The organism is Pseudarthrobacter oxydans (genome assembly GCF_030812335.1).
GTDB classification, from domain to species: Bacteria; Actinomycetota; Actinomycetes; order Actinomycetales; family Micrococcaceae; genus Arthrobacter; species Arthrobacter oxydans_B.
In genome coordinates, this window is record NZ_JAUSSN010000001.1 from 1 (window position 1) to 226491 (window position 226491).

Below are 226491 nucleotides of genomic sequence, written 5' to 3' on the forward strand. Positions count from 1 at the left end.
TGGTATCAACAAACTTGGCACACTATTGAGTTCTCAAACAACAGACACACCCGGCACCACCACAACCTCAGCCGTGGATCGCTCCGGAGCAACTTCCCAAACTTACCCGAACCAGCGAAGCTTTGCAAACCAGCGTTTCCGCGACCAGCAACTCCACCAAACCAGGCCCCCACCCTCAAACAGCACGCAAAACCACGAACCATTTTCAGGATGTTTGTCAGGGGGTCGGTCGCAATCTCTCCGCATCAGCGGCGGCGACTCGAATTACTTTACACACCCCACCGACCACACACAAATCCACCCCCACACCACCCCCCACCCCCCCAAAAACCCCGCCACCACACGGAACCCAGGCCGCAGGACTCCGTGTTCTCCACCGGAAACCGGGAAAGCCCTTCACGTGTACTGGCTCACATCCACCGCCCTACCTGGCAGCCGGGGCCGGTTTCCCCTCCTGCAGACGCAACTGTCCGCCGTCGGGCCTTAAATGCAGGAAGGGCCGGCGCCAAGAGGCGCCGGCCCTTCTTCAAGCCACTGGCTTCAGGGGTGCTGAATTACCAGGAAGACTTCGTGATGCCCGGGAGCTCACCGCGGTGAGCCATGTCGCGGAAGCGAACACGGGAGATGCCGAACTTCTGGAAGGTACCGCGCGGGCGGCCATCGATGATGTCGCGGTTACGCAGACGTACCGGTGAGGCGTTGCGGGGCAGCTTCTGCAGGCCGAGGCGTGCAGCTTCGCGTGCCTCGTCGGTCGACGCGGGGTCAACCAGAGCCTTCTTCAGTTCGAGGCGCTTTGCAGCATAACGCTCGACGATGACTTTACGCTGTTCGTTCTTAGCGATCATTGACTTCTTAGCCATGTGTTTAGCGCTCCTCTCGGAATTCGACGTGCTTGCGGATGCGGGGGTCGTACTTCTTCAGAACCATGCGGTCCGGGTTGTTACGACGGTTCTTCCGCGTCACGTAGGTGTAACCCGTGCCCGCGGTCGACTTGAGCTTGATGATCGGACGTACGTCCTTGTCCTTAGCCATTAGAGCTTCACTCCTCGTGCCAGGATGGCGGCTACGACTACGTCGATGCCACGCACGTCGATGGTCTTGATGCCCTTTGCAGAGAGCTGCAGAGTGACATTACGGCGCAGGGACGGAACCCAGTAGCGCTTCTTCTGGATGTTCGGGTCGAACCGGCGCTTGTTGCGACGGTGCGAGTGCGAAATGCTGTGTCCAAAGCCCGGCTCGGCTCCGGTCACCTGGCAGTGTGCTGCCATGACGACTCTCCTCAAAAATAAATGAAACGATCGGCGGAGTTCCCGCGTAACCGTGCGGCAGGCGGCGTCCGCATCCAGCGCCCACAGGGTTCCGGCAGTAGTCAGGCAGCGGTGTGAACCGACTGCTTTCCGCACTGCGGCGAAGATTGTGGGCCACGGTTACCGGGCGGCGGAATCCTTTCGGATGGCCACCGCGAAGTACCGGGATGCTGGGCGAATACAGGAGTGCACGCAACTTGAGCCCCTAACTACCGGCCATTAGGACTGCCAATTTTTCAGACAGATCCCGCCAACCGGAGCAATTGCACACGCTCCGCGCCACCTAGCGCCTACCAAGTCTACGAGCTTGACGAATTAAAGACCAATCCGGCATCTGACGGTGTATAAGGGGCGAAGCCCGGTTCCGTGCGAAGTCACATCGACCCCCTAGCGGTTTCACAGCCAATTGATAGGCTGCGGGCGGACCGTGGAGCCATGAACTCCTCACGCCCGATGGCCGTGCCGGCCACGGCACGCCGCACTCCCGTGGAGCCGTTCCGCGGTCAGTCCCGGAGCCGCTTGTTCCGGGCGGACCTGCTGACCGTGCTCGCGTGGGCCTCCGTGGCCTTGACCGTCGCACTGTGGCTCGCCGACGGCGGCGCCGCCGGATTCTCGACGCTGGCCGGCTCCTTCACGGCCCTGGGAGTCGTTGCCGGCCTCGCCGGCATGGATCTGGTGTTGCTGATGTTGCTGCTGGCGGCTCGTATCCCGGTGATCGACGGCGCCGTCGGGCATGACCGGGCGCTGGAATTTCACCGCCAGCTCGGCAAACCGTCGCTGTATCTGCTGCTCGCGCACGGAATCCTCATCGCAGTCGGATACGGGATGGCCGAAGGGCTCGATCCGGTCAGTGAGCTCGTGGCCCTGTGGGTGCTGGTCCCCGACATGTGGCTCGCCATCGTGTCGATCGGGTTGTTCATCGCCGTGGTGGCCGAGCGCGGCAATCACATCTGGCGGGCCGGGGCAGACCGGGCCGGAGCCGGCCGGACCGGGCTCGGACCCCTCGATTTCCGCCAGGTGTCGGTGGCCGCCGCGGACATTCTCACCGCGGATGTGCTCGCGACGGCGGTCGTCGCCGGCGGGAGGCGGTTGCTGAACTGGGCCACCGACAGCTGGGACGTCGAGGTGCTCGCCGTCCTCGGCAGCGGGGAACTGCTCGCGACGCCGGGGTTCCGTGCCTAGAGGTGCGTGAGCCGGGGGTAGCGCGGTGTCAGTCCGTCGCCGGAGGACTTCCCCGTGACGCGGCGGACCACCCACGGTCCGGCGAATTCGCGGACCCAGCGGGCGTTGGCGCGGATGGCCTCGGTCCGGCTGAGTTCCGGCACCGGGGTCATGGGCGGGACATCGATGGAGTGGTCGTGCTCCAGGACGGTGAGGACGCGCTTGGCCATGTTCGCGTGGCCCGCGGCGGACATGTGCATCCGGTCGGTCGCCCACATTCCCCAGTCGTAATACTCGCTGAAGCGCCAGTAGTCCACCAGGAGGGCGCCGTGGTCCCCGGCGATGCCGCGGACCAGTTCGTTGTAGATCGCGGTCCGGCCGCGCGTCGTGCTGAAGATCTTCGAGCCGCGGGAGTCGAAACCGGTGAACATCACCACGGTTGCGCCGGTGGCCGTGAGTTTGCGGATGCCGGCGTCGTAGTCCACTAGCAGGTCATCGATGTCCACCTTGGGCCGGAGGATGTCGTTGGCCCCGGCGTAGATGCTCACCAGGGTCGGTTTGAGGGCGACGGCGGCGTCGACCTGTTCGGCCATGATCTGGCGCAGCTTCCGGCCGCGGATGGCGAGATTGGCGTACCCGAAGCCGGGGTCGGCGGCGCCCAGCTGCTCGGCCACGCGGTCCGCCCAGCCCCGGACGCCGTTGGGACGGGCGGGGTCGTCGTCGCCGACGCCTTCCGTGAAAGAGTCGCCAAGGGCTACATAACGCGACGTGAAATCCATGGATCCAGTCTGCCAGCAGTTGCCCCAAGCAAACAAAGCGGGGCGCAAACAAGCGGGCGCCGCAGAACCGCTATTCGCGGATCCGGACCGCCGTTTCGCGCAGGTACTGCTCCACGCGGGTGTAGGCGTCGCGGGTCAGGGCCTTCCAGAGGGCGATGGCCAGGCGCGGGTCGGCGGCTTCCAGCTCGGAGATTGCCTCCGCGCTGAGCACCATGACCTCCACCGGGCCGACCGCCCGGACGGTCGTTTCCTGCCGGTTCCCGCTGCCCAGCGCGAGTTCGCCAAAGGTCATGCCGGCGCTGAGTGTATTCAGCTTCACGCGGTCCGCGGTGGGTCCCGGGGACGTGCTGCTGACGCGTCCCGAGGTGATGAAGTAGACCCCGCCGAACCGCAGCCCGACGCGCCGGATGACGTCGCCGTCGTCGTAGGACTTCGGGGTCATCAGCGCCTCCAGCGCCGCGGCGTCTGCCTCCTCCAGCGGCGCCAGCGCGGGTGACGCGGTGACCGGCACGTGGTCCGGGAGCAGCAGGTGGTCCCCGTGGCGCTCCAGCAGGCGGTTTTCACAGTATTCGACGGCGGCGCTCCGGGACGCGAAGGACGGCACCTGGCGCTGCGCGGACAGCCCCAGGGCTTCCGTGACGGCACCATCCGCCTCAATCAGCACCAGTTCCCGGCCGGCGTCGGTCATCCCCTGCCTGGCCTTGGCCAGCATGCGCACGGCAACCTCGCTGACCTGGTCGGTGCGGCGCACGTCCAGGACCACCAGCTCGACGTCGTCCGCCAGGCTGCTGAGTTCCCGCACCATGGACTCGGTTCCGGCGAAGAGGAGGTCGCCGTTGACTTCGATGACCCGCGCCCGGTGGCCGTGGGCACGCAGGACGTCGGCGGCCTCGTCGTTCCGGCGGATGCCCGAGGGCGTCTCGGTCACGTCGTACGCGGCGAGGATGGCGGACCGGCCGGTCCGGGCCGCGCGGACGAAGTGGAGCTCCATGTCCCGGGAGAGGCGCTGTGCCGTTGCCAGGCCGCGGACGCTGCTGCCGTGCTCATCCAGCGGCGGCGAGTAGACGGCCAGGCCCACCTGGCCGGGCAGCACGGCGATGATTCCGCCGGCCACCCCGCTCTTTCCCGGCATCCCCACGCTGCTGATCCAGGCCCCGGCGTCGTCGTACATGCCGGAGGTCATCATGACGGACAGCACGCGTTCCACCGGCCCGATCTCCAGCACCTGTTTGCCGCTGAGCGGATTCCGGCCGCCGTTGGCCAGGGTGGCGGCCATGATCGAGAGGTCGAAGCAGTTCACCAGGACCGAGCACTGGCGGAAATAGTCCTCCAGGACCGGCGTCGGATCGTCCTCAATGATGTTGAAGGACCGCAGCAGGTACGCGAGCGCCGTGTTGCGGTGGCCGTGCTTGAGCTCGGATTCGAACACCTTCTCGCTGACCGAGAGCTGACGGCCGGCGAAGGCGGAGTAGGTGCTGAGGATCCGCTTGAACCCGGACTGCCCGCCGGATCCCCTGATCAGCGAAGTGGCGGTGAGGGCGCCGGCGTTGATCATCGCGTTGGCCGGCCGGCCGGTCCCTTCGGCCAGGGAGATCTCGTTGAACGAGTCCCCGGACGGTTCCACGTCCACCTTGGCGTCCACGGCCTCGGCGCCGAGGTCTTCCAGGGCCAGCCCGTAGGTGAAGGGCTTGGAGATGGACTGGATGGTGAATTCCTCGCGGGTGTCACCGATCTCGTACACCGTGCCGTCCACGGTCGCCAGGGCGATGCCGAAGTTGTCCGGGTCCACGGTGGCCATCGCCGGAATGGTGCTGTAGGGCTTGCCGTCCTTGAGCTCGGCGATCTCGGCGTGGATCTGGCGCAGGTAGCTGTCGATCGGCGATTCCATAGTGCCAACACTAGGCGACGGCGGGTCGCGGCAGGCCTCGCGGCGGCCCTTACGCCTGCTTGCTCTCCCGCAGGATCCAGTGGTCCTTGTCCAGGCGGCCCACGATCTTCTCGCCGATCCGGGCGAGGTCAGCGACGTCCTTCTCGTTCAGGGCGTCCAGGAACAGCGACCTGACCGCCTCGACGTGTCCTGGGGCGAGCTCCTCGATAGTGGCCATTCCCGCGTCGGTAAGGTGCGCCGTCGTGACCCGGGCATCCCCGGGGTGCGGACGGCGCTCCACCCAGCCGCGGCTTTGCAGTTTGGTGACCACGTGGGACAGCCGGGACAGGGACGCGCTGGTGCGCGCGGCCAGTTCGCTCATGGGCAGGAAGCGGCCGTCGGCCTCGGAGAGCATCGCGAGGACGTTGTAGTCGAAAAGAGAGAGCTTGCGCGCATGGTGCAGCTGCGTGTCCAGTGCGGCCGGAAGCAGGGTGTTGATGCTCACTTGGGCCAGCCAGGCCCGGCGTTCGTCGGCGTTCAGCCAGCGCGGTTCAGTCATGGATACAGTCTAGGAGCATTGAAGCTTGACGGTTCAACTTCGCGGGATTCCATGACCGGGAGAATCCCGCCCGGGCGCCGCGGACAGACGCTAGGCTGACCCTATGTATGTAGTCTCCCTGACCTATAAGGTCCCCGAAGAGATCGTTGACTTCCATCTTCCGGCGCACGTGACGTGGCTGCAGGACGCCTTCGACCAGGGCATCTTTATGGTCGCGGGGCGGAAGATCCCGCGCACGGGAGCCCTGCTGCTCTCCAACGCGGACCGCGACGCCCTGGATGCCTCGCTGGCCAGGGACCCGTTCTATATCAACGGAGTGGCCGAGTTCGACGTCGAGGAGTTCCACGCGAGCCGGGTGGCGCCGGGCTACGAGAACCTGCTGGACAGCTGACGCCCGCTGGCCCCGCGTGGAGGAACCCCTGAAGAGGAATGGGGTCAGTCCGCGGGGACCTTGGCGGTGAGTTTCTTCAGTCCCGCCTTCGGCGGAACCCTGACCGGCGCCGGCCAGCGCGGGCTGAGCTCGTCCCCGAGCGTGACGCCCCGGAGCTTGCGCGCGAAGAGCGGCAGCACCCAGTCGCTGACCCAGCGCCGCTGTCCGCGCCCCCGGTCGCGGAGGCCGAGTTTCGCCGCGGGCGCCCATTCCTTGGGCTTGACCTTGTGCGCAACCCCGAGCTGGCCCAGGACCTGGCCGGCGAGATACTTGTGGCCGGCCTTGGACATGTGCAGACGGTCCGAATCCCACATCCGCGGATCGTAGAACGCATCGAAGCACCAGTAATCCACCAGCACCGCCTCGTACCTCGCCGCCACCTCGCGGACCCGCTGGTTGTAGAGGGCGTTCCGCCGCTTGAGGGGTTCCAGCAGCGCCGAGACCCTGACGTCGAAACCGGTAAAGAGCACCACGGTGGCCCCGCTCGCGGCAAGCCTGGCGACGAGGTATTCGTAGTCCTTCATCAACGCGCGGATGTCGGTCCCGAGATCCAGGATGTCGTTCCCGCCCGCGTACAGGGTGATCAGGGTCGGTTCCATGGCCAGCGCGGGTTCGAGCTGCTCCGCGATGATCTGCCGCAGTCTCTTGCTGCGGATGGCGAGGTTGGCGTATTGCCACCCCGGGTCCGCCCTGGCCAGCTGCTCCGCCACGCGGTCCGCCCAGCCGCGGACCCCGTTGGGCAGCCGGGAGTTGTAGTCCCCCACCCCCTCGGTGAAGGAATCCCCCAGTGCAACATAAACCCGCCGCCCGTCAGCGCCCGGGGACAGAAGCTTCTCGGCCATACCGCCCACGCTAGCCAACCCGGACGACGCCGGGGTGAACAAGCGGGGCACAGCAGGTGCGGGAGCGTCGGAACAATAGGCGCAACAGCTGCGGGAGCGTCGCCTAGAGCTCGGCCTTCCCCTGCCGCCAGTACCCCATAAACGCCACCTGCTTCCGGTCGATCCCGACATCCCGCACCAGGTACCGGCGCATCTCCTTGACGACTCCCGCTTCACCGGCAATCCAGGCGTAGAACGGCATTGCCCCCGCGGGCTTGTCCGGATTCCGGCTGGCGCTGATCGCCGCGGCGTCCATCCGGGCGGGGGTCTCCCAGAGGATGTCGTGGTCCACGTTGACGTCCTCGGGCTCGGGTCCCGCCGCAGGCTCAACGGAGGGCCGGAGCCCGACCCAGCCGGGGAGGGTCACGGCGGCCCGGACCGCTTCCTGCAGCATTTCGCCGTGCGGACGTGACCGGCCGATCGCCGCACCGCGCGCGAGCCAGGTGATCTCGACGTCGGCGGCTGTCGTGATGCCCTGGAAGTCGCCGGCCTCCGGAACCTCGAGGATGGCATGCCCGCTGAAGTACGGCGGCAGGCTCTCAAGAATGGCGCTGATGGCAGGGACGGCCGTCTCATCACCGGCCAGCAGGACCCGCTGGGCCATCCCCGGACGCCATTCGATCCCCGAGTAGGTTTCGGCGGTGACGCAGTGCGCGGCCCGGTTGTTGGGTCCGATCAGGGTCAGGGTGTCCCCAGGTTTGGCGTTGCGGGCCCAGTTGGCGGCCGGTCCGCCGTGGCCGGCGGCGTCGAAGTGCATCACGAAGTCGACGTCGAGTTCCGGGTAGACGGCGTCGAGGCGTTCCTGCCGCACGGTGTAGGTGCGCATGGACCCGCGGGTTTCAGGATCCATGGCCAGCCACTCGCGGTACCAGCCGGCCTGCTCCGTCCGGAATTCCGGCAGCGGCAGCGCGGTGCCGTCGGGCGCCAGCGAGGGGATCATGAGTTTGATGCGCAGGTCCAGGGTGCTGCCATGGACACCGAAGTTCCGCAACGAATAGCCGCCCAGGGTGACCCGCCGGAAGTTCGGTCCGAGCTCCTGGACCGCCGTGACCTGGACGTCGAAGGCCTGGGTCATGGGCTCGGTGGCGGGTGCGGTTTTGAGGGCCGACCGGGTGCGGGCCGGGGTGGGGTTCGTGGCAGTCATGGGACCAGCTCCAGGGTTGTGGTTTGCGGGACGGCGGCATGGTGGCGGCCCACCGGGATGATCAGGGGTGCCCCCGACACCGGGTCCGAGAGCACCCGGGACTCCAGGCCGAACACCTCGCGGACGAGTTCCTCGGTGACGACCGACCGGGCGGCGCCTTCGGCGACGATCTGTCCGTTCTTCATCGCGATGATGTGGTCGGCGTACCGCGCGGCGAGGTTGAGGTCGTGCAGCACGATCGCCACGGTGGTGCCGCGCTGCTTGTTGAGGTCCGTGATGAGGTCCAGGACCTCCACCTGGTGGGTGAGGTCCAGGTAGGTGGTGGGCTCATCCAGCAGCAGCACTTCGGTCTCCTGGGCCAGGGCCATCGCGATCCACACGCGCTGCCGCTGCCCGCCGGAGAGCTCGTCCACGTTCCGCCCGGCGAGTTCCAGCGTTTCGGTGGCGGCCATCGCCTGCTGCACCGCACGCTCGTCGTCCGGGGAGCCGCCCGCGGACCGGAAGAATCCCTGGTGCGGGTAGCGGCCGCGGCCCACCAGGTCCCGGACGGTGATGCCGTCCGGCGCCGTGGGATGCTGCGGCAGCAGGCCCAGGGTGCGGGCCACCTCGCGGGCGGGTCTGCGGTGGATGTCCCGCCCGTCCAGGGTGACGGTGCCGGCGGCAGGCTTGAGCAGCCGGGCGAGGCCCCGGAGCAGGGTGGACTTTCCGCAGGCGTTGGCGCCGACGATCATGGTCACCTTGCCCTCCGGGATTTCCGCGGAGAGCCCCTCGATCACGGTCCGCTGGTCGTATTTGAGCCGCAGGCCGGAGGTCTGGAGAGTTGCCATCTCAGGCGTCCTTTCGGTTGGAAGTGACGAGCAGCCAGAGCAGGAACGGGGCGCCGAGGGCCCCGGTCACCACCCCGACCGGCAGGACCGTTCCGGCCAGCAGGAGCGGCGCGATGTTGGCGGCAAAGTAGTCGGCGCTCAGCACGATCAGCACCCCGGCCAGGGCCGACGCCGGCAGGCTCGCCTTGCGGACGAACCGGCGGGCGATCGGCCCGGCGAGAAACGCGACGAACGCCACGGGCCCGGCGGCCGCCGTCGCCGCGGCGGCAAGGCCGACGGCGGTGACCACGATGCCCAGCCGGGCCGCCCCGACCCGGACGCCCAGGCCCGCCGCGGTGTCGTCGCCGAGTTCGAGGATGCGCAGCGGCCCGGCGAGGACCGCGACGGCGGGCACCAGCACGAGCAGGGCGAGGCCGAGGACCCCGGCCCGGTCCCAGTTGGCCGAATTGAGCGAGCCGTTGAGCCAGATCAGGACCTCGGCGGCGGTCCGGATGTCCGCCCGGGTCATCAGGAAGCTGACCACGGCGTGGAGGGCGGCGGCGATCCCCACTCCGGCGAGGATCAGCCGGCTGCCGGCGGCGTCGCCCCGCTGTCCCCCGGAGCCGAGGGATCCGCTGCGGGAGATGCCGTAGATCAGGGCGGCCACGGCCAGGGCACCGGCGAAGGCGGCACCCGAAACCACGGCACCGGACGCGCCGAAGACGACAATCGCGGTCACCGCCGCGGCGCTGGCACCGTAGCTGATCCCGATCACGTCCGGACTGGCCAGGGGGTTGCGGAGCATGGTCTGGAACAGCGCGCCGGACAGCCCGAACGCGGCCCCGATCAGCGTTCCCACAACGGCGCGCGGCAGCTTGTGCTCCATCACGATGAAGCTCGCGCCCGGAATCTTCTCGCCTGCGGTGAGGTGCGCGGCCAGGATCCTGAAGAAGTCGGGAATGGTGACGGTATAGCTGCCCAGGAGCACGCTGGCCGCGAAGAGTGCCACGACGGCCAGGGCCAGGATGCCCGTGCGGTTGAGCACGGCCCCGCGAGGTGCGAGAAAACGCCGATGCTTGGGCGGAACATGGGCGCCAAGTGTCACCTCGGCGGGGGATTCCCGGGCGGGGGGTGTCACGTCGGGGGCGGGCCGGACCTGCGCTGCGGGCCGGACCTGCGCTGCGGGCTGGGTCTGCGGGGCGGTTGTCATAGCCCGGCCCCCTTGCTGCGCCGGACCAGCCAGACGAACACCGGGGCACCGACGAGGGCGGTCATGATCCCGGCAGGGACTTCACCCGGAAGCAGGATCACGCGGCCGATCATGTCGGCGGTCAACAGCAGTGCCGGGGCCAGGACCAGCGAAAAGGGCAGGATCCAGCGGTAGTCGGGGCCGGTGAGGAACCGGACGGCGTGCGGAATGATAAGTCCCACGAAGCCGATCGGGCCGGCCAGCGCCGTGGCCGAGCCGCAGAGCAGGACGATCCCAAGGGCGGTGATGCCGCGGGCCAGCCCGACGCGCTGGCCCAGGCCGCGGGCGATGTCGTCGCCGAGGGCGAGGTTGTTGAGGATCCGGCCGGTGGCGAGCACAATCACGGCCCCCAGCAGCAGGAACGGCAGGCCCGGGAGGATCACGGACCAGTCGCGGCCGGCGATCCCGCCGACCTGCCAGAACCTGAAGCGGTCCAGGGTGTCCCGGCTGGAGACCAGGATGACGTTCATGAGGGAAAAGAGACCGGCGCTCAGGGCGGCGCCGGCGAGGGCGAGCTTCACCGGCGTCGCGCCGTCCCGGCCGAGTGAGGCGATCAGGTAGACCACGACGGCGGCGGCCGCGGCGCCGACGAACGCGAACCAGATGTACCCGGTCAGCGAGGACACGCCGAAGATGTAGATTCCGGTGACGACGGCCAGCGCGGCGCCGGCGTTGATGCCGATAATGCCCGGGTCGGCGAGCGGATTGCGGGCAACGCCCTGCATCGCGGCTCCCGCGAGCCCGAGGGCGGCCCCGGCCAGCAGGCCCAGGACGGTGCGCGGGATGCGGGCATGGACAACGGCGTGGTCGCCGTCGGCCGGATCGAACCGGGTCAGCGCCTGCCAGACGGTGTCCAGGGCCAGGCCCCGGGCTCCGATGGCGAACGACGCCAGGGTCACGAGCGCCAGCACGACGACGGCGGCCAGCAGCCAGAGCACGCGCGGTCCCCGGGCGGGGACGGCAACACCCGTGGGTGTCTCCGGGGCGGGCCGGGCGGCTGCGGAGACCGCCGTCGTCGTCAGTTGGCTCATGGGATTGTGCCTACTTCACCGCGGCAGTGACGTTGTCCGCTGCGGTGGCCAGCTGCGGCAGGAACGTGTCCAGCGACCACGGCAGGCTCAGCGGCGACGAAGCCGAGATGGACAGCGTCAGGGTGTTGTCCGAGTCGGCAACCAGGGTGCCCTTCTTGATGGCCGGGATCTGGCCGAGCAGCGGGTCTGCCTTGATGGAGTCGGTGGTGGCTGCGTCCGGAACCCAGGTGACGAAGATGTCGGATTCGAGTTCGTTGGCCTTCTCGGCGGACCACGGGATGAAGAACTCCTTGGAGCCCTTGGAGTTATCTTCCACCACGGGGGCCAGCTTCATGCCGATCTCGCTGAGGAAGCGGGGGCGGTTGTCGTTGGCGGTGTAGACGTTGACTCCGTCAGGCGAGGCGGGCTCCAGGTTGCCGTAGATGAAGCTCTTGCCGGCGATCTGCGGGTACTCGGAGACCTTTTCCTTGATGGTGGCCTCGGTGTCGGCGACCAGCTTGGTGGCTTCGGCGTCCTTGCCGAGGGCCTTGCCGATGATGGCGGTGGAATCCTGCCAGGAGGTTCCGTAGGCGATCTCAGGGTGGGCCACCACGGGGGCGATTTCGCTGAGCTTCTTGTAGTCCTCCTCCGTGAGGCCGGAGTAGGCACCGAGGATGACGTCCGGGTTGAGCTTGGCGATCTCGGTGAAGTTGACGCCGTCGGCCTCGGAGAACTGGACCGGGGCCTTGTCCGAACCGAAGCCGGCGCCGAGCTTTTGGAGTGCGGCATCCTTCCACGGGGTGGATCCCTGGTCGTTGCCGCCCCATTCGTTCTTCGGGACACCCACGGGAACCACACCAAGGGCGAGTGCCACATCGTCGTTGACCCAGGACACGGTGACGACGCGCGTCGGCTGTTCCTTGATGGTGGTCTCGCCGAACACGTGCTTGATGGTCACGGGGAAGGCGGAGCTGGCCGACTGGCTGGGGGCGTCCGCCGCCGTCGAGTTGGCCGGGCCGGTGGAGCAGGCCGTCAGGGACAGCGCGACGGCGGCGAGAGCAGCAGTTGCCTGGCCGGTGGCGCGGAGGAAGCGGCGTCTGGGCACGGTGCGGCCCGGGGCAGGGAGAGGCATGGGATTCCTTAGGTCAATGATGCGAACCCAAGTAAGGCTAGCCTATCCTTGCGGAAATTACGCAAACCTTTCGTAACCTAATAGGCGGAACCGCAGCCCTACCCCCGCTTTAAATAGCAACGCGGGGTCACCTACGGCCCATCCCGGCGGGGATTATGGGCGGCTGGTGACCCCGCGTTGCTTGGGGCGGAGGTCAGCGGAGGACGATGTCCACCGGGTTCGCCTCGGAGCGCCAGGTCCCCTCGGTGCCGGGCCGCGGTCCGATGACGGGAGCGGTGAGCACGCCGGAACGATTGGTGCGCTTGTCCCGCAGGATCTCCGTGACGGAACCAAGGTGCCGGGACAGGTCGATCACGTTCTCGGGTGCGGCCAGGAGCAGCTGGAAACCGAACTCATGCAGCGCCTTGATCCCGGCGCCGGCGAATTCCTCCGAAGCCAGCACGAAGGCCTCGTCCATCATCACGGTGCCGTAGGTGGTGAAGCCCTGCTCGGCGATGCCCAGCTGGTAGCTCAGCGCCGCGGCCATGATGAATGCCGTGAAGCGCTGCCGCTCGCCGCCGGACATCGATCCGGTGTCCGCGTGCATAAAGACCTCGGTCTTCTTCCGCCCGCCCTTCGCCGCCCGCGAACCCTGGACCTCGCGGTGCTCCTTGCACTGGATAAAGAGGTGCCCGCGGACGTCCAGCACTTCGGCACGCCAGCGCCGGTCCTCGGGGGTCTGCGAGCCGAGCCGCTTGACGAGCGTTTCGAGCGACTTGTAGCGGTTGCCGAGCTCGGCGTCGTCGTCCGCTTCCGCGCCGGAAGCACCGGACGCCGGAGCGGCCGCCTTTCCGGGGCGGGTGTGCCGGACCTTCAGCGCGTTCTGGATCGCATCCTTGAACTGCTTGGCGGTGGCGGGCAGGGTCTGCTTGATGTCGAGTTCCAGGAAGCTGCCCTCATGGAAGTTCACCTCGGAGAGGATCCCGTTGAGCGGCAGGATGCGGCTGCTGATCGAGCGGCGCTCCTCGTCCAGCAGGTGCAGCAGGGTGCTGAAGGATTCGTGCGTGCGCTGGTTGAAGAACTGCCGGAATTCGGCTTCCTGCGCGGGAAGGCCGTCGCTGACGATGGCGTGGTAGCGGGCTTCGAACTCCCCCGCCGCGCCGATCGAGGTGCCGTGGTCCGCGGAAATCGCCGTTCCCCACTCGCGGACGAAGCCCTCGAAGATGCGCATGAGCCGCTCCGAGGTCGCCTGCCCGCGGGATTCGGCCGCGTGCAGCTCGGCGAGGAGCCGGGTCCGGACCTGGTTGGCGAGGTTGTCCAGCTCGTGCATTTCCAGGACGTCGCCGAAGTCCGCGAAGTACGGTTCCAGTGCCGTGACGGTGGCGTCCGACGGCGGCGCCTGCGCCAGGCGGTCCCTTGCGGCGTCCAGCAGCGAATCGGCGGAGGTCAGCTGCGCGTCAACTGCCTTGTATTCGCTTTGCAGCACGGCCGCGGCCTCGGTGCTGGACTGGTGCTTGTGCCGGGCCGCCTCGATGTTGGCCCGCAGCGGTTCCAGATCCGCCTGCGCGGCGAGGGCGTCCTTGAGCCGCTGCTCGATCCGGGCGAGTTCGTCCGCGGCCACGGCGGCCGAGACCTGTTCCCAGGGCCGGTGGTCGTCGGCAACGCGGCGCAGGGCCTCGAGCTGCCGGCTCATTCCCTGGTGCGATTCCTCCCGGCTCTGCGCCAGCTCGGCGGCCTTGGCGAGTTCCTGCTGCAGGTCCTCGACCTGCGCGGCCACCAGCTCCAGTTTGGCGGCGTTGTCGAAGCCGAGGACATAGTCCTGCCGGCCGGTGAAACGGTCATCCTTTTCCACGGTATGGCGGTTGCGCTTGACCACACCGCCCAGGCTCAGGCCCTTGTCCAGCCGTGCCAGCTCGTCCGGGTCCTCAACGCAGGGGTAGGCGAAATCGAGGGCGATCCGTTCCCGGATCCACTCGCCCGCTTCCGCGGACGGTCCCATGATGAGGATGTCCAGTTTGGTGAGCAGATCGCCGTCGGCCGCGTCCTGCACGGCCAGCGCCCCGCCGGCGAGCGGCTTCGAGACGTCCACCGCCCGCAGCGCTCCGCGGACGGAATGGTCGTTGAGGTAGCGGGTCACGGCGCCGAAGTGCTCGCCGGGGACCAGCAGCGTGGTGGCGAGGCTGCGCAGCGCCCGCTCGGCGGCCGGCCGCCACCGTTCCTGGCCCTCCGCAAGGTCGATCAGCTCGCCGCCGAACGGCATCTGCTCCTCGGGCACGCCCGTGGCCGCGGCGATGGCGCTGCGGTTTTCAATGCTCGACGGCGGCAGCAGGGACTTGCGCGTCCTGAGCGACCCCAGTTCCTGCTGGGCCGCGGCGAGCTCGCGCTTCCTGGTCGCGTGGCCGTCGAACGCCTCGAAACGAAGCTCCTTGAGCGCCTCCGAATCGTCTTTCAGCTCGGCCGAGCGGGCGGCCGCATGCTCGTGGGCCTGCTCCCAGCCGGCCGCGGACCACTGAAGTTCCAGGCCGGCGTCGGAGAGGGCCTTCCGGGCCGATTCCTCGACCTGCTGGCGGAGCTTGAGCCCCACCCGGGCGTTCTCCAGCGCCTGCTCGATCGCGGAGATCGCGTTGCCGCCCTGGTTGTTGTAGTCCGCCTCGAGCTGCCGCAGTTCCTTGGCCAGGCCGTCCCGGATGCCGCGCTCGGCGCCGAGTTCCTTGGCCTTCGCCTGGGCCAGGTCCTTGAACCGGGCGAGCGTTTTCTCGTGGACCGTGACGGCCAGCTGCTGCCGGTAGGCCTCGAATTCCTCGCCGGCCAGCTCCCGCAGGCGGTTCGCGTCCAGCAGCGACTGGGCATACTCCTTGTTCAGCCCGGGGACCGGGGCCAGCTGGTCGCGCTGCTGCCGGACGTCCTCGAGGCGCTGCCGGATCGACATCAGGTTGCTGAATTCCTCGACGACGTCATCGGCCGCCGTCAGCGTGGCGGGCGCGTCCAGGACCTGGTCCCGGAAGAAGTTGTTGACGCTGCCGCCGAGGCCCTTGCCGGCCTGGATGACCCGCAGCAGCGGCAGGGCCTGGTCCGAATTGATCCCGAGCAGGCGCCGGAAGCGTTCCGCGAAGGCCTTGTGCACGTCGAAGATCTGGGCGTCCGGGAAGAGCACGTCCAGCGCCGACTTGGTAAAGCGCTTCTCCGCGATGCCCTCGATTGCCGCGAGGTCCAGCGGCTTGTTGTCGATCAGGTAGTACCGGCCGACGCTGGACTCCGTGCCGTTCTTGGGCAGGTCGAACAGCGCCGATACGGTCACCCGGGTGCCGGCGGCGTTGTCGAAGGTCAGCGCGACCGCGGACCAGGTGGCGCCGGGGCGCTGGAACGCACTCGCCGAGCCTTCGCCGACGGCTTTGTCCCCCACCTTGCCGCGCATGTAGGTGAAGGTGGTCCGCTTGTCCTCGACCGCGCCGCCCGCGCGCTGGGCCGCGGCCTCGTTGGAGCGCGGCCTGGCGTCGAAGACCCGGAGCATCGCGTCGAACAGCGTGGACTTGCCGACGCCGGAATTGCCGGTCAGCAGGGTGCCGTTGCGGTCCACGTGCATCGTGTGGGCGCCGTGGAAGGTGCCCCAGTTGACGACCTGGACCAGGGCGAGGCGCATCTGGCCAGGGTTCGTGAGCTCGCCCATCGGGAGCATGGTGGCGATGCTCATTTGGCTGCCTCTGCTTCGGTGTGGCTGGGTGACGCCGACGGCGATGCCGCCCCCGCCCCTTCGCCGCGCAGCTGATCTTCGATCAGCTCAGCGCGCGACTCCGACAGGCCCGATGCCACTCCCTGGGCGGCATCGCCATCGTCGTCTTCGTCGCTCAGCTCACCTTGGGCGGCATCGCCGTCGTCGTCTTCGCTGTCCGTGTCGGCTGCTTCGTCGTTGTCGTCGTCACCTTCGGCGTCCTCATCCGCGCGAGCTGGCTTGTCGCCGTCGAACTCCAGCAGGGGTTCGGTGCCGGACTGGTCGGTGCTGGCGGCTACCAGGGCGTCGATTTGGGCGGGGATGTCGCCGATGTTTTCGAAGGGGAGGGCCAGGGGGAGGGCGTTGGAGATGGTGTAGACGTCGTCGAGGCCGGTGGCGAGGAGGAGCTGGCGGGCCAGGAGTTTGGTGATGGCGCGGTTGACGACGTCGGAATCGCGCAGGGCGTCCTGCTGGCCGGCCGGCTGGTAGTGGGCCACGAGTTCGGCGATTTCCTCGCGCGTGATCGTGGGGTCGGTCTGTGCCGTGACGTGGCGGTCCAGGAGCAGGCGCAGGCGGAGCAACACGATGGTTTCGACCCGGCTCAGGGCCCGCTGCTGGCGCAGGATGCTGGAGCGGGTGCTGCCGCCGATGGCCTCGGGGTCCACCGGGCGCAGGACGGCCACCTTGCGTTCGTGGTCCAGCTGCAGGGTCAGGAAGAGTTCGGACAGGCGGCTGCGCAGGATCAGCTGGTTGTCCAGGAGCGTGGTCCAGAGCTTTTCGTCCCGGCCGCCGTCGATGTACGGGCCTTTGAGGAGCTTCACGAGGGCCTGGCGGACCTTCATCGGGAGCACGCCGGTGTCACCCGGGAAGAGCGCAGCGCCGTCGACGAACGTGTCCCGCGGGGTGACCGTGAACGGGGCGGCGTGGACATGCCGGGCGGGCTCCGCGGCCGCGGGGGCACCCTCGGCTGCCTCGGCCGTGTCTTCCACTGCCGCGTGGGAAAGTTCAGTCATCTTCAGTCCTTCTTGAGCGTGACGACCGGCAGGTACGCGGTGCGCGTGGAGCCGTCGATCTGTTCGAAGTCGAGGGTGTCCCACGCCTCACGGTCAAAGCCGGCACCCTCGTGCAGGGCGTGGGAGAGCAGGGCGCGGATCGAGTTGATGTGGCGTTCGCCGGGCGGGAGCTGCTCCCAGGCCTCGGCCAGGGTGGAGGCGCCGGCGAACGCGGCGCGGATCCCCGCGGGGCTGGCTTTGCCGGTCCGCGGCGAGCGCACCCGGTCCGAGTCGCTGAAGGCGATCGGGTCGGCCAGCTTGGGCGGGGCCGCGAACTCGTCCGGATCGAACAGCTTGACCATGGACAGGGACTCGAAGCCGGCGTTGAACAGCACCGGGCCGCGGACCAGTCCGGGGCGTTCGCGCTCGTACGGCAGCGACCGGATGGCCTGCTCGGCCTCCCGGAGGACCTTGCGGAGCCGGACCGACTGGCGGAAGTCGTCGCTCTGGACGTACGTGTTCAGGCTTTCGCTGAGCTTGCCGTAAATCCGCTGGATCTGGCTGTGCTGGGTCCGCAGTTCCGCGACCAGGTTCTTCAGGGTCTCGCGTTCCTCATGGCTGAGGTCATCGGCGAACTGCCTGCTGAGCACCTCGCCGATCGCAGACCGGAACCGGAGCTGCTGTTGCGGATCCTCCAGGAACGCCGTGAAGGAACGGAACGTCCGCCCCTCGGGGCTCTGCCGGAGCCGCTTGTCTGCTTCCAGGACCTGGGCCATCGTGGCGCCCTTGCTGAGGGACTCCTCGATGATCTGGTTGCGGAGCTCGCCCACCAGTTCCTCGATCCGGTCACGCATCTTCTTGTAGTCCGCGGGCAGGCTCCCGGCGAGGTCCAGGATATTCCCGGCGGCCTCCACGGCCTCCTCGTCGTCGAGCAGCCCGTCGAAGTCCCCCGAGCTGATGTCCTCGATCAGCTGGCGCCGTTCACCGATCTCTTCCTCCAGGGACTCCAGCCGGGCGCTCTGGTCCGGGTTCGTCTCATTGGCGAGCTTCTCGACGTCGCCCAGCAGCGTGCCGAGCCGCGACCCGTTGAGCGTGGAGCGTTCGCTGGAGAGGCTGTCCAGGAAAGCGATGACACGGGCGGCCGGTTCGGTGACCTCGTACACGATCTGCCCGGACTGGTTCCGCCGGGTCAGAAAGTTCTTGCGGGTCCACTCATCGCCGAACGTCTTCCCGTTCGCGGCGCCGCCCAGCCCCGGGTCCTGGCGGCGGAGCTGTTCAAGGAAGGCGTCGACGTCGGCGTGGAACTGTTCCAGCGGAAGCTGCGGCCGGGTGCGGGTGAAGGACGCCTGCAGCACGGCGATGACCCACGGCGCCGAGCGGGTCAGCGCCCAGGCGGGACCCTTGGTGAGGAGTTCGAGGTCCCTCAGCCGGGCGCTGATGGCGTCGGCGGAGGACAGGGCGGAGCGGGACACGCACCCTCCTTACGGCTGCCGTGGGATCTGGATCGGGCAGCGGATCAGGAAAACTGCCAGCTACAAGGTTAACGCAGGCCCCGGCTGTCCTCCCCGGCCGAGCGGCAGCGGCCCGCCGAAACCTCCCCGTGAGGCTACCGCAACCGCCCCGTGACCTACGCCCCGGTAGCATTTCGATCCCGTATCAAGAGTGACGGCACAGGCCGTCGACTCTGGCTAGCGCACCTCCCGCACCCTACGCTCGGGCTACTGATTCAGCCGAAGCAATGGTGCAGGGGGAAGAATGCAGTTCGACTTAAGCGCAGTGGAAACGGGAACGCTGGTGTTCATGGGAACGCTCGTGTTTGCCCTGGTGATCACCCTCTTTATGATGACGGCGTCGTTCGCGGCCCTCGTGCTGGTCGGCGTCGGGCGGCTTGCCTGGATCATCGCCTCGACGGTGCTGCTGGGCCTGGTCCATGGCATCAACCACCTCTGGGACCGGCTGGTCCACCACGCCTCCACGGTGGAGCTTCCGGGCGACTTCGCCGGTGACTTCGTGGGGGATATCGCGGCGGAGATTATGGGCCAATCGGCCCCTAGTACCGGCACCTACCCGCGGGTAGTATTGCGGGACAGCTGAAGGGTCCTCCACCCACGGCGGATCCAGGGCTCGAGCCGGTGACCCCCGGTTAGAGGAGATGCCCGATGAGCTCCGCCGTTGAGAATCCAGCAACCGACAATCCCGCCGACAGCCCCGCCTCGGATGTCCCGGTCCCGCCCGAGACGATCGGCCCCGACGCCACCGCGGCCGACGCGCGGGCCATCAGCGAAGCCGCCCGCGAGACCAGCTGGGACCGGCCCAGTTTCGCCAAGGGCCTGTACCTGGGCAGCTTTGACCTCAGCCTGATCCACCCCTGGCCGGAAGCGCCGGCGGACGACGTCGAACGCGGGGAAGCGTTCATGGCCCGCCTGACCGCCTTCTGCCGCACGATGTCCGGGCGCGCCATCGAGCGCGATGCGCTGATCCCGGACGAGTACCTCAAGGGCCTCGCGGAACTCGGGGTCTTCGGCATGAAGATCCCCCGCGACTACGGCGGACTGGGCCTCTCGCTGGTGTACTACGGACGGGCGCTGGCGCTGCTGGGCTCCGTGCACCCCAGCCTCGGCGCGCTGATCTCCGCACACCAGTCCATTGGCGTCCCCGAGCCGGTCAAAGTCTTCGGCACCCCCGCGCAGAAACAGGAATACCTGCCGCGCTGCGCCGCCGGCGCCATCACCGCGTTCCTGCTGACCGAGCCCGACGTCGGCAGCGACCCCGCCCGGATGGGCAGCACCGCCGTCCCTTCGGACGACGGCGAGTCCTACGTCCTGGACGGCGTGAAGCTCTGGACCACCAACGGGGTCATCGCCGAACTCGTGGTGGTCATGGCGGTGGTCCCCTCCCGCACCGACGCTGACGGCACGGTCCACAAGGGCGGCATCAGCGCCTTCGTCGTCGAGATGGACTCCCCCGGTATCACGGTGGAAAACCGCAACGCCTTCATGGGCCTGCGCGGCATCGAGAACGGCGTCACCCGCTTCCACCAGGTCCGGGTGCCCGCGGCCAACCGGCTGGGCCGCGAGGGCCAGGGCCTGAAAATCGCCCTCACCACGCTCAACACCGGCCGGCTCGCGCTTCCGGCGCTCTGCGTCGGCTCCGGGCGGTGGAGCCTGAAGATCGCCCGTCAGTGGTCCAATGCCCGCACCCAGTGGGGCCGGCCGGTGGGCCAGCATGAAGCCGTCGGCAAGAAAATCGCCTTCATTGCGGCCAGCGCGTTCGCCCTGGACGCCGTCTTCGAGCTGTCCGCCGAAATGGCCGACGCCGGGCAGAAGGACGTCCGGATCGAGGCGGCCCTGGCCAAGCTGTGGTCCACCGAGATCAGCTGCCGGATCGCCGACGAGCTGGTGCAGATCCGCGGCGGCCGCGGCTTCGAAACGGCGGACTCACTGGAGGCCCGCGGCGAGCGCGCCGTGCCGGCCGAGCAGCAGCTCCGCGACTTGCGGATCAACCGGATTTTCGAGGGATCCTCGGAGATCATGAAACTGCTGATCGCCCGGGAGGCCGTGGACGCGCACCTCGCAGCCGCCGGCGACCTCGCCTCCGAGGACGCGAGCCTGTCCAACAAAGCCCGCGCCGCCGTCGGCGCGTCCGGTTTCTACGCGAAGTGGCTGCCCAAGCTCGTCGCCGGCGCGGGCATGGACCCGCGTTCCTACAGCGACTTCGGCCGGCTCGCGAAGCAGCTGCGCTTCGTCGAGCGGTCCTCCCGGCGGCTGGCCCGGCAGACCTTCTACGGGATGGGACGGTGGCAGGCGAAGCTGGAGCACAAGCAGGCATTCCTGGGCCGGATTGTGGACATCGGGGCCGAACTGTTCGCGATGGCCGCCGCCTGCTCCCGGGCGGAAATGCTGCTGCGGACCTCCCCGGAGAAAGGCGCCTCCGCCTATGAACTTGCCGAGGCGTTCTGCGAACAGGCCCGGGTGCGGGTGGATGAATACTTCGACCAGCTCTGGAGGAATACCGACGACGGCGACCATGTGCTCGCCCGCAAGGTCCTGGCCGGCGACTACGAGTGGCTGGAGGCCGGAGTCCTGGACCAGTCCGAAGGCACCGGACCCTGGATTGCCGACGCCGGCCCCCGCGCGTCGGTGAAGGCGAACCTGCACCGGAAGTACCGCTGATCGGGCGCCCCGGGCACTCCCCCGCCACTCCAAAAATAGTAAGCATCCTTGCTACCTTTGACTGCCCGTGATTAGGTGGACCCGAGGCCTGCAACAACGGCCTCCGCCTTGCGGTGCCCGGCCCAAACAATGGGTGCGGGTCATTCATTGAAAGTGAGCAGTCCCCCATGAGCAACCCAACAGGCCCCGAAGATCGCACTTCCCGGCCCGCCCGTGACGAGGATGGGGCTGTGAACCAGGACGCCCGGATCCACGACGCCCGGCAGGATGCTGCCCGCCCCGACACCGCCGGCACCAGCGACACCCGCGTCATCCCGACCGGAGCAGCGACCGAGGCCCCCACGCGGAGCCATGCCGCGGTCCGCCCGGAACCGACCCGCAGCCAGCCCGTCACCGCCGTGCGCCATGACGAGCCCGCTCGGGCCACCCCCGCCGCGGACACCATGGTCGAAGAGGTGCCCACCCGGGAAACCGTGGTGGCCCGTGAAAGGGAGCAGTTCGGCGGCATCCAGGTCGGATCAGCGTTCTTCGGCTGGCTCGCCGCCACCGGCATGGCTGTGCTGCTGACCGCCCTCGTGGCCGCCGCCGGCACCGCCGTCGGCCTCGCCACCAACACGGACGTCAACGCTACGGTCGCCTCCGGCAACGAAACCGTGGGACTCGTCGGCATCATTGTGCTGCTGGTGATCCTGTTCGTGTCCTACTTCGCCGGCGGCTACGTCGCCGGCCGGATGGCCCGCTTCAACGGCGCCAAGCAGGGGTTCATGGTGTGGGTCTGGGCCCTCATCGCCGCGGTCGTCATCGCGATTCTCGGCGTGGTGGCGGGCCAGCAGTACAACATCCTGGCCCAGCTCAACGCCTTCCCTCGCATCCCGGTCAACGAGGGCGAACTGACCACCACGAGCATCATCGCAGCAGTTGTGGTGGCCGCGGTGGCCCTGGTCGGCGCCGTCCTCGGCGGCACCGCCGGCATGCATTTCCACCGCAAGGTGGATCGGGCCGGGTTCGCCCCGGTCGACACCGTCGAGGATCGCTAGGCCGGCAGGCAGCCGTCCACGACCTGCCGGACGCCGGGCAAAACGTTGCCCGGCGTCCGGCAGGTGTTTAAGCGTCGGGCGCCCAGCCCGGCCGTTCAGCCGAACTCAACGGCGCCTGGGTCTGTGACAACGTCCACGTAATACCAGCGGCGCTCGACCCGCGCGAAGCGGCTCGTCTCGTGGTGGACGCCGCGTTCGCCGCCGTGCCGGAAGTGGGCCTTGAACTCAACCGTCCCTTCGCTGTCCAGAGGGCCGCCGCGGGACGTGGACAGGATGTCCAGCCGCCGCCACTGCAGGTCCGGGTCCAGGTCAAGTTCGGCAGGCCGGGTCTCCGGGTGCCAGGTCCGCAGGAGGTAGCCGGCGTCCAGCACGACGAAAGCGCTGTAGCGGGAGCGCATCAGTTGTTCCGCCGTCGGGGCCTCAGCCAGGCCGTCGTGGAAGCGCCCGCAGCACTCGCCGTACTGTTCCCCGGACAGGCAGGGGCAGTTGCCCCGGAACGGGGCCCGCGCAGGCTGGGCATTGGCTTCCGGAGGGCCGGCGGCTGGGGGCGTCACATGTGTCCTTTCCGGAGGCCGGACGACGCCGGCAGGGCTCCCTCCGACTATAGACGCACGGTCCCGCGGGGCCGACGCGGCGGAACGGATAACAGCTTTGACACGACTCCGTGAAGAGGCCGCGGGGCTGCGTGTCCGTGGGAAAAAGTCCGTATGGTTAAGGGGTGTTGTTGCCCGCCGGTTGTGGCGGGAAGCGTCGCGGTAAGGCCAGCCAGGAGAGGTGAAATGGAAGATCCGACAACCATCGCCCTCAATCTGACTTTCCTCGGGACCCTGGCAGTGGCGCTCGTCATGTTCTTCGGCCTTTTCCTTGTCTTTGTGGCCACGCTGGTGTTCGCGGGCCTCGGCCGGCTGGCCGCCGTGACCGTCATGGCGGTGGGACGCGGGCTGTTCCGCACCGCGCGCAGCACCGCCGAAACCGTCCAGCGGGACCGCCCGGTCCGGACTCCGGGGGCCACCCAAGAGTCCCGGCCGCCGAAAGCTGTTCAACCGGCAAAGGCGGCCAGGCCGGCCAAACCCGCCAAGACGGAACCCGCCCTGTCGCCGGACTGGGTTGCCGCCGTCGCGCAGGCCGATGCCCGCGCCGCTGCCCGGGCCAAGGCGGAAGCAGCCCCGGCCGTCAAGGTCTCGGTCCGCGAACTGCCCAGCCCCACGGCTCCGGCGCAGGACGTCGCGGCAGTGGCACCGCTCGTGGAGTCAGCCACGGACCGGAACGGCCAGCTCGGCACAGTCCCGCCGGCCTTCAAGAAGGCCCCGATGCCCGTTGCGCAGTCAGTGCTGGACACCGGCTCGCTGGTCTCCCTGCACGGCCGTCCCCCGCTGCCCCGGAAGCCCCTGAACGAACAACCGTCCACGCCCCAAATCAATCAGGCACCCGAGTCGCGGGCCCAGGAGCGCAAAGCCGGCTGAGGCCTTACCCCCAGGCAGTCAAGTCGGCTAGGTTGAAACCCATGGAATTCAGATACCTCGGGAACAGCGGCTTCAAGATCTCGGAAATCACCTTCGGCAACTGGCTCACGCACGGCTCGCAGGTGGAAAACGAGGTCGCCACCCAGTGCGTCCGGGCAGCCCTCGACGCCGGTATCAGCACCTTCGACACCGCCGACGTCTACGCCAACACGGCCGCGGAGACCGTGCTGGGCAAGGCCCTCCAGGACGAGCGGCGCGAGTCGCTGGAAATCTTCACGAAGGTCTTCGGCCCCACCGGCCCCAAGGGCCACAACGATCTTGGCCTGTCCCGCAAGCACATCCTGGAGGCCATCAACGGCTCCCTCACCCGGCTGCAGACCGACTACGTGGACCTCTACCAGGCCCACCGCTACGACTACGAAACCCCGCTGGAAGAGACCATGCAGGCCTTCGCGGACGTCGTGCGGCAGGGCAAGGCCCTCTACATCGGCGTCAGCGAGTGGACGGCCGGCCAGATCCGCGACGGCCATGCCCTGGCCAAGGAACTCGGCTTCCAGCTGATCTCCAACCAGCCGCAGTACTCCATGCTGTGGCGGGTCATCGAGGCTGAGGTGATTCCGACGTCCGAGGAACTGGGCCTTTCCCAGATCGTCTGGTCGCCGATGGCGCAGGGGGTGCTGAGCGGGAAGTACCACCCCGGCAAGCCGTCCCCGGAGGGCAGCCGCGCCACGGATGACAAGGGCGGCTCGAAGATGATCGAGCGCTGGATGTCCACCGAGGTCCTCACCGGCGTGCAGCAGCTCAAGCCCATCGCCGAGGAGGCCGGGCTCACCATGGCCCAGTTGAGCATCGCCTGGGTGTTGCAGAACCAGAACGTGGCCTCCGCCATCATGGGCGCTTCCCGGCCGGAGCAGATCGAGAAGAACGTGGCGGCCGCGGGCGTGAAACTGGACGCCGGGATCATGGAGAAAATCGACGCCGCGATCGGCTCACTGGCCGAACGCGACCCGGCGCAGACCAAGTCGCCCGCGTCCCGGGAGGGTTAGGCCCGTGACCGCCGGGCCCTCGCTCGCCGTCACCGGTTCCACCGGGCACCTGGGCGGCCTGGTGGCCCGGCAGCTGGCCGACGCTGGCAGCCCGCAGCGGCTGCTCGTGCGCGACCTCGGCCGGGCGCCGGAGCTGGAAGACGCCGTCCCCGCCGTCGTGACCTACGCCGATCCGGTCCTCGCCAGGGCAGCCCTCGAGGGGGTGAAGACGCTCTTTATGGTCTCCGCCGCCGAGGCCGAGGACCGGCTGCAGCAGCACTGCACCTTTGTGGACGCGGCGGCCGCTGCCGGCGTGCAGCACATCGTCTACACCTCATTCTTCGGCGCGGCAGCGGATTCGACCTTCACCCTGGGCCGGGACCACTTCGCCACCGAGGAGCGGATCAAGGGCTCGGGGATGGACTACACCTTCCTGCGGGACAACTTCTACCTGGACTTCCTGCCGCTGCTGGCCGGCGAGGACGGCGTTATCCGCGGACCGGCCGGGGACGGCGTCATGGCGGCCGTTGCCCGGGCGGACGTCGCCCGTTCCGCCGTGACCGTGCTCCGGGACCCGGCCCTGCACATCGGCAGGACCTACGACCTCACCGGCCCCGAGGATCTCTCCCTGGCCCGGGCCGCGGAACTCCTCACTGCCGGGACCGGCCGGACCATCACGTTCCACAACGAGACGGTCGAGGAGGCCTACGCCTCGCGGGCACCCTATGGCGCGCCGCGCTGGCAGGTGGACGCCTGGGTGAGCACCTACACGGCGATCGCCGCCGGAGAACTCGCCGGGCCGACGTCAGCCGTGCACGAGCTCACCGGCCGCGAACCGCTGGGCCTGGCGCAGTTCCTGGCCGAGTCGCACACGATCTAACCGCCTGCGGGCGGCTACCGGGCCGGGCCAGTATTGACGGCTTCCGGGCTGCGGCGTAGACCTGAAGACAGGTGTCACCGGTCCACAACCGGGCCGGTCCGGAGCAGAATCGCAGTGCCATGCCAAAGCAGATGTCCCGACACTCGTCCATCCTGAAGACCCCGCGGGCCAGCCGGAAACTCACGCCGCACCCCGGCGAGCCGAGCCACGGCCCGCTGACGGCGGAGGAACTGCAGCTTGCCGCGCGGAACCACTCCATGCCGCTGGAGGCGCTGCGGCAGGACACTACCCCGCCCGGGCTGCATTACCTGCTGAACCATTTCGACATCCCGTTCATCGACGCCGAGCAATGGCACCTGCGGATCAACGGCGCCGTGCAGCGGTCCCTGGAGCTGAACCTCAAGGCGCTCCGCCGGTCGCCCAGGATCAGCATCCCCGTGACCCTGGAGTGCGCCGGCAACGGCCGCTCGCTGCTGCGGCCACGCCCGCTGAGCCAGCCCTGGCGGCTTGAGGCCGTCGGCACCGCCGTCTGGACCGGGGTTCCGCTCGCCTACCTGCTGGCCCAGGCCGGGGTGGAGGACGATGCCGCGGAGGTGGTGTTCACCGGCGCCGACAGCGGGATCCAGGGTGGCGTCCGGCAGCAGTACGCCCGGAGCCTTCCGATCGCGGAAGCCCTGCGGCCCGACATCGTGCTGGCCTACCGGATGAACGGCAACGACCTGCCCCCGCAGCACGGCTACCCGCTGCGGCTGGTGGTCCCCGGCTGGTACGGCATGGCGAGCGTCAAGTGGCTCTCCTCCATCAAGGTGCTCACCAAGCCGTTCGACGGTTTCCAGCAGGCCGTCGCGTACCGCTACCAGCAGGACGCTGACGACGCCGGCATCCCCGTCACCTGGATCAAGGTCCGCTCGCTGATGGTCCCGCCGGGCGTCCCGGACTTCTTCACCCGGAGCCGGATCGTGCCGGCCGGGCCGGTGCTGCTGACCGGCCGGGCCTGGTCCGGGGAGGGTACGGTGCAGCGTGTCGAGGTGGGAATCGACGGCAAGTGGGCGACCGCGCACCTGGAACATCCGCCGGCGCCCTTCGCCTGGTGCGCCTGGTCCCTGCCCTGGGTGGCCGACCCCGGCGAACACGAGCTGGCTTGTCGAGCCACGGACGCCAGCGGCGCCACCCAGCCGCTGGAGCAGGTCTGGAACTACCAGGGCATGGGCAACAACGTGGTCCAGCGGGTCAAGGTGACGGTGGAGTAGGCGGCGCTCAGCAGCACTCCAAGTCGGTGAGCACCTGGATCTTGAACCCTGCTAGTGGATGTGGCTTCCGCCGTTGATGTCGATGGTGGTTCCGGTGAGGTAGGCGGATTCCTCGGAGGACAGGAACGTGATGACGGCCGCGATTTCCTCGGTGCTGGCGTTGCGGCCCACGGGAATGCCGGCGTTGATGGCGGCTTCCTGCTCCTCCGTGCTGCCGACCCGGATGTTGGTGTCCACCGCGCCGGGGGTGATGGCGTTGACGGTCACGCCGGTGCTGCCGATTTCACGGGCCAGCGCCTTGGTGAAGCCGAGGATGGCGGCTTTGGCGGCGGAGTAGGGGACTTTCCCGAATACGCCGCCGCCGCGCTGTGCCGAGACGGAGGACATGTTGACGATCCGGCCCCAGCCGCTGGCAATCATGTCCGGCAGGAAGGCCTTGGTGACGAGGTAGGTGCCCGTGGAATTCACTGCCATGACCTTGTTCCACAGCTCGAGGGTGGTTTCCAGGAACGGCACCGGCGAGGTGATGCCGGCGATGTTGGCCAGGGCGCCGACCGGGGGAAGGTTGCCGGCACCGACTTCGGCCGCGACGGCCCGGTAGGCGGCGCTGACGGATTCTTCGTTGGCGACGTCGACCTCGTGCCCGAACGCGGGAACGTTGAATTCGTTGCCGATGTCCGCGGCGACCTTGGCGGACTTCTCGCCGTCGAGGTCCAGGATGACGACCGCCCAGCCGTCGCTGGCGTAGCGGCGTGCGGTGGTGATGCCGATGCCGCGGTCCGAGGTGGCTCCGGTCAGGACGGCGGTGCGCTGGATGGTGTTGCTCATGATGCTCCTTGAATGGTGTGTTGTAACTTCTTGCTGGGATCGGTTGCTCCGTAACTGCCGTTTTGAGGGGTCAAAACGGCAGTTACGGAGCAATCGGTGGTCAGATGAGGTCGGTGATGAAGCTGGCGGCCTTGGCGGCCGCGGCAGGGCGTTCCCCGTGGGTGACATCCCGGGTTTCGAGTTCGAGCGAGAAGTGGCCGGTGTAGCCCTGCGCCGCGAGTCCGCGGAGTCCCGCGGCGAAGTCCGCGTGGCCGTTGCCGATGCTGAGATTGATGTTCCCCGGAACTGCGTCGCGCAGGTGGACGTGCGAGATCCGCCCCGTGTGGCGCCGGAGGTACTCGAGGGGATCCTCGCCGGCGGCCACGATGTGGCTGAAGTCCATGACGATTCCGACGCGGGACCCGGCCAGCCGCCGGGCGAGCAGTTCGGCGCGCTCGAGGTTCCAGCAAAACCGCAAGTAGTGCAGCGATTCGGTCCAGACCTCGACGCCGAACCCAGCCGCGCGCTGCCCGGCGTGGATCAGCGTGGCAGCGACAGCGTCCAGGTCCTCCTCGACGCTCCGGACGGGATCGTGGCTGAGGGCTCCGCAGGGAAGGACCAGCGCCTTGGCTCCGGTGTCGGCCGTGAGTGTGAGCAGCGCCGTCAGGTGCCGCTCTCGGGCCGCCTCACCGTCGGCGTCGAGGACGGCGTTGAGGTCCCCGATGTCCCCGTTGACCGAGCGCACCCGGAGTCCGGAGGCCGCGACCTCGCCTGCCACGAGCGCGACGGCGGGCAGGTCCAGTTCGTAGGGGACGTGGTCACAGACACCGGGCAGGGCGCCCAGGTCGATTTCCTCGAAGCCGAGGTCAGCGATGGTGCGGAGCGCCGTGGACAGGTCCTGGTGCCGGAAGCTGATGGACGAGCAGCCGAGTCGGGAGTTGAACATCGTCGTTGATCCTCTGGTCATGCCCGGGGGCGGTGGTGATGCAGACCACACTACGGAACTTCACTGTCAACAGTCAACCCTTGAAGTTGACTGTTGACATTGCTGTATGGCGCGGGTCACACTGGGTGGCATCAGTTGTTAACAGTCGACAGCGCCGGGCGGCACCGCTTCGGTTGCAAATCGAAAGGGATACACCATGAGCAACGAAGCTCTGAAAATGCGCGGCCACGTGCATGGCACCAAGGACGCAAAGCGGGTCGCCGTCGGATCCGGCGTCGGCGCGGTGATCGAGACCTATGACTTCATCGGTTTCGGCACGGCAGCTGCCCTGTACTTTGGCACGGCCTTCTTCCCCACCGGCGACCCGGTCACGGGCACCCTCGCCGCTTTCGCCACCCTGGGCGTCGGCTTCGCCGCCCGGCCTATCGGCGGCATCATCGGCGGCCACCTCGGCGACAAAGTGGGCCGCAAGCCCGTCCTCGTGGCCTCGCTGATCCTCATGGGTGTGGCCACATTCATGATCGGCCTGCTCCCCACCTACGAGCAGGTGGGCCTGCTGGCCCCGGCCCTGCTCGTGTTCGTCCGCATCGTCCAGGGCCTGGCCTTCGGCGCCGAATGGGGCGGCGCGATCCTGATGAGCTACGAGCACGCCCCGTGGAAATCCAAGGGCAAGTACACCGGCATCGTGCAGGCCGGCTTCCCCGTTGGCCTGCTCCTGGCGAACCTGGTCTTCCTGGTCAGCGTGAACCTCGGCGGCGAACTCGCCTGGCGCGTCCCGTTCCTGGCCAGCATCGTCCTGGTCGCCGTCGGCCTGATCATCCGCGCCAAAGTCCCCGAGTCCCCCGTCTTCGACGAGGTCAAGGAAAGCGGCGCCATCGTCAAGTCCCCGATCACCGAAGTCATCAAGACCGACTGGCGCAACATCGTCAAGGGCATCGGCCTGCGCATCGCCGAGACCGCCGGGTACGCCGTGTCCATCACGTACATGATTTCCTACCTCCACACCGAGCAGCTCGCGGACAAGACCCAGACCCTGGTGGCCCTCTGCATCGCCTCTGCCATCGGCATCTTCGCCACCCAGGCCTGGGCCCGGCTCACGGACAGGATCGGCCGCCGCCCCCTCTACATCTGGTCCTGCGCCTTCGCCCTGCTGTTCGGCATCCCGATGTTCCTGCTGGTCAACACCGGCATGTTCATCGCCATCATCGCCACCGTCGCCATCTCCTACGCCGTCTGCCAGAACTCCCTCGCCGGCGCCCAGGGCGCCTGGTTCCCCGAACTGTTCCAGGCCAAGACCCGCTCCTCCGGAGCCTCACTGGCCTACCAGATCTCGGCCATGGTCTCCGGCTTCACCCCCTTCATCACCACGCTGCTGTTCGTCAGCTTCGGCTGGATGGGCCCGGCACTGCTCTTCAGCTTCTACGCCGCGATCGGCCTCTGGGCCGCCCTCGTCACCCGGGAAACCTGGGGCAAGCGTGAGCGCCAGCTCGCGGACGAGGCCACCAAAAGCACCCCAGAGTCGGTGAACGTCTGATGACCACGACCGAAGAAGCGCACATGACCCGCACGGAGGAAACCATGGCTAACACCAGCACACAACGCGTTGCCAGCGTCTCGGCCGCCGCATACCGGATCCGGCACCACGCCCTGACCATGGGCGAAGTCCAGGGCCAGGGCTACGTGGGCCAGGCCCTGGGCGCGGCGGACATGCTCGCCGCCGTGTACGCGGACCAGCTCCGGTTCCGCGCCGACGACCCGGAGTGGGCGGAACGCGACCGGTTCCTGCTCTCCACCGGGCACTACGCCATCGGGCACTACGCGGCCCTGGCCGAGGCCGGAGTCATCCCGGTCGAGGAACTGGACACCTACGGCTCGGACGATTCCCGGCTGCCGATGTCCGGGATGTCCACCTACACCCCCGGGATGGAAATCTCCGGCGGCTCCCTGGGCCACGGGCTCTCCATCGCGGTCGGCATCGCCCTGGGCCTGCGCCACCAGGGCTCCGCGGCGAGGGTCTACAACTTCCTCTCCGACGGCGAACTCGACGAAGGCTCCACCTGGGAGGCCGCGATGGGCGCCCACCACCACCAGCTCGGCAACCTGACCGCCATGGTGGACATCAACGCCCTGCAGGCCGACGGCAAGACGGACACCGTGCTCCGCACCGAACCCGTCACAGAAAAGTGGGAGGCCTTCGGCTGGTACACCCAGCGCGTCGACGGCAACGATATGGCAGCCTTGCTGACCGCGTTCGACAACGCCGCCGCCCAGGCGGCCCTCACCGGACGGCCCTCCGTGATCCTGTGCGACACGAAGGTCGGTCGCGGCGTGCCGCTGCTGGAGGACCGGGAAAAGGCGCACTTCATGCGCATCGAGGAACACGAATGGCAGACCTGCCGCGAGCAGCTGACCGCCGGATACGAAGAAAGGACCAGCTCATGAGCACCACCGCCGCACCCAAGCTGAAGACCTCGGCCATGATCGCGTCCTTCGCGGACCCGGGCCAGAAGACCGCCTCGGCACCGTTCGGACACGCCCTGGTGAAGGCAGCACAGGAGAACGAGAAAATCGTGGGCCTGACCGCGGACCTGGGCAAGTACACCGACATGCACATCTTCGCCCAGGCCTACCCGGAACGGTTCTTCCAGATGGGCATGGCCGAGCAGCTGCTCTTCGGGGCCGCGGCCGGCCTGGCCGAGACCGGCCTGGTGCCCTTCGCATCGACGTATTCCGTTTTCGCGGCGCGGCGCGCCTACGACTTCCTCTGCCTGGACGCCGCCGAACCGAACCTGAACGTCAACATCGTCGGAGGCCTCCCCGGCCTGACCACGGGGTACGGCCCCAGCCATCAGGCCACCGAGGACATGGCGATTTTCCGCGGCATGCCCAACCTGACCATCGTGGATCCGTGCGATTCCCTGGACATCGAACAGGCCGTCCCGCAGCTCGCCGCCAGCCCGGGACCCAGCTACCTGAGGCTGCTGCGCGGCAACGTCCCGACGGTGCTGGACGAGTACGACTACAGTTTCGAACTCGGCAAAGCCAAGGTCCTGCGCGGCGGCGCCGACGTCGTCTTCATTTCCAGCGGCCTGATGACCATGCGGGCGCTCCAGGCCGCCGAGGCCCTGGCTGCCCACCACGTCGATGTCGCCGTCGTCCACGCCCCCACCATCAAACCCTTCGACGCCGCAACGGTTCTCGCCGAACTCAACACCGACCGCCTTGCTGTGACGCTGGAAAACCACAGCGTGGTCGGCGGGCTCTTCGAAACCGTCGCGTCCGCCGTCGTCACCGCCGGCCTCGGCAAGCGCGTCGTACCGGTCGCCCTGCCGGACCAGTTCCTCGACGCCGGCGCCCTGCCCACCCTGCACGACCGCTACGGGCTCACCGTCCAGAAAATCGTCGCGAAAGTCCTCGCGGAACTGGGCTAACACGCGGCAGCGGGAGAAGCGCGGCACGGGCACCGGCCTGTGCCGCGCTTCCCGTAAGATCAACCGTTAACACACCAACGGTCGACAGTAAGTTGTCAACCGTCGCCCCGCAATATTGAGGACACCTGCCATGGCCGGAGCTACAGCACCGCTGCTCGGACTCGAGAAGAAGAGTCTCCGCGAACAAGCCCTGTCCGCGCTGCGCATCGCCATTACCAGCGGCGAACTGGAGCCCGGACGGCACCTCGTGGAGACCGAGTTGTCGGACATGCTGCAGATCAGCCGCGGGACCCTGCGGGAGGCACTGCGGCAGCTGGAGCAGGAGGGCCTGCTCTCGGCCGGGCCGCGGGGCCGGTTGTCGGTGCGCCACCTCGACGCCAAGGAAATCCGCGACATCTTCGCGGTGCGGGCCGCGCTCGAATCGCTCGCGGCGCGAACCTTGTGCGAACTGCCGGACCGTGTCCAGGTCACCGCTTCGCTGCGGACCGCGATCGAAGCCATGGCCGCGGCCGCCGAGGGCAGCCTGGAAGAGCGGATTGAATCCGACCTCGAGTTCCATCGGACGATGTGCCGCCTCACCGGCAACGAAACCCTGCTGCACTCCTGGGAGTCCCTGGAGGGTTCCATCCGGATGTCGATCATGTTCGCGGGTCTGGAGCGGGCTGTCAGCAACATGAGCGTCGACAGGCATTACGACATCGTCACGGCCATCGAGTCCGGCGACGCCTCGCTCGCGCGGCAGACGATCCTTGAGCACATGGACGGCGCCGCCGCGAACCTGGTGTCCTAGCCCCTAATAGTCCACAATCGCGCCGGCGGAGATGTTGACCGTGGCGTCGGTGATGGCGCCGGCCTTGTCCGAGGCCACAAAGCAGGCGACATTCCCGACGTCGGCCAGCGTAGCGGTGCGGTTCAGGTGGGCGGACTTGGCTATCTCCACGATGATCTCGTCACGGCCCTCCATCTGCCACGGGATCGTCTCGATGATGCCGCCGGACACCATGGTGACCACCCGGACGCCGTGTTTGCCGAGTTCCATGGCCCATTGCCGGCGCAGCCCCTCCATGGCATCCAGGGCCACCTTGAAGCCGCCGAGCCCGGGCGCGGTCTGGGGGCCGGAGCCGCCGAACATCAGCACCACACCCGAGCGCTGCTTGATCATGTGCGTCGCCGCGGCCCTGGTGGTGAGGAAATGGGTGCGGGTAGCCAGGCTGATGGGCTGCGTGAAGTCGTTGACGTCAATGTCCATCAGCGGCTGCTGGATGTCGCCGAAGGAAATGACGTTGAAGGAAATGTCGATCCGCTTGTTCTTCTTGGCCACCCGGTCCACGAACGCGTCGACCTGTTCCTCGTCCAGGGCATCGACGACGGACGTTTCCGCCCGGCCGCCGTCCTCCTGGATGTCCCGGGCCACCTTTTCCAGCCGCGACTCGGTGCGGCCGGCGAGGTGGACGAAGGCCCCCTCCGCCGCGAAGGCCCGTGCCACGGCTCCGCCGATGGATCCCCCCGCACCGTAGATCAGCGCGGTTTTGCCCTGCAGCAGTCCGTTTCCCTGCACCTCGTTGTTCAGCATGGTCGCCTGCCTCCCGCGGTGGAGTGGTGAATTCCCTCCACTATGTTCTCGCCCGGGTCCGCTGGCAAGGGGCGGACCGGTTTACGAGGCCAGGGTTCCGCGGACAATGCTCACGCTGGAGTGCGCGGGATTGCCGTCGACCGGCTCGTCCGAGACGTCCACAATCGGGTACTCGCCCAGATCCAGGCCCGCCGGCACCGCGAAAGTCCCGGACTCGGAGGTCATGACGCCCAGGCTCACCAGCCGGGACAGATCCGGCGCGATCAGCCAGACCTCCTGGTACCCGCGGGCCTCGTTCTTGTCGACCCGGACCTCCAGGGTGCGCTGCCCGTCCTGGGTCTCGACGACCCGCGCCGAGCCGGTGGCGGAATGCTGGTCCACGGGCGCAAGTTCGGCCTGGGCGAGCGGGGTCACCGCCGGCTGGTTCTGCTGCACGGACCAGAAGACCCCTGCCGCCAGCAGTGCCGTGGACGCTGCGGCCGCCAGCCACACCCCGGGCCGGCGGATCCAGCCGGAGCCCCCGCGTGGTTCCCGCTTTCGCGCGGCCCGTTCCTCCCGGGACGGGAGCGGCGTCGGGGAGCCGGCCGCTGACTGAGGCGGCTGCGTCTCCCCCTGCGGCGGCTGTGTCTGTGTCTGCGGCGGCTGTGTCTGTGCCGGAGCCGGTGCCGGCGTGCGGGAGTCCGACACAGCCGGGGATCCCAGCGGGTCGGCGGCGACGGCGGCGGAAAGCCCCAGGGTGCGGTGGATTCCTGCCCACACCTGGGGTCCCGGCGACTCCAGCACGGAGGCGTCGGGTGGTCCGGGCTTCGCCGCCACGACGGCTCGGCGGAAGCCGGCGTAGTCTGCCGCACAGCTGGGGCAGGAACGGAGGTGGTCCGCGGCGTCGTCTCCGAGCTCTTCGCCGAGGGCCAGCAGGCTCAGGGACTCCGGGTCAAGATGTTGCACGGTCTACCTCCAATCGGGTTCTGAGCTGGGACAGGCTGCGGCGGATGTGGCTTTTGACCGTACCAAGGGGCAGGTCCAGTTTCTGTGAAATCTGCGAATGCGTCAGGTCATCGTAGAAGGCGAGCTTGAGGATGGATCCTTGAGGCTCCCCGAGCCTTTCCAGTTCCCCGTCCAGCAGCAGACGGTCGGCCAGGACCTCCGCGGCTGCGTGCCCGGCCGCCTGTTCCGGGTCCGGAGAGAGTTCGACGGCGGCAAGCACCTTCCGGGTTTCCCGCATCGAAGCCGCCTGCGCGTCCGTGATCGCGTTCCGGGTGATGCCCACGATCCACGCCGGCAGCCGCGATTTCGAGGGGTCGAACGCAGACCGCGAGCGCCAGACCCGGATGAACACTTCCTGGGTGACATCATCCGCGGCGGAGTTGTCGCGCAGCGAGCGCAGCGCCAGCGTGTGCACCAGGGGCGCGAACTGCCGGTACGCCTCTGCCAGAGCGCTTTCGTCACCGGCGGCGAAGGACTCGTTGAGTCGCGCGTCCCAAGCGGAAGAGGCGTCGAAAGGTGCCAAGCCCGGCTCCTTCCCCCTGCTGGTGGCGACGATGAGCGCGGCATCCTGAGTCATGCCGGCACCGCCGTGACAATCACATTGTCGCCGTAGTCCTGTTGTTCGTCCAGCCATCGGCCACCGCAGGTCACCAGCTTCAGTTCGGGCGGGCCGTCGCGCCGGAAGATGGATGCGCCGTCGAACGCGTCCTTGGCCATGAGCTCCACCCCGGTCACCCGGAACGTCACGGGCGCTGCCCCCTCGCGCTGCACCGTCACGAGGGTGCCGGGCTCGAGCGATTTGAGCTGGGAAAAGGGCGCCGTATCGGAGGTCGTGTCGACGTGCGCCGCGACCACCGCGGTGCCGGCGGCGGCTCCGGGGGCCGGGCCGAAGCGGTACCAGCCGGCCTCATTGAACGGCTCTGGGATCTCCATCGCCCCGTCCGGGCTGACACCCACCTCCACGATCGGCATGTTGATGGTGGTTCCCGCCACGGTCAGGAAGCGCGGGGCCGGGTCCTTGGGCGTCTGGGCCTGTGGGGTGGCCGGCCGGACCGGGATGGCCGGAGCCGGGACCGGACCGGCAGTGGCCTGCGTCGGGGGCTGCGGGGCGGCTGTCTCCGTCACGGTACTCCCAGTGCCCGTACTCTCCGTGGACAGGGGCTGCGGCGGCGCGGTTTCCTGGGGTGCGGTGCATCCCGCAATCAGGATCGCCATCGAGACAGCTGTGGCCGCGATCGGGGCGGCGGAGACTTGTTCGGAGATCCGCGGACCACGAGTCGGTGGCCGCCGGGTGGCTTCCGCCGTCGTCGTGGGCTTCATGTCCGTCCTCCTGCCGTGTTGAAGCTCGTGTGCCGGCCGCCCGGCGGGTAGCCTGGCGGCCGGCACTAGCGGGTGCGGCCTAGCGGGTGCGGCGGAGCGCCGGCTGCTTGCGGGACACGGCGACCCCGCCGGCAAGCAACAGGAGGACCGCGGCGCCGATGCCTACCGTGGCGGCTGTCTGGCCGGCTGATGCGGTTCCGTCAGCGGCGCCGGAGCGTGCTCCGGGGACGCCGGCGGGGGCGGAGTGCAGGCCCTCAATGTTCTGCACGGCCACCGCCAGGTTGTTGTCCGCGAGGCTGCCCCACGCGTACACGACCGTGTGGGTGCCCTCGGCGACCGTCACATCTGCCGGGCCGATGACCGGAGCCGTGGTGCCGGCGGCGGCCACCGCAACGGACAACGTGCCGGGATCCAGCGTGAGGGTCTCCTCATTGGGGTTGGCCAGGCCGGAGATGACGGGCGTACCGCCAGCGAGGACATCCACGGCCGGCGCCGCTGCCGTGTGGCGGACCGTGAGTTTGCCCTTGCCGGGGTCGATCTGCGAAACGTCGTTCGTGAAGAAGTTGGCCGTCGGTGCGCCTGCAGCGTCGAGGTTGGCCACGGCGGTGTAGTTGCCGCTGGCGGCGAGGGTGACCTTCACGGGCCCGATCACGGGGGCGGAGGCGTCCGCGGCATCGGCGGCGGTGATGGCCAGGTCGTAGTCGCCGGCCGGCAGAGCCAGGGGACCGGCCAGGGTCCCGGGGGCGAAATCGTCGAGGGTGCGTTCGCCGTTGACCCAGACGTCAACGGTCAGACCCGGAACGCCATGAAGAACGGACAGCTGGGCGTCGGACTCGGCCGCCCGGGCGGGGCCGGCAAGGGTAAGAGCTGCCGCGATTGCCACGGCGCCTGCTGTGAAAAGGCTGGTACGCATTTACATCTCCTTCAACGGCCCGTCAGGCGGGCGATTTTTGCTTACACCCCTACTACCGACGCACGGGCGCGTTTGGATGCACATGCATGTAGATATCTTTTTGAAGAATTTGCGGGCGCGGCCACGGGGCGCAGCGGCGAAGACTTTGGGAGACCCGCGATCGGCAAAAATCTACGGCGCAGCAAAGCGGCCGGGCCGCTCTGGTGAGTTGCCCGGCCGCTGCCGGAGATGCTGCCTCCGGTGTCCTAGGGGCGCGGCGGGCTGTCCGCCTTGGCGGGAGCTTCCGGTTTGTCCGGGCCGGAGGCGGCTGGCCCGCCGATTCCGTGGAAGCCTGTCTGGCCCTCGGCCGGCCCCGCCGTGGCCGCGCCCATCCCGCCGGCGCCTGCCCCACCCGGGACTGGCTGGCCTGTCCCACCCGGGACGGACCCGCCCGGACCGGTCTGGCCATAGATGGGCGGGGCGGCGGCGGGGCCGCCAGGAACAGGGGCGTACCCCGGGCCGGCCGGAGGCACCGCCGGCGGAATCGCAGGGGCGTCTCCCGGATCCCGCGGCCCCATATCCAGGCGGAACGGCGGGTATTCGTCACGCATCAGGGAAACGTAGGCAACCACGCGGTAGATCCAGCGGTTCAGGCCCATGAGGAAGTCGAAAAGACCCCGCGAGTACACGCCGGTGAACAGCAGGATGATCCCGGCAATGAAGACGAGCAGCCCGAACAGGGAGAGCCCCGTGCTCACCTGCACCCATTCGCCGTCGCGGTTCACCCAAGTCTGGGCGGTCCCGGTCAGCAGCGAGATGATCAGCAGGTGCGGGATGGCCAGCAGCCAGGACTTCACGAGCACCAGGCCGCGGGAGAGCTTCTCCGGATAGTCGACGTCGAAGTCGGCCGGGTAGTCGGTGCGCTCCAAGGTGAAGGGCGGATAGGTGTCCGTGCCGAGCGCCCCGTACGAGTAGAAGGCCACCCGCCAGCTCCAGCGGATCACCCCGACGTTGAAGTTGAACAGCGAGCGCGGGTAGCGCCCGGTGAAGAGGATCGCGAACCACGCCACGATTGTGACTACTCCGAAGGCAAACCAGAGGAAGAAGAGGACGATGAAGTGCGGGATCGCCAGGAGCCACTTAACCAGCCACTTCCAGCGGGACAGGTTCGGGTCCAGGTAGCCGCTGAGTCGGGCCGGGTAGACGACGCCGGCACCCGGCGGGACACCCGCCGCGGCGCCTGCTGGGGAACCCTGCACCGCACCCGGCACCGCACCGGCCGTATAGAGCTGGGGTGCGGAGGCCGCGGACGAGGGCTGCAGCTCGCCCGGCAGGGGCTGTGGCTGTCCGGGCTGCAGCTGGCCGGGCTGAGGAGGTCCTCCCTTGCCGCGGCCCAGCCCTGCGGCCCCAAGCACGATCAGGGGTACGCCGATGAGCAGGAACAATATTCCGCCGACCAGCAGCCCGACAAAGACGGGCCACAGCAGGTTGGACCGGGCGCCGGCTTTCATGTCCACAACCACCGGGGCACTGGCGTCGGCGTTCATGATCACCACAGCCCAGCTGCCGGACCGCAGGTCCCATTCGAGCTGCTGCTCCCCCGGGCCGCTGGCGGATGCGGCCCAGAACCCCTGGTCCGCGGGCATCGCCGGAACCTGGGTGCCGGCTACGTCCCGGTAGTCCACCCGGAAGGGGTTGAACCGCACGTCGGTGATCTCTGAGTGGCTGACGCCGTTCAGGTAGGCCGCCACGTCGCTGCGCGGCCCGATGCCGATGAAGATTTCCTTGCCGGCCGCGGCCGATCCGCCGATCATGACACTTCCGACCACGCCGACCGGGGCCGTGTCCGGCACGCCCTCGTCGGCCATGATGTCGAGGCGCGGTGTCGTCAGGGCATAGGAGTTCGTGGCATACCGTTCCGACGGGGTCGTGAAGTAGCCGTTGTCGCGTTGCAGGTAGTTGGCGAACCCTGCGGCGCCGGCAGCAGCCAGCAGCCCCAGTCCGAGAAGTGCGCTGAGCGTGCCCAGCACCAGCATGACTATCCGGCCTGGTCGCATGGCCGCCGTCCTTTCAGATGACTCAGATCAGCTCACTCAGCTCCTGAGTGAGGTGAGGAGGGCTCCTGCCCAGCTTCCCGCTTTCTCGATTTCGCCGTCGCGCAGGGGCCCTTCGGTTCCCTTCACGTAGAAGGGCATGGGTTCGGCGATGATGTCCGCCCCGCCCGCCTTCAGGGCATGCGCGATCTTCTTGGCGGCATCACCGTGAATAAACATCCGGACGCGGGTGTCGAACGCCGCGGCTTTCACCCCCTTGAGGGAACCGTCTCCCAGGGCCGCGAGCAGCGCGGTGATCTTCGGCGTCGGGCTCCACCCGTTGATGGGGCTGCCGACCACGAGGAGGTCTCCGGCTGCGAGCGTGTCAGGCTTGAAGTCGCCGACCGGGACGGAGCTCGCCTGGACTCCGTCAAGCGAACCGGCGATCGCCTCGGCTACCGATCTGGTGTTGCCGTGCGCCGAATCGTAGACGACCAGGGCTTTCATGCCGTGATCACGACCTTGAGGGCTTTGGTTTCCGCGGCCCGGGCGAACGTGTCGTAGGCCTCCAGGAACTGGTCGAAGCTGAAGTGGTGGGTGGCGAACTTCTCCGCCGGCACCTTCTTCTGGGCCACGAGTTTGAGCAGCATCGGGGTGGTGTTGGCATTCACCAGGCCCATGCTGATGTTGATGTTCTGGATCCAAAGGTTTTCCACATGCAGCTCCACGGACTTGCCGTGCACGCCGACGTTGGCCACATTGCCGCCCGGGCGGACGATGTCCGTGCACATGCTGAAAGTCGCCGGGATGCCGACCGCCTCGATTGCCACGTCCACGCCCTGCCCGTCGGTCAGCGCGAGCACCTGTTCCTTCCAGTCGGCGTCGCCGGAAAGAATGACGTCGGTGGCGCCGAATTCGCGGGACTTGTCCAGCCGGTTCGAGTCAAGATCGATGGCGATGATGGTGGCGGCTCCGTAGAGTCCGGCGGTTGCGATGGCGGCGAGGCCCACCGGTCCGGCTCCGACGACGGCGACCGTGTCGCCGGGCTTGACGCGACCGTACTGCACGCCGATCTCGAAGCCGGTGGGGAGGATGTCGGAGAGCATGACGGCCTGTTCGTCGGTGACGCCCTCCGGGAGCAGGTGGAGCGAGTTTTCCGCGTAGGGGACGCGGACGTACTCGGCCTGCGTGCCGTCGATCAGGTGGCCGAAGACCCAGCCGATGCCGGAGGCCCCTTCCTCGCCCATGCAGTGCGAGTACAGGCCGGTCTTGCAGTTGGCGCAGTGGCCGCAGGACTTGATGCAGGAGATGATGACGCGGTCCCCCACTTTAAGGCTGGTGACCGAGGAGCCGACGTCGGTGATGGTTCCGACGCCTTCGTGGCCCAGGATCCGGCCCTTGGTCACGGCCGGAACATCCCCCTTGAGGATGTGGAGGTCCGTTCCGCAGATCGTGGTGGTCTCCACTTTGACGATCACGTCACTGGGATTCTGGATCTTCGGATCGGGAACGTCCGTCCAGGACTTCGCACCGGGACCGCCATAGACGAGGGCTTTCACGCGTTCTCCTTGATTCTGAGGATGCTCGGCGGATCCACGATGCGCAACCGGCACGGGGTGACCGTGCCGTCGATGCCGGATGACACGACCGAGCGACTGGCATGGTCGTGCAGTTCTTCTATGGCCTCGGCTGTTACGCGGGCATGGGCGAGGTCCACCACGATTTCGTAACCGGGAAGTTTCGCGGTCACGCGGCGGCAGACGACATAAAGCGCCCTGATATTCGCCGGCGTCACGACGCCGCGCACGTTGACCCGAGCAGACTCCTCATTTGCGTCAATCCGGATGAGCACCCTAATGCGCGGATCCCCGTGCGAGGGGTGCGCGTAGTAGGCGCTGGACCGGCTTCCGTGCTGCCTGTGCGTCATGCGGGGTCAGAGCTCCCGCGCAGCCCGTGGTCGGTCTCAAGAATGTAAGAATCGCTGATAACAGTCATAGTGGCTGCGGTCTCCTGCCGTCTGCCCGCAGACACGGGCAGTGCAGAATGCCTTTTCCTTCCCCAAGGTTCGAGCGAGACCGTACAACTGATAAGCAAGCGGTTCATCCCCAATGGCCGTGCAGGAACCGCCCCAAATTCAGCTTGGTGTGTGCGTCTTCCCTGGGCAAGGGGCGAAAGTCCCTTGTCCGGGGGACAACCGGAATCCGGCCGCTGCGGCGGTCCGGATTGGCGCGGCGCGCTCCGGCCCATAGCCTGTGTCCTATGCCTGAGACTCCAGCCGCTGCCGTGACCCGCCACCTCGTGGTCGCCTCGGCGCGGATCCCCGGTTACACCGCGCTGTACGACGTGCACGTGGCCAACGGGGTGGTTTCGCGGATCGCTCCCGCCGGAACGGTTGTTCGTCCCGATTCCCAGGTGGTCGACCTGGACGGCCGCTTCGTTATCCCGGGGCTGTGGGATGAGCATGTCCACATGACGCAGTGGGCCCTCGCCGCCAACCGGATCGACGTCTCCGGGGCCGCCTCGGCGCGCGAGGCGGCCGAAGTCGTACATTCCGCCCTGTCCGGCCTCGGCCCCGCCGGTGAGGGAGGAGGCGGCCTGACCGTCGTGGGTGTCGGTTTCCGGGACGCCGTCTGGGCGGATGTTCCCAGCCTGGAGCTGCTCGACGGCGCCACCGGCGGCCTGCCGACGGCGCTGCTCAGCCATGACCTGCACTGCGTGTGGCTCAACAGCGCGGCAGCGACCCGCTACGGCGTGCCGGTGGACTCCTCCGGGCTGCTGCGCGAGGAGCCTGCCTTTGAACTGACCCGTGAGCTGGGTAGGCTGCCGGACGCGGTGGTGGATGCCTGGGTGCGGGAGTCCGCGCAGGCGGCGGCCGCACGCGGGATCGTGGGGATTGTCGATTTCGAAATGACCTGGAACCGCGAGGTGTGGCTGCGCCGCGTGGCGGGCGGGTTCGATTCCTTCCGGGTCGACGCAGGCGTCTATCCGCAGGACCTGGCGCGGGCCGTCGCGGAGGGGATGCGGACCGGGCAGGAGCTCGACGGCGGGGCGGGGCTGCTGCGGGTGGGCCCGCTCAAGGTGCTGATTGACGGCTCGCTGAACACGCGGACCGCGTACTGTGTGGACCCGTATCCGCATGGCGGCCGCGGGCTGCTGACCGTGAGCGAGGCAGAACTGCTGGAGCTGCTGGTCCGGGCCCGGGAGTGCGGCTTTGTGCCGGCGGTGCACGCGATCGGCGACGGCGCGAATGAGGTGGCGCTGAATGCCTTCGCGGCGGCCGGGATCGCCGGTCGGATTGAGCATGCCCAGTTTGTCCGGGAACAGGACTTCGCGCGCTTCGGCGAGCTGGGGCTGACCGCGAGTGTCCAGCCCGCCCACGCCCTCGATGACCGTGATGCTGCCGATTCCAACTGGGCCGGGCGAACGGAGCGGGCGTTCCCGCTGCGGTCGCTGCTGGCTGCCGGTGCCACGCTGGCGCTGGGCTCCGATGCGCCGGTGGCGCCACTGGAGCCGTGGACCGCCATGGCGGCGGCCACCACACGGGCGCGGCAGGACGGGCGGGCGCCCTGGCATCCGGAGCAGGCGCTCACGCGGCAGGAGGCCCTGGCCGCGTCAACGCGCGGGCGGGGCAGGATCCGGGTCGGGGATACGGCGGATCTCGTGGCGCTCGACGGCGACCCGCTGGGAGTAGCGGACGCCGTCTTTGCGGCGATGCCCGTGGCCGCGACGCTCGTGGCCGGGCGGTTCACGTTCCGGGACGGCGTCTGACCTGCTAAATCAGCTCGCCTTAACCCGCGACTGGACCAGGTTGGCGAACGGCAGCCGGCCGTATTCCTCCACGAACGCGGCGTGGTATCCGGCTTCGGCCGCGTTGAGCTGCTCAACGGGCAGCTCCTTCCACGCGACGGTCAGCGACCCGGCCGCGGCGAGCTGCCAGATCAGCCGGCCGTCCCAGTGGCCAGGCGGCTTGCCCTTGCCGAAGTCGACGAACTCCTGGATCTGCCGGCGCAGCCCGCGGTTGCCCTTGCTCCCGGGGCCGGCCTTGCCCAGATAGAGGACGTCGGCCCCGTTGACCCATTCGGCGGCGAGTGCGTCCGTCTTCAGGGTGGGGTCCTTCTTCTTGAAGATGCCGGCGGTGCTCCTGGCCAGGAACTGCGCCCGAAAGCCCTCGGGCTGCAGCACCGCGAAGATCCCGGGTTTCTGCGGGATCCGGTTGATATCCAGATCCCCGAGCGGCCGGAATCCGGTGAACCCGTCCTGCTTCAGTGACTGTCTGTTGATCGGCATGGGTTCCTTGGGTTGGGGGCGCTGCGTTCCTTCAAAGCTTACGGACGCGCGGCTTCCGTGGCCGCTCCAAATGTCGGACGTGCCCGATAGCGTGGTTCCATGGACGGCAATCAGGGGCCCGACCAGCCTCAGCCAAAACAGGCTCAGCCAGAACAGGTGACAGTCATGGATGCGGCCCGTTCGCTGGCCGCTGTCCGGCCGTCCGGGAACGTGCCCGAGCTGGACGGTGCGCGTTTGATTGCTGAAATCCGGTCCCTGGAAGACCACAAGTCTGCCCTGGCTGCCCGTCAGGCCCGGCTGTCCGTCGCCTTCGACCTGATCCAGCGCCGCGAACAGCGGGACCGTGGGATACCGGCCGGGGAGCTGGGCTCCGGGGCCGGCGCGCAGATCGCCCTGGCCCGGCGGGAATCCCCGGCCCGCGGCGGCCGGCTCCTGGGCCTGGCGAAGGCCCTCGTCACCGAAATGCCCCACACCCTCGCGGCCCTGGAGACCGGACAGCTCAACGAATGGCGCGCCACCCTGCTGGTGAAGGAAACCGCCTGTCTCTCCGCGGAGGACCGGGCCGCCGTCGACGCCGAACTCGCCCCCGACACCGGGACCTTCGACGGCGCCGGGGACCGGGGAATCATCGCCGCGGCCCGCACCGCCGCGTACCGGCGGGACCCGCGCTCGGTCACCCAGCGCGCCAGCCACGCGAGCACCGAACGGCACGTCAGCCTCCGCCCGGCCCCGGACACCATGTGCTACCTCACCGCCCTGCTCCCCGTCGCCGCCGGGGTTGCCGTCTATGCCGGCCTCACCCGGCACGCCGACACCCTGCGGGCCGCCGGGGACCCCCGGACCCGCGGGCAGCTCGTGGCCGACACCCTGGTCGAACGCACCACCGGCACGGCCGGCGGGATCAGCGGGATCGAGATCCAGCTCGTCATGACCGACCGCACCCTCTTCCAGGCCGACAGCGAACCCGCACGCCTCCCCGGCTACGGCATCGTCCCCGCCGGCTGGGCCCGGGACCTCCTCACCACCACCGGGGACACCACCGGGAACACTGCCGGGGACGCCGCCGGTGACAGGGCCATGAACGTCTGGCTGCGCCGGCTCTACACCGCCCCCGGCACCGGCGAGCTCACCGCGGTGGATTCCCGTGCACGGCTCTTCCCGGCCGGGCTCCGCCGTTTCCTCACCGCCCGCGACGACACGTGCCGCACGCCCTACTGCGACGCCCCCATCCGCCACTTCGACCACATCATCCCCTGGCACCGTGGCGGCACCACCACCCAGGACAACGGGGCCGGGCTCTGCGAAGCCTGCAACCACACCAAAGAAACCCCCGGCTGGTCCTCCCGGCCACGCCCCGGCCCCCGACACACCCTCGACGTCACCACCCCCACCGGCCACACCTACCAAGCCACCGCCCCGCCCCTGCCGGGAACCCCGGCCCGCCAGCCGGAACCGGACCTGGCCGCAGCAAAGAGCCCGGACCACCGCCGCCAACGCCACCGCCGAGCCAACGACCTCCACCGCACCCGAAGACAAAACCAACCCGCAGCCTGAACGTTGCCGGACAAAGGGGCGGCTACTGCCCAAACCACGACTCGGCCAAAGCCACATCAGCCTCCATGGTGTAGTTGCCGGCCGAATGCCCGAGCGCCAGGCGGTAGCTGCCGGTCGAGGTGTGCCACTGCCCGCCGTCGGTGTCGTAGGACGCGAACAGCCGAGGGTCAACGTCCAGCGCGACGGTCCGTGATTCGCCGGGTTCGAGGTCCACGCGTTCGAAGCCGAGCAGCCGCATCCGGGGACCCGCGGGGTCCTCGAGGAGGTAGAGCTGGGGCACGTCGGCCCCGCGGCGTGGTCCGGCATTGGTGACGGTGAACTCGGCCCGTACCCCGTCCCGGTCCTGCACTGTCAGCTCCGCATAGCTGAACCGGGTGTAGCTGAGACCGTGGCCGAAGGGAAAGAGGGGCTCCTGCGCCGTCTTCGCGAACCAGCGGTAGCCGACGTCGGATCCCTCGTTGTAGGTGATCGTCGTCGGGGTCCCCCACGGCGTGCCGAGGCCCGGAAGCTCCGGCCGCGGTGTCTGGTCCAGGGCGGCCGGGAAGGTCAGCGGGAGTTTCCCGGAGGGGTTGGTGACGCCGGTGAGGATTTCGGCGATCGCCTGGCCGCCGCACTGCCCGGGGTACCAGGCCGCGAGGACGGCCCGGACCTTCGGCAGCCACGGCATCGCCACGGGGTTGCCGGTCTCAAGGACGACGACGGTGTTCGGGTTGGCGTCCGCGACCGCCTCGATCACGGCGTCCTGGCCCCATGGCAGGGACAGGTCCGCGTTGTCGTAGCCCTCGCCCTCCACTCGGATGCCGAAAACGACCGTGACATCACAACGGCGTGCCAGCAGCCCCGCCTCGGCAGGGCTCATTCCGGGGTCGTATTCGATCTCCGCGCCGGGCAGCAGCTTCTGCAGTTCCGCCAGCGGCGAGGAGGGCAGCAGGTACAAGTTCCGCATGCTGCCCATGATGCCCGGGCCGCCGACCGTATGGACCTCGGCGTAGCCGCCGGGCGGGGTGACGGCACTGGAGCCGCAGCCGGTGGGTACGCCGAGCTGGGCATGTCCCCCGATGACCGCAATCGTGAGCGGCGCGCCCGGAGGAGACGGCGAGTTCAGCGGAAGCACGCCGTCGTTCTTGAGCAGGACAATGCCCTGCCGCGCCGTCTCCAGCGCGATGTCGGCATGGGCGGACAGGTCGACGTCGGGTGTCCCCTCCCAGCGGTCGATGCCGACGTCGAAAATGGCGTACAGGATGCGCTGCACCATCCCGGTCAGGCGTTCCTTAGGGAATTCGCCCGCCTCGTAGGCGGCCCGCAGCGGAGCGGTGAAGGTTTCCTTCCCCCACATCATGACGTCGATCTGCACACCGGATTCCTGGTCCTGGCCACGCAGCGCGAAGTCCCAGCCCGGCGTCGCGCCCCAGTCGGACATCACCCAGCCGGGGAAGCCCCAGGCGCCCTTCAGGATGCCCTCCAGCAGCGCCTCGTTGCCGCCTGCGTAGGTGCCGTTGATCTTGTTGTAGCCGGTCATGACCGAGCCGGGTCCGGCGCGTTCGATGGCGATTTCGAACGCGAGCAAGTCGGCTTCCCGGTGGGCGGCCGGGTCGATGACGGCGTCCAGCCAGTGCCGGTTGGTCTCGTTGCAGTTCAGGGAAAAGTGCTTGACCGTAGAGATGACCTGCTCGCCCTGGATTCCCCGGACCGACTCCGCGCCGAGGACCCCGGTAAGCCAGGGGTCCTCGGAGAGGTACTCGAAGTTCCGGCCGTTGCGCGGGTCGCGGTGCAAGTTGAGGCCACCGGCGAGCTGGACATTGAGCCCTTTGCTCCGGGCCTCCCTGCCCACCAGTTGCCCGGATCGGCGGGCGAGTTCGGGGTTGAAGCTGGCCCCTAGGGCGATCGACGCCGGGAGCGCGGTGGCGGTGTCGCCCTCCCGGTAGCCCGGGTTGGTGACGCCCAGGCTCGCGTCGCTCATCAGCAGGGCCGGGATGCCAAGCCGCGGGATTCCGGGCGTGTAGCCGGCGCTCATCGGGACGCCGTCCGGGATGCGCGGATCCTTCTCCGTGAGGACCTCGTTGGTGCCCATGACGCTGATCAGGAGGGAAAACCGCTCCTCATCCGTCAGTTGTGCCTCGACTTCACGGGCCCGTGCCATCGCTTCTGAATTCACGCGTTGCCTGCTTTCGGGGTCTCCCGGGGGCGTTGGGCGCCGCGGCGGAGTGGGCACCTGGGATCGGTTCCATCATGCCCGTGGCGGTGAGGCGGGGCCAGAGGTTCGCGCGGGTTTTGGTGCCCGGGCGCCGGGGGACACGACCGACGGCTGTGACAGCTCAGTCGCGCGCGTCTGGACCAGGTGGGCGAAGGAAGTCGGCCCTGTGCGGTGCGCTCGGCGCTTTCGCCTTAAACGCAAGGCCTGCAGGTACTTTCGCGATCTCGCTATGAGACGGCTCGGACATTCTCATGTCCAGAACGACCCGGCTTAATCCAGTGGTTACCTGCAGGCGCTTTAAGCGTACGCCCGCCCATTCAGCGTGACTAGGGGTCCGTGGCCTCTTCCGGAGTCCGAAAAAACGCCCCGGCGCCCGAAAGCGTAGAGTGGAACCAGACGCCTGATTCTGGACGCCGAGCGCTGAGGGAGAAATCGTGACGATTGACTGGGACGAAAAGAAGACCCTGCTGCAGGAACCGAACATCGCCGCCGTAACGCAGCTTTGCGACGAACTGATGGAAAAGAAGCCGGGGTCGGTCGTCCCCTACATCGATCCCGTCCATGACGAGGACGAGTGCCGGATCGTCAGCCTCCACATCGCCCCGGGCAAGGGCACCGAATCGGGCTTCGTTTCCCACTTCAACGATGACGAGGCCGCCCGCCGCGCCACCTCCATCTACGAGGCCGTCGAGCTTGACCCCCGGTACGTGATGCCGTGGAACGCCTACCCCTGGGTGCGCGATCCCGAGCTCCCCTCCGCGCTGAACGTCCAGGAGAAGACGGACGGGCTGCGGCCATTCCGCCAGTTCCTCAAGATCAACAGGCGCGTCTCGGCCGTCATCGCCCACGGCGCCGACGCCCACGCCTTCCTGACACTCTTCGAGAAGACCTACCACTCCTCCCTGAAGAACCGCGGAGTCAAAATCTACAAGGCCACCGCCCTGGGCGGCCGCGCCTTCGCAGTCTCGGCCGTCAAGCAGGAAGAACTCCTGAGCAAGAACGTCGAGGTCTACAAGGACGCCATGCAGCGGGCAGGCATCCAGCACCTCTGATCCGCCGGTATAGGACAGGCACGACGGCGGTTCGCCACCCCCGGTCCGCGTAGGGTCCAACGGCCCTGCCCAAGCCGGGCGGTGCTTGGTGAGCTTGAGTCGGGCCCGGACGGACGCGTCCCCTGGTGCGGCTCGCTCCCGAAAAGGACTCGGCGATGGGACAGTTGGGCGGCAAGGTGGCCCTCACCGGCGTCTTCAACGGCATCAATGCCGCCGCCCCGGCTATGCCAGGCGCAGCGCCCGCCTCTATCATCAACATCCCCTCGATCGCGGGACTCCAGGCCTACGAGACCCTTTCCGGCTGCACCGCCTCGAAGTTCGCGGCGGTAGCGCCGCCCGCCGTCTAACCGGAAAGAAGAATCCCATGTCCCAGAGTCCCGGCTCAAAGCTCGCAATTGTCGGCGCCGGCAGCGTCGGCACGTCCCTCGCCTACGCCGCCCTGATCCGCGGCTCGGCCAGCAGCGTCGCCCTCTTCGACGTCAATGCCACCAAGGCCGAGGCCGAAGTGCTGGACCTGGCCCACGGCACCCAGTTCGCCGCCGCCGCGGCAACCGTCACCGGCGGCGGGGACATCACCGCGGTGGAGGGCGCCGACGTCGTCGTCATCACCGCCGGGGCCAAACAGGCACCGGGCCAGACGCGGCTGGACCTGGCCGGCACGAACGTTCGCATCCTCGAGCAGCTCATGCCGCAGCTGCTCACGCACGCCCCGGACGCGGTCTACGTCCTGGTGACCAACCCCTGCGATGTGCTGACCGTCGCGGCGCAGAAGATCTCCGGTCTGCCTTCCTCGCGAATTTTCTCCTCCGGCACCGTGCTGGATACGTCCCGGCTGCGGTGGCTGCTGGCGCGCAAGGCCGGGGTCTCCCTCACCAGCGTGCACGCCAGCATGGTGGGCGAGCACGGCGACACCGAGTTCCCCATCTGGTCCGGCGCCACGATCGGGCCGGTCCCGATCCGCAACTGGACGGTCGACGGCGAACGCGTCTTCACCCCCGACTACCTCGCCGAAACCGCTAGTGAAGTGACGCACGCAGCCTACAAGGTGATCGCGGGCAAGGGCGCCACGAACTACGCGATCGGCCTGTCCGGCGCGCGCATCGTGGAGGCGCTGCTGCGCGCGGAAAACGCGGTCCTGCCGGTGTCGACCGTGCTGGACGGGCAGTACGGGATCACCGGGGTGGCGCTGTCGCTGCCCAGCATTGTGGGGCATGGCGGGGTCCGCGCCGTGCTGGATACCCCCATGGACGACGGCGAACTGGCCTCCCTGCAGCATTCGGCGGAGACACTGCAGCAGAGTCTGGCGACGCTGGGGATTTAGGCGGCCTGCGGCGACCCTGCTGCGGCGAAGTCGGGCACAATCGTCACCGGTCCGACGTGCGGGAGGGCGCGGCGGACGCCGCGTTCCAGATTGGCCGTCACCGAGGCGAGCTCCACCAGGTGCGCGTCCGTCGGGATCGGCACCGTGATTTCCACGTGCAGCCGGTGGCCGGACCAGCGCAGCCGGGCTGTGCCGCCCGAACGGGAGTGTTCCGCTACGACGGCCTCGACCCTCCGGGTCAGTCCAGGGTCGACACCGTCCATCAGCCGCCGCCCGACGTCGCGCACGGTGCCCCAGAGGAGGACGGCGATGGCGGCGGAAATCAGCAGGCCAACGATCGGATCCGCCAGCGGGAACCCGAGCCAGACGCCGATGACGCCGACAACGACGGCCAGCGAGGTGAAGCCGTCCGTCCGGGCATGGACGCCATCAGCCACCAGCGCTGCGGAACCGATCCGCCGGCCGACACGGATCCGGTAGATCGCCACGAGTTCGTTGCCGGCGAAGCCCACCAGTCCCGCGGCGAGCACCCAGCCGAGGTTGTGCACGGGCTGGGGTTCGAAGAAGCGGCGGATCGATTCGACGGCAGCCACCACCGCGGAGAGGGCGATCATCGCCACGATGAACAGCCCGGCGAGGTCCTCGGCCCGACCGAACCCGTAGGTGTAAGTCCGGGTGGCCTTCCGGCGGCCCAGCAGGAACGCGATCCACAGCGGGACCGCGGTCAGCGCGTCGGAGAAGTTGTGTACGGTGTCCGCCAGCAGCGCCACGGAGCCGCTGATCAGCACGATCACGAGCTGGAAGAGCGCGGTGGCGCCGAGGCCGAGCAGGGATATCTTGACGGCGCGGATGCCCTGGGAGCTGGATTCGAGCGCCTCATCGATGGAGTCCGCAGCGTCGTGCGAGTGCGGGACGAAGACTGACTGAAGCCAGCCCTTCAGGCCGGTGGCGTACGTGTGGTTGTGACCGGGCGCGCCGTGGTCGTGCGCGTCGTGGCCGTGCGCGCCGTGGTCATGGTCATGCACGTGGCCGTCCGGGCCGTGGTCATGGCCATGCGGGTGGGCGTGGACGTGCCCGTCGTCGTGGCTGTGCTCCTGACCCTCGCCGTGGCTGTGTTCGTCCACGGCATCAGACTGGCGGTTCATGCGCCGTGCCGCGGGGCCGTGCCGAGCGCGTGCTCGGCCTGATGGATGGCATCCATCACCAGTTGGCGTGCGTGGTCATTCTGCAACCGATAGAAGACTTTCGTGCCTTCCTGCCGTGTGGCGACCATGCCGCCCAGCCGCATTTTGGCCAGGTGCTGCGAGACTGCTGAGGCCGGCTTCCCGACGCAGTCTGCCAGGGCGTTGACCGGCAGCTCACCTTCTCCCAAAGCGAGGATCAAGCGGACACGCGTGGCGTCGGCCAGCATGGAGAACACTTCGACGGCCAGCTCCACGTGGGGGCTGTCGACCTCAATCCGCATATCTGCATTCATACGCAGATACTGTCACAGTTGTCCCCTCCGGCCAATTGCGCCCTGCGCCGCCGGAACACAATCCCGCGGGCAGGCGTTGAAGACAGGTAGCCTGAGTGCTTCTCGACCCTGCCCAAAGCCGTAACTGCGAAAGGAGGGTGACGATGTCCGCAGCCGCCGCGGCCAATCCCGTCGCCGTCCTCCGCCGTGCCGCACTGCTGGCCGGACTGCTCGCCCTGATTGCCGGTTTCCTGGGGATGCACATCATCTCCGGCTCCCATGGCCCGCACGCCCAATCGTCCCCTCCCGGCGGCATCCACACTGCGCCGCACGCGACGGCGCCGCACGCCGCCGGCCAGGCGGCCGCCGACCAAACCGCCGGCGATCCTGCCGGGCACTCCAGCCACAGCGCCGCCGGCACTTTTTCGCAGGCCGACGAGGGCCCCGCTGCGGCGGAGACCGCGTCTGCGGTGGCACCCGCCACGGCGACAGTCGGCGGAACCCAGGTCCCGCCGTCGTGCACCTGCCAGGGCGGATGCGCCGAGACGCCAGCGGTTCATGTCGGCTGCATGCCGTCGCTGTCAGGGGCCCCGATGAGCGCCACTCATCCCGGGCCCGCCCTGCTGGAGGGCCGGCCCTGGACCGCAGAGGGGGCTGACCGCCCGTCCGGCTACGTTTACGTGCCGGGGACGCCCACGCCCCGGGACCTGTCCATCAGCCGCACGTAGGACCGGGCATGTGCCGTGACGACGCCGGCGCACCACCATCCGCCCCCAGCGCACGGCCGCCGATTCCAGCAGCCTCCGCGCGGCTCCAACCCGCCGGCGTCCACCGCCGGATCACGAAGGACACGACCTCCCATGAAGAAGACCCTCCCTATTTCCGCCGCCGCCCTCGCCGCCGTGATGGCACTGGCCGGCTGCTCCACCCCCGGCACCTCCGGCGGAAGCAGCAGCATGCCCGGCATGGACCACAGCACCATGGGCTCAAGTGCCGCACCCGCGGCCGCGAACCACAGCGGCTCGGACACAATGTTCGTCCAGGGAATGATCCCGCACCACGCCCAGGCCGTGGAGATGAGCGACATCATCCTGAAGAAGCAGGGCATCGACGCCAGGATCACCGCGCTGGCCACGAAGATCAAGGCCGCCCAGGCGCCCGAGATCGAGAAGATGACCGGCTGGCTCAAGGCCTGGAATGAACCCACGCAGGCACCGGGCGGCCACTCTATGACGGGCATGATGAGCGGCGAGGACCTCACCCAGCTCGACGCCGCCCAGGGAACCGAGGCCGCGAAGCTGTTTCTCCGCCAGATGATCGCGCACCACGAGGGCGCCGTCGAGATGGCCAACGCCGAGGTCCGCAGCGGCAAGAACGCCGAAGCCATCCAGCTGGCCAAGGACATCGCGGCCTCCCAGACGGACGAAATCCAGGAAATGCAGGAACTGCTCGCGGGGCTGTAGACGAGCACCCGAGCTCAGGATGACGGCGGCCTCCGACACAGGGGCCGCCGTCACAGTTGACACGCCGATGTGACCCGTGCCATATTTTGAAGCGTGAACCTGTCAGACAGCCGGACAGCAGGACAGCCCCTCGCCCGCCTTAGTGCAGCCGAAGCAGTCTTCAATGTCCTCCGCTCCGAAATCGAATCCGGCCAGCTCGGCGTTGGCGCCAAGCTGAGCTCCGAGGCCACTCTTGCCCAGCAGTACGGCGTGAGCCGCTCCGTGGTGCGAGAGGCCCTGCGTTCCTGCACCGCCCTGGGGCTGACCGTCACCAGGACCGGGCGGGGCACATTCGTCGTCGCCGACCGCGTGGCCAAGGACCTGGTCCTGGGACAATACTCGGCGCGCGACCTCACCGAGGCACGTCCCCACATCGAGGTCCCGGCCGCCGGGCTGGCGGCGGAACGCCGTACGTCCGAGGAGCTGGAGACCATGCGGGACGTTGTTGCCGCGATGACCGCCGAGGACGACCCCGAAGTGTGGGTGGGGCTGGACTCGAGCTTCCACGCGCTGATCGCGCGGGCCAGCCGGAACAAGGTGTTCGAAAACGTCGTTGCGGACATCCGGGACGCCCTGGCCCACCAGTCCGAGACCCTGAACATGGTGGCGGACCGGCAACACGCCTCCGATGCGGAGCACCGGCGGATCCTGTCCGCCATCGAGGCCGGCGACGCGGCAACGGCGCGCATCGCCATGAGCCAGCACCTGCATGCCGTTGGCCTTGCCCTCGACTCGATTCTCAACTCGCCTGCAGGCTCCTGACGCCCGCGCCAAGAAGAGCAGATTCAGCAGCGGCTTGACCAGCGACAACCGACACCACCGCCCAGAGGACGCAATGATTCTTACTGCCCCCACGCACTCCCCGGCTCCGCTGGCTCCGCGGAGCCTCCCTGAACACGTCCCGCTCGCGGTCCAGACCCGCGACGGCCTGGTCGAGAGTGTCCACTGCGGCTCGGTAATCGCTACCGCGGCGGACGCCACGACCCTCCTGACCGCCGGCCAGCCCCTCGCTCCGTTCTACCCGCGCTCGGCCCTGAAGCCCCTGCAGGCCGTTGCCATGGTCCGTGCCGGCCTGGAACTCCCGGTCGAGCTCCTCGCCCTCGCGTCCGCCAGCCACTCCGGGTCGGCCGCCCACCGCGACGGCGCACTGCGCATCTTGGAACTGCATGGACTGACCCCTGAAGACCTCGAGAACAATACCGACCTCCCTTATGGCGTGCCTGAGCGCGAGGAATGGCTCGGCGGCGGCGGGCAGGCCACCCAACTGGCGCAGAACTGCTCCGGAAAGCACGCCGCGATGGCGGCCACCTGTGTCATCAACGGCTGGCCGGTCCGGGGATACCTGGACCCGGCGCACCCGCTCCAGCAGCTTGTGGCCCGGACCGTGGCGGACCTGACCGGCGAGGACCCCGAACGCACCTCCACTGATGGCTGCGGCACGCCGCTGTTCGCCCTTACACTGCGCGGCATGGCCCGCGCCTTTGGCCGACTGGCCTCGGCAACGGGACCCGGCAGTGCGGAAGCCGCCGTCGCTGACGCCATGCGCCGCAAGCCTGAGATGGCCGCGGGCGAGGACCGGGATGTCACCGCGCTGATGCGACTGGTCCCCGGGCTTCTGGCCAAGGACGGCTTCGAGGGCGTCCAGCTGGTGGGCCTGCCCGACGGCCGCGGCGTTGCCGTGAAGATCTCCGACGGCGGAGACCGCGCCAGGATGCCAGCCACCGTGCGGGTCCTGGCCGCCCTCGACGTCGACACCTCTTCCCTGGCGCGCATCGCCGCGGCACCTGTGCTGGGCGGCGGCCGGCCCGTCGGGCTGCTGCAGGCCACCGATTTCCTCGCTTCCCCCGCAACCTCCAACGCCCCCGACGCCCCGTAAGGACCGCCATGACCACGCTCGACGAACGCGCAGAATTCCGTTCCGAACATGACCTGCTGGGCGACCGGGAGGTTCCCGCCGACGCCTACTGGGGTGTGCACACGCTCCGGGCCGTGGAGAACTTCCCGATCACGGGCCAGCCGCTGTCCTCCAATATGCATCTGGTCCGCGGGCTGGCCGCCGTCAAACTGGCCGCGGCCCGCACCAACCACGAGTTCGGGCTGCTCGACGCCGGCCGCGCCCGGGCCATCGAGGAAGCCTGCACCGACGTCATGAACGGCAAGCTCAGCGAGCAGTTCGTGGTGGACGTGATCCAGGGCGGCGCCGGGACGTCCTCGAACATGAACGCCAACGAGGTGATCGCCAACCGTGCCCTGGAAATCCTCGGCCACCCCAAGGGCGACTACGCGCGGCTGCACCCCAACGACCACGTCAACCTCAGCCAGTCCACCAACGACGTCTACCCCACCGCCGTCAAGCTCGGCACGATCTTCGCCGCCCGGGAACTGCTCGAAGCCCTCACCGAACTCGAAGACGCCTTCGCCGCCAAGGCCCTGGAATTCCGCACCGTCGTGAAGATGGGCCGCACCCAGCTGCAGGACGCCGTCCCCATGACGCTCGGCCAGGAATTCGGCACCTACGCCGTCACGATCGGCGAGGACCGGCTCCGCCTGGCCGAAGCCGACCTGCTGATCCACGAAATCAACCTCGGCGCCACCGCGATCGGCACCGGCCTCAACGCACCGGCCGGGTACGCCGGAGCCGCCTGCCGGCACCTGGCCGAGATCACCGGCCTGCCGCTCGTCACCGCGGTGGACCTGATCGAGGCCACCCAGGACGTCGGCGCCTTCGTGCACCTCTCCGGCGTACTCAAGCGCGTCGCGGTGAAACTCTCCAAAATCTGCAACGACCTCCGGCTGCTCTCCTCCGGACCACGCGCCGGCTTCGGCGAAATCAACCTCCCCGCCGTGCAGTCCGGCTCCTCGATCATGCCCGGCAAGATCAACCCCGTCATCCCGGAAGTGGTCAGCCAGGTCGCCTACGAGGTCATCGGCAACGACGTCACCATCACCATGGCCGCCGAAGCCGGCCAGCTCCAGCTCAACGCCTTCGAACCCATCATCGTCCACAGCCTCCACAAGAGCATCTCCCACCTCGAAGCCGCCTGCCGCACCCTCACGGCCCGCTGCGTCCGGGGCATCACCGCCAACACCGAACACCTCCGCCTCACAGTGGAACAATCCATCGGCCTCGTCACCGCCCTCAACCCGCACCTGGGCTACGCCACGGCCACCGCCATCGCCCAGGAAGCCCTCGCCACCGGCAAGGGCGTCGCGGAACTCGTCCTCGAACACGGACTGCTCACCGCCGAGCAGCTCACCGACCTCCTCAGCCCCCAGCGCCTCGCCAACCTGAGCCAATAGCGCACCCTCGAAACCCGAAGGACCCCCATGACTTACCCCGAAACTGCCCGCGCCCAAAAACAACCGGCCGCACAGCCACCGGCCGTCTCCGACCACACCATTCCGGCGCACGCCCATGCCTCCGAGGCCGCGCTCCACGCCGAGGACCAGGGCTACCACAAGGGCCTGAAGCCCCGACAGGTGCAGATGATCGCGATCGGCGGTGCGATCGGCACCGGCCTGTTCATGGGCGCCGGTGGCCGCCTCGCCGCTGCCGGCCCGGCCCTGGTCATCAGCTATGCCGTCTGCGGGTTCTTCGCCTTCATGATCCTGCGCGCCCTCGGCGAACTCGTGATGCACCGGCCGTCGTCGGGCTCGTTCGTCTCCTACGCCCGCGAATTCTTCGGCGAGAAGGCCGCGTTCGTCACCGGCTGGCTGTACTGGCTGAACTGGGCCATGACGGCGATCGTGGACATCACCGCCGTCGCGCTGTACATGAACTTCTTCAAGAAGTACTGGGCGCCGATCGCGGACGTACCGCAGTGGGTGTGGGCCCTGGCCGCCCTGATCCTGGTCCTGGGCCTCAACCTCATCAGCGTTAAGGTGTTCGGCGAGCTCGAATTCTGGTTCGCGCTGATCAAGGTTGTGGCGCTCGTGTCCTTCCTGATCGTCGGCATCTACTTCGTCATCTTCGGCACCCCCGTCGCCGGCCAAGAGGTCGGGTTCAGCCTCATCGCGGACAACGGCGGCGTGTTCCCCAACGGCCTGCTGCCCGCCATCGTGGTGATGCAGGGTGTCGTGTTCGCCTACGCCTCGATCGAGCTCATTGGCACCGCCGCCGGCGAGACGGAAAACCCGGAAAAGATCATGCCGCGGGCCATCAACACGGTGATCGTCCGCATCGCGGTGTTCTACGTCGGCTCGCTGCTGCTGCTCTCGCTGCTGCTGCCCTATAGCTCCTACAAGGCCGGCGAAAGCCCGTTCGTGACGTTCTTCGGCTCCATCGGCGTCGACGGCGTGGACGCGATCATGAACCTCGTGGTCCTGACCGCGGCACTGTCCTCGCTCAACGCCGGCCTCTACTCCACCGGCCGGATCATGCGCTCCATGTCCGTTTCAGGTTCAGCGCCGAAGTTCGCCGGCCGGATGAACAAGTCCGGTGTCCCCTACGGCGGCATCGCCCTCACCGCCGGCGTGGCCGGCCTGGGCGTCATCCTGAACGCCCTGGTCCCGGCCGAGGCCTTCGAGATCGTCCTGAACGTGGCATCGCTGGGCATCATCTGCACCTGGGCCATGATCGTCCTGTGCCAGATGCAGCTTGCCCGGCTCGCAGCCCGCGGGGAACTGCTCCGGCCCGCTTTCCGGATGCCCGGCGCTCCCGTCACCGGCTGGATCACGCTGGCCTTCCTCCTGGCGGTCCTGATCCTGATGGCATTCGACTCGCCCGTGGGCACGTGGACCATCGCGTCCGTCGTGGTCATTGTTCCGCTCCTGATGCTCGGCTGGCGCCTCAGCCGGCACCGCATCCTGGAAATCGCCGCAGTCCGCGAGGGCTTCACCGGACCGTATCCGCTCGCGGACTCCCGGCCTGCAGGGAGCACCGGCGGAGATCCGGAGTAGCCTTCCGGCGTTCCCCCTCCCCGTAACGCAACGTCCCCGCAACCTCGCCCGGAGGCGGTTCGCATATGCTCGACGGACAGCTTCACACTGGCTCAGCGACGAACCACCCGGGAGACACCTCATGACCAACTGGCGAATCAGGGATTTCCATTCCGCCGATCTCGACGGCATCCTGCACCTCTGGGAGTCGCTCAAGGCCACCGATGTCGAACCGGTCTACGCGCTCTCCGAGGTGCTGGCCTCCTGCGAGAAGGACCACGCCGTCGTCGCAGTGCAGGGCGATCAGGTCGTGGGCGCCGCCGTCGGCCGCGCCGCCCACGACCAGGGCTGGATCGTCTTCCTGGCCACCCTCCCCGAGTACCGGGGGCGCGGCATCGGCACTTCGCTGCTGGCCGCCGTCGAGAACCGGATGGCGCCGCACGGGCTGAACAAGCTCTCCGCACTGATGCCGGAGGCCGAGACCCGCGTCGAGGCATTCCTGGGTCGCGGCTTTGTGCTGAAAAAGAACCTGCGCTACTTCGAGCGGAAAATCCCGGTGCAGCGCCAGGAACTCGAACCCCTGAGCCTGCTCGGCGGCCGGATCCTGGCCCGCGACCTCTGGGAAAACGTCGCCGGCATGCGGAATGAGAAGGAACTGCTGGAACGCCGCCTCGTTCTTCCGCTGGCCGAGGCTGACCTCGCCGACGAGTACGGTGTGGTGCCGCCGCGCGCCGTCGTCCTCTTTGGCCCTCCCGGCACGGGCAAGACCACGTTCGCGAAGGCCATCGCCTCACGCCTGGAGTGGCCGTTCGTGGAGGTCTTCCCCTCCCGCCTCGCCGCCGATCCCAAGGGCCTCGCCGGTGCGCTGCGCGAGACTTTCCTGGAGATCGCCGAACTCGAACATGCGGTCGTGTTCATCGACGAGGTGGAGGAAATCGCCTCCCAGCGCTCCGGCGAGCCGCCGTCCCCGCTGCAGGGCGTCACCAACGAACTCCTCAAGATCATTCCGGCCTTCCGCGAACAGCCCGGCCGGCTGCTGGTCTGCGCCACCAACTTCATCCGGGCCCTGGACACCGCGTTCCTGCGCCACGGACGCTTCGACTACGTCATCCCCATCGGGCTGCCCGACCGTCAGGCCCGGGAGGCCATGTGGCAGCGGTTCATTCCCGCCACGGTGGTGGACGACGTGGACGTGGAGCTGCTCGTGGACCGGACCGAGGGTTTCTCCCCCGCGGACATCGAGTACGCCGCCCGGAGCGCGTCCCAGCGGGCGCTGGAGAAGGCGGTGTACGACGACGGCGGGCTCGCCTCCAGCGGCAGCCCCTCCGTCCGCGACGCCGTCCGGAAGGGCCCCGCGACACAGGATTACCTCGACGCGATCGCCGAGACCCGGACCACGGTCAGCGACGAGGTCCACCAGCAGTTCCTCGAGGACATCGACGCCCTGGGCCGGGTCTAACCCCCTTCAGGCAACGCGGGGTCAGCCATCGCCCGTGGTGGGCGCCGGGATGGGCCGGAAATGAACCCGCGTTGCAGCGAGTAGAGAGTCAAAGGGGAATCCGTGGTCCTGTTCCTGACGGTGGTGAGCGGCCTCGCCTGGACCGCGGTGTACGTCGATGCCATCCGAATCGGGTTCCGGGACAGAAGCTACGCGATCCCGGCCGCGGCGCTCGGACTCAATTTCGCCTGGGAGACCATTTATGCCGCCCGCTCCGTTGCGACCGGCATCTCCACCCAGGGGGTCTTCAACATCGTGTGGGCCCTCGCCGACGTCGTGATTGTGTACACCTTCCTCAGGTTCGGCCGGTCCGAGCTGCCAGCGTGGGTGACGCGGAGGCTCTTCATCGGCTGGGCGCTCCTGTTGGGCGCCACGTCGTTCGCGGTTCAGCTGCTTTTCGTGGTCGAGTTCGGCTGGGAGGACGCGCCGCGTTACGCGGCGTTCCTGCAGAACCTGCTGATGTCCGGGCTGTTCATCGCCTTGTTTGTTGCCCGCCAGGGACCCCGCGGCCAGACACTGCTGATCGCCGTGGCAAAGTGGATCGGGACACTGGCACCCACCATCGTGTTCGGCTGGTACGGCAACTCGCCGCTGATTCTGGGCGTCGGCGTCCTCTGCAGCGTCTTCGATCTGGCCTACATCGGCCTGCTGTGGCGGGCAAGATCCCCGGCAAACGCAACGCGGGGTCAGCTTTCGCCCATGGCCGGCCCCGGGATGGGCGCCAGATGACCCCGGGTTGCTATCAGGGGACGACGGCGGACGCGGCTTCGGAACTGAACCCGGCCGGCCCTGCGGTGTGCCGGGTCAGGCCCGGTGCGGCTCGGACTCGGCGGCGGAGGTCTCGCCGGGCCCGGCCTCGGGCCTGGCCTCGGTCGATTCCTCCGTGGCGTCCTCGTACGAGAGGTTCTCGTAGTCGGTGTCGTCAGCCTCGTCAAGCAGATCGTCGAGTTCATCCAGCAGCCACGGGTTGATCCGGGCCAGGATCTTGCGGGTTTCCTCCACCGGAACCGCGGCATAAAGCACCGGGCGGGCCTCGTTGTAGCGGGTGACCGGCGGCTTGTCCGGCCACTTTTCGGCCAGTGCCCTGACGCGCTCCGGCAGGGAGTTGTGGGCGTTGTCCGCGATTTTCACCAGGGTGGCGTCGTGGTCCTCGGCGATGTAGCGGATGCCTGCCTGGTAGTCGTCCGGGTTCTCGTGCAGGCGCTTGGTAACGCGCTCAATGATGTCCACGGCACGCTCGGTGACGCCCATGTCCAGCAGCGCCTGCCGGGTCATCGGGGTGTCCTCGGCGATGTCGTGCAGGTAGCCGGCAATCCTGATGTCGTCGTCGAAGTCCGCCAGGGCATCCCCGACCGCGATCACGTGATCGCGGTAGGGCCGCTTGAGCTTGTCCTTCTGGCGGTTGTGGGCCACTTCCGCGAGGATCTTCGCTGTCTCGACGGTAAAACTCGGCTGCGGGGTGTGCGCTTCCCTGAACTCTGGTTCTGACATGCTTCCAGCCTACGCGTCCGGCCCGGCCATCCCGGGCCAGATCCACGGCTCCCGCGGCAGCGCGGCGGGCTCAAACACGGCGAGTGCCTGTTCCACCGGACCGGCCGGCAGCCCCACCGATGCCAGCAGGGTGTCCCGCACCTGACCTACGGGAATGCCGGCGGCCGCAAGGTCCGCGAGCGTGACAGCACCGTCGCGCTTGGCCAGCCGGGCGCCGTCGGCGTTTACGACCAGCGGAACGTGCGCATATTCCGGAACAGGAATATTCAGCAGCGAGGCGAGGTAAGCCTGCCGGGGCGTGGAGGGCAGCAGGTCGTCGCCGCGGACCACCTGGTCGATGCCCTGGGCCGCGTCGTCCACCACGACGGCGAGGTTGTAGGCCGTCACGCCGTCGTTGCGGCGGAGCACAAAGTCATCCACCACTCCGGTGTAGCTGCCGTGCAGCACGTCCTGCACTGTCGCCGCGGTCACGGCGGACCGGAGCCGGACGGCGGCGGGACGGACGGCGCGCTTGACCGCGCGTTCGGCCTCAGACAGGTTACGGCAGGTGCCCGGATAGGCCCCCTGCGGAGCGTGCGGAGCGGACGGCGCCTCCTGGATTTCGCGGCGGGTGCAGAAGCACTCATAGGTCAGGCCCGCCGCGGTCAGCCCGGCGATTGCCTCGGCGTAGAGGGGCCCGCGGTCGGTCTGGCGGACGATTCCGCCGTCCCAGGTGATGCCGATCGCGGCGAGGTCCCTGAGCTGTTCCGCCTCGGCACCGGCCCGGGCCCGGTCCAGGTCCTCAACCCGCATGAGAAACTTCCTGCCGGTGGACCGGGCGAAGAGCCAGGCGAGGATGGCGGTGCGGAGGTTGCCGACATGCAGTTCGCCGGAGGGGCTGGGGGCGAAACGGCCGGCAGAAGTCATGGCACCAGCCTATGCGCCGCCAGCACAAGAGCCCCTCAGCTACCGATGACTTCGGAAATCCGACGTCGGTGGCTCAGGGGCTCTTGCCGTGCCGGGCCCGGGGCGTTGCTCCGGGCCATGGCACTGCGAATGCGGAGATTGGTGCGGAAAGACGATGGTGTGAACAAGGGTCAATCAGCGGGCGGGTTCCTTGCGGGAAGCCTCATCCAAGATCCGGGTGGTGTGCCGGGGTACTTGTAGCCGTTGGGATCCGGCGGTGGCCTTCGTCCCTTTGTTGTCACTATTTCAACAGAAGTCCTACAGTTGGTGCAACGGACATCGTCTCCATTGGTCAATCTGATCAATCACGGCCCGGACAGCAAACAGGAAGTGGTCACTTTGCAGGAACTCGACGCGACCGACCGGCGAATCCTCCTCGCCCTCGACCAGGATCCCCGGCTGCCCATCATGGTGCTGGCCCAGAAACTGGGCCTGGCCCGCGGCACCGTGCAGTCCCGCCTGGAGCGGATGGCGGCCTCGGGCGCGCTCCGGCCGAACAGCAGCCGGGTGCTGCCCTCAGCGCTGGGCCGCGGCGTCGCGGCGTCGGTCAGCGCCGAACTGGACCAGAGCCACCTGAACGAGGCGATCGCTGCCCTGCGGAACATCCCGGAGGTGCTGGAATGTCACGCTCCGGCCGGCGAGACGGACCTGCTGATCCGGGTGGTGGCGAAAAGCCCGGACGACTTGTACCGCGTCTCGGAGGAAATCCGGCTCTGCCCCGGAATCGTGCGGACGTCCACCAGCATGTTCCTGCGCGAGGTCATCCCCTACCGGACCACGGGCCTGCTGGGCACCTGAGCGTCGGCTCCGCCGAACTAGACAGGCGGACCCGTGTTGGACTTCAGGTTCTTCATCACCAGCGTCGACGTCAGCCGCTCGACGCCGGGCAGCGAGGTCAGCTCGCTGTCGTAGAAGCGCTGGTAGGCGGGCAGGTCCTCGGCGATGACCTTCAGCAGGTAGTCGGGGGAACCGAACAGCCGCTGCGCCTCGACGATGTTCGGGTTGTCCGCCACGCGGTTCTCGAAAATCTCCATCGTGGCCCGGTCCACCTGGCGCAGCGTGACAAAGACGATCGCCTCGAACCCCAGCCCGAGGGCCGAGGGATCGATGTCGGCACGGTAGCCGCGGATCACGCCGGCGGCCTCCAGGTCACGGAGCCGCCGGTGGCAGGGCGCCACGGTCAATCCCACCTTCGCGGCGAGCGCCGTCGCAGTCATGCGGCCGTCCTCTTTGAGGTAGCGCAAAATACTTCTGTCCAACCGGTCTATCACGCAATAATTTTACCCCTCAGCGGCAATTCCCCGCGAAAAAGGGGAACACTTACGGCAGTTAATTTCCTAGACTTTTCCTGTACCCGGACCACAGGAGACCGCCATGAACCCCCAGCTTTTCCTCGCCTTTCTGCTGGTCGCCGGCGCCCTGGCCTGCACGCCGGGGGTGGACTGGGCGTATTCCATCAGCGCAGGGCTGAAGCAGCGCAGTTTCGTGCCCGCAGTTGCGGGACTCTGCGGAGGCTACGTGCTGCACACGGTGCTGCTGGTGGCGGGTCTGGCCGCCCTGCTCACCGGGGTCCCCGGCATGCTGGGCTGGCTGACCGTCGCCGGCGCGGCCTACCTCCTGTGGCTCGGGCTGACGACCATCCGGACCTGGCGCGGGGCAAGTTTCGGCGGCGCGGAGGTGCCGGCACCGGCGAACCAGTTCCGGACCTTCCTGCAGGGCATGGGCACGAGTGGCATCAACCCCAAGGGCCTGCTGTTCTATGTGGCCCTGGTGCCGCAGTTTGTCAGCCCCGAGGCGTCCCTGCCTGTGCCCGTGCAGTCAGGCCTCCTCGGCCTGACATTTGTTCTCCTGGCCGGCATGGTCTACAGCGCCGTTGCCTTGCTGGCGCGCAGGCTGCTGCACTCCCGGCCGGGGGCGGCGCGGAAAGTGACGCTCGCCAGCGGCATCATCATGGTGGCCCTGGGCACCGTCCTGCTGTCCGAGCAGCTGGTGCCGCTCCTGGGCCAGGCCCTGTCCCGCGGCTGAACTCAGCCGGCCGCCGCGCGCGGCATGTACCACTCGGTGAACGCTGTGGCGCGGCCGTCGCCCGCGAGCTGGATGATCCAGAGGTTGTCGTAGCTCCGGCTGTCGCCGCGGTAGTTGGTGCGGCCCTGCACGAAAGCCCTTCCGCCGTCGACGCCGAGGAGTTCCCACTCGAACGTCCAGTCCCCCGGCTCATCATGGCTGGCGATCCAGCGCTCCACGATCTGCTCGCGCCCGGTCCACGGTTCGGGATCATCCGGGCGGGTGGAGTAGACGGCATCCTCTGTGAACAGCGCCCGGATATCCTCCGGCTCGTTCGACGTCCAGGCAATGATGTAGTGCTGCATCCAGCGCGCTGCCGCATCTCTCATCCCTCGGTTGTACTCCCTGTTTCCGGGGACCCGCAAGGGTCATTGATCCGGGCCGGAACACTTCGCCTCGGTTCAGTCGTCGTCGGCCCGGCCGTATTCGCGGTCCCAGAGTTCGTGGAGTTCCGCGTCCCTGCGGATGGCCCGGACCGTCTCCAGGTCTGCGGACTGGCGGTGCTGCCGCTCCAGCCGGTTCAGCGCCTTCCGTCCGTTGTCCAGAAGCAGGAGCGCCCGGTCCGTCAGGGCATCGCTGCGGAGCGTAAAGTCGGTCCCGCGTCGGCGCAGGACCTCCTGCAGGGCGGCACGGGCGGCCGCATTGGCACCAAATTTCCGCAGCGAGCGTGCCCGCACCAGGAGCAGCGCCGCCGAGAGGTCGTCCCCGTTGAGCAGCCCTTCCGTGTCCGCCACCACCTCCTCGTGCCGTCCCAGCGAGGCGGCCAGCGTGCAGCGCGCCAGGGCCATCGGCAACGACGGCGGCAGTCCGTTCAGCGCCGCGAGGGCAGTCTCCGTCTGGCCGGTCTCGCGCAGTGAGTGGGACAGCGCCAGGAACACCGCCTCCTCGCTGAACAGGACCGGAACGTCGACGCGCTCGGCGACGGCCACGCGGGTGATGACACGGGCCAGGTAGGTGGAGGCGTAGCGGTTCGCGTCGTCGTCGTTCCTGGTCAGCATCCCGCGCTGGAGCAGTTCGGCAGCGCGCAGGTGGCCGCCTTGGGCGTAGCTCTGCAGCCCTGCCATCAGGTAGCACAGCCCGGCCCACCCGGGGTAGGTGTGCGCCAGGGCGATCAGCCGGTTTGGGTCGGAGCTGCCGAAGATCGCGGCGTGCACGGCCTTCGCCGCCTTGCCCGGGGCCCTGCCGCCCACCTTCCCGAGCCGGGGCGCGCCGCCCTCCACGGGCAGGGCGCCGCGGGTCCGCCCGGCCAGGACTCCTGAGACCGCGCCGCCCACGCCCTCGGCGAGGCCGCGGACAGGCGTCCGGATGACCGGCGTGCGGAACGGCGCCAGGTCGCGCAAGTCGCGGTACAGGGCTGGGCGGGGTGCGGATTGTCCTGGTCCGGCGCTCATACATCCATGCTAGTAGGCGCGGGGAGGCCGCGGGCAGGCTAGGCCGCTGCCGTGACCCACAGGCCGATCACCCAGGTGCTGCCGGCGAGGCAGGCGAGTCCGAACTCGACGATCATGCCCAGCCCGGTGGCCTTCAGGGCGGCCCAGCTGGAGGCCGCGGCGGTGCCGAGGGCCCGCGTGCGGTGCAGTTCGCTGAGCAGCAGGCCGGCGGCGAAACCGACGAACAGGCCCACCACCGGAATGATGAACATCCCCACGACGCCGAGGACCAGCCCGGCCACCACGGAGCGGCTCGGAATGCTGTGCTGTTTGAGCTTCCGGCCGGTCAGAACCGCGCTGGCGGCCATTCCGGCCAGGACGAAGACCATGCCGATCCCGAACACGACCCAGCCGGTGGTCCCGGCGCCGCCCCAGATGGCCCAGGCCAGCAGGCTCAGCCCGATCAGGATGCTTCCGGGCAATACGGGGATGACGGTACCGGCCACGCCCACCAGGATGGCGAGGCCGCACAGGATCGTCACAACAGTCTCGGGGCTCATTGCCCCAGTCTAAGGCGCGGGGGCCTGCGTTCAGGCTCACGGGGGCGGCCCTGCCGGCGCGAAATGACGACGACGGCGCCGCATCCCCCAAGGAAGCGCCGCCGTCGTCGTCTGCGCTGCTGTGGCTACTCGGCTTCAACCGCCGCGGCGACGGCGGCGGACACTGCCGGCGCCACCCTCGGGTCCAGCGGGCTGGGGACGATGTAGTCGGCGGAAAGGTCCTCGTCGGCCAGTGCGGCAATGGCGCGGGCCGCGGCCAGTTTCATCGCCGGCGTGATCCGGCGGGCGCCGGCGTCGAGGGCTCCGCGGAAGATGCCGGGGAACGCGAGGACGTTGTTGATCTGGTTCGGGAAGTCGCTGCGGCCCGTGGCGACGACGGCCGCGTACCGGCGTGCGACCTCGGGCAGGACTTCGGGATCCGGGTTGGACAGGGCGAACACGATCGAGTCCTGGCTCATGAGCTTGAGGTGTTCCTCGGCGAGCTGGGAGGAGGAGACGCCGATGAACACGTCGGCGTCCAGCATGGCATCGGCGGGTCCGCCGGAGACGCCGCGCGGGTTGCCGCTCTCGGCCAGCTGGGCCTTCTTGCTGGCGGGATCGGCGGCAATGTCCGCACGCTCGCTGTGGATGACGCCGCGGGAGTCCAGCAGCACCACGTCGCTGATTCCGGCGGTAAGCAGCATCTGCGCGACGGCGATCCCGGCGGCGCCGGCGCCCGAGACGACAACGCGCAGCTTCTCGAGCCCGCGTCCGGTCACCTTGGCGGCGCCGGTCAGGGCCGCGAGGACGACGACGGCGGTGCCGTGCTGGTCATCGTGCATCACGGGGCAGTCGAGGGCCTCGATGAGCTTTTCCTCCAGCTCGAAGCAGCGCGGCGCGGAGACGTCCTCAAGGTTGACCGCGCCGAAGCTCGGGCGCAGCCGGACGAGGGTCTCGACGATCTCATCGACGTTGGTGGTGTTGAGCACCAGCGGGATGGAGTCGAGCTCGCCGAAGGCCTTGAACAGGGCGGACTTGCCCTCCATCACCGGCAGCGAGGCGCTGGCGCCGATGTCGCCAAGGCCGAGGACCGCCGTGCCGTCGCTGACGACGACCACGAGGCGCTGGGCCCAGGTGAGGGTCTTGGCAAGTTCCCTATTGGCCGCGATGGCGCGGCTGACCTGGGCGACGCCGGGCGTGTAGGCGATGGACAGATCGCGCTTGCTGGCGAGCGGCACGGTGCTGGCAATCGAAAGCTTGCCGCCCTGATGGGATGCGAAAATTTCCTCGTCGCTGAGCGCTGCTACGGGCTCGGGGGACGTGGCGTCGGAGGTGTTAATCGTTTCAATGGACACTTCGTTGTCTCCTGGGGCTCACCGTGGGCGTACGGCACATGGAAGCTCAAGCACAGGGATGCTCAAGATGGTCTGGGGAGCCTCGGCAGCGACCCAGGGTTGGTGGGTCCGCGGTGAAGCTCCGGGTAGTGCAGGCGGCTGGGCCGCTCCGGTTCTGCAATGGTAAACAGAACTCGCCGGTCCCGACGTGTCCCGCGACATACTCTGGCGTTTGGTTAAACGTTTATCCAGCTCAAATCGTGGCTCTGATCACCGAAAAGTGCCACTACCGGTCAGTAAATTGTCAGATTGGTCTAGACCAGTTACGCCGATCGGCGGGCGCATGTCAGCAGGAAACACGCCTTTTTGAGGTCTTCCTCGGCTTCGAAGAGGGACAACCGCCGGCATCGGACGGACTGGACCAGTCCAGTGACGGTCAGGAGCAGAACCCGGGAAAGGGCGGCGTCGCCGCTCACGGCCGTGACGGCCTTCTCGGCAGCGGTGTCGATCTCCCGGAGCAGCCTTGTGGTGTCCGAGTCCTTGGTGTAAACGGCCCTGTTCAGGCACTGCTCCACGGCAGGCTGCATGAGGCGCATGTGGAAAATTTCCATCACGACGCCGACAAGGGCGTGGGCCGGCACGTCGCCCCCTGCGTTCCCGGCGGGCGGCGTCGCGGTTCGACCCGGGGATTTCGTTGTGGGCGGGGCTGCATGCAGTTCCGTCAGCTGCTTGCGGTAGAGCGCCAGCACCAGCTGAGTAGCGGAGGGAAAGTACCGGTACAGGGTGCCCAGCGGAACATCGGCCTTGGCCGCGACTTCGGAGAGGACCACGGACTCCAGGCCCTTGCGGGCGAACCCGGCGGCGACGTCGAGAATCCGGGTGTAGCGGAGACGCTGCCGGGGCAGGGTGGGCGGAGGGGCCATCGGTGGAAGTTCTAAGTGAAATTCAGGCATCAGCAGCGATCCGGGGTCGGTTTTCTCGGCAGCCGGTAGGGGTCCCCCACAGCGCTGCCGCGGCAATTCCCGTCCACTATACGTCACGCTCCCGGGCCGGAAACCAGTTCCAAAAGGTGTGGGCGGCGTCGCCGCTCACGGCTGACACGGCCACCGCCGCGGCGGGTCCTGGCCTAGTCGACGCCCTTGATTTTGACCACAAAGACGGCCCCCAGCAGTCCGATCACGGCCGCCGCCACGTACAGCGAAACGTAGCCGCCCCACAGCGTCACGAAGGGGAACGCGATGAGCGGAGCGAGAACCTGGGGCAGGGAATTGGCGACGTTGAGGACGCCCAGGTCCTTTCCGCGGCTCAGTGACGTCGGAAGCACCTGGGTGATCAGGGCGAAATCCACCGCCAGGTAGCAGCCGAAGCCGATTCCCAGCACCGAGGCGCCCAGCAGCGCCCCGGTCCAGTTCGGCGCGAACGCCAGGATCAGCGAGGCCGCCGCGATGATGACCGAGGAGATGATCACCAGCGGCTTCCGCTTCCCCATCCGGTCGCTCAGCCGGCCGCCGACCACACTGGTCACCATCACCATCACGGCGTAGAGGCCGGTCAGGATCAGCACACCGAACTCCGGCGCGATGCCCTGCGTCTCCTGAAGATGGACGGCGTCCTTGAGGAAGAAGAGCAGATAGAGGGTGACCATATGGTTGCCGATGTTCACCAGCAGCCGGGTCAGCCAGGCCCAGGCGAAGTCCGGATAGAGCACCGGGGAAATCCAGAATCCTTTGGCGAAGCCGGCCAGGCTGAACGGCGGGCGTGCCCCCGCCGGGAGCGGGACGTCGTCGCTCTTGAAAAAATACAGCACGACGCCGGCGAGCAGCGCCACGGCGCAGAACAGGTAGCCGGCGGCGAAGTTCCCGGTGACCGCAGCGGCGATCACCGCGCCGATGAGGATGCCAACCGTCTGGCCCATGGCTGCCAGGCCGCCCACGGTGCCGCGCTGGACCACGGGGACGCGGTCCGGGATGGCGGCGGTGACGGCGGCATAGGCCCCGTTGCAGCCGGCCTGGACCAGGCACCAGAGCAGTGCCATGATGGCAACGTTCGGCGCCCCGGCGAGAGCGATCAGGGCCGCGGCGCCGAGGATCGCCCCGAAAAGGACCCAGGGCACGCGGCGGCCCAGGCGTGAGGTGGTGCGGTCGCTGAACGCACCGAACAAGGGATTGGCCACGAGGGAGACCGCCGCACCGGCTCCCGTCACGAGGGCAAGGATGGCCTCCTTGTCGGCTTCGCTGAACGCGGCGGCCTGCTGGCCGAGGAGCACCTGGAGCGGGCCGAAGAATGCCGCGTTGATGCCCACGTTGACGAGGACGACGCCGGTGACCCAGACAGGGCGGACTGCCCGTTCGGGTTCGGCGAGCGCCACCGCCGCCGGGCTTCCCGCGGTGAGATTGCCGCGGGATGGGTCCGGCGATGCTCCGGAAAGATCGGACAGGCTCATGTAATTCGGTTCCCCCCGGAAACGGCTGACGCACGCTGAAGATCAGTGTGGAGCCAGACTATCGTGGGGAACACGATTAGGCGCCACCGGAAAAGTTGATTTCCGGCTCTGCAAAGTATTGTCAATGTCATTCGGGCAACTCCACTCTGGAGAAAGCCCTCATCACTCATTCCTGGGGGATATATTTTGCTGTTAGAAACGTCGGGCACTGCTGCCCGCACCAAAGCCGTGGGACTGGCAATTGCCGCGGTCATGGCGCTCACCGGCTGCAACGCGGGATCGGCCGGCACTGAAAAGAATGCTTCCGGACCGGCATCAAACTCCGCTCGGGACGAGGCAGTAGTAGTCCGAGTCGTTGACGGAGACACGTTCGAAGCCTCCATTAACGGCGAACAAAAAACGGTCCGGTTGCTCAACGTGGACACCCCCGAGACCAAGGATCCCAAGGCGCCCGTCGAGTGCATGGGACCGGAAGCCACGAAAGCTCTCGAGCAGCTCCTGCCAGTCGGCTCCAAGGTCACTCTGGAATTGGACAAGGAACCGCTGGACAAATATGGCCGAACCTTGGCAGGCGTCTTCGACTCAAACGGAAGACTGATCAACGCTGAGGTAGCGCGGATGGGCTTGGGAGTTCCTGTCTTGTTCGAACCCAACAGGAAGTTCTATCCGCCGGTTGTCACGGCGTTCGAGGATGCCCGCACGAGAGGGGTTGGTCTCAACTCGGCTGAAATACCCTGTCTTCCCGCCCAGCAGATCGAACAGGCAGCCAGGACCGTTGAAACGATCGTGGCCGCACCGCTTGCTGAAGCCACGACTGACCTTGATGAGAGCCATGCAGGGCTGGTCGCCGCGCTGGCCGCGGTTGCCGTTCTCAAGGCCGCCGCGAACGCCAAGAACCACGTCCACTGGGCCGCATACAAGGAGCCTCAGCTGACCGCGATGGTGAACAGGCTGGATTCGGCAGCCGAAGCGGGGGCCGCACACAAAACGACCATCGGTGCGAGGAAGAAGGCCCTTGCAGATGCTGCAGCTGCAGAGTCTGCCCGCCAAGCGGCGGAAGCTGCTGCCGCGGCCGCGGCTGCGGCAGAAGCTGAACGGCTTCGCAACCTGCCACCCGTTCCGGCACCGTATGTTCCGCCAGCCTATGTCCCCCCGGCCTACGTCCCCCCGGCAGCCCCGGCCCCCGCGCCCAACCCGTACCCGGGATATAACGGTCCTCGTTGCTATGCCCCCGGAGGCCAGACCTGGACACCGTGTAGCAAGAGGTAGCTTAGGGACGGAGACTCGTGGATTCCGAGGAATCAACGCGTCTCGGTGACACCGTTCGCACCAGCAAGAGGAGACCCGATGGCCGCAACCGCCGTTAATACCGCCGATCTCTACGACGAGCGGGGGGAAGAACTCGACTCCGTGGCCCTGCAGTTCCAGTCGCTCGGCGGCAACACGCACTTCAGCGGCCCGGTCCGGACCATCCGCTGCTTCGAGGACAATGCCCTGGTCAAGTCCACCCTCGCAACCCCCGGCGACGGCGCCGTCCTGGTGGTGGACGGCGCCGGCTCGCTGCGCACGGCCCTGATGGGGGACCTGATCGCGGCAAGCGCCGTCGCGAACAGCTGGGCCGGCGTCGTCATTAACGGCGCCATCCGCGACCGGACGGCCATTGCCGGGCTGCCGCTCGGCGTGAAGGCACTGGGCAGCAACCCGCGCAAGAGCGCCAAGGCGGGCGCGGGAGAGAGCGACGTGGAACTGGAGATCGACGGCGTCGTCTTCCGGCCCGGCGCGATGATCTGGTGCGACCCGGACGGGATCCTGATCGAGCGATAACGCGCCGAAGTAACATTTCGCGCCCATGATTCGCACCACCATGGGCGCGAAATCTCACGTCGGTGTCCATCCCCGGGACAGGAGGGCGCGCCGGACCCTGCCGACGACGGCGGGGCGTTCGCCCGTCAGGTCGTCCTTCGAGACCCTCACTTCGACCCAGCCCAGCCGGTCCGTGGTCCGCGCACGGTGGATGTCGCGCTGATGCTGACCGGCCTCGCCGTGGTGGACTCCGTCATACTGCAGCGAGACGCCGAATGCCGGATAGGCCGCGTCCGGCCAAAGCTCCGGGATTCCCGCCGGGCCCCAGACCACGTGGTTGAGCTCCGGTTCCGGCAGGCCGCCGCGGACGACGGCGAGGCGCAGATGCGTCTCCGGCGGGGAATCCGCACCGACGCGCACGAACCCAAGCGCTTCCCGCGCCCTCTTGATGTTCCGGGCTCCGGGGTGTTGGAACAGCATCCGGTTCAGCGCCTCGAGGCTCGACAGCGCGTCCCGGGGCGAGGGGAACTCCGGACCGTGCTCGGAGACCAACGAATCCCCGGCAGCCACGAGGTCGTCCAACGGCAGAACCGCAGCCAGGTCCAGGAAGGTGCGTTCGGGCGAGGTCACCCGGACGCCGTCGAGCATCACAACGTCCCCGGGCCGCAGCGCGAGGCGGTGTCCCGCCACGTTCGCCCGTTTCGGGATGCTGCCACCCTGCGGCCGGGCAAGGTGGATCCGCCAGTCGGCGTCTGCCCACAGAGGGAGGCCGACGCGCCATATCCGCGCCGCGGTGAGGTGGCAGAGCACGGTGCAGTCATCGAGCTGGCAGTAGGCCCTGAGCGCTGCGGCGCCCTCTGCGCTGCTGCCGGGCGGGACGCGGATTCCGCGGGACACGGTGATCAGGTCCCGGGCCCGGGTCCGCTTCCGGGGGATCCCGGCCGCGTCCGCAGCCAGCACGGAGAAGGAGCCGTTGGCCAGGGCTGGCGGGAGTTCAAGTCGGCGCATTCCCCCATCATGATGAGATCCGGCGCGGTCCGCTTAAGTTATCCCCAGCTTGCCTCCACCTGTCCTCCACAGCGTCCGGGCCGGTTTCCGCCGAGGTGAGATTTCGCGCCCATGGTCGGACCGGACATGGGCGCGAAATGTCACCTCGGCGGCGTTCGACGGCGTCGCCCGCCAAACTGTATGTTTCGTCTCACTTTTTGGTCCTGTGACATGCACCGCTCTGGCGCCGGTGTAAGACTTGGTAGCTGCGGCCGCAGGCCGTGGAACGCGAAACGCCGAGGGAGCCAGATGACAACCACCCAAGACCAGACCGTAGCCAAGATCCCCCAGCGGGTCATTTGGCTGGCCGTGGCGGGCGCCGTGGGCGGCTTCCTCTTCGGCTTCGACTCCTCAGTGGTCAACGGCGCCGTCGACGCCATCAAGGACGAGTTCGCGCTGAGCGAGGCCGTGACCGGTTTCGCCGTTGCCGTGGCCCTCCTTGGCTGCGCCGCGGGCGCCTACCTGGCCGGGAAGGTCGCCGACCGCTACGGCCGCATCCCGGCGATGAAGATCGGCGCGCTGCTGTTCCTGGTCAGCGCCATCGGGACCGGCTTCGCCTTCAGCGTGTGGGACCTCATCTTCTGGCGCCTCGTCGGCGGCCTGGGCATCGGCCTGGCCTCCGTGATCGCCCCGGCCTACATCTCCGAGATCTCACCCCGCCACGTCCGCGGCCGCCTGGCGTCGCTCCAGCAGCTCGCCATCACCACGGGTATCTTCGCGGCCCTGCTCTCGGACGCCCTGTTCGCGAACTTCGCCGGCGGCGCCGGCGAGGCTCTCTGGTTCGGCATTGAGGCCTGGCGCTGGATGTTCCTCGCCGGTGCCGTCCCCGCCGTCGTCTACGGCTGGATCGCCTACACCCTGCCCGAGTCGCCGCGGTTCCTGGTCTTCCAGGGCAAGGACGAGGAAGCCCTGAAAATCTTCCAGTCCATCGCCCCGAACGAGGACACGGACCGCCACCTGCGCGACATCAAAAAGGCCATCGAGGAAGACAAGGTCGCGGGCCAGAAGGGCTCCCTGCGCGGCAAGGCGTTCGGCCTCCAGCCGGTCGTGTGGATCGGCATCATCCTGTCGGTGCTGCAGCAGTTCGTCGGAATCAACGTGATTTTCTACTACTCCACCACCTTGTGGAAGGCCGTCGGTTTCCAGGAGAAGGATTCCCTGACGATCTCCGTGGCCACCGCCATCACGAACATCCTCGTGACCCTCGTGGCGATCGCCCTCGTGGACCGGATCGGCCGCCGGCCGATCATGCTGGCGGGTTCGATCGGCATGGCCGTCTCGCTGGGCACCATGGCCCTCGCCTTCGGGTCCGCCACCGGAACCGGCGACGCGATTTCGCTGCCCGGCGCATGGGGCCCGGTCGCCCTGGTGGCCGCCAACGTCTTCGTGATCAGCTTCGGCGCCTCCTGGGGCCCGCTGGTGTGGGTGCTGCTGGGCGAGATTTTCCCGTCCCGGATCCGCGCCCGCGCGCTGGGCCTCGCCGCGGCCGCCCAGTGGATCGCCAACTTCGCCATCACCCTGAGCTTCCCGGCCATGGCGGCGGCCTCCCTGCCCCTGACCTACGCCATGTACGCGGCGTTCGCGGCGGCGTCGTTCTTCTTCGTGAAGTTCAAGGTCCCGGAGACCAATGGAATGTCCCTTGAGCACGCCGAGACCCTCTTCGTACCCAAGGGCTCCGCGAAGGATTCCGTCAAGGCCTGAGCCGGGCGCACTCCGGCGCGTTCCCGCCTCGCGAGGTGACAGATAATGCCCATGTTTCGGGGAAACATGGGCATTATCTGTCACCTCGGCGGGCGGGGGCTACAGTACGAGCTTCATGCCCTCGTGGCTCGCCGCAAAGCCGAGCCGCTCGTAAAACCGGTGGGCGGCTGTGCGGGACTTGTCCGTGGTGAGCTGCAGGAGTGAACAGCCGCGGAGCCGCGACTCGTCGATGGCCCATTCCACCATCGCCGCCCCGACGCCTTGGCCGCGCAGCTCGCTCCCCACGCGCACAGCCTCCAACTGGGCGCGCCATGAACCACGGCGGGACAGGCCCGGCAGGAAGCTCAACTGGAACGTTGCCACCAGGCGGGTACCGGGCCCGTCCGCGATCGCCAGCTCCCCCACGAGCAGCAGGTGCGCCGGATCGGCGTCGATCGCGGCAAACGCCTTCTCGTAGGGGACCAGATCGGACGTGTCCTCGCGGCCTGACCCGAGCTGGTCATCGGCCAGCAGCCGGAGAATGTCGGGCAGATCGGCGCGTTCGGCATGGCGCAGGCGCAACGTCCCGCCGTCGACGTCGAGAGTCAGCAAGGAGGTCCGGTCACGGGGGTTCGAAGTCACCAGTCCAGTCTGCCCTACCGCGTCGAGGTGACAGATAATGCCCATGTTTCCGGGAAACATGGGCATTATCTGTCACCTCGGCGGGTGAGGGCCGCTGCTGACACAGACGCCGACGCCGGAACTCGGGTGAGTTCCGGCGTCGGCGGCTATGCTTTCGCGATTATGGGAAACGGGCTAGACGGCTTCCTTGGCCTCGTCGACCAGGGCGGAGACGGCCGCGAACAGCGGGTGGTCCGGGGCGAGGCCGGTGATCTTCGCGGTGGCCTCGTCGGCGCTGGAGGATGCCAGGATCTGCCTGAGCTCCACGGCCTCGGCGTCGGCCGGGTCGTTGAAGCGCAGGGCTGCGGCGATCGCACCGAGCAGGGCCTCCGGCACGATTCCGCGTTCGGCGAGCTCCGCCGCCGGACCGATGAAGCGTTCGTGCCGGCTGAGCTTGCGCAACGGCGCCCGGCCCACCCGGTTCACGGTGTCCGGCAGGTGCGGGTTGGAGAAACGGCCCAGGATCTTCTGCACGTAGGCCTCCTGCTCGTCACGGTTGAAGCCGTGCTTGGCCACCAGCAGCTCTTTGGTTTCGTCCAGGACGGCGCGCACATCGGCGGCGACGTCCTGATCGGCCATGGCCTCGGAAATCTTCCCGAGCCCGGCCTCAAAACCGAAATAGGCTGCCGCGGCGTGCCCGGTGTTCACGGTGAACAGTTTCCGCTCGATGTACGGCTCCAGCTCATCCACGAACGTGGCACCCGGAATGACCGGCACCGCAGCGCCGAACGGTGTCCGGTCGATGACCCATTCGTAGAAGGTCTCCACTGTGACGTCCAGACCCTGTCCGGCCTCCTGGTTGGGCACGATCCGGTCCACCGCCGTGTTCGCGAACACGGCGGCAGCGTCGAGGGATCCCGCGGCCGGGTCCCACTGCGCCGAGACCTCGGACTTCAGGATGTCCGTGGCGTTGATGGCGTTCTCACACGCCATCACCTGCAGCGGTGCGAGTCCGGGGGCCCTGGCGGCGATCCCCCGGGCGATCACCGGGGCCACGAACTTGAGGATATGCGGCCCCACGGCGGTGGTGACCACGTCCGCCGTCGCGATCTCCGCGATGACCTCGGCTTCCTGGCTGCCGGAGTTGAGCGCGCGGAAGTTCTCCACGGTCCGGACGGTGGGGTGCTCCCCCACCTCGTGGACCTGGTAGCTGTCCGCGGCGGCCAGCTGGGTGATCAGGTCCTCCGCGACATCCGCGAACACCACCTCATACCCCGCCTCATGCAGCAGCAGCCCCACGAATCCGCGCCCGATGTTTCCGGCTCCGAAATGAACAGCCTTCACTATGAATTGACCTTTCCGAACAGGTCGAGGACTTCCTCGACCGTGGTGGCCGCCTCAAGCTGTGCCACCTGGGCCTTGTTGGTGAAGACCTTGGCGATGGAGGACAGGATGTGCAGGTGCTCGTTGTTGATGCCGGCCACGCCGACCACGAACTTCACTTCCTTGCCGTTCCAGTCGATGCCGTTCGGGTAGCGGATGACGGAGACCGCGGACTTCATGATGTGGTCCTTGGCGGCATTGGTACCGTGCGGAATTGCGAGGTAGCTGCCCATGTAGGTGGACACGGATTCCTCGCGTTCGTGCATGGCGTCCAGGTAGCCGGCGTCGACGGCCCCGCGGTCCAGCAGGAGCCGGCCGGCCTCGTCGATGGCGGCATCCCGGGTTGTGGCCGTGCCGTTCAGGACAACGCTTTCCGCCACGAGGATGCCGGCGGGGCCGGTCTCCTCGGGAGCTTCGGGCGCTGCGGGCGTTGCGGCACCAGCCGCGGCAGGCGCCGCAGCCGCAGTGGCCGCAGAGGCAGCCGCAGGCGCCGCGGCTGGGGCGTCGGCGCCAATTTCCGTGTTGCTCGACCTGACAAGCTCCACGATCTCGTCGTACTTGGGGCTGTTCATGAAGTTATCTACCGAGACGTGCACGGCGCTGGCGGTCGCCGGGGTGGCCCGTTCGGTCAGGTCCTGGTGCGTGATGACGACGTCGTAGGTGTCGCTGAGGTTGGCGATGGCGGAGTTGGTTACCTTGACGTCCGGGAAGCCGGCAGCCTTGATCTTGTTCCGCAGCACAGAGGCGCCCATCGCGCTGGAGCCCATGCCGGCGTCGCACGCAAAGACGATGTTCTTGACCGGCCCGGCGAGGACTGCGACGCCGCCGGCGGCAGCACCGGAACCGGTGAGCAGGGAGGACACCGAGCTCTTCTTGCCCTTCATTTCCTCCATCCGGGCGGTGGCGGCGCCGAGGGCCTCTTCCTCGGTGGCGCCCACCGGGGTCTTGCTGGCCTTCAGGATCACCGAGGCGATCAGGAAGGACACAGTGGTGGCGAACAGCACGGAGAGGGTCACGCCGACGTAGCTGTCACGTGCGGTCGCCGCGTACACGGCAATGATGCTGCCCGGGGCTGCCGGCGACCGGAGCCCTGCACCGGTGACCACGAGGGTGAAAATGCCGGTCATGCCGCCGCCGATAGCGGCGAGGATCATGATGGGCTTCATGAGCACGTACGGGAAGTAGATCTCATGGATACCGCCGACGAACTGGATCAGTGCTGCACCAGGCGCGGACGCCTTGGCCAGTCCCGTGCCGAAGATCGAGTAGGCGAGCAGGATGCCGAAGCCCGGACCGGGGTTGGCTTCGAGCAGGAACAGGATCGACTTGCCCTCCTCGAGCGCCTGTTGGGTCCCCAGGGGCGTGAGGATGCCGTGGTTGACGGCGTTGTTCAGGAACAGGACCTTCGCAGGCTCGATGAAGATGCTGGTGAAAGGCAGCAGGCCGTTGATCACGAGGAACTCGACGACGGCGCTGGCTCCGGCGCTGAAGGCCTTCACCACCGGGCCGACCACGAGCATGCCCACGACCGCCATGCCGGCGGCCAGGATCCCGGCAGAGAAGTTGTCGATCAGCATTTCGAAGCCCGGCTTGACCCGGCCCTCCCATATCTTGTCCAGCTTCATCATGAGCCAGGCCGTGAGGGGGCCCAGCATCATGGCGCCGATGAACATGGGGATGTCCGTGCCGACGATGACGCCAGTTGTGGCCACCGCACCCACCACCCCGCCGCGCACGCCGTAGACCATCCGGCCCCCGGTGTAGCCGATCAGGAGCGGGAGCAGGTAGGTGATCATCGGCCCAACAAGCTTGCCGAGTTCCTCGTTGGGCAGGAAGCCCGCCGGGATGAAGAGCGCCGTGATGATGCCCCACGCGATGAACGCGCCCATGTTGGGCATGATCATTCCGGACAGGAACGTGCCGAACTTCTGGATGCCTACCCGCACGCTGGTACGGGGTTTCGCAACTGTCTCTGTTGCCATGTGATTTCCTAACCGTCATTCCTGCTGCACCGCAGGATGGTCCGATAATTTCGCGAAAGCTAGCTGGTGGAGCTGGTGGAGATCCGGTGGAGCCATTCGAGGAAGAGCTTGAGTTCCGAGCTGGAGAGCTGGTCCGAGTGCGATGCCTGCAGTGCCGCGTTCAGGGCGATCGCTGCCACAACCACTGACGATTTCCCGGACGCTTCAGGACCGTTTTCTTTGGCCTGTTCCGAGGACACCGCAAAGATCATGGCGTCGCGGGTCATAGTGGACAGCTCGAGGTTGCGCTCGGGCGCCTTTTCCGTGATCAGCATGAGTGTCACCCCGACGTTGGCGGCCAGGATGCTCCTGGCCGCTTCCCGCGGAGGGACGTTAAGTTGGCCGGCGACGGCGGCCTTGTTCAGCATTTCCTCCATCAGGCCCTCGGCGTCGGCGACGACGGCCGGGCGGCTCTCGGGGCGGATATTGCCAAACATGACCAAGTACAGTTCCGGCTGGTTGAGCCCAAACTGGACGTGGTTGTCCCACATCCGCCGGATATCTTCCAGCGGCTGTCCTGACGGCGCGAAGTCGCGTTCGCCCGCCACATACTCCTCGAAACCTGCCGCGACGACCGCGTCGAACAGCCCTTCCTTGTCACCGAAGTGGTGATACAGGGTCGGTGCGGTGACGCCGGCTCGCTGAGTGATCTGGCGGGTGGATACCGCGCCCCCGGCGGAGTTGGCCAGCAACTCAGCCGCCGCACGCAGCAGCCGCGTCTTTGGCGGAAGCTGGCCATCGAAACTCATAACCGCTACCCTAGCACCTATAGCAACGCTATATGAAGTGCATCACATACAATTTTTTCAGGTACCGGGATCCGCCCGCCGACGTAGCTGTCGGCAGGCCTGCCCGGCCGTTCGATCCAGAAAATCCGATCCGGGACGTCCGGCCCGGATCGGACGGCGGACGGCGTCTCCCGCGGTACCTGACCCACCGGCTTACCGGCCCAAGGCAGAGAATGAGGACCTTCAGTGCAGAACTTCCCAGGAGTAGGCGTCAGCCCCGGCCGCATCATCGGAACGATCCGCCAGATGCCCAAACCCGTCAGCGAACCGCCCGCCGGGGAGCAGTTGCCGGCCGGCGTCACGGCCGAGGAGGCGACGGCGGCGCTGAAGACCGCGGCGAAGGCCGTCCACGATGAGCTCAAGGCCCGGGCCGAGACGGTCAGCGGCGACGGCAAGGCTGTCCTGGAAGCCACGGCCCTGATGGCGACGGACACGATGCTCCTGAAGTCCGCCGCCAAACTGATCGGCCGCGGCGCCTCCGGCCAGCGCGCCATCTGGGAGGCCGGCGCCTCCGTCTCGGAGATGCTGCACAACCTGGGCGGCTATATGGCCGAGCGGGCCACCGACGTCCTGGACGTCCGGGCCCGGATCGTGGCAGAACTGCGCGGCGTTCCGGCCCCGGGCATCCCGACCTCCCCCACCCCGTTCATCCTGATCGCCGAGGATCTCGCCCCGGCGGACACCGCCACCCTGGATCCGGAGAAGATCCTGGCGCTGCTCACCGCCGGCGGCGGACCGCAGTCGCACACCGCGATCATTGCCCGCTCGCTGGGCCTCCCAGCGGTTGTGGCCGCGACCGGCGTCGACCAGCTTCCGGACGGCACGGAGGTCTACGTGGACGGCGCCGCCGGCCTGATCACCGTGGACCCGGACGACTCGCAGCGCGCCGCTGCCGAACACTGGGCCGCCACCGCCTCGTTGCTGGCGGACTTTGACGGCACCGGCGCGACGGCGGACGGCCACCTGGTGCCGCTGCTCGCCAACGTCGGCGGAGGCAAGGACGCCGTGGCCGCCGCGAAGCTGAACGCGCAGGGGGTGGGGCTGTTCCGGACCGAGTTCTGTTTCCTGGAGCGGGACACCGAGCCCACTGTGGACGAACAGGCCGCCGCGTACAAGGGCGTCTTCGACGCGTTCCCGGGCAAGAAGGTGGTGCTCCGGACGCTCGACGCCGGCGCGGACAAGCCGCTGCCCTTCCTCACCGACGCCACGGAGCCCAACCCCGCCCTCGGGGTCCGCGGGTACCGCACCGACTTCACCACGCCCGGCGTGCTGGAACGCCAGCTGCAGGCCATCGCCCGGGCCGAGCAGGAGTCCGAGGCGGACGTCTGGGTGATGGCGCCGATGATTTCCACCGCGGAGGAAGCCGCCCGCTTCGCCACGCTGTGCTCCGAGGCCGGGATCAAGACCCCCGGTGTCATGGTGGAAGTCCCGTCCGCGGCGCTCACCGCCGAGGCCATCCTCCGGGAGGTGGCCTTCGCGAGTCTGGGCACCAACGACCTCACCCAGTACGCCATGGCCGCGGACCGCCAGCTCGGCCCGCTCGCGGCGCTGAACACCCCGTGGCAGCCCGCCGTGCTCCGGCTCGTCGGCCTCACCGTGGAAGGTTCCGTCGCGGAGGGCCACAACAAACCGGTCGGTGTCTGCGGCGAGGCCGCCGCGGACCCGGCCCTCGCCGTAGTCCTCACCGGGCTCGGCGTCTCGACCCTGTCCATGACGGCCCGGTCCCTCGCCGCCGTGGCGGCCGTGCTGAAGACCGTCACCCTGGCCGAGGCGCAGGAACTGGCCAAACTGGCCCTCTCCGCACCGAGCGCCACCGAGGCCCGGGCCTGGGTCCGGGCAAAGCTGCCGGTCCTCGAGGAGCTCGGGCTGTAGCCCCGCAGCAGGCAGAGGTGGTGTGGGGCCGATCCCGGGGCGCTAGGATGCACTCCATGACACTGATTGCTCCCCGGGTGACGGCCGCCCTACCGGCTGAGGACGCGCAGAAACTCCGCTACGCCCTCAACGGCAGCGACGACATCACGGTGTTCGTCGACGGCACCGTCCACCGGCTGCCGTCCCAGGCGCGGGACGCCGTTGTGGACCTGCTGGCGCGCTTCAGCCGGGGCGAGGCCGTGACGGTCAGCAGCGTCGAGGAAATGCTGACCACGTCCCGGGCCGCGGAGCTGGCCGGGATCTCGCACACCTACCTGCGGAACATGACGGACCGCGGCGAAATCCCGGTGGAATACCGGGGCACGCACCGGCGGATCCGGCTCGCCGACGTCATGGCCTGGCTGGAAAAGCAGAAGAAGAACAGTACCGCGGACGGCGCTCCGGGCCACGGGGATGACGGTGCCGCGGATGCTTCGTGACGGCGTGATAAGGATCAAACAACGATCCCGGCCCTGCGCGGAAACGCGGAGAAGGCCGGGGTTACGCTTGGATTGTGGGTAAGTTCAGAGGGTGGCACATCGTGGCTGGCATTGCCGCCATGGTGCTCACGGGCATTCTCGGAAACTCCATGGGGCTGAACAATACGGCCGCCTTTATGTCCAGCTGTGTTGCGTTTGTGGCCGTCTCCATGTGGATGGACAGCCGGATCACCACCCGCCGCAGGCGGGACAGCGCGCGAGACGGAGCGCGGGCGACGTCGCGGGAAAGAGCCCAGGAAACTGAGGCCGACGGCGCGGCGGCGGCTGGCGATGCCGGCTCCGCACCGGACCGGCAATTCGAGGCCGAGCAGCCCAAACGCGAGGGCCGCGGCAGCTAGGCCGCCAGCCCCTAGATCCTGGGTCGCGCCGCCCAGCGACGCGCCTTCAGCGCCGCGTGGAGTTCCAGCCGCACCATCCCCTTGAGCGGGTCGACGCCGAGCAGCTGGCGGATCCGGCCCAGCCGGTTGTAGATGCTGCTCCGGTGCAGGTGCAGCTTGTCCGCGACTTCCTGGACTGATCCGTCATTGTCATAGAAGAGCTCCAGCACCGGCAGCAGCTCGTGGTTCCGGTCGTGGTCCTCCAGGAGCCGGAAATAGACCGAGCCCGCGTCCGCCCACGCCCCCGCCCCGCCGCCGGCCGAGGCCAGCAGCTGGTAGATCCCGGTGGCGCGGCAGTCCACGAGTTCTCCCAGCTGGGGATCCACCGCAGCGGCCTGCGCGGCCTGCCGGGACTGCCGGTACGCGTCGGCAAGTTCCCGCGGCCGCGCGAAGCCCTCGGAGGCGCCCAGAATGATCCGGTGCACCGGCCGGCCGGACCGCTTGGCCAGCTCCAGCTGGTAATGGACCAGCACCTGGGCGTGGTTCGCGCGTCCGGTCGATTCCCTGAACAGGACGACGGCGTGGGTCTCCGTGCCGGCGCTGAACAGTGTGGCGTCCACGCCGATGGTGGCCTGCAGCGCGGCAGCGCGGTGGACCAGCGTGGAAGCGATCGGGTCCGCGCCTTCCGCCCAGCCGTCCGCGTCCAGTACCGTCACCAGCTGCCAGGGTCCGCGCCCCTGGACTTCCTTCCAGCCGGCCACGGCCGCGACGGCGTTCGCCTCGCCCCGGCAGGCGGCCAGGAATTCCTGTTCGCGGCGGCGGCGGAACTCGGATTCGGCCGTATTGGACTCCAGCAGCAGGGCCGAGAGCTGCTCCAGCTCGCGGGCCACCTCCGGCAGCTGGGCGAGGACCGTCGTCGCGTTCGGCTCATCGGCGTCGAGCTGGACCCAGAGGTATCCCACCCGGAAGCCCCGCACCAGGAGGGGAACGCAGACCCGGCCCAGCATCCCCAGCTCCTCGTTGGCCGGCACGACCACCGGGCGGACCGCCGTCGCGATCCCGTGCGAGAGCTGCCAGGCGCTGACGTCCACCGGGACGCGCTTGCTGAGCAGGAAGTTCACCCGGACCCGGTCGGCATGGGACTGGTTGGAGCTGTAGGCGAGCAGCTGGCCGTCGAGATCCTCAAGTGAGAGCCCGCGGCCCAGTTGCAGTGCGACCTGCTCCACGAGCTGTTCGACGTCCTGCTGCTGCATGCTGCAACACTACTGCCGATGCCGCCTCCTCTGGAAACGCCGCGGCGGACCCCGCCCCAACGGACAGCAGGCGACACCTGACGTTTCCCGAGTCGACAAATGTCCAGTCCCGTGTTTGGAAAACCGCGGATTTCCGCGGGACCCGGCTGCCGCCGCGAGGCGGCGCCTGTCGCCTGCCTCACAGCCGGATTTATTCTGGAAGTACGACTTCCCTCGTATATCCGGGCCCACGAGGCCCCCAGCATTGGAGCCCACAAATGATCATCGGTGTCCCCAAAGAGATTAAGAACAATGAATTCCGCGTCGCCATCACGGCCGCCGGCGTACACGAATTCCGCACCCACGGCCACTCGGTCCTCGTGGAGCGCGGCGCGGGCCTGGGCTCGGGCATCACGGACGAGGAATACGCCATCGCCGGAGCCGAAATCGTGGTCGAAGCCGATGACGTCTGGGCCCGCGCCGACATGGTCATGAAGGTCAAGGAGCCGGTCAAGGCCGAATACCACCGCTTCCGCAAGGGCCTGATCCTCTTCACTTACCTGCACCTGGCCGCCGAGCCGGAACTGACCCAGCAGCTCATCAACTCCGGCGTCACCGCCATCGCCTACGAGACCGTCCAGGAGGGCCGCACCCTGCCGCTGCTCGCCCCGATGTCCGAGGTTGCCGGCCGTCTCTCCGTCCAGGTCGGCGCAACCTCGCTGATGGCTCCGGCCGGCGGCAAGGGAGTGCTGCTCGGCGGCGTCCCGGGTGTCCGCCCGGCCAAGGTTGTTGTCCTCGGCGCCGGTGTTGCCGGCACCAACGCCGCCGCCATGGCCCTCGGCCTCGGCGCCGACGTCACCATCCTGGACATCAACATCAACCGCCTGCGCGAACTGGATGCCCAGTACCAGGGCCGCCTGAAGACCGTCGCGTCCAACGCGTACGAGATCGAGAAGTCGGTCGTCGACGCCGACCTGGTGATCGGCTCCGTGCTGATCCCGGGCGCCAAGGCCCCGAAACTGGTCACCAACGAGCTCGTTGCCCGGATGAAGCCCGGCTCGGTGCTGGTGGACATCGCGGTGGACCAGGGCGGCTGCTTCGAGGACACGCACCCCACAACGCACCAGGAACCGACGTACAAGGTCCACAACACGATCTTCTACTGCGTGGCCAACATGCCGGGCGCCGTGCCGAACACCTCCACCTACGCGCTGACCAACGTCACCCTGCGCTACGCGGTCGCCCTGGCCAACCTGGGCGTCAAGGCCGCGTTTGAACGCGACGCCGCCCTCGCCGCCGGCCTCAACATCGCCGGTGGCAAGGTGGCACACCGCTCGGTCTCCGAGGCGCACAACCTGCCCCTCGTCTCCGACTGGCACGAGCTGGTCTCCGCGTAACCTGTCCGTCCCCGCATAGCCAGAAGCCGCATCGGCTGCTCCGTAACCGCCCTTTGGAACCCCCAAAACGGCGTTTACGGAGCAGCCGATTGCTGTTTAACCCGGTTTAGCCCAGGGCCCGGGCCTGCTCGATCAGCCGCAGCACCTCCACCGGACCTGCCGGATCGACCGGGACCGGCAGCGCGGAGGCCGCCCCGCCGTCGCGGATCTTCGCGGCCAGGAGCCGGTAGAACTCCGGGTAGGCGCCGCGCTCGGTGGGCAGCCGGTCCAAATGGCCGTCCCGGCCGAGAAGCCCGGCCCAGTCCCGGTCTTCGATCCCATAGTCCGGGTCCAGCGGGCTGCCGCCGGCCACGATGAAGGGCTCCTGCGGGTCCACGCCGTTCTTGGTGAAACCGCCCGCGCTGCCCAGCAGCCGGAACCGCGGCCCCTGCTGGGCGCAGAACATGTTCATCCACAGATGGCTCGTCACGCCGGATTCGTGCCGCAGGGCCAGGAACACGTCGTCGTCGGTCATCTCGCCGGGCCGCCGTGCGGCCAGTTCGGCGTGTGTGACCGTGGCGGGGCCGAACAGCTGCACCGCCTGGTCCAGCAGGTGGGTGCCGAGGTCGAACAGCACCCCGCCGCCGTCGTCCGCCGTCGCGGCCGCCTTCCAGGCCTTGGCGACCTCCGGGGACCAGCGTTCGAAGCGGGATTCGAACCGCGTCACGGTGCCGAGGACGCCGCTCTCCAGCAGGCCCTGGACGGTCAGGTAGTCGCCGTCCCAGCGCCGGTTCTGGAAGACCGTAAGCACACGTCCCAGCCGCGCCGCGAGCCGGATGAGCTCCTCGCCCTCGGCGCTGCGCACGGCGAACGGCTTGTCGACGACGACGTCGAGTCCGGCTTCCAGCGCGGCTTTCGCGAGCGGGTAGTGCGTGGCCGGGGGGGTTCCCAGGACCAGCAGGTCCAGTTCGCCGGCGAGGTCAAGGACGTCCGCCGGGGTATTGACCAGGCGGGCTCCGGGATACCGGGCGGCGGCGGCGGCCTGCCTGCCGGCGTCGGAGGTGGAGATCGCCTCGACGGAGAATGCGGGGTCGGCGTGGAGCAGCGGGGCGTGGAAGACGCTGCCGGAGAGGCCGAAGCCGGCGACGGCCGTGCGGATGGGCCGGGTGGGGTCGGTTGTCATGGTCCCACGCTACCCCCGCACGCCCATTCGACGCTCCCTCAGATTCCGCAACAATTAGGGCGACGCCCCCTCGAAACGTGAGGGAGCGTCGCCCAGAAAGCTGCTAAAAGTGAGGGAGCGTCGGAAGGGGTGTTACTTCTTTTCCCAGCCGATGGTAGTCCAGTCCGGAACCTGGGACAGGCTCTTGAACAGGGACGGGCCGTAGTTGGCCAGACCGGTGCGCACGAAGGAGATCTGCGGACCGTTCATCACAACACCCATCGAGAAGTACTTCTCCATGTGCTTCTTTTCTACTTCCATGGCGGCCTTGTTCCGCTCATCGTTGTCGGCGATGGTGGAGAGCTTCTTGATCTCGGCGTCCAGTTCGGCGTCGCCCAGTTCGTTCTCGTTCGTCTTGGAATCGTAGAACTGCTTGACGGCGTCGGTCGCGTCGGCGCCCACGGTGTAGCCGGAGACGCTCATAAAGAAGTCGCGGCTGCCCAGGACCTTGCCGAAGTCGGCGGAAGCGCGCTGGTCGATGCCAACATCCATGCCGCCGGCCTTGAGCTGGCTCTGCAGGGTCTGCGCGAAGGCCAGGGTGGTGGGATCGTCACCGAAGTTGCTGATCTTGAAGGCAGCGGGGACGCCGTCCTTCTCCATGATGCCCGCGGCGTTGGCCGTGTAGCCGGCGTCGGTCAGGACCTTCTTGGCGGCCTCGGCGCCGGTCTCCTTGACCGGGTAGTTGTCCTGGTAGTGCTTGGAGAACGGCAGCAGCATCATCGACCCGGAGCTGGTTTCTTCCCAGTTCAGGCCGTTGAAGCGGACCTTGCGCAGCGCTTCGCGGTCGACGGCGGTGAAGATCGCCTCGCGGATGGCGACGTCGGTCATCGGCGCCTTCTGCGCGTTGAGGTTCAGGCCGCCGGCGAAGAGGCGCTGGCCGCGGCGGATCTCGGAGTCCTTGGTGCCGTCGAGCTGCTTGTACGGGGTGATGGTGTTGGCGGAGACGCCGTCGATCTCACCGTTCTTGAACGCGGCGATGGCGGCGCTGCTCTCCAGCTGGCGGAAGACCACCTTTTCCAGGACCGGCTTGGTGCCCCACCACTTGTCGTTCTGGGCGAGGGTGACCGTCTTGGCGGCGCTGTCGTACTGGTCGAGCTTGAACGGCCCGGCCATCCATTCCGGGTGCATGTCGCCGGTGAAGCCTTCGTTGAAGATCGCCGGGGTGTTCACGGCCGGGTGGATCAGACCGGTGAACAGGGAGTCCAGCGGGTAGACCGGCTGGGTGGTGGTGACAACAACTTCCTTGTCACTGGACCCGGCCGTGACGGATTCGACGAACTCGTACGCGCCGGAGCTGACGATGTCGATGTCCTTGTTCTCACCCTTGAGCATGTTCCAGGTGTTTTCGAAGGCCTTGACGTCGATCGGGGTGCCGTCGTTGTAGGTGGCCTTCTCATTCACCTTGATGGTGATGGTCTGCTTGCCGTCCTTGACCTCGCTCTGGACGTCCTCGCAGAAGTCCTTGTTCGGCGTGGCGGTGCCGTCGAAGTCGAAGTTCCAGCAGCCCCAGGTGCCGGCCTGGTCGATCGGGCGGTGCAGGGCGGTGTTGTCCGCGCTGTTGCCGTTGTTGGAGAACCCGTTGAAGTCCGGACCGATGTTGCCCAGCGGCAGGGTGACGGTGCCGCCCGGCTGCAGGTCCTTGGCGTCCTTCGCGTTGATGCTGACCAGTTTGGCCAGGTCACTTCCCGCGTCCTGGCCCTTGGCGGTCTCGGGACCCTGTGCAGCGCCGCCCCCACCGCCACAAGCGGTCAGCGCAAGCGCTGCAACGACGGCGGTAACGCCGCCGATCTTGGTCAGATTCTTCATGTGTTCCCCTTCATTCCTTTTGGTGCGTGTTGTGATGCGTGTGACTGGTAGGTCAGGTGGTTTCGTGGACAACAAGCATGTCCGCGTCCAGTTCGCCGTCAGGATAGAAACAGGCGAATTGCTGGTCTGTGGGGGCCGCGGGGCCGGCCCCGCGGCCGCTGCCCGCCGGGTGTCCGGGAGCTCCGGCGGCTCCGACGCCGACGGCGGCCAGGGAGTCCGTGACTGCCAGCAGCCCGGGCTCCTGGGTCAGGCATTTCTCCTGCTTTGCCGGCGGCAGTGCCGCGAAGACCGGGCAGCGCGTGGCGAAGTTGCAGCCCGTCGGCGCCTCCAGCGGCGAGGGCAGATCGCCCTCCAGGATGATGCGTTCGCGGGTGCGTTCCAGGACCGGGTCGGGGACCGGAATCGCCGAGAGCAGGGCCCGGGTGTAGGGGTGGCGCGGATTGTCGAAGACGCTGTCGACGTCGCCGATCTCCACGATCTTGCCCAGATACATCACGGCCACCCGGTCGGAGATGTGCCGGACCACGGACAGGTCGTGGGCCACCATCAGGTAGCTCAGCCCGAGTTCCGCGCGGAGCTGGTCCAGCAGGTTGATGACGCCGGCCTGGACGGACACGTCCAGGGCGGACACCGGCTCGTCCAGGACGACGAGTTTGGGGTTCACGGCCAGGGCGCGTGCGATGCCGATGCGCTGGCGCTGGCCGCCGGAGAACTGGTTGGGGAAGCGGTTGACGTGGTCCGGCTGGAGGCCCACGAGCTCCATCAGCTCCATGATCCGCTTCCGGATCTGGGGCTTGGCCATGCCCGCGTTCTCGAGCGGCTCGGACAGCACTTCAAAGACGGTGAACCGCGGGTCGAGGGCACCAGTGGGGTCCTGGAAGACCATCTGGAGTTCCTTGCGCATGGCGCTCTTGGTCTTGGCGTCGGAGGCTTCCTTGTTGCTGAGGCCGCCGATGACCACCTCGCCGTCCTGGTCCTTGTGGAACTCCATGATTTCCAGCAGGGTGGTGGTTTTGCCGCAGCCGGACTCGCCGACGATCGAGAAGCACTCGCCCTCGCGGATGTCGAAGCTCAGCCCATCGACCGCCTTGACGGTGCCGATCCGGCGTTTGAGCAGGGCACCCTTCATCAGCGGGAAGTGCTTTTTGACGTCCCTGAGCTCCAGCACGGTCCGGCGTTCCGCACGCGGGATCGCGTCAAAGCGTGACACCGGAACCGCCGGGGCCTTGAAGACCTCGCGGACGTCGACTTCCAGGCCGAGGGAGTCGGTCTTGATGCAGGCGGCCTTGTGCTGCAGGCCGCTGTCCGGGCTGGTTCCGGTGACGGGCCACAGCTCCGGTTCGCCCTGCAGGCAGGCGTTGCTGACCAGCGGGCAGCGCGGCGCGAAGGAACAGCCCGTCGGCGGGTGGATGAGGTTCGGCGGGATGCCCTCGATCGGCACCAGCGAGGACTTCTCGGCCACGTCGACACGCGGCACCGCGCCGAGCAGGCCCATCGTGTAAGGCATCCGGGGGTTGTAGTAGATGTCGTCGACGCTGCCGGTCTCCACCGGTTTGCCGGCGTACATCACCATGATGTCGTCCGCCATGCCGGCGACGACGCCGAGGTCGTGCGTGATCATCACGACGGCGGCGCCGGTTTCCTCCTGCGCGGTGTGCAGCACCTCCAGGACCTGCGCCTGGATGGTGACGTCGAGCGCCGTCGTGGGCTCGTCGGCGATCAGGACGCGCGGGTTGTTCGCAATCGCGATGGCGATCATGACACGCTGGCGCATGCCGCCGGAGAACTCATGCGGGAAGGCCTTGAGCCGGTCCTTCGGGCTGGGGATGCCCACCATGCCGAGAAGCTCGACGGCGCGCGCCTCCTTGGCCTGCTTGCTCATGCCGGGGTTGTGGACCGTGAGCGCCTCGATGATCTGGTTGCCGACCGTATAGACCGGGGTCAGGGAGGACAGCGGATCCTGGAAGACCATGGCGATGTCGTTGCCGCGGTACCGGCACATGGCCTTGTCGCTGAGTCCCAGCAGTTCCTGGCCCTGGAGCCGGACCGAACCGGTGACTTGGGCGGTGTCCGGCAGCAGGCCCAGGATGGCCATGGAGGTGACGGACTTTCCGGAACCCGACTCGCCGACGATGCCCAGCGTCTTGCCGGCGCGGAGGTCGAAGTCGATGCCGCGGACGGCGTGGACCTCCCCGTTTTCCGTGTTGAAGCGGACGTTCAGGTCCCGGACGGAGAGCACCGCATCCGCCGGGGCATCACCTGGCGCGTGCAGCCCGGCGAGGTGGAGGCGCTCGACGGCGGAGAGGTCGGGGGATTCGGTGCTGGCGGTCATTTCGTGGCTCATGGGGTCTTCTTCTGTGCGGACTTCTGTGCCTTGCCGGACGTACGCTTCCCGGGACCGTTCTTCTTGGCGCGGCCAACGGAGCTGGAGCTGGGATCGAACGCGTCACGCAGGCCGTCGTTCATCATGGCCAGCGACCCGGTCAGGAGGAACATGACGGTCAGCGGGACCCAGAACATCCACGGGAACGTGGAGACCTGGGAGGTGGCCTGCCCGATCAGCACGCCCAGGCTGACGTCGGGGACCTTGATGCCGATCCCGATGAAGGAGAACGCCACCTCGGCCAGGATCGCGCCGGTGATGCCGCGGGTGATGTCCAGGACCAGCAGCGAGCCGATGTTCGGAACGAGGTGCCGCCAGACGATGCGCCGCGGCGGGATCCCCATGTACTGGGCCGCCTTGACGAAGTCGCGCGACATGAGGGACATCGAGAGCGAGCGGATGAGCCGGGCCGTGCCCATCCAGCTGAAGACCAGCAGCACGATGATCAGCAGGAGCCAGCTGGGCAGGGACTGCTGCAGGCCGTTGCCGCCGCCGCTCGTGGCCACGGCGACGACCAGCAGGGCCGGCATCATGATCAGCGCTTCGAGGACGAACAGCATGACCTTGTCCACCTTCCCGCCGAAGTAGGCCATGGTGCAGCCGTACACGGCGGCGATCAGAACCGAGACCAGGCCCACCACGAGGCCGATCAGGATCGAGATCCGGGTGCCCTCCACGGTCAGCGCGTAGAGGTCAATCCCGGCCTGGGAGGTGCCCAGCAGGTGCTCGGCCGACGGCGGCATGCCGATGTTGAACGGGTCGATCGTCTCCTTGTCCCAGCTGGTGAAGAAGCCGCCGACAAAGGAGAACAGGGTCAGGGCCAGGAACATGAACAGACCGACGACGGCTGTCTTGTTGCGCAGGAAGCGGCGGAGGATGATCGAGGACTTCGCGATGACGACGTCGTTGTTCTCGATTTTCGCTTCGCCGGCGACGGCGGCCGGGTCGATGGTGTTGAGGTTTGTCATGGTTACTGCACCCGCACTCTCGGGTCGACCAGCGTGGTGGCGAAGTCCGCGAGGATCGCGCCGATCGCGAAGATCACGGAGCCGTAGGCGAGGGTCGCCGTCGCGGCGTTGACGTCCTGCAGGGCGATCGCGTCGATGCTCCAGGAGCCGACGCCATGCCAGGCGAAGATCTTCTCGGCGAAGAAGCCGCCGGCGAAAATGGCGGGGATGGTGAAGGCGATGCTTTGCGCGACGGGGATGAAGGATACCCGCAGTGCGTGGCGGCTGATGGCCTGATTCCGGGTCAGCCCCTTGGCCCGAGCCGTCCGGACAAAGTCCGTGTTGACGTTGTCCAGCAGGTACTGGCGCTGGGCGATCTGGTAGGTGCCCCACCCCACGATCGTGATCGCGAAGGTGGGCACCGCGTAGTGCGCCAGCATGTCGACGAACTGCACCCAGCCGCCTCCCTCCAGCCCTGGCGTGGAGATGCCGGTGACAAAAAAGATGCGTTCCCCGACCGTCTCGTTGATGTTGATGGCACCGAGCTGCACCAGAAAGTAGGCGATCGGCGCGGGCACGATGTAGACGAGGTAGCTGTAGGAGGTGATGACCCGGTCCGAGGCCTTGTACTGCCGCGCTGCCGTGTACACACCCAGGGCGACGCCGATGATCAGGGTCAGGATGATGGAGGCCAGGAACAGCCGGGTCGAGATCCAGACCCGGTCGCCGAATTCGGCGTTGATAAACGCGCCGTTGGGGCTGCGCCCCCAGTCCCAGCGGGTGACGATCGCCGTGAGCCACTCAACGTAGCGCTCCCATGCGCTGAGCTCCGGGTCGAGGCCCTTGAGCCGGAACGAGTTGGCCACCTGCTCGGGGGTGGGCCGCGGGATCCGCTCCTGCTCCAGCAGCGCCGGCTGCAGGGTGCTCACGGCCAGGAAGTATCCGGCGGTGGTCGTCAGGAAGATCATAAAGACATACGTGACGGCACGTTTGGCGAGGTATCGGAGCACGGGCGGCTAGTTCTGGATCGCCGTTGTGTGTGCGGTCGCTGCCGCTGCCGGAACGGTGTTTTCTGCCTCGGCGTGCGCAGGATTCCTGACAAGATTCACAAGTTGATCCTTCCGTAGTCCCCATCCGGCAGGGGGTCACCGCTGCCGATCCGGGATCTTGGCCAGCGGGTATCTGGCCGCCCGCAGGCCTTTCGGCAAGTCCTGGTGGACTATGTTGCGGGTCACATTCCAGAGGAAACTATCACATGCACACCGCCGCCGAACGCGCCCGAACCCGGCATTCCGCGAGTCAGGTATCAGATCGTTATGAATAATTCAGGGGAATTGATTTGATGAGTCCCGGCCGGAATCCGGGTCGGCCTAGGCCCCACGCACGACGCGCGAGACGAGCTCGCGCCAGGACGCGGCGAGGCGCTCCGGGGCAATCTGGTGCACACGGACGGCGTGCAGGATCCGCTCCGGTTCCAGGACGGCACTCAGTGACGTGGCCATCAGCCAGGGGTCGGCCGTCAGGCCCGCTTCCCGCAGCAGCATCTCCAGATGACGGTGCCAGAGCACGGCTGCCGGCACGTCGAACCGGTTGTAGGCGGACACGTCCGCGGCCCTGGCCAGCTCGCCGAATTCCAGCACCCAGGCGATCCGCTCCTCGCCAAAGGCGATCAGCCGCTCCAGGGGCGGGGCGCCGGGACCCAGCGGCGGCGGGCCGAACATGAACCGCCCCTGGAACCCGGCCTCCGCGTCGCTCAACAGCGTCATCATCAGCCCGGCCCGGCTGCCGAACCGCCGGAACACCGTCCCTTTGCCCACGCCGGCCCGCTGCGCCAGGGTGCCCATGGTCAGGCCGTCCGCCCCGCATTCCTCGATGAGCTCGCGGGCAGCGCGGAGCAGCAGTTCGCGGTTGCGGGCCGCATCGCGGCGTTCAGGCTCCAGGCCCGGGCGGATTGGGATCAGGCTCACAACGCACATTCTAGCCCCGGGGAATAGAAGCGGACCGCAGTCCGTTTTGATCTGTGAAGGCCGGCAAAGCCTCCATCATCAGCCAGCCGCAGCATCACGCGGCGCGACACCTAGGAGTTCACATGTCCAAGAACACCGTTCTCACCCTGGTCGGCAGCCTGCGCGCCGATTCCACCAACCAGAAGCTGGCTGAAGCCATCCAGCTGAACGCCCCGGAGCACGTGGAGGTCCTGATCCACGACAGCCTCGGCAACATCCCGTTCTACAACGAGGACATCGACGTCGAGGGCCAGGTTCCCGCCGCCGCAGCCGCCCTGCGTGCCGCCGCGAACGACGCCGACACCCTGCTCCTGGTTACTCCGGAGCATAACGGCACCGTGCCCGCCTCGCTCAAGAACGCCATCGACTGGCTGTCCCGGCCCTTCGGCGCCGGCGCCCTGAGCGGCAAGCCGACCGCCGTCGTCGGCACCGCCTTCGGCCAGTTCGGCGGAGTGTGGGCCCAGGATGAAGCGCGCAAGGCCGTCGGCATCGCCGGCGCCCGCGTGCTCGGGGACGTCAAGCTGGCCGTCCCGGGCTCCATGGTCCGCTTCGCCGAGGTCCACCCCAAGGACGACGCCGAGGTTGTTGAGCAGATTAAGGCCGTCTTCGAGGCGCTGGAAGTGTCCCGCACGGCCTCCGCAGCCTAAGTTCTCCGTTCCACCGGACACCCCCGGCCGCCCTCCTGCGGCCGGGGGTGTTTGGCGTCGGCGGACCATCAGGGGATCCGGGAAACAAACGTTTCCCGTGTGGCAACAAGGGTTGTATTCTGGGAGATGTGACCCACGAAACACTTGATGCCGCCGCAGAAGTACTCCCGGCCGAGGCAATTGACGCAATCGAACGTGCGGCTACGTCCGCCCACCGCCACGAGGACCTGTTCTCGGAGCGCGCAGCAAATATCAGGCAATCGGCAGTCCGCGATGTCTTCGACATCTCGATGCGCCCTGGCCTCGTCTCGCTGGCGGGCGGCAGCCCGTACCTCCAGTCCCTGCCGCTCGAACGGCTGGGCCAGACCGCCGCGAAAATCATTGCCGAACAGGGAATGACTGCACTGCAGTACGGCAGCGGCCAGGGCACCGAGGAGCTCCGGACCCAGGTCTGCGAAGTCATGGCGGCGGAGGGAATCCTGGACGCCAGGCCCGAGAACGTCGTGATTACGGCAGGATCGCAGTCCGCCCAGGACGTGGCGACCAAGGTCTTCTGCAATCCCGGCGACGTGGTGCTCGTCGAGGACCCGACCTACGTCGGCGCCCTCAACACCTTTGAGGCGTACCAGGTCGAGGTTGCCACCGTGCCGATGGACGACGACGGCATCATCCCGGACCTCCTGGAGGCCAGGATCGCCGCCCTGCAGACCGCGGGCAAGAACATCAAGTTCCTCTACACGATCCCGAGCTTCAACAACCCCTCCGGGATCACCCTGTCCGCGGAGCGGCGGCAGGAGGTCGTGAATATATGCCGCAATGCGAATATTCTGGTGCTGGAGGACAACCCCTACGGCCTGCTCCGCTTCGACGGCAAACCGCTCACCCCGCTGCGGGCCGCCAATCCGGACGACGTGATCTACATGGGCTCGTTTTCGAAGATCTTCGCGCCCGGGCTGCGGATCGGCTGGGCCCTCGTTCCGGCGCACCTCCAGCGCCGCTATTACCTGGCGTCGGAGGCCGTCACCTTGTGCCCGCCGACCCTCAACCAGATGCTTGTCTCCGCCTACCTCCGCGACTACGACTGGCGGGGCCAGATCGAGACGTACCGCGGGCTTTACAAGGAGCGCTGCGACGCGATGCTGGCCGCCCTCGACGAGTACATGCCCCCGGGCCTGAGCTGGACCCGCCCGGAGGGTGGTTTTTTCGTCTGGGTCACGCTTCCCGAGGGCGTGGACACCTATCCGCTGCTGAAGACAGCGATCGACGCGGGGGTGGTGTTCATTCCCGGCGCGGCCTTTACGCATTCCGACGACCCGTCCAACAAGATCCGGCTGGCCTTCAGCGCCGTCCCGCCGGAGTCCATCCGCGAAGGCGTGCGCCGGCTGGCGCCGGTCCTGCGGGAAGCCATCGCCGCCCTGTAGCCTGAATCATCGGTGCACGCCGAAGACTTTTGTTGACCCAAGGAGCACTTCATGACCGGAATTATTGTTGTCGGCGTCGACGGCAGCGGGACTGCCCTGAAGGCCGCGCACACCGCCCGTGACCTGGCCGCTTCGCTCGGGGCCACACTTCATGTGGTCAGCGCGTTCGACAGCGACCGGACCGAGGTCTTCGGCAGTGGCAGCGACAAGTGGATTGTCTCCGACGCCGGGGAGGCCGAAAAGGTTGCCCGCGGCGTCGCCGACAGCCTCCGCACGCCCGCGGTTCAGGTGACCTACGCCGCCGCCCGCGGCAAGCCGGCCGAGGCCCTGATCGACGAGGCGGCCCGTTCCGGCGCCCAGTTGATTGTGGTCGGCAACCGGCGGATGAAGGGGCTGGGCCGCGTGCTCGGGAGCGTTGCCAACTCCGTGGCCCACAACGCCCCCTGCGACGTCTACATCGCCAAGACGGACGTACCCGAATAGTCGGGTGCCCGCTCAGGCGCGCACCGCGACCGCTGGGCGGGAGTTCGCTGGGCCCTGTTGGCGGCATCCGGTCACCCCCAATGGTGATCGGCAGCCGCCGGGCCGCGAATTCCGTGCCGGCAGTCGCGGCGGTCGCGTTAGTGAAGCGCCGGGGTAAGGGGTTCCGGGGCGGGGGAACGCTCCGTCTCGTCCGAGATGTGGGCCGCGGCAGCGCATTCCCGCACGGCCTCGACACCATGCACCGCAGCGGCGATGTCCGGGTAGGCCCGGGAGAGGGCCAGCACGGCCCCGTTCCCGTCCAGCATGCGAATGAGGAACCCGCCCCCGTCGACACGGACGATTTCAAATTTTCCGGGCGCTGAGGGCCGGCGGATGACAGCGACCTTATGGGGGACGGACCGCGCCGGCGCCGGGGCATGCGGCACAATTCGAATCGCGTGTGCGCGTTGGGCTGCGGAAGGCAGGACGGGGGGAATCTTTTGCACGGTAGCTCCACGATGGGGTTCCAATGGCCGCGTCCTGACCTACTCCTGACTATACGCTGTAGGGGAAGCGTCCAGGATTAGCTGCGTCACATTCGCCGGCCGGCGGACCGATTTGGCGTCCGCGGGCCACCGTTCCCAGTGCCCTGGGCCCGCCGGCGACGCGGCTTATCCGGTAGCTGCGCCTGCCGTCTTGAGCATCCGGCGCAGGATCTTGCCGGAAGAGGACTTGGGCACCGCGTCAATGAACTCGACCCGGCGGATCTTCTTGAAGGGCGCCACCCTGGCCGCCACGTAGTCCATCACCGCGGCCTCGTCGAGGCCCTCGCCGTTGTGCCCGGGCTGGCGCACGACAAACGCCATCGGCACCTCCTGGCCGTCGGCGTCGGAGGTTCCGATCACCGCGGCGTCGCCGATGCCGGGGTGGGTGAGGAGCAGCGCCTCAAGCTCCGCCGGGGCGATCTGGTAGCCCTTGTACTTGATCAGTTCCTTGAGCCGGTCCACGATCGTGACCACACCGTCGGCGCGGACCGTGGCGATGTCCCCCGTATGCAGGAATCCGTCGGAGTCCAGGGTGTCCGCGGTTTCCTCGGGCCGGTTGAGGTAGCCAAGCATCACGTTCGGTCCGCGGCACAGCAGGTGTCCGGGCGCGCTGGTCCCCTCGGCCGGAATTTCGATTTCCTCCCCGGTGGCCGGATCCAGCAGCATGCAATCCATATTGGGGACGGTGTAGCCGACAGAACTGACGGGCAGCTCCGTGGCGTCCACCGGGATCAGGTGGGACACGGGGCTCATCTCGGTCATGCCGTAGCCCTGCAGCACCCGGCAGCCAAGGCGCTCCGCCAGCTTGCCGCCCAGTTCGCCGTCGAGCGGGGCCGCGCCCGACAGGGCCGTGTGGACGGAGCTGAGGTCATAGTCGGCAACCATCGGATGCTTGGACAGGGCCACGGCCACGGGCGGTGCGATGAACAGGTAGCTGCACTTCTGGTCCTGGATGATTCGCAGGAACTCCGCCAGCTCAAATTTCGGCATCGTGACCAGGCAGGCACGCTGGCGGAGGGCAAGGTTCAGCAGCACGGTCAGCCCGTAGATGTGGAAGAACGGCAGCAGGGCCAGCAGGCGGTCTTCCGGAGTGACCTTGAGCAGCCCGCGGGACTGCTCCGCGTTTGCCACTAGGTTCCGGTGGCTGAGCATGACCCCCTTGGGCCGGCCGGTGGTCCCGGACGAGTAAGGCAGCACGGCCACGTGGGTGGCCGGATCGAAGCTGATGTCCGGCGCCGGGGCGCCCGCCGTCAGCAGGTCCCGCAGCGAGGGATGTCCGGCGGCGCCGTCGAGGACGACGAGCCGGCCGGCCGGGATTCCGGCCTGGGTGGCGGCTTCCCGGGCCGCGGGGAGCAGGGCGGAGACGGTAAACAGCCACTGCGCGCCGGCGTCGGCAAGCTGAAGGGCAATCTCGTCTGCCGTGTAGAGGGAGTTGATCGTCGTGACCGTCGCGCCGGCCCGCAGCAGTCCGTGGAAGACTACGGTGAACGCCGGGACGTTGGGGCACAGGATCGCCGCTACGCCGTGGATGCCCAGTCCCTGGGCCGCAACGGCTCCGGCCACGGCATCGATCTGCCCCACGAGGGTCCGGTAGCTGGTCTCGGCGCCGCTCGTGCCGTCGACGACGGCGATCCGGTCCAGGTCCGCGTCCTCCAGGCCGCCAAAAAGGTAGTCGTACAGGCTAACGTCGGGAATTTGCACATCGGGGAACGGGCTCGAAAACACGCAACATCTCCTTTGATCCGCGTCCGCCCCGCTGGCGGCGGCTGGTGCCACTCTAGTGCCGTTAGGTCCGGCTGGACAGGACCGCGCCGACGCGCGCCACACGGCCCGGTGGGCAGGCTCACGCGGATTCCGGCCCGCCGGAACCCTGTACCGGCGGTAAAATTGGAAGTGCCCCCACCGGCGTGGACATCCGATTTTTAGTTCTAGGGGATGAAACTGCCCACTCTTCAGCGCCGCCAGCTCGTTGGCCACGACATTCTCCTGGCCCGGCACGGCGACCACATCACCACGATGCGCGTCGACCGCCAGGCGGACCGGGTGATCGCGTTCCTGGACGACGGTTCCACGGACAGTGCCCCCAACAGGATCTCCCCCGGCCTGCGTATGCCCGGGACCGCGCGGAGCTTGCTCCGCGACGACTGGAAGCTATTTGCCGTGGTGGCCGCATGCACGAGCGGCTTTGCCTGCGTGATGTTCGCCGCGGCAGTCGCCCTGGCCGGGATCAGCGGTGATCCGGCCCTGGCCGAACTGCTGTCGAATTACCCGGGCAGCTAGATCCGCAGGCGCGACGTTCTTGCCCAGTTACTGAACGCGGGCACGCGCATTAGCCCCGGTGCACTGCGAAAATACACGGGCGCCAGGTGCGCAGGGCCGAAGTAACTGGGCAGGAGCGTAGTGTCCACCGGGCAACCTTCCGCCGCGCGGGTCGGCTGCTCAGTCCAGCAGCAGGGCGGGTTCTTCCAGGATCGACGCGACGTCGGCCATGAACCGTGCCGAGAGGTCGCCGTCCACCACGCGATGGTCGAAGGAGCCGCCGAGGGTGGTGATCCAGCGCGGAATCACCTCGCCGTCAAGGACCCAGGGCTTCTGCTTGATGGTGCCGAAGGCCACGATCGCCACCTCGCCGGGGTTGATGATCGGCGTGCCCGTATCGATGCCGAGGGCGCCGATGTTGGTGACCGTCAGGGTGCCGCCCTGCATCTGCGCCGGCTGGGTCTTGCCGGCCCGTGCGGTCGTGGCGAGCTCGTTCAGGGCCAGGGCCAGCTCCTTGAGGGACAGGTCCTGGGCGTTCTTGATGTTCGGGACCATCAGGCCACGGGGCGTGGCCGCGGCGATGCCGAGGTTCATGTAGTGCTTGACATGGATCTCGGCGGAGTCGCTGCCGTTAGGGTCGTCCACCCAGGTCGCGTTGACGCTGGGGTTACGGGCCGCGGCCCAGATGACGGCCTTGGCCAGGATCAGCAGGGGCGAGACCCTGATGCCCTCGAAGTCGCGGGAGGCCTTGAGGCGCTTGACGAACTCCATGGTCCGGCTGGCGTCGACGTCGACGAAGATGCTGACGTGCGGTGCCGCGAAGGCGGACTCAACCATGGCCCGCGCCGTGGCCTTGCGGACGCCCTTGACCGGGATCCGTTCGATCCGCTGTTCCTGCGGGCGGCCGGTCTTGCCCCAGAAGGTGTCCGCCTTGTCGACCTCGGCGTCGCGCTGCGCCTGGTAGCTCACCAGGTCCTCGCGGGTCACTTCGCCGCGGGCGCCGGTGGGGACGACGTCGGCCAGGTCGATGCCCAGGTCGCGGGCGATTTTGCGCACGGGAGGCTTGGCCAGGACCCTGCTGACCAGGCCGCTGATGGCACCGCCGAGGGTGGGCCGCTGGTCGATGCTGTCCGCTGGGGCCGGGCGCTCCGCGTGGGCGACGGCCTCCGGGCTGATCCAGATGTCGTGCGCCTCCACCCCCGCCAGCTCCCTCACCTCGCTAGCCCGGCCAGGGAACCCCGCCGGCGCGGCCACCCGCCGGCGGCGCTTGACGGCGTCGGCCTTGGGACCGGATCCCACCAGCGGGCCGCCGGCTGGAGGCCCGGCTGATTCGCCGGCGTCGGAGGTGTCCGCTTCCAGCTTTCCGTACATCGGAGCCTCGGGTGCCGGCTGGGAGGCCGGAGCCGGGGCGGCCGGGCCGGCGGGCGCCGCGTCGCTCACGCTGATGATCGGGGTCCCGACGTCGACGGTCAGGCCCTCGGGGACGAGCAGCTCGGTGACGGTCCCGGCGAAGGGCGAGGGCAGCTCGACCAGGGATTTTGCGGTCTCGATTTCGCACAGGACATCGTTGATGGCCACCGTGTCGCCGGGCTTGACCTTCCAGGCGACGATCTCGGCCTCTGTCAGCCCTTCGCCCACATCGGGGAGGTTGAACTTGTGGAGTGTCATGTTGTCCTTGTTGGGAGAAGGCGCCTCAGCGGGAAGCGGTCAGTAGGAAAGGGCGCGGTCCAGCGCCTCAAGAATGCGGTCGATGTCGGGGAGGTAGTCTTCCTCCACCTTGGCCACCGGGTAGGGCATGTGGAAACCGCCGACGCGGATGACGGGCGCCTCGAGTGAGTGGAAGGCACGTTCGCTGACCCGGGCCGCGATTTCGCCGCCGATTCCGCCGAATGTCGGGGCCTCATGGGCCACGATCAGCCGGCCCGTCTTCCTGACGGAGTCCGTGACGGTATCGAAGTCGATCGGCGAGATCGAACGCAGGTCGATCACTTCGACGCTGCGGCCGTCCTCGGCCGCGGCGTTGGCAGCTGCCAGGGCGACCGGGACGAGGGGTCCGTAGACCACGACGGTGGCGTCTGTTCCCTCACGGAGCACGTGTGCCTTGAACGGGTCCGCGGACGTTCCGGGCGATTCCGTGTCGACCTCCCCCTTCAGCCAGTAGCGTCGCTTAGGTTCGAAAACGATGACGGGGTCCTGGCAGTCGACGGCCTGCTGGATCATCCAGTAGGCGTCGTGCGGGTTGGACGGGGTGATGATGCGCAGGCCGGCCGTGTGGGCGAACAGCGCCTCCGGGGATTCCGAATGGTGCTCGATCGAGCCGATGCCGCCGCCGTAGGGGATCCGGATGACGACCGGCACGGTCAGGTTGCCGTTGCTGCGGGAGTGCATTTTCGCCAGCTGGGTGGTGATCTGGTTGAAGCCCGGGAACACGAAGCCGTCGAACTGGATTTCGCAGACGGGCAGGTAGCCGCGCAGGGACAGGCCGATCGCGGTGCCGATAATGCCGGATTCCGCCAGCGGTGTATCCACCACGCGGTCGGCGCCGAACTCCGCGATCAGGCCGTCGGTGACGCGGTACACGCCGCCCAGGGGTCCGATGTCCTCGCCCATGAGCAGGGCGCGGGGATTGTTGTTCAGCGTCGCGCGGAGGCCTTCATTGATGGCCTTGGCAATGGTCATGGTGGTCATCGGTTGGCCGCACCTTCCGCCCGGGCGGTCTCAAGGGGTTTTGCCTCGTCTGCGGTCGCTTCGTCGGCGAATCCCGCGCTGTACTCCTCGAACCAGGCCAGCTCCTCGGCCACCAGCGGGTGGGCCTCCACATAGGCGTTGGCGAAGGCCGTGCGGATGTCCGGAGTTTCGAGATCGTAGGTGGTCTTGCGGACGTAGGCGGCGAGTTCGTCGCCGTCGGCCCTGACCTGTTCGAAGAAGGCGTCGTCGGCCATTCCCTCGGCGCGGAGGTACTTCTCCAGGCGCTCCAGCGGATCCTTGGCCCGCCACCGGCTTTCCTCGGCGGATTCCCGGTATTTGGTGGGATCGTCGGCCGTGGTGTGGGCACCGACGCGGTAGGTGAACGCCTCGATCAGCACCGGGCCCTCGCCCTCGCGGGCACGTTCCAGCGCCCACTCGGTGACGGCATGGACGGCGATCACGTCGTTGCCGTCCACCCGGATGCCCGGGAACCCGTAGCCCTTGGCCCGGTTGGCGAGCGGGATGCGGGTCTGCACGGAGCTGGGAACGGAGATCGCCCAATGGTTGTTCTGGCAGAAGAACACCACGGGCGCCTTGTAGGAAGCCGCGAACACCATGGACTCATGGACGTCGCCTTCAGAGCTGGCGCCGTCGCCGAAGTAGACCATGACGGCAGCCTTGGGCTCCGCGGCCTGGCCGGCCGCTCCGCCGGCGAGTGCGGCCGACGCCGCGAACTTCTGGTCGCGCTGGATCCCCATCGCGTAGCCGACCGCATGCGGGGTTTGCGCCGCGAGGACCAGGGTGTAGAGGTGGAAGTTGGTGTCCTTGGGGTTCCAGCCGCCGTTGGAGACGCCGCGGAACTGGCGCAGCAGCTCGGCCAGGTCCACGTTGCGGGTCAGGGCGACGCCGTGTTCGCGGTAGGTGGGAAAAATGTAGTCCTGCGGCTGGCTGGCCCGGCCGGATCCGATCTGGGCGGCCTCCTGACCGGTGAGCGGAACCCAGAGGGCCAGCTGGCCCTGCCGCTGCAGCGCCGTGGCCTCCACGTCGAAGCGGCGGATTTTCGCCATGTCGGCGTAGAACCCGCGCAGTTTCTCCGGGTCTAGCCGCTCGGCGTAGTCCGAGAACACGGGGTCGGAGCCGAGCGTGCCATCGGGAGCGAGGAGCTGCACCATCGGCTCGGCCGGATCACCCAGGCGGGCTTCGGCCTCCGCCTCAAGCCGGTCCTCAATATCGGTTCCATCGAACTCGGTAGCGGGCAGATGTGTGGCGCCCATACCGTCTCCTTGCTTGCCGCATCCGAATGCGCCGCAATCGCTGGGATATATGCCGGACCGGTAATCCATTCCCGATCCGGCATATATTTTGGCTAACTCGTCCCTACTTTATCCGCAGCCGACTGGCGGCGGCCGTTATGTTAAGCGCTAGGAACGCAGCGGGGGTTTTGTATAGATCGCACAGAGTTCCAGGAAGCGGGTGTTCGCCTCGGTCTCGCCGATGCTGACCCGCACACCCTCGTTGGCGAAGGGGCGGACGGAGAGGGCCCGCTCCCCTGCCAGGGCGGCGAACTCTGCACTGTCCGCACCGAGATTGAGCCACACGAAGTTGCCCTGGGCCTCAGGGACAAACCAGCCAAGGTCCCGCAGGCCGGCGGTGACGCGGTCCCGTTCGTCCACGAGGCTTTGTACCCTTTCTACAACCTCGCCGAAGTGGTCCAGCGAGGTCACGGCCGCGATTTCGGCGATCTGGGACACGGCGAAAGGGGTGGCCGAAACGCGCAGATGCTGCGTGAGGTCCGGTTGGGCCACGCTGTAGCCGACCCGCAGCCCGGCCAGGCCGTGGGCTTTGGAGAAGGTCCGCAGGACTGCGACGTTGGGGTACTTCCGGTACATTTCGATCCCGTCGACGGCCTGCTCGTCGCGGACGAATTCCTGGTAGGCCTCATCGATGACCACGACGACGTCGGAGGGAACCCGTTTGATGAAGCGCTCGGTTTCCTCGGTGGTCAGGATCGGTCCGGTGGGGTTGTTGGGCGTGCACAGCAGGATCATCCGGGTGCGCGCCGTTACCGCGGCGGCCATGGCGTCGAGATCGTGGCGGCCCTCGCCGGTCAGCGGGATCCGGACGCTCTCGGCGCCGGCCAGGCCGACGCAGATCGGGTACGCCTCGAAGGAGCGCCAGGCGTAGATGACCTCGTCGGGCTTGCCGTCGTCGTTCTGCCCGGCGAACGTGGCCAGCAGCTGGTTCAGCGCGCCGAGGCTTCCTGCGCCGGTGACGATGTCCTCGGCAGGAACCGCCAGGAACCGGGAGAGCGCGCCGCGCAGCTTGCTGCTCAGCGGATCCGGGTAGCGGTTGAAGTCGGTCTGCGCCGCGATGGCCTGCTGCACTGCAGGGATCGGGGGCAGCGGGTTTTCGTTGGAGGAAAGCTTGTAGCTGGCCAGTCCCTCGACGGGGACCGGCGGTTTGCCGGCCGCGTAGCGGGGAAGGAGGTCTACCACCGGACGGGGCCTGATGCCCCCGGCCGTGTTCTCTGATGAAGTCATGCCAACTAGCCTACTTCGGGCTGCCGCAAGAGGGGGATATGGTCCCTGCCGCTGCCGCCGGGCCTGTGACAGCATGGGCCCATGCGCTCCCTCATCGTACGAGTCATCGTCAACGGGTTGGCCCTGGCCATCGCGTGTTGGATCCTCACCGGCCTGGATATCTCCACCGCGGGCAACAGCACCCTCAGCATCATCCTGGGCTACCTGTTCATCGGCTTGATCTTCGGCCTCGTCAACGCCTTCGTCAAGCCGATCGTCAGCCTCCTGTCGCTGCCGATCACCATCCTCACGCTGGGCCTTTTCACGGTTGTCATCAACGCGGGGATGCTGTATCTGACGTCCTGGATCAGCAGCTACACCACCGTGCACTTCACCATCGACAGCTTTTTCTGGACGGCGGTGTTCGCCGCCCTCATTATCAGTGCGGTGTCCCTCGTGGCGAGCTTCCTCCCCGCGCTCGACCGATGACGTCGCCCCGGAACCCCGGCGCGGGCCGGGCCGGGAACGAAGGTCGGGAACAGGTCCCTAGGCCGCGGGCCGCCGGGCGGGATCCGGGGAAGTTCCTCCCGGACTGCGCCTCGGCCCCGGGGCGACAGGCGCTCCCCGCTGGGGCGGCATGGCTTCGCGCCGGAGCGAGAAGCGGCTCACCGTGGCGGTTCCGCCCGCGCCGACCACGGCCGCGAGCGCGGCGGTCGAAGCCCGGAGTGATGGATCCTCGCTGGCCGCAACGTCCCGGGCGCCGTCGGCATAGCGGTCCATGGCGTGGCCGGGCCCCATCCCAGGCTCCAGCCATTCGTGTCCGGGGACCGGGGCGGTCAAAGTGACGGTCACCCGGTCCTTCAGGTCGGGGTTGGGCGTCCCGTCCGCCCCGGGCACCCAGTCCTGCTCGTGCTCCAGGTGCAGGCTGCCGGTGCCTGGCCCTGGCTCGATCCCGCCCACCGGGGAACCTGCCGTGAGCACGAACTTCAGCTCGTAGTCGGCCAGAAACGCCTTGTCCCGGCCGAGGTTCATGGCGTGGATACCGCCCTGGCTGTAGCCCACGGCGGCCACCTGGTCGCCCGCCTCGGCGCCGGCCTCCGCCAGGGCCTGACGGATGGCCGCGGCGGTCTCGGCCGAATCGTAGCCGAGGCCCTCTGCGATCCCGGCGGTGTCAAAGGGATTGGTGCCCTGCGGCAGTCCGTCCAGCTGCGTTCCGGGGATGACCACCGCCCAGGCGCGGTTGCCGCGCTCCCCCAGCCGGAGGACCTCGATCTCGCCGCTGTTCCGGCCGACGTCCCCGGCCCGCAGCAGCAGCCCGGCCGGTGAGACATCGACCTCCTCCGTCCGGGTCTCCCGGCCCGCGATCCGGACGGGCCGGGGCCGCAGGAAGTCCAGTCCCGGCTCGTCCGCCAATCCACGGATCACGGCCCGAACACCGCCCGCCGGTCCCCCTGCCGCCGGGGCGCCGGCCGGCAGGCCCAGCAGCAGCGCCAGCCTTCCGGGCGCCAGCGAGAACTCGTCCTCCACCGTGTCGCGGACGGTCAGCGGCGGCAGGCCGGCCAGACCCCACAGCGGCCCGTATCCGGGGCCGGCCCGGCCGATCCGCAGGAGCAGGGTGTTCCTGGCTTCGGCGGACTCGTACTCCCGGTGGCTCGCCCGGACCTCACTGCAGAGACGCTCCAGCTCTGCCCGGACGCGGCCGAGGGCCAGGGCTCCCTCCCCGACGGCGGTAATCGCAGCACTGCCGGAGGCGTACGAGTCGGACTGGTAGGGGAACAGCGCGCGGCGCACCCGTTCTCCCTCCGCCTCCGCGGCAGCCAGTTCCCGGACGAGGCCGTCCAGCGCAGAGGCTCCCGCCAGCAGTTCCTCGAACGAGAAACTGAGGCCGCCCACTCCGCCCCGGATCCGCAGCATCCCGTCCACCGGAGCGGCGGGGACGGGGGCTCCCCCGGAACCGGCCGGTGACACCTCCGCCATCAGGGCCCCGGCCGCCCCGGGGACAGAGCCACGTTCCGAGCATGGCGGAGCACGGCTGCAGCGGCCTCCTGCAGGGCTGCGCGGCTGCGGCGCAGGGAGGCGGCCTGCAGGGACACCGCAGTCCGGTAGGCCCGTCCCGCAGGGGACTGCCAGCTCTGCAGTTCCACGCGGGCCAGGCCAGCCAGCACAGCGTCGGTGTGGTCTGCGCAGGCGGCCACCCGGGCGGCGAGCTGCTGGACCTCGTAGCTGCGCGAGACGCACGCCCCGGCATCAGAGGCCAGGACACCCCCCGCGGACGCCCCGCCGCCCCCGGGGCTGTTGCTGGTGTGGGCGCTGGTATCGGCGCTCCCGCTGGTCATGTCACCGACCTTAGGGACCCCCGCCCACGGCCTGAAGCCCCCCGCCCGGCCATGTGGACAACTGCCGGTGAAACCGCAGTGAGCACCGGGGAACCCGGCCGGAAGTCACATGGATCAGCGCGCTTAAGGCCCGGCGGGACTTCGTGAAAGAATCGGAGCATGCCTGAAACTGCCGCCACAGCCGATACCCGCACGCCGTCCGGACGCCTGGCCCTCGCCGCGTCCTCACAACAGATCGCGCTCGGCCCGCTGGACGGCCGGTACCAGTCCGCCGTCGCGCCGCTGGTCGACTACCTCTCCGAGGCCGCCCTCAACCGCGACCGGGTCGCCGTCGAGGTTGAATGGCTCATCCACCTGACCGGCAACAACGTGCTCCCCGGCGCCGGGCCGCTGACTGCCGAGCAGCAGGAGAAGCTGCGCGCCATCGTCACCGAATTCGACGCCGGCTCGGTTGCCGAACTGGCGGACATCGAAGCCGTCACCGTGCACGACGTCAAGGCCGTCGAGTACTACATCGGCCGCCGCCTGCCGGGGATCGGCATCGAACACCTGACCGCCATGGTGCACTTCGGCTGCACGTCCGAGGACATCAACAACCTCTCCTACGCCCTGGGCATCAAGGGCGCCGTGGAGGACGTCTGGCTGCCCGCCGCCCGGCAGCTCGTCGCGCAGATCAGCGCCATGGCCGGGGACAACCGGGCCGTGCCGATGCTTTCCCGCACGCACGGCCAGCCGGCCACCCCCACCACCCTCGGCAAGGAACTGGCCGTCATCGCGCACCGCCTGACCCGCCAGCTGAACCGCATCGCCCGGACTGAATATCTCGGCAAGATCAACGGCGCAACCGGCACCTACGCGGCCCACGTGGCCTCCGTCCCGGGCGCCGATTGGGAGCACGTCGCCAAGGGCTTCGTTGAAGGCCTGGGCCTGAGCTGGAACCCGTTGACCACGCAGATCGAAAGCCACGACTGGCAGGCGGAGCTGTACGCCGACGTCGCGCGGTTCAACCGGATCCTGCACAACGTCTGCACGGACATCTGGAGCTACATCTCGATCGGCTACTTCGTGCAGATCCCGGTCGCCGGCGCCACCGGTTCCTCCACGATGCCGCACAAGGTCAACCCGATCCGCTTCGAGAACGCCGAGGCCAACCTGGAGATCTCCTCCGGGCTGTTCGATGTCCTGGGCTCCACCCTGGTCACCTCGCGCTGGCAGCGGGACCTCACCGATTCCTCCTCGCAGCGCAACATCGGCGTCGCCTTCGGCCACTCCCTGCTCGCCATCTCCAACGTGGCCAAGGGCCTGGACCGCCTGAAGGTCGCCGAGGACGTGCTGGCCGCGGACCTCGACACCAACTGGGAAGTCCTGGGCGAAGCCATCCAGATGGTCATGCGCGCCGAGGCCATCGCCGGCGTCGAAGGCATGGAAAACCCCTACGAGCGGCTCAAGGACCTGACCCGCGGGCAGCGCGTCGACGCCGCCAGGATGCGGGAATTCGTCCAGAGCCTGGGCCTGTCGGCGGACGCCGAAGCCCGGCTGCTGGCCCTGACCCCCGGCAGGTACACCGGCATCGCGGACAAGCTGGTGGACCACCTCGCATGAGGCTCCTGCTCATCCGCCACGGCCAGACGCCCGGCAACGTCCTGGGCCAACTGGACACCGCCCACCCGGGCCCCGGGCTGACCGAGCTCGGCGAACGGCAGGCCGCCGCGCTGGCGCGGTCCCTGGCGAATGAGCAGATCGACCTTCTCTTCGCCTCCACACTGATCCGCACCCAGATCACGGCCGCGCCGCTTTCAGCCGTCCGCGGCCTGGAGATCGAGGTGCTGGAGGGCCTGCGGGAGATCGAGGCCGGGTCCCTGGAGAAGCTCACCGACAAGAAATCGCACCTGCGCTACCTTGGAACCGTGTTCGGCTGGGCGGCCGGGGAACTGCACCGCAGGATGCCGGCCGGGCCCAGCGGGCACGACTTCTTCGAACGCTACGACGCCTCGATCACACGGATCGCCGCCGCGGCCGACGGCGACACCTCGACGGTGGCCGTGGTCAGCCACGGCGCCGCGATCCGCGTCTGGGCGGGCCTTCGGGCCGGCAACGTGGAGGCCGGCTTCGCCGCCCGCCACGGCCTCGCCAACACCGGGATTGTGGCCTTGGAAGGGGATCCCGACGCCGGCTGGCGACTTATCCACTGGGACGACAGTCCGGTCGGCGGCCTGGCACTGCTGGACCCGACGGCGGAGGACCCGGCCGGCGGCACGCTGTAGCTGAATTCTCCGAACCCTAACGCGCAGGAAACACGGCCGAAACCGGCGGTGCCTACCGTTGATCTGCATAACCCTTCGGCGAAGCGAGGCAGCCATGCAGACCAACCCGCGGCTCAACATCCGGCAGGTCACCTGGGCCAACCCGGTGGGCGCGGATCTCCGTGCAGCCCAGCAGGCCGAACTCGACGCCCGCTTCGGCACTAGCGACCATGAACCCGGCCCGCCGCCGTCGGAGGCTGACACGGCCGTGTTCCTCGTCGCCCACGACAAGGCCTCCGGTCAGCCCGTGGGCTGCGGCGGCCTGCGCATCCTCGACGCGCACACTGCCGAGATCAAGCGGCTCTACGTGCTCCCGTACACCCGTGGTTCCGGGGTGGCCAGCTCCATCCTCGCGGCCCTGGAGGCGCACGCGCACAGCCTCGGCATCACGTCCATCACCGCCGAGGCCGGCTCGGTGCAGACTGACGGCCGGCAGTTCTACCAGAACTCCGGCTTTGTCCCGGTGCCGAACTTCGGGCCGTACATCGGGGTGGAGCACTCCTACTGCTACTCGAAAGCCATCGACTCGCACAGCGCCGCCCACACCGCCATGGCCTAGGCGGGGTACTGCGTTTGCCCCCGTCAGCCGGCAGCAGCGCCGCCGCGCCTGCCGGTCAGCCGCAGCAGCCCGTCGCGCAGGGGCTGGGCAGTCTCCGCGAGTGCCAGCCGTGCCATGGCGGAGGACGCCACGCGTAAAGCCTGGCTGCGCAGCAGCCTCCGCCGGTTGTACGCCCGCAGGGCCTCCGGGACGGGGCGGGAGTTGAGCAGTCCCGCGAGTGTGACGGCGTCGATCAGCGCCTCGCAGGCGCCGCGCCCCAGGTTGGGCGTCATGCCGTGCGCCGCATCCCCCACCAGCACCGCACCGTTCCGCTGGTAGCTGCCGGGGAAGGGCACCGTCCAGACCCGTTGTGCCAGCGTCTGCCCCGGCGTCGCGGCCGCCAGGACGCGGTCTATGCCTGCAGCCCGGCCGGACAGCCGCGCGCGGGTGAGCGCCAGGGCCTCCCCGACATCGATGCCGCCGGGCCCCAGCCCCGACCGGTAGGAGGCGTACCAGTAGGTCCGGCCGCGGGACGCGGGAGTGATGCCAAACAGCTGCCCGCGCCCCCAGTATTCACCTCCGCCGCCGGGCGGCACCGGTTCGTCGATGATGCCGCGCAGCGCAAGATAGGGGCTGAGTCTGGCCCTACTGCGTTCGCCCCAGAGCCTCCGGCGGACAATGCTGTGCACCCCGTCGGCGCCGACGACGAGGCCCGAACGCGGCAGTGATGCCACCGGGCCGTAGGCTCTGGCCACCGGGGCCGGCACCGCCGCGTCCAGCAGCCGGAGCAGGTCCGCACGTGAAACCCCGATGATGCCTGGTGCCCGGGCCGTGAACAGAACGGCCCCGGATCCGTCCCGGAGTGCCATCCCGCCAAAAACGGAACCGGCTGCCCGGACGGCCGGGAGAATCCCCACTTCGTCCAGGGCCTGCTGGGCTTCCGGCCACATGGCCAGGGACGTCTCCACCTGCGGCGGCTCGTTCCGCCGCTCGTGGACGGTCACCTGAAAGCGTCTGGGGTCAAGGCATGCCGCCAGCGCCAGTCCCGCGATGCCGCCGCCGACGACCGAGAGAGCGTCCATGCCCAGAGTCTACGGCCGGTGCCGGCTGTGGGGGATCCCGTCATACTCCCGCGGGCCGCGCCGCCGTCGGCTAATCTCGCACTATGGAACCGGCCGACATCACCTTCCGCACCCGCAAGTGGGTGCGGCCCGAAGACCTGAACGCGAACGGCACGCTGTTCGGCGGAAGCCTGCTGAAATGGATCGACGAGGAAGCGGCGATCTACGCCATCCTCCAGCTCGGCAACGGCCGGGCCGTCACCAAGTACATCTCCGAAATCAACTTCGTCAGCTCGGCCGTCCAGGGCGACCTGATCGAAATGGGGCTCACGGCCACCCGCTTCGGGCGGACCTCGCTCACCATGCGCGCCGAGGTCCGCAACATGATCACCCGGCAGAGCATCCTCACGATCGAGGAAATCGTCTTTGTGAACCTCGATCCGCGCGGCAAGCCCGCACCGCACGGGTACACCGAGATCACCTATGACCGGGACCGGATCCCGACGCACCACCTGACGGAGACGCTCGAGGAGGACTAGGGGAGGCTCTGGCCCCGGGTCCTGCTCCGGGCGGACACGGATCGTCGCCTGCCTCCGTTGCGGACGGCAGTGGCGGTCCTGTCAGGTCCAGAAGTCGTCGCCTTTGGCCGTGTCCTCGGAGAACTCCCGCCCTTCCGCAATCTTTCCGCCGCGGACCACAAACGCGATGACGGTGGCCAGGTCCAGAGTCTTGCCGTTGTTTTCTCCGCGGGTTTGCTGGATCGCTACCGTGTGGTTTTCCCCGCCGACGATGTCCTGGACATTGGCCTGGAACGAACCCTGTGTGCGAGCTCCCAGTTCACCGAAGTACGCCAGGACTGCATCACGCCCCTGTTTGGTTCCCGATAGCACACCGCTGCCGGCAGCGTGCCAGACGGCGTCCTCCGCGAACAACTCGCTGAGGGTCGCCATATCGCCTGCGTTGAAGGCCTCGTACCCACGCCGGACCAGTTCAGCATTTTCTGCGGCTCCCATGTCGGGCACCTCTCCGTCATCTTTGTCGGGTTGTCGGGTTGTTGGGACGATTTAAGGCTATTCCTGGACCGGGGGCATGTCGATGGATCCCCTCATTACGGCCGGGTGCGAGTCCGGCGCACCTGCAGTCAAGCCGGGCGCCCCCGGATGTTCACCGCGTGTTGACGCCGCGGGCGCCGGACGTTCACACGGACGCACCAGACTCGGTGGCCAAGGTCGGGCTATTTCATCGATTTGATAGCCATTACCGCTCAATCCGGCGCCGTCCGCTATAGGCTGGCCGGACAAATGCCATCCGGCCCCGTTCAGGAATGAGTCTCACTCGTGCGCAGATTGAAAACCATGGTTGCCGGCGCCGTCGCCGTCGCCCTTCTTTCCGGTTGTGGAGCGGGCGCCGCAGCCCCCGCCGCGTCCGAAGCAGCTACCGGGCCCGCCGCCGTCGCCCCCTCGGGACCGCCCTCCGGCGAAACACTGATCGTCTACACCAATTCCAACGGTGAAGGCCGTGGCGAGTGGCTGACGGCGAAGGCTGCGGAAGCCGGCTTTAAGATCGAGATCGTCGGCGCCGGCGGCGCGGACGCCACCAACAAGCTGATTGCGGAGAAGAACAACCCGATCGCGGACGTCGCCTTCGGGCTCAACAACATGTACTTCGAGCAGGTCAAGGCGGCCGGCGCCATCGCACCGTTCACGCCCGCCTGGTCCGCGGAAGTCGACGCCGCCAAGGGCGACCCGTCCGAGAGCAAGGCGTACTGGCCGCTGGTCCAGCAGGCCATCCTGCTCGGCTACAACACCGAGAAGTTCAGCGCGGACGAAGCGCCCAAGGACTGGACCGATCTGTGGACCCAGGACAAGTTCAAATCCCGCTACGAGCGGGTTACCGGCCTCGGGACGGCCACCGCGCAGCTGGTCTTCGCCAGCATCCTGACGCGGTACAAGGACGAGACCGGCGACCTGGGCGTCTCGGACGAGGGGTGGAAGCAGGTGGAAGCGTACTTCAAGAACGGAACACCGGCCGTGGCCAAGACCGACCTGTTCGCCCGCATCGCCGCGGGGGACACGGACATGGGACAGATGCCCTCCTCAATCATTCTCGAACGTGAAAAGTCGTTCAGCGTCGATGTGGCGACCGTGATGCCGTCCGTAGGCGTACCGCTGGCCATCGAGCAGGTCGCCCTGGTCAAGGGAACGGACAAGCAGGACGAGGCCCTCAAGTTCATCGACTGGTTCGGCAGCGCGAAGACCCAGGGTGAGTGGTCCCAGCAGTTCAACTCCATGCCGGTGAACAAGGCTGCCGTGGCCACGGCCAAGCCCGAGGTCGTCGAATTCTTCAACACGCTCAAACAGCAGGACATCGACTGGACCTTCGTGCAGGAGAACATGGGCGCTTGGGTGGAAAAGATCGAACTGGAATACATGAGCTGACCCGAGCCCGGGCTGCAGCCGGCCAGCCGGCTGCAGCCCGGGCTTTTTCCGTCGGACACCCCGCTTCGACGCCAGCCAAGGACAGGTTGCCATGATCCGTTTCGAGAACATCGAAGTCACCTTCGGCGACTTCACCGCCATCCCCAGCCTTGATCTCCAGGTAGAACCGGGGGAATTCTTCACCCTGCTTGGACCCTCGGGCTGCGGAAAGACAACCGCGCTCCGCACCCTGGCGGGATTCATCGAGCCGTCCGCCGGCGAGATCTACGTCGACGGCAAGGCTGTCACCCGGCTCCCGAGCGACAAGCGCCAGGTCGGCATGGTGTTCCAGAACTATGCCCTGTTCCCCAGCATGAGCGTGTGGGAGAACATCGCCTTCGGGCTCCGGGTGCGCAAGGAGAAGCCGGCCGAAAGTGACCGCCTCGTCCGCGATATCGCCCGGCGGGTTGACCTCTCCGAGGACCAGCTGCGCAAAAACGTGGCGGAGCTGTCCGGCGGACAGCAGCAGCGCGTCGCGGTCGCCCGGGCGCTCGTGTTGCAGCCCAAGATCCTGTTGCTCGACGAGCCGCTCTCCAATTTGGACGCCAAGCTTCGCCACCAGCTCAGGCAGCAGCTCAAGGATCTTCAAAGCGAATTCGGCATCACCACGGTCTACGTCACCCATGACCAGGACGAGGCCCTGGCGATGAGTGACCGGGTGGCCGTCTTCAACAAGGGGGTGGTGGAACAGATTGGCACTCCGCAGAGCATCTACGACGAGTCGGCCACCGAGTTCGTCTGCAATTTCATCGGGGACAGTTCACGCCTGACGGCCGCGTTCGTCGAGGAGCTGAACCGGCAGTCAAGCCACGTCCTCGATCCCACGGCCAACTCCTACCTCCGCGTGGAAAAGGCATCGCTGGATCCCGCCGGCGGCAACGGCTCGTCCGTCCCGGTGCAGGGAACTGTCGTCTCGAAGACCTACCACGGCCTGCACAGCCGGTTCATCGTCCGCTGCCACGACGCCGATATCCGGCTGCTGGTCAAAGAGGACGGCGGGACCCATCCCGCCACGGGCAGCCAGGCCACGGTGTACGTCCAGCCCTCCCACGTCCTCCAGTACCACCCGGAGACAGGTGTCTCACTCAGAAACCGCCTGCAGGAAGTGACCAGCCTGTGAGCACGGCGGGCGGCTCGAACGGCGCGAGCATCCGGAGCATGCTCCGCTCCCCCGCAGTCCTGATCGTCGGGGTCGTGCTGACCTGGTTCATTGCGGCCTTTCTCGTCTGGCCCAATGCCAATGTGCTGATCCAGACCTTCTTCCCGGACGGGAGCTTCTCCGGGCGCGCCGCCGAGAAGCTCTTCTCCTCCCAGCGGGCGATGAAATCCCTGGGCAACAGTTTCCTGCTGGCGGTCGCCCTGTCGATCACGGTCAACGTGGTGGGAATCTTCATTGTGCTGGTGACCCAGTACTTCAGGATCCGCGGCTCCAAGGTGCTGTTTCTCGGCTACGCCACCACCTTCATCTACGGCGGCATTGTGCTGGCGGCCGGTTACAAATTCATCTACGGGGACAAGGGCATCGTGACCGGTTTCCTGGTGGGGCTGTTTCCCGGCATGGATCCCGGCTGGTTTTCCGGTTTCTTTGCCGTCCTGGCCGTCATGACGTTCGCCACCACGACGAACCACATGCTATTCGTCACCAACGCGCTGAAGGGCGTGGATTACCAGACCATCGAGGCGGCCCGGAACATGGGGGCCTCCACCTGGACCATCCTCCGGCGTATCGTCCTGCCGATGCTTAAGCCGACGCTCTTCGCCGTCACCGTCCTCTCGTTCCTGACCGGTCTCGGAGCGCTCAGCGCACCGCAGGTTCTCGGCGGCCGGGAGTTCCAGACCATCACGCCAATGATTCTCACCTTCAGCAACAGCCCGACGTCGAGGGACCTCGCCGCCCTGCTGGCCGTGATCCTCGGTGTGGCCACCATCCTGATGCTGGCGGTCATGACCCGGCTGGAAAAGGGCGGAACGTACTTCTCGGTGTCGAAAGTCTCGTCCGGACTGCAGAAGCAGCAGATCCGCAACCCCGTGGCCAACGCTCTCGTCCACGCCGCCGCGTACCTGCTGTTCGCCGTCTACACGCTGCCCGTGGTGCTGATCGTGGTGTTCTCCTTTGCCGACGGCGCCGCGATCCAGACCGGCCAGCTGCTGCCGGCGAGCCTGACCTTCGACAACTACATCCGGGTCCTCACCCAGCCCTCGGGCCTGCGGCCGTTCATCATCAGCATCGTCTACAGCGCGCTGGCCGCGCTGATCGCCGTCGGAGGCCTGCTCTTCGTGGCCCGGCTCCTGCAGAAGTACCGCAACTGGGTGACGTCGGTGGTGGAGTACCTCCTCCACATCCCGTGGATCCTCCCCTCCGCCCTGCTCGCCCTGGGCCTGATCCTCAGCTACGACCATCCGAACCCGCTGGTGGGCGGCGCCGTCCTGACCGGGACCACGGTGATCCTGCTCATCGCCTTCGTGACCGTCAAGATCCCGTTCACCCTGCGGATGCTCAAGGCCTCCTTCACCTCGGTCAACTCCTCGCTCGAGGAAGCCGCCAACATTATGGGCGCCAAGACGCTGTACGTGTTCCGCCGGATCCTGCTGCCGATCGTCCTGCCGGCAGCCGCGGCGATCACGGCGCTCAACTTCAACAGCATGCTCGACGACTACGACACCGCCATCTTCCTGGCCCACCCGCTGTACCAGCCCCTGGGCCTGGTGATCAAGGCCAACACCGACGGCGCCGATGGTGTCGACGGGGTCTCCAACACCTTTGTCTACACGGTGCTGCTGATGGTCATCACGGGTGTGACGATGTATCTGGTCTACGGCCGGGCGGGCCGGAAGGCCGCCCGAGCCGGGAGGGCAGGCACGGGTGACAAGGGGAGCACGACGCCGGCCCTGATCGAAGCGGCGCCGGCCGAATCGGTGCGCGTCCCATAGCTAGCCCGCGGGCACCCCCGGTGATAGTGCGCGCCCGGAATCAGTGCGCGCCCGGCCAGCCGGTGTAGGCCTCGGCGAGGTAGGCCCGGCCGTGCCGGGAGGACACCACCGAGTTGAGCTCGCCGAGCTGGCGGGCGCGGGCGAAGTCGTCGGCATCGACCGGGGTGTGCAGCATGGACGTCATCCAGTAGGAGAACTGCTGGGCCTTCCAGACCCGGTCCAGGGCGCGGTCGCTGTAGGCATCCAGAAGCACGGTGTTTCCGGTCTTGTAGAAGCTGTCGAGGCCTTCAAAGAGCACCTTGACGTCGTGCAGTGCCAGGTTCAGGCCTTTGGCGCCGGTCGGCGGGACGGTGTGGGCGGCGTCGCCGGCGAGGAACAGCTTGCCGTGCCGCATCGGGGCGTGCACGAAGCTGCGGAACTTCAGGACCGTCTTGTCGATGACCGGCCCCTCCTTGAGCTCGAAGCCGTTGCCGTTGACCCGGCTGCGGAACGCGTCCCAGATCCGGTCCTCGCTCCAGTTGTTGACGTCCTCGTTCGGGTCGCACTGGAAATACATCCGCTGGACGGTTTCGGTCCGCTGGCTGATCAGCGCGAAGCCGTTCTCGGAGTTGGCGTAGATCAGTTCGTCGGAGCTGCGCGGGGCTTCGGCCAGGATCCCGAACCAGGCGAACGGGTACTCATGGAAGTACCACTTGCGCCGGACTTCCGGGATCTGGAATCGGCTGTGGCTGCGCGAGCCGTCCGCGCCGGCGATGAAGTCCGCCTGCAGCTCCCATTCCACGCCGTCGGCGTCGGTGAACCAGACCTTCGGCGTGCCTTCGAGGTCATGGATGGTGGTGTCGGTGACGCTGTAGCGCACGTCGCCGCCGTCGGCCTGGCGCCGGGCGGCTAAATCGAGGAAGACGTCCGTCTGGGGGTAGAGCCAGACCGACTCGCCGACGAGGTCCTGGAAGTCGATCCGGTGGCTTTCGCCGTTGAAGCGCAGCTCGATGCCGTCGTGCCGGTCGCCGTCGCGCAGGACCCGGTCCGAGACGCCGCTGTCCACAAGCATCTTCACGGAGCCGTGTTCCAGGATGCCCGCGCGGACGGTTTCCGAGATTTCCTGGTGGCTGCGGATCTCGATCACGGTGGATTCGATGCCCTGTCGGGCCAGCAGGTGGGAGAGCATCAGCCCTGCCGGGCCGGCGCCCATGATGGCGACCTGGGTGGTGATGACGTTGCGGTTTGCCATGGTGTCCTCGCTTCGTTGCGGGGCCCGGACTGGTGGGCGTCGGGGGCCGTGTGGGTTCTCTGGCTCCAGTGTGCGCCCGGGCACGTGATGGGCGTTACACGGATTCCGCTGAATGGAAGGCGGGTGACGCCGTCGCTCCCAGCAGCTGGCGGCCGATCCCGCGGGCAGCCGTCTGCAGGGCCGGAACCAGCGCCTGAAGCCGCATCTCGCGCAGGGGTACGACGACGCCGAGCGCGGCCACGGTGCGGCTCTTCGCGTCCCGCACGGGGACGGCAATCCCCCAGGTGTCCGGGTCCACGACGCCGGCCAGTTGCGCGAAGCCGTGGGCGGCCGTCTCCTGGAGCAGGGTGCGGAGATCCTCCGGCCGGACCTTGCCGGCCGGATCGTGGAACTGGTGGAGGTACTCCGCCTGGACCGGCGCCGGCTGGTTGGCCATCAGCGCCAGCCCGGCGGAGGACACGTGCACCGGCATCCGTCCGGCGACCTGGGCCCGGTTCGCCACGGAGCCGCGGCGGGACAGCCGCTCGACGAAGAGTGCCTCCCAGCCCTCCAGCACGGCCAGGTTCACGTTCTGGTTCAGCACCTGCTGGATGTCCTCCATAAAGGGCATGGCCGCCTGGCGGAGGGCCAGGGTGGGCGAATTCCGGTTGACCAGCTCCCACAGGCGCAGGCCCAGCCGGACGGATCCCCCGCTGCCCAGTTCCAGGAGGCCGTGCCCGGCCAGCTGCCGGACCAGCCGGTGGGCCGTGCTCAGCGGCAGTCCGGCCCGGTCCGCGAGTTCGGAGAGGGGCAGCACGGTGACGCCCTCGGGGAACGCCGAGATCACCCGGACGACGCGGTCCACCACGGAATCCCCGGTGCCCGAATTAGCCATCGCCGTCACTTCCGTTGAATGGATCCTACGTCAACTCTACGCCGCGGCGCCCCGCCGGCCCGGGGGTGCGCAGCGCTAGAGGGCCCGGTTGAGGCTTCGCCGCAGGAGCCCGGCGCCCAGCACGAGCAGTGCCGCGGCCATGCCGGCAAGCACCCCCAGCTCGGGCAGGACGTCACCCAAGGTGCCGTCGTGGCGCTGGATGGCCGATAACGCCTCGTACGCCCAGCGGTGCGGCGTGGCGAACGAGACCGCGGCCAGCGTTTCCGGGAAGAACTCGGGCGGCACCATGCAGCCGCCCAGGCCCGCCAGCACGAGTCCGGCGCCCACACCGACGCCGGCGGCGGCGGTGTCGTTGTCCATCACCGAGCCGACCATCATCGCGGCGGCGGCCGAGACGGCGCAGAAGAGCACCAGCACGAGGGCCGAGAGCCACAGGTTGCCCCAGTCGACGCCGAACAGCAGCGCGGTGCCGACCATGATGAACCCGCCCTGGACGAAGGCGATGGCAAAGCGTCCCAGCGCCTGCCCGGCCACGACCTGGCCGCTGGACACCGGAGCGGACATGACCCGGCCCACGACACCGAACCGCCGCGCCTGGATCAGCGTGGCCGCACCGGTGAGTGAGCTGAGGAAGACAAAGAGCAACAGCTGCTGCGAGGCGCCGAGATCGAACTTCCCCAGTCCCCGGAACTCCTGCACGACGTCGCCGGTGTCCACGATCTGCACTGTCGGCGCCGCCACCTGCGCGGCGGCCTGGTCCAGGGCCGGGCGGGCCTGCTCCTCGGGGATTCCGGCGCCGGTCAGGGCAGCGAGCTGGCTCCGGTCCAGGCCCACGGCCTGCACGGCCGTGCGGACCTGCTGCAGCACGGCCTGGGCCGAGGACTGCGAGGCCATCACCACGGCAAGCTCGGCCGGCCGGCCGGCATGGAAAGCGGCAGCGTCGGCGTCGTCAAGGAACATGCCGACGTCGGTGCGGCCGCGGCGGAGGTCCGCCCTGGCCGCGTCCTCACCGCTTGCCGTGACGTCGACGCCGGCGGACTCGAGCTCCGCGGTCAGGGCCTGGGTGAGCGTGCTGCCGGGTCCGGCGATGGTCACCCGGGGCTGGCCGCTGCCGGCACCGAACTGCGAACCGAGCAGCAGGATGAGCATGAGCGGAAAAATGAAGACGAAGAAGAGGTTCGACTTGTCCCGCAGAAAGCGACGCAGTTCCACGGTGGCGATCGCGACGATGGCGCTCATGCCTGCGCCCCCCGGTCCGGGAGGATGCGCGCGAGAAGCAGCCCGGCCGCGGCGAACGCCAGCATAACCGCGACCGGCCCCGTCACGTCCCCGACGTTTCCGCCCCCGGCGGAGATCCCGAGACCCCGGTTGAACGCGCCGATCGGGTTGAGGTCCAGCAGCGTTGCGGCGAAACCGGTGCCCTGGACCGGGAAGAAAGCGCCGCCCGCGATCCCCAGCACCACCGCCAGGATGGACTGCGCCACGTTGGCCTGCTCCGCCGTCCGGACCAGCCGCGCGACGACGAACGTCAAGCTGGTCGCGGCCGTCACGACGCTCAGAATCAGCGCGGCCACCACGAGCGGGGAGCCGAAGGAGACGCCGAACAGCTGGGAGCCGGCGGTGAGCAGGACGGTGGTGGCAACGACGCCCAGGATGAAGCCGGTGCAGGCCTTGGCCGTGATCACGGCGGCGCCGGTGACCGGCATCGACCGCAGCCGGGCCAGGGTGCCCTGTTCCCGCTCCGCGAGCAGCCCCAGCACACCGAATCCGACGGTGAACATCAGAAACAGCCCGGCCTGGCCCGCCACGAGCGTGCCGCGGAGCGAGAGTTGTTCCGCGGCGGCCTGCCCTTCGGTCAGGGTGAGCAGGGACGGTCCGGCCGCAGCGTGCCGGGCCAGCGCCGCGAGATCCTGGCGCGGCAGCCCGGAAAGGCCGCCGGCGGCGGCGGTCACCGTGCCGGCGGCGAACTGGTCCACGACCCCCTGGACCACGGAGATCAGCACGCCGGATTCCAGCGAGGCGTTGTCACCCTCAACGAGCTGGACCGACGCGGCCTGGCCGGAGAGCACCGCGTTGCTGAAGCCCTCGGGAATGATGATGCCGAGGTCGGCGCCGCTGGCCTGGGTCTCGTGGCGGACGTCCGCGGCGGGGACCCGCTTGATGGTGACGTCCATGATCTCGAGTGAATCAACGGCGCCGAGCAGTGCGGCACCCAGCTGGTCGGCGTCGTCCGCGCTGGCGACGACGGTGGCCGGCTGCAGGTCAACGGTGTCCTCACCGAGTCCGCCGAACACCAGGCTCAACACGCCCATGAGCGCGAGCGGGACGATGAGGGAGAAGATGAAGACGGACTTGTCCCGGATGCGCTGGCGCAGGTCCTTGGCGACCATGGTCCACAGACCGGGCATCTCAGTCCCTCAGCGCTTTGCCGGTCAGGTGCAGGAACACGGACTCCAGGTCGGGCCGGACAATCTCCACCGACGTGACGGACATTCCGGCGTGCCCGGCTCCGGTCACGATCCCGGCGAGTGCGGTGGGTCCGTCGCTGACGGTGAGGATAAGCCCGGCCCCGTCGTTGTCGACGTGCTGCACCGCCGGCAGCCCGCGCAGGGCCTCCGCGGCCCGGGACATGCTCCCGCCGCCGCGCAGGTTGATCCGGTCCACGCCGCCGGTGAGCGTGATCAGCTCGTCCCGGGTGCCCTCGGCCTGGACCCGGCCCTCGTCAATGATCGCAATCCGGTCGCAGAGCCGCTCGGCCTCCTCCATGTAGTGCGTGGTGTAGAGCACCGCCATGCCTTCGACGGAGAGCCTTTCCACGGATTCGAGGATGGCGTTGCGGGACTGCGGATCCACCCCGACTGTCGGTTCGTCCAGGATCAGCAGGGTGGGGCGGTGGAGCAGGCCGATGCCGATGTTCAGCCGCCGTTTCATGCCGCCTGAGTACTTTTTGGTCAGGTCACCGGCACGGTCGTTCAGGCCGATCAGCTCCAGCACCTCGTTGGTGCGCCGGGTCAGCTCCCTGCCGCGGAGCCCCTGGAGCCGGCCGAAGAATTTCAGGTTCTCCCGCGCGGTCAGGTCCGGGTAGATGGCCAGTTCCTGCGGGACGAGGCCGATAATGCGCTTGGCTTCCGTCTTGGACGGGGTCATGGCCCGGCCCGCCACACGGACGGTTCCCCCGTGGGCGGGGATCAGGCCCGCGACCATGGAGATGATGGTGGTCTTACCGGCGCCGTTGGGTCCCAGCAGCCCGTAGGTTTCGCCGGAGCGGATGTGGAAGGAAACACCGTCGACGGCGGTCAGCTCCCCGTAGCGCCTGACCAGTCCGCTGACGTCCAGCACGTCCCTGGTTTGTGTCTGTACTACTTCCACCAGCATCCCCCGCCGCTTTGTTGTGTCCAGCCTAGCCTCGGGGTCCGGCCGGGCAATGGACAGGGACCTTATTCCCGGTGCCGTGTCCCGAGACGGGCGACGAATCCGGAGACCAGGCCGCGGAAGTGATAGCGTCTAGCGGTTGATTCCCGCGCCCCGGGACACGGCACACAGAACCAAATCAAGGCACACCGGAGGACCCATGCTCAAAGGATTCAAGGACTTCATCCTGCGCGGCAACGTGATCGAACTGTCCATCGCCGTCGTTGTCGGCACGGCTTTCACCGCCCTGGTCGGCGCGTTTACCTCGAACATCGTGAACCCGATCATCGCGGCAGCCGGCGGGGTTGAGACCAACGGGCTGGGCTTCCCCATCTGGCCGGGGAACGAGAAGACCTTCGTCAACTTCGGCGCCGTCATCACGGCGTTCGTCACGTTCATGATCACGGCCGCCGTCGTGTACTTCATTTTCGTGGCGCCGATGAACCGGATCAACCATCTGGTCAAGAAGCGCCTCGCCACAGCGGAGCCGGAGGAGAAGCCGCTCCCGGCGGACACGGCGCTGCTGGCCGAAATCCGTGACCTGCTGGCCCAGCTCGCCGGCGCGGAACACGGGCGGTCGTCCGGCCCCACCCTGGCGCGGGACGGCGAACCGGCTGTGGACCGCATTGACGATCTGGCCGGCGCGCGCACTCGGGAGCAGACCGTCGAGGCGGCCGGCAGGCGCGGCCGCTAGTCTGAGCGGAATCGTCACCGGCCGGCAATAGGCCTGTAACAGCCGCCGGACATCATGGGACCCATGAAGCCCTCAGCCCTTGGCAAGAATCACGGCCAAACACAGGATCCGGCCGCCGCCGAACTGAGCTGCGAGGTCTGCGGCCAGATGCCCGAACCGACCAAGACCCGGCTGACCCTGGCCAACGTCGCCGTCATGCTGCCGATCGAGCTGGCCGTGCATGCCGCGGTGGTGGGGACGCACCTGCCCTATGTGGCGAAGGTCCTGGTCCTCACGCTGACCGCCACCGTCCTGGTCATCTGGGTCGCGGAACCATCCGCGGCGCGGATGCTGCGGCGCTGGCTGCACGCCCCGGCCCTGCGGCACCGCCGCCGGCTCGGGGCCGCACCGGCCCTGTGGCGGGCCCGCACCGTCTTAAAGGACCGGCCGGGGTCACTGCAGAAACTCACGCAGTCGCTGGCCAGGCTGGACACCAACATCCTGAGCATCCATGTGCACCCGGTCGACGGCGGCGTGCTGGATGAGTTTGTGCTGTCCGCGCCCGGCGAACTCGGCGAAGCGGAGCTGCTGAAGGCCCTGCGCGACGGCGGCGGCTTCGACCCGCATGTCTGGCCCACCACGGCACTGGCCATGGCTGACGGGCAGACCGGGGCGCTGAGCCTCGCGGCAAGGATCGCAGCCAACCCGGCGGAGCTGCCGCTGGCGGTCGCTGAACTGCTCCGCGCACGGATCGAGGCCAGGCCGGGTACGGGCGCCGCGGCTGCCTCTGCCAAGGCGGGCACGGCGCCGTCCCCGGACGGATCCGTGCTGAGGATCCCGACCGCCTGGCACGGCCCCATCACCTTTGTCCGTCCCGGCGAGCCGTTCACCCCGGCGGAGTCAGCCCGGGCGCACCGGCTGGCCGAGCTCGCCGAGATCCTCGCGCACAGCCCTGCCACCGGCCGGTGAAGGCGCGGGTTCCGCGCTGCATTTCAGCGTCGGTCAAGTGTTTCCTGGGTGTTCCCTCAATGTTCCTCGGAGTTCCCCTGGTGTTGTTCGCTCAGTGGAGGTTGCCGCCGGCACCCGGCTGTCGGGTGCTGGCGTCGCGTTCCCACCCCGCCGGATGTGCGGTGCCCCGGCGGCCAGCCAGGGCAAAGCCCATGTAGACCGAGGCGTGGACGGCGGAGAGAGGACCGCGAATCGAGCGAACGACCTCCGACAGCGTCTGACTGGCCGTGCTGTGCCCGTCGTTCTGCTCGGCGTTGCCGCGGTAGACGCGGTGCAGCACAGCCAGTTGATCCTTGGGTGTCCTCGGCGGGCAGATCACCACCGGCTCCACGTCCAGGACGGCTTTTTCTGAGGGCTCAAAGAGACGGTCCACGAACAAATCATCGGCTGTCAGGTTGGGGAACTGCTCGAAACGCTGCCGCCCCTCCTGGGACAGGCCGTACACACCGCCTCCCCACAGTCCGCTGCGGGCCGCCGGCAGATGCAGTCTGGTGCGGTAGTACGAGTGGATCAGGGGGTGCGCGTGCTGAAGGTCGAAGCGAACAGCCGGACGGGCGGCGAGAACCTGGCCGGAGAGCAGCGCGTTGAGCACGGCGCGCACAGTGCCCGGACTGATCTGCACGTCCGCGTCGAGATACAGCCGCGGCCAGTGCGAGGCGACGGCATCACCGGCGTTGAGCGCGGCGGTCTTGGACGGCTGCTCTAACTCCAGCACCGTCACGCCCTCGAACTGGCCTGCAATCCTGGCGGTATCGTCGCTGCAACCATTGCAGGCCACAATGACCTCCAGTTGTCCGGTCGCAGCCAGCCTGGCCAGCGGCGCCAGGGTCCGCGCGATCACGGAGGCCTCATTATGCGCCGGAATAATCACGGAGCCGTGGGGGAAACTTCCGGCGTCCGCGTTCATCCCGGGGTCCGAGCCCGGTCCGGGCAGCGCAGTCCAGCTGCCCTGGTCGAGCACCGTCCGCAGTACACCACGGTGTTCCGGCTTCCAGCACCGCAACAGTTCAGACAACACGACGGCCCCGTGAAAAACCGCCGAGTAGGCAGCGGAATGGTACTTACGGATGTAGCGAACACGGTTGACGGCCAGGAGCGCATTCAATTCCGGTGAGTTTCCGGAAGCCCCTCCGGTGTGGTTCATGACGGCCTCGGGCTCGTACCAGACGGTTTCCCCCATGGTCCGCAGGCCCCGGAAGAAATCGGTCTCCTCGCTGTAGAGGAAGTAGGACTCGTCCCACGCCAGAGCGTCCGCCAGCGGACGCCGGACCATCAGCGCAGCACCGGTCGCCCAGTCCACAGGGTGGGGGTGGGCGTAGCTTTCCGGGGCGTAGTCCGTGCCGGCCAGCCAGCCTGGCCGGTTGGGCGCCCGCCTTCCCAGCAGTGCATCGCCCACAGCCGTGGCGACGGTTGGCTCCCGGTAGAGTGAACGGCTAGTGACGCCCCGCTCGTTCAAGAGGCGTGGAACCACGGCCCCGGCCTGCGAGGCAATCAGCCGATGCATCATCGTTTTGAAGCTGCCCGGTTCCACCGTGAGGTCGGGGTTAAGCACCACCACGGTGGCCGCATCGCCTGCCCGGCACATGGCGGCGTTGATGCCACCGGAGTAGCCCAGATTGCCGCCCGTACTGAACGCATGGACGTCGGGGTGGCTGCGGCGCACCAGGTCCAGGGTGCCGTCGCTGGAGGAATTATCTGCGACGAGAACACGCAAGGTCAGGTCGGCTGTTTCCACCCGCAGGCTCTCCAGCAGCGTCTCCACGCATCCAGAGCTGTTGTAGGTGACAATGACGACGACGGCGTCCGCCGAACCCTCCGGCCCGGTGAAGCGGCCCGGAGTCCGCGGGGCAGGGGCGGCCTGGGTCAGGGGTTCGGTGCGGGCCGGCGGGACGGCGCAGGAGGCGGTCCGCAGCTTCAAGTAGGCCGGCGGTCCGTCAACGAGATAGCGGCCGGCCAGCCGCCTGGGCTCCAGGGCCAGCCGGTAACCCCATTCCAGGCCGTGCTCACAAAACCAGTCGGGGGCCCGCTGGACCCTGCCGGCCAGGAAGTCGACCGCCGCGCCGAAGGCCAGCAGGACAGCCGCCCCCGTGGCCTCCGCGTACCGGTCGATCCAGAGCTCCTGGCGGGGCTTGCCGAGTCCCACGTAAAGGATCTGCGTGCCGGACGCGGCAATCTCGCCGGCGATCCGCTCGGAGTCAGGGACTGAGGCCAGTTCCTCCCGGCTCGGAGACCACATGCCGGAGAGCTGCAGGTCCGGGTGCTCATTTGCGATCTTCTGCGACAGCAGCCGCTGGTTGGCTTCGGACCCGCCGAGGAATCCCACCCTCAGCCCGAGTTGCTCTGCCCGCGCCAGCAGGGGCGATGCCAGATCGCTGCCGGCGAGCCGTGGCCACCGGTGCCCGGTGATTCGCTGGGACTGGGAAACCAGGGGCGCTCCGTCAAGGAGGTAGAGCCAATCCACGCCACTCGCGGGGTCCGCATGCAGGGTACCCGCCCATCGGCCGCCGGTTCCAAAATGGTGCAAATGATCCAGGTTGACCGAAGCAACCCCGAGCGGCGGGAGGCCGGCACCGTCGGTCACCCTGGCGAGTATCCTCTTCAGCGCCGGTTCGGGTTCCATCAGATCCACCGGTGTGCCGCCAAGAATGACCTTGCTTCTATCCAGCTTTTCCACGCCGCCTCCTCAGTCCATTACCGCTGGCGTTAATTGCCCGCTGGTTTCGACGTACCTCCGGCCGGTGGCCGGGCAGAGCCAGCTGCCGCCGTCCTGCTTGAGCGGGTGCCCGGCCTCACCCACCCAGCCCGTCTGCCTGGCCGGGACGCCGACGACGACGGCGTACGCCGCAACGTCCCGCGTCACCACCGCTCCGGCAGCCACCGTTGCCCACTCGCCAATGGACGCCGGGGCGATACAAACGGCGCCGGCCCCGATGGACGCCCCCTTGCCGACGGTGACGCCGACAGCGACCCAATCGTCCGAATCCTTGAGCGTCCCGTCCGGGGTGATCGCCCGCGGGTGCAGGTCATTCGTGAGCACCGCCGCGGGGCCGACGAAGACGCCGTCAGCCAGGCATGCCGGCTCATAGACGAGGGCGTAGTTCTGCAGTTTGCAGTTGTTGCCTAGGACGACGCCGGGTCCCACATAGGCGCCGCGTCCGATGTTGCAGTTGCTGCCCACACTGGCGTCCTCGCGGACCTGTGCGAGGTGCCAGATCCTCGTTCCCTCTCCAATGGCGGCCGTGTCTGCCACGTCCGCCGTTTCGGCGATGGATGTCATGGCGCTCCTCCTGGTATCGGGCTCAGCGCCCGGGTCCGGCGCTGTCACTTGCGCGGGGCGTGTTCGAATTACCCGAATGGCCACAGCACCAAGCACAGCACCCAAGGTGTTGTTCACAACGTCACCCAAACTTGCATAGCGCTGGCTCAACGCAAGGTACTGGACGGTTTCGATCGTGGCTGAGATCAGCAGGCCAGCGACCCCCGCCAGCCACCACCGGCGGATCGGCAGGAGCAGGGCGATCATCAGCCCCAGAGGAACAAAGAGGACGACGTTAGCAGCCCCCTCAACGTGTATGTATGTCATGCCGGCTGTCAGGGGGTTGCCCCGCACAGCGTCAATAAGATCCTTCAGCAGACCGGCCAGGGGACGCTCCACGGGCGTCGGCCAGGCGCCGACGAACGCGAGGCCAACGAGATAAAGCGCCAATGCGGTGAGCAAGATCCCCCGGTGAGCCTTCGCTTTCATCGCCTGGCTTCCCGCAGGGGACAGGGATTCCGGGGTTGTCACGGCTGTCCCAGGGCTGCCTGCAACTGGTCCGCCACGTACTGCTGCTGGGCCTTGCTGATGTGTGGGAAGAGCGGCAACGACAGCATCCCGCGGGCGGCCCGCTCCGTGACCGGGAACGATCCTGGACCCAGGCCCAGGCCCCGGTAGGCGCGGCTGAGGTGCACCGGAACCGGGTAGTGGATGCCCGCGCCGACACCCGCTTCGGTCAGGGCAGCAAGCACGCGGTCCCGTTCTGCGACTCGGATGACGTACAGGTGCCAGACATCGAGGTTGCCCGGGGCCGTGCGGGGTAGCTCGACACCTGGCAGGTCTGCCAGCAGTTCCTGGTAGCGTGCCGCGGCCTTCCGCCGTCGTTCATTCCACAGGGCCAGCCGGCGCAGCTTGGCGTTGAGCACCACCGCCTGGATGGTGTCGAGGCGCGAGTTCATGCCGACCGCGTCGTGCTGGTACTTCCGTTCGCTGCCGTGGGCGCCGAGCATGCGGACCCGGGCTGCGAGGTCGTCGTCATCCGTGACAACAGCTCCGGCATCCCCGGCGGCACCGAGGTTCTTGCCTGGATAGAAGCTCGTGCCGGCGGCCAGCCCCAGCGTGCCGGCGAAGCGGCCATGGCGGGAAGCGCCCTGGGACTGGGCGGCGTCTTCCACAATCACGGCGCCGCAGGCTGCCGCAACCGGGGCCAGCCGCTCGACGAAGGCCGTTTGCCCGAACAGGTGGACGGGCATGATGGCCCGGGTCCGGGGAGTCACTGCCTCCGCCACCCGCTCCGGATCGATCAGCAGGTACTGCGGGTCGACGTCGGCGAGCACCGGTACGGCGCCGATCCGGCTGACCGCCTCGGCCGTCGCGATGAAGGTGTTGGCAGGGAGGATGACCTCGGCTCCGGCCGTGACGCCGGAGGCACGGAGTGCGAGTTCCAGGGCGTCCGTGCCGTTGGCCACCCCGACGCAATTCCGGGTACCGAGGAACCGGGCGTAGGCCTGCTCAAATTCGGCCACGGCCGGGCCTCCGATGAAGGAGGTCTGCGCGAAGACGTCCTTCAGCCCAATCTCGACTTCAGCGGCTATCTCGTCCTGCTGGGCGCCCAGGTCAACGAAGGGTACGGAAATGCCGGCGATTCTGGCCCGGGTCACCGCACACCACCCGCTGCAGTCGCTGCCGGTTCCAGCACGCGCGCCGGGACTCCGGCCCACGTCTCTCCGTCGGGAACGTCGCCCAGCACGGCGGCTCCCATGCCGACCCTCGTTCCCGCCCCCACCCTGGCGCCTTCCCGCACACAGGAGTTCATGCCCAGGTATGCCGCGCGCCCAATCCTGACACCGCCACCCAGCGACACGCCGGCGGCCAGGGTGGCGAAGTCCTCCACCACGTCGTCGTGGGTGAGCGTCACTCCGGGCATCATCACGACGTGGCTCCCGACCGTGATGCCGGCGGTCAGTGTGACGTTGCCCAGCAGGATGCTTCCGGGACCGATGTCGCAGCAGTATGGAATCCGCACGGAAGGGTCGACCACTGTCGCGAAGCGGTGGCTCGGGAAACCGAGCCCGGCGAGTCTGGCGACGACCCGCTCGCGCCCCGTTCCCGCACCGATGCAGACGACCACCCGTGCCTCCGGATAGCGCAGGGCGTGGCTGGCGGGACCCATGATGGGTGCGCCGTCCAGAGCTGACCCGACCTGGGATTCGTCATCGTCGAGGATTCCGACCACGTCGAATTGTCCGTTCTCGCGGACGCAGGCAAGCACCTCGCGGGCAAGGCCGCTGGCGCCAATCAGCAGTAACTCAGTCATGGGAACTCCCCGCAGCCTTCAGGATTGAATCGATGACCCGGGACTGCTCGTCCGGGGTCAACTGGTGGTAGACCGGCAGAATCACGGTGTGGTCTGTGAGTCGTTCCGTCACGGACAGGTCCGCCCGGCCGGTGTTCAGCCCGGCGTAGGCGGGCTGACGGTGCGCGGCCATGATGCCCCGCCGGGCGGATATCCCGTCATTGGCCAGCCGCTCGAGTAGTTCCTCGCGCCCGACGGCGAAGCCCGGCAGGACTTCGAACCAGAAGGACTGGAAATTGCTGGTGCCGTACGGCGGGTCCTGGCTGAAGCGCAGCCCCGCTACCCCGGAGAGCGCCTCCCGGTAGGTGGCGACAATGGCCCGGCGCCGCGCCACCGCCTCCTCCAGCCGGCCCAATTGCACAAGCCCGACGGCGGCCTGCATGTCCGTCATCCGGTAGTTGAACCCGATTTCCCCGTACTCCTCCGGCGGCGCCAGGACCGTGGAGTGCCGGTCCTTCGCGGAGACGCTCATGGCGTGCTCGCGGAGCTTCCGGGCGCGGTCCGCCCATCCTGCGTTGTGAGTGGTCAGCATCCCGCCTTCCCCGGTGGTGAGGATTTTGCGGGGGTGGAACGACCAGGCGGCGAGCTCGGCGCCCGCCCCCACCGGCCGGCCCCGGTAGGTGGATCCCGCCGCGCAGGCGGCGTCCTCGACGACGGTGATGCCCAGTCCGTCGCAGAGGGCCCGGATCGGCACCAGATCGACCGGCATGCCGCCCTGGTCGACCACGATCACCGCGCGCGTGGCGGGGGTCAGGGCTGCGGCGATTGTCCGGACGGACACGTTCCCGGTGTCCGGTTCGACGTCGGCGAAGACCGGCCTGGCGCCCACATAGGTGACCGCGTTGGCGGTGGCGATGAAGGACAGGGAAGGCACCACGACGTCGTCGCGCGGCCCGATGCCGGCCACTTTCAGGGCCAGATGCAGGGCCGTGGTGCAGTTGGAGACGGCGACGGCGTGGGCGGCCTGTTGTGTGCCGGCGAAGGCTTCCTCGAAGCGCGCCACGCGGGGCCCCTGCGCCACCCAGCCGGAGGCGATCACTTCGGCGACGGCCTCGGCTTCCTCGGTCCCGAGCCACGGTCTCATGACGTTGATCCGGCTCAGGGCCCGGTCCTGGCTGACGGTCACCGCGCACCTCCGACCCTGGCATCCGCAATCTCGTCGCGCAGCGGCCGCCACCAGTTCACAAGTTCCCGCAGCCCGTCTTCGAGCCCGGTTTCGGCTCTGAATCCCAGGTCGCGCCGCGCCGCGGCCGTGTCCGCCTGGCGCCGGACGACCCCGTTGACGGCCCGCTCGGGGCCGTGCTCCACGTGCAGCTCCGAATCCATGGCCCGCAACAGTGCCTCGGCCAGTTCCAGCAGGCTGGTCTCGGCACCGCTGGCGACGTTGTACACACCCTCGTCTACGCCGCTGCCTGCGGCCAGGATGTTGGCCCGGGCCACGTCCCGGGTGTGGACGAAATCCATGGTCTGCTGTCCGTCGCCGAAGATCAGCGGCGGCAGCCCGTCCTCGATGCGCTCCATCCAGCGGACCAGCACCTCGGTGTAGAGCCCATGGACGTCCATCCGGGGCCCGTACACGTTGAAATAGCGCAGCAGCACGTAGTCCAGGCCGGACATCGCACGGAAGCTGCGGGCCATGGCCTCGTTGAAGGACTTTGCGGCGCCGTAGAACGTGTCGTTGTTGTGGTGGTGATGGCGTTCCGAGGTCGGGAAGGTCTCCGCCATGCCGTAGACCGAGGCGCTGGAGGCGGCCACGAGTTTGCCGACCCGCTGGGCGGAGGCGGCTTCGAGCACGTTGAAGGTCCCGTCGACCAGCACCTCGAGCGCGAGCCGGGGTTCCTCGGCGCACTGGGTGATCCGGATGGCCGCCTGGTGGAAGACGATGTCTTTGCCCCGGCTCAGGTCGTGGACGAGGTCCCGGTCGCGGAGGTCCCCTTCGATGAGGTGGACCCGGCCGCTGGCGATCGCCGGATCGAGGTTGGCCCGCCGGCCGCGGACCAGGTTATCCAGCACGTCAATCGTGCCGGCGCCGGCGTCGAGCAGGTGGTCCACGACAGTGGAGCCGATGGTTCCCGCTCCTCCGGTGACCAGGACCTGCGCGCCCTGAAGCGTGCTCATCGGCTGGCCTCCAGCTTCGCTTCGTTGCCGACGACGATGCTGGCTTTCCCGTCCGCGCTGAGGCTGTCGCTGACAGCCTCCAGCACGGACAGCACCCGCAGGCCGGATGCGCCGCTGGTCCTGGCCGGGCGCTGTTGCCGGATACTGTTGGCGAATTCGGCCACCATCTGCCCCAGCGCCTCGTGTTCGGGCAGCGCCGGCGACCAGGTGTCACCCAGCCGGTAGGAGATGGCTGAGGCCTTCCGGTCGGCCGAGGACCGGGACTGGCGGTCCAGGCTCACTCCGCGGTCGTAGACGCTGAGCCGCTGCTGGGGGTTTAAGTCATCCCAGACCAGGGTGCGCCGGGAGCCGCCGACCACCAGCTGGCGGATCTTGGTCGGGCTCAGCCAGTTGACGTGGACGTGGGCCATGGCGTCGTTGGGCAGTGCAAACGTCAGGTGCCCGATGCAGGCATGGCCGGTACCCAACGGATCCGCGCCGTGCGCCGCGACCTCCACCGGCCGCAGCCCCTCGGGCAGGATGAAGTCAAGGATGGACAGGTCGTGCGGGGCCAGGTCCCAGAAGACATCGACGTCCGGCTGCACGAGCCCCAGATTGATCCGGACCGAATCAATGAACAGGATGTCGCCCAGGGACCCGTCGGCGATCAGTTCCCGGATCTTCAGGACGGCCGGCGTGTAGCAGTAGGTGTGGTCCGCCATCAGGACCAGCCCCCGCTCATCCGCTTCCTCGACCATCTCCAGCCCCTTAAGCCGGCTGTCAGCGAGGGGCTTCTCGACCAACACATGCTTCCCGGCCTGCAGCGCCGTCAGGGCAATTCCGTGGTGTGTGTGAGCCGGCGTCGCAATCGCAACGGCGTCGACGTCGGCCGTGTCGAGCAACTCGTCAATGGACCGGAAGACGGGAACACCGCCCTGGGCCGCGGCGAGCTTAGCGGCACGCGGCTGGTCCAGGTCGACGATTCCGGCCAGCTCCCAGTCGGGACTCGCCGTGAAGTTTCGCGCCAGGTTGGGTCCCCAGTAGCCCGCACCGATGACCGCTGCCCGCATCAGGCCGCGGGAGTACCCCGAACGTGTTTCATTCATTGTGTTTCCTCACTCAGTCAGTACGCGCCGGCAGGCACGCACATAGCCCTGAAGGTGCGCCATATGATGATGACGTCGCCCATGATCGACCAGTTTTCGACGTAGTAGAGATCCAGCCGCACGGCCTCGTCCCACGGCAGGTCCGAACGTCCGTTGACCTGCCACAGCCCGGTAATCCCCGGTTTGATCAGCAGCCGGCGGTGCGTATGCCGCTCGTAGCCGCCCACCTCACGCTGCAACGGCGGGCGGGGCCCGACCAGGCTCATTTCGCCGCACAGGACGTTCCAGAACTGCGGCAGTTCGTCCAGCGAGTAACGGCGCATCCAGCGTCCGCAGCGGGTCACGCGGGGATCATTGCGCATTTTGAAGAGAACACCGGCTCCCTCGTTCTGCACCCCGAGACTAGACAGCGCGGCTTCGGCGTCCGTGATCATGGACCGGAACTTGAGCATCCGGAATGGCTGCCCGGCCTTGCCCACCCGCTCTTGCCGGAACAGGACCGGTCCCGGGCTGTCGCGCTTGACGATGATCGCCAGGACCAGGAAGAGGGGCGACAACAGGATCAGGGCAGCCGCGGCGACCGCGATGTCCAGCAGGCGCTTGAAAGCATGCCTGGCGCCGCTGTAGCGGGGCACATCCACGTGCATCAACGGCAGCCCTTCCACCGGGCGCCAGTGGATCCGGGGCCCGGCGACGTTGGTCAGGGACGAGGCGAGCACCAGTTCCGCCTGGTGCTCCTCCAGCCCCCAGCCCAGTTCGCGGATGTACTGGTTGCCGCCGGGGACCGGCCCGGCCACGATGACTGCTTCCGCACCGCACCGGCCAACCGTCCGTACGACGTCATCCGTGGAGGAGAGGACAGGAACCCGCCGGCCGTCGACGTCGAACGACGTCCCCCGCCGCCCGCCGGGCAACGATACGCCGAGGACCTCGTAGACGGCGCCGGACTTCCGGGCGATCCGCTTGAGCACGTAGCGCACATCCTCCGCCTGGCCGATGACGATCGCCTTGACGAGGTACTGTCCCTGCGACTGGCGCGCGTTGTACCAGCGGCGGGCAACCCAGCGGCTGCCCGGCAGCAGGGTGAGTCCCAGCGGTAGGGAGACCAGGTAGAACGCCGATGCCGGCTGCACGCGGAACGCCACGAGGCCGACGGCGAGCAGCCCGAAGACCGCGCCGCTGGCGGCAGCAACCCGCTTGTATTCGCTGGTCCCGGCTCCCAAAATCTTCGTGTCCCTTGTGCGGTAGAGGCCAAGGGCTGCAATCCACATCACGCCTAGGACTCCGCCGATGGCGGCCGCGTTGAGGTCACTGAGGCCTCCCGCGAAGGGCTGGCCGCCGTCGAAGGGGACGAGGAAGCCGGCGGTGACACAGAGGATGACCAGCACGGCATCTGTGCCCCGCAGCACGCGGCGCAGGAACCGCGCCCATTCCCGGCCGGAGGGCCGTGCCGGGGCCGGCGTAGGGGCGACCGCAGCGGCGGGCAGCCCCGCAGTGTCAGCAGCGGCGACGGAGGCCCGGAGCGGCTCGAAGGATGCGGGAGCGCTGTGGCCGACGTATGACGCGTGAAGGGCGTGGGGCGCGTACGCGAGGTCGGCCATCGTCCCTCCGGGGCGGCCAGCGGTGTGTCCGGGGGTTTGGAGGGTCAGGCCGTGCGGCATGCCCTCGGACCGCGGTGTCACCGGGACCTGCTGGGGCCACTGGGCCGCGGGCCGGCGGACGCTTCGTCCGCACAAATTAAGGATGTTCGGTCAGGAGGCCGAACATCCGGGGCGACAGCGAACCAGCGTGCCATTGCGACTCCCTCCAAAAGGCAATTGGCTGCATCATTTGATGCCTGAGCCAATCAAAGATGGTGGGAATACGCCGGTCACGAGTGGTTGCTACTTGCCTTTACGAACCAAGCCGAAAAGGCCATGTCCGGGTAGTACTCACTACCCGGACATGGCCGCCCGCGCTGGCACCGGAATCTGGCAGGCAGGTACCGCCGAACGCCGGTGGAGGGTGGTCTAAGTAGTCATCAGGATCTTCAGGGCGTCGCGCTCGACGGCCACGGCGAGATGCGTTCCGGTGCCGAGGTGGTCACCGTCCAGCTGGAATTCCTGCTCGTGCTCCAGGGTGATCTCAGCGGATTTTCCCTGGAAATACTCCACCGATTCGGTCTCGCGCTTGTTCCGGCCGAAAATCCCGGCCACAACCCCCAGCCAGCCGAGCCGGCCGCGCGGGGCCAGGACCAGCAGGTCCAGCACGCCGTCGTCGACCTTGGCGTCCGGGAAGATCTCGACCCCGCCCATGATCCGGCCGCAGTTGCCGATCATGACGCTGCGGATCCTGCGGCGGACGGGTTCCCCGCCGTCGACGCTGATCCTGGCTTTGACCGGTTTGCCGGGGAGTTTACGGATGCCCGCCTCAACGTACGCGAGCCAGCCCATGCGGTCCTTGAGCACATCGACGGTGTCGGCCATGATCGCGGCGTCGTAGCCGAGCCCGGCCATCACCAGGAACACCTGCTCCTCATCCGAGTGGTTCAGCCGCGCCTTGACGACGTCGATGGCCTTTTCGCTGCCGTTGAGCACGTCGTAGCAGGCCGAGACGGGATCGGTGATGTCCACGCCGAGGTTGCGGGCCAGGAGGTTTCCGGTTCCCAGCGGCACCAGGCCCATGGGTGTGCCGGTGCCGGCGAGCACCTCGGCGACGCAACGCACGGTGCCGTCGCCGCCCGCGGCAATAACGACGTCGACCCCGGCCTCCAGCGCCTGGCGCGCCTGACCGGCGCCCGGGTCTTCGACCGTTGTTTCGAGCCAGAGCGGCTCGGCCCATCCCTGCGTTTCGCACAGCCGGAGGATTGCGCCCTGGAGCGACGAACCAACGGATTTGGCGGGGTTGATGATTACGGCTGCGCGCCTAACCTGTGGAGTGCTGTCAGGCGCGGGATTGTTCTCTGGCATGGCATCCTTCGGAGGCAAGGGGGCGTGAGGTGTCCCGGATTGAAATCCTAGCGGGATTCCGCACGTAACTTCCGCAGCCGGGGCGCGAAGCGTGGACGTCCGCGCGCCGGAGTCACTAGACTGGCCATGCTCAAGTACTGGAGCCTGCCGTCCCAAGCGATTTTGGGCCGGCTGCCTGTCCGGATCAGCCTGACAGGCCGCACTCCAGGGGCGGGAAGCGGGAGTACATGTCCGAACCACACGAGAACTACTCGGCCGAGGCCGAAGCGTCCAGCACCGATCCCCACGACTGGGGCCGCGCCATGGCGCGGGCGGTTACGCGCCTGGCGGAGCAGATCGCCCCGGCGGACAGCGAGGACATTCATGCCTGCCTTGTGGGCAAGGACCTGCATCTGAAGATCCGTGACGACGAAGCCGGCGTCACCATCACGGTCTCCACCGCCCCGGCTGCGGACCCGTCCAGCTGAGCTCCCCTAACGCCCGGAAGACAGGTCCGCGGAGATGACTTCGGCGGTGGCCACCGTTGCCGCCCGCACGGAGTCCAGGTAGGCCGCCGGGTCCGGCCGGCTCGCGACCGACTGGGCCTGCAATGACACGTTGATGGCGGCGACCACCTTAGGGCCGTCGTGGACGGGCGCGGCAACGGACATCAGCCCGAGCTCCAGTTCCTGGTTCAGCAGGCACCAGCCCTGCTCCCTCACGGTGGCAAGTTCGGCGAGCAGTCCCTCGCGCGTGCCGATGGCCAGCGGGGTCAGGGGCCGGATTTCAGTGCTGGCAAGGTAGTCCTGCAGCTGGTCGGGCGGCAGCGCCGCCAGCAACACCCTGCCCATCGAGGTGGCGTACGCCGGAAAGCGGGTACCGACGGTGATGCCGACGGTCATGATCCGTCGCGTCGCGACCCGGGCGATGTAGGCGATGTCCGTGCCTTCCAGCACGGCGGCCGAGGTCGACTCCCCCAGCTGGAGCGACAACTCCTCGAGGTGGGGCTGGGCGAGCTGCGGCAGCGACAGCCCGGACAGGTAGGCGTAGCCGAGCTGCAGCACCTTGGCGGTCAGCGCGAAGATCTTGCCGTCGGTGCGGACATAGCCCAACTCCACGAGCGTGTACAGGAACCGCCGCGCCGTGGCCCGGGTGAGGTCCGTCCGGGCGGCCACCTCCGTTAGCGTCATCTTCGGATGGTCCGTGTCGAAGGCGCGGATCACCGCCAGGCCGCGCGCCAGCGACTGCACGTACTGGTCACTGGCCGCCGGCGCGCCACCGGCCTTGGCGCCCTTTGCTGCGTCAATCATTTCCATGCCTCTCGGTCCCGCACCACTTTATCCGTGCGAGCGGATGCTCAGCTTCCGGCGGCGGACGCGGCCCTCAGCGGCACCGGAACCATGTCCTGCAGCTCCTCGAGCGTGCAGCCGAAGGTTTCCCGGACCTCGACCCCGTCGGGGCCGGTCAGGAAGACGGCCCTGTCCGTGTACACGCGGGTCACACAGCCGATGCCGGTGAGCGGGTAGCTGCAGGTCTCGACGAGTTTGGAGATCCCCTCGCGGGTCAGGAGGGTCATCATGACGAAGACATCCTTGGCGCCGGTGGCGAGGTCCATGGCCCCGCCGACGGCCGGGATCGCGTCCGGCGCGCCGGTGTGCCAGTTGGCGAGATCGCCGGTGGCGGAGACCTGGAACGCGCCGAGCACGCAGATGTCCAGGTGCCCGCCGCGCATGATCGCGAAGGAGTCGGCGTGGTGGAAGTAGGAGGCTCCGGGGAGTTCGGTCACCGGGATCTTGCCGGCGTTGATAAGGTCGCCGTCGATCTGGTCCCCGGTGGCCTCGGGGCCCATGCCCAGCATGCCGTTCTCGGTGTGGAGCGTGATGTCCTGTTCCGGCTCGAGGTAGTTGGAGACCAGGGTGGGCTGGCCGATGCCGAGGTTCACGAAGGAGCCGGGCTTGATGTCCCGGGCCACCAGGCGGGCCAGGTCATCGCGGCCCAGGGGCTTCTCGGAGGTCCGGATGCCGGCGGGGCTTGCCGTTTGGTCATTGGACTGGACGCTCATCTCAGGCCACCTTCACAATGCTGTTGACGTAGATTCCGGGGGTCACGATGATCTCCGGGTCGAGGCCGCCCGTGGGGACGATCCCGGAGACCTGGACGATCGTGTGTTTGGCCGCGGCGGCCATGATCGGGCCGAAGTTTCGGGCGGTTTTGCGGTAGACGAGGTTGCCCTTGCCGTCGGCTGTGAACGCCTTGATGAGCGCGACGTCGGCGTGGATGGGGGTCTCGAAGACCTGGCCGCGGCCGTCGAGGATGCGGGTTTCCTTGCCTTCGGCCAGCATGGTGCCGTAGCCGGTGGGGGTGAAGAAGCCGCCGATCCCGGCGCCCGCGGCGCGGATCCGCTCGGCGAGGTTGCCCTGCGGCACTAGTTCGAGCTCGATCTCGCCGGCGCGGAACTTCGCGTCGAAGTGCCAGGAGTCGGACTGCCGCGGGAAGGAGCAGATCATCTTCTTCACCCTGCCTTCCTTGATCAGCAGCGCCAGGCCCTGATCGCCCTGGCCGGCGTTGTTGTTGACCACGGTGAGGCCGGTGGCTCCGCAGTCCATCAGCGCGTCGATGAGTTCAAACGGCTGGCCGGCGTTGCCGAAGCCGCCGATCATGACGGTGGAGCCGTCCTTGATGCCGGCGACGGCCTCGCCGACAGTGTCTACAAAGTTCAGCATTCGCTTACGCCTTTTCTGTGTTGGTTCCGGTAACGGTCATGTTTTCGAGGACGATGGCGAGGCCCTGGCCGACGCCGATGCAGATTGCGGCGACGCCCCAGCGTTCACCGGAGGTCTGCAGGGACCGGGCCAGGGTGCCGAGGATGCGGCCGCCGGAGGCGCCGAGGGGGTGGCCCATGGCGATCGCGCCGCCGTGCCGGTTCACGATTCCGGGGTCGATGCCCCAGGCGTTGATGCAGGCCAGGGACTGCGCGGCGAAGGCCTCGTTGAGTTCGACGGCGCCGACCTGGTCCCAGCCGATGCCGGCCTTGGCGAGGGCCTTGTTCGCGGCCTCCACCGGGGCGTAGCCGAAGTACTGCGGATCGTTCGCGTGCGCGCCGCGGCCGGCGATGCGGGCCAAAGGTTCCATCCCCAGGATCCCGGCGGCGTTCTCGGAGCCGAGCCAGGCCGCGGACGCGCCGTCGGAGAGCGGCGAGGCGTTCCCGGCGGTGACGGTGCCGTTTTCGGTCCGGAACACGGTCTTGAGCCCGGCGAGCTTCTCCGCCGATGACCCGGCGCGGATGCCCTCGTCCCGGACCAGGTCCGTGCCGGGAACCGGCGTGACGAGCCGGTCGTAGAAGCCCTCGTCCCAGGCCGCGGCGGCGAGGTTGTGGGAGTTGGCGGAGAATTCGTCCTGGGCCTGACGGGTGATCCCGTACTTCTCGGCCAGCCGTTCGGTGGCCTCACCCAGGGACACGGTCCAGTCCGGGCGCATGGCCTTGTTCACCAGCCGCCAGCCCAGGGTGGTGGAGACCAGGGTCATGTCCCCGGCCGGGTAGGGCTTCTCGGTCTTGGGCAGCACCCACGGCGCGCGGGACATCGACTCGGCGCCGCCGACCAGCATCAGCTCCGCGTCGCCGGTGTTGATCTGCCGGGACGCGATGATCGCCGCGTCCAGCGAGGACCCGCAGAGCCGGTTGACCGTGGTGCCGGGGATCGAGACCGGCAGGCCCGCCAGGAGGGTGCCCATCCGGGCGATGTTGCGGTTTTCCTCGCCCGCACCGTTGGCGTTGCCGAACACGACCTCGTCGATGCGCTCGACATCGAGGCCCGGCGCGCGCTTCACGGCTTCACCGATCACATGTGCGGCCAGGTCATCCGGGCGGACCCCGGCGAGCCCGCCGCCGAACTTCCCAAACGGGGTCCGCACGGCGTCGTACAGAAAAGCGTGATTCATGATTCCTCTAATTTCCGTCGAGAATCCCAACCAGGTAGCAGATAAGGCCGTTCTGAGGGCTCAAAACGGCCCCAGCAGCCAGCTAGTTGGGAGGGGTGGCTGCGTCAAGCTCGGCAAAGACTTGCTGGGCGGTCTTGAAGGCGGTGTTGGCGGAGGGGACCCCGCAGTAGATGGCGGTCTGCAGCAGGATTTCCTTGATCTCGTCCCGGCTCAGGCCATTGGTGACGGCGGCGCGGAGGTGCATGGCCAGTTCTTCCCAGTGGCCGTGGGCCACCATCGCGGTGATGGTGACCGCGGAGCGCATCTGCCGGGTCAGGCCCGGCCGGGTCCAGATGCCGCCCCAGGCGATCCGGGTGATCATGTCCTGGAAGTCCTCGGTGAAGGAATCCCTGGCGGCGTTGGCGCGGTCGACGTGCGCGGCTCCGAGCACTTCGCGCCGGACGGCCATTCCGCCGTCGTAGATTTCCTGGCTGGTGGCCTCCGGCTGGACGACGCCGTTCCGCGCTGCGCCGCTGAGATCTGCGCCGGTCACTTGGCTGCTCCGCTGGATTCAGTCCAGGTGATGAGGCTCCGCAGCAGCTCGGCGACGTGGCCGGGTGCCTCAAACGGGGCCAGGTGTGCCACCCCTTCGAGGGTGACGGCGCTGGCGGTGCCGCCGCCGGCGGTGATCCCTGCAGCGATCGCCTCGGCGAAGGACGGCGGGGCGACGCTGTCCTGGGCGCCGGCGACGGCCTGGGTGGGGACGCTGATGCTGCCGAGCTCGTCCCGGACGTCGAAGCCGGCGAGGGCCTCGCAGCAGAAGGCGTAGCTGAACCGGTCGGCGTCGCGCAGGCTGTGCAGCAACCGGCCGCTGAGTTCCGGCTGGCGCTCCATGAAGCCGGGGGCGAACCAGCGTTGCGCCGAGCCCTGGATCATCACGGGCGTTCCCTGCGTACGGACGGTCTCCGCGCGTTCCAGCCAGCCCTCGGGCGTGCCGAGCTTCGCTCCGGTGCACTGCACGGACAGGCTCTTGAGCCGTTCGCCGTGCTTGATGCCCAGCTGCAGGCCGGTGGCCCCGCCCAGGGACACGCCGGCGTAGTGGAAACTCGCTCCGGGGGCGATCGAATCCACCAGCTCGACGACGGCGTCTGCCAGTTCGGCGACGGTGAAAGTTTCCTTGGCGGCCGGCGAGATGCCGTGGCCCGGCAGGTCCCAGGCGACGACGTCGACGTCGTCCCCGAGCAGGGCGCCGGCCTGGGTCCACAGCAACGTGGACGTGCCCAGCGACGGGCCCACCACGAGGAGGGGCTTGTCGCCCAGCGGGCGCTGGGGTGACAGCAGTACTGCCTTGAGAGTTGGTCTAGCCACGGGAGGCTCCGTTCAGCTCGGGGGTCGGTGATGCGGTGTGGGAACCGGCGACTGCGTCAGTGACGCGGCCGCTGTAGTCCGGGTAGGCGGCGAGGATGCGCCGGGAGATCTCGGCGGCCTGGCCGAGGTAGTTGGCCGGATCAAGCAGCTGCTCCAGCCGGGCGTCGGAGAGCAGGTCCGCCGGGACGGCTGCACGGAGCAGCCGCCGGTAGGTGGACGCCTGGTCCGCGGCCGGGACCCGGAGGGTCTCGTCCACCACCGCCTGCAGCCGCTGCCTGCCGTCCGCGCTTTTCTTACCCGCGACGTTTCCCGCCAGGAGCGGTGCGACGGCGGCCGTGACGGCCTCGCTGAGCAGCAGCGGGCCGGAAAGATCCAGGTTCCGCCGCATGGCCTGGGGGAAGACCTGCAGGCCCTCGGCGAGTTCGCGGAGCTGCACGGCGGCGCCGAGGCCAAGGCGGAGAAGCTGGCGGAGCGCCGGCCATTCGCTGTGCCAGGCACCGTCGGGCCGTTCATCGTTGAAGTTGGCGGCGGCCAGGTGCAGCTGGGCGGCGTGGCCGGGCGCCTGCAGGGCTGCGCTGCGGATCAGCACGGAGAGTACCGGGTTCTGCTTCTGCGGCATGGCAGAGGACCCTCCCCGGCCGGCGGCGCGCGGTTCGGCGAGCTCGGCGACCTCCGGCCGGCTGAGGAACAGCACGTCGGCGGCGATCTTGCCCGCAGCGTCGGTCACGGAGGCCAGGGCGTCACCGAGGGATGTCACGGCCAGCCGGTTCGTGTGCCAGGGGGCCGGGACGGCGGCGAGTCCGAGTTCCGCGGCCAGCCGATCGGAGAGATCCAGGGGGCTGAGGCTTGAGCCCGCCGTCAGCACGGTGCCCGCGGCCAGGGTTCCGGCCGCTCCCCCGGTCTGGACGGGGAATTCGAGGGCCGCCAGGCGGCGGGCGGCAGCGGCGAGTCCGTGGAACCACTGGGCCGCCTTGAGTCCGAAGCTGAACGGCAGGGAGTGCTGGGTGAGGCTGCGCCCCACGCACAGGGTGTCCGCATGCTGTGCGGCGAGGGCGGCCAGTGCCGCGGTCGTTGCCGTGAGCTCGGTGAGCAGTCCGCGGACCGCCTCCCTGCACAGCAGCATAAGCGCACTGTCGAGGACGTCCTGGCTGGTTAGCGAGGTGTGCACGGCTTTCCCGGCACCGATACCCGCCGCGTCGAGGGCCTTGACCTGACTGCGGAGATCCGCCAGCAGCGGGATCACCGGGTTGGCGCCGCCCTGGGCGCGCACGGCCAGGTCCGCGACGTCATAGCGGCCCACCTCGGCCGCCGCGGCGACCACCGCGGCGGACCCGGCCGGGGCGAGTGCTGCCTGTTCCAGGACCGCGGCCCAGGCGGCCTCGACCCGGAGCAGGGCGGTCAGCACGGCCCGGTCCCCGGTCAGCGCCGCCACAAAGGGCGACGCCGACACGGGACTCAGGAGGCCAAAATCGCCCTGCGGGCCGGCGTCGCCCCCGGTGGCTCCGCTGGTTTCACGAGAGATCACTTCGAGGCGCCCTCGAAGTCGAGGAACACCGTCTCGCCCGGGCCCTGGAGCCGGACGTCCCAGCTTAGGCCGCCGTCGGCGTCGCGGCGTGCGATCAGGGTTTTGCGGCGTTCCGGATCCAGCGAGGACAGCAGCGGATCCGCGGCCAGGGCCTCACCGTTCTCCGGCAGGTAGATCCGGGTGAAGAGCCGGTTCATGAGTCCGCGGGCGAAGACCGCAACGGCGATGAAAGGCGCTGCGCCGTCCTCGGTGGGGCCGGGGTTGACCGTGGTGAAGGTGAAGACGCCTGTGTTGCCGACGGCGCTGCGGCCGAAGCCGGTGAAGGTGTAGCCGTCGCGCACGAGCGAACCCGTGTGGTGCGGGACGTTACCCTCGGCGTCCGCCTGCCAGATTTCCAGGATCGCGTCCGGAATCGGGTGTCCGGCGCCGTCGTAGACGGTGCCCTGGAGCCGGATGGAGCCCGGGGAACCGGGAGCCAGCAGCTCGCGGTCCTTGGTGTAGGGCAGCGCGTAGCCGTAGAAGGGGCCCACGGTCTGGCCCGGTGTCGGAGTGAGTTTACTCATGCTGGCCTTATTCATCGTCGTCTCCTGCTGCGCCGAGTGCCTCGTTCTCTGTCCAGGTCCGCTTCGACCCCGTCAGGACGATGTCCCAGTTGTACGCCAGGGCCCACTCGGGTTTGGTCTGCTCGTGGTTGTAGGTGGCCACCAGCCGGTCCCGGGCGTCCTGGTCGACAATCGACTGGTAGATCGGGTCCAGCGGGAAGAGCTGGTCGCCGGGGAAGTACATCTGGGTGACGATCCGCTGGGTGAACTCCTGCCCGAACAGGGAGAAGTGGATGTGCGCCGGGCGCCAGGCGTTGAGGTGGTTCTTCCACGGGTAGGCGCCGGGCTTGATCGTGGTGAAGCTGTAGGAGCCGTCGGCGCCGGTGATGCAGCGGCCGACGCCGGTGAAGTTGGGGTCCAGCGGTGCCGGGTGCTGGTCCCGCTTGTGGATGTAGCGGCCGGCGGAGTTCGCCTGCCAGATCTCCACCAGCTGGCCGGCGACGGGACGGCCGTAGCCGTCGAGCACGCGGCCGGAGACGATGATGCGTTCGCCCAGCGGCTCGCCGTTGTGCTGGATGGTCAGGTCCGCTTCGAGCGCGTGGACGTCCATGTGCCCGAAGGCCGGGGAGTACAGCTCGATAGTTTCCGGATCCGCGTGGTGCAGGTCCTTGGTGGGGTGGCGCAGGACGCTGCTGCGGTACGGTGCGTAGTCCAGCCGCGGCTGGATCTCCGCCGGGGCGCCGTTCCTGAGCGCCTGCGCGTAAGCATCGCCGAGGGCTTTCATCTCGGCGCTGAGGTCCGCCTGCGACTCGGCGGCGGTATCCAGGGCAGGGACAGCGCGCGCAGCCGTCTTCGGTGCGGCCTCCGTGGCTTCGTCGGACACGTCTTCGGTGAGCGGATCCGCGTTGTAGATCTCAAGGTTGAATTCTTCAGGCACAGCAGCCTCCTTTCGTTGGGTGGTGGTGTTTGGTTTTGCCTTGGCCGGTCAGGTCGTGGGGTTCAGCTGGTGCAGGTGGTCGTACTGGACGGCGTGCCGTACCGGGGCGTTGGGCGCCCCGTAGCCGTCGTAGGCTCCGCGGCGCTCCAACATTTCGAAGAACACGCTGCCGACGGTGGCGGTGTAGAAGTGCAGGAACTCGCCGTCGGCGTCGCGGTCGTAGAGCAGGTTGAGCTCGCGGAGAGTGGCCAGGAAGGACGGGTCCAGGTCGAACCGCGCGTCGAGGTCCTCGTAGTAGTTTTCCGGGATCTGGAGGAAATCGAGGCCCCGGTCTTTCGCGGCGCGGGCCGTCGCCACCAGGTCATCCACCGCGAACGCGATGTGTTCCTGGTAGGTCCGGCGCTGGCCGGTGCCCGCGCTTTCCCGCACCTCCGGTGCAGCTGCGGCGCCTTCGCGCTGGATCAGCGGGGCCAGGTTCAGCACCAGGCGGACGCCGCGGTCGCGGGTGAGCATCACCTGGGACCGGACCAGGCCGCTGGGGCTGGCGACTTCCGCGTACGGCTGCGGTTCCAGGGCCAGGGCGCTCGTATAAAAGAGGACGGCTTCGTCGAAATGCTGCCAGGGCTGCGCCAGATTGACGTGGTCGATCACGGCGCTCCGCCCGGCAGCCAGGCCGGCGGCGGGGGCTTCCGTTCCTTCGCCGAATTCGCCGGTCCACACGGCGGTACCGTCGGGGCTGCCCTGGCACAGGAAAATCTCGGTGGAGTCGGGGGCGGCGAAGCCCTGGAAAATTTCCTCGTCGGCCTGGCTCTTGCGCGGCACGGCCGGGGCCTTGAGCTGCTGGGCCCGGGCCGCGGCAATCACGGGGGAATCGACGTCGAAGCCCAGGGCCGAGATTGCGGGCGCACCGGCGGCCTGCGGGTCGAGGGATTCCTGGGAGGAGTCCTCATTGATGATCACGCGGGCGTGGCCCATGGTCCACAATTGCACATTCTTGGTCCGGTGGCGCCCGTTGAACGCGAATCCCAGCTGGCCGAGCAGGGTTTCCAGGGCGGCCGTGTCCGCGGCCCTGACCTCGGCAAAATTGAAGCCGGCCGGTTCGGCCACCTGCGGGAGCGTGGCCAGTTCCATCGGGTAACGGCGGCGGCGTGCCGCAGCGTTATCGGCACGGGTGCCCGCGCCGTTCCCGGAGGCCGGCGCCGCGTCCAGCCATTTGGCGCTCTGCTCCTCGAGCCAGATCAGCGACCGCATGGCATCCACGGCCGTGCGTTCGACGTCGGACTGGCGGAAGACGTCGTTGAAGACCTCCAGGGACACCGGGCCGGTGTAGCCGGCACGGACCACGTGGCCGAGGAATTTCGCGAGCTCGAACTGCCCTTCTCCCGGGAACACCCGGTAGTGCCGGCTCCAGGAGAGCACGTCCATGGACAGTTTGGGCGCGTCGGCCACCTGGACGAAGAAGATCTTCTCCGGGTTGAAGGATTCGATCGGGGCGGTGTCCCAGTCGCGGGAGAGAATGTGGAACGAGTCCAGGCAGGTGCCCAGGTTGGGGTGGTCCACCGCTTCCACGAGCCGGTGGGCGTGCTCGTAGTCGTTGACATATTTGCCCCAGGCGAGGGCCTCGTAGGCCACCTTGACGCCGTGGTCCTGGGCGAGGGCGGCGAGGGCGGCGAGCTGTTCGGCCCTCAGCCCGTCGTCATCAATGCTGGCGGTGGCCACGTTGGAGCAGACCAGGATGGTGTCCATCCCGAGCCTGGACATCAGCCGGAACTTCGAGGCCGCCCGGCGAAGGTTGGCGGCGAGCAGGTCCTCCGGCACGCTGTCGAAGTCGCGGAACGGCTGGTAGAGGTCCAGGGTCAGTCCGAGGTCGGCGGCCATCTTCCGGACCTCTTCCGGGCTCAGCGGGGAGGTGACGAGGTCCTGTTCGAAGATTTCGATACCGTCGAAGCCCGCAACGGCGCAGGCCTGCATCTTTTCCCGCAGGGTGCCGGAGAGGCAGACGGTGGCGATGCCGGTGCGCATCAGGCGGCCACCTCTTCAGCGGCGACGAGTTCCAGGAAGTGGGCGCGCATCCGGTCCGCATCCGCTTCGAGGCCGGTGAAGATCCGGAAGGCGTCGGCGGCCTGTCCCACGGCCATCCGGCCGCCGTCAAGCACGTCGCAGCCCTTGGCGCGGGCCTCGCGGATGAGCTCGGTCTCGATCGGCCGATAGACAATATCCGCGACCCAGTGCCGGGCTGCCACGAGGGACATGTCCAGCGGGACGCCGGGGTGGGCGGCCATGCCCACCGGGGTGCAGTGGACCAGGCCGTCTGCCAGCGGCATCAGCCGCGGCAGCTCCGACGTCGTCCGTGGGGTGACCAGCTGGTCCGGGAAGAAACCGGAGAGTTCGGCGGCCCGTGCCGCGCAGCGGACCGAATCGGTGTCTACCAGATCCAGTTCGCGGACCCCGGCAGTGAGCAGGGCGTAGGCGACGGCGGAACCGGCACCCCCCGCACCCAGCTGCACCACGCGGTTTAGCTTGGCTCCCGGCAGGCCCGTGGCGAGCGCGGCGGCGAACCCGGAGAAGTCGGTGTTGTGGCCGATGAAGCGGCCGTCCCGGATGGTCACGGTGTTGACCGCGCCGAGGCGCCGGGCGTCCGGAGTGACCTCATCCAGGTGTTCCAGGACCAGCTGCTTGCAGGGGTGGGTGATGTTCAGTCCGTTGAAGCCCAGACGGTAGGCGCCGGTGAGGAGCTCGCCGACGCTCTGGCCGGGAAGCCCCAGCTCGGTCAGGTCGATGGGGCGGTAGAGGTACCGGAGGCCCTGCACATCGCCTTCGCGTTCGTGCATCGGGGGCGTGAGGGACGGCGTCACGCCATCACCTATCAGGCCCACAAGAAAGGACTCTGCTCGATTGCTCATCCGTATAGCTCCTTTGACAACGGCACTCGGCGGGCGGGGACGCGCGGGGCGCCGGCCGCGGGCCGGGTGTTGGGGATTACAGTACCGCAAAAGTTCATATGTTGCACTGTTGTTCTACTAGCGAACAATATGGGCCGACGCATGACGGGGCGGGCCGCGGGACTCATTGCTGGGGCAGCCGGGCGGAGAGCTCCGCTGCCGCCGACTGGAGCAGCGGAACCAGTGCCACGAGGGCCTCCACGCCCATCCGGAACACCGGGACGGCGGTGGCCAGCGCCGCAAAGGCGTGGCCCTGGGAATTGAAGACCGGGACGGCGACGGCGCGCATGCCCAGTTCGTTTTCCTCGTCCATCAGGGCGTAGCCGCGCTTGCGCACCAGCTCGATCTCGGTCCGGAAGGCCTCCCGGTCGGTGATGGAAAATTCGGTCAGCGGCTCCAGCTCGAGTTCCTCGACGAGCTGGGTGCGGGTGGCGTCATCGGCGAAGGCCACTAGCGCCTTGCCAACCGAGGTGGTGTGCAGGGCGCCCAGGTGCCCAGGGTCGCTTGTGACGCGGAACGTCTGCGGGCCGTCCACCTTATTGACGGTGAGGTGGTGGTTTCCGTCGCGCACCGAGAGGATGGTGGCCTCGCCCGTTTCCTCCGTGACACGCCGCAGGATCGGCAGGGCCGTGCCGGCGAATCCGTGGTGGTTGGACACGCGCTGGCCGAGCTGGAAGATGCGCAGGCCCAGGTGGTAGCGGCGGCCGTCGGGCTCGTAGTCCACGAAGCCGTCGCGGGTCAGGGAGCCCAGCAGGCGGTAGGTGGTGCTGAAGGGAAGTTCCGCACGGCGGGACAGCTCGGCGGCACTCGCGCCCCGGGGCTCGTCGCCAAGCAGGACCAGCAGCCCCAGGGCCTTGCCGACCATGTCTGTCCGGGTGTCCTCCTTGCCAGCCTTGGCGCCGGCCTTTCCGCCGGCGGCCGCGCCGTTGCCGGCGGGGACTGGAAGGGTGGCGGCGGCCGCGGCCGCTTCTGTGTTTTGATTCACACTCATGGCTCAATGCTCTCACATGGTGAGAGCTATTTCTAGATGGTGATTATTTTTGTTGACAAGTGATCGTCCTCACAGTCATTATTGCTACATCGCACAAGTAGCTCCCACCATGTGGCTACTCGTCCGGGTCTTTCCACGAACCTCCGGCTGCCGCAGACTTAAAGCCAGCGGCGGCCGCGACCTTCCTGATCCATCCGCGACAATGTCGTCACACAAAAGGAACACCATGAGCCAGACACTCCCGTCTACGACGCCGGGCACTGACGCGCCGGCCGGGACACCGAAGAAAGCAGCCCTCGCCAGTTTCCTCGGCAGCGCCGTCGAGTATTACGACTTCTTTATCTTCGGATCCGCAGCCGCCCTGATCTTCCCCACGGTCTTCTTCCCCGACGCCGGTGCCAACGCGGCGATCATGTCCTTCGCGACCTTCGGCTTCGCCTACATTGCCCGGCCGATCGGCGCCGTCATCCTGGGCCACTTCGGTGACCGGGTCGGCCGCCGCAAGGTCCTTATGTTCACGCTCCTGCTGATGGGCGCCTCCACCTTTATGATCGGCTGCCTGCCGGACTTCAACACCATCGGATGGTGGGCTCCGGCACTGCTGGTGCTGGCGCGTCTCTGCCAGGGCCTCTCCGCTGCCGGCGAGCAGGCCGGCGCCTCCTCGATGACGCTGGAGCACGCCCCGGACAACCGCCGCGCCTTCTTCACCTCCTGGACGCTGACCGGCACCCAGGGCGGCCAGATCCTCGCGGCCCTCGTCTTCATCCCCGTCCTGGCCCTGCCGGACGAGATCAAGTACGGCATCGGCTGGCGCATCCCGTTCTGGCTCAGCGCCGTTGTGGTGATTGTTGCGTTCTTCATCCGCCGCACCCTGCACGAGCCCCCGGCCTTCGAGGAAGCCCAGAAGACCGCCCAGATCTCCAAACTCCCCGTCGCAGACCTGCTCAAGCACCACTGGCGCGATGTCCTCCGCGTCGTTGCCTGCGCGTTCATCGCCGCCGTCTCCACCGTCTTCGGCACCCTGGCCATCGCCTACGCCAAGAATGTCGCCGGCGTGGACGGCACCACGACCCTCTGGCTCGTCGTCGGCGCCAACGTCGTTGCCCTCGGCACCCAGCCGCTTTTCGGCAAGCTCGCGGACCGCATCGGCCGCAAGCCGGTCTTCATCTACGGTGCCCTGGCAAGTGCTGTCCTGACCCCGCTGTTCCTGCTCAGCCTCGAGTCCGGCAGCGTTCCGCTGATGTTCCTGGCCGCGATCGGTTTCTTCTCGTTCGGCTACGCAGCCTCCAACGCTGTCTGGCCCGCCTTCTATGCCGAAATGTTCAGCACCAAGGTCCGCTTCTCCGGCCTGGCCATCGGCACCCAGCTCGGCTTCCTGATGGCAGGCTTCGCCCCGGCGATCGTCGCGGCCATGGGCGGCACCAAGCCCGGCGGCTGGGTCCAGATCAGCATCTTCACCGCGGCCATCTGCCTCATCTCGGCCTTCTCGGCCCTGACCGCCAAGGAATCCTTCAAGATTCCCACGAAGGAGCTCGGCCTGAAGTAGCCAGGCCGCAGCACCGGAAGCCCGGCGTGTTCACAGGACACGCCGGGCTTCTCCCTGTCGCGGGCAGATGGACCGGAAAGCCGGGTCAGCCCGTGCCGGTCGCCAGCACCTCGGCCAGATCGTACCTGACCGGCTCCTCAAGCTGCTCGTAGGTGCAGGACCGCGGATCCCGGTCCGGGCGCCAGCGGACAAACTGCGCCGTGTGGCGGAACCGTGTCCCCTCCATGTGGTCGTACTTCACTTCCACCACGCGCTCCGGCCGGAGCGGTGTGAAGGAAAGGTCCTTGCCGCCGCTCCACCGGCTGCCCTCGGCATTGCGCGGGGTCCGGGTCCCTTCCTCCTGCCGGGCCCAGTCCCAGGGGTGCTCCTCGAAGCTGGTCACGAGCGGCTGGAGCTCCTCGAAAAGCTCCTTGCGCCGCTGCAGCGGGAAGGCCCCCACCACGCCCACGCTCGCCAGTCCGCCCGCGTCGTCGTAGAGCCCCAGCAGCAGCGAGCCGATCCGGTCCGGCCCGGAGGCGTGTACCCGGTACCCGGCGACAACACAGTCGGCGGTGCGGGCATGTTTGACCTTAAACATGGAGCGCTTGTCCGGCAGGTAGGGCCCGTCCAGCGGCTTGGCCACGATCCCGTCGAGCCCGGCGCCCTCGAACTGGTGGAACCACTGCTCGGCGGTTCCCCTGTCCCGCGTCGCGGCGGTGAGGTGGACCGGGGCCGCAGTTCCGGCAAGAACGCGTTCCAGCGCCGTGCGCCGCTCGGCGAAGGGACGGGCGGTGAGGTCCTCGTCGTCGAGCGCCAGCAGATCGAACGCGACGAAACTCGCCGGCGTCTGTTCGGCCAGCAGCCGGACCCGGCTTGCAGCGGGGTGGATCCGCTGCTGCAGGGTGTCGAAGTCGAGCCGGTCGCCGGAGGCACCGACCATGATGATCTCGCCGTCAAGCACGCAGCGCGGCGGGAGGTTCGCCTTCAGGGCCTCCACCAGTTCGGGGAAGTAACGGGTCAGGGGCTTGCCGTTGCGGCTGCCGATCTCCACGTCCGCGCCGTCGCGGAAGATGATGGAACGGAACCCGTCCCACTTCGGCTCGAACATCAGGGCGCCGTCGGGCAGGGACGTCACGGCTTTCGCCAGCATGGGCGCGATCGGGGGCATCAGGGGCAGTCGCATGCCCCTATTGTTGCCGGGCACCGCGCCGCCCGCCAGAGGCCCGGCGGGGCAGGCTTTCCTCGACATCCGGCCGGGTCGGGGGTAGACATGAACGATGGCTACCCTCGGTTTCCACGCATCGCACGAACAGATCAGTCCCGGCCAGCTCCTCAAGGACGTGCAGCTGGCGGAGCAGGCCGGCTTCGACGCCGCCATGTGCTCGGACCACATCGAGCCCTGGTCCGCCCGGCAGGGCCATTCCGGTTTCGCCTGGTCCTGGCTCGGGGCCGCGCTGGCCACCACCAAGCTGCGCATCGGCGTCGTGACGGCTCCGGGCCAGCGCTACCACCCCGCCATCATCGCGCACGCCTCGGCCACCCTCGCGGACATGTTTCCCGGCCGGTTCTGGCTGGCGCCGGGCAGCGGCGAATACATGAACGAGCACGTCACGGGGGACGCCTGGCCGGACAAGGCGACGCGGCAGCAGCGCCTCGAGGAAGCCGTGCAGATCATCCGCGACCTCCACGACGGCAAGGAGGTGACCCGGGACGGCCTGGTCACCGTCCAGCAGGCTCGGATCTGGGACGTGCCGGAGATCAAACCGCCGCTGATTGCTCCGGCCGTCAGTGTGGAAACGGCGCGCCGCGGGGCGGCCTGGGCGGACGGGCTGGTGACGGTCAACCAGCCGCACGCGAAGCTGAAGGACATGCTCGCCGCCTACCGGGATGCCGGCGGCAGGGGCAAGGCCGTGCTCCAGGTGCACTTGTCCTGGGCGCCGACGGAGCAGGAAGCCGTGGCAGTTGCCCTGGACCAGTGGCGCAGCAACGTGTTTGCCCCGCCCATCCCCTGGGATCTTCCGACGGCGGCCCACTTCGACGGCGTCAGCGCCGACGTCGGCGAGGAACAGGTCCGTCAGGTCGTGAACATCTCGGCGGACACCGGGCAGCACGCGCAGTGGCTCGCCGAATATGTCGACCTCGGCTTCGACGAGCTGTACCTGCATTTCGTCGGGCAGGAGCAGCCGCCCTTCATCCACGCCTTCGCGGAACACGTGCTCCCGCAGCTCCGCGGGTCCGGGACCCCGCGCCGGGACCGGGAGGCCCTGCTGTGAGAATCGCCGAGACCTCCGACCTGTGGTGGAAGAACGCCGTCATCTACTGCCTGGATCCGGAGACGTTTTTCGACGGCGACGGCGACGGGACCGGAGATTTCGGCGGCCTGATCGAGCGCGTGGACTACCTCGCGGCTTTGGGAGTGACCTGCATCTGGCTGATGCCGTTCTACCCCACCCCGGACAAAGACGACGGCTACGACGTTACGGATCTGTACGGCGTGGACCGGCGGCTGGGCAACCTGGGCGACGTCGTGGAGTTCATCCGGACAGCGAAGGACCGGGGCATGCGCGTGATCGCGGACTTCGTCCTCAACCACACCTCGGACAAGCACCCCTGGTTCGTCGAGTCGCGCAAGGCGGTGGACAACCCGTACCGCGATTACTACGTCTGGCGCAAGGACACGCCCCCGGACACCTCGGAGCAGGTGGTGTTCCCCGGCGAGGAGACCTCCATCTGGACCCAGGACAAGGCCACCGGCGAGTGGTACCTGCACATGTTCGCCAAACACCAGCCGGACCTGAATGTGGCGAACCCCAAGGTACGGGACGAGATCGCCAAGTCCATGGGGTTCTGGCTGCAGCTGGGACTGGACGGCTTCCGGCTGGACGCGGTCCCGTTCTTCCTGGAGCTGCAGGGCACATCCAAGGAGGACTCGGCCACCGTCGATCCGCACGACTACCTCAGCGCGCTCCGCAGCTTCCTCAACCGCCGCAACGGCAGCGGCCTGCTGCTGGGCGAGGTCAACGTGCCCTACAAGGATCAGCTCACGTACTTCGGCGGCGCGGCAGGAAACGAGCTGAACATGCAGTTCGATTTCCTGTCCATGCAGAACCTGTACCTGTCCCTCGCCCGGGAGGACGCCCGGCCGCTGGCCAAGTCGCTCAGCTCCCGCCCGAAGATCCACCCGGACAACCAGTGGGCCATGTTTGTCCGCAACCACGACGAGCTGACCCTGGACAAACTCAGCGACGCCGAACGCGAGGAAGTTTTTGCCGCCTTCGGACCGGACGAGGACATGCAGATGTACGGCCGCGGCCTGCGCCGCCGGCTGCCCACCATGCTCAACGGCGACCCCGCCCGGATCCGCATGGTCTATTCGCTGATGTTCGCGCTGCCCGGGACGCCGGTGCTTTTCTATGGCGAGGAGATCGGCATGGGCGAGGACCTCACGGCGAAGGGCCGCTCGGCCGTGCGGTCCCCCATGCAGTGGAACGACACCGAGAACGGCGGATTCTCGACCGCCCCCGCAAAGGACCTCGTGGCCCAGGTGGTGGACGGCTACTTCGGGCCGAAGAACGTCAACGCAGCGGCGGCGAAGCGGGACCCCGAGTCACTGTGGAACTTCATGGCCACCCTGATCCAGCGCTACCGGGAGAGCCCCGAACTGGGGTGGGGCGACTTCGAACTCATCAAACAGCCCGCCGCGAAGGTGCTCCTGCACCGGTGCTCCTGGGGCGGTTCGACGGTCGTCCTGGCCCACAACTTCGGGGCGGAGCCGGCGTCGGTGGCCGCGAACCTGAGCTCCGCGGGGGACGCGGAGACGGGTTTCGAGGGCACCTACCTGCGGGACCTGCTGGACGGCCAGGACATCGAACTGGCGGACGACGGCGGTTTCGAGCTGGAGCTGGGCCGGTACGGCTACCGGTGGTTCCGGATCCAGCGCCCGGGTGAACGCCACATCCCGTGAGCCGGCAGCGGCCCTGAGGCTCCGGCAGCAGGGTCGTCGACGCCGGTAACTCCCCCGGCGTCGAACGCTTACCCACGTCTTACCGGGCGGAAACGCAGCGGCAACATTGGCGCAGGACACTGGAAGTGCCGGCAAAGAGCAGGCACCACTCTCCAGTCCAGGAGGCCCCCGCCATGTTGAAGGAAGCCACAGCCCATGTAACCCGCATCCGTGCCCTGGATCAGCTGCACCGCGGCGACGAGATCGAGGCGCGCCTCAGGGTCGGCCCGAACTACGACGACGTCGTGATCCGCCGCGGCAGCGTCCAGGAAACCGCTCCCGGAATCGGCGTGGTCTGGATCATGGACCGGCAGTCCGGAACCCGGAAAGCCATCAATACGGACGAGTGCAGTCTCTGGCGGGTCGCCTGAGACCGCTAGCCCCCCGCGACGGACTGGATGATCAGGACCTCCTGGCCCGGGGAAACCTCGGTGGCCAGGCCCTGCAGGCGGCGAATCTCATTCCCGTTGACGTATATATTCACGTAGCGTCGGATCGCCCCGGTCTCATCCCGTAACCGCCTCGACAGCGCCGGGTACTCCCCGGTCACCACGTCCAGCACCCCCTCCACCGTCACCGCGGTGTCTGCGGGCGCAGTCAGGAAGGACTGCCCGCCGGCCAGCGGCTGGAGCACGCTGGGCAGCACCACAATGATCCCGGCCACGAAGCTCAGGCGCTCACCGCGGCGCCGGGTCCCGCGGAACCGGAGGCGAACGCGGGGGTGACGGCCGCGGCCCGCACGCACAGCACGTCCGGCAGGTGCGAAGCCACTTCGGCGAAATGCTCCCCCTCGTCGGCGCTGGCGTAGACAGTGCCGCCGCGCGTGCCGAAGTACACGCCTGCCGGTTCCGCCGCGTCAACGCACGCGGCGTCCCGCAGCACGGAGTTGAATTCCGCTCCGGGCAGTCCGTCGTCCAGCCGCTTCCAGCTCGCGCCGGCGTCGTCGGTCCGGTGGACCGCCAGCTTGCCCTCCGGCGGGATCCGCTCGCCGTCCGCCTTGAGCGGGACCACCCAGGCGGTGCCGGCCCGGCGGGGATGCGTCAGCATCACAAAGCCGAAATCCGCCGGCAGGCCTTCCGCGATCGATTCCCAGCTCTCGGCGTCGTCGTCGCTGCGGTAGACGCCGTGGTGGTTCTGCGCGTAGAGCCGCCCGTCGACAGCAGCATCAGCGGCGATCTTGTGCACACACTGGCCGAATTCCGGGTTGGGGTCGGGCATGAAGTAGGCCGAGATTCCCTTGTTGCGCGGCTCCCAGGAGCTGCCGCCGTCGAGCGAGCGGTAGACGCCGCCGGTGCTCATCGCGACGTGCACCTTCTCGCCCGTGTGGTCGACGACGATGGAGTGCGCCGCGGCGCCCCCGTAGCCGGCCCCCCATTCAGCGCGGTGCGGGTGGTCCCAGAGGCCGCGGTTAAGCTCGAAGTGTTCACCGCCGTCGGTTGATTTCCAGACCGAGATCGGCTCGCAGCCGGCCCAGACCACCCCGGGCCGGGATTCGGCGTCGGGGTGGATCTGCCAGACCCGTTCCAGGGCGGCATCGGTCCCCTCCGGGAAGCGGATGGCGCCCTCTTCGGGTTCGTTCCACGTTTCGCCCAGGTCATCGGAGTGGAACACGGTGGGACCCCAGTGCTCGGACCGCACGCCGACCAGAATCCGGGTCCGGCCGTCGCGCGTGTCGATGCCGATGCTGGGGACTTCGCTCATCAGGAAGTGCGGGCCGGAAAGGGACCAGTCTCTGCGGTCCGGGCTCGTCGCCAGCCAAAGGCCTTTTTTGGTGCCGATCGCCAGGACGTAACTCTCTGCTGTAGCCATGCCCATTATGCAACCACCCGAAGCGGATGCCCGCAATGGTTTTCGCAGGCCGGTTCAGTCCGGTCCTGCGCCGCCGGCGGAACCGACCCGCCGTGCTGTGCGCCGGACGCCGGTCAGTCGACGAATTCGGACTGCGTCTCGATGAAGTCCCAGTCGGCGTCGCTGAGCACACCGGACACGTCATCCGGGTGCGGGCCGCCGGCCTCGGCAATGCCCTGCAGTACGGTCAGCGGCAGCTCGGTGGCCCGCAGGTTCTCCCGCAGCCACTCCTTGCTCGCCAGATCCAGATCCAGCCACCACATGAAGATCTCCACGGCGGTCACCCTTTCCTGAGGTCTTCAACGTTAGGCCCCACACCGGAGGTGTTCAAGTGCCGCATGGCTCTGGCTGCCTACAGGGCCGAGAGCAAGTCCGCTGTCCGCTCCAGTGCGCCGGGGACCAGCGAGTAGTAGGCCCAGGTGCCCCGCTTTTCGCGGTGCAGCAGTCCCGCATCAACGAGGATCTTCAGGTGATGGGACACCGTCGGCTGGCCGAGGTCCAGCGGCTCGGTGAGGTCGCAGACGCAGGCCTCGCCGCCGTCGGACGCCTTGACGATGGACAACAGCCGCAGGCGGTTCGGGTCGGCGAGGGCCTTGAAGAGCTGGGCCTTGCCCTGCGCCTCGTCCGCGCCCAGCACCTGCATCCCGGACGGCGTGCAGCAGGCTTCCGCCGCCGTGGACTCAACGATCTGCAGGGTTGTCATGCCTCCATTATGCACCATATTGACAGGTGTCGATATATAAGGAGATACTCGGCATATCGATCATCATCAATCTATCCAGACAGAGGGCACCATGGCTGCAACCACCAATCTTCCCGTCGCTGTCATCGGAGCGGGCCCGATCGGCCTCGCCGCGGCCGCCCACCTCCTGGAGCGCGGCCTTGAGCCGCTGATCTTTGAGGCCGGTCCGGCGGCGGGCGCCGCCGTCGAACAGTGGCGCCACATCCGCCTCTTCTCACCCTGGCGCTTCAACACTGACGCCGCCGCCACGCGCCTGCTCGCAGCCTCCGGATGGGAAGCTCCACGGCCCACAGCGCTGCCGTTCGGCGGCGAGCTCGTCGATTCCTACCTGGCACCCCTGGCTGCGCTGCCGGCCCTGTCCTCCCGGCTGCACACCGGCGCCCGGGTGGTGGCCGTGACGCGCCAGGGCCTGGACAAGACCCACAGCCGCGGCCGGGACACCACACCGTTCCTGCTCACGGTCGAACACCCGGGCGGCGACGTCCGCGAGTACCGGGCCGCGGGTGTCATTGACGCCTCCGGCACCTGGGGCACCCGGAACCCCCTTGGTACCTCGGGACGGCCCGCTACCGGCGAAGCCGCCGCGGCGGAGCGGATTTCCTCCGCCCTGCCGGACGTCCTGGGCCGCGAGCGTGCGCGGTTCGCCGGCCGACGCGTCCTCGTTGTGGGCGCGGGCCATTCCGCCGCCAACACCCTGATCAACCTCGCCGAACTGGCGCAGCACGAGCCGGGCACCAGAATCCTTTGGGCCGTGCGGGGCTCCTCGGCCGCAAAGGTTTACGGCGGCGGCGACGCCGACGGCCTGCCCGCCCGCGGCCAACTCGGCGGCCGGCTGCGGCGCCTGGTCGAGGCCGGCACGGTGGAACTGCACACCGGTTTCGGGATCACCGCCCTCACGCCGGCGGCCGCGGGCGTCACCGTCAGCTCCGCCGACGGCCGCAGCCTCGCGGCCGACGTCGTAGTGCCCTGCACCGGCTTCCGCCCGGACCTGGACATCCTGCGGGAGCTCCGGCTGGAACTGGATCCGGCCGTCGAGGCCCCGCGCGAACTGGGTCCGCTGATCGACCCGGAGTTCCACTCCTGTGGCACCGTCGCACCGCACGGCGCCAGGCTGCTGGCGCACCCGGACAAGGACTTCTACATCGTCGGGATGAAATCCTACGGCCGGGCGCCCACCTTCCTGCTGGCCACCGGCTACGAGCAGGTCCGCTCCGTCGCCGCCGCCCTGGCCGGGGACCGCGAGGCCGCGGACACCGTCCAGCTCGACCTCCCGGAGACCGGGGTCTGCTCCTCCGACGCCGGCACCAGCTGCGACGTCCCGGCCGCTTCCGCCGACCTTGTGGTCGAGACAGCCGGCGCCTGCTGCGGCACCCCCGAACCGGTCCTGGTGGGCTTTCCCACCGGACTCGCCCACGGCCGCTCCGGCGGAAACTGACGCCGCCGCGCGGCTGACTGAGCCCATGACAGCCCCCGGGGTACCGCCGCAGCCTGCCGCCTCGGGTGCTCCCCGGGGCGGCCTGGTCTCGCTCTGCATCACCCAGACGACGGGCTGGGGCCTGCTCTACTACTCCCTTCCCGCCGCCGTGCGGCCGATCAGCGAGGACACCGGCTGGGATCCTGCCCTGGTGACGGGATCCTTTTCCGCCGGACTGCTGCTGTCCGCCCTCGCCGGCATCCGCGTGGGCCGGATCCTGGACCGCACCGGGCCGCGGACCCTCATGGTCAGTGGCTCACTGATCGGTGTCCTGGCTCTGACGCTGGTCGGCCTGGCACCGAACCTGCCCCTGTTTGCAGCCGCGTGGCTGCTGGCGGGAGCCGCTCAGGCCGCCATCCTCTATCAGCCGGCGTTCACCGTGATCAGCCGCTGGTACGGCCACGACAGGGTCCGTCCGCTCACCACGCTGACGCTCGTGGCAGGCTTTGCCTCCACGATTTTCGCCCCGCTGACCGCAGGCCTGACAGCCGCCATCGGCTGGCGCAGCACCTTCCTGGTCCTCGCGGCGCTGCTGGGGCTGGTCACGGTCCCGCTGCACGCCCGCTTCCTCAACCGCTCCTGGCCGGCCTCGACCCATCCCGCCCGGCCCGCCGACGACCGCCGCCGGGTTCGCTTGATCACCCGGAGTCCGGAGTTCCTGGGGCTGCAGGCCCTGATGGTGCTGCTGTGCCTGGGCCTCTACACGGTGACGCTGAACATCATTCCGCTGCTGATGGAAAAGGGCGCCGATTACGCCAGCGCTGCGCTGGGCCTGGGGCTGGTGGGGGCAGGGCAGGTCGGGGGGCGCCTCCTGTTCGCCAGCATTCCGGTCCCTGCCCGCTTGGCCACAATTGCCGGAGCTGCCGCCGGAGCGGTCCTTTCGCTCGCCGTGCTCCCGGGTCCGCCCGGATTGCTCATCGCCGCGGGAGTGCTCGCCGGGGCGGTCCGCGGCTGCCAGACGCTGCTCCAGGCCACTGTCGTTGCCGAGCGGTGGGGCATGTCCAGTCTGGGCGCCCTGCAGGGGCGCTTTGCCGCCCCGCTGACCGCGGTGACGGCGCTGGCCCCGGCCGCCGGCCCTGCGCTGGCTGCCTGGCTGGGCAGCTACACCGGGATGGCGTACGCCATGGCGGGCGCCGCCGGCCTTGCCGCCCTGCTGGCCGGCACGTTGCTCACCGTCGGAGCGAACCGCAAGGGATCACCCGGCACGAAAGGGCCGGATTCCGCACCGCTGGCCAGCGGAAAGTCCGGGGAGTAAGCCCCTGTTCCTGACGCAGGGCGGGCGCCACAATTGAGTATGTCTGCCGAACGCACAAGTGGTCCGCCGCCCCTCGTGGTCGGCGTGCTCCCGGGACAGAGCCCCGAAGTGCTGCAGACCGCTGCCTCACTGGCCTCGAAACTCGCCGCCCCGCTGATCTGCGCCCACGTGGATGAGGCGAGTTACCTCGTGGAGTGGGATCCCGCGCGGTCCGCGCACCGGCTCTCACTGCACCCGGAGACGAACAACGCCGAAATCCGGGCAGTGACCCAGGAGCTGCGGAACAGCATCGGCTCGGCCTGCGACGTCCTCGGCATCCACTGGACCCTGCGGACGCTGGCCGGGGATCCGGCCCGGGCTTTGGGCCGGCTGGCAGCCGAGGTCGGTGCCGCGATGATCATCGTGGGTACACCGGAGCCCGGCCTGGGTCACCGAATTTCCGCTGCCCTCAACGGTTCGGTGGCCGCGTGGCTCAGCCACCACCAGGACCATCCGATCCTCATCGTTCCGGTCCGGGCCGCCGTCCACCACCGGACGAAGCACGGCACCTGACATGGTGCCTGACTGTGGGCCGGCATGACCGTCCCGCTGGACCGGGAAGCCGTCGTTGCCGCGTATCGGCGCAACTGCGCAGAGCTCGAAGCGACCCTGGCAGCGGCCTCGCCCGATGCGCTCCACCGCCGCAGTGCGGGCACCCGCTGGACCAACGAGGAACTGCTTTACCACATGGTGTTCGGCTACGTCGTGGTGCTGGCACTGCTTCCCTTGGTGCGGATCTTCGGACGGCTGCCTGTTTCCGCTAACCGCAGTTTCGCGCGGCTGCTGAACGCCGGTACCGTCCCGTTCGACGTCGTCAACTACTGGGGCTCCAGAGGGGGCGCACGTATCTTCCACCGCCGGCGGATGGCCGCCCTGCTGCACCGGGTGACCTCGGCGCTGGAACGGCGGCTGCGGCGGGAGACGGATCCTGGCCTGGCCCGCCGGATGTACTTCCCGACGCGCTGGGACCCCTTCTTCAAAGAGGCCATGACCCTGGCGGACGTCTACGCGTACCCCGTGGCGCATTTCGCCTTCCATGCCGCCCAGCTGTCCCTGGACGCGGACCCGGGGCGCAGCGGGGCTCCCGGAAAATAAAGTGAATGTTGTTATTCGGGGTGCTGGCTTTCTCCGCCCACGGCCACGTAAGCTTGGATGCGTAGGCGGGAGAAACACCGCCGACCCAAAGACAGCTCCGGAGTGCGTATCCCCCAATAACGCACTCCGGAGCTCTTTTGTGTCCGGACATTGTGCCCGGGTGCCGGCCAGGGATACCCCCGCAGGGTACTTGCGTCATACCCCTAGGGGGTATATGTTGGGCTCATGAACGAGCCCGAAGTCCCCGTTATGGAACCCGCGGACGCCGAGCAGCATCAGCAGCACGGCTATTCCTCCAACAAGGACGCCTACCTGTTGCGGCTGAAGCGTATCGAGGGCCAGGTGCGCGGCATCGCCCGGATGGTCGATGAGGACAAGTACTGCATCGACATCCTGACTCAGGTCGCCGCCGTCACCAAAGCCCTGCACGCCGTCAGCCTTGGACTGGTGGAGGAGCATATCGGCCATTGTGTCGTCGGCGCCGCCTCCGAACCGGACGCGAAGCTGCGCGCTGAAGCCATCGACTTCAAGGTCAAGGAGGCCACCGATGCCATCGGCCGCCTGCTGCGGTAGCGGCAACACCACCCATCACACGTCGGGGCTGACGAACCACCAGCAGCCCACCCACAAGGAGCAAGCCATGAGCACCGTTTCCACCACCGTCAACGTCTCCGGAATGACCTGCGGCCACTGCGTGTCCTCCGTCAGCGAAGAGCTCGAATCCCTGGCCGGCGTTGAAGCCGTCGACGTCGACCTCAACTCCGGAGGCATCTCCACCGTCACCATCACCTCCACCGGCGCCCTGTCGACTGCCGAGATCGGCGAGGCCGTTGCCGAAGCGGGGTACCTGGTCGTGTCCAACCAAACCTGAGCACCGCCGCCAGGCACACCCCGCGCAGCACCAGGACAGACAGGGAAGACCGTGAGTAGAGAGCAACTGCTGGACCAGCCCGGACACCGGGTGATCGAACTCGACATCGAGGGCATGACCTGCGCCTCCTGCGTCAGCCGCGTCGAACGCAAGCTCGGCAAGCTCGACGGCGTCACCGCCACCGTCAACCTGCCCCTGGAGTCAGCCCACGTCACCGTCCCTGCGGCCGTGACCGACGACCAGATCACCGAAACGATAGCGGCAGCAGGCTACAAAGCCACGATCCGCACCCCCCTGTACCCAGCCACGGTGATCGAAGCTGGCGTCGTCAGTGCGCCGGATGAAACCGCCGGTGAGCTGCCCACGCGTGCCGACGGTGCCGGCATGCGGCAGCATGCGTCTAAGCGAGGCACGAGCGAGCATGCCGAGCATGGCGGACCGGCGGCGCGCGGAGGTGACCACACCGCGACCCACCCGGCGGCCAAACTCCGCCCGCGCCTGATCGTCGCGGCCATCCTCACCGTCCCGGTGTTCCTGATTTCCATGTTCCCGGCCTTCCAGTTCCCCAACTGGGGCTGGGTCGCAGGAGCCCTGGCCCTGCCGGTGGTCACGTGGGCGGCCTGGCCGTTCCACCGGGCCGCCGCCGTCAACGCCCGGCACCTCGCCTCCACGATGGACACGCTGGTCTCCATCGGCGTGACCGCGGCCTACGCCTTCTCGGCCTGGCAGCTCTTTGCGGACCCGCGGATGACCGACCACCAGCAGGGTATGGACAGCATGGAAGGCATGGGCTCCGGCGGGCTGTACTTCGAGGTTGCCGCCGTCGTCACCACCTTCCTGTTGCTGGGCCGGTACCTGGAGGCCAACGCCAAACAGAAGGCCGGGGACGCCCTCAAGGCGCTGCTGAACCTGGGCGCCAAGGATGCCACGGTCCTCCGCGGCGGCCAGGAGCAGCAGATCCCGGCCGACCAGCTGGGGGTGGGCGACCTCATGGTTGTCCGCCCCGGCGAGAAAATAGCGACCGACGGCGTCGTCGTTGAAGGGTCCTCCGCCGTCGACGCCTCGCTGGTGACCGGCGAGTCCGTGCCGGTGGAAGTCGGACCGGACAGTCCGGTCACGGGCGCCACCATCAACACCTCCGGCCGGCTGCTGGTCCGCGCCACACGCGTCGGGGCCGAAACCACCCTCGCGCAGATGGGCCGATTGGTGTCCCAGGCCCAGACCGGCAAGGCGCCGGTCGCGCGCCTCGCGGACCGGATCAGCTCCGTGTTCGTGCCGGTGGTCCTGGCCATCGCCGCTGCCACCTTTGGCGCCTGGCTGCTGGCGGCCGCCCCGGACATCAGCGACGCCGAACTGCGCGCCGCGTTCACCGCCGCCGTCGCCGTGCTGGTCATCGCCTGCCCGTGCGCCCTGGGCCTGGCCACCCCCGTGGGACTGCTCACCGGAACCGGCCGGGGAGCGCAGCTGGGCATCCTGATCAAAGGGCCGCAGGTCCTTGAAGACACCCGGACCGTTGACACCATCTTGCTGGACAAGACCGGCACCGTGACCAGCGGACACCTGGCCGTCGACGGCACCGAGGCGTTCGGAACTTTCAGCGCGGCCCGGGTGCTGCGCCTGGCCGGCGCGATCGAGGCCGCATCCGAACACCCGATCGCCCGCGCCGTCGCCGCGGCAGCACTCTCGGCGGAGCGCCGCGACAACGACGCCGGCGCCCTTCCTGCCGTCGCCAGTTTCCGCTCCGCCCCCGGCGGCGGAGTCCGCGGAACGGTCGGGGGCCGGGTCGTGACCGCCGGCCGTACGGGCTGGCTGGAGGAGAACGGCATCACCCCCACTGCGGCGCAGCTGGAGGCCCTGGGCAAAGCCGAGGGTTCCGGGGCCACCGCGGTCTGGCTCGCCGTGGACGGGGAGCCCGCCGGAATCATCAGCCTGCGGGACACCATCAAGCCGGGCTCCCCCGCCGCGATCCTGCGGCTCCGGGAGCTCGGGCTCCGTCCGATCCTCCTGACCGGGGACAACGCCGCGGTCGCCGCGCAGGTGGCAGCCGCCGTCGGCATCGTTCCGGAGGACGTGTACGCCGGAGTGCTGCCGGAGGGCAAGGTCGAGGCCGTGCGGAAACTGCAGGCCGCCGGCGCCACCGTGGCCATGGCCGGCGACGGCGTCAACGACGCCGCGGCGCTGGCCCAGGCGGACCTCGGCATCGCCATGGGGTCCGGGACTGACGTCGCCATCGAGGCCGCTGACCTGACGGTCATGGGCAACGAACTGGGGCAGGTCGTCCAGGCGATCGAGCTGTCCCGCCGGACTCTCACCACCATCAAGACGAACCTCTTCTGGGCCTTCTTCTACAACGCGATCGGGATCCCGGTGGCGGCCCTGGGCCTGCTTAACCCGATGATCGCCGGCGCCGCTATGGCCGCCAGTTCCGTGCTGGTCGTGGCGAATTCGCTGCGGCTGCGCAGCTTCGGCAGGTAGGTCCCCCGCCGTACGCGCCTCAGGCCGCGCCGAAGCGGACGGCAGCCCTGGCCTTCGCCTTGGCGGCTTCCTCCCCGCGGTCCCTTGCCGGGGCGTGGGTCACCAGGGAGTCCAGCAGGTGCTGGGTGGCGTGGGCAATCTCGTGCACCGCCCGGTTGAAGGCCTCTTCGTTGGCCTTGGACGGCTTGGTGCTGCCACTGATTTTGCGCACGTACTGCAGCGCGGCGGCTTCCACCTCGGCGGTGGTGGCGTGGGGTTCGAAATTGTGGAGGGTCCGGATGTTTCGGCACATAACACCATGCTAGGTGCCATTGCGGCCGGGATCGAGGGCATGGGGAGGGCTGCCCATCGACACTTTTTCGGCAGGCAGGATAGTTTGGGGGCATTGGATCTTCCGGAGCAGCCGGGATCCGCCGGGGGGCGCCTACAGGGCCCGGGGCCGGTTCTATCACTTGAGGAGATTTTTCGAATGGCTATTTGGGGTGCAGACATTGCTCAGCTCAAGACTCTTGGGACGAAGCTGCAGGCGGGTTCGTCGGAGATCGACAAGCAGAAGTCGCTGCTGACCAAGGTGCTTGAGGGCACCGACTGGAAGGGTCCGGACGCCGACAAGTTCCGCAGCGAATGGAACGGCCAGCACGTTGCCGCCCTGGCGAAGGTCTCCCAGGCGCTGCAGGAGGCCGGCAAGCAGGCCAGCCGCAACGCCACCGAGCAGGAAAGCGCTTCGCGCTAGCAGAAGCCCGCAGAATCGAACCGGCCCGGACGCAGCAGCGTCCGGGCCGGTTTTGTCGGACCCTGCCTACGGCACGGGTTCGACGTCGTTCGCGTGGTCGAGGGCCGCCGGACCGACCCCGGACGGGGTCCGGAGCTCGTCCAGCCGGACCACGACGACGCCGCCGACAATCAGCAGCCCGCCCATGAGCTGGATGGGGCCTGGCAGTTCACCCAGCAGCAGCCACGCCCAGACGACGGCGAACAGGACCTCGGTCAGCGAGACGAAGGATGCCACTTTGGAGCCGAGTGCGCGCGCCGCCACAATGCCGGACACATAGGCGAGCACGGTGGCCAGCACCACGAGGCCGCCCAGGGCCACCCACCAGGGCGTGACCCAGGGGCCCAGCCGGGTGTCGGAGGTGCTGAAGGCCATCGGCAGCAGGCCGGTTGCCGCGGCAAGCCACATGGTGACGGCACCGACCATGAGCCCTCCGGAGGCGAGGACGATCGGCGGGAGGGTGTCGTTTTCCCTTGCCGTAATGAAGAAGTAGATCGCCAGGCAGACCGCGGCCGCGATCCCCCACAGCACGCCGATGAGGTCGATCTTGACGGCCCCCGTGAGGTCCAGGACGAGGACCAGCCCGCCCAGGGACAGCAGGGTTCCTGCGATCGTCAGGGGACGGGGGCGATTGCGGCTGGCGGCCCAGAGCCACAGCACAATGATCACGGGAGCCAGGTATTCCAGCAGCAGGGCGACCCCTACGGACAGGCGGGCCACCGCGTTGAAATAGAACAACTGGCAGGCGGCGACCCCGATGAGGCCGAAGAGCAACACCGTGAGCCAGTTGTCCCTGAGCTGGTGCCAGCGTCCGCGCAGCGCCGGAATGGCGGGAACGGCCAGGATGATCGCCGCCCCGGTAAGGCGGGCGGTGACGGCAGCCCCGGGGGTCCAGCCGGACTCCAGCAGAGCCTTGGCAAAGGAACCCGAGAGACCGAACACTGCCGAGGAAAACAGGGCTACTCCCAGGCCCGATGCCATAAAAGCTGATGCCGCACGGGGCCTGCCGGCACGGATTTTTCCGGGGCTGGGCATTCCGGAGTCGGTTGTGGCCGGTGCTTCGGCGGTGCGGCGTGCGGCAGACACAGGCTGCCTCCTGTCAGGAGTAAAGTGGGTTATGCTCATGACAGTACGCCACGCCGACGTAAGGAGTCAAGATGCTTTTTGCCCCTGACACAGAGGTGGCCCTGCGGTCTGTGGTCAACCTGATCAACTCGGCGGCCAACGGGGATGAGCACCTGTCCACGACCGAGGATCTGGATCGCTTTCTGAAGGCCGAGGGATTCGCCGGCTCCCGGACCCGGGACGCGGCCGAGCTGGCGGGCGTGAAACGCCTCCGCGCGGAGCTTGCCACCCTTTGGCTCGCGGACGAACCCGCCGCCGTGGACACCGTGAACCGGCTGTTGCGGGAGGCGCACGCGCTCCCCCAGCTCGTCAAGCACGATGAATGGGACTGGCACCTGCACGCCTCGACCCCGGATGCGCCACTGGCGGACCGGATGAGCACGGAAGCCGCGATGGCCCTGGTCGATGTCATCCGCAGCAAGGGAATGGACCGCATGCTGGTCTGCGCCGCCGAGGACTGCGACGCCGTCGTGCTGGATCTCAGCCGGAACCGCTCCAAGCGCTACTGCGATACCGGGAACTGCGCGAATCGCGCGCACGTGGCGGCGTACCGGGCCCGGAAGGCGGCGTCCTGAGCGTCACAAAGCGCATTGCCGCGACCCGGGCGGGCCCTCCCTGCGGGGCCGGACCAATTACCCCATCGACTGGATTAATTCGCGCAGCCATCAGGCCGGCGAAACCCAATCTAGGGATATCAGTACACATGGCACAGCGCCCACCGCTCAAAAACGTCACGGCAGCACTGGGGATTACCGGAATTTTGGCTGTGGGGCTGGTCGCCTGCGGCGGGGGCGGCTCCTCGCCCGCGACTTCCGGGTCGACCGAGGCCGCGACCCCTGCCGCCAGCAGCGCCAGCACCGGTGCCACGCCCAGCACAGCAGCGTCGACCGCAGCCGCGGCAGCGGCGCCCGTGGACGGCACACTCACCGCGCCGGGAACCAAGCTCAAGGCCGGAGAACCTGCCGTCACCCACACCAATACGGGCAAGGACAAAGCCGACCCCAAGTACACGGAAGCCGTCTTCACCTCGACGCTGACGGGTGTCGTCGCGGGCACCCCGGACGACTTCGCCAAGTTCAAGGACGCCGCGAAGTATGCCGGGCAGACGCCCTATTTCGTCTCGGTCAGCCACCGGATGGACAGCCTGAGCAAGGTATCCCTCGGCATCAGCGAGCCCAGGGTCACGGCCCAGCTCAAAGACGGCTCCGACGCGCAGTCACTCATGGTCTTCGGCGCCTTCGACCAATGCAACAGCACCCGCTTCGCCACCACGGGCACCGGGGATGCCCTGACTCTGGTGGTCGGCAGCACCATGGTGTCCTGCCAGGTGTTCCTGGCGCCGGCCGGCGATGAAGTTACCACCGTCGAATACACCGATTCCAAGTATGTCTACGCCAACTACAGCGACAACCCGTACCTGAAGAATCCGATCTCCTGGACCAAGTAGGAACCGTCGCCGTGGCGCCAGAACCGGGCGCCGAGCGTGTGGGACGGCGTTCGCGGACCTAGCGGACGTCGTCGCCCGACGCGCGGGGGCCGGCATCCGGGGTGCCGGCGTCCGGCCGGGGCTGCGCCGGGTTGCCGCCGTGGCCGGAGTGCCGGGAGCTCAGGTTGACGCCGGACCCCTTGCCGAGCTGCTCATCGTTGGGCTTGTGGCCCATTGAAAGCATGGCAAGCACGACCAGGATCACAATGAAGGCGATGCCGGCGGCGGTGAATGCCAGGTCAAAGCGCGGGGTCTTGGCGCTGCCGCCGGAAGCGAACATCAGGGTGGCAACGAAGGCCAGCACTGCCCAGAAGGCGGAGAACATGAGCGGTCCCTTGACCGAGGTGCGCAGCTTGCGCGGTTCTCCAGATTTCTGCTGTGCCAAGGTGCTTTCCTCCTGCAGCCGACGCCGCCAGGCGTGGCAGTTGTGATGCCGCGATCGTTCTACGCAAGGTAGAACCTGTCGGTACTAGTTTACGGCCTTCGCGGATTCGGCCCGCGCATCGTGCCGCAGGGTCAGCCCGGCCAGCATCCAGAGCACGCCGCTGATGATGGCACCGCCGCCGGCGACGCCGAGCAGTGCATGCGGACCGAGGTCAATAAAGAACGGCAGCAGGCCGGCGGTGCCCACCCCGACGACGCCGGAGGCGATCCAGTCGCGGGCCAGCAGGGACCGGCCGCGGTTGGTGATACCGAGGTAGAGCTCTGCTGCTCCGGCAAGACCCAGGCCCAGGGCGGCGAGGACCCCGAAGAGCAGGTTGCCGGACATGAGCCCGACCGCGGCTCCGGTTCCGGTTAGCACGGCGCCGGCGGCTGACAGGACCTTGCTGGACGCGGACCCCGCGCGGAGTCCGGTCATATTCACACTCCAGAGCAGCACCACACCGGTGGCCAGCAGGTAGATGCCGCCGGCCCAGCCCATGCCCGCCGTGGAGGGCGCGGCCCAGAATACGGTCACAGCACCGAATGCCAGCGCGACGGCGGCCCGGACCAACACCGGCTTCCAGAGATCCGCGGCGGCGGGCTGGGCGGTGGGGGCGTCGGGGTCTGCGGGAAGAGTCACGCGACCAGTTTAGTGCGAAGCCGCACCGGCGCATGCCGGTATGCCGCGCAGACCGGAGGTACGGCGTGAGGGCCGGTCGGCAGGACTCAGTGTGAGCCGAGCACCATCCACCGGTCCGTCCGCGCGCGGAGGCCGAGTGTTACAGCCCTGGCGGCCATGTAGCCCAGCGAGAACGCCGCCCACAGCCAGAGCAGGCCCGCGCCGCCGTCGGCCCCGGACTGACGGACGGCCAGCAGCAGCGGCACATACACGGCAAGATTCACGACGCCGGCCAGGGCCAGGTACTTCGCGTCGCCCGCGCCGATCAGCACGCCGTCGAGGACAAAGACGTAGCCGGCGAGCGGCTGCCCGGCAGCGAGCACCCACAGCGCCAGCGTGAGCGCGGCCCGGACTTCGGCGTCGGACGTGAAGAGCAGGCCCGCCCACGGTGCCGCAACGGCGAGCAGGATCCCGGCGAGTACCCCAACACCGAGACCCCACCGGACCATGGTTCCGGTGAGCTCGCGCACCGCCGCGGGGCGGGATGCGCCGAGTTCCTTGCCGATAAGCGCCTGTGCGGCAATGGCAAGGGCGTCGAGGGCGAAGGCCAGGAACGTGAAGACGGTCATGGCGAGTTGGTGGGCGGCCAGATTGACCGGCCCTTGGGCCGTGACCACCACGACCGTCGCGAGGATCGCAATGCGCAGGCTGAGCGTCCGCAGCATCAGCCAGGAGCCCACTTTGGTCAGGGCCCTGATGCCGTGCCAGTCGGGCAGCAGGGACACGCCATGATTGCGGGCATTGCGCTGGACCATCACCACGTAGACCAGGGCCATGGCCCATTGGGCGATGCTGGTGCCGATGGCGGAGCCAGTGACCGACAGCTGCAGCCCGTAGACCAGGATGAGGTTCAGCACCACGTTCAACGTGAAACCGGCGGCCGCGACGAACAGCGGCGTGCGGGTGTCCTGCAGGCCCCGCAGCACGCCGGTGCCGGCAAAGATGAGCAGCATCGCGACCAGCCCGGGCATCGACCAGCGCAGATAGTCGACGGCAAATGTCCGCACGTCGCCGGTGGCGCCCATCAGGTCCAGGAGCGGTTCGGCGGCGAGGAACCCGGCGGCGGCGAGGACGATTCCGAGCAGCAATGCCAGCCAGACGCCGTCCCGCCCGGCGGCCAGCGCCCTGGGCAACTGACCGTTGCCGATCGCCCGCGCCACGGCCGGAGTGGTGGAGTAGGCCAGGAACACCATGAGGCCCACCACGGTATGCAGCACCGCGGATGCCAGTCCGACGCCGGCGAGCTGGGCCACGCCGAGGTGACCGACGATTGCCGCATCCGCGAGGAGGAACAGCGGTTCGGCGATGAGCGCACCGAAGGCCGGGACTGCGAGGCGCAGAATTTCCCGCCGGCGGCCAGCCGCGGACGGGAGGTCTGCGGGAGTCGGGACGGAGGCTGGCACGGAACCACCCTAGCGGCAGGGCCGGCGTCGCACAGCTTCGCATTAGTTGACTTTTCAACTAGTGGCCGCAAGACTATAGGTTGAATCTACAACTAAATCCGGGCGGCCCGCACGCCGCCGCGGCCCCCAACGTCAGAACGGCATCCCCATGAACCAGCCCACACTCACCACCACGGCCCGCACCATCCTTCGCATCGTCACCGGCTTCCTCTTCGCCGCCCACGGCTGGCAGAAATTTAACGAGTTCACCATTGCCGGCACCCAGGCCGCCTTCGCGCAGATGGGCGTTCCGGCCGCCAACCTCGTCGCCCCGGTCGTCGCAACGCTGGAACTCGTCGGCGGCGTCGCGCTGATTCTCGGGGTTCTCACCCGCGTGTTCGCCGCCCTGCTCGCCGTGAATATGCTCGGCGCCCTGTTCCTGGTCCATGCCCCGGCGGGAATCTTTGCCGCCACCGGCGGCTATGAACTCGTGCTGATCCTGGCCGCCGCTGCCCTGGCCGTGGCCCTGGTCGGCGCCGGCAAGGTCTCCGTGGACAAGGCCCTCTTCGGCCGCACCGGATCCAGGCTCAGCGTCCTGGCCTAAGGAATTCCCCGCGCCAGGCAACGCGTCGCGGCGGGCGGTCACCAACAGGTGGCCGCCCGCCGTCGTTGCCCCGTGTGGCGTCCCGGACAGCGTTTGTGTCCTCGCCCGCGACGCTTCCGCGGCCCGTCAGTAAACTCACACCATGAGTGAGACTGCCGCCAATGCCATGACCCTGCGCTTCCTCGCCGCGCCCACCGACGTCGGCCACAGCGGTTCGGTCGACGCCGGCACCGTGCTTGAGTGGGTGGACAAGGCCGCGTACGCGGCCGCGGTCGGCTGGGCCAAGTCCTACTGTGTGACGGCCTACGTGGGGAACATCCACTTCGCCGACCCGGTCAACAGCGGGGACATGGTTGAGGTCACGGCCACGATTGTCTACACTGGCCGGTCCTCCATGCACATCCGCACCGTGGTGTCCTCGGGCGATCCGAAGGGCGGCCCGGCCAAGATGCGCAGCCAGTGCATGGTGATCTTCGTGGCCGTCGGCGCGGACGGCAAGCCCATCCCGGTGCCGCAGTTTGAGCCGACCACGCCGGAGGAAATCGAACAGCGCGACCATGCGCTGGCGAGGATCAAGGTCCGCGAGGACATTGTCCAGGCCATGAGCGGGCAGGAATACACCGACGCCGGAACCGCCGAGAATGTTGTCCTCCGCTTCGTGGCCGCACCCACGGACGTGAACTGGGGCGGCAAGGTGCACGGCGGCATCGTCATGAAATGGATCGACGAAGCGGCCTACGTCTGCGCCTCGCGGTACTGCGGAATGGACACGGTGGCCGTCTTCTCCGGCGGTGTGCGGTTCTACCGTCCGCTGCTCATTGGCCACGTGGTGGAGGTCGAGGCCCGACTCGTTTACACGGGAACCAAGGGCATGCACATCGCGGTCCATGTCCGCTCGGGGGATCCCAAGGGACGCGAGCTGGAACTCACGACCTACTGCCTGACCGTGATGGTGGCACGCGACGAGCACGGCACGTCCGTCCCGATTCCGCAGTGGGTGCCGGTGTCCGAGGAAGACAAGCGGCTGCACGCCCACGCCCGCGAACTGCTGGAGATCCGGGGCCGGGCGCCGGGGAACCGGCTGCCCAACCACCTGCTTCGGTCCGGCGGCGAGTAGCCCCTAGAAGCCGCCGCCCCCGGCGTCGGCCGCCATGTTGGCGAACCGGGAGTAGTGGCCCTGGAAGGCGACCACGATGTCCTTGGTGGGCCCGTTACGGTGCTTGGCGATGAGGATGTCCGCCTCGCCGGCACGCGGCGATTCCTTGTCGTAGACGTCTTCACGGTGCAGCAGGATGACCATGTCGGCGTCCTGCTCAATGGAGCCTGATTCGCGCAGGTCAGAGACCATCGGGCGCTTGTCCTGGCGCTGCTCGGAGCCACGGTTCAGCTGCGACAGGGCAATGACGGGGACCTGGAGTTCCTTGGCCAGCAGCTTCAGCGCGCGGGAGAACTCGGACACCTCCTGCTGGCGGGACTCCACTTTCTTGCCGGAGCTCATCAGCTGGAGGTAGTCCAGGATGACGAGTTTGAGATCATGCTGCTGCTTCAGGCGCCGGCATTTGGCCCGGATTTCCATCAGCGACATGTTGGGGCTGTCGTCGATGAAGAGCGGGGCGTCATTCATCCGGCCCATCGTGGTGGCGATCTTGGACCACTGTTCGTCCTTGATCGTGCCCTTGCGCAGATCCTGAAGGCCGATCGTGGCCTCCGCGGACAGCAAACGCATGGCGATTTCGTTCCGGCCCATTTCCAGGGAGAACATCACGGTGGCGAGGTTGTTCTTGATCGCCGCGGAGCGGGCGAAGTCCAGCGCGAAGGTGGACTTACCGACGGCGGGGCGGGCAGCGATGACGATCATCTGGCCGGGGTGCAGGCCGTGCGTGAGCTCATCGAGTTCGTAGAAGCCGGTGGGAACGCCGGTCATGCCCTCCTCACGGTGGCCGGACGCTTCGATCTCGTCCACGGTGGACTCCATCACGTCCTTCAGGACAACGTAGTCCTCTGCGGTCCGGCGCTCCGCCACGGCATAGATTTCGGCCTGCGCCTGGTTCACCAGGTCTTCGACCTCGCCGTCCTGGCCGTAGCCGAGCTGGACGATCTTGGTCCCGGCGTTGACCAGGCGGCGCAGGACCGCGCGTTCGCCCACGATTTCGGCGTAGTACCCGGCGTTGGCGGCGGTGGGAACAGTCTGGATGAGCTCGTGAAGGTACGCCGGGCCGCCGATCCGGTTGATCTCGCCGCGCTTGGTCAGTTCATCCGAGACGGTGACGGCGTCGGCAGGTTCGCCGCGGCCGTAAAGGTCGATGATGGCCTCGTAGATCGTCTCGTGCGCCGGGCGGTAGAAGTCCACGCCGCGGAGGATTTCGACAACGTCGGCGATGGCGTCCTTGGACAGCATCATGCCGCCCAGCACGGATTGCTCGGCGGGAATGTCCTGTGGCGGCTTGCGGCTGCCTTCGGCTCCCCGAGTCCCCTCGACTGAGTCCAGATGCGTAACTGACAAAACTGCCGTCCTCCATTGTGTGCCTCGGCGGATGTCCGTGCGCCGGCGACGCGTGTGCCATGGGCCTTGGTGCCCGCTGCCGTCAACCCCGGCGTAAGCCCGACGGGTTAACTACTATCAGCGGGCCCCGACAGTTTGGCCGCCTCCCGGAACTGCCGGTTTTCCACAGCCCGGATCCAGGCCTGAGGGGCCGGGGCGGAAGGGAAGCCAGCATCGGATTTCGGTATCCAAGGCTCGATATCCAGCAACGTTATCCCCCGCCGGGGCAGGCACCAACCCGGCCGGCCGCCCCTCCTGTGGATAACCTGTGCACTACTGCCCCCTGCTTGTGCACAGCCTGTGGGAACAGCTGTGGATAGAAAGTTTCTTGTCCCCGAAATCGGCGTCTGACGTGGGGAAACACTGCGGTCACCGTGTGGACACAAAAGAATTTCCGGCCATCTTCATCCACAGCGGCCGAGTCGTGGCTGGGGATAGTCGGCGGCCGGTGAGGGCACACAAGCCGGAAATATGCACATTTGGTGATGGTCCTCACGGGGATTGGCCCGGCATTGACGCCTCCGGCGCCGCACGGTATGCCGATCGCAGAATGTGCTGTGGATAACTGTGATCTGGCATAAGCTCTTCACATGGGCGATGTACTGCTAGTCATACTGCCTGCCCTCATCCTGGCAGCAGTCCTCTGGGCGTTTGCCACGGCCCTGAGACCCCGCGATTTCGGCATGTCCGACGCGGAGCGCTACCAACAGGAGCTGGCCGTCCGGTCCCAGGCCCACTACGCGGCCCAGGTCCAGGCCGCCACCGCCGCCCGGGCCCGCGTGGACGCTGTCACCCGCCCCAGCCAGAATGAACAGCAGCAGTCGCAGCAGGCGGACCATGCCCGCAGGGCGTTGCGCGCCCAGGCGGGTTCCGCGCCCGCCGTCGGCCAGCCCGGGTATCAGGGGCACGTGCTCCCCGGCGGCCAACTGAACCCGCAGTTCGCGCTGCAGCTCCAGTCGATGGCACGGAACGGCAAGAAGCTTCAGGCCATCAAGCTGCTGCGGCAGACGACCCATTCAGATCTTTTGACCGCCAAGAAATATGTAGATCGGCTGTAGTTTCATGGAATCCCTGCTTATCCCCCTGCTAATTCTGGCGCTCGTCGGTGCCGGTGTCCTGCTCGGCGCGCGCGCCCTCGGCCGCCGCGACAAGCAGCCGCGGCGGGAAGCTGCCCCGCAGACGGGGCGCGATCCGGTCGAACTCGCACGCGCCGCCGCGGCCAAACTCAACCAGGAGCAACACCGCCGGCTGTACGCGCTGATCGCCCAAGGGCAGGCCATGGCCGCCATCAAGCTGTACTTCGAGGCCACTGGAGACGGACTGCGGGCCTCACGGGATGCCGTGGGGGCCCTGGCTGCCCACCCGCAGCCCTTCCGGCCCGAGACACCCGAGCAGGGTCCCGGGGAGGACGACGACGACGCGCCGCAGCGTTTTGCCTACCGGTACAGGGCGATCGCCAGCAAGGGCGATGTCACCCGCGAGGTCAGCAGCAACATGCTCAACGACGAGATCTATGGCAGGATCCGCACCCTGGCCAGAAGCGGCCAAACCGAGGCGGCGGCGGAGGCCCTCACCCGCCACTCGGACATCTCCATCAAGCAGGCGCGCGAATTCATCGCCCTCCTCGAGGACTGACCCGGCCCCTGGGGAATTAGAAGTCGAAAAGCTCCCCGAGCCAGCCTTCCTTCTTCTTGGGGCGGCGGCGGTCGTCATAACGCGGCTGTTCATAGCGCGGACGGTCACGTCGTTCGTCATAGCGGCGGTCATCGGGACGCCGGTCGTCGCGGCGCGGGTCCACGTTGTAGAGCGGCGGCGGAATGTGCCCGGGCGTCACCGTCGGCAGGGGCTGCGGCGGCGCCGAGACTCCCGGGCCCATGGTCTCCGCCGCGCGGTCCAGGATCTTGTCCAGCTCGCCGCGGTCCAGCCATACGCCGCGACACTGGGGGCAGTAGTCGATCTCGACACCACTGCGTTCGCTCATGATCAGGTCAATTGAATCCACAGGACACTTCATGTCCCGCACAACGAGCCGGGACCTCAATTCGTTCGCCGGTGTGCCGGAGCTTCAGTGCCGGCCCGAAATGCCGGCAAGCAACTGTTCGAACGGAAGCGACTCCGGGGCAGCCTGCTTCTGCTGCGGCTGGGCAGCCTGCAGCAGCGCGACGAACTCGCCCGCCGCCCGGTCGATCCGCGTCGAGAGGGGCGAACCGCCGTCGTCGTTATTGCCCCAGTCCTGCGGGCCGGCAAAGACGGCAGTGCTGGCAATCCGGGTGCGGAGGTAGCTGAACAGCGGGCGCATGGCGAAGTCCAGGACCATCTGGTGCCGGTCGGTTCCGGCGGTGGCGCCGAGCAGGACTGCCTTGCCCTCGAGCGATTTGGGGTCAAGGACGTCGATGAAGGACTTGAAGAGGCCGCTGTAGGAGGCGCTGAAGACCGGGCTGACGGCGATAATGCCGTCCGAGGACTCGACCCCGGCGATCACCTCGGCCAGCTTCGGCGCGGCGTAGCCGGTCACAAAGTTGTTCGCGATATCCACGGCGAGGTCGCGCAGTTCCAGCACCTGGATATCGGCGGCGTAGCCGGCCACTGCCAGGTGGTGTTCCGCGGAGGCGGCCAGCTGGTCCGCCAGCAGGCGGCTCGATGACGGGACGCCGAGTCCGGCGGAGAGAACGGTGATGCGGCGGGATTCCACGGGGATGCTCCTCAAGTTGTGCCAGGCCGCAAACGCTAGTACATGCGTTTGCATCTAACTAGTGAAGCGCGGGCCCTTACCGTTTATTCCCGGTCCCTGTTGCGCCATCACTTGTGGGCCCCAAACCGACGGAATGGCAACCAGACCTGACAGGGCAACGAGGCCGGCACGACGTTTGGCTGCGGACTGGCCGGGGATCGGCCGCTCAGAGCAGGACAAACCCCTCGATGCAGCTCACCGAGCTCCCGCCGACCCAGATGTCGTCCCCCGCCGCCTCGATGTGCACGCGGCCGGAACGCCCCAGCACCTGTCCCTGCGCCGCAACGTAGGACTCCGGGGCCCGGCCGCTGCGAATCAGCCACTGGGCCGCGCCGGCGTTGAAGCTGCCCGTGACGGGGTCCTCCGCCGCGGCGTCGCCCGGGATGAAGGTGCGCACCTCGAAGCCGATTTCCGATCCGGCGGCGTGGGGGCCGATCACGCCCACTTTGAGTCCCGCCATGGCTGCGTAGTCAGGCCTGATGGCGAGCACCTGCTCCGCCGATTCCAGTAGCACACCGACCCAGTCCGGGCCGTTGACCAGCCAGGACGCGTCCAGCAGCGCCTCCCGCGGCATTCTGAGACCCGCGGCGATGCGCGCGAGGTCCTCCTCCGCCACCGGGCCCGAGCGGGTCAGCGGCGGGGCCGCGAACGCCAGCCGCTCGCCGTCGCGCTTTACCTGCACGAGTCCGGCCCCGCACTCCTGGACCAGCATCCCGTCCTGCCGGGGGATGCCGCCGGCTTCCAGCCAGGCATGCGCCGAGCCGAGGGTGGGATGGCCGGCAAAGGGGAACTCTTCGCTGCCGGTAAAGATTCTGACCCGGTAGTCCGCCCGGGGGTCGGTGGGCGGCAGCAGGAACGCGGTTTCGGCGAGGTTGGTCCAGTTGGCGAACCGCTGCATCCCCTCCGCCGTGAGGTCCCCGGCGTCGAGGACAACGGCCAGCGGGTTGCCTCGGTAGGGCTCGGCCGAGAAGACGTCCACCTGAGCGAAGGGGCGGAGGCGGGGCGCGGGTGCGGTAGGTGAGGTCACTGCCGCAGGCTATCACCGGCTCCGGTGCGGCTGACAAGGCTGCCGCGGTCTGCGAGACTTCCCGCATGGCTGTGAACAAAACCGAAAACAAGACCACGGCGACCGGTGCGTCGGTCGAGGAGTTCCTCGCCGCCGTCGAGCATCCCGTCCGGCAACGGGACGGGCTCCGGCTGCTGGAACTGATGGGAGCGGCCACCGGGCAGCCGGCAGAGATGTGGGGGCCGACGATTGTGGGCTTTGGCCGGTACCACTACAAGTACGCGACCGGCCGGGAGGGAGACGCGCCTGCCGTCGGCTTCTCACCACGGAAAGCCAGCCTGTCCCTCTACGGGTTGAGCTACGGGCCGGAGTCGGCCGGGCTGCTGGCGCGGCTGGGGAAGCACAAGACCGGGGCCGGGTGCGTCTATGTCAACAAGCTCGATGACGTCGACGAGGCGGTGCTCACCGAGCTGGTCCGGAACGGCTACCGGTACGTGACAACGGTCCTGCACCACGCCTAGGCAACTGGCAAAGCCCTTCCAACGCGGGGTCACTCCGGGCCGATGGCACCGCCCGCGTAGGGCCGCAGGTGACCTCGCGTTGGCGTTAAAGCAGAAGGCCCCCGCGTCCGGGTCCTTAGAGGATCCGAAGGCGGGGGCCTTCCAGCAGTTCAGGACTGCGCAGCCGGTGAGGGCTACTTGCCTGCGACTACGTCGAGTTCGATCACAGCGGCAACGTCAGCGTGAAGACGGACGTTGGCCTGGTAGGAACCAACCGACTTGATGTGCGTCGGCAGTTCAACCTTGCGCTTGTCGATGCGGCCAAGGCCAGCGGCCTCAACAGCGTCGGCCACGTCGCCCTGCTTGACGGTGCCGAACAGGCGCCCGGTCTCGCCTGCCTTGACAACGAGCTTGACCGGCTTGGCGGAGAGTGCAGCGGCCTGCTTCTGAGCGTCTTCCAGGGAAGCGTGCTCGCGGGCGGCGCGGGCAGTCTTGATGGACTCAACCTGCTTCTCGCCACCCTTGGACCAGGTCAGAGCGAAGTTGCGGGGCAGCAGGTAGTTACGTGCGTAACCGTCCTTGACCTCAACAACATCGCCTGCAGCACCGAGACCGGTTACTTCGTGGGTCAGAATGAGCTTTGCCATGTTAGTTAATCCCTTCCTTAGCCGCGGCCAGCGCCGGAGTAAGGCAGCAGAGCAACTTCGCGGGCGTTCTTGATTGCCTGGGCGATCTTGCGCTGTTCCTGCACCGTGACGCCAGTGACGCGACGGGCGCGGATCTTTCCGCGGTCGGAGATGAACTTGCGCAGCAATGCTACGTCCTTGTAGTCGATGACAGTGATGTCAGCGGCCTTCAAGGGGTTGGACTTTGGTTTGGGCTTACGGAGTTCAGCCTTAGCCATCGTGGAGCTCCTATTCGATGGAGCCCGTGGATATTGATCCACGGGATGGTGGTGATCCGACGCCGGTTAGCGCCCGTCCGCCTTTCGGCGTTCCGGCGGGTTCCGTCGTCGAACCTTAGATGTTGTTTAGAAGGGAGGTTCGGAATCCGGGCCGTTGCCCCAGCCGCCGCCTGCATTGCTGACACCGGGCGTGGCCCAGGGGTCATCCTGCTGTGCGGGCTGGTTGCCGCCCCAGGTTCCGCCCGAGTTGCCGCCCTGGCTTCCACCAGAGCCGCCACCGAAGCCGCCACCGCTGTTGCCGCCGCCGCCACTGCCGAAGCCGCCCTGGGCGCCGTTGCCGGCACCCCCACCGCCGGAGCGCTGGGTGCGGTTGACCTTGGCGTTGGCGTAGCGCAGGCTGGGGCCGATTTCATCGACCTCAAGCTCGATAACGGTGCGCTTCTCGCCTTCTTTGGTTTCGTAGGAACGGCTCTTCAGCCGGCCGTTAACGATCACACGCATGCCCTTGGTCAGGGATTCGGCGACGTTTTCGGCTGCTTCGCGCCATACCGATGCGCGGAGGAACAGGGTTTCCCCGTCCTTCCATTCATTGGACTGGCGGTCGAAGGTGCGGGGAGTAGAAGCGATGGTGAAATTCGCTACTGCCGAACCTGACGGTGTGAACCTCAGTTCGGGGTCACTGGTGAGATTACCGATGACCGTAATAGTGGTTTCGCCTGCCATCTACTGCCTCCTTGTGCGTTCCTGCGGGGTGAAGAGTGAAAACCGGGAGCTGAAATTACTCAGCAACGACCTTCTGTACTTCGGGGCGGGTGATCTTGGTGCGCATGATGGTCTCATTGAGGCTCAGCTGGCGATCAAGTTCCTTGGCGGTAGCCGGCTCAGCGGTGAAGTTCACCACGGCGTAGATACCTTCAGACTTCTTCTGGATTTCGTAAGCCAGGCGACGACGGCCCCAGATATCAACCTTCTCGATGGTTCCACCATCGGTCGTGATGACGTTCAGGAACTTCTGAAGCGTTGGCTCAACGGTACGCTCTTCGACCTCGGGGTCGATGATTACCATCAATTCGTAAGGACGCATATGTGAACCCACCTCCTTTGGGCTAAGCGGTTACGGCATTTCCGTAACAGGAGGTTCATTTGCGGTGCCATGTGCCCGCATCGCCCCCAGGAACGGGGGCAGGGCGCAGCACAGACTTCAATAGCTTAGTGCATCGGGGGCGGATTCCGCGATTCCACGCCAGGCCAGCGTAGGCCCGGCCGACAGGGTCCGGGAAGCGCCGCCGGGCTCCATGTGGACAACCCTGTGCCAAGATCGGGGAATGAACAAGGGTTCCCCGATCCGCGGCAACGCGCGGCCGGTCCGCCGCAGCCGGCTTCGCCTGGCGGTCATGCTCCTCGCCGGTGTGCTCGCGGCCGCGGCGACCGCCTTGGGCGGGTACTGGGTCGCGGCCCCGGCCGTCGGCTGGGGGACCGCCTCGTTAACCTACGTCGTCTGGGTATGGGCGGCTGTCGGCCGCTTCAGCCCGGCCGAGACCCGGGCGCATGCCACTGTGGAGGATCCGTCCCGCAGCATCACCGACCTGCTGATCCTGGCGGCCAACGTCGCCAGCCTCGGCGCGGTGGCCGCCGTCGTCGTCGATTCCCATGCCAGCGGCGGCGGGTCCCGCTTTGGTGGCGGGCTCCTGGCGCTGGCGTCGGTGGCCCTGTCCTGGATGCTGGTGCAGACGCTGTTCACGCTGCGCTACGCCGAGCTGTACTACGGCACCGGCGGGAAGGCCGGGACGGCGGTGGGCGGCATCGACTTCAACCAGGAACGGCCGCCGCAGTACACCGACTTCGCCTACCTCGCCACCAGCCTCGGCATGACGTACCAGGTCTCCGACACTGCCCTGCAGAGCCACGGCATCCGGGCGGAAGCGCTCAAGCACAGCCTGTTGTCCTACCTCTTTGGCACCGTCATCCTGGCCACGACTATCAGCCTCGTGATCAGCCTGGCCTTCTGAAATCAAGGGCCTGACAGCTCCTGCCGCACGCATCGTGTTCTGGTCCTTGGCGGCCTTCCGGGACCAAAACGAGTACTGGACACGAAAACTACTCGACTTCAGTCAATGCCCTACTCGACTATCCATGCGGCCTAGGCCCCGGCAGAACCCCGGCCTATATTTGCAAAAGCACAGCCATTTGGTCAGGGTCTCGCCCCAAGCGCGAGCCACCAGGGCCTTCGTCTTTTCAAAAGAAGTTGGCGTGCGGCAGTGAAATATGTCAGTCGGGGGTCCATGTTTTCTAGCTGAAGACTTGGACTCGCGCTGAATGGTCTCTTTGGGGATGGAATGGGGACACCCATGATTTTGTTCGGCCGCAACAAGGAACTTGCTCGCATTCATGCTCTGATTTGGAGCCCCAGGGAATCTGCGATGACGGTCACGGGACGCCGCGGGAGCGGCAACTTTCCCGCCCCCTTGGCAGTTAGCACGGCGATGAGTCAGCGATGACAGATACGCAGGGGCGCCAAGGGGCTTCCGGAGCCTTCGGCTGGAGCGTACTGAATACAGCGCTGTCCCGCGTGGGCACCTTGGGCATCGGAATCCTTCTGGCCCGTTTCCTGGGGCCCGAGTCATTCGGAACGTTCGCGGTGGCACTCGTGGCACTCATGGCAGTACTGAGCTTCAATGAGCTGGGCGTGTCCCTCGCCATTGTCAGATGGCCGGGGGATCCGGCAAAAATCGTTCCCACAGTGAACACCATCTCCGTCGTTGGGAGCGCCGTGTTCTGCGCGGCGGCGGTACTGGCGGCGCCGGTCTTCACCTCCGCCGTCGGGGACCCCGAGGCTACCAACGTCATCCGCATCCTGATCATCAGTGTCTTCATCAACGGCGTCGTAGCGTCGCCGGCAGCCCTGCTGCAGCGCAACTTCCGCGAGAAGACGAGGATGAGCATCGACCAGGTCAATGTTTGGGTTGGCGCGGCAGTTTCCCTGGCTCTGGCCATTGCCGGACTCGGGGCCATGGCGCTGGCCTTGGGCCGGATTGTCGGCGGCCTGCTGGCAGCCTTCATGTTTTTGCGGGCTTCACCCTTACCGTACCGGTTCGGATTGGACCGAAACTACCTGATGCCGCTCATCAGGTTCGGCCTGCCGCTGGCTGGCACCAGCATCATCTTCTTCGCCATCGGTTACGCTGACCAGCTCACCGCAGGAATCCTGCTCGGAACAACCGGACTGGGCTTCTACGTGCTGGCCTTCAACCTCTCCAGCTGGCCGGTGAGCATCCTGGCGCAGCCCTTACGCCGCGTGGCACCATCAGCGTTCTCTGCCCTCCAACACGACCCGTCCGGACTCAATGGCACGCTGGGCGCCATCTTCACCGTCCTCCTTTGTGCCGCAGTGCCGCCAATGCTCTTCCTTGCCGCCAGCTCCGAACCATTGATCAGCCTGATCTACGGGACAGCGTGGATTCCCGCGGCCCCGGTACTGTCCTGGTTGGTAGTAGCCGCCTTTGCGAAGATCATATGCGACCTCGCATACGACTTCCTTGTGGTCTTAGGAAGATCGGGCACGGTCTTCATGATCCAAGCCGGGAGCCTGCTAGTTCTTATCCCCGCGCTGATCTCCGGGGCCATCCTGTTTGGGCTGGCCGGCCTCGCAGCTGCGCAGGCGTTGGTCACGGTCCTCGTCGTCCTCCCCTGCTATCTTCGACAACTGCACAAAGCAGGCGTCAACCTCGCGCCGATGGCCGGGAGCATCTGGCTTCCAGCCACCGCCGGACTCGCCGCCGGTGCTTTCGCTTGGCTGATGGCAACGGTCCAACCGAGCCCGCTTCTGGTCATGACTACTTCAGGTCTGGTCACAGGGGCCCTCACCCTGGGCCTGCTCTACCTGCGCCGGACCTCGCTGGGCCTCCTGCGCACCATCGGGAACACTCCCCAAACCGCAGGGGTGGCCCCGTGAAAATTTTGGTTTTCCCCCACGACCTCGAAATCGGCGGCAGCCAGATTAACGCCATCGAGATAGCGGCTGCAGTGCAGCAACGAGGCCACGAAGTTGTCATTTTCGGCAGAAAGGGCGCGCTCAATGCCCGGATCGTGGGGCTGGGACTTGAGTTCATTGAATCACCCCGGCCCTCGCACCGCCCCACTCCGGCAATCGTCAGGGCCTTGAAACAGTTGATCAGTTCACGTGGTTTCGATGTCCTCCACGGCTATGAATGGCCGCCCACGCTCGAATGCGCGCTGGCCGCCAGGAAAACACCCGCCGTGGCCGTTTCCACTGTCATGTCCATGGCAGTGGCCCCTTTCATCCCCAAGCACCTTCCCCTGATGGTGGGAACCGCCAGCATTCTGGTGACAGAGCAGAAATTCGGCAGAACCCGCACCGAACTGCTGGAGCCGCCGGTTGACTTGGCAGCGAACAACCCAAGCATGGAGCTAGGGGTCGAAACGTTCCGGCGCCAGTGGGGGCTGGGAAGCTCGTCCTTTATTGTTTCAACAGTCACTCGCCTTGCGGTTGAGCTAAAACTGGAGGGCCTGCTGTCCGCCATCGAGGCAGTTGGCAGGGTTGCCAATCAGATTCCCGTCCAACTGCTCATCGCCGGTAGCGGCCCCGCCCGCAACATCGTCGAGGCGGCCGCCAACGAAGTAAACCGCCGGACTGGACGCAGGGTTGTTGTCTTGGCAGGTCAACTCGACGATCCCCGCGCGGCTTACGCCGCCGCGGATCTTGTCCTCGGCATGGGCGGTTCGGCCTTGAGGGCCATGGCTTTCGCCAAACCGCTCGTGGTTCAGGGTGAACAGGGATTCTGGGAGCTGCTGACTCCGGAATCGCTACCGCATTTTCTGCAGCAGGGCTGGTTTGGCACCGGTCCCGGAGCACAGACTGGAGGGGGAAGGCTCGCAGGACTACTGGTGGAGGTCTACGGGAACCCGGACCGCCGCCGGGAGTTATCCGCTTTCGGCCTCGCCACCGTAACCGGGCGCTTCTCACTGTCACGGGCGGCCGAACGGCAGGAGGCCTTCTACGGCCGGGCCCTGCAGGAGCCGGCGGCCGTGCAGGTTCTAAACAATTTTGGAGCTGCGGGCCGGTTTGCCGCCCACCAGGTGGTCCAACGTACCCGGCAATTGCTCGGCTCCGCCGCCGAAGACGACTTTAACGCATCACGGCCCGGCAGGCGCCAGGCCGTAGTGCAGCAGGCGCCTAAAGGAGTGCGCGGATGAGCGACAAAAGCGGTGTTCTGGTGTTCATTCCGGGAAGCCGCTGGGAAAACGTCAGCGGCACTGACCATCAGCTTGCCTTGGCCGTGGCGGGATCGGTTCCCGTACTTTGGGTCGATCCGCCCCTGCCGTTCCATCACGCCTTGCGGTCACCTTACCTTCCACATGGCCGCCCACATGGCCGCCTAGAACTTTCAGAGGTAGCTGACGGCATCACCCGGCTGCGGTCCCTGTCGTTGCCCGGATTTACCCGTCGGCTCGTGGCACCCTTGACCAGCCGACTGTTGTCCGCTGACATCCGGACCGGTCTTGCCTGGCTCGGCGTGGAGGCCAAGGCCACGTTGCTGTCCTCGCCGATCTCACGCTTCCCGTCCGGGCTGGCCGGTCCCAATTTGCTGTACGTGACAGATGACTGGGCAGCGGGCGCGACCATGATGGGAGTGGCGTCTGGGCTTGTAGAAAAGACCCTGCGGGCCAACGTGGCTACCGCCCTGTACACCGCAGCAGTTTCACCAGCGTTGGCTGCCCTCGTTGATTCCCGGATGCCCGCGGGCCAGCGGGCCACCGCGGTGCTTCCCAACGGTTGCGCCATCACCGCCCTCCAGGAGCCGGCACCGAACCGGACGCCCACGGCGGTACTTATCGGGCAGCTGAATGAACGACTGGACATGGACCTGCTGGCGGCATTGGACGAAGCGCATGTTCCGATCCTGGTCATCGGACCGCGGACCGAACGTGACCCGGAAACACGCTGCCGCCTGGACACCTTCCTGGCCTCGGACAATATCGCATGGTTGGGTCGGCTCCCGCTCGCGGAAACCAGGAAGCACCTGGCTACCGCTCGAGTCGGCCTGACGCCATACCGGGACAATGCGTTCAACCGGGCGTCCTTTCCCCTCAAGACCCTCGATTATCTGGCCGCCGGCCTGCCGGTAGTGGCCACCGACCTGCCCGCCGTCCGCTGGCTGGATACAGATCTGGTGACGATCTGCGATTCGGCGGAAAACTTTGTCCGACAGGTCCAGCAGCAGTTGGCCAGCGAACCGACCACCGCGGCCGAGGCTGAACGCAGGACGTTCGCGGCAGGACATTCCTGGCACGAACGGGCCCGCCAACTGATGTCCATCATTGAAGGAAGTGAAAAAAGATGATACATCCCGTCCGCAGCGCGGCTGCAGCTTTACTGATGATTATCGGACTGTTCTGTGCTGCCTGCACCCCCGTTGCAGAGGCAGCTCCGGCTGCCGGTACCAGCACGGGGCTGGATCTGCCCAGGATTCCTTGGGAAGGCGGCCCCGATTACTGGAAGGCCTTCGCCAATGCAGACGCCGCCGGTTGGGACGATCCCGGGTTTTTCCCGGTGGCCATCTGGTACAACGGCATCAGCAGCGACGAGGAAGTGCGCTTCGACAAAGACCATGGAATCAACACCTATATGGGCATGGACAGCAGCACTCCCTACTCAATTTTTGAGCGCAACAGCGTCTATTGGATCGGGGGGAAACTCAATGAATCATTCACCCCGGCCGGGACCAACTGGGTGGGTGCGTTCCTGGACGACGAGGTCGATGGCCGGTTCACCCCGGAGGAAGGCCGGAAGCATCTGCAGGCCCTCTCCGACGCAGTACCCGCTGGTCTCTTTAAGTACGCCAATTTCACGCAGATGGTCATCAGTCATTACATGCCAGCCGCCGATGCCCAGGCATTTGTGAACGACTACACCGATACCGTCTCCGTGGACATGTACTGGTACACCATCCCGTACTGCAGCATCAAGCCGTACCAGAACGCCCACATAATTCCTGTAGACGAGGCAACCTGCCGGACTGCGTCCAGCTACGGGAAGACGATGAAGGCCTTGCGCCAGCAGGACGCTGCGGACGGGAAACTCCAGCCGCTGTGGCAGTTCGTCGAAAACCTCAACGGGGGTCCCGGCGAGGGCCCTTTCGTCTCCAACATCAGCCCGGCACAGCTGGAGGGCGCGGTGATGAGTTCCATCATCAACGAAGCCCGCGGCATCGTCTACTTCAATCAAAGCCTTTCCGGCCCGTGCGGCGGCGGGAGCGTACTGCGGCTGGCCCAAGTGACAACCGATTACTGTGGGGCCCCGCAGGTCGAGGCCATGAAGAACGTCAACTCCCGAATTCATGAGCTGGCACCGGTACTCAACACCCAGTCTTATGACTATTCGCTCGGCGTCGGCCTGGACACCATGCTGAAGTCATACGAGGGCTCCGCCTACATTTTCGCGATGGCCACAGGGGAGTCCGTACCAGGAAACCGGGTCTTCGCTCTTCCGCCGGACATAAAGGCGGACAGCGTTGAGGTCCTTTTCGAGGGACGCTCCCTTCCCGTTGACGGCAGCGGGCGGTTCGCCGATTCCTTCGCCCATGAATCCGCCTACCACGTCTACAAGGTGAAGCTATGAACCACACGATGGACCATGTAATCCTCACCAGGTTCAACGTGCCGTCAGCCGGCTTGGAAAGCCGGATCCGCGCCAAGGAGGGCTGGCTCCGTGAACGGATGGCGCTGTTCGAAGCTTTCTGTCTGCCATCCGTCCGGTCCCAGACCAACGCTGATTTCCGCTGGATCATATACCTCGATCCGGAAAGTCCCGCATGGCTCAAGTCCAGGCTCGCTGAACTCAGCGCCGGCGGGCTCTTCACACCTGTTTACCGGTCGCAGATTTCTGGTTCGGAAAGGATTGCCGATATCAGGGCAGTGACCGGCGCCACCCGCCAGATCCTTATTACTACCAACTTGGACAACGATGATGCACTTGCCGCAGACTTCATCGAACGGCTGCAGAAGACTCCGGCCGGGTTGGCCCGAGCAGCCGTGTACTTCGTCAACGGCTTGGTACTCAGCGGCGATGCCCTGTACATGAACAGGGACAGCACCAACGCATTCTGCTCAGTCATGGAAACCTGGGACTCTCCAGTGACCTGCTGGGCTGATTGGCACACCCGTCTGGGAACATCCATGCCGGTGCAGGAAATTGGCGGCGCGGCAGGCTGGCTTCAGGTGGTCCATGGAACGAACGTGAGCAATCGCGTCCATGGGACCCGGATACCCGCCAGTGCAGCGCCGAAGACTTTCGGGCAGCTGTTGGCCGGGGTGAAGGACCCCACAGGGCTGCAGTTGTTCTATGAGTTGGCCCTTGCCCGGCCTAGCAGGTGGAGCCGGGACAGGACACGGTCCCTTGCCAAGGGAGCCATTCTCGGGACCTTCGGAAAATCAGGATTGGACCGGCTGAAGAATTCCTTGAATGCAAAGACCCGTAACTTGTCCAGCCGTTGACGGTTAAAGGAGCTACATATGTACCTGCGTGATTTATACGCCAGCCTGCAGCGGAGATGGTATTTGGTTGTGCTCGGAGCGCTCCTGACCGTCTCTCTGGCTTTCGTCGTCTACTTCCAGGCGCCGGTGAAGTACGAGGCCACCGGCAGTGTTGCCTTGGTGCCGCCGGCGACTGCTGTCATTTCCGGCGACAACCCATTCCTTTACATGGGAGGCCTGGAACAGGCGCTGGGGATCCTTACCGCAAAGCTGAACTCCGATGTGGCGCAGCGCGATATCGTGGGCAAATACGACGCCGTCCAGTACTCCACCAACCGCGACCCGTCGACGAACGGGCCCATCGTCCTGGTCACCGTCACCGGGGCCACGGCTGGTGAGACGCTGGGGGCCCTTACTGACGTCCTGGCTGCCGTACCGCAGAACCTCAACAGCCTGCAGGACTCTCTGAATCTCACCGAGAATTCCAAAATTACCTCGATGCCGTTGTCCTCGGACGAGGAAGCAATAATCGATAGTAGTATCAGGACCAGGACCGTACTGGCCCTCGCCGCAGGAGGCGTCGCCGGAACACTGCTGCTGACCGGGCAACTGGACAAGATCCTCCTTCGTCGACGGGCAGGCAAGGGAACAGGTCGATCAGGGGCGCAGTCCCGAAACGGTAAAGGGCCCGAAGACTCTGGGAGCGATGCTTCCGCAGAGAAAAATACGAACCGGTCCGCTTTCCGGCGGGCCCGCCGGCATACGGATCCGGGACTTGCCCCGTCCCACGAAGCGGCATCCGAAGATCCGGGGCGAGACGCCGACACCGCACCCCGGAGCCGCGTACCTGAACGCACCCATGCGCAGACACGCTGACCCGCGGAGCTCAAAGCTCTTCACCGTCGATGCCCACGGTCCCGAACGGGATCGGACGGGATGGGACGCCGTCAACGTCCTGATCATCTATTTCCTAATCCTCCTGGTGGTGCCGTCAAACCGGGCCATTGAAGCGTTGGGCGGGGCGGGAGCACCCGCAGCACTGTTTGCCCTGGTCTTTCTTCCGTGGTGGGGCTGGTACCACTTGCAACGCACTGCCAGGATGCCCGCCGACCGCATCCAGCCTGTGCGGATCGCGATGTTCATCTTGCTGGGGTGCATAATGGCGAGCTACGCGGCCGGCGCCCTCCGGGCGATGACGCCGACGGAGTCGAATGCGCTGAACCTCGGACTGGTGCGGACCGCCGCCTTCGCGAGTGTCTTGCTTTTGGCCAGTGACGGCATCCCCACCAGGGAGCGGTTGATCCGGTTCCTCCACTGGTGCTGCCTTCTGGGCGGCATGTACGCGGCCCTGGGCATCCTGCAGTTTTTTACCGGTCAATCATTTGTTGCCAACCTGACCATCCCGGGCTTGTCCGTCAGTGATTTCGGCGCCCTTCAGGAGCGCGGAGGCTTCAACCGCCCGTCCGCCACTGCCCGAAATCCGCTTGAGTGCGCCTTTGTGTTGTCCATGCTTTTCCCTGTTGCTATCAGCCTTGCACTGCATGACCGGGGGAGGCATGTGTTCCTGCGCTGGTTCCCAGTCGCCGCCATGGCCATCACTCTCATGCTTTCCGTGTCCCGTTCGGCAATCATCGGTTTGTTTGTGGCTGTGGCCGTACTCTTTCCATTCTGGTCCCCGCAGGTCCGGCGCAGGGCGGGTATCGCAGCGTTGAGCCTGCTGGTGATGGTGGGGGCAGTGATACCAGGGATGATGGGCACCCTTTTGGGCCTTTTCGGCGGCGAAGACGCCAGCTTGAAATCGAGAACTGACAGCTACGATGTCGTCTGGATCTTCTGGCAGATGAACCCCGTCTTCGGCAGGGGCCTGGGTACCTTCCTGCCCGAGTACCGGATTCTTGACAACCAGTTTCTCGTTAGCCTGCTTGACACCGGGGCGGTGGGCCTGGCTGCTTTCATCGCCGTTCCTGTCACCGCGTTCGTGGTTGCCCTCATCGCGCGAAAGCGCTACAGCGACCAACTCTTTGTTCATCTCGGTCCAGGGCTGGCCGCCGGCGTCGCGGCAGGAACATCACTTACCGGATTCTTCGACGCCCTTTCGTTTCCACAGGCAGCGGGCTGCCTTTTCCTTCTGACGGGAGTGTGTGGCGCTTACTGGCGCCTGCGGGATAAGCAATCGATGTCTCCACCGGACCGTCCCAGGTTGCGGTCTTCCAGCCGCGGGGTGGACATCACGCAGTGGGCGGTTGCCCCAATTGTGTTGCTGCTGATGGCACCACTCATCGTAGCCGCCAGCCAAAGCAAAGGAGTCTACTCGGCCAAGCAGGACGTGGTTTTCCTGCCGCCTCCGGGGGCAGCGGCTGGAAACCCCCTTCGGTTGGATTCCGAGGATATCGTCCAGTTCGCTGCCGTGATTGAGCGCCGGGCCATTGCCAGGAGCAGCGAGCCGCAGCTAAAGACAAATGGTGCAAGTCTGTACACAACCGGGGTCCGGGAGGGCTACTCGGTTTACCTTCCCAATGCCGGTTCGCAGTGGGAACCTTCGTTCAATAAGGCCGTGGTAAAGGTCGAAGCCGTGGCGGACGACCCTGTCACGGCGGAAAAAATAGTGGCGGGACTGGCTGGGAAACTCGAAGCCGCCGCCGCTCAGGAGCAGGACACCCTGGGGGTGTCCCGGAGTGCGCACATCACCACCGAACGCTCACCCTCAGCAACGGCAGTGAGCTATCACGCGTCCAGTCCCGCCGCGGCTGCAATGGCCCTGGTCGTGCTCGCCGTAGGTCTTGGTGCGGGCGCTGCTGCCGCCCACAGGGTCTTTCGAGACACTGCACGGCGGCGGCAAATAAGAGGGTGACTGACAGAACATCGCTGAACCAAGTCCCCTTGAGATTCTCGAATGACCCGCAGCCGTAACGGCAAGGGCGCCAGGATCCCGAAAACATGCCCGCTGGGAGGGCACCTGAAGCTCGGCCGATGATAGGAACGGAGCAGCCAATGGGATCCCAGGCTGCCGTAGATGAGATCGGGACGGGCCGCGAGGCGCCTCCGCCGGACGTTTTGCGGTGGGCCGCACGCCCTACGCTGTGTCCCCGACGATCTATACAGCCGTCCGGAAGAACATCTCCGTCACCCTCGTAAGACGGTGCGGATCGTCGACTCCGCACAGCTCACGTGCGGAGTGCATCGAGAGAAGGGGCACACCGACGTCGACCGTCCGGATGCCCAGGCGGGTGGCGGTCAGGGGACCGATCGTGGAGCCGCAGGGCATCACGTTGTTCGAGACGAACTCCTGATACGGGATGCCGGCGTCCGAGCACAACCGCGCCCAGAGGGCGGCGCCGGTGGCGTCCGTGGCGTAGCGCTGGTTGGCGTTGATCTTCAGCAGCGGGCCGCCGTTCAGGGCCGGCCGGTTGGCCGGGTCGTGCCGTTCGGCGTAGTTGGGGTGGACGGCGTGGCCGGCGTCGGCGGACACACAGAACGACGCCGCGAAGGCCTGCCGCCGCTGGCTCGCTGAGGCGCCCAGGCCGTCGGAAATGCGCACCAGCACGTCCTCGAGGATAGGCCCGCTCGCGCCGGAACGGGAGGCTGAGCCGATCTCCTCGTGGTCGAACGCGGCGAGCACGGCAATCGGCGTCCCGGCCGGAAGCGGCGCGGCGGCGTGCGCAATCAGTGCGGTGAGCCCGGCGTGGGTCGCCGACAGGTTGTCCAGCCGGCCGGAGGCGAAGAATTCGCCCTTCGCGCCGAACACGGCCGGGGGCTGGGTGTCGGCGATGACGACGTCGTAGCCGCCGATCAGGGCGGCGTCCACGTCCGCACCGGCAACCCGGTCCGCCAGCAGGCCCAGCAGGTCTTCGCCGGCCGGGTCGCCGAGCCCGTAGACCGGATTCATGTGCTGCTGCTTGTCCAGGGCCAGCCCCTCGTTCACGGCGCGGTCCAGGTGGATGGCCAGCTGCGGGAACCGCAGCAGCGGCCCGGTGGCGGTGAGGTGCTGGGTCCCGTCCCGCATCACCAGGCGCCCTGCGAGCTGCAGTTCGCGGTCCAGCCAGGAGTTGAGCAGCGGACCTCCATAGACCTCGACGCCGGCCTGCAGCCAACCGAACTTGCCCGTCGTGGGCTTGGGCTTGAGCTTGAACGACGGCGAATCGGTGTGGGCGCCCAGGATGTTGAAGCCGGTGGTGGGACCGGCCGTTTCCGGCGTCACCCAGGCGATGATCGCCCCGTCGCGGACCATGTAGAACTTCCCGGTCCCTGCGGGCCCGTCCCAGGGCAGCAGCTCGTCGAGGGCGGTGAATCCCGCCCCGTCCAACCGGCGGGCGGCCTCGTGCACGGCATGGAAGCTCGACGGCGACGCGGTGACGTACGCGCCGAGGTCCTGGATGTGGGCTGCGGCGTTGGACTCTGAAGGCATGGCTCCGAGTCTAGCGCCGTGCCGTCGGCCGGAGAGCTCCTACACGGTGACGTTGAGACCGGCCGTGTACCCGCCGGACACCGACCCGGACATCGTGGCGAGCTGGTAGATGCCGCCGTCGTCGCCGAACACGTTGTCCGACGTCAGCGTGGTCCGGGGGAAGTTCCGGGCGCTGGATTCGTAGCCGGCCGAGGCGTAGACCTCCTTGCAGGCGGCGTCGGTCAGCGCGATCTGGGACACCGCGAGGACCTGCCCGGCCGCCGTCGCGTTGTCCATGGACTCGAAGATTTCGAAGTGGATGTGTGGCCAGCGGCCGCTGTAGGCACCCGGGAAGATGGTCTGGAAGGTGACCTGGCCGTTGGCGTCTGCCTCCTGGACGCCTCGGAGGTAGTTCTCGTTCTTGAGTCCGGCGTCGTACATGGAGTACTTGCCGTCCTTGTCGCAGTGCCAGGCGTAGACGGCGGCCCCGGCCAGCGGCACGCAGCCGTTGGCGTTGTCGAGCAGGGTCAGCGTGACGGTGAGCGGCACGCCGTCGGCCCGGGTGCTGGAGGTGCCGAAGCTGGTGGTGATGTCCTGCCGGACCACGCCCGAGGTAGCCAGGACGTTGGGCCCGTTGGAGCCGTCGCCGGGATAGGGACCGGCGGTTTCCGCCGGGATTTCGACGCCGCATTCGGCGATGGCGCGGGTCAGGGTGGGCGAGGCGGATGAGGGCGTGCCGGTGGCCGCGGCGGTTCCGGTGGTTGCCGCCGTCGACCCCGCTGAGGCCGTGGCGGAGGCGGCGTCCGTGGAGGATCCCCCCGGCGTGCAGGCTGCCAGGGCGGCGGCCGTGCCGGCACCGAGGAACATGCCCAGCGACCGGCGGCTCATCAGGGTGGAAAGGTCGAACTCCAGGCCGCGGTCGTGGTCGGGGTGCGGCTCATGCGATGGCTGCGGGGAAAAGTTCATGCATCCATCGAACCCCGGGGCACTATGCCCTGGCTAGGTCCTCCCTGTGAAGCCGCTGTGGCCTGCGACGGAGCGCCCCGGCGCGGACTGGGCGCGGGGCATGCACCGCCCGGGCGCCTAGGACTGGACATGTGCCACCGGCGCCCGCCGGACATGCCCTCCCCGCCGGCCAAAGTCTGGACATGTCCCACCTGGCCCGCCGGACATGCCCTCCCCCGGCCGCGCCGAGTGGACACAATGCCATTATGTCCACTGCAGCGCGGGAGGGGAGGGCATGTCCCGTGGTGCTGGAGGACCCGGGGCCGGGGCGGGAGTTAGGACGCCGGGCCGGCACCCACGGTGGCTTCTTCGGCGGCCGTCACGGTCCCGGTATCCGTGGCACCATCGTCGCCGATTGCCGCGGGCTTCCCGCCGTTTTTACGGTAGCGCCAGACGCCGATCCCGACCACGACGGCGGCGAGGGCCAGGGAGAGCAGCAGTGATTCGCGGGTGGACTCCAGGACCACCATGCCGATCAGCAGGGCGACGATGCTGATGATGGCGACCCAGGTCAGGTAGGGGAACAGCCACATCTTCAACTGGAGGTCCTTGGCCGCGGCGCCCATCCGGCGGCGCAGGATCAGCTGCGAGCCGGCGATCACGAGCCAGACAAACAGGGCGATGGCGCCTGAGGTGTTGACCAGGAACAGGAACACGGTGTCCGGGGCGATGTAGTTCAGGCCGACGGTGATGAAGCCGACCACGGTGGAGGCAAGGACGGCGGCGGCGGGAACGCCGCGCTTGGAGATCCGCATCCAGGACCGCGGCGCGTCGCCGCGGCGGGACAGCGAGAACAGCATCCGGCTGGCGGTGTACAGGCCGGAGTTGAGGCAGGACAACACGGAGGTGAGCACCACGATGTCCATGATGGTGCCGGCGCCGGGGATGCCGTACAGCTCGATCACGGCAACGTAAGGGCTCTTGGCCACGGAGGCGGAGTTCCAGGGCAGCAGCGTGACCACGATGGCAATGGAGCCGATGTAGAACACGAGGATGCGCCAGACGGTGGACTTCACGGCTTTCTTGACCGCGTCGACGGGGTTTTCGGATTCTCCGGCGGCGATGGTGGCGATCTCAGCGCCAAAGAAGGAGAAAACGACCACGAGGATGCCGGCTAGCACGGCGCCGGGGCCGTTGGGCATAAAGCCGCCGTTTTCCAGCAGGTTGCTCACCCCGGGGGCCGGGACGCCCGGGATGAGGCCCAGGATGGCCGCGGCGCCGAAGAGCAGGAACAGCACGATCGCCGCCACCTTGATCGAAGCGAACCAGAACTCGAACTCGCCAAAGGACTTCACCGAGCTCAGGTTGGTCAGGGTCAGGACCACCATCAGCAGCAGTGCCCAGATCCACTGGTCGATTCCGGGCACCCAGCGGTGCATGATCGCCGCACCGGCCGTGGCCTCGATGCCGAGCACAATGATCCAGAACCAGGCGTACAGCCAGCCGATGCTGAATCCTGCCCACCGGCCCAGGGCCTTGTCGGCATACGTCGAGAAGGATCCGGTCTCCGGATTGGCTGCCGCCATTTCGCCGAGCATCCGCATGACCAGGATGACCACGAGTCCCGCCGCCGTGTAGGCGACCAGGATGCCCGGACCGGCTTGCTGGATCGCCGCGCCCGAGCCGACAAACAGGCCGGCACCGATCACCCCGGCGATGGCGATCATGGACAGATGCCTGGGTTTCAGGGATTTCGAGAGCTGCTGGTCAGCCTGCATGAAGCGCCGTCCTTCGTGGATTGTTCGGGTCCGCGGATAAACCGTGAAGACTTGTGCGGCGGACCACATTGACGTTTCACCCTAGACCGGGCGGGGAAGCGCCTGTTCTGTGCAATCCCACAAATGACGGAGGACCAATGAGGGCACAACTCCAGCAAAGAGGCCCATAGAGCAAGAGAAGTTGCCTCACGGGCAATTCGGCAATGTGCCTGAAACCACTGCTTCGGACTACTGAGCCCGGCCAGCCCGTGGCCGGGCTCAGTAGTCCGGGTTGCTGGGCACCACGAGCCCGGTCTCGTAGGCGTACACCACGGCCTGGACCCGGTCGCGCAGATGGAGCTTGGTGAGGATCCGGCGCACGTGGGTCTTGACCGTGGCTTCGGAGAGGAAGTACCGGTGCGCAATCTCGGCATTGGACAGCCCCTCGGCCATCGCCCCGAGCATCTCGGTTTCGCGCGGGGTGAGGTCCTCCAGCAGCGGATCCCGGGCTGGCCGGACCCCGGCGGGTGCCCCGCCGGACGCCTCCTGGCCGGGGGCGCCGCCGTCGGCCGGGCCATTTCCGTTGCCCCGGACATACGTTTCGAGCAGCCTTCGGGTGATGCGCGGCGCCACCACCGCGTCACCGCTCGCCACAACCCGGACGGCACTAATCAGCTCGGCGGGCGCCACGTCCTTGAGCAGGAAGGCCGAGGCGCCGGCCTGGAGCCCGGCGAACGCGTATTCATCCAGGTCGAAGGTGGTGAGGATGATGATCCTCGCGTTGGCCCCGGCTTTGGTGATGGCCCGCGTGGCCTCGATCCCGTCCAGCACCGGCATCCGCACATCCATCAGCACCACGTCGGGCGCGAGTTCGCGGACCTGACGGATCGCTTCGGCGCCGTCGAAGGCCTCGCCGACAATCCCCAGATCGTCCTCGCCCTCCAGGATCAGGCGGAAGCCCATCCTCAGGAGCGGCTGGTCATCCACCAGCAGGATGCGGATCGGTGCGGTCTCGCTCATCGGTTCCCCTTGACTCATGTGCCCTTACTTCCGTTGTCGCCGTTCCAGTGCAGCACGGCGTGCACACGCCAGCCGTGATCCGCGATCGGCCCTGCCTCCACGGTCCCCGCGTAGATACGCGCCCGCTCCAGCATTCCGGCGAGGCCCCGGCCCGTCCCCACGGATCCGCGGGATTGCCGGGCCGCCGCTGCCGAGCCGCCGGAGTCGACGGTGCCCTTGCCGTCGTCGACGACGTCGATGCTGACCGTAGGGCCGGTCCGGGCAATGGCCACGTCCACCCGCCCCAGCGATCGGCCGTAGCGCAGCACATTCGTCAGGGACTCCTGCACGATCCGGTACACCGTCAGCTGGAACGCGGCGTCGTCCGGCAGCGAGGGGCCGGTGTGCGTGTAGTGCAGCGGGAGCCCCGCAGTGCGGAAGCCCTCCAGAAGTTTGCCCAGGCTGTCCCCGCCCGCGAGCGGTTCGCGCGGAGCCTGCCCCGGGCCCGCGTCGTCGCGCAACACGCCCAGGACGCGCCGCATGTCCGCCAGGGCGGTGCGGCCGGTGCGGGAGAGTTCCCCGAGGACCTCCGCCGCCCGCGCGGGGTTCTTTTTGACCACGACGGCGGCCCCGTCCGCCAGGCTGACCATCACCGTGAGCGAATGCGCCACGACGTCATGCATTTCGCGCGCGATGCGGTTGCGTTCGGTGACCGACCCGAGGCGAGCGGCCCTCGCGGCCCAGGCGGCAATCTCGTGCTCGTGCTCGCGCCGCTGCCGGACCGAGACGCCGAGGCCGGTGGCGATGACGTTGGAGAGGGTGATGCTGACGGCCGCGGCGATGCTGGTGATCAGCTGGAAGTTCTCCGGCGTGTTCACGCCCATGTCCGGCAGCCGGCCGTCCAGCGGACCAACTGCCAGCAGGAAGTACAGGAACACCAGCGGTGCTGTCGCCGCCACCAGGCAGGCCAGGGCGAACCGGCGGCTGCGCGCCTCCGCCACGGCGTAGAGCGCAAACCACAGCCCGGCGGAGACGCTGGAACCCCAGGGGTGGAGCAGGGCCACACCCAGCTCCAGCACCGCCACGACGGCCACCACGTGTACCGGATGGCTCCGCCGGAACACCAGCGCGGCCGCGGCCAGCACGAGCAGCACGACGACCGGCCACACGCCGTCGCGCACCGCTTCCACCGCGGCGGGGGTCACCAGCAGCAAGTAGCAGGCCACGACCACGGCATCCATGGCCCGCGGGTGCTGGAACAGGTAGCGCCGGATGCGCCCCCGGCGTCGGGCGGTGATTTCAGCGAAGGACGCGTCAGCCTGGCCGGCTGGCGCGTCCTTCACAGGAACTGCATCGATCATGCTCTGAGCCTAGACGGCGGGCGGGAGCCTAGACGTCCCGCTTCTTCAGCAAAACGGCGGCCAGGACCACCGGGATGACGACCCAGGCGCCCAGCACCATCGCGGCCTGCCAGGCCTCCAGTGTGTCCGGGACGTGTTGCACGGCTGTCATGGGTTCGACCGTGTTGCCCGGCAGGTACTTGCGGGCCTCGACGAAGAAGTCGCCCGGGATCAGCTGGAAGGCGATCGGTGCCACGAAGAACAACCCGACAAGGCTCATGATGCCGCCGGCGGAATTGCGGATCAGCGAGCCCAGTGCCATGCCGATGGCGGCGACGGCGGCGACGTAGAGGCTGTTGACGAGCAGCATCTTCACCGACTGCGGGCTGGCGAGGTCCAGGTTGAGGTTGTAGTTGTCCAGAATCGGCAGCGCCATCAGGCCGGCCAGGTACACGGAGGCCGCGGTGAGGACGAACGCCGTCACCATGACCACAAGCAGCTTGGCGGCGTAGGCGGGGATCCGCTTGGGGACCGCCGCGAACGTGGAGCGGGCCATGCCTGTAGTGAACTCGGAGCTCATCAGCAGCACCCCGAGCGAACCGAGAATCAGCTGGGCGAACGCGATGCCGGACGTGGGGACGCCGACGGCGAGGTCCCCGCCCTGGGCGGCGAAGGCAGCGGCCGCTTGCGGATCAGTGGCCGCGGCCTCGGCGAACTGTCCCGTTCCCCAGGCGGAGAGGGCACCGAAGCCCACCACGACCAGGACGGTGCAGCCCAGCAGGATCAGGGTGGACAGGAGCGTGCGGAACTTAATGAATTCGGAGTTCAGCACCCGAAAAAAACTGGGGCCCGGGCCGGTGCTGGTGCCGGACATCCCGCCGGCCGGGGCGCCACCGGTGCCGGCATGTGCGCCGCGGCGGGAGGGGTCGAGAGTGGTCGAGCTCATGGCTTAGTTGCCTCCGGACTGGACGGGGGCGGCAGCGCCCGTGGTGATCAGTGAGTGGTATTCGACCTCATCCTTGGTCAGTTCCATGTAGGCCTCCTCGAGGCTGGCCTGAAGCGGGGTGAGTTCGTAGATCATGACGTGGCTGTCGAGGGCTGCGCGGGCGATCCGGCGCGGGTCGAGGCCGGTGACCTCGAGCAGTTCGTTCTCCTGCAGCTCCACGGAAACGCCGTCGCCGGCGAGCAGGTGCATCAGCCGGTCCGGCTGGTCGGTGCGAACGCGGGTGCGGATCTGGCCCTTTCCGGTGATGATGTCCTGGATCGGCGCATCGGCGATGATCCGGCCGCGGCCGATCACGATCAGGTGGTCGGCGGTGACGGCCATCTCGCTCATGAGGTGGCTGGAGAGGAACACCGTGCGTCCCTCGGAGGCCAGGTACTTGACCAGGTTGCGGACCCAGACAACGCCCTCCGGGTCCAGTCCGTTGACCGGCTCATCCAGGATGACGGTCTGCGGGTCGCCGAGCAGCGCGGCGGCGATCCCGAGCCGCTGGCCCATGCCGAGGGAGAAACCGCCGACCTTCTTTTTGGCCACGTCGGCCAGTCCCGTCATCTCGATGACGTCGTGCACGCGTTTTTTCGGGATGCTGTGCGTGGCGGCCATTGCGAGCAGGTGGTTGTAGGCGGAGCGGCTGGTGTGGACGGCCTTGGCGTCGAGCAGCGCGCCGACATCGCGCAGCGGCGCTGCGTGCCGGGCGAACGGGCTGCCGTTGACGGTGACGGTGCCCGAGGTCGGCCGGTCCAGCCCCATGATCATGCGCATGGTGGTGGACTTGCCGGCTCCGTTCGGGCCCAGGAAGCCGGTGACCCGGCCGGCTTCGACGGTGAAGTTGACTCCGGCGACGGCGGTCTTGTCGCCGTAAACCTTGGTCAGGCCTCGTGCTTCGATCATGGAAGCGTTCCTTTACCTAGCAATGGGGGTTGGTGTACACACCACGCTACCGAGGCGGGGAGCCGGTTTCGCCGGTCTCAGGGATGATTCAGGGTCGAATCAGGGTAGTCCGGGAGGATGACGATGCCGCCGTCAGGATGCCGGCGAGTAGTACGTCAGGGCGCCGGGCGTCACCGAGAATACGACAGCGCGCACGCCGGGCATGACCTCCCCGTCCACGGCCAGGACCATGCTGGTGTCCCCCGGTTCCACCCGGATGCTGCTGGATTCGCTGAGGTGGGTAATCCGGGAGGTGGCGACGGTTCCGGTCAGCACTGACCACAGCAGCCGGAGCCGGGCGAAGGATTCGTCGGCGGTGATCATTCTGAGGTCGAAGACACCGTCGTCGAGCACCGGGCGGACCAGCGGGGCGTGGTCGCGGGGGTAGTACCGTCCGCGGCCGATGTAAAGGATCCACAGTTTGTGCCGCACCCCGTCGACGATCAGGGCGGTGGGTGTCTCGGCGGCGAAGGTCCGCAACATGGCGACCACGCCGGCCAGGGGTTTGCCGAGGGCCGGCTGGAGCAGTTCGCGCCGGCGGACCAGGTTCGGGTAGAGGCCGATGCTCGCGGTATTAAGCATGGTCAGGTTCAACAGCTCGGGGCTGGCGGGAAGTCCGCGCTCCACAGACACCCTGCCAACATCAGCCCGTGCCGCTTCACCGCGGGTCGCGGCCTCGACGGCGGCCACGAGGTTGGGGGTCCCGGCGTCGCGGGCGAAGTGGTTGAGGGTGCCGCCCGGCAGGACCAGGAGCGGAAGGGAATGCTCGACGGCGGCCGCCGCGGCCGTGCCGACCGTTCCGTCGCCGCCCCAGACGCCCAAGGCAACAATCCCGGGCCGGCCGGCCACCCGGGCAATCTCCTCCGCGAGGTCCTCACCCTGGGCAATCTCCTTTATATACGCCTTGGGGAATACTTTTTGCAGCGCGGCTACGGTCTCCTCCGCGTAGGAGCCGCCCAGCGTGTTGACCGCTATGCCGAGGCCCTCACCCTCCGGTAGCTCCGCGGCTTTCACCGCAGTGCGCCGGAGCTCGGGAAGCGGAGGCCGGACGGGCCACCATTTCCGCGTGACCAGGGCAGCCCCCGCACCAATCGCCGACCCGAAGAACACATCCGAGGGCCAGTGGGCGCCGGTGTGGACCCGGGAGTAGGCGACGCCTGCTGCGAGGGGGGCCAGCGCGGCGCCGAGGGCCGGCCTGACGAGTCCGGCGCCGAGGACGAACGCCACGGCCGAGGCGGAGTGCCCCGAGGGCATGGAGGAGCTCTTGGGCTGGGGATGGACAAACCTGAAGACCGGCAGGTGCTCCGGCAGCGGGCGGGCCCGCGGCAGCAGGGTTTTGAACCCGAGATTCGTGACCGCGGAGGCGACGGCCTGCGCCAGCACGCCGTGGAGCGCGGCGCGCCGGGTTCTGCCGGGGAATAGGGCCATCACGGCGGCGATGCCGAACCAGAGCTTGCCCTTGTTCGCCGCAGCGGAAAGCCGCCGGAAAAAGTCGTCATGAGTGCCCCCGGGGAGGCCGGACACGGCGCGTACGAGCTTCCGGTCGAGTTTCCCCACCCGGCTCGGCGCCTTCCTCAGCATGCTGCGCATGCGACCACCTTACTGCCGGATCGGGACGGCGCTATCACGTCCCTTTGCAGTCCGTTCAGGGATGCCCCTATGGACGCCGCCGCCTGCTTAGCTGGCACGCAAGGGCTTCGCGGCGCCGGCGAGCAGGAGCGCCCCCAGGATCGGGATCATGATGGCCAGCAGAGCCAGCCGGATTCCGATCAGATCACCGAGGTAGCCAAGCAGCGGCGGACCGGCCAGGAACGCGACGTACCCGATCGTGGAGACCACCGAAACGCGGGCGGCTGCGTGCTTGGGGTCGTCGGCAGCCGCCGACATCCCCATCGGGAACGCGAGGGCGGCCCCCGCTCCCCAGAGCACCGCGCCGGCCGTGGCCGTCCAGATGTCACCGGCCAGGACGAAGAGCCCCAGCCCTGCGGCGGCGGCAGCCATGCTGGCACGGAGCACAGACACCCGGCCGTAGGCGTCGATCGCCCGGCCGCCGAAGAAGCGCACCGCGGTCATGGCCAGGACAAAGGCCGCGAACAGCAGTGCCCCCGTCGATTCCGTGGCGTCCAGGCCGTCCACGGCGGCTTTCGCAATCCAGTCGTTGCCGGCGCCTTCGGTGAGCGTCGCGCCCAGCACCACGACGCCGATCAGCAGCGTCCGTCCGTCCCGCCAGGCCGAGCGGCCCTTGGGTTCCCTGGTTTCGCCGGCCACCGGCACGGGCGCCGGGAGGTGCGGCAGGAAGTAGCGCGGCGCTGCCAGGGTCACAACGGCAACGATGGCGGCGATCACCAGCAGGTGCGCCGGGAGCCCGATGCCCAGGCCCGCCAGTCCGGCGCCGATCAGGGCGCCCAGGAACGCACCCCCGCTGAAGGCGGCGTGGAACTGCGGCATGATGGTGCGCCCGAGCTGGTGTTCGACGTCGGCGCCTTCGATGTTCTGGGACACATCCCAGAGCCCGATGCCCATGCCGAAGAAGAACAGCGCGACGGCGGTCCCGGGGACGGACTCGGCCAGCAGTGCCAGCGCGACACCGACGCCCGCCAGGGCGGCGACAAAGCCGGCGGCCCGCACGGCATTGGCCGTCCCGATCCGGCCCACCACATGGCCGGCGGTGGGCAGTGCGATCAGCGAGCCCGCCGCCACGCACAGCAGCAGGGTTCCCATCTGCCCCGAGGAGATGTCCAGGATGTCCGTCACCGCAGGGATGCGGGCGGCCCAGCTGGCGAACACGAGCCCGTTGATCCCGAAAATCAGGAACGTTGCCGCGGCTGCGGCGTTGAGCTGCGGGCGGGTTGCCGTCTTGGTCATACGATCACTACTTCCACCGAGTGTTGGGTGAGCTGGGCAAGTTCTTCGGTACTGAGCTGTTTGTCGGTGACCAGGACATCCACGGCATCCAGCGGCGCGACGAGCGCGACCGCGCTGGCGTTCCACTTGCTGCCGGAGCAGGCGACGATCACCCTGCCCGCGGATTCCAGTCCGGCCCGTTTGACGGCCGCATCGTCGAGGTCATGGGCCAGGAGCCCGTCCCCGAGGTTCAGCGCGCAGGGCGTGAGCACGGCTGTATCAAACCGCAGCGAACGGATGTTGGATTCCGTCATGGGCCCGCGGAAGGACAGTTCCCCGGCGACCAGGCTTCCGCCGGGCAGCAGCAGTTCGGGATGCCGGCCGGCGGCCGGGCCGCCCTCGGTCAGCGCGTTGACGGCCCGCAGGGACATCGGCATCAGGGTCAGGTCCCGCTGCCGCAGCTGCCGGGCCACCTCGGTGGCCGTGGTGCCGCTGTCCAGCCAGACGTGGCGGCGGTCCTGCAGCAGGGCGGCAACGCCGGCCCCGATCCGGATTTTGGCGGCGTGGTCCTCGATCTCGCGTTGCCCGTATTCCGGGTTCTCACCGCGCAGCACCAGGCTCCGGGCCCCGCCGTGGACGCGGCGGAGAACGCCGTGGAGCGCCAGGACCTCCAGGTCACGACGGATCGTCGCGCCGGAAGCGCCGCATTCGGCCATCAGCTCATCGACCGACACCTGTTCCCGGTGGCGCAAAATCTCGCCGATGCGGCGGTGGCGCTCCTCAGTGGTCATGCACAAATGCTAACTGATCGTGATCATTTAATCATTTCCTGCACGAATGTACTCTGGCGGCATGGCCCCGAATGGACCATTCGGGCCCCGGAGGCCACCGAAACCAGGCTCAGATCCTTCAAATAGCCCAACGCTCCCTCACGTTTCGCATGGAAAACGCCAACCCTCCCTCGTCAGCTGAGGGAGGGTTGGCGTTATACGTGCAGGACCTGAGGGAGCGTCCGGTTTTAGCGGGTGACTTCCTCCAGCAGCTCCAGCACGTGGCGGTACTGGGCGCCTGTGGCCCGGGTCATGCCCAGTTCGCACGTCCGGTTGCACGAGGCATGCGCGGCAGCGCCCATGTCCGCCACTTCCGCGGCCTGTTTCGCCGTGGCCGACGCCGTCAGTTCGGGGTGCAGCATGCCCCGGTCGCCCGCGAACGCGCAGCAGCCCCAGTTTTCCGGGACCTCGACCCGCTCGGCAACGGCCCCGGCGACGGCATCGAGGGCATCGTTGAGGCCCATCCGGGTGGAGGAGCAGGTGGGGTGGAGGGCCAGTGACTCCAGCTTCCCGTGGGCGGGAAGCCGGGGCAGGATCCGTTCGGCGGCGAAGTCCACCGCGTCCACCATGCGCAGGGCACGCTGCCCGGCCGCGGGCACGTCCGACTCCACGGCCTGGCGCAGGCCCTCGGTGCAGGAGGACGCGTCGCAGACGATGGGCAGCTCGCCGCCCCGGGTTGCCACCCGGAGGGCGGCCAGCGTCTTCTCCCGCATGGTCTCCTGGCCCGCGGCCATGCCCTTCGAGGACCAGGGTGTGCCGCAGCACAGGCCGTCGATGCCGTCCGGGACCAGGAGCGTGAGCCCGGCCCGGGCACAGAGCTGTTCGAAGCTGTACTGGACGCCGTGTCCCCCGCTGCCCTGGGCTGCTCCGGCGGGCCCGAACATGGTGCCGACGCAGGCCGGGAAGTAGACAGCGTCAACCGCGCCCGCCGGCGTCGGACGCTTCCGCACGGAACCGCCGCCCGGCAGCTCGGCGGAATACAGCGGCACCGTGTCCGCTCCGAGCACCGCCCGCGCGGCCTTGTTGGGCGGGGCGACGGCGGCGGCCGGGAGCTTGTCGACCACCGTCAGCGCCAGCGAAGCGCCACGGGTGACGCCTTCCCAGTGCTTGGCGGCGGCGTTCCACGCCCCGTTGGCGACCGGACCGGCGTCGGCTTTCCGCAGACGCTTCACGAGCGACCCGGTATTGATGTCCACCGGGCAGGCGGTCTGGCACATCCCGTCCACGGCGCAGGTGTCCACGGACTCGTACTCGTAGTCCTTCTCCAGTTCCCTGACCAGCGCCGTGTCCCCGGCCAGCCGGGCCGATTCGATGGCGCGCAGCGTGACGATCCGCTGCCGCGGCGTGAGGGTGATGTCCTTGCTGGGGCATACCGGCTCGCAGTAGCCGCAGGAGACGCAGCGGTCCACTTCCTCGGCGACGGGCGGCGCCGTCTTGATGTGCCGCAGATGCGCCAGCGGATCCTCATCCATCAGGACACCCGGGTTGAGCATCGCGGCAGGGTCGAAGAGCCGCTTGATGCTGCGCATGACGTCGTACAGCTCGTCGCCGTACTGCCGGCGGACGTACGGGGCCATAACGCGCCCGGTCCCGTGCTCGGCCTTCAGGGATCCGCCCTCGGCCAGGACGAGGTCCACCATGTCCTCGGTGAAGGCGCTGTAGCGGTCCAGTTCGGCCGCGGTGGCGAAGCCGTCGGTGAGCATGAAGTGGACGTTGCCGTCCTTGGCATGGCCGAAGATCACACTGTTGCTGTAGTTGTATTTTTCGAAGAGCCGGATCAGTTCCCGGCAGGTGCGGCCCAGCACCGGGACGGGGACCACGATGTCTTCCAGCAGCGCGGTGGTGCCCTGGGGCCTGGCCCCGGCCACCGAGGCGTAGAGGCCCTTGCGCAACTGCCAGAGCTGCCCCCGTTCCCGGGCGTCGCCTGTGAACCGGGCCGGGGCGGAGAGCCCGAGGCCCGGGAGGATGCCCTCGCCGTGTGTCTGGAGTTCCGCCAGGTGTCCGGCGCTGCCGGCGGAGTACTCCACGAGCAGGCCGGCGTGGTCCCGGACCGCCAGGTCCTGCACGACGGCGGGTGTTCCCTTGAGTGTCTGGCCCACCTTCAGTGACAGGGCATCCATCAGCTCGATGGTGGCGGCCCCGGTTTCGACGAGCGCGGGCAGGGCCGCGTTGGCGGCCTCCAGGCCCGGGAATACGAGCAGGCCCGCGGCCGCGTGCTGGAGCCGCGGGATGGTGCGGAAGACCGCCTCGGCCACGAAACCCAGGGTGCCTTCGCTGCCGACGATCAGGTGGGCCATGATGTCCACCGGGGTCCGGTAGTCCAGCAGGGAGTTCAGTCCGTAGCCCATGGTGTTCTTCATGGAAAACTGCTGCCGGATCCGGCGCACGGAGTCCGCGTTGGCCCGGACCCGCGCGGCCAGCCGGGCCAGTCCTTCGTAGAGGTCCGGCTCGAGGGCGCGGAGTTTTTGGTCGGCGTCCGCCGCCCCGGTGTCGATGACCGTGCCGGAGGGCAGGACCACGGTGAGCGACTCCAGGGTGCGGTAGGTGTTGTCCACGGTGCCGCAGTTCATGCCGGAGGAGTTGTTCGCCACGACGCCGCCGACCGTGCACGCCGCCTCGCTGGCCGGATCGGGGCCGAACTTCCGGCCGTAGCGGGCAAGCCTGGCGTTGAGGGCCCGCACGGTGACGCCGGGCTGGACCCGGACCCGGGCGCCGTCGTCGAGCACCTCGATGTCCCGGAAGTTGCGGCGGACGTCCACGAGCACGCCGTCGGTGACCGCCTGGCCGCTCAGGCTGGTCCCGCCGGAGCGGAAGGTCAGCGGCACGCCTTGGGCGGCGCTGGCGCGCAGCAGCCCGCCGACCTCGGCGGCGTTCCCGGCCGTGACGACGGCCTGCGGGATGAGCAGGAAATGCGAGGCGTCATGGGCGTTCGCGTGCAGGTCGATGGCCCGGGTCTTCACCTGGGCGGGGTCGTGCACGGCCGAGCGGAGGGCCGCCAGGTCCAGGGGGGCCATCAGGGGACCATCCAGCCCAGGACGGGGGTGGACTGCAGGAAGATCAGCACGGTGATCAGCGCCAGCAGGCCCAGGCTCCAGCCGATCAGCTTGCGGAACAGCGTGCCCTCCGCACCGTCCAGGCCGACCGCGGCGGCGGCAACGGCCAGGTTCTGCAGGGACAGCATCTTGCCCATCACGCCGGCGGAGGAGTTGGAGGCGGCCATCAGCACCGGGGACAGGCCGGTCTGCTCCGCTGCGGTGGCCTGCATCTGGCCGAACAGGGAGTTGGAGGACGTGTCGGACCCGGTGAGGGCGACGCCGATCCATCCGATCAGCGGGGAGAGGATGGCGAAGAAGCCGCCCGCGGAGGCCAGCGCGAAGCCCAGGGTGGTGGTCTGGCCGGAGAGGTTCATCACGAACGACAGGCCCAGGACGGCCGTGACGGTAACGACCGTCCAGCGCAGCTGGACCAGGGTGTCCCGGTAGATCCGCAGGCCCTGCGAAGCGCTGACCTTGTACAGCACCATGGTGAGCAGCCCGGAGAACAGCAGCAGGGTGCCGGTCGCCTTGAGGTGGTCGAGCTTGAACTTAGTGGCCGCGACCGGTTCGCCGGCCGAATCGGTGATGTCCAGACCGGGCCAGGCGAACGTCACGCTGCCGACCTGGCTCAGCCAGGTCTTGACGAACGGAAGCTGGGCCACCGAGAACACCGCGATGATGATCAGGTAGGGGGCAATCGCCATCCAGATCTGCCGGGGTTCGGGCCGGGAGTTATCGGTGGGCACCGTAGTCCCCGCGGCGCGTCCGGCGTCGGCGTCGGATCCTGCGGCGGAGCCGGGAGCGTGTCCGGCGGACCCGCCGCCAGGCGATCCGGCCGTCACGGCGACGGCGGCGTGGGCAGCTTCCGGGGCGCCCTCGACGCCACCTTCGACCCCTACGATCTCCTTCGGCTGCCAGACTTTCAGCATCAGCAGCACGGCGGCCACGGTCACGACGGCGGCGACAACATCGGTGAGCTCCACGGCAAAGTAATTGGAGGTGACAAACTGGGCCGCGCCGAAGGCGACGCCGGCCACCAGGGCCACGGGCCAGGTCTGCTTCACGCCGCGCCGGCCGTCGACGATGAACACCAGCAGCAGCGGAACGATCAGGGCGATGAACGGCGTCTGGCGTCCGGCCATGGAGGACAGATCCTGCAGCGGCAGGCCCGTGACACCGTTCAGGGCGATGATGGGCGCGGCCATCGCACCGAAAGCCACGGGTGCCGTGTTGGCCAGCAGCGAGACCACGGCGGACTTCATGGGTTTCATGCCGGCAGCCATCAGCATGGCGGCGGAGATCGCCACCGGGGCGCCGAACCCGGCCAGGGACTCCAGCAGGGCGCCGAAGCAGAAGGCGATGAGGATGGACAGGATTCTGAGGTCGTTCGAAATGGAGCGGATGGTGCGTCCCAGCACTTCGAACCACGGGGTGGCCACGGTGAGCCGGTAGATCCAGAGCGCGTTGACGAGGATCCACAGGATCGGGAACAGGCCGTAGAAGATCCCGGCCGCGGTGGCGCTCAGCGCCTGGTTCACCGGCATCTGCCAGCCGACGATGGCCAGCACGAGCGAGAGGGCCAGGCCGGCCAGGGCAGCGACGGGGGCCTTGACCTTGAAGACGCCCAGGAGGACGAAAAGCAGGACAAGCGGAAGGGCCGCGCAAAGGGCTGAAATCACGAGGGACCCCGCTATGGGGTCGAGTATCTGCTCAAACATGAGTTCTCCAGATTGTGTTAGGCGTCACAACACCGTGGCGCCCTATGATTGTCTTACAAGTACACATGATCGTCAAGAGAGGCTTGTTGGCTTGTCTGGCAAGATTGGGAGTGAATCAAAAACTCTTGGCGGGAAGGAGCTCCGGTGGCCGGGCGAATTGCAGCAGTCTCGATCGTGGACGCGGTCGCCGCGGACCTGCGGAGCCGGATCTTTGCCGGCGAACTGGGGTCCGGGGATGCCCTGACGGAGTCGGAGGTCGCGTCCTCCTACGACGTGGCGCGGCCCACGGCGAAGGCCGCCATCGAGAAGCTCGTGGCCGAGGGACTGCTGGACCGGGGGACCCACAAAACCGCCCGGGTGGTCGAACTCGGCCCGGACTCGGTGCGGGACATCTACCTGGCCCGCGCGTACCTGGAAAGTGAAGTGCTCCGCCGGCTGGCGCGCACCCGGGACGTGCCGGCAGCGGCGGTGCAGGCCAACCGCGACATCGCGGCCGCGCAGTCCGGCGCGCCGCTCGACGTCGTCGAACCCGACATGCGGTTCCACACCAGCCTGATCGACGCCGTGGGCAATGAACGGATCAGCAGGATGTACCGCTCGCTCGTGGGCGAGGTGCGGCTGTGCATGGTCCGGGTCCAGTCCCTCCACCTGCTGGACACCGCGCTGATCCGGGCCGAACACCAGAAAATCCTTGAACTGATCGAGGCCGGGCAGGGCGAGGCCGCGGCCGAACTGCTCGACGAGCACCTCGGGCGCGCCCGGGAACGGCTGGTCGCCGCCATGGGGGGAACCGCCGGGCCGGAGGCCGGGCAGCCGTCCGGGCTGCTGCCGGAGTAGCCCGGCCCGCCCGTTAGGCACCGCGGCGTCACGTACCCTTCCCGAGGGTTTTGTGGGCGGTGGTGACCCTGCGGTGCTGTTGGCTAGCGGACGCGTTCGACGCGCTTTTCGTCCCAGACGGGCTCGGCCGATTCGTAGACCTTGCCGTCGGAGCCGAACACCAGGAAGCGGTCGAAGGTCCGGGCGAACCAGCGGTCGTGGGTGACGGCCAGGACCGTTCCCTCGAAGTGGTCGATGGCGCGCTCGAGCGCCTCGGCCGAGTGCAGGTCCAGGTTGTCCGTGGGCTCGTCGAGCAACAGCAGGGTGGCGCCGGAGAGCTGCAGCAGCAGGATCTGGAAGCGGGCCTGCTGCCCGCCGGAGAGTGATTCGTACTTCTGCTCCGACTGCGGCGCCAGGCCGTAGCCGTCGAGCGCGCCGGCCGCGGCCTCCCGCCCCATGCCCGAGCGGTGTTCGTCGCCGCGGTGCAGGATTTCCAGCAGGGTCTTGCCCAGGAGGTCGGGCCGGATGTGGGTCTGGGCGAAGAAGCCGGGGCGGATGCGGGCGCCGAGTTTCACGGTGCCCTCGTGCGGGACTTCGGCGATGTCGACGTCGGACACCGGCAGGTGCTCCCGTTCCGGGTCGGTGCCCCCGGTCGCGAGCAGGCGCAGGAAGTGGCTTTTGCCGGAGCCGTTGGAGCCGAGGACGCCGACGCGGTCGCCGAACCAGACCTCGGTGGAGAAGGGCTTCATCAGCCCGGTAAGTTCCAGCTTTTCGGCCACGACGGCGCGCTTGGCGGTCCTGCCGCCCTTGAGCCGCATCTGCACGTTCTGTTCGATCGGCAGGGCCTCGGGCGGGCCGGCTTCGAGGAACTTCGCCAGGCGGGTCTGCGCGGCGTGGTACCGGTTGGCCATGTCGGAGCGGAACGCGGCCTTGTTCTTGTACATGTTGACGAGTTCCTTGAGCTTCACGTGCTCCTCGTCCCAGCGCTTCCGGAGCTCCTCGAAGCGGGCGTTCCGGTCCGCGCGGGCGTCCACGTAGGAGCCGAATCCGCCGCCGTGGATCCAGGCGCCGGCGCCGTTGATCCCCGGTTCGAGGGTCACGATGCGGCCCGCGGCATTGTTCAGCAGTTCCCGGTCGTGGCTGATGAAGAACACGGTCTTCTTCGACTCGTTGAGTTTGGCCTCCAGCCAGCGCTTGCCCGGGACGTCGAGGTAGTTGTCCGGTTCATCGAGCAGCAGCAGCTCATCGGGGCCGGCGAAGAGCGCCTCGAGCACCAGGCGCTTCTGTTCTCCGCCGGAGAGGCTCGACGCCGGGCGGTGCTGCGCGCGGTCAAAGGGCAGCCCGAGCGCGGCCATGCAGACCTCGTCCCAGACGGTCTCGACGTCGTACCCGCCGGCGTCGCCCCAGTCCACGATGGCCTGCGCATAGGCCATCTGGGTGGGCTCGTCGTCGTGCTCCACCATGGCCAGCTCCGCGGCGTCCACGGTGCGGGCGGCGGCGGCCAGGGCGGGCGGTGCGGCGGAGACCAGCAGGTCGCGGACGGTGGATTCGTCCCGGACCTGGCCGACAAACTGGCGCATGATGCCCATGTTGCCGGATCGGCCGATCACGCCTTCGTCGGCGATGAGGTCGCCGGAGATGATCCGGAACAGCGTCGTCTTGCCGGTTCCGTTGGGTCCGATCAGCGCCGTCTTGCTCCCGTCCGGGACCTTGAAGGTCACCCCGTTGAGCAGCTGGGTGCCGTCGGAGAGGAAGTAATCGATGTTGGAAACGTCAATATGAGCCACGCTTCCATCCTCCCACGGCCGCCGCTGCGGCCCGTCGGCGGCCTCAGCCCGCGGCGGTGAGGAACTCCTTCAGCAGCGGACCGGAGACGGTGGCGCCCAGCCCGCCTTCCTCGACGAACACGGCGACGGCGAGGTCCCCGTGCACGGCCACGATCCAGGCGTGGGTCTTGGGCGGGTTCTCGCTGCCGAACTCGGCCGTTCCCGTCTTCGCGGCCACCGGGGCGCCCGGGACGGAGGCGAGGAAGCCGGTGTGCCCGGAGGTGACCACGGCACGCATCATGTCCGCCAGGGCGGCGGCCTCGGTGGCGGTGACCGGGGTGCCGGAGGCCGGCGCCGGGGCCGGTGCGGAGGCTGACGCCGTGGATCCGGCGGACGGGGTGGCGGAGGTGCCGGCGGCTGCCGCCTCATCGGCTCCCGGGTTCAGCACGAGCTGCGGCGACACGGGCGCACCTTTGGCGACCGAGCCCGCCATGATGGCGGCGGCGAGCGGGGACATGAGCACCTTGCCCTGGCCGATCATCGAGGCGGCATGTTCGGTCCCGGTGGCCTCGCCCGGAACCGAGCCCAGGAACGCGCCGGCCCCCAGCGCCGGGGCTTCCACGGCGACGCCGAGGGACGTGGCAGCGGCTTCCAGCTGGGCCTGGCTGACGGTGTCGCGGGCGTTGATGAAGGCGGTGTTGCAGGAGTGCGCGAAGGCATCGCGCAGCGTCACGGATCCTAGCGAGGAGGCGGGGTAGCCTTCGGCGTTCTTGAAGGTCCGGCCGTCGACGGTCAGGGTGGCGGGGCATTCCACCGTGGATTCCGGGGTCATGCCGTTGCGGATCATGGCCAGGGAGTCCACGATCTTGAAGATGGAACCGGGGGCGTACTGCCCCAGCAGCGCGGTGTCGTAACCGTTGCTGCCCGGTCCGGAGGCGGCGGCCAGGACGGCGCCGCTGGAGGGCCGGAGCGCCACAATGGCCGACGCCGGGCCCACCTTCCCCAGGATGTCCTCGGCGAGCTGCTGGAGGTTGGGGTCCAGGCTGGTTTTTAGCGGCGTTCCCACCTTCATCTCGAGCTGGAAGATGGACCGGCGGCCGCCGTTGGGCAGGGCCTGCCGTTCCTCGGCCGTGAGGCCTGCCTTTTCGGCATAGACCTGGATTCCGTTGCTGCCGCGCAGTTGAGCGTCGTATTGCTGCTGCAGGCCACCGGTGCCCGTGGTGTCGCCGGCGTTGAGCGCACCGCCGGATTTCTCGATCTGTTCGGCGTTCGCCTCGGCGGCGGTGCCCAGCAGCGCGCGGGCGAAGGTGCGGGTGGGCGCCAGTGGGAGGGAGTCGCTGATGGCGCGGGCGCCGGGAATCTCCCCGATCTGGTCGTCGGTGATGGTCCGGCCGTCCTCGCGCAGGGTGATGGCGGTGACGAAGGCCTCCGGGCCGGCCGCCTGGACCTGCTCGGTGTAGGCCGCAGGGTCCACTCCCACCAGCTGGGCGAGCTCGGCGGCGGACGCCGCCGGATCGGCCGAAGCCAACAGGGGCTTGTCGATGCCGACGTTCACGACCGGCCGGTAGGTGACCAGTTTGGCGTCGCCGGCGCCCAGGATCTCCGCCCGCGCCGGGGACTGGGACAAGGTGCCGAGGATTTCCCCTGCGGCCAGCCCGGGGACCAGCGTCGCCGGGTTCCAGACGGCCAGCCACTGGTCGCCGGACTTCTTCAGCTCGGCGGAGGTGGTGTACTTCCACTCCCCGGAGCCGACCGTCCAGGTGTAGTTCAGCGGGACCGTGGCCGTGCCGGAATCCAGCGTCGGCTCGCCGCTTTCCACCGCGGGCTTGGCCGGGTCCAGCGCCTTGAACACCTCGTTGAGCTGCTCATTGGCGGCGCCGGCGTCCTTGCCGTCAAAGGCGACGGAGCCGACGTCGAGCGCCGAGACGGCGGACGCAAGCTGCTTCGCGGCGTCGCGCGCGCCGGCGCTGCCGTCGTCACAGGACACCAGCGACGCGCCCAGAATCAGACCAACAAGGACAATTGAAATTCTTGATATTTTCCCCACCGCGCCATTATGCCCCGAGCCGCAGACAAACCCGCTGTCACAAAGTTCTCCTGGTCCGACGCTCCCGCCCGGTTACTCCGGAGTGGACTCCACCGGAGGCCGGCAGGTCCGCGGAACTCCGGGGGATTTCCAGCCGCGGACAACACCGCCCGACGGGGTAACTGGGCAGGAACGCGGTGAAGGGGCTCAGAAGCGCCGGATGATCCGGCGCTGCGCGGCCACGGAGATCGCCGCCGTCCGGTTGTCCACGCCGAGCTTGCCGTAGATGTGCACCAGGTGCGTCTTGACCGTTGCCTCGGAAATATACAGCTGCTTCGCGATGGCCCGGTTGCCCAGGCCCGTGGCGAGCAGCTCCAGCAGCTGGATTTCGCGGGCGGACAGGGCAGGTTCGGGGTTGCGGATCCGCCCCATCAGCCGGGCGGCCACCTCGGGGGCCAGCGCGGTCTGGCCGGCTGCGGCGGAGAGCACCGCCTGGCGGATCTGCTCCGGCGGGGCGTCCTTGAGCATGTAGCCGCTCGCTCCGGCTTCCACTGCTGCGAGGATATCGGCGTCGGAGTCGTAGGTGGTGAGGATGAGGACGGGCGGGGCGGGCTGGCCGGCCTCGCCCGCCTTGATCCTGCCCGTCGCCGTGACACCGTCCATGCCGGCGCCCATCTGCAGGTCCATCAGGACGACGTCGACCGGCTCGCCTAGGGTATGGAGCCGGGAGAGCTCGGCGAGGGCCGCGCCGCCGTCGGCCGCCTCGGCGACGACGGTGAGGCCCTCGAAATCGCCCAGCATGGCCCTCAGCCCGGCCCGGACCACCGGGTGGTCATCCACCAGCAGGACTCGGATGTCGTTCACGCCGGGTTCCCTGCCGCGGAGTCCCCGAGCGGGAGCCGGATGGCCACCACCGTGCCTTCACCGGGCGCGGACTCGATGTCCAGGCTGCCGGACAGCGCGGCCACCCGTTCCTGGAGCGATTTGAGCCCGTAGCCCGAGCCGTCGGGGCGCCCGGCGGCACCCGTGACCGCCGAGGGGTCGAAGCCCGCGCCGTCGTCGAAAATATCCATCGCCACTTCGCTGCCCAGGAAGGACAGGGTCACGACGGCGGTGCCCGCCCGGGCGTGCACCCACACGTTTGCGAGGCTTGACTGCGCGGCCCGCAGCAAGGTGGTGCGGTACGGGTTGGGCAGATCCACCGGGGTTCCCTCAAGGTCGAAGCGGCAGCGCAGCCGGGTGCCGCGGGCGGCCGCCTCGGTTTCGGTCTTTTCGCAGAGCCTGCGCAGGCTGCTGACCAGGGGATCCTCCGGCGGGCTTCCCGTCTGATTCTCCGCAGGGGTCTCCGCTGACTTCCCCGCCGGGTGCTCCGCAAGGGCGGGGGGCTGCAGGCCGCGGACGAAGTTTCGGGCCTCGGCCAGATTGGCCGAGGCGGTCTCCTGGACCGTCCGGAGCCGGTCCCGGGCCGTGTCCGTGTCCCCGTCGTCGAGGGACTTTTCCGCCGAGCGGCCCATCAGCACGATGCTGGAGAAACCCTGGGCCAGGGTGTCGTGGATTTCGCGGGCCAGCCGTGCCCGCTCGGCCAGTGTGCCGGCGTCGTGCTGGCTGCGGGCAAGTTCGGCGCGGGTGCGGCGCAGCTCCTCGGCGGCGAGCCGCTGTTTTTCGGCTTCCAAGTAGAGCGCCCGGTACGCCAGCCCGGTAACGACGGCAAAGGCCGCCCCGAACGCCGGTCCCAGCACCATCGGCAACTGCAGGGCACCGCCATCCGCTCCGGAGTTGTGGAACCAGAGCGCCACGATGACCAGCACCGTGCTCAGCGCGATCGCCGGCAGCGCCAGCCGCAGCGGGAGCACGTGCAACTGCAGGAAGAAGAGCGGGAAGGCCAGCCAGACGAAGTCGGCGCTGGCCCAGATCAACAGCAGCCAGAGCAGGCAGACGGCCCCGAGCCACAGGTGCGCGTAGGGCCGCGGATCGAACCGGGACGGATCTGTGGAGTGGCGTTTCTCCAGGACCGTGCCCAGCAGGTAGACCGCCGCGAGAATCAGCGCCAGTCCCAGGGCGAGCCAGCCCGTGCCCTGCAGGCCGGTTCCCAGCAGCCGCACGACGGCAACCAGGAGCAGGACAGCGAAGCCGCTGTGCAGGCACACCCGCAGGACGCGCAGTATCACCGCGGCATCCGGGGTGCCGGCGGTGGCGGTCCCTGCCGGTGTGCTGCCGGCCTTGTCATCCATGCTTTCAGCGTAGTGCCGGGGCGGGCCGATTCCGGTCGGACCGACTTCCGGCGGGCCACGATCAACCTTTTGGTTGACCCGCCGGTCAACCATTCCGGCCTGCAGTCCCCACCGGGCGGGCGATGCCGGCGACGTGACGCAGCGGGAGGCTTGGAACTAGGCCTGAAACCCTAAGAGAAGGACTGCCATGTATCTCGCTCTCCGCGACCTCCGCTTCGCCAAAGGACGCTTTGCCCTGATGGGCGGAGTCGTCGCGCTCATCACCCTGCTGCTCGTGCTGCTCTCCGGACTCACCGCCGGCCTGGGCAACCAATCGACATCGGCCCTCGCCGCGCTCCCTGCGGACCAGATTGTCTTTGGAGCCCCCGCCGGAGACAGCGCCAAGGCGTCGTTTACCGAGTCCGAGGTCACCCGCGGGCAATGGTCCGAGTGGGACTCCCGGGAAGGCGTCGCGCACGCCGAGCTGCTGGGCATCAGCCAGAGCCGGTTCCAGGCGATCGGCCCCGCGGGCGCCCCTTCCGGGACGGCCAGCGTGGCTGTCTTCGGCACGGAGGGCGGCACCGGCCTGGCGCCGGCCCCCGTAGCCGAGGGAACGGTCGTGATCGGCAGCAGCCTCGCCGAGGAACTCCAGCTGCATGCCGGCAGTCCCGCCACGGTGGGCGGTACCGAACTTACCGTCTCCGCCGTCGTCCCGGACCAGTGGTACTCCCACACCGGCGTTGTCTGGACCACGCTCGGCGACTGGCAGACGCTGGCCCACATCTCAGGCAATGATGCCGCCGCGACCGTCATCGCGGTCACCGCCGACGACGAACTGGCGCTCGACGTCGATGCCGCCAACGCAACGGCCGGGACCGTCAGCACGACCCGGGACGGGTCCTTCCAGGCCCTGGGATCCTACAAAAGCGAAAACGGTTCCCTGCTGCTCATGCAGGCGTTCCTGTACGGGATCTCTGCCCTGGTCATCGTGGCATTCCTGACGGTGTGGACCGTGCAGCGCACCCGCGATATCGCGGTCCTCAAGGCACTCGGGGGATCCTCCGGCTACGTCCTCAAGGACGCGATGGTCCAGGCGGCGTTCGTGCTCCTCGCCGGGGCCACGGCCGGGGGCGCCGCCGGCGTGGCCGGCGGCTTCCTCGCGGCCGGGGCAGCCCCGTTCCTGCTGACCCCGCAGACCACCCTGCTGCCGGCGGCGGGCATTGTGGTGCTCGGACTGGCGGGCGCGGCCGTGGCGGTCCGGAGCATCACCCGGGTCGATCCGCTCCTGGCCCTGGGCGGCAACTAGCCCCGTTCCGCACCGCACTCAAAACATTCCCTGAAAGGCATACACCGTGAACACCGCCCTGAATCTCGTCAGCGTCACCCTCGAATACCCCGATGGCGACGGCACCCTCAAAGCGCTTGACGACGTCAACCTGAAGCTCGCCCGGGGGGAGTTCCTCTCTCTTGTCGGCCCCTCCGGGTCGGGGAAATCCTCCCTCCTGGCCGTTGCCGCCACTCTCGTCAGGCCCACGGCAGGGCTCGTGCTGATCGGCGGGATCGATGCCGGCGGACTGTCCGGGGAGGAACGCACGTCACTGCGCCGGGACCAGATCGGCATCATCTTCCAGCAGCCGAACCTGCTGCCGTCCCTGACCGCGCTGGAGCAGTTGGTGATCAGCGACCACCTGCGCGGCAACCCGGCGAAGGCGGCCAGGGTCCGTGCCGCCGCCCTTCTGGATCTCGTTGGACTGGCCCCGGCGGCCGGGAAACGGCCCCACCAGCTCTCCGGCGGCCAGCGTCAGCGGGTCAATATCGCCCGCGCCCTGATGGGGGATCCTGCCGTGCTGCTGGTGGATGAACCAACAGCCGCCCTCGACCACGACCGCAGCGAGGCCATTGTGCGGCTGCTGCGCCAGGTTACGGACGAGTTCGGCGTCGCGACCGTGATGGTCACCCACGACACCGGCTTCGTCCCGCTGACGGATACGGTCGCCAGCATGCGTGATGGCGGGCTCTCCGCCCTGCAGCCGGTGAGTCCTGCCCTGGCCTGAGGCCCTTGCCCATGGTGACGCAGGCGCCCCTAGATCCGGAGGGCCGGCAGCCCGAGGCCGAATATGTCTCTTAGGGCATATTTAGCGGCGTGGAATCCTGGCATGCCTGTCACGCCGGGCCCCGGCGGGGTGGAGGAGGAACAGAGGTAGACGCCGCGCAGCGGGGTTCGCCAGGGGACCGGGCTGAGGACGGGCCGCCGGATGATGCCGCGGAGGTCCATCAAGCCGGCACTGAAGTCCCCGCCGACGTAGTTCTCGTTGTACTTCCCGAGTTCAGCCGCTGTCGTGACGTGATGGCCGAGGACAAGGTCGCGGAATCCGGGCGCGAAGCGCTCCAGCTGGGCCGTCACGGCCTCCGCCATGTCCACGGTGGATCCGGCCGGCACGTGGCAGTAGCTCCACAGGATGTGCCGGCCCTCCGGTGCCCGCCCGGCGTCGAAGCCCGATGGCTGGGAGATCAAAACATAGGGCCGTTCCGGATGCCGCCCTGCGGCGACGAGGTTTTCCGCCTCGGCCATCTCCGCACGGGTGCCGCCCACGTGGACCGTGCCGGCATCGGCCAGCCCGGGCGCCGCCCACGGCACGGGGCCGGACAGGATGAAGTCGACCTTGCAGGCCGCGTTTCCGAACCGGAACGACTCAAGGGCGCGGCGGTAGCGGTCGGGGAGCCTGCCTTCCGCCATTCTCAACAGCCCGGGCGGCGCCACGTCCAGCAGCGTGGCGCGGACCGGAGGCAGGTCCGCCAGGGATCCGATCCGGGCCCCGGTTTCCACGGCCCCGCCGTGCGCTTCAATGTCCGCCACCATGGCCTGCGCGATCGCCGCGGAGCCGCCGACCGGGACGGGCCAGCCGACCGTATGGGCCAGGGTCCCCAGCATGAGGCCGGCTCCGGCCGGGGCGGGGGCCGGGAGCTGCGCCACGGCGTGCGCGGCGACCCCGGTCAGCAGCGCGGGCGCCAGCTCCTCCCGGAACCGCAACCCCCAGAGCGGTGAGCCCTGCTCCAGGACCCGGGCTCCGAACAGGGCGGCCGCCACCGGGTCGTGCGGTATCCGCAGGAGCTGGTTCAGCGTCAGGTCCGTGATGCCGTCCGCGCGCTGCACGAGCGGGGCCATCAGCCGCCGGAAGGCGCGGCCGTCGCGTCCCAGGCCGGCTACGGTGCGCTCGAGGGAGCGGTACGCCAGCGCCGCCCGGCCGCCGTCCAGCGGTGTTCCGTAGGAGACCTCGGGTATCTCCAGCCGGATCCGCCGGGACAGTTCGAACTCCCGGAAGAACGGCGAGGCCAGGGCCATCGGGTGCACCGCCGAGCAGACATCGTGAAAGTGGCCGGGCTCCATGAGTTCCGTGGTGCGCAGTCCCCCTCCCGGGGTGGTCGCCGCCTCGTAGACGTGCACCTTCAGTCCGGCGCGGGCGAGGGTCACCGCCGCGGCGAGCCCGTTCGGTCCTGATCCGACGACAGCGACATCAGGCATCCGCGGACGCCCTCCGCCAAGGCAGCACGGATGCCGCGGGCCGCAGCAAGTCAACCCGCAGCCGGTCCGGAACCCCTTCGAACGGCCCGCCCTGCGGATCATCCATCCCGTACCGGCGGACCACGTCGTGGCTGGGGTCCCAGATCTCCCAGGCCACCCGCGCCATGAGGTAGCCGGTGGCAATCATGTGGAAGACGACGGCCAGGACGTAGTAGGGCATATCAATATTGTGCTGGGAGACGCCGCCGCTCGTCACCTGTCCGAGGTACATCCAGACGGCCGCCCAGTGCAGCGCCTCGAAGGTCTGCCAGATCAGGAAGTCGCGCCAGCGCGGCCGGGCCAGGGCAAGCAACGGGATGAGCCAGATGACGAACTGGGGTGAGTAGACCTTGTTAGTCAGGATGAACGCGGCAACGATCAGGAAGACGAGCTGTGCGAGCCTGGGCCGCCGGGGCGCGGCCAGAGCCAGTGCGCCGATCAGCACACAGGCCAGCACGAAGATGTTCATGGCCAGGGTGTTGATCGCCTCGGGCTGCAGGGGGAGCCAGCCCAGCCGCCCGGCGACGAGGTTGTAGGCAAACCAGGGCGAGCTGTAGCCCGCGGGCCGGTCCTCGGTGAACTGGTAGAAGTATTTCCAGCCTTCCGGATTGACGGCGGCAACCGGGAGGTTGACGGCCAGCCACGCGGCGGCGGCGGCGCCGGCCGTGACCAGGACCGCCCGGATCCTCCCGGTGCGCAGGGCCAGCAGGAGGACAGCGCCAAGAATCAGCACCGGGTAGAGCTTCGTTGCGGTGCCCAGCCCGATGAAGATCCCGGCCAGCACGAGTTTGTTCCGAGAGAAGAAATACATGCCCAGGGCCAGCAGTCCAACAGCCCACATGTCCCAGTTGATGGTGCCGGCCAGGATGAGGCCGGGAGCCACCGCCACCATGGCCGCGTCCCAGGGTCGACGGCGGGCCATCCGTGCCGTGGCGAGGACCGTAACGATCCAGACGGCCAGGATCAGGGCTGCGTTGATGTCGAAGTAGGCCAGGATGCGGCCGGCCGAGACGCCCTCGCCGGGCACCAGCAGGGCCGTGGCGCCTGCGATGAAGCCCATGAGGACGGGGTACTCGAAGAACGTCCCCTGCGTGATGAAGGGGAAGGTACCTTCGCCGAGGCCGCGGTTCTTGAACAGTTCCGGGAAGTCCGAATAGCAGGTCGCATAGAACTGGCCCGGGGTTTCCCAGCCGTTGCCGCGGCAGTAGGACTTGAGCAGGACGCCGATCACGGCTGCCAGAACGGTGAGCAGGATCAGGACGCGTTCGACGGTGAAAAATCCGGGGGAAACGATGCCGGGGGCAGAGCGGCGGCCCATGGGTCCACCGATCAGCTCGGTGAAGTTCCTCAGCATGGGGTCGCTGCGGCTCGGAATGACCAGTCGGACACGTCTGCGGTGCTCCGGCGGCTTAGTCTCCTGCATGTCCCCGAGCTTACCGGGGCGGCTGCGGGTGCCGGTGCTGCGCCGGGCGGACGGCTGAACGGGTGCTTAACCGGGGGAGCCCACGCGTCGCCGCGTGGGCTCCTTGCGGATCGGTTCCGATGTCAGTCATCGGTTCCTCCTTCGATGCCGGGACCTGCCTCAGCGGATGAGGCCCATCTGGTGCATAACGACGTAGACGTCTTCACGCTTCTGGTCGAGGAGTTGTCCGTTGAACAGCGTTGTGTGCCGTGGGGCCGGTTTGAGGCCCCGGCGCAGTATTCTCTGGAGTTTCTGCTTCATGGTGGTCACCTCCCGCCGCCGGCTCGTGCTGCGTGGTCGGGCTGTGATGCTGGCAATTGTCACGATGGACCTTTCATTGGTACTGCGGGAACGGGGGTAATTGGGCATGCCAATTAGAGCCTCTGTGAATTGAAGAATAAAAGGCCGTAATTGGGCAGGCAAATGCCCGGCGCTAATTACACGGTTTCGCAAAAGCGAAGGGAGGCTCTTGGACGCGGGGCGCCGCAACCCCAACAAGAAGCTGGGTTCCGAACTTTGGGGATGCTGCGCAACCGCGTGGTTCCGCCCGTTCAGTCCACTGTCACGGGACTCCCGGGAAGGGGAGTGCCGGTACCGCGCTGGCTCCGCTTCCTAGGTCAGGGACCTGGCGGCGGCGGGAGGGGTCAGGAGACAGTCGGACCGAAATTTGGGCGCAATTCAGCGTCAGAGGCCGGGGTGGCGGCGACGAAGTACATCCATCCGCTAGTCAAAGTAATCATTTATCCCAACCTCCTTTTCTGTTATGCCGTGGCTCCGGCTGACTAGCCGGGCGACGCGCGCCTCGACCCCGGCAGGACGCTCTGGGGTCAGAAATAAAAATACACCAACAATGCAGCACTTGACTACCGCATTCATAAACTTTCTTGAAGTTATTTTCTAAATCGTGTTTATAGTCCCCAGCGGACCACTGCCGGGGTCTTCTTGTCCCAGCCGAGTGTGCAGACTTTCGCGGTTCCGAGGATAAAGTGCCGGCCCTCGTGGGGATCGAGCCCCAGCCACCGGGCGGTGAGGATCCGGGAGAAGTGTCCATGGGCCACGATGAGCACATTGTCCAGGCCGGATTCCAGCACCCGTGCCACGATCTTGTCGGCGCGCGCGGCGACGTCATCGAGCGCTTCGCCGTTCGGCACCCCGTGGGTCCAGATCAGGTACTCCGGGTTGTCCTTGCGGATGAGGTCCGAGCTGATGCCCTCGTAGTCTCCGTAGTCCCATTCGACCGCGAGCGGCTCCAGCTGGGCGTCGGGGAAGCCGGCGAGTTCCGCGGTCCGGCGCGCACGGCGCAGCGGGGACGTCAGCACCAGGTCGAAGTCGACGGCGTCGAGCACCTTGCGTGCCTCCACGGACTGCTGCTCCCCCTCGACGGTAAGCGGGAGGTCGGTGAGGCCGGTGTACTGGCCGCTCTTGGACCACTCCGTTTCGCCGTGCCGCAGGATCCACAGCTGCGGGCGGGGGGCGTTGGAAGGTGCAATCACTTAGGACTCCTCGGTTGAGAGTGCGACGGCGGACTCGGGCTGTGCAGCCCACCATTCGTGCAGTTTGGCCTCGGCGACGGCGGGTTCGAGCGGGCCGTGCTCCATCCGTTCCTCCAGCAGGAATTTGTAGGCGCGGCCGACAACAGGGCCGGGCTTGAGTCCCAGGAGTTCCATGATCCGCCCGCCGTCGAGGTCCGGGCGGACGGCCTCCAGCGATTCCTGCTCCCGCAGGGCCGCGATCCGGGCCTCGAGGTCGTCGTAGGCGAAGGCCAGCCGCTCGGCCTTGCGCTGGTTGCGGGTGGTCACGTCCGAGCGGGTCAGCCGGTGCAGCCGTTCGAGCAGCGGACCGGCGTCGGTGACGTAGCGGCGGACCGCGGAATCGCTCCAGCCGGCTTCGCCGTAGCCGTAGAAGCGCATGTGCAGTTCCACCAGCTTGGCCACGGCCTTGATGGTGTCGTTGTCGAAGCGCAGCGCCTTCATCCGTTTTGTCGTCAGTTTGGACCCGACCATGTCGTGGTGCCGGAAGCTCACCGCGCCGCCCGGTTCGAAGCGTCGCGTGGCCGGCTTCCCGACGTCGTGCATCAGGGCTGCGAACCGCAGCACAAAGTCCGGCCCGGGCACCGGGCCGTCGGGATCCGTTTCGAGTGCGGCGGCCTGCTCCAGGACCTGGAGCGAGTGCTGGTACACGTCCTTGTGCCGGTGGTGCTCATCCGATTCGAGGCGCAGGGCGGAGACCTCCGGCAGCACGAAGTCAGCCAGCCCGGTGTCCACGAGGAGGTCCACGCCGGCCCGGGGGTGCGCCGCGCAAATGAGCTTGACCAGCTCCTCGCGGACCCGTTCCGCGGAGATCATGGTGATCCGTTCCGCCATCCGGGACATCGCGGAGCGGACGTCCTCATGCACCGTGATCCCCAGCTGCGCGGCGAAGCGGGCGGCGCGCATCATCCGCAGCGGATCGTCGGAGAAGGAGGATTCCGGCGCCCCCGGGGTGGCGAGGATGGAGGCGTGGAGGTCGCGGACGCCGCCGAACGGATCCACGAGCTCCAGCGCGGGCAGGCGCAGGGCCATGGCGTTGATCGTGAAGTCCCGGCGCAGCAGGTCATCTGTCAGCGACGTTCCGAACGCCACCGCGGGTTTGCGGGAGTCGGGATCGTACGCCTCGGCGCGGTAGGTGGTGATTTCGATCTGGAAGCCGGCCTTGCGCATCCCGATGGTGCCAAAGGCGCGCCCGATTTCCCAGTAGTTGTCGGCCCACTTCCTGATCAGGGCGACCGTCTGGTCCGGGGTGGCGTCGGTGGTGAAGTCCAGGTCGGGGGACACCCTGCCCAGGAACAGGTCGCGCACGGGCCCGCCCACCAGGGAGAGTTCGTGGCCGGCGTCGACAAACCGCTGCCCAAGCTCCAGGACCACAGGGTCCACCTGGAAATCAACAGTGTGCGAGTCAGTCTTGTGATGTGCGTGCGCCATAGTTTCTTAAGCTTGTCAGAAAACCCGGCCAGCACCACACCGAATGCTCGCCAAGTCCGGCTCCTTGCAGCGAAGCCGGGGACGGATCGGGCGATCCACTTTCCCGGCCGTCCACTTTCCTGCCATGTTTAGGTCATCAAGTGCGGACAAGAGTCGTTAGAGTGGACTTCATGGCCCATCCCGTACCGAGCGCTCCCGGCAGGAGGACAAACGCACCGTTGCCGTCGGCAATCGGTGCCAATGTCGCGCCGGTCCAGCACTCCGGACAGGCCTCGCTCCCCACGGTGGAAGAAATCTCCGCCGGCGGCGTTGTGGTGGACACTTCCGACGGCGAACTGCGGGTTGCGATCATTGCCCGCCTTAACCGCGGCGGGCGGCTGGAATGGTGCCTGCCCAAAGGCCATCCGGAAGGGAAGGAAAGCAACGAGGAAGCCGCCGTGCGGGAGATCGCGGAGGAAACGGGCATCGAGGGCAAGATCCTCGCACCGCTGGGAAGCATCGACTACTGGTTCACGGTCAGCGGGCACCGCGTCCACAAGACCGTCCACCACTACCTTCTGCAGGCCACGGGCGGGGAACTGACGATCGAGAATGATCCGGACAAGGAAGCCGTGGACGTCGCCTGGGTTCCCATCCTTGAGCTGGCCCGGAAGCTCTCCTTCCCGAACGAACGCCGCATCGCCGACCTGGCCAAGGAAGTTCTGCCAGAACACCGTTAGGCCCCCACAACCCCCCTTATCGGACGCGGATAGCGCCTAAATCAGTGCCCGGATGAGACGATGAAGACGATGTCATCACCCAAACCCACCCCCGCGCACTCCGGCCCCGCCGATTCCAACGCCGTCCAATCCGGAGAAGTCCGTTCCAGCGCCATCATGGCTGCCGGAACGCTGGTCTCGCGTTTCCTGGGCTTCGCCAAGACCTGGATGCTGGCGGCCGCCCTCGGGCTGGGCTCCACGGTCAACGACACGTTCATCAACGCGAACAATCTGCCGAACCTGATCTTCCTGCTGGTGGCGGGCGGCGTCTTCAATGCCGTGCTGGTGCCCCAGATCATCAAGGCCAGCAAGGCTCCGGACAAGGGAGCGGACTACATCAGCCGGCTGCTGACGCTCGCCGTGCTGGTCCTGCTGACGCTGACTCTGACAGTGACGCTGCTGGCGCCGTGGGTCATTGAGCTCACGACGCAGGGATACTCGCCGGAGCAGAAGGCCCTCGCGGTGTCCTTCGCGTTCCTGTGCCTTCCGCAGATCTTCTTCTACGGGCTGTACGCCCTGCTGACCCAGGTGCTCAATGCCCACGGCGCGTTCGGGCCCGCGATGTGGGCGCCGATCCTGAACAATATTGTCGCGATCGCCGGCCTCGGCATGTTCATCTGGACCTTCGGCGCCAACGCCGGCAACCCCCACACCCTGGACACCTGGGGCTCCACCCAGACTTTCCTGGTGGCCGGATTCTCTACCCTCGGTGTCATTGCCCAGACCGCCATCCTGCTGGTCCCGGTGTTCCGGCTCCGGCTCGGGCTGCGGCCGCGCTTCGGCTGGCGCGGGGTCGGACTGGGCCAGGCCGCCAGGCTGAGCGTCTGGACCCTGGCGACAGCCGCCGTCGGGCAGCTGGCCTTCCTGTACGTCATGCGCATCGCCACGATCCCGGGCGCGGAGCGCCTCCGGCTGGAACAGGCAGGGGATCCGGCCGCCGATACGCTGCCCGGCAACGCGGTGCTGGAGGTGGCCAGCCAGCTGTACCTGCTCCCTCACTCGATCATCGCGCTGTCGCTCGCCACGGTGCTGTTCAACCGGATGACCCGGGCCTCGCAGGACGGGGACCACGCCGCGCTGCGCAATGCGCTCTCCCACGGGCTCAGGACCATGGCCGTGGCCACCGTGTTCGGCGCTTTGGCCCTGTTCGCGCTGGCCGGGCCGCTGGGCATGTTCTTCTCGGGCGGGGTGCCCCAGGACGGCGTCATGCTGGCCCAGACGCTGACCATCCTGGCCCTCAGCACGCCGTTCATGAGCGCCAACTTCATGATGTCCCGTGTGTTCTACGCCAATGAGGACGCCCGGACACCGTTTTTCATCCAGCTGGTGCTGGCCCTCGTGAACGTGGTTGCCGCGTTCACCATCCAGTTCCTGCCGTTCGATCAGATTATCTTCGCCATCGCCGTCCTCTACACCGGCGGCAATATCCTCTCCGTGATCGTCAGCGCGATCTTCCTGCGCCGGCTCCTGGGTCACCTGGACGGCCCGCGGATCGCCAACGCCTACATCCGGATGGGCTACGCCGCGCTGGGTTCCGCCCTGGCCGGTGCGGCGGCGTTGTGGCTGATGGGCAGCTACAGCCGGGACGGGTTCGCCTGGAGCACCCCCGCCGCCGCGCTGGTGACGATCGTCGTCGTCGGGCCCGTGATGCTGGCGGCCTACCTGCTCCTGCTGAAGCTCTTCCGGGTGACCGAGCTGAGCGACCTGCTGCAGCCTCTGCTGGGTCGGCTGCGCCGCCGGTCGGCTGCGGAGCCCGCTGCCGGGACTCATCCTGACGGCGCCCCCGCAGGCCAGCCGAGGCCGGAACGCGCCACTGTCGCGGTGGACACCGGACTCATTCCAAGGATTTCCGGGGAATTCGACGCTTCCTCCTTCCGTGCCGGTCCTGACCTGTCCGAACGGGACGAACGGGCCGGACGCACCGGCCCCGAAGGTGGCTACCTCCCCGCCGAGGATCTGCCCAGCACCGCGGAGGGCGGCCTGGGCGGCGATGTCCCCCTGCCCGGGCGCAGGACCTACCAGGGCCCGGCAGGGCACAACCCCTACTTCCCGTTCGGCGGCAAGAAGAAAAAATAGTATCCGGCCGCGTCTGCGTCGCCGTGCTTCCGTGGCCGGACCGGTGCATCGGCTAGGATCGAAGACTAACAAGGGGAGTTGCAGACCAGGGGTCCACCGGCTTTACCGGACGGCTCGCGGTCACTGATGAAGTGATCAGCTCGGCAGCTCCCGGACAGTCTAGGAGGAGCCCGTGTCCCACCCGATCGATGTCGGATCAGTACTAGGTGGCCGTTACAAGGTCACTGCCACTGTACTGACCTCACATGACCAGGATCTGGTGCTGGACGGTGTGGACCAGGTACTCAACCGTGCCGTGAGCATCCTGGTGGCCGGCCCCGACAACGCCGATCAGGTGGCCCGAAGCGCCCGCGAAGTCGCCACGGGGGAACGTCCCGGCCACGTACAGATCCTCGATCTGGGGGTCAGTGAGGACACGACCTACCTCATCACCAACCACACTCCGGCCGCTGACCTGCTGGACCTGGTGGTATCGTCCCACCCGCCCTACGTCGAACCGTTCTTCACGGACACGCTGGGCAGCGAAATCTTCGGTCAGCCGCGATCCCACGAGCCCGAAACCTACGACGGCCTCTACGACGAAGAAGAGGTGGACGCCGGGTACATCACCTACGGGCAGAACCAGAAGCCGGCCGCGCCGGCGCAGAAGGCCAAGCCGGCGGTGCCGCCGGTTTCCCCTGCCCGCCCGCCATTGCGTCCGGCCACGTCGACGCAGGCCGCTGGCGCTGGGGCCGGCGCCGCCGGCGCCGCCGGACTGGCTGGCGGAGCCGCCGCGGGTGGAGCCGCAGCGGCCGCGTCATCCAGCGCGAAGTCCCCCGACACCGCATCGCAGGAGGCCGCCCCCCACGTAACGGCTCCCCAGCCGGTCCAGGGAGGCTCCCCGAAACCCGCTGCACGTGATTCCACGCCGCCAACACCTGCGGAAACACCCAAGGTGTCGCTGTGGTCAGACGACGACTACGACCAGCCCGCCCCCGACAGCGGGCGCACTTCCCAGCAGGGTCAGGCACCGGCATTTGCCGCTGCGGCCGAGAGTGCCTCCGCGGACCGCGCCCCGGGGTTCTTCCCGGGCTCGGCCCGGACCAGCCACTCCGCCGCAGATGATGAGTACTACGGCAAGGACGAGGAACCTCCGCGCGAGCCCCGCTCCATGCGCTGGCTGGTCGGCGGACTGCTGGCCGCGGTCCTCGTGGTGGGCCTGGTTCTGGCCGTGACCAATCTCGGCAGTCTCTTCACGAACACTCCTGAGCCCATCGCCGGCACTACGTCCCCCGGCGCGCCCGGTCCGACGTCGGCAAAGCCGTCAGGTACCGCCAGCGCCGCGCCGGCCTCCGGCCCGCCCGTCATTGAGGACGTCACGCGGCTGGGCAACTTTGACTTTGCCGGCACCTATGACGGTGACCTGGTCAAAACCTTTGACGGCAATGCCGCGAGCTACTGGTCGGACATGGAATTCGCCACGGACAACTGGGGCGGCCTGACCACCGAGGTTCCGCTCGTCGTCAAGCTCGAGAACCCCTCCGAGGTCTCCTCGGTGACGCTGAGCCAGCTGGGGGCGTCCGGCGGCAGCATCAGCGTCTTCACCAACGACAGTCCGTCCCTGGACGGCGCCAAGCAGGTTGGCAGCAACAGCTTCACCTCCCCGGACCTGACGATGCCCCTGCAGGAGCCCACCACCGCGGAGTATGTCATCGTCTCAATCAAGACCCTGCCCAAGCTCGCGTCCCCGAAGACCCGGTACGGGTTTGGCCTCCGTCTGGCCGAGATCAAGGTCCAGTAGCAGGCCCTTCACCAGGGCGGTCTCCCGGCGGTTCTCAGGGCCAAGACGGTATCCTGAGTGCTGGCGTCCTCCCGTGATGCCCAGTCCGACCGGAATATTCAGCCCCAAGTAGTAGTTGTGCCATGTGGCCGGCCATCCAGGCGGGTGCATCGACAAAGGAAGAGGTTCACCGTTCAGTGAGCAACGCAGAAAACACCGCGTCCGAAGTACGTGATGTCATCATCGTAGGCTCCGGCCCCGCGGGCTACACCGCCGCGGTGTACACGGCGCGCGCCAACCTGAAGCCGCTGCTCCTGGCCGGATCGGTCACCGCCGGCGGCGAGCTGATGAACACGACGGACGTCGAGAACTACCCGGGCTTCCCGGATGGAATCATGGGTCCGGACCTGATGGAAAACTTCGAGAAGCAGGCTGCCAGGTTCGGCACCGAAATCCAGTTCGAGGATGTTACCGAGCTGGAGCTCGACGGCGACATCAAAACCGTGACGATCGGCTCAGGGGAGACCTTCCGGGCGCGCTCCATCATCCTGTCGACCGGTTCGGCCTACCGTGAGCTCGGGTTGCCGAACGAGAAGCGCCTTTCCGGACACGGTGTCAGCTGGTGTGCAACCTGCGACGGTTTCTTCTTCAAGGGCCAGGACATTGCCGTGATCGGCGGTGGTGACTCCGCCATGGAAGAGGCACTGTTCCTCACCAAGTTCGCCAACTCCGTCACCGTCGTGCACCGCCGCGACGCACTGCGCGCCTCCAAGATCATGGCCGACCGCGCCCTGGCACACGAGAAAATCAGCTTTGTCTGGAACACCGGCGTCGAGGATGTCCTCGGCCAGGACAAGGTCACCGGCCTTAAGCTGAAGAACCTCGTGGACGGCACCGAAACAGAACTCGCCGTCACGGGCGTCTTTGTGGCGATCGGCAACGATCCGCGCACCGATCTCGTCAAGGGCAAGCTGGACCTGACTCCCGAGGGCACTATTGCTGTTGAAGGCCGCACCTCGCAGACCAGCATCAAGGGTGTCTTTGCCGCAGGCGACGTCATCGACCCGACCTACCGCCAGGCCATCACGGCTTCGGGGTCCGGCTGTGTAGCCGCCCTCGACGTCGAGCACTACCTCGCAGACTTCCACGCCTAATCGGCGCGCAGTATCCAACCGAAGAGAGACAGGGCCAATGAGCAACGCAAAAGAAGTAACAGACGCTAGTTTCGGCACCGACGTACTGGCTTCTTCCAAGCCGGTCATCGTGGACTTCTGGGCGGAGTGGTGCGGCCCGTGCCGCAAGCTCGGACCGATCCTCGACGAGATCTCCGTGGAATACAGCGAGAAGGTGGACGTCGTCAAGGTCAACGTCGACGACAACCCGGCGATCGCAGCCCAGTACGGCATCACCTCCATTCCCGCCGTTTACCTGTTCCAAGACGGGGAAGTGAAGGGCACCGTGATCGGGGCGCGCCCCAAGCAGTTCTTCGAAAAGGAATTCGCGGACGTTTTGTCCTAGTCCCTTCGGGTCTGTGCTGAGCGCAGACACCGTGCAAAAGTGGCCCCACTTCCTGTGACGGGAGTGGGGCCACTTCTTTGTCACCTGATGAGATGTCTGGCCCTGTGCGGAGGACCGACTAGTCGCAGGCCAGTACTAAGACATAGAGGCAACAAGTAAAACTACTCAAATAGAGTGTTTTACTCACTAAAATTGTGCGGTTCCCGTTTGTCGTGACGAGGCTACCCCGCCCGTGACCGGGGTAGCCTAACCCGGTGATACTGAGGAGTAGCGGACGAGGGGCGCCGGGCAGCCGGCTACGTTTCACGTGAAACAAGAGGCGGCGGCGATCGACAAGCCGCCAACATGTTGATGGCGCTCCGGCATGGGGGAGTGAGCGACGGTGACCCTGGTTTCACGTGAAACATCGGCATCGAAGCTGTCGTCAGTTACGCAAACCATAGGCTGTGAAGAAGCCCCCCAGGCCTGATTCTTTCGCCTACACCCACGGCAATGCCCGGCCCAGCCTTCTGGTACCGGGATACCGGGCCGTGACCCTCCTGGAAAACTGCCCGTAAATGTCCCATCACCACCGCCGCTGGGATGCCGGGCAGGGGTCAGGCCAAGGTCAGGGTCAGGCCAGATATTTGCCCAAGTGAGACCTTCGCCCGCGGAGGTCTCCAGGTCGCAGGGCAATTCCTCCGAGGCGACGCCAATCAACGAGCGTCGGAGTCCGCTAATCGCTATTCAAGCGGAGGCCCACAGGAATAGTGGCGCTCCTATAGTTCGGCACTGGCACCTCACGCTGCCGCGCCCCTAGGACCCAATTGGCCGGGGCATGAAGGACGCTAGCTCGGTGGCGGCGCAATGTTTCACGTGGAACATCTGCCTCGATGTCGAATGGGCAGTACAGATCGGCTCACTGTGAACCCCCGCGGAGGGTCACCTCTAGTGCTAACTGTCCAGGGGTAGCTGCGACTGTTTCACGTGAAACAGTCGCAGCACGCCCTGGTCTCATCTTTCGGCGCCCCGGAACCATTACGGTACTGGAATCTTCCGTGCGCCACAGCAGAGCCTCCGTGTTTTACGTGAAACATACTTGGATCCGACCCGGCTCAAGCAGCGTTTCGGGGTGCTTAAAGTAATCCCTTCGTTCAAGAACGAGCGTATAGAACTGCGTGGAGAGGCATTATCCGGCTCCTCCGATCCGATAATCGACTCTCGTCTAAGCGCAGAACTAGACCCCGAATGACAAAACGGCGGCTGCCGGAGACTATTTGTCGTCGTCGATGACGTTCGAAGAACCACCCGGGGGCGGCACCAATCGAGAATGACGCCGTCTGGAAACCGGGACTCGTGGACTGCTGCGGGTGCATAAACCGGGAAGTCTCGCGTCGCGATACATACCTGCATCCGTATTTGGAGCACCGAATTGGGCACCTCAGTAAGGAGTTTCACGTGAAACATCATCGGTCCCGCCCATCCGGCGGCACGGTCGGCGAAGGGAGTCCCGGCTGCAGACCAGCACCTCTCAATCGAACCGGAACCAGCCCTGGAAGCCTCCACGCCGCCGTATCGCATCATCGAGGCACACGTTACGACCTATACCGCAAACGCTGCGGCACGGACGTCCAGGGCACAGCGGACCGGGCAATCGGCGGACCACCCCTCGTGCCGGGCCTGCTTGATTTTCTTTCCCTTTGCTGTCGGGAAGCAAAATACCGCTGCCTCTTGTTCGTAGACGTGACACTGCCGCCGGCTCCAAGCCAGGCTCAGGTGTTGTGTCCGAGTTTGGCCGGGACGAAGGCCGACAGCAGGCCCGGCCGGGATGCCGTACCTGAGCAGACATATCAGCAAGTCTCGGACCCAGCACCTGTGCCGGCCCCCGAGGCCAGTCGCGATCAAAATGCTCCCCGGTTCTCACATCAGCGGTTACCCGCAACCCTCTCAACAAGCGGGGAGAGGGGACACACGTACCCAGAGTTCGACACCCTGGTCCACCCAGCAACGGACGGTGGTCCCCGTCCCGCATGCTGACCCACACGAGGAGAGAACCAAATTCCATCCAGAGAAGCTGCCCTTGGGGACCACAGCTAACCCGCAGGATTGGACGACCCCGGGATATCGGAACGCCTACGCCGGGGGCCCGGCTGTTGTGGACGCTTCCCCTGCCCCGGCACGAAATGCTGCGCCAAGTGATCCCTACGCGGGATCCCCGGGGCTCAGAAACGTGCCTTCTGCGACTGGGATCGACCCTACCCCACCGAGGTTCCTTCATGAGGCGACCAGACTCTTTCGTGCGCGTACCGTGCGATCCTAGCGGCCTGCACGAACAGTCGACTGAAGTCCCAGCAGTCCGGGAGCTCAGCCAGCCGGCGCGTTTGAGCCGTCGTCGGCAATTCCCCAAGGTGCGGGCAAGCAAGATGAAGGGAGGCCGGGCGGCTGCCCCCGCGTTGCTGGTGCTGAGGCGTAATAGTGGACGCTCCGCCCGCTGCTTGCGTATCGAAACGGAGTGCCGGGTGTTCGGTGCAGCCAGCCCGAAGGGATCCCCGAGCGCCACTACCCACAGGTTTCTCCACAGATGTTATGCACATAGTTATCCACAGACTGTGAGGGATTTGTCACAGGGCCGTTCCGCGTTTCTGCAACGCGGCAAGAGGGTGAGTCCATCTCCCGCCTCAAGACACTGGTTCTCCGCGCTG

211 protein-coding genes and 2 pseudogenes are annotated in these 226491 nt (G+C 67.8%); 85 read left to right on the top strand and 128 right to left on the bottom strand.

The features are described 5' to 3' along the window. Positions 1-554: 554 nt before the first annotated feature. Genes rpsN through rpmB form a run of 3 tightly spaced genes read right to left on the bottom strand, consistent with a single transcriptional unit; the run spans position 555 to position 1268 of the window. Positions 555-860: a 30S ribosomal protein S14 gene (rpsN, locus tag J2W14_RS00005; RefSeq protein ID WP_011693742.1), complete on the bottom strand. Its 306-nt coding sequence runs from the start codon at positions 858-860 to the stop codon at positions 555-557. Positions 861-864: 4 nt separating this feature from the next. Then, the gene (gene rpmG, locus J2W14_RS00010; protein WP_307456590.1) at positions 865-1032 is read right to left on the bottom strand and encodes a 50S ribosomal protein L33; all 168 of its coding nucleotides are present in this window, start codon (positions 1030-1032) and stop codon (positions 865-867) included. Beyond that, positions 1032-1268, bottom strand: a complete 237-nt coding sequence (gene rpmB / locus J2W14_RS00015; RefSeq protein ID WP_056342125.1) for a 50S ribosomal protein L28 — start codon at positions 1266-1268, stop codon at positions 1032-1034. The genes rpmG and rpmB overlap by 1 nt, the downstream gene beginning before the upstream one ends. A gap of 474 nt (positions 1269-1742) precedes the next feature. Between rpmB and J2W14_RS00020 the strand changes: the two genes are divergently transcribed. Next, on the top strand, positions 1743-2489 hold the full coding sequence (locus tag J2W14_RS00020) for a ferric reductase-like transmembrane domain-containing protein (RefSeq protein WP_307456593.1): 747 nt from the start codon (positions 1743-1745) through the stop codon (positions 2487-2489). On the opposite strand, the gene J2W14_RS00025 is transcribed toward J2W14_RS00020, so the two are convergent. The 3 genes from J2W14_RS00025 to J2W14_RS00035 all read right to left on the bottom strand — a co-directional run bounded on the left by J2W14_RS00025 (position 2486) and on the right by J2W14_RS00035 (position 5673). Next, entirely contained in the window at positions 2486-3247 is a 762-nt protein-coding gene (locus J2W14_RS00025; protein WP_307456596.1) for an SGNH/GDSL hydrolase family protein, read from the bottom strand. The genes J2W14_RS00020 and J2W14_RS00025 overlap by 4 nt on opposite strands. Before the next feature lie 70 nt (positions 3248-3317). Continuing rightward, positions 3318-5135, bottom strand: a complete 1818-nt coding sequence (gene glsA / locus J2W14_RS00030) for a glutaminase A (protein WP_307456599.1) — start codon at positions 5133-5135, stop codon at positions 3318-3320. 49 nt (positions 5136-5184) lie between these two features. Beyond that, positions 5185-5673: a MarR family winged helix-turn-helix transcriptional regulator gene (locus tag J2W14_RS00035; RefSeq protein WP_307456603.1), complete on the bottom strand. Its 489-nt coding sequence runs from the start codon at positions 5671-5673 to the stop codon at positions 5185-5187. Between the two features lie 103 nt (positions 5674-5776). Here J2W14_RS00035 and J2W14_RS00040 point away from each other — a divergent pair, with 103 nt between their 5' ends. After that, a complete protein-coding gene (locus J2W14_RS00040; protein WP_307456606.1) occupies positions 5777-6064 on the top strand; it encodes a YciI family protein in 288 nt (95 codons plus the stop codon). 44 nt (positions 6065-6108) lie between these two features. On the opposite strand, the gene J2W14_RS00045 is transcribed toward J2W14_RS00040, so the two are convergent. From J2W14_RS00045 to J2W14_RS00085, 9 genes and pseudogenes are all read right to left on the bottom strand, one after another. Beyond that, positions 6109-6945 carry an SGNH/GDSL hydrolase family protein gene (locus tag J2W14_RS00045; RefSeq protein WP_307456610.1) on the bottom strand — a complete coding sequence of 279 codons (837 nt, stop codon included), beginning with the start codon at positions 6943-6945 and terminating at the stop codon, positions 6109-6111. Positions 6946-7048: 103 nt separating this feature from the next. Then, positions 7049-8059, bottom strand: a complete 1011-nt coding sequence (locus tag J2W14_RS00050; RefSeq protein ID WP_370871172.1) for a siderophore-interacting protein — start codon at positions 8057-8059, stop codon at positions 7049-7051. Between the two features lie 65 nt (positions 8060-8124). Then, positions 8125-8955 carry an ABC transporter ATP-binding protein gene (locus tag J2W14_RS00055; RefSeq protein ID WP_307456614.1) on the bottom strand — a complete coding sequence of 277 codons (831 nt, stop codon included), beginning with the start codon at positions 8953-8955 and terminating at the stop codon, positions 8125-8127. Position 8956: 1 nt separating this feature from the next. Next, positions 8957-10144 carry a FecCD family ABC transporter permease gene (locus tag J2W14_RS00060; RefSeq protein WP_307456617.1) on the bottom strand — a complete coding sequence of 396 codons (1188 nt, stop codon included), beginning with the start codon at positions 10142-10144 and terminating at the stop codon, positions 8957-8959. Then, on the bottom strand, positions 10141-11214 hold the full coding sequence (locus J2W14_RS00065; RefSeq protein WP_307456620.1) for a FecCD family ABC transporter permease: 1074 nt from the start codon (positions 11212-11214) through the stop codon (positions 10141-10143). Before J2W14_RS00065 ends, J2W14_RS00060 begins: the two co-directional genes overlap by 4 nt. 10 nt (positions 11215-11224) lie before the next feature. Further along, complete coding sequence (locus J2W14_RS00070; protein ID WP_307456625.1) at positions 11225-12325, bottom strand: iron-siderophore ABC transporter substrate-binding protein; 1101 nt, start codon at positions 12323-12325, stop codon at positions 11225-11227. Between the two features lie 193 nt (positions 12326-12518). Further along, positions 12519-15995: an ATP-binding protein gene (locus J2W14_RS00075; RefSeq protein WP_307456627.1), complete on the bottom strand. Its 3477-nt coding sequence runs from the start codon at positions 15993-15995 to the stop codon at positions 12519-12521. Positions 15996-16195: 200 nt separating this feature from the next. After that, positions 16196-17026: pseudogene (locus J2W14_RS00080) on the bottom strand (DUF4194 domain-containing protein); the annotation flags it as partial. A 2-nt stretch (positions 17027-17028) separates the two neighbouring features. Further along, positions 17029-18477 (bottom strand): DUF3375 family protein, encoded by a 1449-nt coding sequence (locus tag J2W14_RS00085; RefSeq protein ID WP_307456630.1) that lies wholly within the window; start codon positions 18475-18477, stop codon positions 17029-17031. A gap of 283 nt (positions 18478-18760) precedes the next feature. Between J2W14_RS00085 and J2W14_RS00090 the strand changes: the two genes are divergently transcribed. The 3 genes from J2W14_RS00090 to J2W14_RS00100 all read left to right on the top strand — a co-directional run bounded on the left by J2W14_RS00090 (position 18761) and on the right by J2W14_RS00100 (position 22214). Next, positions 18761-19099, top strand: coding sequence for a hypothetical protein (locus J2W14_RS00090; RefSeq protein ID WP_307456633.1), 339 nt, complete (start codon positions 18761-18763; stop codon positions 19097-19099). A gap of 65 nt (positions 19100-19164) precedes the next feature. Beyond that, positions 19165-21177 carry an acyl-CoA dehydrogenase family protein gene (locus J2W14_RS00095; protein ID WP_307456637.1) on the top strand — a complete coding sequence of 671 codons (2013 nt, stop codon included), beginning with the start codon at positions 19165-19167 and terminating at the stop codon, positions 21175-21177. Between the two features lie 167 nt (positions 21178-21344). Next, positions 21345-22214 (top strand): TIGR04086 family membrane protein, encoded by an 870-nt coding sequence (locus tag J2W14_RS00100; protein WP_307456639.1) that lies wholly within the window; start codon positions 21345-21347, stop codon positions 22212-22214. A gap of 95 nt (positions 22215-22309) precedes the next feature. On the opposite strand, the gene J2W14_RS00105 is transcribed toward J2W14_RS00100, so the two are convergent. Continuing rightward, positions 22310-22690, bottom strand: coding sequence for a YchJ family protein (locus J2W14_RS00105; protein ID WP_307458224.1), 381 nt, complete (start codon positions 22688-22690; stop codon positions 22310-22312). Positions 22691-22993: 303 nt separating this feature from the next. On the opposite strand from J2W14_RS00105, the gene J2W14_RS00110 reads away from it, so the two are divergent. The 4 genes from J2W14_RS00110 to J2W14_RS00125 all read left to right on the top strand — a co-directional run bounded on the left by J2W14_RS00110 (position 22994) and on the right by J2W14_RS00125 (position 26832). Next, entirely contained in the window at positions 22994-23677 is a 684-nt protein-coding gene (locus tag J2W14_RS00110; protein WP_307456641.1) for a hypothetical protein, read from the top strand. A 41-nt stretch (positions 23678-23718) separates the two neighbouring features. Next, complete coding sequence (locus J2W14_RS00115; RefSeq protein WP_307456644.1) at positions 23719-24723, top strand: aldo/keto reductase family protein; 1005 nt, start codon at positions 23719-23721, stop codon at positions 24721-24723. Between the two features lie 4 nt (positions 24724-24727). After that, positions 24728-25582 (top strand): SDR family oxidoreductase, encoded by an 855-nt coding sequence (locus J2W14_RS00120; RefSeq protein ID WP_307456647.1) that lies wholly within the window; start codon positions 24728-24730, stop codon positions 25580-25582. Positions 25583-25713: 131 nt separating this feature from the next. Next, positions 25714-26832, top strand: coding sequence for a sulfite oxidase (locus J2W14_RS00125; protein ID WP_307458226.1), 1119 nt, complete (start codon positions 25714-25716; stop codon positions 26830-26832). A 51-nt stretch (positions 26833-26883) separates the two neighbouring features. Here J2W14_RS00125 and J2W14_RS00130 read toward each other — a convergent pair whose 3' ends face one another. Further along, a complete protein-coding gene (locus J2W14_RS00130) occupies positions 26884-27660 on the bottom strand; it encodes an SDR family NAD(P)-dependent oxidoreductase (protein ID WP_307456650.1) in 777 nt (258 codons plus the stop codon). 100 nt (positions 27661-27760) lie between these two features. Continuing rightward, positions 27761-28585 (bottom strand): sugar phosphate isomerase/epimerase family protein, encoded by an 825-nt coding sequence (locus J2W14_RS00135; RefSeq protein WP_307456652.1) that lies wholly within the window; start codon positions 28583-28585, stop codon positions 27761-27763. Positions 28586-28781: 196 nt separating this feature from the next. Here J2W14_RS00135 and J2W14_RS00140 point away from each other — a divergent pair, with 196 nt between their 5' ends. From J2W14_RS00140 to J2W14_RS00155, 4 genes are all read left to right on the top strand, one after another. Next, the gene (locus J2W14_RS00140; protein WP_307456655.1) at positions 28782-30119 is read left to right on the top strand and encodes an MFS transporter; all 1338 of its coding nucleotides are present in this window, start codon (positions 28782-28784) and stop codon (positions 30117-30119) included. A gap of 23 nt (positions 30120-30142) precedes the next feature. Continuing rightward, complete coding sequence (locus tag J2W14_RS00145; protein WP_370871173.1) at positions 30143-31027, top strand: transketolase; 885 nt, start codon at positions 30143-30145, stop codon at positions 31025-31027. Further along, entirely contained in the window at positions 31024-32016 is a 993-nt protein-coding gene (locus J2W14_RS00150) for a transketolase family protein (RefSeq protein ID WP_307456658.1), read from the top strand. Before J2W14_RS00145 ends, J2W14_RS00150 begins: the two co-directional genes overlap by 4 nt. A gap of 130 nt (positions 32017-32146) precedes the next feature. Further along, positions 32147-32806: a GntR family transcriptional regulator gene (locus J2W14_RS00155; protein WP_307456661.1), complete on the top strand. Its 660-nt coding sequence runs from the start codon at positions 32147-32149 to the stop codon at positions 32804-32806. A 3-nt stretch (positions 32807-32809) separates the two neighbouring features. Here the strand turns inward: J2W14_RS00155 and J2W14_RS00160 are convergent, their stop codons facing one another. From J2W14_RS00160 to J2W14_RS00200, 9 genes are all read right to left on the bottom strand, one after another. After that, on the bottom strand, positions 32810-33589 hold the full coding sequence (locus tag J2W14_RS00160; protein ID WP_307456663.1) for an SDR family NAD(P)-dependent oxidoreductase: 780 nt from the start codon (positions 33587-33589) through the stop codon (positions 32810-32812). A gap of 81 nt (positions 33590-33670) precedes the next feature. After that, positions 33671-34534 (bottom strand): anti-sigma factor domain-containing protein, encoded by an 864-nt coding sequence (locus J2W14_RS00165; RefSeq protein ID WP_307456665.1) that lies wholly within the window; start codon positions 34532-34534, stop codon positions 33671-33673. Then, positions 34521-35150: an RNA polymerase sigma factor gene (locus J2W14_RS00170; RefSeq protein ID WP_307456668.1), complete on the bottom strand. Its 630-nt coding sequence runs from the start codon at positions 35148-35150 to the stop codon at positions 34521-34523. Before J2W14_RS00170 ends, J2W14_RS00165 begins: the two co-directional genes overlap by 14 nt. After that, entirely contained in the window at positions 35147-35893 is a 747-nt protein-coding gene (locus tag J2W14_RS00175; protein WP_307456671.1) for a class F sortase, read from the bottom strand. The genes J2W14_RS00170 and J2W14_RS00175 overlap by 4 nt, the downstream gene beginning before the upstream one ends. A 79-nt stretch (positions 35894-35972) precedes the next feature. Then, a complete protein-coding gene (locus J2W14_RS00180) occupies positions 35973-36806 on the bottom strand; it encodes a DUF4397 domain-containing protein (RefSeq protein WP_307456674.1) in 834 nt (277 codons plus the stop codon). A gap of 245 nt (positions 36807-37051) precedes the next feature. Further along, positions 37052-38842 carry a DUF4389 domain-containing protein gene (locus tag J2W14_RS00185; protein WP_307456677.1) on the bottom strand — a complete coding sequence of 597 codons (1791 nt, stop codon included), beginning with the start codon at positions 38840-38842 and terminating at the stop codon, positions 37052-37054. A gap of 36 nt (positions 38843-38878) precedes the next feature. Continuing rightward, complete coding sequence (locus J2W14_RS00190) at positions 38879-39325, bottom strand: flavodoxin family protein (RefSeq protein ID WP_307456680.1); 447 nt, start codon at positions 39323-39325, stop codon at positions 38879-38881. Beyond that, the gene (locus J2W14_RS00195; RefSeq protein ID WP_307456683.1) at positions 39322-40377 is read right to left on the bottom strand and encodes a zinc-dependent alcohol dehydrogenase family protein; all 1056 of its coding nucleotides are present in this window, start codon (positions 40375-40377) and stop codon (positions 39322-39324) included. The genes J2W14_RS00190 and J2W14_RS00195 overlap by 4 nt, the downstream gene beginning before the upstream one ends. Further along, positions 40374-40745 carry a hypothetical protein gene (locus J2W14_RS00200; RefSeq protein WP_307456686.1) on the bottom strand — a complete coding sequence of 124 codons (372 nt, stop codon included), beginning with the start codon at positions 40743-40745 and terminating at the stop codon, positions 40374-40376. Before J2W14_RS00200 ends, J2W14_RS00195 begins: the two co-directional genes overlap by 4 nt. Before the next feature lie 332 nt (positions 40746-41077). Here J2W14_RS00200 and J2W14_RS00205 point away from each other — a divergent pair, with 332 nt between their 5' ends. After that, the gene (locus tag J2W14_RS00205; protein ID WP_307456689.1) at positions 41078-42586 is read left to right on the top strand and encodes an amidohydrolase; all 1509 of its coding nucleotides are present in this window, start codon (positions 41078-41080) and stop codon (positions 42584-42586) included. A 9-nt stretch (positions 42587-42595) separates the two neighbouring features. On the opposite strand, the gene J2W14_RS00210 is transcribed toward J2W14_RS00205, so the two are convergent. After that, a complete protein-coding gene (locus J2W14_RS00210; RefSeq protein WP_307456691.1) occupies positions 42596-43105 on the bottom strand; it encodes a hypothetical protein in 510 nt (169 codons plus the stop codon). A 165-nt stretch (positions 43106-43270) separates the two neighbouring features. Here J2W14_RS00210 and J2W14_RS00215 point away from each other — a divergent pair, with 165 nt between their 5' ends. Next, the gene (locus tag J2W14_RS00215; protein WP_307458231.1) at positions 43271-44659 is read left to right on the top strand and encodes an HNH endonuclease; all 1389 of its coding nucleotides are present in this window, start codon (positions 43271-43273) and stop codon (positions 44657-44659) included. A gap of 22 nt (positions 44660-44681) precedes the next feature. On the opposite strand, the gene J2W14_RS00220 is transcribed toward J2W14_RS00215, so the two are convergent. Next, positions 44682-46814 carry a beta-glucosidase family protein gene (locus J2W14_RS00220; protein ID WP_307456695.1) on the bottom strand — a complete coding sequence of 711 codons (2133 nt, stop codon included), beginning with the start codon at positions 46812-46814 and terminating at the stop codon, positions 44682-44684. A 473-nt stretch (positions 46815-47287) separates the two neighbouring features. On the opposite strand from J2W14_RS00220, the gene J2W14_RS00225 reads away from it, so the two are divergent. From J2W14_RS00225 to J2W14_RS00235, 3 genes are all read left to right on the top strand, one after another. Continuing rightward, positions 47288-47905 (top strand): uracil-DNA glycosylase, encoded by a 618-nt coding sequence (locus J2W14_RS00225; RefSeq protein WP_307456698.1) that lies wholly within the window; start codon positions 47288-47290, stop codon positions 47903-47905. Positions 47906-48060: 155 nt separating this feature from the next. Beyond that, positions 48061-48252, top strand: a complete 192-nt coding sequence (locus J2W14_RS00230; protein WP_307456701.1) for an SDR family NAD(P)-dependent oxidoreductase — start codon at positions 48061-48063, stop codon at positions 48250-48252. A gap of 17 nt (positions 48253-48269) precedes the next feature. Then, a complete protein-coding gene (locus J2W14_RS00235) occupies positions 48270-49226 on the top strand; it encodes an L-lactate dehydrogenase (RefSeq protein WP_307456703.1) in 957 nt (318 codons plus the stop codon). Here J2W14_RS00235 and J2W14_RS00240 read toward each other — a convergent pair. Together J2W14_RS00240 and J2W14_RS00245 are read right to left on the bottom strand one after the other, a co-directional pair. Then, positions 49223-50350 (bottom strand): cation diffusion facilitator family transporter, encoded by a 1128-nt coding sequence (locus tag J2W14_RS00240; protein ID WP_307456706.1) that lies wholly within the window; start codon positions 50348-50350, stop codon positions 49223-49225. The two genes, J2W14_RS00235 and J2W14_RS00240, sit on opposite strands and share 4 nt — an antisense overlap. Before the next feature lie 17 nt (positions 50351-50367). Further along, positions 50368-50703, bottom strand: coding sequence for an ArsR/SmtB family transcription factor (locus J2W14_RS00245; RefSeq protein WP_307456709.1), 336 nt, complete (start codon positions 50701-50703; stop codon positions 50368-50370). A gap of 143 nt (positions 50704-50846) precedes the next feature. Between J2W14_RS00245 and J2W14_RS00250 the strand changes: the two genes are divergently transcribed. The 8 genes from J2W14_RS00250 (at position 50847) to J2W14_RS00285 (ending at position 59289) form a co-directional block, all read left to right on the top strand. Beyond that, positions 50847-51410: a hypothetical protein gene (locus tag J2W14_RS00250; RefSeq protein WP_307456713.1), complete on the top strand. Its 564-nt coding sequence runs from the start codon at positions 50847-50849 to the stop codon at positions 51408-51410. Between the two features lie 132 nt (positions 51411-51542). Then, entirely contained in the window at positions 51543-52145 is a 603-nt protein-coding gene (locus J2W14_RS00255; RefSeq protein WP_307456715.1) for a DUF305 domain-containing protein, read from the top strand. Between the two features lie 93 nt (positions 52146-52238). Then, the gene (locus tag J2W14_RS00260) at positions 52239-52946 is read left to right on the top strand and encodes a FadR/GntR family transcriptional regulator (protein WP_307456717.1); all 708 of its coding nucleotides are present in this window, start codon (positions 52239-52241) and stop codon (positions 52944-52946) included. 73 nt (positions 52947-53019) lie between these two features. Then, on the top strand, positions 53020-54060 hold the full coding sequence (locus J2W14_RS00265) for an asparaginase (protein ID WP_307456720.1): 1041 nt from the start codon (positions 53020-53022) through the stop codon (positions 54058-54060). 8 nt (positions 54061-54068) lie between these two features. Then, positions 54069-55484, top strand: a complete 1416-nt coding sequence (locus J2W14_RS00270) for an aspartate ammonia-lyase (protein ID WP_307456722.1) — start codon at positions 54069-54071, stop codon at positions 55482-55484. A 27-nt stretch (positions 55485-55511) separates the two neighbouring features. Continuing rightward, positions 55512-57083 carry an amino acid permease gene (locus J2W14_RS00275; protein ID WP_307456724.1) on the top strand — a complete coding sequence of 524 codons (1572 nt, stop codon included), beginning with the start codon at positions 55512-55514 and terminating at the stop codon, positions 57081-57083. Positions 57084-57204: 121 nt separating this feature from the next. Next, complete coding sequence (locus J2W14_RS00280; RefSeq protein WP_307456726.1) at positions 57205-58521, top strand: ATP-binding protein; 1317 nt, start codon at positions 57205-57207, stop codon at positions 58519-58521. A gap of 102 nt (positions 58522-58623) precedes the next feature. Then, complete coding sequence (locus J2W14_RS00285) at positions 58624-59289, top strand: transmembrane-type terpene cyclase (protein WP_307456728.1); 666 nt, start codon at positions 58624-58626, stop codon at positions 59287-59289. A gap of 75 nt (positions 59290-59364) precedes the next feature. Here the strand turns inward: J2W14_RS00285 and J2W14_RS00290 are convergent, their stop codons facing one another. Both J2W14_RS00290 and gluQRS read right to left on the bottom strand, forming a co-directional pair. Then, complete coding sequence (locus J2W14_RS00290; protein ID WP_307456731.1) at positions 59365-60051, bottom strand: HD domain-containing protein; 687 nt, start codon at positions 60049-60051, stop codon at positions 59365-59367. A gap of 9 nt (positions 60052-60060) precedes the next feature. Next, a complete protein-coding gene (gene gluQRS / locus J2W14_RS00295; RefSeq protein WP_307456733.1) occupies positions 60061-60957 on the bottom strand; it encodes a tRNA glutamyl-Q(34) synthetase GluQRS in 897 nt (298 codons plus the stop codon). Between the two features lie 378 nt (positions 60958-61335). On the opposite strand from gluQRS, the gene J2W14_RS00300 reads away from it, so the two are divergent. Beyond that, a complete protein-coding gene (locus tag J2W14_RS00300) occupies positions 61336-61794 on the top strand; it encodes an Lrp/AsnC family transcriptional regulator (protein ID WP_307458234.1) in 459 nt (152 codons plus the stop codon). A gap of 17 nt (positions 61795-61811) precedes the next feature. On the opposite strand, the gene J2W14_RS00305 is transcribed toward J2W14_RS00300, so the two are convergent. Next, entirely contained in the window at positions 61812-62267 is a 456-nt protein-coding gene (locus J2W14_RS00305; RefSeq protein WP_307456736.1) for an Lrp/AsnC family transcriptional regulator, read from the bottom strand. A gap of 103 nt (positions 62268-62370) precedes the next feature. Between J2W14_RS00305 and J2W14_RS00310 the strand changes: the two genes are divergently transcribed. Next, complete coding sequence (locus tag J2W14_RS00310; protein ID WP_307456739.1) at positions 62371-63021, top strand: LysE family translocator; 651 nt, start codon at positions 62371-62373, stop codon at positions 63019-63021. A gap of 2 nt (positions 63022-63023) precedes the next feature. On the opposite strand, the gene J2W14_RS00315 is transcribed toward J2W14_RS00310, so the two are convergent. The 6 genes from J2W14_RS00315 to J2W14_RS00340 all read right to left on the bottom strand — a co-directional run bounded on the left by J2W14_RS00315 (position 63024) and on the right by J2W14_RS00340 (position 68746). Continuing rightward, positions 63024-63389 carry a nuclear transport factor 2 family protein gene (locus J2W14_RS00315; protein ID WP_307456741.1) on the bottom strand — a complete coding sequence of 122 codons (366 nt, stop codon included), beginning with the start codon at positions 63387-63389 and terminating at the stop codon, positions 63024-63026. A gap of 72 nt (positions 63390-63461) precedes the next feature. After that, positions 63462-64451 carry a hypothetical protein gene (locus J2W14_RS00320; protein WP_307456744.1) on the bottom strand — a complete coding sequence of 330 codons (990 nt, stop codon included), beginning with the start codon at positions 64449-64451 and terminating at the stop codon, positions 63462-63464. 38 nt (positions 64452-64489) lie between these two features. Then, complete coding sequence (locus tag J2W14_RS00325) at positions 64490-64990, bottom strand: DUF456 domain-containing protein (protein WP_307456747.1); 501 nt, start codon at positions 64988-64990, stop codon at positions 64490-64492. Between the two features lie 125 nt (positions 64991-65115). Beyond that, a complete protein-coding gene (locus J2W14_RS00330) occupies positions 65116-66324 on the bottom strand; it encodes an NAD(P)-dependent malic enzyme (protein WP_307456751.1) in 1209 nt (402 codons plus the stop codon). A gap of 302 nt (positions 66325-66626) precedes the next feature. Next, entirely contained in the window at positions 66627-67226 is a 600-nt protein-coding gene (locus tag J2W14_RS00335; RefSeq protein ID WP_370871149.1) for a TetR/AcrR family transcriptional regulator, read from the bottom strand. 203 nt (positions 67227-67429) lie between these two features. Next, positions 67430-68746, bottom strand: a complete 1317-nt coding sequence (locus tag J2W14_RS00340) for an MFS transporter (RefSeq protein ID WP_307456757.1) — start codon at positions 68744-68746, stop codon at positions 67430-67432. A 186-nt stretch (positions 68747-68932) separates the two neighbouring features. Here J2W14_RS00340 and J2W14_RS00345 point away from each other — a divergent pair, with 186 nt between their 5' ends. Then, positions 68933-70015, top strand: a complete 1083-nt coding sequence (locus tag J2W14_RS00345) for a thermonuclease family protein (RefSeq protein WP_307456760.1) — start codon at positions 68933-68935, stop codon at positions 70013-70015. 78 nt (positions 70016-70093) lie between these two features. Beyond that, the gene (gene rraA, locus J2W14_RS00350) at positions 70094-70570 is read left to right on the top strand and encodes a ribonuclease E activity regulator RraA (RefSeq protein WP_307456762.1); all 477 of its coding nucleotides are present in this window, start codon (positions 70094-70096) and stop codon (positions 70568-70570) included. A 54-nt stretch (positions 70571-70624) separates the two neighbouring features. On the opposite strand, the gene J2W14_RS00355 is transcribed toward rraA, so the two are convergent. Continuing rightward, positions 70625-71557, bottom strand: coding sequence for a hypothetical protein (locus J2W14_RS00355; RefSeq protein ID WP_307456764.1), 933 nt, complete (start codon positions 71555-71557; stop codon positions 70625-70627). 288 nt (positions 71558-71845) lie between these two features. Between J2W14_RS00355 and J2W14_RS00360 the strand changes: the two genes are divergently transcribed. Beyond that, positions 71846-73297, top strand: a complete 1452-nt coding sequence (locus tag J2W14_RS00360; protein ID WP_307456766.1) for a sugar porter family MFS transporter — start codon at positions 71846-71848, stop codon at positions 73295-73297. 99 nt (positions 73298-73396) lie between these two features. Here J2W14_RS00360 and J2W14_RS00365 read toward each other — a convergent pair whose 3' ends face one another. The 4 genes from J2W14_RS00365 to J2W14_RS00380 form a co-directional block, all read right to left on the bottom strand. Then, positions 73397-73918 carry a GNAT family N-acetyltransferase gene (locus tag J2W14_RS00365; RefSeq protein ID WP_307456768.1) on the bottom strand — a complete coding sequence of 174 codons (522 nt, stop codon included), beginning with the start codon at positions 73916-73918 and terminating at the stop codon, positions 73397-73399. Positions 73919-74092: 174 nt separating this feature from the next. Further along, complete coding sequence (locus J2W14_RS00370) at positions 74093-75241, bottom strand: mannitol-1-phosphate 5-dehydrogenase (RefSeq protein ID WP_307456770.1); 1149 nt, start codon at positions 75239-75241, stop codon at positions 74093-74095. Further along, positions 75241-77262: a PTS mannitol transporter subunit IICBA gene (locus tag J2W14_RS00375; protein WP_307456773.1), complete on the bottom strand. Its 2022-nt coding sequence runs from the start codon at positions 77260-77262 to the stop codon at positions 75241-75243. Before J2W14_RS00375 ends, J2W14_RS00370 begins: the two co-directional genes overlap by 1 nt. 59 nt (positions 77263-77321) lie before the next feature. After that, positions 77322-78050, bottom strand: a complete 729-nt coding sequence (locus J2W14_RS00380) for a TetR/AcrR family transcriptional regulator (protein WP_307456776.1) — start codon at positions 78048-78050, stop codon at positions 77322-77324. A gap of 225 nt (positions 78051-78275) precedes the next feature. Here J2W14_RS00380 and ptsP point away from each other — a divergent pair, with 225 nt between their 5' ends. The 3 genes from ptsP to J2W14_RS00395 all read left to right on the top strand — a co-directional run bounded on the left by ptsP (position 78276) and on the right by J2W14_RS00395 (position 80838). Next, entirely contained in the window at positions 78276-79961 is a 1686-nt protein-coding gene (gene ptsP / locus J2W14_RS00385; protein WP_307456779.1) for a phosphoenolpyruvate--protein phosphotransferase, read from the top strand. 56 nt (positions 79962-80017) lie between these two features. Beyond that, the gene (locus tag J2W14_RS00390; protein WP_307456781.1) at positions 80018-80440 is read left to right on the top strand and encodes a helix-turn-helix domain-containing protein; all 423 of its coding nucleotides are present in this window, start codon (positions 80018-80020) and stop codon (positions 80438-80440) included. 74 nt (positions 80441-80514) lie between these two features. Next, positions 80515-80838 (top strand): hypothetical protein, encoded by a 324-nt coding sequence (locus tag J2W14_RS00395; RefSeq protein ID WP_307456783.1) that lies wholly within the window; start codon positions 80515-80517, stop codon positions 80836-80838. Positions 80839-80849: 11 nt separating this feature from the next. On the opposite strand, the gene J2W14_RS00400 is transcribed toward J2W14_RS00395, so the two are convergent. Then, a complete protein-coding gene (locus J2W14_RS00400; RefSeq protein ID WP_307456786.1) occupies positions 80850-82070 on the bottom strand; it encodes a PucR family transcriptional regulator in 1221 nt (406 codons plus the stop codon). A gap of 257 nt (positions 82071-82327) precedes the next feature. On the opposite strand from J2W14_RS00400, the gene ald reads away from it, so the two are divergent. After that, positions 82328-83446, top strand: coding sequence for an alanine dehydrogenase (gene ald / locus J2W14_RS00405; protein ID WP_307456789.1), 1119 nt, complete (start codon positions 82328-82330; stop codon positions 83444-83446). A gap of 106 nt (positions 83447-83552) precedes the next feature. On the opposite strand, the gene J2W14_RS00410 is transcribed toward ald, so the two are convergent. From J2W14_RS00410 to J2W14_RS00435, 6 genes are all read right to left on the bottom strand, one after another. Then, positions 83553-84608 carry a Gfo/Idh/MocA family protein gene (locus tag J2W14_RS00410; protein WP_307456792.1) on the bottom strand — a complete coding sequence of 352 codons (1056 nt, stop codon included), beginning with the start codon at positions 84606-84608 and terminating at the stop codon, positions 83553-83555. A 132-nt stretch (positions 84609-84740) separates the two neighbouring features. Next, complete coding sequence (locus tag J2W14_RS00415; RefSeq protein WP_307456794.1) at positions 84741-86453, bottom strand: ABC transporter family substrate-binding protein; 1713 nt, start codon at positions 86451-86453, stop codon at positions 84741-84743. Positions 86454-86505: 52 nt separating this feature from the next. Beyond that, a complete protein-coding gene (locus J2W14_RS00420; protein WP_307456797.1) occupies positions 86506-88797 on the bottom strand; it encodes an ABC transporter ATP-binding protein in 2292 nt (763 codons plus the stop codon). Continuing rightward, positions 88794-89804 (bottom strand): ABC transporter permease, encoded by a 1011-nt coding sequence (locus tag J2W14_RS00425; protein ID WP_307456800.1) that lies wholly within the window; start codon positions 89802-89804, stop codon positions 88794-88796. Before J2W14_RS00425 ends, J2W14_RS00420 begins: the two co-directional genes overlap by 4 nt. A gap of 2 nt (positions 89805-89806) precedes the next feature. Further along, positions 89807-90793, bottom strand: a complete 987-nt coding sequence (locus J2W14_RS00430) for an ABC transporter permease (protein ID WP_307456803.1) — start codon at positions 90791-90793, stop codon at positions 89807-89809. Between the two features lie 360 nt (positions 90794-91153). Beyond that, the gene (locus tag J2W14_RS00435; protein ID WP_307456806.1) at positions 91154-91750 is read right to left on the bottom strand and encodes a TetR/AcrR family transcriptional regulator; all 597 of its coding nucleotides are present in this window, start codon (positions 91748-91750) and stop codon (positions 91154-91156) included. Between the two features lie 122 nt (positions 91751-91872). Here J2W14_RS00435 and J2W14_RS00440 point away from each other — a divergent pair, with 122 nt between their 5' ends. The 3 genes from J2W14_RS00440 to J2W14_RS00450 all read left to right on the top strand — a co-directional run bounded on the left by J2W14_RS00440 (position 91873) and on the right by J2W14_RS00450 (position 94340). Beyond that, positions 91873-92436, top strand: a complete 564-nt coding sequence (locus J2W14_RS00440) for an NAD(P)H-dependent oxidoreductase (RefSeq protein ID WP_307456810.1) — start codon at positions 91873-91875, stop codon at positions 92434-92436. 128 nt (positions 92437-92564) lie between these two features. After that, entirely contained in the window at positions 92565-93857 is a 1293-nt protein-coding gene (locus J2W14_RS00445) for an aminotransferase-like domain-containing protein (RefSeq protein ID WP_307456813.1), read from the top strand. A 51-nt stretch (positions 93858-93908) separates the two neighbouring features. Next, positions 93909-94340, top strand: coding sequence for a universal stress protein (locus J2W14_RS00450; RefSeq protein ID WP_307456815.1), 432 nt, complete (start codon positions 93909-93911; stop codon positions 94338-94340). A 137-nt stretch (positions 94341-94477) separates the two neighbouring features. On the opposite strand, the gene J2W14_RS00455 is transcribed toward J2W14_RS00450, so the two are convergent. Next, a complete protein-coding gene (locus J2W14_RS00455; protein ID WP_307456819.1) occupies positions 94478-94825 on the bottom strand; it encodes a YegP family protein in 348 nt (115 codons plus the stop codon). Between the two features lie 165 nt (positions 94826-94990). Further along, positions 94991-96589 carry an AMP-binding protein gene (locus J2W14_RS00460; protein ID WP_307456822.1) on the bottom strand — a complete coding sequence of 533 codons (1599 nt, stop codon included), beginning with the start codon at positions 96587-96589 and terminating at the stop codon, positions 94991-94993. Between the two features lie 210 nt (positions 96590-96799). Between J2W14_RS00460 and J2W14_RS00465 the strand changes: the two genes are divergently transcribed. Further along, positions 96800-97144 (top strand): hypothetical protein, encoded by a 345-nt coding sequence (locus J2W14_RS00465; protein ID WP_370871151.1) that lies wholly within the window; start codon positions 96800-96802, stop codon positions 97142-97144. Between the two features lie 159 nt (positions 97145-97303). Here the strand turns inward: J2W14_RS00465 and J2W14_RS00470 are convergent, their stop codons facing one another. The 4 genes from J2W14_RS00470 to J2W14_RS00485 all read right to left on the bottom strand — a co-directional run bounded on the left by J2W14_RS00470 (position 97304) and on the right by J2W14_RS00485 (position 102351). Beyond that, the gene (locus tag J2W14_RS00470) at positions 97304-98791 is read right to left on the bottom strand and encodes a dihydrolipoamide acetyltransferase family protein (protein WP_307456825.1); all 1488 of its coding nucleotides are present in this window, start codon (positions 98789-98791) and stop codon (positions 97304-97306) included. Between the two features lie 39 nt (positions 98792-98830). Continuing rightward, on the bottom strand, positions 98831-99811 hold the full coding sequence (locus J2W14_RS00475; RefSeq protein ID WP_307456828.1) for an alpha-ketoacid dehydrogenase subunit beta: 981 nt from the start codon (positions 99809-99811) through the stop codon (positions 98831-98833). Continuing rightward, entirely contained in the window at positions 99808-101085 is a 1278-nt protein-coding gene (gene pdhA, locus J2W14_RS00480; protein WP_307456831.1) for a pyruvate dehydrogenase (acetyl-transferring) E1 component subunit alpha, read from the bottom strand. The genes J2W14_RS00475 and pdhA overlap by 4 nt, the downstream gene beginning before the upstream one ends. A gap of 147 nt (positions 101086-101232) precedes the next feature. Next, positions 101233-102351: a histidinol-phosphate transaminase gene (locus tag J2W14_RS00485; protein ID WP_307456834.1), complete on the bottom strand. Its 1119-nt coding sequence runs from the start codon at positions 102349-102351 to the stop codon at positions 101233-101235. Positions 102352-102432: 81 nt separating this feature from the next. Here J2W14_RS00485 and J2W14_RS00490 point away from each other — a divergent pair, with 81 nt between their 5' ends. Beyond that, on the top strand, positions 102433-102819 hold the full coding sequence (locus J2W14_RS00490; RefSeq protein ID WP_307456836.1) for a phage holin family protein: 387 nt from the start codon (positions 102433-102435) through the stop codon (positions 102817-102819). Positions 102820-102876: 57 nt separating this feature from the next. On the opposite strand, the gene J2W14_RS00495 is transcribed toward J2W14_RS00490, so the two are convergent. After that, complete coding sequence (locus J2W14_RS00495; protein WP_307456839.1) at positions 102877-104307, bottom strand: hypothetical protein; 1431 nt, start codon at positions 104305-104307, stop codon at positions 102877-102879. Continuing rightward, the gene (locus J2W14_RS00500) at positions 104307-104666 is read right to left on the bottom strand and encodes a hypothetical protein (protein WP_307456842.1); all 360 of its coding nucleotides are present in this window, start codon (positions 104664-104666) and stop codon (positions 104307-104309) included. The genes J2W14_RS00495 and J2W14_RS00500 overlap by 1 nt, the downstream gene beginning before the upstream one ends. A gap of 159 nt (positions 104667-104825) precedes the next feature. On the opposite strand from J2W14_RS00500, the gene purB reads away from it, so the two are divergent. From purB to J2W14_RS00515, 3 genes are all read left to right on the top strand, one after another. After that, positions 104826-106268: an adenylosuccinate lyase gene (gene purB / locus J2W14_RS00505; protein WP_307456844.1), complete on the top strand. Its 1443-nt coding sequence runs from the start codon at positions 104826-104828 to the stop codon at positions 106266-106268. Beyond that, the gene (locus J2W14_RS00510) at positions 106265-106930 is read left to right on the top strand and encodes a histidine phosphatase family protein (RefSeq protein ID WP_307456847.1); all 666 of its coding nucleotides are present in this window, start codon (positions 106265-106267) and stop codon (positions 106928-106930) included. Before purB ends, J2W14_RS00510 begins: the two co-directional genes overlap by 4 nt. 94 nt (positions 106931-107024) lie before the next feature. Beyond that, a complete protein-coding gene (locus tag J2W14_RS00515) occupies positions 107025-107528 on the top strand; it encodes a GNAT family N-acetyltransferase (protein ID WP_307456849.1) in 504 nt (167 codons plus the stop codon). Between the two features lie 23 nt (positions 107529-107551). On the opposite strand, the gene J2W14_RS00520 is transcribed toward J2W14_RS00515, so the two are convergent. Next, entirely contained in the window at positions 107552-108589 is a 1038-nt protein-coding gene (locus J2W14_RS00520; RefSeq protein WP_307456851.1) for an FAD-dependent monooxygenase, read from the bottom strand. Positions 108590-108672: 83 nt separating this feature from the next. On the opposite strand from J2W14_RS00520, the gene J2W14_RS00525 reads away from it, so the two are divergent. Continuing rightward, positions 108673-109107: an acyl-CoA thioesterase gene (locus tag J2W14_RS00525; protein ID WP_307456853.1), complete on the top strand. Its 435-nt coding sequence runs from the start codon at positions 108673-108675 to the stop codon at positions 109105-109107. A gap of 81 nt (positions 109108-109188) precedes the next feature. Here the strand turns inward: J2W14_RS00525 and J2W14_RS00530 are convergent, their stop codons facing one another. After that, complete coding sequence (locus tag J2W14_RS00530; protein ID WP_307456856.1) at positions 109189-109581, bottom strand: nuclear transport factor 2 family protein; 393 nt, start codon at positions 109579-109581, stop codon at positions 109189-109191. Positions 109582-109905: 324 nt separating this feature from the next. On the opposite strand from J2W14_RS00530, the gene J2W14_RS00535 reads away from it, so the two are divergent. The 3 genes from J2W14_RS00535 (at position 109906) to J2W14_RS00545 (ending at position 113976) form a co-directional block, all read left to right on the top strand. Further along, positions 109906-111006 carry an extracellular solute-binding protein gene (locus J2W14_RS00535; protein ID WP_307456859.1) on the top strand — a complete coding sequence of 367 codons (1101 nt, stop codon included), beginning with the start codon at positions 109906-109908 and terminating at the stop codon, positions 111004-111006. Between the two features lie 91 nt (positions 111007-111097). Continuing rightward, entirely contained in the window at positions 111098-112165 is a 1068-nt protein-coding gene (locus J2W14_RS00540) for an ABC transporter ATP-binding protein (RefSeq protein ID WP_307456861.1), read from the top strand. 38 nt (positions 112166-112203) lie between these two features. Next, positions 112204-113976, top strand: coding sequence for an ABC transporter permease (locus J2W14_RS00545; RefSeq protein WP_307458239.1), 1773 nt, complete (start codon positions 112204-112206; stop codon positions 113974-113976). Between the two features lie 40 nt (positions 113977-114016). On the opposite strand, the gene J2W14_RS00550 is transcribed toward J2W14_RS00545, so the two are convergent. The 5 genes from J2W14_RS00550 to J2W14_RS00570 form a co-directional block, all read right to left on the bottom strand. Next, positions 114017-115207: a 4-hydroxybenzoate 3-monooxygenase gene (locus J2W14_RS00550; protein WP_307456863.1), complete on the bottom strand. Its 1191-nt coding sequence runs from the start codon at positions 115205-115207 to the stop codon at positions 114017-114019. Between the two features lie 94 nt (positions 115208-115301). Then, positions 115302-116081 (bottom strand): IclR family transcriptional regulator, encoded by a 780-nt coding sequence (locus tag J2W14_RS00555; RefSeq protein WP_307456865.1) that lies wholly within the window; start codon positions 116079-116081, stop codon positions 115302-115304. 75 nt (positions 116082-116156) lie between these two features. Next, positions 116157-117320, bottom strand: coding sequence for an ABC transporter permease (locus J2W14_RS00560; protein WP_307456868.1), 1164 nt, complete (start codon positions 117318-117320; stop codon positions 116157-116159). Then, complete coding sequence (locus J2W14_RS00565; RefSeq protein ID WP_307456870.1) at positions 117317-118489, bottom strand: ABC transporter permease; 1173 nt, start codon at positions 118487-118489, stop codon at positions 117317-117319. Before J2W14_RS00565 ends, J2W14_RS00560 begins: the two co-directional genes overlap by 4 nt. Before the next feature lies 1 nt (position 118490). Continuing rightward, positions 118491-119456 carry an ABC transporter ATP-binding protein gene (locus tag J2W14_RS00570; RefSeq protein ID WP_307456874.1) on the bottom strand — a complete coding sequence of 322 codons (966 nt, stop codon included), beginning with the start codon at positions 119454-119456 and terminating at the stop codon, positions 118491-118493. A gap of 196 nt (positions 119457-119652) precedes the next feature. On the opposite strand from J2W14_RS00570, the gene mscL reads away from it, so the two are divergent. After that, a complete protein-coding gene (mscL, locus tag J2W14_RS00575; protein WP_307456876.1) occupies positions 119653-120186 on the top strand; it encodes a large conductance mechanosensitive channel protein MscL in 534 nt (177 codons plus the stop codon). Between the two features lie 63 nt (positions 120187-120249). Then, positions 120250-121134: an amino acid-binding protein gene (locus J2W14_RS00580; RefSeq protein WP_307456878.1), complete on the top strand. Its 885-nt coding sequence runs from the start codon at positions 120250-120252 to the stop codon at positions 121132-121134. Between the two features lie 91 nt (positions 121135-121225). On the opposite strand, the gene J2W14_RS00585 is transcribed toward J2W14_RS00580, so the two are convergent. The 10 genes and pseudogenes from J2W14_RS00585 to J2W14_RS00630 all read right to left on the bottom strand — a co-directional run bounded on the left by J2W14_RS00585 (position 121226) and on the right by J2W14_RS00630 (position 132936). Further along, on the bottom strand, positions 121226-123847 hold the full coding sequence (locus tag J2W14_RS00585) for a WecB/TagA/CpsF family glycosyltransferase (protein WP_307456881.1): 2622 nt from the start codon (positions 123845-123847) through the stop codon (positions 121226-121228). Positions 123848-123856: 9 nt separating this feature from the next. Further along, a complete protein-coding gene (locus J2W14_RS00590; protein WP_307458241.1) occupies positions 123857-124450 on the bottom strand; it encodes an acyltransferase in 594 nt (197 codons plus the stop codon). Positions 124451-124528: 78 nt separating this feature from the next. Continuing rightward, positions 124529-124918, bottom strand: a pseudogene (locus J2W14_RS00595) (VanZ family protein); the annotation flags it as partial. Positions 124919-124956: 38 nt separating this feature from the next. Beyond that, positions 124957-126090, bottom strand: a complete 1134-nt coding sequence (locus J2W14_RS00600) for a DegT/DnrJ/EryC1/StrS family aminotransferase (RefSeq protein WP_307456884.1) — start codon at positions 126088-126090, stop codon at positions 124957-124959. Then, positions 126087-126746, bottom strand: coding sequence for an acetyltransferase (locus J2W14_RS00605; RefSeq protein WP_307456887.1), 660 nt, complete (start codon positions 126744-126746; stop codon positions 126087-126089). The genes J2W14_RS00600 and J2W14_RS00605 overlap by 4 nt, the downstream gene beginning before the upstream one ends. Further along, on the bottom strand, positions 126739-127911 hold the full coding sequence (locus J2W14_RS00610) for a DegT/DnrJ/EryC1/StrS family aminotransferase (protein WP_307456889.1): 1173 nt from the start codon (positions 127909-127911) through the stop codon (positions 126739-126741). Before J2W14_RS00610 ends, J2W14_RS00605 begins: the two co-directional genes overlap by 8 nt. After that, the gene (locus J2W14_RS00615) at positions 127908-128903 is read right to left on the bottom strand and encodes an NAD-dependent epimerase/dehydratase family protein (protein WP_307456892.1); all 996 of its coding nucleotides are present in this window, start codon (positions 128901-128903) and stop codon (positions 127908-127910) included. Before J2W14_RS00615 ends, J2W14_RS00610 begins: the two co-directional genes overlap by 4 nt. Beyond that, positions 128900-129988: a Gfo/Idh/MocA family protein gene (locus tag J2W14_RS00620; protein WP_307456895.1), complete on the bottom strand. Its 1089-nt coding sequence runs from the start codon at positions 129986-129988 to the stop codon at positions 128900-128902. Before J2W14_RS00620 ends, J2W14_RS00615 begins: the two co-directional genes overlap by 4 nt. Positions 129989-130005: 17 nt before the next feature. Continuing rightward, complete coding sequence (locus J2W14_RS00625; protein ID WP_307456897.1) at positions 130006-131589, bottom strand: sugar transferase; 1584 nt, start codon at positions 131587-131589, stop codon at positions 130006-130008. A 408-nt stretch (positions 131590-131997) separates the two neighbouring features. Then, a complete protein-coding gene (locus J2W14_RS00630; RefSeq protein ID WP_307456900.1) occupies positions 131998-132936 on the bottom strand; it encodes a diacylglycerol/lipid kinase family protein in 939 nt (312 codons plus the stop codon). A gap of 227 nt (positions 132937-133163) precedes the next feature. Between J2W14_RS00630 and J2W14_RS00635 the strand changes: the two genes are divergently transcribed. Further along, on the top strand, positions 133164-133403 hold the full coding sequence (locus tag J2W14_RS00635) for a hypothetical protein (RefSeq protein ID WP_307456903.1): 240 nt from the start codon (positions 133164-133166) through the stop codon (positions 133401-133403). A gap of 6 nt (positions 133404-133409) precedes the next feature. Here the strand turns inward: J2W14_RS00635 and J2W14_RS00640 are convergent, their stop codons facing one another. The 12 genes from J2W14_RS00640 to J2W14_RS00695 all read right to left on the bottom strand — a co-directional run bounded on the left by J2W14_RS00640 (position 133410) and on the right by J2W14_RS00695 (position 145138). After that, positions 133410-134225: an IclR family transcriptional regulator domain-containing protein gene (locus tag J2W14_RS00640; RefSeq protein ID WP_307456905.1), complete on the bottom strand. Its 816-nt coding sequence runs from the start codon at positions 134223-134225 to the stop codon at positions 133410-133412. Positions 134226-134272: 47 nt separating this feature from the next. Next, on the bottom strand, positions 134273-134977 hold the full coding sequence (locus tag J2W14_RS00645) for a 3-oxoacid CoA-transferase subunit B (RefSeq protein ID WP_307456909.1): 705 nt from the start codon (positions 134975-134977) through the stop codon (positions 134273-134275). A gap of 1 nt (position 134978) precedes the next feature. Continuing rightward, positions 134979-135638 (bottom strand): 3-oxoacid CoA-transferase subunit A, encoded by a 660-nt coding sequence (locus J2W14_RS00650; protein ID WP_307456914.1) that lies wholly within the window; start codon positions 135636-135638, stop codon positions 134979-134981. A 4-nt stretch (positions 135639-135642) separates the two neighbouring features. After that, positions 135643-136854 carry a thiolase family protein gene (locus J2W14_RS00655; RefSeq protein ID WP_307456917.1) on the bottom strand — a complete coding sequence of 404 codons (1212 nt, stop codon included), beginning with the start codon at positions 136852-136854 and terminating at the stop codon, positions 135643-135645. Between the two features lie 82 nt (positions 136855-136936). Further along, a complete protein-coding gene (pcaC, locus tag J2W14_RS00660; RefSeq protein WP_307456919.1) occupies positions 136937-137386 on the bottom strand; it encodes a 4-carboxymuconolactone decarboxylase in 450 nt (149 codons plus the stop codon). Next, the gene (locus tag J2W14_RS00665; protein WP_307456921.1) at positions 137383-138201 is read right to left on the bottom strand and encodes an alpha/beta fold hydrolase; all 819 of its coding nucleotides are present in this window, start codon (positions 138199-138201) and stop codon (positions 137383-137385) included. The genes pcaC and J2W14_RS00665 overlap by 4 nt, the downstream gene beginning before the upstream one ends. Then, positions 138194-139726 carry a lyase family protein gene (locus tag J2W14_RS00670; RefSeq protein WP_307456924.1) on the bottom strand — a complete coding sequence of 511 codons (1533 nt, stop codon included), beginning with the start codon at positions 139724-139726 and terminating at the stop codon, positions 138194-138196. Before J2W14_RS00670 ends, J2W14_RS00665 begins: the two co-directional genes overlap by 8 nt. Then, positions 139723-140289 carry a protocatechuate 3,4-dioxygenase subunit alpha gene (gene pcaG / locus J2W14_RS00675; protein WP_307456927.1) on the bottom strand — a complete coding sequence of 189 codons (567 nt, stop codon included), beginning with the start codon at positions 140287-140289 and terminating at the stop codon, positions 139723-139725. Before pcaG ends, J2W14_RS00670 begins: the two co-directional genes overlap by 4 nt. A gap of 7 nt (positions 140290-140296) precedes the next feature. Then, positions 140297-141205, bottom strand: a complete 909-nt coding sequence (gene pcaH / locus J2W14_RS00680) for a protocatechuate 3,4-dioxygenase subunit beta (RefSeq protein WP_370871153.1) — start codon at positions 141203-141205, stop codon at positions 140297-140299. Between the two features lie 48 nt (positions 141206-141253). Continuing rightward, positions 141254-143227, bottom strand: a complete 1974-nt coding sequence (locus tag J2W14_RS00685; RefSeq protein ID WP_307456930.1) for a bifunctional sugar phosphate isomerase/epimerase/4-hydroxyphenylpyruvate dioxygenase family protein — start codon at positions 143225-143227, stop codon at positions 141254-141256. Continuing rightward, on the bottom strand, positions 143227-144108 hold the full coding sequence (locus J2W14_RS00690) for a shikimate dehydrogenase (protein WP_307456932.1): 882 nt from the start codon (positions 144106-144108) through the stop codon (positions 143227-143229). The genes J2W14_RS00685 and J2W14_RS00690 overlap by 1 nt, the downstream gene beginning before the upstream one ends. A gap of 163 nt (positions 144109-144271) precedes the next feature. After that, positions 144272-145138: an IclR family transcriptional regulator gene (locus J2W14_RS00695; RefSeq protein ID WP_307456935.1), complete on the bottom strand. Its 867-nt coding sequence runs from the start codon at positions 145136-145138 to the stop codon at positions 144272-144274. Positions 145139-145364: 226 nt separating this feature from the next. On the opposite strand from J2W14_RS00695, the gene J2W14_RS00700 reads away from it, so the two are divergent. Then, on the top strand, positions 145365-146684 hold the full coding sequence (locus J2W14_RS00700; RefSeq protein ID WP_307456937.1) for an MFS transporter: 1320 nt from the start codon (positions 145365-145367) through the stop codon (positions 146682-146684). A gap of 85 nt (positions 146685-146769) precedes the next feature. On the opposite strand, the gene J2W14_RS00705 is transcribed toward J2W14_RS00700, so the two are convergent. After that, positions 146770-147846: an ATP-dependent DNA ligase gene (locus J2W14_RS00705; protein ID WP_307456939.1), complete on the bottom strand. Its 1077-nt coding sequence runs from the start codon at positions 147844-147846 to the stop codon at positions 146770-146772. A gap of 94 nt (positions 147847-147940) precedes the next feature. Here J2W14_RS00705 and J2W14_RS00710 point away from each other — a divergent pair, with 94 nt between their 5' ends. The 3 genes from J2W14_RS00710 to J2W14_RS00720 all read left to right on the top strand — a co-directional run bounded on the left by J2W14_RS00710 (position 147941) and on the right by J2W14_RS00720 (position 151037). After that, positions 147941-148936: a TIGR03885 family FMN-dependent LLM class oxidoreductase gene (locus tag J2W14_RS00710; RefSeq protein WP_307456942.1), complete on the top strand. Its 996-nt coding sequence runs from the start codon at positions 147941-147943 to the stop codon at positions 148934-148936. After that, positions 148933-150627: an alpha-amylase family protein gene (locus tag J2W14_RS00715; RefSeq protein WP_307456944.1), complete on the top strand. Its 1695-nt coding sequence runs from the start codon at positions 148933-148935 to the stop codon at positions 150625-150627. The genes J2W14_RS00710 and J2W14_RS00715 overlap by 4 nt, the downstream gene beginning before the upstream one ends. Before the next feature lie 173 nt (positions 150628-150800). Then, entirely contained in the window at positions 150801-151037 is a 237-nt protein-coding gene (locus tag J2W14_RS00720; RefSeq protein WP_307456947.1) for a hypothetical protein, read from the top strand. A gap of 5 nt (positions 151038-151042) precedes the next feature. On the opposite strand, the gene J2W14_RS00725 is transcribed toward J2W14_RS00720, so the two are convergent. The 4 genes from J2W14_RS00725 to J2W14_RS00740 all read right to left on the bottom strand — a co-directional run bounded on the left by J2W14_RS00725 (position 151043) and on the right by J2W14_RS00740 (position 153217). After that, positions 151043-151330 (bottom strand): MoaD/ThiS family protein, encoded by a 288-nt coding sequence (locus J2W14_RS00725; protein ID WP_307456950.1) that lies wholly within the window; start codon positions 151328-151330, stop codon positions 151043-151045. Between the two features lie 5 nt (positions 151331-151335). Further along, complete coding sequence (locus tag J2W14_RS00730) at positions 151336-152475, bottom strand: WD40/YVTN/BNR-like repeat-containing protein (protein ID WP_370871154.1); 1140 nt, start codon at positions 152473-152475, stop codon at positions 151336-151338. 113 nt (positions 152476-152588) lie between these two features. After that, entirely contained in the window at positions 152589-152789 is a 201-nt protein-coding gene (locus J2W14_RS00735; protein ID WP_307456954.1) for a hypothetical protein, read from the bottom strand. A gap of 77 nt (positions 152790-152866) precedes the next feature. Continuing rightward, positions 152867-153217: an ArsR/SmtB family transcription factor gene (locus J2W14_RS00740; protein WP_307456957.1), complete on the bottom strand. Its 351-nt coding sequence runs from the start codon at positions 153215-153217 to the stop codon at positions 152867-152869. 91 nt (positions 153218-153308) lie between these two features. Here J2W14_RS00740 and J2W14_RS00745 point away from each other — a divergent pair, with 91 nt between their 5' ends. The 7 genes from J2W14_RS00745 to J2W14_RS00775 all read left to right on the top strand — a co-directional run bounded on the left by J2W14_RS00745 (position 153309) and on the right by J2W14_RS00775 (position 160465). Further along, positions 153309-154691, top strand: coding sequence for an FAD-dependent oxidoreductase (locus J2W14_RS00745; protein WP_307456958.1), 1383 nt, complete (start codon positions 153309-153311; stop codon positions 154689-154691). Positions 154692-154716: 25 nt separating this feature from the next. Beyond that, the gene (locus J2W14_RS00750) at positions 154717-155985 is read left to right on the top strand and encodes an MFS transporter (RefSeq protein ID WP_307456961.1); all 1269 of its coding nucleotides are present in this window, start codon (positions 154717-154719) and stop codon (positions 155983-155985) included. A gap of 39 nt (positions 155986-156024) precedes the next feature. Continuing rightward, the gene (locus J2W14_RS00755) at positions 156025-156537 is read left to right on the top strand and encodes a universal stress protein (RefSeq protein ID WP_307456964.1); all 513 of its coding nucleotides are present in this window, start codon (positions 156025-156027) and stop codon (positions 156535-156537) included. Between the two features lie 24 nt (positions 156538-156561). After that, positions 156562-157119 (top strand): DinB family protein, encoded by a 558-nt coding sequence (locus tag J2W14_RS00760; protein ID WP_307456966.1) that lies wholly within the window; start codon positions 156562-156564, stop codon positions 157117-157119. Between the two features lie 225 nt (positions 157120-157344). Beyond that, positions 157345-157692 (top strand): metal-sensitive transcriptional regulator, encoded by a 348-nt coding sequence (locus tag J2W14_RS00765; RefSeq protein ID WP_307456969.1) that lies wholly within the window; start codon positions 157345-157347, stop codon positions 157690-157692. Positions 157693-157759: 67 nt separating this feature from the next. After that, entirely contained in the window at positions 157760-157990 is a 231-nt protein-coding gene (locus J2W14_RS00770; RefSeq protein WP_307456972.1) for a heavy-metal-associated domain-containing protein, read from the top strand. Positions 157991-158104: 114 nt separating this feature from the next. After that, positions 158105-160465, top strand: a complete 2361-nt coding sequence (locus J2W14_RS00775; protein ID WP_370871174.1) for a heavy metal translocating P-type ATPase — start codon at positions 158105-158107, stop codon at positions 160463-160465. A 19-nt stretch (positions 160466-160484) separates the two neighbouring features. Here J2W14_RS00775 and J2W14_RS00780 read toward each other — a convergent pair whose 3' ends face one another. Further along, positions 160485-160757 carry a DUF2277 domain-containing protein gene (locus J2W14_RS00780; RefSeq protein ID WP_307456977.1) on the bottom strand — a complete coding sequence of 91 codons (273 nt, stop codon included), beginning with the start codon at positions 160755-160757 and terminating at the stop codon, positions 160485-160487. Positions 160758-160934: 177 nt separating this feature from the next. Here J2W14_RS00780 and J2W14_RS00785 point away from each other — a divergent pair, with 177 nt between their 5' ends. Then, on the top strand, positions 160935-161198 hold the full coding sequence (locus J2W14_RS00785; RefSeq protein ID WP_056432770.1) for a hypothetical protein: 264 nt from the start codon (positions 160935-160937) through the stop codon (positions 161196-161198). Positions 161199-161264: 66 nt separating this feature from the next. Here the strand turns inward: J2W14_RS00785 and J2W14_RS00790 are convergent, their stop codons facing one another. Next, complete coding sequence (locus J2W14_RS00790; RefSeq protein WP_307458249.1) at positions 161265-162272, bottom strand: EamA family transporter; 1008 nt, start codon at positions 162270-162272, stop codon at positions 161265-161267. A 122-nt stretch (positions 162273-162394) separates the two neighbouring features. Between J2W14_RS00790 and J2W14_RS00795 the strand changes: the two genes are divergently transcribed. After that, positions 162395-162937: a CGNR zinc finger domain-containing protein gene (locus tag J2W14_RS00795; protein WP_307456982.1), complete on the top strand. Its 543-nt coding sequence runs from the start codon at positions 162395-162397 to the stop codon at positions 162935-162937. Positions 162938-163065: 128 nt separating this feature from the next. Beyond that, a complete protein-coding gene (locus J2W14_RS00800) occupies positions 163066-163809 on the top strand; it encodes a hypothetical protein (RefSeq protein ID WP_307456986.1) in 744 nt (247 codons plus the stop codon). Between the two features lie 58 nt (positions 163810-163867). Here the strand turns inward: J2W14_RS00800 and J2W14_RS00805 are convergent, their stop codons facing one another. The 3 genes from J2W14_RS00805 to J2W14_RS00815 all read right to left on the bottom strand — a co-directional run bounded on the left by J2W14_RS00805 (position 163868) and on the right by J2W14_RS00815 (position 166353). After that, positions 163868-164233: a hypothetical protein gene (locus J2W14_RS00805; RefSeq protein WP_307456989.1), complete on the bottom strand. Its 366-nt coding sequence runs from the start codon at positions 164231-164233 to the stop codon at positions 163868-163870. A gap of 84 nt (positions 164234-164317) precedes the next feature. Beyond that, positions 164318-164911, bottom strand: a complete 594-nt coding sequence (locus J2W14_RS00810) for a hypothetical protein (RefSeq protein ID WP_307456993.1) — start codon at positions 164909-164911, stop codon at positions 164318-164320. An 86-nt stretch (positions 164912-164997) separates the two neighbouring features. Then, positions 164998-166353, bottom strand: coding sequence for an MATE family efflux transporter (locus J2W14_RS00815; protein ID WP_307456996.1), 1356 nt, complete (start codon positions 166351-166353; stop codon positions 164998-165000). Positions 166354-166501: 148 nt separating this feature from the next. On the opposite strand from J2W14_RS00815, the gene J2W14_RS00820 reads away from it, so the two are divergent. After that, a complete protein-coding gene (locus J2W14_RS00820; RefSeq protein ID WP_307456998.1) occupies positions 166502-166936 on the top strand; it encodes a DoxX family protein in 435 nt (144 codons plus the stop codon). A 142-nt stretch (positions 166937-167078) separates the two neighbouring features. Continuing rightward, positions 167079-168053, top strand: a complete 975-nt coding sequence (locus tag J2W14_RS00825; RefSeq protein WP_307457001.1) for an acyl-CoA thioesterase — start codon at positions 167079-167081, stop codon at positions 168051-168053. Positions 168054-168056: 3 nt separating this feature from the next. Here the strand turns inward: J2W14_RS00825 and dnaB are convergent, their stop codons facing one another. After that, entirely contained in the window at positions 168057-169439 is a 1383-nt protein-coding gene (gene dnaB / locus J2W14_RS00830) for a replicative DNA helicase (RefSeq protein ID WP_024367946.1), read from the bottom strand. Between the two features lie 629 nt (positions 169440-170068). Here dnaB and J2W14_RS00835 point away from each other — a divergent pair. Beyond that, complete coding sequence (locus J2W14_RS00835; protein WP_307457005.1) at positions 170069-170536, top strand: hypothetical protein; 468 nt, start codon at positions 170069-170071, stop codon at positions 170534-170536. Between the two features lie 4 nt (positions 170537-170540). Further along, positions 170541-171113 carry a hypothetical protein gene (locus J2W14_RS00840; RefSeq protein ID WP_307457008.1) on the top strand — a complete coding sequence of 191 codons (573 nt, stop codon included), beginning with the start codon at positions 170541-170543 and terminating at the stop codon, positions 171111-171113. 16 nt (positions 171114-171129) lie between these two features. On the opposite strand, the gene J2W14_RS00845 is transcribed toward J2W14_RS00840, so the two are convergent. From J2W14_RS00845 to J2W14_RS00855, 3 genes are all read right to left on the bottom strand, one after another. Then, positions 171130-171492, bottom strand: coding sequence for a TFIIB-type zinc ribbon-containing protein (locus J2W14_RS00845; protein WP_307457011.1), 363 nt, complete (start codon positions 171490-171492; stop codon positions 171130-171132). A gap of 51 nt (positions 171493-171543) precedes the next feature. Continuing rightward, positions 171544-172170: an FMN reductase gene (locus tag J2W14_RS00850; RefSeq protein WP_307457014.1), complete on the bottom strand. Its 627-nt coding sequence runs from the start codon at positions 172168-172170 to the stop codon at positions 171544-171546. Positions 172171-172375: 205 nt separating this feature from the next. Further along, positions 172376-173236 (bottom strand): PhzF family phenazine biosynthesis protein, encoded by an 861-nt coding sequence (locus tag J2W14_RS00855; protein ID WP_307457016.1) that lies wholly within the window; start codon positions 173234-173236, stop codon positions 172376-172378. Between the two features lie 65 nt (positions 173237-173301). On the opposite strand from J2W14_RS00855, the gene J2W14_RS00860 reads away from it, so the two are divergent. Then, the gene (locus tag J2W14_RS00860) at positions 173302-173736 is read left to right on the top strand and encodes a DUF1801 domain-containing protein (protein WP_307457019.1); all 435 of its coding nucleotides are present in this window, start codon (positions 173302-173304) and stop codon (positions 173734-173736) included. A 173-nt stretch (positions 173737-173909) separates the two neighbouring features. On the opposite strand, the gene rplI is transcribed toward J2W14_RS00860, so the two are convergent. The 4 genes from rplI to rpsF all read right to left on the bottom strand — a co-directional run bounded on the left by rplI (position 173910) and on the right by rpsF (position 175703). After that, complete coding sequence (rplI, locus tag J2W14_RS00865; protein ID WP_307457021.1) at positions 173910-174362, bottom strand: 50S ribosomal protein L9; 453 nt, start codon at positions 174360-174362, stop codon at positions 173910-173912. A 17-nt stretch (positions 174363-174379) separates the two neighbouring features. Beyond that, complete coding sequence (gene rpsR / locus J2W14_RS00870) at positions 174380-174619, bottom strand: 30S ribosomal protein S18 (protein WP_003800144.1); 240 nt, start codon at positions 174617-174619, stop codon at positions 174380-174382. A 126-nt stretch (positions 174620-174745) separates the two neighbouring features. Beyond that, positions 174746-175342, bottom strand: a complete 597-nt coding sequence (locus J2W14_RS00875) for a single-stranded DNA-binding protein (RefSeq protein WP_307457024.1) — start codon at positions 175340-175342, stop codon at positions 174746-174748. Between the two features lie 55 nt (positions 175343-175397). After that, positions 175398-175703, bottom strand: a complete 306-nt coding sequence (rpsF, locus tag J2W14_RS00880) for a 30S ribosomal protein S6 (RefSeq protein ID WP_024366241.1) — start codon at positions 175701-175703, stop codon at positions 175398-175400. A gap of 241 nt (positions 175704-175944) precedes the next feature. Here rpsF and J2W14_RS00885 point away from each other — a divergent pair, with 241 nt between their 5' ends. From J2W14_RS00885 to J2W14_RS00920, 8 genes are all read left to right on the top strand, one after another. Continuing rightward, positions 175945-176628, top strand: coding sequence for a DUF1345 domain-containing protein (locus J2W14_RS00885; RefSeq protein WP_307457027.1), 684 nt, complete (start codon positions 175945-175947; stop codon positions 176626-176628). 485 nt (positions 176629-177113) lie between these two features. After that, entirely contained in the window at positions 177114-178571 is a 1458-nt protein-coding gene (locus J2W14_RS00890; RefSeq protein WP_307457029.1) for an oligosaccharide flippase family protein, read from the top strand. Then, complete coding sequence (locus tag J2W14_RS00895; RefSeq protein WP_307457031.1) at positions 178568-179833, top strand: glycosyltransferase family 4 protein; 1266 nt, start codon at positions 178568-178570, stop codon at positions 179831-179833. The genes J2W14_RS00890 and J2W14_RS00895 overlap by 4 nt, the downstream gene beginning before the upstream one ends. Beyond that, positions 179830-180981, top strand: a complete 1152-nt coding sequence (locus J2W14_RS00900; protein WP_307457035.1) for a glycosyltransferase family protein — start codon at positions 179830-179832, stop codon at positions 180979-180981. The genes J2W14_RS00895 and J2W14_RS00900 overlap by 4 nt, the downstream gene beginning before the upstream one ends. A 35-nt stretch (positions 180982-181016) precedes the next feature. Continuing rightward, positions 181017-182258, top strand: a complete 1242-nt coding sequence (locus J2W14_RS00905; protein ID WP_307457037.1) for a hypothetical protein — start codon at positions 181017-181019, stop codon at positions 182256-182258. Further along, on the top strand, positions 182255-183133 hold the full coding sequence (locus tag J2W14_RS00910; RefSeq protein ID WP_307457041.1) for a glycosyltransferase: 879 nt from the start codon (positions 182255-182257) through the stop codon (positions 183131-183133). The genes J2W14_RS00905 and J2W14_RS00910 overlap by 4 nt, the downstream gene beginning before the upstream one ends. Positions 183134-183151: 18 nt before the next feature. Beyond that, positions 183152-183988 carry a hypothetical protein gene (locus tag J2W14_RS00915; RefSeq protein ID WP_307457043.1) on the top strand — a complete coding sequence of 279 codons (837 nt, stop codon included), beginning with the start codon at positions 183152-183154 and terminating at the stop codon, positions 183986-183988. Continuing rightward, positions 183972-185963 (top strand): O-antigen ligase family protein, encoded by a 1992-nt coding sequence (locus tag J2W14_RS00920; protein WP_307457046.1) that lies wholly within the window; start codon positions 183972-183974, stop codon positions 185961-185963. Before J2W14_RS00915 ends, J2W14_RS00920 begins: the two co-directional genes overlap by 17 nt. A gap of 243 nt (positions 185964-186206) precedes the next feature. Here the strand turns inward: J2W14_RS00920 and J2W14_RS00925 are convergent, their stop codons facing one another. The 12 genes from J2W14_RS00925 to J2W14_RS00980 all read right to left on the bottom strand — a co-directional run bounded on the left by J2W14_RS00925 (position 186207) and on the right by J2W14_RS00980 (position 202897). Then, positions 186207-187517, bottom strand: coding sequence for a M18 family aminopeptidase (locus J2W14_RS00925; RefSeq protein ID WP_307457049.1), 1311 nt, complete (start codon positions 187515-187517; stop codon positions 186207-186209). A 39-nt stretch (positions 187518-187556) separates the two neighbouring features. Then, positions 187557-188462: an intradiol ring-cleavage dioxygenase gene (locus J2W14_RS00930; protein ID WP_307457052.1), complete on the bottom strand. Its 906-nt coding sequence runs from the start codon at positions 188460-188462 to the stop codon at positions 187557-187559. Positions 188463-188776: 314 nt separating this feature from the next. Further along, positions 188777-190219 (bottom strand): amino acid permease, encoded by a 1443-nt coding sequence (locus J2W14_RS00935; protein WP_307457055.1) that lies wholly within the window; start codon positions 190217-190219, stop codon positions 188777-188779. Between the two features lie 258 nt (positions 190220-190477). After that, on the bottom strand, positions 190478-191218 hold the full coding sequence (locus J2W14_RS00940; protein ID WP_307457059.1) for a response regulator: 741 nt from the start codon (positions 191216-191218) through the stop codon (positions 190478-190480). 14 nt (positions 191219-191232) lie between these two features. Continuing rightward, a complete protein-coding gene (locus J2W14_RS00945) occupies positions 191233-192558 on the bottom strand; it encodes a sensor histidine kinase (RefSeq protein WP_307457062.1) in 1326 nt (441 codons plus the stop codon). Positions 192559-192586: 28 nt separating this feature from the next. After that, positions 192587-193411, bottom strand: a complete 825-nt coding sequence (locus tag J2W14_RS00950) for an ABC transporter permease (RefSeq protein WP_370871176.1) — start codon at positions 193409-193411, stop codon at positions 192587-192589. A gap of 75 nt (positions 193412-193486) precedes the next feature. Next, positions 193487-194431, bottom strand: a complete 945-nt coding sequence (locus J2W14_RS00955) for an ABC transporter ATP-binding protein (protein ID WP_307457069.1) — start codon at positions 194429-194431, stop codon at positions 193487-193489. 132 nt (positions 194432-194563) lie between these two features. Further along, positions 194564-196060: a bifunctional phosphatase PAP2/diacylglycerol kinase family protein gene (locus J2W14_RS00960; RefSeq protein ID WP_307457072.1), complete on the bottom strand. Its 1497-nt coding sequence runs from the start codon at positions 196058-196060 to the stop codon at positions 194564-194566. 87 nt (positions 196061-196147) lie between these two features. After that, a complete protein-coding gene (locus J2W14_RS00965; RefSeq protein ID WP_307457076.1) occupies positions 196148-197335 on the bottom strand; it encodes an MFS transporter in 1188 nt (395 codons plus the stop codon). Then, on the bottom strand, positions 197332-198105 hold the full coding sequence (locus J2W14_RS00970) for a DeoR/GlpR family DNA-binding transcription regulator (RefSeq protein WP_307457079.1): 774 nt from the start codon (positions 198103-198105) through the stop codon (positions 197332-197334). The genes J2W14_RS00965 and J2W14_RS00970 overlap by 4 nt, the downstream gene beginning before the upstream one ends. 227 nt (positions 198106-198332) lie before the next feature. Continuing rightward, on the bottom strand, positions 198333-201158 hold the full coding sequence (locus J2W14_RS00975) for an FAD-binding and (Fe-S)-binding domain-containing protein (protein WP_307457081.1): 2826 nt from the start codon (positions 201156-201158) through the stop codon (positions 198333-198335). Then, on the bottom strand, positions 201158-202897 hold the full coding sequence (locus tag J2W14_RS00980) for an L-lactate permease (RefSeq protein ID WP_307457084.1): 1740 nt from the start codon (positions 202895-202897) through the stop codon (positions 201158-201160). The genes J2W14_RS00975 and J2W14_RS00980 overlap by 1 nt, the downstream gene beginning before the upstream one ends. A gap of 144 nt (positions 202898-203041) precedes the next feature. Here J2W14_RS00980 and J2W14_RS00985 point away from each other — a divergent pair, with 144 nt between their 5' ends. Beyond that, positions 203042-203734, top strand: a complete 693-nt coding sequence (locus J2W14_RS00985; protein WP_307457087.1) for a GntR family transcriptional regulator — start codon at positions 203042-203044, stop codon at positions 203732-203734. A gap of 83 nt (positions 203735-203817) precedes the next feature. Here J2W14_RS00985 and J2W14_RS00990 read toward each other — a convergent pair whose 3' ends face one another. From J2W14_RS00990 to J2W14_RS01005, 4 genes are all read right to left on the bottom strand, one after another. Further along, entirely contained in the window at positions 203818-205500 is a 1683-nt protein-coding gene (locus J2W14_RS00990) for an ABC-F family ATP-binding cassette domain-containing protein (protein WP_307457089.1), read from the bottom strand. A gap of 43 nt (positions 205501-205543) precedes the next feature. Next, positions 205544-207526 (bottom strand): penicillin-binding transpeptidase domain-containing protein, encoded by a 1983-nt coding sequence (locus J2W14_RS00995; RefSeq protein WP_307457092.1) that lies wholly within the window; start codon positions 207524-207526, stop codon positions 205544-205546. Positions 207527-207712: 186 nt separating this feature from the next. Beyond that, a complete protein-coding gene (locus tag J2W14_RS01000; protein WP_307457095.1) occupies positions 207713-208369 on the bottom strand; it encodes a response regulator in 657 nt (218 codons plus the stop codon). Next, positions 208366-209736 carry a sensor histidine kinase gene (locus J2W14_RS01005; protein ID WP_307457100.1) on the bottom strand — a complete coding sequence of 457 codons (1371 nt, stop codon included), beginning with the start codon at positions 209734-209736 and terminating at the stop codon, positions 208366-208368. The genes J2W14_RS01000 and J2W14_RS01005 overlap by 4 nt, the downstream gene beginning before the upstream one ends. Positions 209737-209923: 187 nt before the next feature. Between J2W14_RS01005 and J2W14_RS01010 the strand changes: the two genes are divergently transcribed. Together J2W14_RS01010 and J2W14_RS01015 are read left to right on the top strand one after the other, a co-directional pair. After that, a complete protein-coding gene (locus tag J2W14_RS01010) occupies positions 209924-211021 on the top strand; it encodes an ABC transporter permease (RefSeq protein ID WP_307457103.1) in 1098 nt (365 codons plus the stop codon). A gap of 46 nt (positions 211022-211067) precedes the next feature. Continuing rightward, positions 211068-211769 (top strand): ABC transporter ATP-binding protein, encoded by a 702-nt coding sequence (locus J2W14_RS01015; RefSeq protein WP_307457106.1) that lies wholly within the window; start codon positions 211068-211070, stop codon positions 211767-211769. Between the two features lie 29 nt (positions 211770-211798). Here J2W14_RS01015 and J2W14_RS01020 read toward each other — a convergent pair whose 3' ends face one another. The 5 genes from J2W14_RS01020 to J2W14_RS01040 all read right to left on the bottom strand — a co-directional run bounded on the left by J2W14_RS01020 (position 211799) and on the right by J2W14_RS01040 (position 217699). Beyond that, a complete protein-coding gene (locus J2W14_RS01020) occupies positions 211799-213238 on the bottom strand; it encodes a phytoene desaturase family protein (protein ID WP_307457109.1) in 1440 nt (479 codons plus the stop codon). Continuing rightward, positions 213231-214700 carry a glycosyltransferase family 87 protein gene (locus tag J2W14_RS01025; protein WP_307457112.1) on the bottom strand — a complete coding sequence of 490 codons (1470 nt, stop codon included), beginning with the start codon at positions 214698-214700 and terminating at the stop codon, positions 213231-213233. The genes J2W14_RS01020 and J2W14_RS01025 overlap by 8 nt, the downstream gene beginning before the upstream one ends. A gap of 159 nt (positions 214701-214859) precedes the next feature. Next, positions 214860-215000, bottom strand: coding sequence for a hypothetical protein (locus tag J2W14_RS01030; protein WP_307457115.1), 141 nt, complete (start codon positions 214998-215000; stop codon positions 214860-214862). 647 nt (positions 215001-215647) lie between these two features. After that, complete coding sequence (locus J2W14_RS01035; RefSeq protein ID WP_282378878.1) at positions 215648-216232, bottom strand: histidine phosphatase family protein; 585 nt, start codon at positions 216230-216232, stop codon at positions 215648-215650. After that, positions 216233-217699: a CCA tRNA nucleotidyltransferase gene (locus tag J2W14_RS01040; protein WP_307457119.1), complete on the bottom strand. Its 1467-nt coding sequence runs from the start codon at positions 217697-217699 to the stop codon at positions 216233-216235. Positions 217700-217869: 170 nt separating this feature from the next. Between J2W14_RS01040 and J2W14_RS01045 the strand changes: the two genes are divergently transcribed. The 5 genes from J2W14_RS01045 (at position 217870) to trxA (ending at position 223810) form a co-directional block, all read left to right on the top strand. Continuing rightward, positions 217870-218418, top strand: a complete 549-nt coding sequence (locus tag J2W14_RS01045) for an NUDIX hydrolase (RefSeq protein WP_370871156.1) — start codon at positions 217870-217872, stop codon at positions 218416-218418. Between the two features lie 60 nt (positions 218419-218478). Beyond that, complete coding sequence (murJ, locus tag J2W14_RS01050) at positions 218479-220533, top strand: murein biosynthesis integral membrane protein MurJ (RefSeq protein WP_307457122.1); 2055 nt, start codon at positions 218479-218481, stop codon at positions 220531-220533. A gap of 172 nt (positions 220534-220705) precedes the next feature. Then, positions 220706-222313, top strand: coding sequence for an ABC transporter substrate-binding protein (locus J2W14_RS01055; protein ID WP_307457127.1), 1608 nt, complete (start codon positions 220706-220708; stop codon positions 222311-222313). Positions 222314-222489: 176 nt separating this feature from the next. Continuing rightward, positions 222490-223446 carry a thioredoxin-disulfide reductase gene (gene trxB, locus J2W14_RS01060; RefSeq protein WP_307457130.1) on the top strand — a complete coding sequence of 319 codons (957 nt, stop codon included), beginning with the start codon at positions 222490-222492 and terminating at the stop codon, positions 223444-223446. 37 nt (positions 223447-223483) lie between these two features. Continuing rightward, the gene (gene trxA / locus J2W14_RS01065) at positions 223484-223810 is read left to right on the top strand and encodes a thioredoxin (protein WP_307457132.1); all 327 of its coding nucleotides are present in this window, start codon (positions 223484-223486) and stop codon (positions 223808-223810) included. Positions 223811-226491: the final 2681 nt, after the last annotated feature.

Bases quoted from the DNA above. Each gene is read 5' to 3' on its own strand.
- J2W14_RS00845 (WP_307457011.1), bottom strand. From the start codon at position 171,492: ATGAAGTGTCCTGTGGATTCAATTGACCTGATCATGAGCGAACGCAGT.
- J2W14_RS00630 (WP_307456900.1), bottom strand. From the start codon at position 132,936: ATGCCAGAGAACAATCCCGCGCCTGACAGCACTCCACAGGTTAGGCGC.
- J2W14_RS00685 (WP_307456930.1), bottom strand. From the start codon at position 143,227: ATGCGCACCGGCATCGCCACCGTCTGCCTCTCCGGCACCCTGCGGGAA.
- J2W14_RS00140 (WP_307456655.1), top strand. From the start codon at position 28,782: ATGAGCAACGAAGCTCTGAAAATGCGCGGCCACGTGCATGGCACCAAG.
- J2W14_RS01045 (WP_370871156.1), top strand. From the start codon at position 217,870: ATGGCCCATCCCGTACCGAGCGCTCCCGGCAGGAGGACAAACGCACCG.
- J2W14_RS00890 (WP_307457029.1), top strand. From the start codon at position 177,114: ATGACAGATACGCAGGGGCGCCAAGGGGCTTCCGGAGCCTTCGGCTGG.
- pcaG (WP_307456927.1), bottom strand. From the start codon at position 140,289: ATGAGTAAACTCACTCCGACACCGGGCCAGACCGTGGGCCCCTTCTAC.
- J2W14_RS00560 (WP_307456868.1), bottom strand. From the start codon at position 117,320: ATGAGCGCCATCGTCGCGATCGCCACCGTGGAACTGCGTCGCTTTCTG.
- glsA (WP_307456599.1), bottom strand. From the start codon at position 5,135: ATGGAATCGCCGATCGACAGCTACCTGCGCCAGATCCACGCCGAGATC.
- J2W14_RS00270 (WP_307456722.1), top strand. From the start codon at position 54,069: ATGACCACGCTCGACGAACGCGCAGAATTCCGTTCCGAACATGACCTG.
- J2W14_RS00095 (WP_307456637.1), top strand. From the start codon at position 19,165: ATGAGCTCCGCCGTTGAGAATCCAGCAACCGACAATCCCGCCGACAGC.
- J2W14_RS00335 (WP_370871149.1), bottom strand. From the start codon at position 67,226: ATGGCCCCTCCGCCCACCCTGCCCCGGCAGCGTCTCCGCTACACCCGG.
- J2W14_RS00590 (WP_307458241.1), bottom strand. From the start codon at position 124,450: ATGACATCCATCGCCGAAACGGCGGACGTGGCAGACACGGCCGCCATT.
- J2W14_RS00020 (WP_307456593.1), top strand. From the start codon at position 1,743: ATGAACTCCTCACGCCCGATGGCCGTGCCGGCCACGGCACGCCGCACT.
- J2W14_RS00930 (WP_307457052.1), bottom strand. From the start codon at position 188,462: ATGAACTTTTCCCCGCAGCCATCGCATGAGCCGCACCCCGACCACGAC.
- J2W14_RS00790 (WP_307458249.1), bottom strand. From the start codon at position 162,272: ATGCCCAGCCCCGGAAAAATCCGTGCCGGCAGGCCCCGTGCGGCATCA.
- J2W14_RS01030 (WP_307457115.1), bottom strand. From the start codon at position 215,000: ATGAAGCAGAAACTCCAGAGAATACTGCGCCGGGGCCTCAAACCGGCC.
- J2W14_RS01005 (WP_307457100.1), bottom strand. From the start codon at position 209,736: ATGGATGACAAGGCCGGCAGCACACCGGCAGGGACCGCCACCGCCGGC.
- J2W14_RS00520 (WP_307456851.1), bottom strand. From the start codon at position 108,589: ATGGACGCTCTCTCGGTCGTCGGCGGCGGCATCGCGGGACTGGCGCTG.
- J2W14_RS00765 (WP_307456969.1), top strand. From the start codon at position 157,345: ATGAACGAGCCCGAAGTCCCCGTTATGGAACCCGCGGACGCCGAGCAG.
- J2W14_RS00125 (WP_307458226.1), top strand. From the start codon at position 25,714: ATGTCCCGACACTCGTCCATCCTGAAGACCCCGCGGGCCAGCCGGAAA.
- rpmB (WP_056342125.1), bottom strand. From the start codon at position 1,268: ATGGCAGCACACTGCCAGGTGACCGGAGCCGAGCCGGGCTTTGGACAC.
- J2W14_RS01010 (WP_307457103.1), top strand. From the start codon at position 209,924: ATGTATCTCGCTCTCCGCGACCTCCGCTTCGCCAAAGGACGCTTTGCC.
- J2W14_RS00245 (WP_307456709.1), bottom strand. From the start codon at position 50,703: ATGAATGCAGATATGCGGATTGAGGTCGACAGCCCCCACGTGGAGCTG.
- J2W14_RS00960 (WP_307457072.1), bottom strand. From the start codon at position 196,060: ATGCGCAGCATGCTGAGGAAGGCGCCGAGCCGGGTGGGGAAACTCGAC.
- rpmG (WP_307456590.1), bottom strand. From the start codon at position 1,032: ATGGCTAAGGACAAGGACGTACGTCCGATCATCAAGCTCAAGTCGACC.
- J2W14_RS00705 (WP_307456939.1), bottom strand. From the start codon at position 147,846: ATGCGACTGCCCCTGATGCCCCCGATCGCGCCCATGCTGGCGAAAGCC.
- J2W14_RS00400 (WP_307456786.1), bottom strand. From the start codon at position 82,070: ATGCAGCAGCAGGACGTCGAACAGCTCGTGGAGCAGGTCGCACTGCAA.
- ald (WP_307456789.1), top strand. From the start codon at position 82,328: ATGATCATCGGTGTCCCCAAAGAGATTAAGAACAATGAATTCCGCGTC.
- J2W14_RS00620 (WP_307456895.1), bottom strand. From the start codon at position 129,988: ATGAATGAAACACGTTCGGGGTACTCCCGCGGCCTGATGCGGGCAGCG.
- J2W14_RS00255 (WP_307456715.1), top strand. From the start codon at position 51,543: ATGAAGAAGACCCTCCCTATTTCCGCCGCCGCCCTCGCCGCCGTGATG.
- J2W14_RS00525 (WP_307456853.1), top strand. From the start codon at position 108,673: ATGGAACCGGCCGACATCACCTTCCGCACCCGCAAGTGGGTGCGGCCC.
- J2W14_RS00700 (WP_307456937.1), top strand. From the start codon at position 145,365: ATGAGCCAGACACTCCCGTCTACGACGCCGGGCACTGACGCGCCGGCC.
- J2W14_RS00755 (WP_307456964.1), top strand. From the start codon at position 156,025: ATGTCTGCCGAACGCACAAGTGGTCCGCCGCCCCTCGTGGTCGGCGTG.
- J2W14_RS00510 (WP_307456847.1), top strand. From the start codon at position 106,265: ATGAGGCTCCTGCTCATCCGCCACGGCCAGACGCCCGGCAACGTCCTG.
- J2W14_RS00055 (WP_307456614.1), bottom strand. From the start codon at position 8,955: ATGGCAACTCTCCAGACCTCCGGCCTGCGGCTCAAATACGACCAGCGG.
- J2W14_RS00750 (WP_307456961.1), top strand. From the start codon at position 154,717: ATGACAGCCCCCGGGGTACCGCCGCAGCCTGCCGCCTCGGGTGCTCCC.
- J2W14_RS00965 (WP_307457076.1), bottom strand. From the start codon at position 197,335: ATGACCAAGACGGCAACCCGCCCGCAGCTCAACGCCGCAGCCGCGGCA.
- gluQRS (WP_307456733.1), bottom strand. From the start codon at position 60,957: ATGACTTCTGCCGGCCGTTTCGCCCCCAGCCCCTCCGGCGAACTGCAT.
- J2W14_RS00650 (WP_307456914.1), bottom strand. From the start codon at position 135,638: ATGCTGAACTTTGTAGACACTGTCGGCGAGGCCGTCGCCGGCATCAAG.
- J2W14_RS00475 (WP_307456828.1), bottom strand. From the start codon at position 99,811: ATGACCACCATGACCATTGCCAAGGCCATCAATGAAGGCCTCCGCGCG.
- J2W14_RS00745 (WP_307456958.1), top strand. From the start codon at position 153,309: ATGGCTGCAACCACCAATCTTCCCGTCGCTGTCATCGGAGCGGGCCCG.
- J2W14_RS00045 (WP_307456610.1), bottom strand. From the start codon at position 6,945: ATGGCCGAGAAGCTTCTGTCCCCGGGCGCTGACGGGCGGCGGGTTTAT.
- J2W14_RS00720 (WP_307456947.1), top strand. From the start codon at position 150,801: ATGTTGAAGGAAGCCACAGCCCATGTAACCCGCATCCGTGCCCTGGAT.
- J2W14_RS00760 (WP_307456966.1), top strand. From the start codon at position 156,562: ATGACCGTCCCGCTGGACCGGGAAGCCGTCGTTGCCGCGTATCGGCGC.
- rpsN (WP_011693742.1), bottom strand. From the start codon at position 860: ATGGCTAAGAAGTCAATGATCGCTAAGAACGAACAGCGTAAAGTCATC.
- J2W14_RS00820 (WP_307456998.1), top strand. From the start codon at position 166,502: ATGAACCAGCCCACACTCACCACCACGGCCCGCACCATCCTTCGCATC.
- J2W14_RS00190 (WP_307456680.1), bottom strand. From the start codon at position 39,325: ATGAAAGCCCTGGTCGTCTACGATTCGGCGCACGGCAACACCAGATCG.
- J2W14_RS00935 (WP_307457055.1), bottom strand. From the start codon at position 190,219: ATGCAGGCTGACCAGCAGCTCTCGAAATCCCTGAAACCCAGGCATCTG.
- J2W14_RS00785 (WP_056432770.1), top strand. From the start codon at position 160,935: ATGGCTATTTGGGGTGCAGACATTGCTCAGCTCAAGACTCTTGGGACG.
- J2W14_RS00425 (WP_307456800.1), bottom strand. From the start codon at position 89,804: ATGACAAACCTCAACACCATCGACCCGGCCGCCGTCGCCGGCGAAGCG.
- J2W14_RS00470 (WP_307456825.1), bottom strand. From the start codon at position 98,791: ATGACACTCCACAAGTTCAACCTCCCCGATGTGGGCGAAGGGCTGACA.
- J2W14_RS00200 (WP_307456686.1), bottom strand. From the start codon at position 40,745: ATGACGCACAGGCAGCACGGAAGCCGGTCCAGCGCCTACTACGCGCAC.
- J2W14_RS00945 (WP_307457062.1), bottom strand. From the start codon at position 192,558: ATGATCGATGCAGTTCCTGTGAAGGACGCGCCAGCCGGCCAGGCTGAC.
- J2W14_RS00325 (WP_307456747.1), bottom strand. From the start codon at position 64,990: ATGAGCCCCGAGACTGTTGTGACGATCCTGTGCGGCCTCGCCATCCTG.
- J2W14_RS00110 (WP_307456641.1), top strand. From the start codon at position 22,994: ATGGAAGATCCGACAACCATCGCCCTCAATCTGACTTTCCTCGGGACC.
- J2W14_RS00885 (WP_307457027.1), top strand. From the start codon at position 175,945: ATGAACAAGGGTTCCCCGATCCGCGGCAACGCGCGGCCGGTCCGCCGC.
- J2W14_RS00655 (WP_307456917.1), bottom strand. From the start codon at position 136,854: ATGAATCACGCTTTTCTGTACGACGCCGTGCGGACCCCGTTTGGGAAG.
- J2W14_RS00390 (WP_307456781.1), top strand. From the start codon at position 80,018: ATGACACTGATTGCTCCCCGGGTGACGGCCGCCCTACCGGCTGAGGAC.
- J2W14_RS00615 (WP_307456892.1), bottom strand. From the start codon at position 128,903: ATGAGCACGCTTCAGGGCGCGCAGGTCCTGGTCACCGGAGGAGCGGGA.
- J2W14_RS00545 (WP_307458239.1), top strand. From the start codon at position 112,204: ATGCTCCGCTCCCCCGCAGTCCTGATCGTCGGGGTCGTGCTGACCTGG.
- J2W14_RS00540 (WP_307456861.1), top strand. From the start codon at position 111,098: ATGATCCGTTTCGAGAACATCGAAGTCACCTTCGGCGACTTCACCGCC.
- J2W14_RS00290 (WP_307456731.1), bottom strand. From the start codon at position 60,051: ATGTCAGAACCAGAGTTCAGGGAAGCGCACACCCCGCAGCCGAGTTTT.
- pdhA (WP_307456831.1), bottom strand. From the start codon at position 101,085: ATGGGCGCCACACATCTGCCCGCTACCGAGTTCGATGGAACCGATATT.
- J2W14_RS00450 (WP_307456815.1), top strand. From the start codon at position 93,909: ATGACCGGAATTATTGTTGTCGGCGTCGACGGCAGCGGGACTGCCCTG.
- J2W14_RS01040 (WP_307457119.1), bottom strand. From the start codon at position 217,699: ATGGCGCACGCACATCACAAGACTGACTCGCACACTGTTGATTTCCAG.
- J2W14_RS00115 (WP_307456644.1), top strand. From the start codon at position 23,719: ATGGAATTCAGATACCTCGGGAACAGCGGCTTCAAGATCTCGGAAATC.
- J2W14_RS00905 (WP_307457037.1), top strand. From the start codon at position 181,017: ATGATTATCGGACTGTTCTGTGCTGCCTGCACCCCCGTTGCAGAGGCA.
- J2W14_RS00025 (WP_307456596.1), bottom strand. From the start codon at position 3,247: ATGGATTTCACGTCGCGTTATGTAGCCCTTGGCGACTCTTTCACGGAA.
- J2W14_RS00380 (WP_307456776.1), bottom strand. From the start codon at position 78,050: ATGAGTTTCGATGGCCAGCTTCCGCCAAAGACGCGGCTGCTGCGTGCG.
- J2W14_RS00100 (WP_307456639.1), top strand. From the start codon at position 21,345: ATGAGCAACCCAACAGGCCCCGAAGATCGCACTTCCCGGCCCGCCCGT.
- J2W14_RS00155 (WP_307456661.1), top strand. From the start codon at position 32,147: ATGGCCGGAGCTACAGCACCGCTGCTCGGACTCGAGAAGAAGAGTCTC.
- J2W14_RS00185 (WP_307456677.1), bottom strand. From the start codon at position 38,842: ATGCGACCAGGCCGGATAGTCATGCTGGTGCTGGGCACGCTCAGCGCA.
- J2W14_RS00825 (WP_307457001.1), top strand. From the start codon at position 167,079: ATGAGTGAGACTGCCGCCAATGCCATGACCCTGCGCTTCCTCGCCGCG.
- J2W14_RS00495 (WP_307456839.1), bottom strand. From the start codon at position 104,307: ATGGCGGAGGTGTCACCGGCCGGTTCCGGGGGAGCCCCCGTCCCCGCC.
- J2W14_RS00040 (WP_307456606.1), top strand. From the start codon at position 5,777: ATGTATGTAGTCTCCCTGACCTATAAGGTCCCCGAAGAGATCGTTGAC.
- J2W14_RS00090 (WP_307456633.1), top strand. From the start codon at position 18,761: ATGCAGTTCGACTTAAGCGCAGTGGAAACGGGAACGCTGGTGTTCATG.
- J2W14_RS00360 (WP_307456766.1), top strand. From the start codon at position 71,846: ATGACAACCACCCAAGACCAGACCGTAGCCAAGATCCCCCAGCGGGTC.
- J2W14_RS00355 (WP_307456764.1), bottom strand. From the start codon at position 71,557: ATGCGCCGACTTGAACTCCCGCCAGCCCTGGCCAACGGCTCCTTCTCC.
- J2W14_RS00515 (WP_307456849.1), top strand. From the start codon at position 107,025: ATGCAGACCAACCCGCGGCTCAACATCCGGCAGGTCACCTGGGCCAAC.
- J2W14_RS00920 (WP_307457046.1), top strand. From the start codon at position 183,972: ATGCGCAGACACGCTGACCCGCGGAGCTCAAAGCTCTTCACCGTCGAT.
- J2W14_RS00640 (WP_307456905.1), bottom strand. From the start codon at position 134,225: ATGATTGACGCAGCAAAGGGCGCCAAGGCCGGTGGCGCGCCGGCGGCC.
- rraA (WP_307456762.1), top strand. From the start codon at position 70,094: ATGGCCGCAACCGCCGTTAATACCGCCGATCTCTACGACGAGCGGGGG.
- J2W14_RS00925 (WP_307457049.1), bottom strand. From the start codon at position 187,517: ATGCCTTCAGAGTCCAACGCCGCAGCCCACATCCAGGACCTCGGCGCG.
- J2W14_RS00915 (WP_307457043.1), top strand. From the start codon at position 183,152: ATGTACCTGCGTGATTTATACGCCAGCCTGCAGCGGAGATGGTATTTG.
- J2W14_RS00075 (WP_307456627.1), bottom strand. From the start codon at position 15,995: ATGAGCATCGCCACCATGCTCCCGATGGGCGAGCTCACGAACCCTGGC.
- J2W14_RS00980 (WP_307457084.1), bottom strand. From the start codon at position 202,897: ATGTTTGAGCAGATACTCGACCCCATAGCGGGGTCCCTCGTGATTTCA.
- J2W14_RS00645 (WP_307456909.1), bottom strand. From the start codon at position 134,977: ATGAGCGTCCAGTCCAATGACCAAACGGCAAGCCCCGCCGGCATCCGG.
- J2W14_RS00530 (WP_307456856.1), bottom strand. From the start codon at position 109,581: ATGGGAGCCGCAGAAAATGCTGAACTGGTCCGGCGTGGGTACGAGGCC.
- J2W14_RS00235 (WP_307456703.1), top strand. From the start codon at position 48,270: ATGTCCCAGAGTCCCGGCTCAAAGCTCGCAATTGTCGGCGCCGGCAGC.
- J2W14_RS00950 (WP_370871176.1), bottom strand. From the start codon at position 193,411: ATGTCCGGCACCAGCACCGGCCCGGGCCCCAGTTTTTTTCGGGTGCTG.
- J2W14_RS01020 (WP_307457109.1), bottom strand. From the start codon at position 213,238: ATGCCTGATGTCGCTGTCGTCGGATCAGGACCGAACGGGCTCGCCGCG.
- J2W14_RS00465 (WP_370871151.1), top strand. From the start codon at position 96,800: ATGAAACTGCCCACTCTTCAGCGCCGCCAGCTCGTTGGCCACGACATT.
- murJ (WP_307457122.1), top strand. From the start codon at position 218,479: ATGAAGACGATGTCATCACCCAAACCCACCCCCGCGCACTCCGGCCCC.
- J2W14_RS00440 (WP_307456810.1), top strand. From the start codon at position 91,873: ATGTCCAAGAACACCGTTCTCACCCTGGTCGGCAGCCTGCGCGCCGAT.
- J2W14_RS00175 (WP_307456671.1), bottom strand. From the start codon at position 35,893: ATGAAGCCCACGACGACGGCGGAAGCCACCCGGCGGCCACCGACTCGT.
- J2W14_RS00740 (WP_307456957.1), bottom strand. From the start codon at position 153,217: ATGACAACCCTGCAGATCGTTGAGTCCACGGCGGCGGAAGCCTGCTGC.
- J2W14_RS00210 (WP_307456691.1), bottom strand. From the start codon at position 43,105: ATGCCGATCAACAGACAGTCACTGAAGCAGGACGGGTTCACCGGATTC.
- J2W14_RS00145 (WP_370871173.1), top strand. From the start codon at position 30,143: ATGACCCGCACGGAGGAAACCATGGCTAACACCAGCACACAACGCGTT.
- J2W14_RS00160 (WP_307456663.1), bottom strand. From the start codon at position 33,589: ATGCTGAACAACGAGGTGCAGGGAAACGGACTGCTGCAGGGCAAAACC.
- rplI (WP_307457021.1), bottom strand. From the start codon at position 174,362: ATGGCAAAGCTCATTCTGACCCACGAAGTAACCGGTCTCGGTGCTGCA.
- purB (WP_307456844.1), top strand. From the start codon at position 104,826: ATGCCTGAAACTGCCGCCACAGCCGATACCCGCACGCCGTCCGGACGC.
- J2W14_RS00730 (WP_370871154.1), bottom strand. From the start codon at position 152,475: ATGGCTACAGCAGAGAGTTACGTCCTGGCGATCGGCACCAAAAAAGGC.
- J2W14_RS00420 (WP_307456797.1), bottom strand. From the start codon at position 88,797: ATGAGCCACGAAATGACCGCCAGCACCGAATCCCCCGACCTCTCCGCC.
- J2W14_RS00410 (WP_307456792.1), bottom strand. From the start codon at position 84,608: ATGACAACCGACCCCACCCGGCCCATCCGCACGGCCGTCGCCGGCTTC.
- J2W14_RS00230 (WP_307456701.1), top strand. From the start codon at position 48,061: ATGGGACAGTTGGGCGGCAAGGTGGCCCTCACCGGCGTCTTCAACGGC.
- J2W14_RS00375 (WP_307456773.1), bottom strand. From the start codon at position 77,262: ATGGCAACAGAGACAGTTGCGAAACCCCGTACCAGCGTGCGGGTAGGC.
- rpsR (WP_003800144.1), bottom strand. From the start codon at position 174,619: ATGGCTAAGGCTGAACTCCGTAAGCCCAAACCAAAGTCCAACCCCTTG.
- J2W14_RS00150 (WP_307456658.1), top strand. From the start codon at position 31,024: ATGAGCACCACCGCCGCACCCAAGCTGAAGACCTCGGCCATGATCGCG.
- J2W14_RS00135 (WP_307456652.1), bottom strand. From the start codon at position 28,585: ATGTTCAACTCCCGACTCGGCTGCTCGTCCATCAGCTTCCGGCACCAG.
- rpsF (WP_024366241.1), bottom strand. From the start codon at position 175,703: ATGCGTCCTTACGAATTGATGGTAATCATCGACCCCGAGGTCGAAGAG.
- J2W14_RS00875 (WP_307457024.1), bottom strand. From the start codon at position 175,342: ATGGCAGGCGAAACCACTATTACGGTCATCGGTAATCTCACCAGTGAC.
- J2W14_RS00605 (WP_307456887.1), bottom strand. From the start codon at position 126,746: ATGACTGAGTTACTGCTGATTGGCGCCAGCGGCCTTGCCCGCGAGGTG.
- J2W14_RS00955 (WP_307457069.1), bottom strand. From the start codon at position 194,431: ATGATCGAAGCACGAGGCCTGACCAAGGTTTACGGCGACAAGACCGCC.
- J2W14_RS00800 (WP_307456986.1), top strand. From the start codon at position 163,066: ATGGCACAGCGCCCACCGCTCAAAAACGTCACGGCAGCACTGGGGATT.
- J2W14_RS00280 (WP_307456726.1), top strand. From the start codon at position 57,205: ATGACCAACTGGCGAATCAGGGATTTCCATTCCGCCGATCTCGACGGC.
- J2W14_RS00060 (WP_307456617.1), bottom strand. From the start codon at position 10,144: ATGACAACCGCCCCGCAGACCCAGCCCGCAGCGCAGGTCCGGCCCGCA.
- J2W14_RS00320 (WP_307456744.1), bottom strand. From the start codon at position 64,451: ATGAGCGCCGGACCAGGACAATCCGCACCCCGCCCAGCCCTGTACCGC.
- J2W14_RS00250 (WP_307456713.1), top strand. From the start codon at position 50,847: ATGTCCGCAGCCGCCGCGGCCAATCCCGTCGCCGTCCTCCGCCGTGCC.
- J2W14_RS00900 (WP_307457035.1), top strand. From the start codon at position 179,830: ATGAGCGACAAAAGCGGTGTTCTGGTGTTCATTCCGGGAAGCCGCTGG.
- J2W14_RS00500 (WP_307456842.1), bottom strand. From the start codon at position 104,666: ATGACCAGCGGGAGCGCCGATACCAGCGCCCACACCAGCAACAGCCCC.
- J2W14_RS00835 (WP_307457005.1), top strand. From the start codon at position 170,069: ATGGGCGATGTACTGCTAGTCATACTGCCTGCCCTCATCCTGGCAGCA.
- J2W14_RS00940 (WP_307457059.1), bottom strand. From the start codon at position 191,218: ATGAGCGAGACCGCACCGATCCGCATCCTGCTGGTGGATGACCAGCCG.
- J2W14_RS00910 (WP_307457041.1), top strand. From the start codon at position 182,255: ATGAACCACACGATGGACCATGTAATCCTCACCAGGTTCAACGTGCCG.
- J2W14_RS00635 (WP_307456903.1), top strand. From the start codon at position 133,164: ATGTCCGAACCACACGAGAACTACTCGGCCGAGGCCGAAGCGTCCAGC.
- J2W14_RS00975 (WP_307457081.1), bottom strand. From the start codon at position 201,158: ATGGCCCCCCTGGACCTGGCGGCCCTCCGCTCGGCCGTGCACGACCCC.
- J2W14_RS00580 (WP_307456878.1), top strand. From the start codon at position 120,250: ATGAAGCCCTCAGCCCTTGGCAAGAATCACGGCCAAACACAGGATCCG.
- J2W14_RS00315 (WP_307456741.1), bottom strand. From the start codon at position 63,389: ATGAGAGATGCGGCAGCGCGCTGGATGCAGCACTACATCATTGCCTGG.
- J2W14_RS00415 (WP_307456794.1), bottom strand. From the start codon at position 86,453: ATGAAGAATCTGACCAAGATCGGCGGCGTTACCGCCGTCGTTGCAGCG.
- J2W14_RS00065 (WP_307456620.1), bottom strand. From the start codon at position 11,214: ATGAGCCAACTGACGACGACGGCGGTCTCCGCAGCCGCCCGGCCCGCC.
- J2W14_RS00690 (WP_307456932.1), bottom strand. From the start codon at position 144,108: ATGAGCAATCGAGCAGAGTCCTTTCTTGTGGGCCTGATAGGTGATGGC.
- J2W14_RS00340 (WP_307456757.1), bottom strand. From the start codon at position 68,746: ATGAGCCTGTCCGATCTTTCCGGAGCATCGCCGGACCCATCCCGCGGC.
- J2W14_RS00130 (WP_307456650.1), bottom strand. From the start codon at position 27,660: ATGAGCAACACCATCCAGCGCACCGCCGTCCTGACCGGAGCCACCTCG.
- J2W14_RS00970 (WP_307457079.1), bottom strand. From the start codon at position 198,105: ATGACCACTGAGGAGCGCCACCGCCGCATCGGCGAGATTTTGCGCCAC.
- trxA (WP_307457132.1), top strand. From the start codon at position 223,484: ATGAGCAACGCAAAAGAAGTAACAGACGCTAGTTTCGGCACCGACGTA.
- J2W14_RS00775 (WP_370871174.1), top strand. From the start codon at position 158,105: ATGACCTGCGCCTCCTGCGTCAGCCGCGTCGAACGCAAGCTCGGCAAG.
- J2W14_RS00265 (WP_307456720.1), top strand. From the start codon at position 53,020: ATGATTCTTACTGCCCCCACGCACTCCCCGGCTCCGCTGGCTCCGCGG.
- J2W14_RS00215 (WP_307458231.1), top strand. From the start codon at position 43,271: ATGGATGCGGCCCGTTCGCTGGCCGCTGTCCGGCCGTCCGGGAACGTG.
- J2W14_RS00795 (WP_307456982.1), top strand. From the start codon at position 162,395: ATGCTTTTTGCCCCTGACACAGAGGTGGCCCTGCGGTCTGTGGTCAAC.
- J2W14_RS00860 (WP_307457019.1), top strand. From the start codon at position 173,302: ATGGCTGTGAACAAAACCGAAAACAAGACCACGGCGACCGGTGCGTCG.
- J2W14_RS00070 (WP_307456625.1), bottom strand. From the start codon at position 12,325: ATGCCTCTCCCTGCCCCGGGCCGCACCGTGCCCAGACGCCGCTTCCTC.
- J2W14_RS00710 (WP_307456942.1), top strand. From the start codon at position 147,941: ATGGCTACCCTCGGTTTCCACGCATCGCACGAACAGATCAGTCCCGGC.
- J2W14_RS00625 (WP_307456897.1), bottom strand. From the start codon at position 131,589: ATGGCCGACCTCGCGTACGCGCCCCACGCCCTTCACGCGTCATACGTC.
- J2W14_RS00780 (WP_307456977.1), bottom strand. From the start codon at position 160,757: ATGTGCCGAAACATCCGGACCCTCCACAATTTCGAACCCCACGCCACC.
- J2W14_RS00770 (WP_307456972.1), top strand. From the start codon at position 157,760: ATGAGCACCGTTTCCACCACCGTCAACGTCTCCGGAATGACCTGCGGC.
- J2W14_RS00170 (WP_307456668.1), bottom strand. From the start codon at position 35,150: ATGACTCAGGATGCCGCGCTCATCGTCGCCACCAGCAGGGGGAAGGAG.
- mscL (WP_307456876.1), top strand. From the start codon at position 119,653: ATGCTCAAAGGATTCAAGGACTTCATCCTGCGCGGCAACGTGATCGAA.
- J2W14_RS00050 (WP_370871172.1), bottom strand. From the start codon at position 8,059: ATGACCCAGGCCTTCGACGTCCAGGTCACGGCGGTCCAGGAGCTCGGA.
- J2W14_RS00565 (WP_307456870.1), bottom strand. From the start codon at position 118,489: ATGCCCGGTCTGTGGACCATGGTCGCCAAGGACCTGCGCCAGCGCATC.
- J2W14_RS00550 (WP_307456863.1), bottom strand. From the start codon at position 115,207: ATGGCAAACCGCAACGTCATCACCACCCAGGTCGCCATCATGGGCGCC.
- J2W14_RS00205 (WP_307456689.1), top strand. From the start codon at position 41,078: ATGCCTGAGACTCCAGCCGCTGCCGTGACCCGCCACCTCGTGGTCGCC.
- J2W14_RS00180 (WP_307456674.1), bottom strand. From the start codon at position 36,806: ATGCGTACCAGCCTTTTCACAGCAGGCGCCGTGGCAATCGCGGCAGCT.
- J2W14_RS00485 (WP_307456834.1), bottom strand. From the start codon at position 102,351: ATGACTTCATCAGAGAACACGGCCGGGGGCATCAGGCCCCGTCCGGTG.
- J2W14_RS00695 (WP_307456935.1), bottom strand. From the start codon at position 145,138: ATGAGTGTGAATCAAAACACAGAAGCGGCCGCGGCCGCCGCCACCCTT.
- J2W14_RS00555 (WP_307456865.1), bottom strand. From the start codon at position 116,081: ATGGCTAATTCGGGCACCGGGGATTCCGTGGTGGACCGCGTCGTCCGG.
- J2W14_RS00035 (WP_307456603.1), bottom strand. From the start codon at position 5,673: ATGACTGAACCGCGCTGGCTGAACGCCGACGAACGCCGGGCCTGGCTG.
- J2W14_RS01025 (WP_307457112.1), bottom strand. From the start codon at position 214,700: ATGCAGGAGACTAAGCCGCCGGAGCACCGCAGACGTGTCCGACTGGTC.
- J2W14_RS00570 (WP_307456874.1), bottom strand. From the start codon at position 119,456: ATGCTGGTGGAAGTAGTACAGACACAAACCAGGGACGTGCTGGACGTC.
- J2W14_RS00840 (WP_307457008.1), top strand. From the start codon at position 170,541: ATGGAATCCCTGCTTATCCCCCTGCTAATTCTGGCGCTCGTCGGTGCC.
- J2W14_RS00490 (WP_307456836.1), top strand. From the start codon at position 102,433: ATGCGCTCCCTCATCGTACGAGTCATCGTCAACGGGTTGGCCCTGGCC.
- J2W14_RS00310 (WP_307456739.1), top strand. From the start codon at position 62,371: ATGAACCCCCAGCTTTTCCTCGCCTTTCTGCTGGTCGCCGGCGCCCTG.
- J2W14_RS00275 (WP_307456724.1), top strand. From the start codon at position 55,512: ATGACTTACCCCGAAACTGCCCGCGCCCAAAAACAACCGGCCGCACAG.